Annotated in this window: 201 protein-coding genes, 19 tRNA genes and 5 pseudogenes (2 of these 225 only partly in view); 93 read left to right on the top strand and 132 right to left on the bottom strand. The window is 67.1% G+C overall.

Annotated elements, in window-relative coordinates; all coding sequences use genetic code 11:
• The 3 genes from ACN9M6_RS11350 to ACN9M6_RS11340 form a co-directional block, all read left to right on the top strand.
• Positions 1-1,332 carry the 3' portion of a CIA30 family protein gene (locus ACN9M6_RS11350; protein ID WP_419163016.1) on the top strand. 489 nt of this gene lie to the left of the window's left edge, so 1,332 of the gene's 1,821 nt are visible here — the last part of the coding sequence; its start codon lies off the left edge, out of view; its stop codon occupies positions 1,330-1,332.
• Positions 1,333-1,411: 79 nt separating this feature from the next.
• The gene (locus tag ACN9M6_RS11345; protein ID WP_419163015.1) at positions 1,412-2,578 is read left to right on the top strand and encodes an ATP-binding protein; all 1,167 of its coding nucleotides are present in this window, start codon (positions 1,412-1,414) and stop codon (positions 2,576-2,578) included.
• Positions 2,579-2,780: 202 nt separating this feature from the next.
• Positions 2,781-4,127 (top strand): Fic family protein, encoded by a 1,347-nt coding sequence (locus ACN9M6_RS11340; protein WP_419163014.1) that lies wholly within the window; start codon positions 2,781-2,783, stop codon positions 4,125-4,127.
• Between the two features lie 156 nt (positions 4,128-4,283).
• Here the strand turns inward: ACN9M6_RS11340 and ACN9M6_RS11335 are convergent, their stop codons facing one another.
• Positions 4,284-5,843: an amidohydrolase family protein gene (locus ACN9M6_RS11335; protein WP_419163013.1), complete on the bottom strand. Its 1,560-nt coding sequence runs from the start codon at positions 5,841-5,843 to the stop codon at positions 4,284-4,286.
• A 12-nt stretch (positions 5,844-5,855) separates the two neighbouring features.
• On the opposite strand from ACN9M6_RS11335, the gene ACN9M6_RS11330 reads away from it, so the two are divergent.
• Positions 5,856-7,178, top strand: a complete 1,323-nt coding sequence (locus ACN9M6_RS11330) for an amidohydrolase family protein (RefSeq protein WP_419163012.1) — start codon at positions 5,856-5,858, stop codon at positions 7,176-7,178.
• 104 nt (positions 7,179-7,282) lie between these two features.
• Here ACN9M6_RS11330 and ACN9M6_RS11325 read toward each other — a convergent pair whose 3' ends face one another.
• Positions 7,283-7,465 carry a hypothetical protein gene (locus ACN9M6_RS11325; protein ID WP_419163011.1) on the bottom strand — a complete coding sequence of 61 codons (183 nt, stop codon included), beginning with the start codon at positions 7,463-7,465 and terminating at the stop codon, positions 7,283-7,285.
• 2 nt (positions 7,466-7,467) lie between these two features.
• Positions 7,468-9,222 (bottom strand): uracil-xanthine permease family protein, encoded by a 1,755-nt coding sequence (locus ACN9M6_RS11320; protein ID WP_419163010.1) that lies wholly within the window; start codon positions 9,220-9,222, stop codon positions 7,468-7,470.
• Between the two features lie 186 nt (positions 9,223-9,408).
• Here ACN9M6_RS11320 and ACN9M6_RS11315 point away from each other — a divergent pair, with 186 nt between their 5' ends.
• Both ACN9M6_RS11315 and ACN9M6_RS11310 read left to right on the top strand, forming a co-directional pair.
• Entirely contained in the window at positions 9,409-9,687 is a 279-nt protein-coding gene (locus ACN9M6_RS11315) for a hypothetical protein (protein ID WP_419163009.1), read from the top strand.
• On the top strand, positions 9,684-10,103 hold the full coding sequence (locus ACN9M6_RS11310; RefSeq protein WP_419163008.1) for a PIN domain-containing protein: 420 nt from the start codon (positions 9,684-9,686) through the stop codon (positions 10,101-10,103). Before ACN9M6_RS11315 ends, ACN9M6_RS11310 begins: the two co-directional genes overlap by 4 nt.
• Before the next feature lie 19 nt (positions 10,104-10,122).
• On the opposite strand, the gene ACN9M6_RS11305 is transcribed toward ACN9M6_RS11310, so the two are convergent.
• A tRNA-Gly gene (locus ACN9M6_RS11305) sits at positions 10,123-10,195 on the bottom strand.
• Between the two features lie 112 nt (positions 10,196-10,307).
• Between ACN9M6_RS11305 and ACN9M6_RS11300 the strand changes: the two genes are divergently transcribed.
• On the top strand, positions 10,308-10,664 hold the full coding sequence (locus ACN9M6_RS11300) for a cupin domain-containing protein (protein ID WP_419163007.1): 357 nt from the start codon (positions 10,308-10,310) through the stop codon (positions 10,662-10,664).
• Positions 10,665-10,719: 55 nt separating this feature from the next.
• Here ACN9M6_RS11300 and ACN9M6_RS11295 read toward each other — a convergent pair whose 3' ends face one another.
• The 5 genes from ACN9M6_RS11295 to ACN9M6_RS11275 all read right to left on the bottom strand — a co-directional run bounded on the left by ACN9M6_RS11295 (position 10,720) and on the right by ACN9M6_RS11275 (position 17,808).
• Positions 10,720-11,988, bottom strand: coding sequence for a type II toxin-antitoxin system HipA family toxin (locus ACN9M6_RS11295; protein ID WP_419163006.1), 1,269 nt, complete (start codon positions 11,986-11,988; stop codon positions 10,720-10,722).
• The gene (locus ACN9M6_RS11290; protein ID WP_419163749.1) at positions 11,985-12,242 is read right to left on the bottom strand and encodes a helix-turn-helix transcriptional regulator; all 258 of its coding nucleotides are present in this window, start codon (positions 12,240-12,242) and stop codon (positions 11,985-11,987) included. The genes ACN9M6_RS11295 and ACN9M6_RS11290 overlap by 4 nt, the downstream gene beginning before the upstream one ends.
• Positions 12,243-12,368: 126 nt before the next feature.
• A complete protein-coding gene (locus tag ACN9M6_RS11285; protein WP_419163005.1) occupies positions 12,369-13,415 on the bottom strand; it encodes an alcohol dehydrogenase in 1,047 nt (348 codons plus the stop codon).
• Positions 13,412-14,566, bottom strand: coding sequence for a DegT/DnrJ/EryC1/StrS family aminotransferase (locus ACN9M6_RS11280; RefSeq protein ID WP_419163004.1), 1,155 nt, complete (start codon positions 14,564-14,566; stop codon positions 13,412-13,414). Before ACN9M6_RS11280 ends, ACN9M6_RS11285 begins: the two co-directional genes overlap by 4 nt.
• A gap of 29 nt (positions 14,567-14,595) precedes the next feature.
• Positions 14,596-17,808 carry a WD40/YVTN/BNR-like repeat-containing protein gene (locus ACN9M6_RS11275; RefSeq protein ID WP_419163003.1) on the bottom strand — a complete coding sequence of 1,071 codons (3,213 nt, stop codon included), beginning with the start codon at positions 17,806-17,808 and terminating at the stop codon, positions 14,596-14,598.
• A gap of 115 nt (positions 17,809-17,923) precedes the next feature.
• Between ACN9M6_RS11275 and ACN9M6_RS11270 the strand changes: the two genes are divergently transcribed.
• Positions 17,924-18,751, top strand: coding sequence for an ABC transporter six-transmembrane domain-containing protein (locus tag ACN9M6_RS11270; protein WP_419163002.1), 828 nt, complete (start codon positions 17,924-17,926; stop codon positions 18,749-18,751).
• A gap of 9 nt (positions 18,752-18,760) precedes the next feature.
• Here the strand turns inward: ACN9M6_RS11270 and ACN9M6_RS11265 are convergent, their stop codons facing one another.
• From ACN9M6_RS11265 to ACN9M6_RS11240, 6 genes are all read right to left on the bottom strand, one after another.
• On the bottom strand, positions 18,761-20,179 hold the full coding sequence (locus tag ACN9M6_RS11265; RefSeq protein ID WP_419163001.1) for an amidohydrolase family protein: 1,419 nt from the start codon (positions 20,177-20,179) through the stop codon (positions 18,761-18,763).
• An 11-nt stretch (positions 20,180-20,190) separates the two neighbouring features.
• Positions 20,191-21,393: a DUF819 domain-containing protein gene (locus tag ACN9M6_RS11260; protein WP_419163000.1), complete on the bottom strand. Its 1,203-nt coding sequence runs from the start codon at positions 21,391-21,393 to the stop codon at positions 20,191-20,193.
• A 45-nt stretch (positions 21,394-21,438) separates the two neighbouring features.
• The gene (proC, locus tag ACN9M6_RS11255; RefSeq protein WP_419163748.1) at positions 21,439-22,248 is read right to left on the bottom strand and encodes a pyrroline-5-carboxylate reductase; all 810 of its coding nucleotides are present in this window, start codon (positions 22,246-22,248) and stop codon (positions 21,439-21,441) included.
• Positions 22,249-22,253: 5 nt separating this feature from the next.
• Complete coding sequence (locus ACN9M6_RS11250; protein ID WP_419162999.1) at positions 22,254-23,870, bottom strand: amidohydrolase; 1,617 nt, start codon at positions 23,868-23,870, stop codon at positions 22,254-22,256.
• A gap of 257 nt (positions 23,871-24,127) precedes the next feature.
• Positions 24,128-24,256 (bottom strand): hypothetical protein, encoded by a 129-nt coding sequence (locus ACN9M6_RS11245; protein ID WP_419162998.1) that lies wholly within the window; start codon positions 24,254-24,256, stop codon positions 24,128-24,130.
• Between the two features lie 49 nt (positions 24,257-24,305).
• A complete protein-coding gene (locus ACN9M6_RS11240) occupies positions 24,306-25,250 on the bottom strand; it encodes a LysR substrate-binding domain-containing protein (RefSeq protein WP_419162997.1) in 945 nt (314 codons plus the stop codon).
• A 340-nt stretch (positions 25,251-25,590) separates the two neighbouring features.
• On the opposite strand from ACN9M6_RS11240, the gene ACN9M6_RS11235 reads away from it, so the two are divergent.
• Positions 25,591-26,142: an RNA polymerase sigma factor gene (locus ACN9M6_RS11235; protein ID WP_419162996.1), complete on the top strand. Its 552-nt coding sequence runs from the start codon at positions 25,591-25,593 to the stop codon at positions 26,140-26,142.
• Positions 26,143-26,721: 579 nt separating this feature from the next.
• Positions 26,722-31,845 (top strand): Calx-beta domain-containing protein, encoded by a 5,124-nt coding sequence (locus ACN9M6_RS11230; RefSeq protein WP_419162995.1) that lies wholly within the window; start codon positions 26,722-26,724, stop codon positions 31,843-31,845.
• Between the two features lies 1 nt (position 31,846).
• Here the strand turns inward: ACN9M6_RS11230 and ACN9M6_RS11225 are convergent.
• The 8 genes from ACN9M6_RS11225 to ACN9M6_RS11190 all read right to left on the bottom strand — a co-directional run bounded on the left by ACN9M6_RS11225 (position 31,847) and on the right by ACN9M6_RS11190 (position 37,548).
• Positions 31,847-31,983, bottom strand: a tRNA-Ser gene (locus ACN9M6_RS11225).
• A gap of 56 nt (positions 31,984-32,039) precedes the next feature.
• Entirely contained in the window at positions 32,040-33,305 is a 1,266-nt protein-coding gene (fabF, locus tag ACN9M6_RS11220) for a beta-ketoacyl-ACP synthase II (RefSeq protein ID WP_419162994.1), read from the bottom strand.
• Positions 33,306-33,576: 271 nt separating this feature from the next.
• Positions 33,577-33,660: transfer RNA gene (locus tag ACN9M6_RS11215), tRNA-Ser, on the bottom strand.
• 66 nt (positions 33,661-33,726) lie between these two features.
• The gene (locus ACN9M6_RS11210; RefSeq protein WP_419162993.1) at positions 33,727-34,971 is read right to left on the bottom strand and encodes a 6-bladed beta-propeller; all 1,245 of its coding nucleotides are present in this window, start codon (positions 34,969-34,971) and stop codon (positions 33,727-33,729) included.
• A 634-nt stretch (positions 34,972-35,605) separates the two neighbouring features.
• Positions 35,606-35,678: transfer RNA gene (locus ACN9M6_RS11205), tRNA-Gly, on the bottom strand.
• A 15-nt stretch (positions 35,679-35,693) separates the two neighbouring features.
• Positions 35,694-35,767 (bottom strand) — tRNA-Val (locus ACN9M6_RS11200).
• 68 nt (positions 35,768-35,835) lie between these two features.
• Positions 35,836-36,840 (bottom strand): radical SAM protein, encoded by a 1,005-nt coding sequence (locus tag ACN9M6_RS11195; RefSeq protein ID WP_419162992.1) that lies wholly within the window; start codon positions 36,838-36,840, stop codon positions 35,836-35,838.
• Between the two features lie 30 nt (positions 36,841-36,870).
• Positions 36,871-37,548: a hypothetical protein gene (locus ACN9M6_RS11190; RefSeq protein ID WP_419162991.1), complete on the bottom strand. Its 678-nt coding sequence runs from the start codon at positions 37,546-37,548 to the stop codon at positions 36,871-36,873.
• A 377-nt stretch (positions 37,549-37,925) separates the two neighbouring features.
• Between ACN9M6_RS11190 and ACN9M6_RS11185 the strand changes: the two genes are divergently transcribed.
• Positions 37,926-38,717, top strand: a complete 792-nt coding sequence (locus ACN9M6_RS11185; protein WP_419162990.1) for an RNA methyltransferase — start codon at positions 37,926-37,928, stop codon at positions 38,715-38,717.
• Positions 38,718-38,723: 6 nt separating this feature from the next.
• Here ACN9M6_RS11185 and rho read toward each other — a convergent pair whose 3' ends face one another.
• Complete coding sequence (gene rho, locus ACN9M6_RS11180) at positions 38,724-40,127, bottom strand: transcription termination factor Rho (protein WP_419162989.1); 1,404 nt, start codon at positions 40,125-40,127, stop codon at positions 38,724-38,726.
• A gap of 432 nt (positions 40,128-40,559) precedes the next feature.
• Between rho and ACN9M6_RS11175 the strand changes: the two genes are divergently transcribed.
• Genes ACN9M6_RS11175 through ACN9M6_RS11165 form a run of 3 tightly spaced genes read left to right on the top strand, consistent with a single transcriptional unit; the run spans position 40,560 to position 42,985 of the window.
• Positions 40,560-41,156, top strand: a complete 597-nt coding sequence (locus tag ACN9M6_RS11175) for a sulfocyanin-like copper-binding protein (protein WP_419162988.1) — start codon at positions 40,560-40,562, stop codon at positions 41,154-41,156.
• A gap of 18 nt (positions 41,157-41,174) precedes the next feature.
• Positions 41,175-42,095 carry a proline dehydrogenase family protein gene (locus tag ACN9M6_RS11170; protein ID WP_419162987.1) on the top strand — a complete coding sequence of 307 codons (921 nt, stop codon included), beginning with the start codon at positions 41,175-41,177 and terminating at the stop codon, positions 42,093-42,095.
• Between the two features lie 11 nt (positions 42,096-42,106).
• A complete protein-coding gene (locus ACN9M6_RS11165) occupies positions 42,107-42,985 on the top strand; it encodes an SDR family oxidoreductase (RefSeq protein WP_419162986.1) in 879 nt (292 codons plus the stop codon).
• On the opposite strand, the gene ACN9M6_RS11160 is transcribed toward ACN9M6_RS11165, so the two are convergent.
• Complete coding sequence (locus ACN9M6_RS11160; protein ID WP_419162985.1) at positions 42,909-44,231, bottom strand: MiaB/RimO family radical SAM methylthiotransferase; 1,323 nt, start codon at positions 44,229-44,231, stop codon at positions 42,909-42,911. The two genes, ACN9M6_RS11165 and ACN9M6_RS11160, sit on opposite strands and share 77 nt — an antisense overlap.
• Before the next feature lie 207 nt (positions 44,232-44,438).
• Between ACN9M6_RS11160 and ACN9M6_RS11155 the strand changes: the two genes are divergently transcribed.
• Positions 44,439-44,870 carry a hypothetical protein gene (locus ACN9M6_RS11155; protein WP_419162984.1) on the top strand — a complete coding sequence of 144 codons (432 nt, stop codon included), beginning with the start codon at positions 44,439-44,441 and terminating at the stop codon, positions 44,868-44,870.
• A gap of 16 nt (positions 44,871-44,886) precedes the next feature.
• The gene (locus ACN9M6_RS11150) at positions 44,887-45,921 is read left to right on the top strand and encodes a class I fructose-bisphosphate aldolase (RefSeq protein ID WP_419162983.1); all 1,035 of its coding nucleotides are present in this window, start codon (positions 44,887-44,889) and stop codon (positions 45,919-45,921) included.
• 26 nt (positions 45,922-45,947) lie between these two features.
• On the opposite strand, the gene hutF is transcribed toward ACN9M6_RS11150, so the two are convergent.
• Positions 45,948-47,285 carry a formimidoylglutamate deiminase gene (hutF, locus tag ACN9M6_RS11145; RefSeq protein WP_419162982.1) on the bottom strand — a complete coding sequence of 446 codons (1,338 nt, stop codon included), beginning with the start codon at positions 47,283-47,285 and terminating at the stop codon, positions 45,948-45,950.
• A 74-nt stretch (positions 47,286-47,359) separates the two neighbouring features.
• On the opposite strand from hutF, the pseudogene ACN9M6_RS11140 reads away from it, so the two are divergent.
• The 5 genes and pseudogenes from ACN9M6_RS11140 to ACN9M6_RS11120 form a co-directional block, all read left to right on the top strand.
• A pseudogene (locus tag ACN9M6_RS11140) lies at positions 47,360-47,761 on the top strand (carboxypeptidase-like regulatory domain-containing protein); the annotation flags it as partial.
• A 70-nt stretch (positions 47,762-47,831) separates the two neighbouring features.
• On the top strand, positions 47,832-48,356 hold the full coding sequence (locus ACN9M6_RS11135) for a hypothetical protein (protein ID WP_419163776.1): 525 nt from the start codon (positions 47,832-47,834) through the stop codon (positions 48,354-48,356).
• Positions 48,284-48,850, top strand: coding sequence for a hypothetical protein (locus ACN9M6_RS11130; RefSeq protein ID WP_419163775.1), 567 nt, complete (start codon positions 48,284-48,286; stop codon positions 48,848-48,850). Before ACN9M6_RS11135 ends, ACN9M6_RS11130 begins: the two co-directional genes overlap by 73 nt.
• A gap of 36 nt (positions 48,851-48,886) precedes the next feature.
• Positions 48,887-52,255 carry a TonB-dependent receptor gene (locus tag ACN9M6_RS11125; protein WP_419162981.1) on the top strand — a complete coding sequence of 1,123 codons (3,369 nt, stop codon included), beginning with the start codon at positions 48,887-48,889 and terminating at the stop codon, positions 52,253-52,255.
• A 46-nt stretch (positions 52,256-52,301) separates the two neighbouring features.
• The gene (locus ACN9M6_RS11120; RefSeq protein ID WP_419162980.1) at positions 52,302-54,761 is read left to right on the top strand and encodes a choice-of-anchor B family protein; all 2,460 of its coding nucleotides are present in this window, start codon (positions 52,302-52,304) and stop codon (positions 54,759-54,761) included.
• Here the strand turns inward: ACN9M6_RS11120 and ACN9M6_RS11115 are convergent.
• Both ACN9M6_RS11115 and ACN9M6_RS11110 read right to left on the bottom strand, forming a co-directional pair.
• Positions 54,758-56,080 carry an MFS transporter gene (locus ACN9M6_RS11115; RefSeq protein WP_419162979.1) on the bottom strand — a complete coding sequence of 441 codons (1,323 nt, stop codon included), beginning with the start codon at positions 56,078-56,080 and terminating at the stop codon, positions 54,758-54,760. The genes ACN9M6_RS11120 and ACN9M6_RS11115 overlap by 4 nt on opposite strands.
• Before the next feature lie 20 nt (positions 56,081-56,100).
• Positions 56,101-57,000: a cyanophycinase gene (locus ACN9M6_RS11110; protein WP_419162978.1), complete on the bottom strand. Its 900-nt coding sequence runs from the start codon at positions 56,998-57,000 to the stop codon at positions 56,101-56,103.
• A 151-nt stretch (positions 57,001-57,151) separates the two neighbouring features.
• Between ACN9M6_RS11110 and ACN9M6_RS11105 the strand changes: the two genes are divergently transcribed.
• The 3 genes from ACN9M6_RS11105 to ACN9M6_RS11095 are packed head-to-tail and all read left to right on the top strand — an operon-like array spanning position 57,152 to position 59,471.
• Positions 57,152-57,640, top strand: coding sequence for a hypothetical protein (locus ACN9M6_RS11105; RefSeq protein WP_419162977.1), 489 nt, complete (start codon positions 57,152-57,154; stop codon positions 57,638-57,640).
• 5 nt (positions 57,641-57,645) lie between these two features.
• Positions 57,646-58,941, top strand: coding sequence for an aminotransferase class V-fold PLP-dependent enzyme (locus ACN9M6_RS11100; protein ID WP_419162976.1), 1,296 nt, complete (start codon positions 57,646-57,648; stop codon positions 58,939-58,941).
• 32 nt (positions 58,942-58,973) lie between these two features.
• Positions 58,974-59,471: a hypothetical protein gene (locus ACN9M6_RS11095; RefSeq protein ID WP_419162975.1), complete on the top strand. Its 498-nt coding sequence runs from the start codon at positions 58,974-58,976 to the stop codon at positions 59,469-59,471.
• Positions 59,472-59,510: 39 nt separating this feature from the next.
• Here the strand turns inward: ACN9M6_RS11095 and ACN9M6_RS11090 are convergent, their stop codons facing one another.
• The gene (locus tag ACN9M6_RS11090) at positions 59,511-60,050 is read right to left on the bottom strand and encodes a thermonuclease family protein (protein ID WP_419162974.1); all 540 of its coding nucleotides are present in this window, start codon (positions 60,048-60,050) and stop codon (positions 59,511-59,513) included.
• Positions 60,047-60,838, bottom strand: coding sequence for a DUF6503 family protein (locus ACN9M6_RS11085; RefSeq protein ID WP_419162973.1), 792 nt, complete (start codon positions 60,836-60,838; stop codon positions 60,047-60,049). The genes ACN9M6_RS11090 and ACN9M6_RS11085 overlap by 4 nt, the downstream gene beginning before the upstream one ends.
• A 104-nt stretch (positions 60,839-60,942) precedes the next feature.
• Between ACN9M6_RS11085 and ACN9M6_RS11080 the strand changes: the two genes are divergently transcribed.
• The 6 genes from ACN9M6_RS11080 (at position 60,943) to ACN9M6_RS11055 (ending at position 67,926) form a co-directional block, all read left to right on the top strand.
• Complete coding sequence (locus tag ACN9M6_RS11080; RefSeq protein WP_419162972.1) at positions 60,943-61,512, top strand: FKBP-type peptidyl-prolyl cis-trans isomerase; 570 nt, start codon at positions 60,943-60,945, stop codon at positions 61,510-61,512.
• Positions 61,513-61,529: 17 nt separating this feature from the next.
• On the top strand, positions 61,530-62,288 hold the full coding sequence (locus tag ACN9M6_RS11075) for a fumarylacetoacetate hydrolase family protein (protein WP_419162971.1): 759 nt from the start codon (positions 61,530-61,532) through the stop codon (positions 62,286-62,288).
• A gap of 13 nt (positions 62,289-62,301) precedes the next feature.
• Positions 62,302-66,582 (top strand): M14 family zinc carboxypeptidase, encoded by a 4,281-nt coding sequence (locus ACN9M6_RS11070; RefSeq protein WP_419162970.1) that lies wholly within the window; start codon positions 62,302-62,304, stop codon positions 66,580-66,582.
• An 83-nt stretch (positions 66,583-66,665) separates the two neighbouring features.
• A complete protein-coding gene (locus tag ACN9M6_RS11065) occupies positions 66,666-67,121 on the top strand; it encodes a c-type cytochrome (RefSeq protein ID WP_419162969.1) in 456 nt (151 codons plus the stop codon).
• A 76-nt stretch (positions 67,122-67,197) separates the two neighbouring features.
• Entirely contained in the window at positions 67,198-67,389 is a 192-nt protein-coding gene (locus ACN9M6_RS11060; RefSeq protein ID WP_419162968.1) for a hypothetical protein, read from the top strand.
• A gap of 6 nt (positions 67,390-67,395) precedes the next feature.
• The gene (locus ACN9M6_RS11055) at positions 67,396-67,926 is read left to right on the top strand and encodes a DinB family protein (RefSeq protein WP_419162967.1); all 531 of its coding nucleotides are present in this window, start codon (positions 67,396-67,398) and stop codon (positions 67,924-67,926) included.
• A gap of 45 nt (positions 67,927-67,971) precedes the next feature.
• On the opposite strand, the gene ACN9M6_RS11050 is transcribed toward ACN9M6_RS11055, so the two are convergent.
• The 14 genes from ACN9M6_RS11050 to ACN9M6_RS10985 form a co-directional block, all read right to left on the bottom strand.
• Positions 67,972-68,850 carry a hypothetical protein gene (locus tag ACN9M6_RS11050; protein ID WP_419162966.1) on the bottom strand — a complete coding sequence of 293 codons (879 nt, stop codon included), beginning with the start codon at positions 68,848-68,850 and terminating at the stop codon, positions 67,972-67,974.
• Between the two features lie 49 nt (positions 68,851-68,899).
• Positions 68,900-69,520 carry a hypothetical protein gene (locus tag ACN9M6_RS11045; protein ID WP_419162965.1) on the bottom strand — a complete coding sequence of 207 codons (621 nt, stop codon included), beginning with the start codon at positions 69,518-69,520 and terminating at the stop codon, positions 68,900-68,902.
• A 71-nt stretch (positions 69,521-69,591) separates the two neighbouring features.
• Positions 69,592-71,364 (bottom strand): carbon starvation protein A, encoded by a 1,773-nt coding sequence (locus ACN9M6_RS11040; RefSeq protein ID WP_419162964.1) that lies wholly within the window; start codon positions 71,362-71,364, stop codon positions 69,592-69,594.
• Between the two features lie 27 nt (positions 71,365-71,391).
• A complete protein-coding gene (locus ACN9M6_RS11035; RefSeq protein WP_419162963.1) occupies positions 71,392-72,369 on the bottom strand; it encodes an ArsA family ATPase in 978 nt (325 codons plus the stop codon).
• Entirely contained in the window at positions 72,363-72,647 is a 285-nt protein-coding gene (locus tag ACN9M6_RS11030) for a cory-CC-star protein (protein WP_419162962.1), read from the bottom strand. Before ACN9M6_RS11030 ends, ACN9M6_RS11035 begins: the two co-directional genes overlap by 7 nt.
• A gap of 88 nt (positions 72,648-72,735) precedes the next feature.
• On the bottom strand, positions 72,736-74,037 hold the full coding sequence (locus tag ACN9M6_RS11025) for an ATP-binding protein (RefSeq protein ID WP_419162961.1): 1,302 nt from the start codon (positions 74,035-74,037) through the stop codon (positions 72,736-72,738).
• Positions 74,038-74,177: 140 nt separating this feature from the next.
• Positions 74,178-75,371, bottom strand: a complete 1,194-nt coding sequence (locus ACN9M6_RS11020) for an amidohydrolase family protein (protein WP_419162960.1) — start codon at positions 75,369-75,371, stop codon at positions 74,178-74,180.
• Entirely contained in the window at positions 75,368-77,122 is a 1,755-nt protein-coding gene (locus tag ACN9M6_RS11015; RefSeq protein ID WP_419162959.1) for a gamma-glutamyltransferase, read from the bottom strand. Before ACN9M6_RS11015 ends, ACN9M6_RS11020 begins: the two co-directional genes overlap by 4 nt.
• Positions 77,119-79,221 (bottom strand): prolyl oligopeptidase family serine peptidase, encoded by a 2,103-nt coding sequence (locus ACN9M6_RS11010; protein WP_419162958.1) that lies wholly within the window; start codon positions 79,219-79,221, stop codon positions 77,119-77,121. Before ACN9M6_RS11010 ends, ACN9M6_RS11015 begins: the two co-directional genes overlap by 4 nt.
• Positions 79,222-79,245: 24 nt before the next feature.
• Positions 79,246-81,138, bottom strand: coding sequence for a PQQ-binding-like beta-propeller repeat protein (locus ACN9M6_RS11005; protein WP_419162957.1), 1,893 nt, complete (start codon positions 81,136-81,138; stop codon positions 79,246-79,248).
• Positions 81,139-81,346: 208 nt separating this feature from the next.
• Entirely contained in the window at positions 81,347-82,573 is a 1,227-nt protein-coding gene (locus tag ACN9M6_RS11000) for a cupin domain-containing protein (RefSeq protein ID WP_419162956.1), read from the bottom strand.
• Positions 82,574-83,130: 557 nt separating this feature from the next.
• Entirely contained in the window at positions 83,131-84,141 is a 1,011-nt protein-coding gene (locus ACN9M6_RS10995; protein WP_419162955.1) for a serine hydrolase domain-containing protein, read from the bottom strand.
• Between the two features lie 151 nt (positions 84,142-84,292).
• A complete protein-coding gene (locus tag ACN9M6_RS10990; RefSeq protein WP_419162954.1) occupies positions 84,293-85,099 on the bottom strand; it encodes a sterol desaturase family protein in 807 nt (268 codons plus the stop codon).
• Between the two features lie 37 nt (positions 85,100-85,136).
• Positions 85,137-85,421, bottom strand: coding sequence for a carboxypeptidase regulatory-like domain-containing protein (locus ACN9M6_RS10985; RefSeq protein ID WP_419162953.1), 285 nt, complete (start codon positions 85,419-85,421; stop codon positions 85,137-85,139).
• A 180-nt stretch (positions 85,422-85,601) separates the two neighbouring features.
• Between ACN9M6_RS10985 and ACN9M6_RS10980 the strand changes: the two genes are divergently transcribed.
• Positions 85,602-87,152 (top strand): M28 family peptidase, encoded by a 1,551-nt coding sequence (locus ACN9M6_RS10980; protein ID WP_419162952.1) that lies wholly within the window; start codon positions 85,602-85,604, stop codon positions 87,150-87,152.
• Between the two features lie 16 nt (positions 87,153-87,168).
• Here the strand turns inward: ACN9M6_RS10980 and ACN9M6_RS10975 are convergent, their stop codons facing one another.
• The 5 genes from ACN9M6_RS10975 to ACN9M6_RS10955 all read right to left on the bottom strand — a co-directional run bounded on the left by ACN9M6_RS10975 (position 87,169) and on the right by ACN9M6_RS10955 (position 90,896).
• Positions 87,169-87,840, bottom strand: coding sequence for a DUF5715 family protein (locus ACN9M6_RS10975; RefSeq protein ID WP_419162951.1), 672 nt, complete (start codon positions 87,838-87,840; stop codon positions 87,169-87,171).
• 304 nt (positions 87,841-88,144) lie between these two features.
• Positions 88,145-88,480, bottom strand: a complete 336-nt coding sequence (locus ACN9M6_RS10970; RefSeq protein WP_419162950.1) for an amidohydrolase family protein — start codon at positions 88,478-88,480, stop codon at positions 88,145-88,147.
• Positions 88,481-88,552: 72 nt separating this feature from the next.
• A complete protein-coding gene (locus ACN9M6_RS10965; RefSeq protein WP_419162949.1) occupies positions 88,553-89,500 on the bottom strand; it encodes a biotin-dependent carboxyltransferase family protein in 948 nt (315 codons plus the stop codon).
• Positions 89,497-90,168 (bottom strand): 5-oxoprolinase subunit B family protein, encoded by a 672-nt coding sequence (locus ACN9M6_RS10960; protein WP_419162948.1) that lies wholly within the window; start codon positions 90,166-90,168, stop codon positions 89,497-89,499. The genes ACN9M6_RS10965 and ACN9M6_RS10960 overlap by 4 nt, the downstream gene beginning before the upstream one ends.
• Positions 90,165-90,896, bottom strand: a complete 732-nt coding sequence (locus ACN9M6_RS10955) for a 5-oxoprolinase subunit PxpA (RefSeq protein ID WP_419162947.1) — start codon at positions 90,894-90,896, stop codon at positions 90,165-90,167. The genes ACN9M6_RS10960 and ACN9M6_RS10955 overlap by 4 nt, the downstream gene beginning before the upstream one ends.
• 133 nt (positions 90,897-91,029) lie before the next feature.
• Between ACN9M6_RS10955 and ACN9M6_RS10950 the strand changes: the two genes are divergently transcribed.
• From ACN9M6_RS10950 to ACN9M6_RS10935, 4 genes are all read left to right on the top strand, one after another.
• The gene (locus ACN9M6_RS10950) at positions 91,030-92,238 is read left to right on the top strand and encodes a dipeptidase (protein ID WP_419163747.1); all 1,209 of its coding nucleotides are present in this window, start codon (positions 91,030-91,032) and stop codon (positions 92,236-92,238) included.
• 110 nt (positions 92,239-92,348) lie between these two features.
• Entirely contained in the window at positions 92,349-93,485 is a 1,137-nt protein-coding gene (locus ACN9M6_RS10945) for a fumarylacetoacetate hydrolase family protein (RefSeq protein WP_419162946.1), read from the top strand.
• Positions 93,482-94,669, top strand: coding sequence for a fumarylacetoacetate hydrolase family protein (locus ACN9M6_RS10940; protein ID WP_419162945.1), 1,188 nt, complete (start codon positions 93,482-93,484; stop codon positions 94,667-94,669). Before ACN9M6_RS10945 ends, ACN9M6_RS10940 begins: the two co-directional genes overlap by 4 nt.
• Before the next feature lie 39 nt (positions 94,670-94,708).
• Positions 94,709-96,037 (top strand): amino acid permease, encoded by a 1,329-nt coding sequence (locus tag ACN9M6_RS10935; protein WP_419162944.1) that lies wholly within the window; start codon positions 94,709-94,711, stop codon positions 96,035-96,037.
• Positions 96,038-96,047: 10 nt separating this feature from the next.
• On the opposite strand, the gene ACN9M6_RS10930 is transcribed toward ACN9M6_RS10935, so the two are convergent.
• The gene (locus tag ACN9M6_RS10930) at positions 96,048-96,572 is read right to left on the bottom strand and encodes a thioredoxin family protein (RefSeq protein WP_419162943.1); all 525 of its coding nucleotides are present in this window, start codon (positions 96,570-96,572) and stop codon (positions 96,048-96,050) included.
• A gap of 118 nt (positions 96,573-96,690) precedes the next feature.
• On the opposite strand from ACN9M6_RS10930, the gene ACN9M6_RS10925 reads away from it, so the two are divergent.
• From ACN9M6_RS10925 to ACN9M6_RS10915, 3 genes are all read left to right on the top strand, one after another.
• On the top strand, positions 96,691-97,644 hold the full coding sequence (locus ACN9M6_RS10925) for a dimethylarginine dimethylaminohydrolase family protein (RefSeq protein WP_419162942.1): 954 nt from the start codon (positions 96,691-96,693) through the stop codon (positions 97,642-97,644).
• Positions 97,641-98,168 (top strand): SRPBCC family protein, encoded by a 528-nt coding sequence (locus tag ACN9M6_RS10920; protein WP_419162941.1) that lies wholly within the window; start codon positions 97,641-97,643, stop codon positions 98,166-98,168. The genes ACN9M6_RS10925 and ACN9M6_RS10920 overlap by 4 nt, the downstream gene beginning before the upstream one ends.
• Positions 98,169-98,656: 488 nt before the next feature.
• The gene (locus ACN9M6_RS10915; protein ID WP_419162940.1) at positions 98,657-99,730 is read left to right on the top strand and encodes a hypothetical protein; all 1,074 of its coding nucleotides are present in this window, start codon (positions 98,657-98,659) and stop codon (positions 99,728-99,730) included.
• 84 nt (positions 99,731-99,814) lie between these two features.
• On the opposite strand, the gene ACN9M6_RS10910 is transcribed toward ACN9M6_RS10915, so the two are convergent.
• Positions 99,815-100,441, bottom strand: coding sequence for a MarC family protein (locus ACN9M6_RS10910; protein WP_419162939.1), 627 nt, complete (start codon positions 100,439-100,441; stop codon positions 99,815-99,817).
• A gap of 122 nt (positions 100,442-100,563) precedes the next feature.
• On the opposite strand from ACN9M6_RS10910, the gene ACN9M6_RS10905 reads away from it, so the two are divergent.
• Positions 100,564-102,018: a serine hydrolase domain-containing protein gene (locus ACN9M6_RS10905; RefSeq protein ID WP_419162938.1), complete on the top strand. Its 1,455-nt coding sequence runs from the start codon at positions 100,564-100,566 to the stop codon at positions 102,016-102,018.
• A 12-nt stretch (positions 102,019-102,030) separates the two neighbouring features.
• Here the strand turns inward: ACN9M6_RS10905 and ACN9M6_RS10900 are convergent, their stop codons facing one another.
• Positions 102,031-102,738, bottom strand: coding sequence for an MBL fold metallo-hydrolase (locus ACN9M6_RS10900; RefSeq protein WP_419162937.1), 708 nt, complete (start codon positions 102,736-102,738; stop codon positions 102,031-102,033).
• 41 nt (positions 102,739-102,779) lie between these two features.
• Here ACN9M6_RS10900 and ACN9M6_RS10895 point away from each other — a divergent pair, with 41 nt between their 5' ends.
• The 5 genes from ACN9M6_RS10895 (at position 102,780) to ACN9M6_RS10875 (ending at position 110,229) form a co-directional block, all read left to right on the top strand.
• Positions 102,780-104,141, top strand: coding sequence for an MATE family efflux transporter (locus ACN9M6_RS10895; protein WP_419162936.1), 1,362 nt, complete (start codon positions 102,780-102,782; stop codon positions 104,139-104,141).
• A gap of 164 nt (positions 104,142-104,305) precedes the next feature.
• Complete coding sequence (locus ACN9M6_RS10890) at positions 104,306-105,124, top strand: GLPGLI family protein (protein WP_419162935.1); 819 nt, start codon at positions 104,306-104,308, stop codon at positions 105,122-105,124.
• A complete protein-coding gene (locus tag ACN9M6_RS10885; RefSeq protein WP_419162934.1) occupies positions 105,121-107,976 on the top strand; it encodes an outer membrane beta-barrel family protein in 2,856 nt (951 codons plus the stop codon). The genes ACN9M6_RS10890 and ACN9M6_RS10885 overlap by 4 nt, the downstream gene beginning before the upstream one ends.
• 28 nt (positions 107,977-108,004) lie before the next feature.
• On the top strand, positions 108,005-109,117 hold the full coding sequence (locus tag ACN9M6_RS10880; RefSeq protein WP_419162933.1) for an acyltransferase family protein: 1,113 nt from the start codon (positions 108,005-108,007) through the stop codon (positions 109,115-109,117).
• Between the two features lie 119 nt (positions 109,118-109,236).
• Complete coding sequence (locus ACN9M6_RS10875) at positions 109,237-110,229, top strand: sterol methyltransferase (RefSeq protein WP_419162932.1); 993 nt, start codon at positions 109,237-109,239, stop codon at positions 110,227-110,229.
• On the opposite strand, the gene ACN9M6_RS10870 is transcribed toward ACN9M6_RS10875, so the two are convergent.
• The 6 genes from ACN9M6_RS10870 to ACN9M6_RS10845 all read right to left on the bottom strand — a co-directional run bounded on the left by ACN9M6_RS10870 (position 110,226) and on the right by ACN9M6_RS10845 (position 117,600).
• Positions 110,226-112,625: a molybdopterin cofactor-binding domain-containing protein gene (locus ACN9M6_RS10870; RefSeq protein WP_419162931.1), complete on the bottom strand. Its 2,400-nt coding sequence runs from the start codon at positions 112,623-112,625 to the stop codon at positions 110,226-110,228. The two genes, ACN9M6_RS10875 and ACN9M6_RS10870, sit on opposite strands and share 4 nt — an antisense overlap.
• Complete coding sequence (locus tag ACN9M6_RS10865; RefSeq protein ID WP_419162930.1) at positions 112,622-113,110, bottom strand: (2Fe-2S)-binding protein; 489 nt, start codon at positions 113,108-113,110, stop codon at positions 112,622-112,624. The genes ACN9M6_RS10870 and ACN9M6_RS10865 overlap by 4 nt, the downstream gene beginning before the upstream one ends.
• Positions 113,111-113,125: 15 nt before the next feature.
• Positions 113,126-114,655, bottom strand: coding sequence for a tannase/feruloyl esterase family alpha/beta hydrolase (locus tag ACN9M6_RS10860; protein WP_419162929.1), 1,530 nt, complete (start codon positions 114,653-114,655; stop codon positions 113,126-113,128).
• Between the two features lie 142 nt (positions 114,656-114,797).
• On the bottom strand, positions 114,798-116,201 hold the full coding sequence (locus tag ACN9M6_RS10855) for a M56 family metallopeptidase (RefSeq protein ID WP_419162928.1): 1,404 nt from the start codon (positions 116,199-116,201) through the stop codon (positions 114,798-114,800).
• Entirely contained in the window at positions 116,198-116,572 is a 375-nt protein-coding gene (locus ACN9M6_RS10850) for a BlaI/MecI/CopY family transcriptional regulator (RefSeq protein WP_419162927.1), read from the bottom strand. The genes ACN9M6_RS10855 and ACN9M6_RS10850 overlap by 4 nt, the downstream gene beginning before the upstream one ends.
• A 113-nt stretch (positions 116,573-116,685) precedes the next feature.
• Entirely contained in the window at positions 116,686-117,600 is a 915-nt protein-coding gene (locus ACN9M6_RS10845; RefSeq protein WP_419162926.1) for a 3-hydroxyacyl-CoA dehydrogenase family protein, read from the bottom strand.
• Between the two features lie 127 nt (positions 117,601-117,727).
• Between ACN9M6_RS10845 and ACN9M6_RS10840 the strand changes: the two genes are divergently transcribed.
• The 4 genes from ACN9M6_RS10840 to ACN9M6_RS10825 are packed head-to-tail and all read left to right on the top strand — an operon-like array spanning position 117,728 to position 121,494.
• Positions 117,728-118,699, top strand: a complete 972-nt coding sequence (locus tag ACN9M6_RS10840; protein ID WP_419162925.1) for a 3-keto-5-aminohexanoate cleavage protein — start codon at positions 117,728-117,730, stop codon at positions 118,697-118,699.
• A gap of 16 nt (positions 118,700-118,715) precedes the next feature.
• Positions 118,716-120,179, top strand: coding sequence for an APC family permease (locus ACN9M6_RS10835; RefSeq protein WP_419162924.1), 1,464 nt, complete (start codon positions 118,716-118,718; stop codon positions 120,177-120,179).
• Positions 120,176-120,643, top strand: a complete 468-nt coding sequence (locus tag ACN9M6_RS10830; RefSeq protein ID WP_419162923.1) for a hypothetical protein — start codon at positions 120,176-120,178, stop codon at positions 120,641-120,643. Before ACN9M6_RS10835 ends, ACN9M6_RS10830 begins: the two co-directional genes overlap by 4 nt.
• Entirely contained in the window at positions 120,640-121,494 is an 855-nt protein-coding gene (locus ACN9M6_RS10825) for an aminotransferase class V-fold PLP-dependent enzyme (protein WP_419162922.1), read from the top strand. The genes ACN9M6_RS10830 and ACN9M6_RS10825 overlap by 4 nt, the downstream gene beginning before the upstream one ends.
• A gap of 14 nt (positions 121,495-121,508) precedes the next feature.
• Here the strand turns inward: ACN9M6_RS10825 and alr are convergent, their stop codons facing one another.
• Entirely contained in the window at positions 121,509-122,774 is a 1,266-nt protein-coding gene (gene alr / locus ACN9M6_RS10820) for an alanine racemase (RefSeq protein ID WP_419162921.1), read from the bottom strand.
• 151 nt (positions 122,775-122,925) lie between these two features.
• On the opposite strand from alr, the gene ACN9M6_RS10815 reads away from it, so the two are divergent.
• The 9 genes from ACN9M6_RS10815 to ACN9M6_RS10775 all read left to right on the top strand — a co-directional run bounded on the left by ACN9M6_RS10815 (position 122,926) and on the right by ACN9M6_RS10775 (position 130,386).
• A complete protein-coding gene (locus ACN9M6_RS10815; protein WP_419162920.1) occupies positions 122,926-123,165 on the top strand; it encodes a ribbon-helix-helix domain-containing protein in 240 nt (79 codons plus the stop codon).
• Positions 123,162-123,482: a type II toxin-antitoxin system RelE/ParE family toxin gene (locus tag ACN9M6_RS10810; RefSeq protein WP_419162919.1), complete on the top strand. Its 321-nt coding sequence runs from the start codon at positions 123,162-123,164 to the stop codon at positions 123,480-123,482. Before ACN9M6_RS10815 ends, ACN9M6_RS10810 begins: the two co-directional genes overlap by 4 nt.
• Complete coding sequence (locus ACN9M6_RS10805; protein ID WP_419162918.1) at positions 123,464-124,711, top strand: cation:dicarboxylate symporter family transporter; 1,248 nt, start codon at positions 123,464-123,466, stop codon at positions 124,709-124,711. Before ACN9M6_RS10810 ends, ACN9M6_RS10805 begins: the two co-directional genes overlap by 19 nt.
• Positions 124,704-125,711, top strand: coding sequence for an aminopeptidase (locus tag ACN9M6_RS10800; protein WP_419162917.1), 1,008 nt, complete (start codon positions 124,704-124,706; stop codon positions 125,709-125,711). Before ACN9M6_RS10805 ends, ACN9M6_RS10800 begins: the two co-directional genes overlap by 8 nt.
• A gap of 18 nt (positions 125,712-125,729) precedes the next feature.
• Positions 125,730-126,692 (top strand): aminopeptidase, encoded by a 963-nt coding sequence (locus tag ACN9M6_RS10795; RefSeq protein WP_419162916.1) that lies wholly within the window; start codon positions 125,730-125,732, stop codon positions 126,690-126,692.
• A gap of 117 nt (positions 126,693-126,809) precedes the next feature.
• Entirely contained in the window at positions 126,810-127,973 is a 1,164-nt protein-coding gene (locus tag ACN9M6_RS10790; protein ID WP_419162915.1) for a DNA adenine methylase, read from the top strand.
• A gap of 38 nt (positions 127,974-128,011) precedes the next feature.
• Positions 128,012-128,866: a winged helix-turn-helix domain-containing protein gene (locus ACN9M6_RS10785; protein WP_419162914.1), complete on the top strand. Its 855-nt coding sequence runs from the start codon at positions 128,012-128,014 to the stop codon at positions 128,864-128,866.
• A gap of 444 nt (positions 128,867-129,310) precedes the next feature.
• The gene (locus tag ACN9M6_RS10780; protein WP_419162913.1) at positions 129,311-129,577 is read left to right on the top strand and encodes a hypothetical protein; all 267 of its coding nucleotides are present in this window, start codon (positions 129,311-129,313) and stop codon (positions 129,575-129,577) included.
• Positions 129,568-130,386 (top strand): nucleotidyl transferase AbiEii/AbiGii toxin family protein, encoded by an 819-nt coding sequence (locus ACN9M6_RS10775; protein WP_419162912.1) that lies wholly within the window; start codon positions 129,568-129,570, stop codon positions 130,384-130,386. The genes ACN9M6_RS10780 and ACN9M6_RS10775 overlap by 10 nt, the downstream gene beginning before the upstream one ends.
• 38 nt (positions 130,387-130,424) lie before the next feature.
• On the opposite strand, the gene ACN9M6_RS10770 is transcribed toward ACN9M6_RS10775, so the two are convergent.
• A complete protein-coding gene (locus ACN9M6_RS10770; protein WP_419162911.1) occupies positions 130,425-131,366 on the bottom strand; it encodes an aldo/keto reductase in 942 nt (313 codons plus the stop codon).
• A gap of 170 nt (positions 131,367-131,536) precedes the next feature.
• On the opposite strand from ACN9M6_RS10770, the pseudogene ACN9M6_RS10765 reads away from it, so the two are divergent.
• Positions 131,537-132,756 (top strand): annotated as a pseudogene (locus ACN9M6_RS10765) (ISL3 family transposase).
• Between the two features lie 128 nt (positions 132,757-132,884).
• On the opposite strand, the gene ACN9M6_RS10760 reads toward ACN9M6_RS10765, so the two are convergent.
• Positions 132,885-133,424, bottom strand: coding sequence for a hypothetical protein (locus tag ACN9M6_RS10760; protein ID WP_419162910.1), 540 nt, complete (start codon positions 133,422-133,424; stop codon positions 132,885-132,887).
• Positions 133,414-134,130, bottom strand: coding sequence for a class I SAM-dependent methyltransferase (locus tag ACN9M6_RS10755; protein ID WP_419162909.1), 717 nt, complete (start codon positions 134,128-134,130; stop codon positions 133,414-133,416). The genes ACN9M6_RS10760 and ACN9M6_RS10755 overlap by 11 nt, the downstream gene beginning before the upstream one ends.
• 116 nt (positions 134,131-134,246) lie before the next feature.
• Between ACN9M6_RS10755 and ACN9M6_RS10750 the strand changes: the two genes are divergently transcribed.
• Complete coding sequence (locus tag ACN9M6_RS10750) at positions 134,247-135,395, top strand: ATP-binding protein (RefSeq protein ID WP_419162908.1); 1,149 nt, start codon at positions 134,247-134,249, stop codon at positions 135,393-135,395.
• 7 nt (positions 135,396-135,402) lie between these two features.
• On the opposite strand, the gene ACN9M6_RS10745 is transcribed toward ACN9M6_RS10750, so the two are convergent.
• Both ACN9M6_RS10745 and ACN9M6_RS10740 read right to left on the bottom strand, forming a co-directional pair.
• The gene (locus tag ACN9M6_RS10745) at positions 135,403-136,272 is read right to left on the bottom strand and encodes a methylenetetrahydrofolate reductase (RefSeq protein WP_419162907.1); all 870 of its coding nucleotides are present in this window, start codon (positions 136,270-136,272) and stop codon (positions 135,403-135,405) included.
• 22 nt (positions 136,273-136,294) lie between these two features.
• Positions 136,295-137,410 carry a TauD/TfdA family dioxygenase gene (locus tag ACN9M6_RS10740; RefSeq protein ID WP_419162906.1) on the bottom strand — a complete coding sequence of 372 codons (1,116 nt, stop codon included), beginning with the start codon at positions 137,408-137,410 and terminating at the stop codon, positions 136,295-136,297.
• 184 nt (positions 137,411-137,594) lie between these two features.
• On the opposite strand from ACN9M6_RS10740, the gene ACN9M6_RS10735 reads away from it, so the two are divergent.
• The 3 genes from ACN9M6_RS10735 (at position 137,595) to ACN9M6_RS10725 (ending at position 140,799) form a co-directional block, all read left to right on the top strand.
• Entirely contained in the window at positions 137,595-138,191 is a 597-nt protein-coding gene (locus ACN9M6_RS10735; protein ID WP_419162905.1) for an HD domain-containing protein, read from the top strand.
• A gap of 92 nt (positions 138,192-138,283) precedes the next feature.
• Positions 138,284-139,633, top strand: coding sequence for a serine hydrolase domain-containing protein (locus ACN9M6_RS10730; RefSeq protein ID WP_419162904.1), 1,350 nt, complete (start codon positions 138,284-138,286; stop codon positions 139,631-139,633).
• A 29-nt stretch (positions 139,634-139,662) separates the two neighbouring features.
• The gene (locus tag ACN9M6_RS10725; RefSeq protein WP_419162903.1) at positions 139,663-140,799 is read left to right on the top strand and encodes a DUF1295 domain-containing protein; all 1,137 of its coding nucleotides are present in this window, start codon (positions 139,663-139,665) and stop codon (positions 140,797-140,799) included.
• Positions 140,800-140,867: 68 nt separating this feature from the next.
• Here ACN9M6_RS10725 and ACN9M6_RS10720 read toward each other — a convergent pair whose 3' ends face one another.
• Both ACN9M6_RS10720 and ACN9M6_RS10715 read right to left on the bottom strand, forming a co-directional pair.
• Positions 140,868-141,512 carry a hypothetical protein gene (locus ACN9M6_RS10720; protein WP_419162902.1) on the bottom strand — a complete coding sequence of 215 codons (645 nt, stop codon included), beginning with the start codon at positions 141,510-141,512 and terminating at the stop codon, positions 140,868-140,870.
• A gap of 202 nt (positions 141,513-141,714) precedes the next feature.
• Complete coding sequence (locus ACN9M6_RS10715) at positions 141,715-141,960, bottom strand: hypothetical protein (RefSeq protein WP_419162901.1); 246 nt, start codon at positions 141,958-141,960, stop codon at positions 141,715-141,717.
• A 511-nt stretch (positions 141,961-142,471) separates the two neighbouring features.
• On the opposite strand from ACN9M6_RS10715, the gene ACN9M6_RS10710 reads away from it, so the two are divergent.
• The 3 genes and pseudogenes from ACN9M6_RS10710 (at position 142,472) to ACN9M6_RS10700 (ending at position 143,461) form a co-directional block, all read left to right on the top strand.
• Entirely contained in the window at positions 142,472-142,690 is a 219-nt protein-coding gene (locus tag ACN9M6_RS10710) for a hypothetical protein (RefSeq protein ID WP_419162900.1), read from the top strand.
• Between the two features lie 27 nt (positions 142,691-142,717).
• Positions 142,718-142,954, top strand: a pseudogene (locus tag ACN9M6_RS10705) (hypothetical protein); the annotation flags it as partial.
• Positions 142,955-143,083: 129 nt separating this feature from the next.
• Entirely contained in the window at positions 143,084-143,461 is a 378-nt protein-coding gene (locus ACN9M6_RS10700; RefSeq protein ID WP_419163746.1) for a transposase, read from the top strand.
• Positions 143,462-143,639: 178 nt separating this feature from the next.
• On the opposite strand, the gene ACN9M6_RS10695 is transcribed toward ACN9M6_RS10700, so the two are convergent.
• Positions 143,640-145,307 carry an IS1595 family transposase gene (locus ACN9M6_RS10695; RefSeq protein ID WP_419162899.1) on the bottom strand — a complete coding sequence of 556 codons (1,668 nt, stop codon included), beginning with the start codon at positions 145,305-145,307 and terminating at the stop codon, positions 143,640-143,642.
• A 508-nt stretch (positions 145,308-145,815) separates the two neighbouring features.
• Entirely contained in the window at positions 145,816-146,565 is a 750-nt protein-coding gene (locus tag ACN9M6_RS10690; RefSeq protein WP_419162898.1) for an ATP-binding cassette domain-containing protein, read from the bottom strand.
• Between the two features lie 417 nt (positions 146,566-146,982).
• On the opposite strand from ACN9M6_RS10690, the gene ACN9M6_RS10685 reads away from it, so the two are divergent.
• The 4 genes from ACN9M6_RS10685 (at position 146,983) to ACN9M6_RS10670 (ending at position 149,930) form a co-directional block, all read left to right on the top strand.
• On the top strand, positions 146,983-147,603 hold the full coding sequence (locus ACN9M6_RS10685) for a flavin reductase family protein (RefSeq protein ID WP_419162897.1): 621 nt from the start codon (positions 146,983-146,985) through the stop codon (positions 147,601-147,603).
• A gap of 108 nt (positions 147,604-147,711) precedes the next feature.
• Entirely contained in the window at positions 147,712-148,539 is an 828-nt protein-coding gene (locus ACN9M6_RS10680; protein ID WP_419162896.1) for a type IV toxin-antitoxin system AbiEi family antitoxin domain-containing protein, read from the top strand.
• Complete coding sequence (locus ACN9M6_RS10675; RefSeq protein WP_419162895.1) at positions 148,536-149,408, top strand: nucleotidyl transferase AbiEii/AbiGii toxin family protein; 873 nt, start codon at positions 148,536-148,538, stop codon at positions 149,406-149,408. Before ACN9M6_RS10680 ends, ACN9M6_RS10675 begins: the two co-directional genes overlap by 4 nt.
• 138 nt (positions 149,409-149,546) lie before the next feature.
• Positions 149,547-149,930 (top strand): flavin reductase, encoded by a 384-nt coding sequence (locus ACN9M6_RS10670; RefSeq protein WP_419162894.1) that lies wholly within the window; start codon positions 149,547-149,549, stop codon positions 149,928-149,930.
• 29 nt (positions 149,931-149,959) lie between these two features.
• Here the strand turns inward: ACN9M6_RS10670 and ACN9M6_RS10665 are convergent, their stop codons facing one another.
• The 6 genes and pseudogenes from ACN9M6_RS10665 to ACN9M6_RS10640 form a co-directional block, all read right to left on the bottom strand.
• Positions 149,960-150,463 (bottom strand): type II toxin-antitoxin system HicB family antitoxin, encoded by a 504-nt coding sequence (locus ACN9M6_RS10665; protein WP_419163745.1) that lies wholly within the window; start codon positions 150,461-150,463, stop codon positions 149,960-149,962.
• Positions 150,464-150,586: 123 nt separating this feature from the next.
• Positions 150,587-150,658, bottom strand: a pseudogene (locus ACN9M6_RS10660) (addiction module toxin, HicA family); the annotation flags it as partial.
• A 44-nt stretch (positions 150,659-150,702) separates the two neighbouring features.
• Positions 150,703-151,977 (bottom strand): TRAP transporter large permease, encoded by a 1,275-nt coding sequence (locus ACN9M6_RS10655; protein ID WP_419162893.1) that lies wholly within the window; start codon positions 151,975-151,977, stop codon positions 150,703-150,705.
• Entirely contained in the window at positions 151,977-152,480 is a 504-nt protein-coding gene (locus ACN9M6_RS10650; protein ID WP_419162892.1) for a TRAP transporter small permease, read from the bottom strand. Before ACN9M6_RS10650 ends, ACN9M6_RS10655 begins: the two co-directional genes overlap by 1 nt.
• 115 nt (positions 152,481-152,595) lie before the next feature.
• Entirely contained in the window at positions 152,596-153,648 is a 1,053-nt protein-coding gene (locus ACN9M6_RS10645) for a TRAP transporter substrate-binding protein (RefSeq protein ID WP_419162891.1), read from the bottom strand.
• Positions 153,641-154,405 (bottom strand): SDR family NAD(P)-dependent oxidoreductase, encoded by a 765-nt coding sequence (locus ACN9M6_RS10640; RefSeq protein WP_419162890.1) that lies wholly within the window; start codon positions 154,403-154,405, stop codon positions 153,641-153,643. The genes ACN9M6_RS10645 and ACN9M6_RS10640 overlap by 8 nt, the downstream gene beginning before the upstream one ends.
• 239 nt (positions 154,406-154,644) lie before the next feature.
• Here ACN9M6_RS10640 and ACN9M6_RS10635 point away from each other — a divergent pair, with 239 nt between their 5' ends.
• A complete protein-coding gene (locus tag ACN9M6_RS10635; protein ID WP_419162889.1) occupies positions 154,645-156,234 on the top strand; it encodes a M28 family peptidase in 1,590 nt (529 codons plus the stop codon).
• Between the two features lie 173 nt (positions 156,235-156,407).
• On the opposite strand, the gene ACN9M6_RS10630 is transcribed toward ACN9M6_RS10635, so the two are convergent.
• The 14 genes and pseudogenes from ACN9M6_RS10630 to ACN9M6_RS10565 all read right to left on the bottom strand — a co-directional run bounded on the left by ACN9M6_RS10630 (position 156,408) and on the right by ACN9M6_RS10565 (position 167,722).
• A tRNA-Arg gene (locus tag ACN9M6_RS10630) sits at positions 156,408-156,481 on the bottom strand.
• Between the two features lie 64 nt (positions 156,482-156,545).
• A tRNA-Leu gene (locus tag ACN9M6_RS10625) sits at positions 156,546-156,631 on the bottom strand.
• Between the two features lie 6 nt (positions 156,632-156,637).
• A tRNA-Leu gene (locus ACN9M6_RS10620) sits at positions 156,638-156,723 on the bottom strand.
• Positions 156,724-156,795: 72 nt separating this feature from the next.
• Positions 156,796-156,870, bottom strand: a tRNA-Arg gene (locus ACN9M6_RS10615).
• Positions 156,871-156,974: 104 nt separating this feature from the next.
• The gene (locus tag ACN9M6_RS10610) at positions 156,975-157,715 is read right to left on the bottom strand and encodes a M48 family metallopeptidase (protein ID WP_419162888.1); all 741 of its coding nucleotides are present in this window, start codon (positions 157,713-157,715) and stop codon (positions 156,975-156,977) included.
• Positions 157,705-160,851 carry a type I restriction endonuclease subunit R gene (locus ACN9M6_RS10605; protein WP_419162887.1) on the bottom strand — a complete coding sequence of 1,049 codons (3,147 nt, stop codon included), beginning with the start codon at positions 160,849-160,851 and terminating at the stop codon, positions 157,705-157,707. Before ACN9M6_RS10605 ends, ACN9M6_RS10610 begins: the two co-directional genes overlap by 11 nt.
• A complete protein-coding gene (locus ACN9M6_RS10600) occupies positions 160,848-161,063 on the bottom strand; it encodes a winged helix-turn-helix domain-containing protein (RefSeq protein WP_419162886.1) in 216 nt (71 codons plus the stop codon). The genes ACN9M6_RS10605 and ACN9M6_RS10600 overlap by 4 nt, the downstream gene beginning before the upstream one ends.
• Positions 161,060-162,604, bottom strand: a complete 1,545-nt coding sequence (locus tag ACN9M6_RS10595; RefSeq protein WP_419162885.1) for a DUF4062 domain-containing protein — start codon at positions 162,602-162,604, stop codon at positions 161,060-161,062. Before ACN9M6_RS10595 ends, ACN9M6_RS10600 begins: the two co-directional genes overlap by 4 nt.
• Positions 162,601-163,764, bottom strand: a complete 1,164-nt coding sequence (locus ACN9M6_RS10590; protein ID WP_419162884.1) for a restriction endonuclease subunit S — start codon at positions 163,762-163,764, stop codon at positions 162,601-162,603. Before ACN9M6_RS10590 ends, ACN9M6_RS10595 begins: the two co-directional genes overlap by 4 nt.
• A 203-nt stretch (positions 163,765-163,967) precedes the next feature.
• Positions 163,968-165,749, bottom strand: a pseudogene (locus tag ACN9M6_RS10585) (N-6 DNA methylase); the annotation flags it as partial.
• The gene (locus ACN9M6_RS10580; protein WP_419162883.1) at positions 165,731-165,850 is read right to left on the bottom strand and encodes a type I restriction-modification system subunit M N-terminal domain-containing protein; all 120 of its coding nucleotides are present in this window, start codon (positions 165,848-165,850) and stop codon (positions 165,731-165,733) included. The pseudogene ACN9M6_RS10585 and the gene ACN9M6_RS10580, both read right to left, overlap by 19 nt.
• 104 nt (positions 165,851-165,954) lie before the next feature.
• Entirely contained in the window at positions 165,955-167,148 is a 1,194-nt protein-coding gene (locus ACN9M6_RS10575; protein ID WP_419162882.1) for a DUF4062 domain-containing protein, read from the bottom strand.
• Positions 167,149-167,233: 85 nt separating this feature from the next.
• On the bottom strand, positions 167,234-167,485 hold the full coding sequence (locus tag ACN9M6_RS10570; protein WP_419162881.1) for a type II toxin-antitoxin system RelB/DinJ family antitoxin: 252 nt from the start codon (positions 167,483-167,485) through the stop codon (positions 167,234-167,236).
• Between the two features lie 162 nt (positions 167,486-167,647).
• Positions 167,648-167,722: transfer RNA gene (locus ACN9M6_RS10565), tRNA-Arg, on the bottom strand.
• Between the two features lie 245 nt (positions 167,723-167,967).
• Here ACN9M6_RS10565 and ACN9M6_RS10560 point away from each other — a divergent pair.
• Entirely contained in the window at positions 167,968-168,654 is a 687-nt protein-coding gene (locus ACN9M6_RS10560) for an MBL fold metallo-hydrolase (RefSeq protein ID WP_419162880.1), read from the top strand.
• Between the two features lie 20 nt (positions 168,655-168,674).
• Positions 168,675-169,736 carry an Ldh family oxidoreductase gene (locus ACN9M6_RS10555; RefSeq protein WP_419162879.1) on the top strand — a complete coding sequence of 354 codons (1,062 nt, stop codon included), beginning with the start codon at positions 168,675-168,677 and terminating at the stop codon, positions 169,734-169,736.
• Positions 169,737-169,753: 17 nt separating this feature from the next.
• Here ACN9M6_RS10555 and ACN9M6_RS10550 read toward each other — a convergent pair whose 3' ends face one another.
• Positions 169,754-171,469 (bottom strand): solute carrier family 23 protein, encoded by a 1,716-nt coding sequence (locus ACN9M6_RS10550; RefSeq protein ID WP_419162878.1) that lies wholly within the window; start codon positions 171,467-171,469, stop codon positions 169,754-169,756.
• Positions 171,470-171,758: 289 nt separating this feature from the next.
• On the bottom strand, positions 171,759-173,045 hold the full coding sequence (locus ACN9M6_RS10545) for a serine hydrolase domain-containing protein (RefSeq protein WP_419162877.1): 1,287 nt from the start codon (positions 173,043-173,045) through the stop codon (positions 171,759-171,761).
• A 248-nt stretch (positions 173,046-173,293) separates the two neighbouring features.
• On the opposite strand from ACN9M6_RS10545, the gene ACN9M6_RS10540 reads away from it, so the two are divergent.
• Both ACN9M6_RS10540 and ACN9M6_RS10535 read left to right on the top strand, forming a co-directional pair.
• Positions 173,294-173,539 carry a type II toxin-antitoxin system Phd/YefM family antitoxin gene (locus tag ACN9M6_RS10540; RefSeq protein ID WP_419162876.1) on the top strand — a complete coding sequence of 82 codons (246 nt, stop codon included), beginning with the start codon at positions 173,294-173,296 and terminating at the stop codon, positions 173,537-173,539.
• A complete protein-coding gene (locus tag ACN9M6_RS10535) occupies positions 173,536-173,949 on the top strand; it encodes a type II toxin-antitoxin system VapC family toxin (protein WP_419162875.1) in 414 nt (137 codons plus the stop codon). Before ACN9M6_RS10540 ends, ACN9M6_RS10535 begins: the two co-directional genes overlap by 4 nt.
• Positions 173,950-173,988: 39 nt before the next feature.
• On the opposite strand, the gene ACN9M6_RS10530 is transcribed toward ACN9M6_RS10535, so the two are convergent.
• The 3 genes from ACN9M6_RS10530 to ACN9M6_RS10520 form a co-directional block, all read right to left on the bottom strand.
• Positions 173,989-174,564 carry a VanZ family protein gene (locus tag ACN9M6_RS10530; RefSeq protein ID WP_419163744.1) on the bottom strand — a complete coding sequence of 192 codons (576 nt, stop codon included), beginning with the start codon at positions 174,562-174,564 and terminating at the stop codon, positions 173,989-173,991.
• Between the two features lie 70 nt (positions 174,565-174,634).
• Positions 174,635-175,216: a VanZ family protein gene (locus tag ACN9M6_RS10525; protein ID WP_419162874.1), complete on the bottom strand. Its 582-nt coding sequence runs from the start codon at positions 175,214-175,216 to the stop codon at positions 174,635-174,637.
• A 12-nt stretch (positions 175,217-175,228) separates the two neighbouring features.
• Positions 175,229-175,468, bottom strand: coding sequence for a hypothetical protein (locus tag ACN9M6_RS10520; RefSeq protein ID WP_419162873.1), 240 nt, complete (start codon positions 175,466-175,468; stop codon positions 175,229-175,231).
• A 161-nt stretch (positions 175,469-175,629) separates the two neighbouring features.
• Between ACN9M6_RS10520 and ACN9M6_RS10515 the strand changes: the two genes are divergently transcribed.
• From ACN9M6_RS10515 to ACN9M6_RS10505, 3 genes are read left to right on the top strand one after another with little or no spacing between them, the layout of a single operon-like run.
• Complete coding sequence (locus tag ACN9M6_RS10515) at positions 175,630-175,857, top strand: type II toxin-antitoxin system Phd/YefM family antitoxin (protein ID WP_419162872.1); 228 nt, start codon at positions 175,630-175,632, stop codon at positions 175,855-175,857.
• Positions 175,844-176,206 (top strand): PIN domain-containing protein, encoded by a 363-nt coding sequence (locus ACN9M6_RS10510; RefSeq protein WP_419162871.1) that lies wholly within the window; start codon positions 175,844-175,846, stop codon positions 176,204-176,206. The genes ACN9M6_RS10515 and ACN9M6_RS10510 overlap by 14 nt, the downstream gene beginning before the upstream one ends.
• 26 nt (positions 176,207-176,232) lie before the next feature.
• On the top strand, positions 176,233-177,369 hold the full coding sequence (locus tag ACN9M6_RS10505; protein ID WP_419162870.1) for a hypothetical protein: 1,137 nt from the start codon (positions 176,233-176,235) through the stop codon (positions 177,367-177,369).
• A gap of 22 nt (positions 177,370-177,391) precedes the next feature.
• Here the strand turns inward: ACN9M6_RS10505 and ACN9M6_RS10500 are convergent.
• From ACN9M6_RS10500 to ACN9M6_RS10455, 10 genes are all read right to left on the bottom strand, one after another.
• A tRNA-Lys gene (locus ACN9M6_RS10500) sits at positions 177,392-177,464 on the bottom strand.
• A gap of 9 nt (positions 177,465-177,473) precedes the next feature.
• A tRNA-Ala gene (locus tag ACN9M6_RS10495) sits at positions 177,474-177,546 on the bottom strand.
• A gap of 47 nt (positions 177,547-177,593) precedes the next feature.
• Positions 177,594-177,665: transfer RNA gene (locus tag ACN9M6_RS10490), tRNA-Glu, on the bottom strand.
• 35 nt (positions 177,666-177,700) lie between these two features.
• A tRNA-Arg gene (locus tag ACN9M6_RS10485) sits at positions 177,701-177,775 on the bottom strand.
• Between the two features lie 17 nt (positions 177,776-177,792).
• A tRNA-Thr gene (locus ACN9M6_RS10480) sits at positions 177,793-177,864 on the bottom strand.
• Positions 177,865-177,866: 2 nt separating this feature from the next.
• Positions 177,867-177,939, bottom strand: a tRNA-Trp gene (locus ACN9M6_RS10475).
• A 34-nt stretch (positions 177,940-177,973) separates the two neighbouring features.
• Positions 177,974-178,046: transfer RNA gene (locus tag ACN9M6_RS10470), tRNA-Phe, on the bottom strand.
• Between the two features lie 28 nt (positions 178,047-178,074).
• A tRNA-Asn gene (locus ACN9M6_RS10465) sits at positions 178,075-178,147 on the bottom strand.
• A 75-nt stretch (positions 178,148-178,222) separates the two neighbouring features.
• Positions 178,223-178,296, bottom strand: a tRNA-Met gene (locus ACN9M6_RS10460).
• 196 nt (positions 178,297-178,492) lie between these two features.
• Positions 178,493-178,918 (bottom strand): hypothetical protein, encoded by a 426-nt coding sequence (locus ACN9M6_RS10455; RefSeq protein ID WP_419162869.1) that lies wholly within the window; start codon positions 178,916-178,918, stop codon positions 178,493-178,495.
• Between the two features lie 498 nt (positions 178,919-179,416).
• Here ACN9M6_RS10455 and ACN9M6_RS10450 point away from each other — a divergent pair.
• Positions 179,417-180,576, top strand: a protein-coding gene (locus tag ACN9M6_RS10450) for an IS3 family transposase (RefSeq protein WP_419163743.1) whose coding sequence is annotated in 2 segments (ribosomal slippage) — positions 179,417-179,675 and positions 179,675-180,576 — 1,161 coding nt in all. Because the reading frame shifts where the segments join, the coding sequence is not laid out codon by codon here.
• 200 nt (positions 180,577-180,776) lie between these two features.
• Here the strand turns inward: ACN9M6_RS10450 and ggt are convergent.
• The 3 genes from ggt to ACN9M6_RS10435 form a co-directional block, all read right to left on the bottom strand.
• Positions 180,777-182,555, bottom strand: coding sequence for a gamma-glutamyltransferase (gene ggt / locus ACN9M6_RS10445; protein ID WP_419162868.1), 1,779 nt, complete (start codon positions 182,553-182,555; stop codon positions 180,777-180,779).
• Between the two features lie 123 nt (positions 182,556-182,678).
• Positions 182,679-182,963 carry a hypothetical protein gene (locus ACN9M6_RS10440; protein WP_419162867.1) on the bottom strand — a complete coding sequence of 95 codons (285 nt, stop codon included), beginning with the start codon at positions 182,961-182,963 and terminating at the stop codon, positions 182,679-182,681.
• Between the two features lie 270 nt (positions 182,964-183,233).
• Positions 183,234-184,286, bottom strand: a complete 1,053-nt coding sequence (locus ACN9M6_RS10435) for an AAA family ATPase (RefSeq protein ID WP_419163742.1) — start codon at positions 184,284-184,286, stop codon at positions 183,234-183,236.
• 416 nt (positions 184,287-184,702) lie between these two features.
• Between ACN9M6_RS10435 and ACN9M6_RS10430 the strand changes: the two genes are divergently transcribed.
• From ACN9M6_RS10430 to ACN9M6_RS10380, 11 genes are all read left to right on the top strand, one after another.
• Positions 184,703-185,293 carry a cob(I)yrinic acid a,c-diamide adenosyltransferase gene (locus ACN9M6_RS10430; RefSeq protein WP_419162866.1) on the top strand — a complete coding sequence of 197 codons (591 nt, stop codon included), beginning with the start codon at positions 184,703-184,705 and terminating at the stop codon, positions 185,291-185,293.
• Positions 185,294-185,301: 8 nt separating this feature from the next.
• Positions 185,302-186,144, top strand: a complete 843-nt coding sequence (locus ACN9M6_RS10425) for an alpha/beta hydrolase family protein (RefSeq protein ID WP_419162865.1) — start codon at positions 185,302-185,304, stop codon at positions 186,142-186,144.
• 14 nt (positions 186,145-186,158) lie between these two features.
• Positions 186,159-186,698: a YybH family protein gene (locus ACN9M6_RS10420; protein WP_419162864.1), complete on the top strand. Its 540-nt coding sequence runs from the start codon at positions 186,159-186,161 to the stop codon at positions 186,696-186,698.
• A 7-nt stretch (positions 186,699-186,705) separates the two neighbouring features.
• On the top strand, positions 186,706-187,938 hold the full coding sequence (locus tag ACN9M6_RS10415) for an NAD(P)/FAD-dependent oxidoreductase (protein ID WP_419162863.1): 1,233 nt from the start codon (positions 186,706-186,708) through the stop codon (positions 187,936-187,938).
• A gap of 38 nt (positions 187,939-187,976) precedes the next feature.
• Positions 187,977-188,330 (top strand): metal-sulfur cluster assembly factor, encoded by a 354-nt coding sequence (locus ACN9M6_RS10410; RefSeq protein ID WP_419162862.1) that lies wholly within the window; start codon positions 187,977-187,979, stop codon positions 188,328-188,330.
• A gap of 19 nt (positions 188,331-188,349) precedes the next feature.
• The gene (locus tag ACN9M6_RS10405; RefSeq protein WP_419162861.1) at positions 188,350-188,874 is read left to right on the top strand and encodes an FxsA family protein; all 525 of its coding nucleotides are present in this window, start codon (positions 188,350-188,352) and stop codon (positions 188,872-188,874) included.
• A gap of 117 nt (positions 188,875-188,991) precedes the next feature.
• Entirely contained in the window at positions 188,992-189,552 is a 561-nt protein-coding gene (locus tag ACN9M6_RS10400) for a hypothetical protein (protein ID WP_419162860.1), read from the top strand.
• Positions 189,553-189,607: 55 nt separating this feature from the next.
• Entirely contained in the window at positions 189,608-191,302 is a 1,695-nt protein-coding gene (locus ACN9M6_RS10395; RefSeq protein WP_419162859.1) for a multicopper oxidase family protein, read from the top strand.
• Between the two features lie 42 nt (positions 191,303-191,344).
• Positions 191,345-192,718 carry an LVIVD repeat-containing protein gene (locus ACN9M6_RS10390; protein ID WP_419162858.1) on the top strand — a complete coding sequence of 458 codons (1,374 nt, stop codon included), beginning with the start codon at positions 191,345-191,347 and terminating at the stop codon, positions 192,716-192,718.
• A gap of 28 nt (positions 192,719-192,746) precedes the next feature.
• On the top strand, positions 192,747-194,537 hold the full coding sequence (locus ACN9M6_RS10385; RefSeq protein WP_419162857.1) for a carbohydrate kinase family protein: 1,791 nt from the start codon (positions 192,747-192,749) through the stop codon (positions 194,535-194,537).
• Between the two features lie 12 nt (positions 194,538-194,549).
• A complete protein-coding gene (locus ACN9M6_RS10380) occupies positions 194,550-195,038 on the top strand; it encodes a nuclear transport factor 2 family protein (RefSeq protein WP_419162856.1) in 489 nt (162 codons plus the stop codon).
• A gap of 54 nt (positions 195,039-195,092) precedes the next feature.
• On the opposite strand, the gene ACN9M6_RS10375 is transcribed toward ACN9M6_RS10380, so the two are convergent.
• From ACN9M6_RS10375 to ACN9M6_RS10295, 17 genes are all read right to left on the bottom strand, one after another.
• Entirely contained in the window at positions 195,093-195,395 is a 303-nt protein-coding gene (locus tag ACN9M6_RS10375) for a hypothetical protein (RefSeq protein ID WP_419162855.1), read from the bottom strand.
• Positions 195,396-195,749: 354 nt separating this feature from the next.
• Positions 195,750-196,358, bottom strand: a complete 609-nt coding sequence (locus ACN9M6_RS10370) for a nucleotidyl transferase AbiEii/AbiGii toxin family protein (protein WP_419162854.1) — start codon at positions 196,356-196,358, stop codon at positions 195,750-195,752.
• On the bottom strand, positions 196,355-197,413 hold the full coding sequence (locus tag ACN9M6_RS10365; protein ID WP_419162853.1) for a MarR family transcriptional regulator: 1,059 nt from the start codon (positions 197,411-197,413) through the stop codon (positions 196,355-196,357). Before ACN9M6_RS10365 ends, ACN9M6_RS10370 begins: the two co-directional genes overlap by 4 nt.
• 144 nt (positions 197,414-197,557) lie before the next feature.
• Complete coding sequence (locus ACN9M6_RS10360) at positions 197,558-199,498, bottom strand: heavy metal translocating P-type ATPase (protein ID WP_419162852.1); 1,941 nt, start codon at positions 199,496-199,498, stop codon at positions 197,558-197,560.
• A 57-nt stretch (positions 199,499-199,555) separates the two neighbouring features.
• Positions 199,556-199,981 (bottom strand): DoxX family protein, encoded by a 426-nt coding sequence (locus ACN9M6_RS10355; protein ID WP_419162851.1) that lies wholly within the window; start codon positions 199,979-199,981, stop codon positions 199,556-199,558.
• 19 nt (positions 199,982-200,000) lie between these two features.
• A complete protein-coding gene (locus ACN9M6_RS10350) occupies positions 200,001-201,197 on the bottom strand; it encodes a ZIP family metal transporter (RefSeq protein WP_419162850.1) in 1,197 nt (398 codons plus the stop codon).
• Positions 201,190-202,287, bottom strand: a complete 1,098-nt coding sequence (locus ACN9M6_RS10345) for a multicopper oxidase domain-containing protein (RefSeq protein ID WP_419162849.1) — start codon at positions 202,285-202,287, stop codon at positions 201,190-201,192. The genes ACN9M6_RS10350 and ACN9M6_RS10345 overlap by 8 nt, the downstream gene beginning before the upstream one ends.
• Before the next feature lie 104 nt (positions 202,288-202,391).
• Entirely contained in the window at positions 202,392-203,561 is a 1,170-nt protein-coding gene (locus ACN9M6_RS10340) for a fatty acid desaturase (RefSeq protein ID WP_419162848.1), read from the bottom strand.
• 138 nt (positions 203,562-203,699) lie between these two features.
• Positions 203,700-204,797, bottom strand: a complete 1,098-nt coding sequence (gene queG, locus ACN9M6_RS10335) for a tRNA epoxyqueuosine(34) reductase QueG (protein ID WP_419162847.1) — start codon at positions 204,795-204,797, stop codon at positions 203,700-203,702.
• Positions 204,798-204,812: 15 nt separating this feature from the next.
• A complete protein-coding gene (gene nth / locus ACN9M6_RS10330; protein WP_419162846.1) occupies positions 204,813-205,472 on the bottom strand; it encodes an endonuclease III in 660 nt (219 codons plus the stop codon).
• Between the two features lie 4 nt (positions 205,473-205,476).
• Positions 205,477-206,679: a M50 family metallopeptidase gene (locus ACN9M6_RS10325; protein ID WP_419162845.1), complete on the bottom strand. Its 1,203-nt coding sequence runs from the start codon at positions 206,677-206,679 to the stop codon at positions 205,477-205,479.
• 2 nt (positions 206,680-206,681) lie between these two features.
• Positions 206,682-207,386, bottom strand: a complete 705-nt coding sequence (locus tag ACN9M6_RS10320) for a hypothetical protein (RefSeq protein WP_419162844.1) — start codon at positions 207,384-207,386, stop codon at positions 206,682-206,684.
• Positions 207,383-207,868: a flavin reductase family protein gene (locus ACN9M6_RS10315; RefSeq protein WP_419162843.1), complete on the bottom strand. Its 486-nt coding sequence runs from the start codon at positions 207,866-207,868 to the stop codon at positions 207,383-207,385. The genes ACN9M6_RS10320 and ACN9M6_RS10315 overlap by 4 nt, the downstream gene beginning before the upstream one ends.
• Before the next feature lie 12 nt (positions 207,869-207,880).
• The gene (locus ACN9M6_RS10310; RefSeq protein WP_419162842.1) at positions 207,881-209,368 is read right to left on the bottom strand and encodes a sodium-dependent transporter; all 1,488 of its coding nucleotides are present in this window, start codon (positions 209,366-209,368) and stop codon (positions 207,881-207,883) included.
• Positions 209,365-210,399 (bottom strand): alpha/beta fold hydrolase, encoded by a 1,035-nt coding sequence (locus ACN9M6_RS10305; protein ID WP_419162841.1) that lies wholly within the window; start codon positions 210,397-210,399, stop codon positions 209,365-209,367. Before ACN9M6_RS10305 ends, ACN9M6_RS10310 begins: the two co-directional genes overlap by 4 nt.
• The gene (locus ACN9M6_RS10300; protein ID WP_419162840.1) at positions 210,396-211,886 is read right to left on the bottom strand and encodes a hypothetical protein; all 1,491 of its coding nucleotides are present in this window, start codon (positions 211,884-211,886) and stop codon (positions 210,396-210,398) included. Before ACN9M6_RS10300 ends, ACN9M6_RS10305 begins: the two co-directional genes overlap by 4 nt.
• Before the next feature lie 18 nt (positions 211,887-211,904).
• Positions 211,905-213,287: a glycine--tRNA ligase gene (locus ACN9M6_RS10295; RefSeq protein ID WP_419162839.1), complete on the bottom strand. Its 1,383-nt coding sequence runs from the start codon at positions 213,285-213,287 to the stop codon at positions 211,905-211,907.
• Between the two features lie 188 nt (positions 213,288-213,475).
• Here ACN9M6_RS10295 and ACN9M6_RS10290 point away from each other — a divergent pair, with 188 nt between their 5' ends.
• Positions 213,476-214,684 carry an ATP-binding protein gene (locus ACN9M6_RS10290; protein WP_419162838.1) on the top strand — a complete coding sequence of 403 codons (1,209 nt, stop codon included), beginning with the start codon at positions 213,476-213,478 and terminating at the stop codon, positions 214,682-214,684.
• A gap of 1 nt (position 214,685) precedes the next feature.
• Here the strand turns inward: ACN9M6_RS10290 and ACN9M6_RS10285 are convergent, their stop codons facing one another.
• Positions 214,686-216,332 (bottom strand): N-acyl-D-amino-acid deacylase family protein, encoded by a 1,647-nt coding sequence (locus ACN9M6_RS10285; RefSeq protein WP_419162837.1) that lies wholly within the window; start codon positions 216,330-216,332, stop codon positions 214,686-214,688.
• On the bottom strand, positions 216,329-217,729 hold the full coding sequence (locus ACN9M6_RS10280) for an amidohydrolase family protein (RefSeq protein WP_419162836.1): 1,401 nt from the start codon (positions 217,727-217,729) through the stop codon (positions 216,329-216,331). Before ACN9M6_RS10280 ends, ACN9M6_RS10285 begins: the two co-directional genes overlap by 4 nt.
• 297 nt (positions 217,730-218,026) lie before the next feature.
• On the opposite strand from ACN9M6_RS10280, the gene ACN9M6_RS10275 reads away from it, so the two are divergent.
• Positions 218,027-218,419 (top strand): hypothetical protein, encoded by a 393-nt coding sequence (locus ACN9M6_RS10275; RefSeq protein ID WP_419162835.1) that lies wholly within the window; start codon positions 218,027-218,029, stop codon positions 218,417-218,419.
• Between the two features lie 17 nt (positions 218,420-218,436).
• On the opposite strand, the gene ACN9M6_RS10270 is transcribed toward ACN9M6_RS10275, so the two are convergent.
• The 4 genes from ACN9M6_RS10270 to ACN9M6_RS10255 form a co-directional block, all read right to left on the bottom strand.
• Positions 218,437-218,835 (bottom strand): PIN domain-containing protein, encoded by a 399-nt coding sequence (locus ACN9M6_RS10270; protein ID WP_419162834.1) that lies wholly within the window; start codon positions 218,833-218,835, stop codon positions 218,437-218,439.
• Positions 218,832-219,080, bottom strand: coding sequence for an AbrB/MazE/SpoVT family DNA-binding domain-containing protein (locus ACN9M6_RS10265; protein WP_419162833.1), 249 nt, complete (start codon positions 219,078-219,080; stop codon positions 218,832-218,834). Before ACN9M6_RS10265 ends, ACN9M6_RS10270 begins: the two co-directional genes overlap by 4 nt.
• An 86-nt stretch (positions 219,081-219,166) precedes the next feature.
• Complete coding sequence (locus ACN9M6_RS10260) at positions 219,167-220,036, bottom strand: enoyl-CoA hydratase/isomerase family protein (protein WP_419162832.1); 870 nt, start codon at positions 220,034-220,036, stop codon at positions 219,167-219,169.
• A complete protein-coding gene (locus tag ACN9M6_RS10255; RefSeq protein WP_419162831.1) occupies positions 219,958-222,420 on the bottom strand; it encodes a S9 family peptidase in 2,463 nt (820 codons plus the stop codon). The genes ACN9M6_RS10260 and ACN9M6_RS10255 overlap by 79 nt, the downstream gene beginning before the upstream one ends.
• Before the next feature lie 216 nt (positions 222,421-222,636).
• Between ACN9M6_RS10255 and ACN9M6_RS10250 the strand changes: the two genes are divergently transcribed.
• Positions 222,637-223,308, top strand: coding sequence for a peroxiredoxin family protein (locus ACN9M6_RS10250; protein WP_419162830.1), 672 nt, complete (start codon positions 222,637-222,639; stop codon positions 223,306-223,308).
• A 51-nt stretch (positions 223,309-223,359) separates the two neighbouring features.
• Here ACN9M6_RS10250 and ACN9M6_RS10245 read toward each other — a convergent pair whose 3' ends face one another.
• The 3 genes from ACN9M6_RS10245 to ACN9M6_RS10235 form a co-directional block, all read right to left on the bottom strand.
• A complete protein-coding gene (locus ACN9M6_RS10245; protein ID WP_419162829.1) occupies positions 223,360-224,538 on the bottom strand; it encodes a carboxypeptidase-like regulatory domain-containing protein in 1,179 nt (392 codons plus the stop codon).
• A gap of 84 nt (positions 224,539-224,622) precedes the next feature.
• The gene (locus tag ACN9M6_RS10240) at positions 224,623-225,831 is read right to left on the bottom strand and encodes a 6-bladed beta-propeller (RefSeq protein ID WP_419162828.1); all 1,209 of its coding nucleotides are present in this window, start codon (positions 225,829-225,831) and stop codon (positions 224,623-224,625) included.
• 14 nt (positions 225,832-225,845) lie between these two features.
• Positions 225,846-227,783 carry an Ig-like domain-containing protein gene (locus ACN9M6_RS10235; protein ID WP_419162827.1) on the bottom strand — a complete coding sequence of 646 codons (1,938 nt, stop codon included), beginning with the start codon at positions 227,781-227,783 and terminating at the stop codon, positions 225,846-225,848.
• A gap of 97 nt (positions 227,784-227,880) precedes the next feature.
• On the opposite strand from ACN9M6_RS10235, the gene ACN9M6_RS10230 reads away from it, so the two are divergent.
• Positions 227,881-228,153, top strand: the 5' portion of a protein-coding gene (locus ACN9M6_RS10230) for an aminotransferase class III-fold pyridoxal phosphate-dependent enzyme (protein ID WP_419162826.1). 2,874 nt of this gene lie beyond the right edge of the window; the window shows 273 of its 3,147 coding nt (coding positions 1-273); it begins with the start codon at positions 227,881-227,883; its stop codon lies off the right edge, out of view.

Genomic DNA, 228,153 nt, shown 5'->3' with positions numbered 1-228,153 from the left:
CACGGCACGCAGTTCGGGCTGGCCGTGGAGGCCCTGACGGACCCCGCGAACGCCGCCGCCTGGGTTCGGGCGCGGAAGGCGGAAGGCTCCGACTGGATCAAGATCGTTTCCGAGGACGGAGGCACCTACGGCAGGGAGATCCCGACGCTCGACCGCGAGACGATCGCGGTCCTGATCGCGGCCACCCATGCCGAGGGGCTGCTGGCCGTCGTGCACGTCAGTACGCTGGAGCGGGCACTCGAAGCGGTCGCGATGGGCGCCGATGGTCTGGTCCACGTCTGGCACGACGCCGTCATCTCCGAGGAGGATGCCCGCCGGATTTCGGTGGCGGGGACGTTCGTCGTCCCCACGCTGTCCGTCATCACCGGCATGTTCGGGGATTCCACCGGCCTGCGGGTCCTCGCCGAGGCAGACGAGGCGCTGGTCTCGCCGATGCAGCGGCAGATGCTGAGCGATCGTTCACGGGTGCGCGCGGGGCCGGATGCCGGCGTCGCGCTCGAGAATGTACGGCGCCTGCACACGGCAGGCGTCCGGATCGTCGCGGGCACGGATGTCCCGAATCCGACGACGGCCGCCGGGATCTCGATGCACGGGGAACTTCGGCTGCTCGCGGAGGCCGATCTGGAGAGCGCCGATGTGCTCGCCGCGGCGACCTCGGCCGCCGCCGAGGCTTTCGGAATCCCCGAGCGCGGGCGGATCGCGGAGGATTATATCGCCGATCTCCTGCTGGTGCGGGGCGACCTGGAAGGTGACGTGTCGCGCACGACCGACATCGTCACGATCTGGAAGGACGGCTACCCCGTCTCGCGCGAAGCCGCCGCGACGGGGTCCGCTCCGGAGATCGCGGTGGCACCCGAGGGACCGATCATCGTCGACTTCGAGGACGGAATCGACTCCGGCTTCGGATTCGGCTGGCAGGTGACGACGGACGCGATGAACGGGGGCGCTTCCACGGCGGACCTGGCCGTGGAGGAGGGCGCGCTCGTCGTGAGCGGCGAAACGAAGGTCGGATTCGCGTTCCCATGGGCGGGCGCCATCTGGTTTCTCGGCGCTCAACCGATGCAGGCGGTCGATTTCTCCGGCCGTGTCGTCCTGCGCTTCCGCACCCGCGGGGACGGACGGAGCTACACCGTGATGCTGTTCGGCGCGGGGGCCGCGGCCACCGTGCCGCCCATGGTCCCCTTCGTCGCCGGACCGGAGTGGACCGTCGTCGAGATCCCGCTCGAGAGCTTCGCCACCGCCGACCCGTCGATCATCGCGGGCCTGGCCTTCGTGGCGCAGGCGCCGCTCGGATCGTTCGCCTTCGAACTGGACGACGTCGAGATCCGCTAGACACGCAGGTGTGACCGCATCTCTTAGTTTCGTGAAAATCAGTTGTTGAGATGCGGATTTTCAAGTATTATTGTTCGAAATGTTCATCGAACGACCGATACCGACACGTCGCATTCGCGAAGAATTCTCGGTGCATCCCTGCGTCGCGCTGACCGGTCCGCGCCAATGTGGAAAATCTACCCTCGCCGAGCGGATCGTGGCGGACGCCCCGGCGAGTTCCTACTTCGACCTCGAGGCCGGGGTCGACCGCCGCCGTCTGGCCACTCCCGAGCAGACGCTTGGCCCCCTCGAAGGACTGGTCGTCATCGACGAGATCCAGCGCTTGCCGTCCCTCTTCGAGACGATCCGCGTGCTCGTGGACCGGCCCGCGAACCGTGCGCGGCTCCTGCTCCTCGGCAGCGCCTCGCCCCGGCTGGTCCGAGGCGTCTCCGAATCGCTCGCGGGCCGGGTCGGACTCGTCGACCTGGGCGGATTCCACCTGGGAGAGGTGGACGCGAAGGAGTGGCAAAAACTCTGGACGCGCGGCGGCTTCCCGCGCAGCTACCTGGCACGCGATGACCGTCGCGCGAGCCTGTGGCGACGGAGCTTCATACGCACCTTCCTCGAACGAGATATCCCGCAGCTCGGGATCACGATTCCGGCCGAACGGCTCAGGCGATTCTGGACCATGATCGCCCATTACCATGGACAGACGTGGAACGGAGCGGAGTTCGCCCGCGCCCTGGGAACCAGCGAGGCCACGGCGCGCAGGTATCTCGACATCCTCACCGGAGCCTTCATGGTGCGTGCGCTTCCGCCGTGGCTCGAGAACCTGAGGAAACGGCAGGTGAAGGCGCCGAAAGTGTATGTGCGCGACACCGGACTCCTGCACGAGTTGCTCGGATTGTCCCGCGAGAATGAACTCGCGGGGCACCACAAGGTCGGGGCGTCCTTCGAAGGGTTCGCAGTGGAACAACTGCTCGCCGGCCTCGACACTCGGGACGCGTATTTCTGGGCGACGCACGGAGGTGCCGAACTGGACTTGCTCGTCCTCCGTGGCGGCAAGCGGTACGGTTTCGAGTGCAAGTTCGCGGATGCGCCCGGCACGACGCGTTCCATGCGCGTGGCGCTTCAGGATCTGGACCTCTCGCACCTCTGGATCGTCTATCCCGGAGAGGAGGCGTACCCGCTCGACGACCGGATCTCGACGCTTCCGGTCTCGCACGCGGGCGATCTGGCGGCCACGCTGGCGAAGGGTGGCGGGTGACGGGAAGGGTGGCGCCCGCCTCTCACATTGACAGGCCGCACCCTCCCACGCCGCATCTACCTCCACGCGCGCAATCTTCAGCGACGCATGATTGCATCATCCAAGATATTTTAGATCAATGCTATACACGAACCTCTTGATCGCAGCACAGCGATGAATTATCAATTCGTGGTAAATTGACATTCCGTGAAGGAATCTGACATTGAAGATACCGCTCAAGCCTCCGGACATCTTCTCGTCCCTTGGCGACACGCCTGCGGGGCAGAGGCAGCGGGTCATCCGTGAAGGCAAGATTCTCGCCGCAGGTGCCTACCTTCACTGGGACCAGTTGCGCCATCGCGAACCGCCTGCCGGCCTCGCGCCCGAGGAGTGGTGGGCGGGAACCAAACTGGCCCGCCTGATGGCGAGGGAAGAGACTCCCTTCGTTCAGAAGTGCGGCCGGGCCTTCACGATGGTTCACACCGCGCCGATACGGAAACGGCTACACGAGATCGACCAGACGTTGGGTATGGTCGGCCCTCGATCCGATGTCCACGACCTCGTGGACGCCCACGGGCGCAAGTACCTGCTGGCGAACTCCATCGTCGAGGAGGCGATCTATTCCAGCCAGCTGGAGGGGGCCGCCACCACGCGGGCCGCAGCCCGGGAGATGGTCCGCGCGGGCCGGAGGCCGAGGACGCGCGGCGAGCGGATGATCCTCAACCACTACCGGGCGAACGAGCGGATCGAAGAACTCGCCCGGGAGGATCTCACCGAGACCGCCGTGTTTGAACTGCACCGCATGCTCGTCGACGGGACGTTGGATGACCCGGAGAAGGCCGGCGTCTACCGGCAGGCATCGGACAAAACCGTGGTAACCCTCCTTAACTCGCCGGAGGACGAGATCGCCCACGTCCCGCCGGAGGCGAGCGAGTTGCCGGAGCGCATGAAGCGGCTCCTGGCCTTCGCCAACGGCCGAACACCCGACGAGTGGCTCCATCCGGTCCTTCGCGCCATCACCCTCCACTTCATGATCGGCTACGATCATCCATTCGTGGACGGGAACGGACGCGTGGCGAGGGCGCTCTTCTATTGGGCGATGGCTCGGTACGGCTACTCACTCGCTCGCTTCCTCACGGTCTCCCGGATTCTGAGGGAGGCCCCCGCGCGGTACGCCACGGCCTACCTGCATACGGAGACCGATGAGGGAGACCTTACCTACTTCATCGATCACCAGCTTCGCGTCATCACCCGGAGCATCGATGCCCTGAGGGACTACGTTCGGAAGAAGGTTTCGGAGGTTAGGACCATCGAGGATCGGTTGCGGGACGGCGGGGAATGGAATCACCGGCAACTCCGCCTGCTGGGCCACGCGCTCCGGCATCCCGGCTTTCGGTACACGGTCCGGTCGCATCAGACCAGCCACGGCGTCACCACCAACACGGCCAGGGCCGACCTGCACGGCTTGGCTGCGGCGGGTCTGCTCGCCCTCACAAGGCGAGGGGCCCGTCACGAATTCCTTGCGCCGCATGATCTCGAGCTGATGCTGGATTCCCTCGAACGCCGATGACGCCGGAGGCCTGCCTGGCCTGCCCGGTTGGGCGGGGCGTCTACTCGAGTGCCGGCACCTCCAGACTCGCGGCTCGCGCGGCGGCGGCCAAGGCTCTGTCGAGGGTGGCGAGCGGTAGCTGCATCCGCATCGCCAGCTCGAGATAGGCCGCATGAATCATCGGACGCCGACCTGGCCGGCGACGGCGGCCGTGAGCCTGTCCGGGTCGTAGCCCAGCCCGTCCTTGAACACCAGGCGCACGTTGCGGATGTCCGAGGGCCGGAGTTCGATGTCGCCCTCGATCACGATGAGGTCGGCGAGCTTGCCCGCGGCGACCGTGCCCAGTTCGTCGTCGAGGCCGAGGATCCGCGCCCCGTTCGCGCTCACAATCCGGACGGCGGCGGCAGGTTCGAAACCCGCGTCAACGAGGATCTCGAAGTTGCGTTGATCGCCGTAGCCGGGGAGCGCGCCCCAGGCCGGGTCGACGCCGGCGGCCAGCACGCCCCCCGCTTCCACGAACGCGAGTTCGAACTCGAGCATGTTCTCGAACAGGTCGATCATCCACGGCATCTCCGTCGTCCGGAAGATCGAGCGGCGCTCCATTTCCGCCTCCACGACGTGTTCGGGGAGCGCCCCGAGGTCGCGCGGCGTGAGATCGGGCACGAGCGGCGTGGCCTGCTCGGCGACCGCCAGCGTGGAGGTCATGCCGACGCCCGCGGCAACCATCTCGTCGATCGTCTCCGCCACCCTTGGGTCGTCCATGTCCAGTTCCGCCACGCTCCTCTGGTAGTTCGGGCTGCACCTGTCGGGTTCGCGCGTCGTGTCGTACTCGGAGTTCGCCCACAGACCGTGCTCGAGGTTGTCGATCCCCATTGCGGTGGCTTCGAGGAACCCCACCGAGCACAGGTGCGCCGTCACCTTCATCCCCTGCAGGTGCGCCTCGTCGATGATCGTGCCGAGCGCTTCCCGCGTGATCTGGGTGTAGGCCTTGATCCACTCGGCCCCCTCCGCGGCCCAATAGCGCACATACCGCCGTGCCGCCTCCTCGTCGCGGATCGCGTACATCCCCAGATCGCGGAGCCGCTCATCCGGTCCCGGACTGATGACGTACGGGGCGGTGATCAGAATCCGGGGCCCCGGCGTCTCTCCCCTCTCGATCGCCCCCTTGAGCGAGATGTCCTGATAGGGGGACACGCTGCCGGTCGTGCGAACGGTGGTGACGCCGGCTCCGAGGTACAGGCGCGGACCCGAGTACTGCATCTGCGACGTCCGGGGCGTGGACTGGTAGTAGAACATGTGGTTGTGGAGGCCGACCATGCCGGGCATCACCGAGTGGCCCGCGAGGTCCAGCCTCTCCGCGCCGGGCGGAATATCGATGTCGCCCGCCGCGCCGACGGCTTCGATCCGGTTTCCGCGGATGAGGACCGTCTGTCGGGGTCGCGCGGGGTCGCCGGTGCCGTCGAAGAGGAGGACGTTTTCCAGCGCGACGACGGGGGCCGAGACGCTCAGGTAGGACCGTACTTCGTCGGATAGCGAGTCGCGCTCCTGTGCGGCGGCACCCTCTCCACCGAAGCAGAGGATCGCTACCGCCGCGAGGATCCGCGCTCCATTGCGCGCTCCGTTGCGCCTCCGTTGCCCATCGCGCCCTCCTTGTGTCGAACCGGGATCTTTCTCAGCGTAGACCCGGGCGTCGGGGCCGGAAAGGCCCGCGCCGGCCAGGAAAGCGACCTCGACCACAGGAGTTTCGCCGTGCGTGCTGCCAGGGTTTCGTTCGTTCTCTGCTGGATGTTGGCCGGACTCGCACCCCTCGCGGCCCAGGACCGATGGCTGGCCATCGAGGGGGGTACGGTCTTCGATGGGACGGGAGCCGTACACGAGAACGCGACCGTGCTCGTGCGAGGCGACCGCATCGAAGGGATCGGGCCCGCGGGGCAGGTGGAGATCCCCGCCGGAGCCGAGAGGATCGACGCCACGGGCAAGTTTCTCACGCCGGGATTCATCGACCTCCACTTCCACTATTCTCCCGGGCCCCACGCATCGGTCGACGGGACGGGGACCGACGCGAACCCGGAGCTTCCGCTTCTCTTCCTGGCCAACGGCGTCACCACGCAGCGCGAGATGGGGCAGTGGATCTCGGACAACGAGGACTGGCTGGCCGCGGTCCGGGCGGACGGACTCCCCACGCCTCGCCTCCTGTATTCCGGTCCCATTCTCGACGGGCGGGATACCGCCTATCCCGCGATCTCGCGGGTCCTGCTCGACGACATGGACGCGCGGCTGGCCGCCAACGAACTCATGGACGCCGGGGCTACGTCTCTCAAGGTCTATTTCCGGCTGTCGGTCTCTCAGGTCGCGGCGATCATCGAGGAGGCCGACCGTCGCAACGTGCCCGTTCACGGCCACCTCGAGATCGTCGACCCGCTGGCCGCCATCCGGCTGGGGCTGGACGGGATCGAGCACACGAGGTCGGTGGGCCGGGCGCTCGTCTCGCCCAAGCGGGCGGAGGAGTTCCGCCAGGCCGTCCTGCGGGAGAGCATCCACCGCGGCGAGGGAGGGATGGCGCTGTGGGCGGCTCTGGATCCCGCCGGCCCCCGCGCCGACGCGCTCATCGAACTCATGCTGGAGCGCAACGTGAACCTGGACGGCACGCTGGCCGTCTTCGAGCCCGCGTTCGACGAAGAAGACCGTGACGTGCAGTGGGCCGCGATGCGGAACATGGCGGCGTTCACGGTGCGCTATGCGCAGGCTGGCGGACCCGTCACCATGGGATCGCACGGCCTCGTGGCGAACGCGCCGCCGGGGCTCGCGTACCAGCGCGAAATGGAGACCCACGTGGAGGCCGGCATGACGCCGGCGGAGACGCTGGTCGCCGCCACCCGGACGGGCGCCGAGGCCCTTCGTCTCAGCGACCGGGGGACCCTCACGCACGGCATGCTGGCGGACATCGTGCTGTTGGACGCCGATCCGCTCGAGGACATCTCCAACACCCGGCGAGTCCACGCCGTGATCCTCGGCGGGCAGCTCCTCGATCGCGGCCGGCTCCTCGCCACCGCCGACGGCCTGGTCCCCTGAGCCAGTGTCCGCCGGACCCTCCTCGCTCCTCGTGCAGGATACGGCGGATCGAACGGCAGACCGGGCCCGGATCGCCGACGAGGCTCTTGTCGCCGCCGTTCCGCTCAGCTTTCGGAGTTCCGCGCGTAAAGCGCATCCGGACCCGACGTCGACCCCAGACGCAACGTCGGTGTGAAGGTCCAGTTCAGAGGTGTATCCGCAGTGGCCTCGGGCACCTCACACGCGTTCAGCGAGAGGAGCGCCAGCACAGCGACGCCCGTACCCGGCGCAGCCGGGATCTTGCGCACAGCTAGCCTCCCCGCCCGGGACCTTCGATGTGGAGCGTCACGATGTCGGCGTCGTGGTATTTCTGGTGCCTCACGGACGTGGCCAGGTGGCGGAGAATCCGGAGCGAGAGTTCGTGTTCCTGCGGCTCCGCCGTGCCGTGACTGGCCAGGACCGCGATCTGGTCCTGGATGTTGCCCTCTCCACCCGCGGCGATGAACTCCAGTTCGGCGCCGCTACCCCACTTCCTGGCGAGAAGGCGCAGGCGCCGGTCCCCGCTGTCCTCGTCCTGTTTGGCCTGCTCTAGCATGAGGAGGAGCGTCTCCTCCGCGGCCTGCAGCAGTCGGTCGCTCATCTCCATGGGCCACTTGCGGCGGATCGAGAATTTGTCGAGGAAGTTCCGGATGTTGGGAAGGGCTTCCACGTTCAGCATCGTCTCGACGCGCAACGGCCGTGACCCCGTCAGTTCGAGCAGGGCCGTGAGGAGGATCGCCACCAGCCCTCCGGCCGTCATCCCGTTCTCCAGCAGCGGGGCGAGACGGGGACCGAGGTTCTCGGTGAAGAAAGCCCCCTCCTGGAATCCGACCCCGGCCCAGAACGACACGCCGACGATCGCGGCCTTCCGATAGTCGATGCCGTCCTGCACCACGACCCGCATCCCGATGACGAACAGGATCGCGATGAGGACGAGGCCGTAGGCGGCGAGCACGGGATCGGGGATGGCGAGCACGACCGCGGCGACCTTCGGCAGGAACGCGAGCACGCAGAAGATGACCCCGATGCAGACGCCCACGCGACGGGCCGCGACGCCGGTGATCTCGGCGAGGGAGATGCTGGTCGAGTAGGTCGTGTTGGGGACGGTGCCGAGGAGTCCGGAGAGGAGATTTCCCAGGCCGTCGGCGGCGACCGCCCCCTGCACCGCCCCGAAGTCCGTCGCCCGCTTCTCGCGCCACGAGACGCGCTGAATCGCGACCCCGTCCCCTACGGTCTCGATCGCCCCGACCAGGGTGACGAACACGAACGTCGGGAGCAGCGTCCAGAAGGCGGGGCCGAAGGTGAAGTCGAAGCCCGGCCACCCGCCGCTCGGGAGCCCGATCCAGCTTGCGTCCGCGATGCGGCCGAAGTCGTAGATGCCGAACGCGATTCCCGCGCCGCAGCCGACGGCAATCCCGATGACCGGACCCCAGAGCCGCATCACGCCGCCGGCCCGCAGGACGATGAGAAGCGTGGTGAGGATGGTGATGCCGGCCGTCAGCGGAGCGGCGGAGGGGCTCGCGCCCTTGGGCACCTGGCGCAGAAGGTCGAACAGGAGCGGCATGACCGTCACCGCGATGAGCATGATCACGGTGCCCGCCACGACCGGCGTGATGATGCGCCGGAGGAGCGCGAGCTTCCACGAGAGCCCGAACTGGAAGAGCGAGGAAGCGATGACGAGCGTCGCGAGCAGGCCGGGGCCGCCCTCGACGAGCGCGGTCACGGACGCGGCGATGAAGGCGCCCGACGTCCCCATGAGCAGGACGTAGCCAGCCCCTACGCGCCCGAGGCGCCGGGCCTGGACGGCCGTCGTCACCCCGCTCACGATCAGCACCGCGAAGCTCGCCCACGCGAGGTAGGACTCTGTGCCGCCGGCCGCCCGCACCACGATCGCCACCGTGATGACGATGGCCGCGATCGTGAGCACGACGTACTGAAGGGCGAGTCCGATCGCGACTCCGTAGGGTGGCGTCTCGTCCGGCTGATACCGGATCGCCTGCCGGGTGTCGCCTGCTCCTGCTGCCATCGGTCACTTCCGTCGCTGGAGAAACGCCGGGTCCGAACGCACGCCGTCGAAGCTCAGGCCGGTATCGAGCGCCCGCAAGGCGGCGCCCGCCGCCTGACCCGCGCGGCGACATGATCCATATTGTACTAGTTTATGTTAGACTAGTATTGGACAGAACGTACCGGGTCAGGGAAAGGAGGCGTGCCCATGGATGATTCCGGCCTGGCCCGCACATGGACGGTTGCCGAGGCGAAGGCGCGCCTGTCGGAGATCCTGCGCCTCGCAGAAGAGCAGGGGCCACAGCGAATCGGCATCCGAAGACCCTTCGTCATCGTTTCCGAACGCCTGTGGCGGGAGAAGGCTCCGGCCCGCGAGCCACTGGGCCGTTGGCTGATCGAGAACGTGCCTCGTGGACTGAACCTGGAGCCGCCCCGTGAGAGAGCGTCCCGTCGCGAGATCCCCTTCACTTCGGACGACACCGGGTGAGGGGCGTGCTGCTGGACACCAACGTGGTCTCGGAGTTGACGAGGCCGACTCCCGCCCCACCCGTACTCGCGTTCCTGCGCGTGCAAGACGACCTCTGGATGTCCACTGTCGTGTTGCACGAGCTCGAATTCGGTCTGCTTCTCCTGCCTCCGGGACGACGGCGAGACGCGCTCCGCGACGTGCTGTCCGAATTCATGCAGCGATACGACGATCGCATTCTCTCTGTGGACAGGACGGCGGCCGCCTGGGCCGCCCGGTTTCGAGCGGACGCCCGTCGGCAGGGGCGCCCGCTCGACCTGGGAGATGCCTTGATCGCCGGAACGGCCAAGGCCGGGGATCTGTCGGTGGCGACAAGGAACGTGACGGACTTCCGGGGCCTCGACCTCGTCGTCACGAATCCGTGGGACTTCGGCTGAGCCGCTGCCAACGGGGGAAAGCGGGCGACCGGGGTCGAACCGGCGACCTTCAGCTTGGAAGGCTGACGCTCTGCCAACTGAGCTACGCCCGCGAGGCCGTCGAATCTGGCGACGGGCCCCGCGCCGGGGCAAGTTTGCGGGCCGCGCGCCGAGTCGGGCCACGCCGCGCGACCGCGTCGTACAGGACTCCAGGAGGATGATCCAGTGAGCGTTCGACATGTATCGGAGTTCGGACTCACGCCCGTCGCCGCCGGGGCGGAGACCGAAACGCAGGTCCTCATCGGTCCGGACCAGGGGCCGAACTTCGCGCTGCGGCGCTTCGTCATGCAGCCGGGTGGCGGGATGCCGCGGCACACCAACGCCGTGGAGCACGAGCAGTACGTCCTGCGCGGACGGGCGCGGGTAACGATCGGAGAAGCCGTGCACGACGTGAAATCCGGGGACGTCGTCTACATCCCGGCCGGCACGCCGCACTCGTACGACGCGGTGGGCGACGAGCCGTTCGAGTTCCTGTGCGCGGTGCCGAACCAGCCCGACCGGATCGAGATCGTCGACTGCTGATCCGCAGGCAGATGGGCAGGCCGCAGGCAGGCGTTACGCACACGCAAGGCTGCTGTCATTCTCCCGGGTCTCCTATTGATATCGCACATCGCTCGGCCCTTGTGGCGGTTGTCCGGGCGAACCCGCGGAGCGCCGCCCCATTCAGTCCCGGCATCATCAGCGCATCGGCGACATTCGTCGCGCGCTGCATCACGGCCTCTGCGATCTCGGTGACCCGTCGCCGGATCAGAGGGAGTCCCAGGGTCGCTTCCCTCGAAAAGGCGGCCCAACCGCGCAGGTCCATTTCGGCCAGCCTCGCCCGTCCGCCGATCGACATGGCAAGAGCGGACGCCAGTTCCGGATAGGCGGTCGTCATCACCAGGTCGTAGAGCGGTGCGAGACGCGGTCCGGCCGCGTCATGGAGGATGGAGAAGTTCTTCCCGTGTGCGTCGGCGTTGCCCACGATCAGATTGAAGACCACGGCGTCGAGGAGCTTGAGGATCTCGACCGCGGGTCGGGCCGCGACCTGGCGCAGGAGCGCGAAGGCGTCCCCCAGAGTCGGCCCGCCCTCACCCGCGTACTTGATTTCGGGGGGTACCGCGAGGGCCTGGCAAAAGTCTTCCTGATGGATGCGGCGGACACAGCCGTCCGGGCCGGCCGATCGATCGTACCGCTCGACCAGGAGCAACGTCCTGTCCCCCACCTTTCGAGGCTCCACGGCGGCGACCGGCAGGCCGACGGCGCGCGCGAGGCGCATCGCGAAGGCTTCGTTCTCGGTCGTGTGGGGGAAGTCCGGGATCGCCGGCTTCAGGATGTGGGTCGTGGGCTGACCCGGCGCCGGAAGGGCGATGGCATCTTCGACGATGACGACGGGCAGTTTCGACTGGGCTCCGGCGAGCGAGAGGCGCAGGCCTTCCGCGCCGGCGAGCAGGGGACGCCACGGCAGAGTGTTGAGGACGTCGATCAGTTCCGCCTCGTCGAGCGGTTTGGGCGAATAGTCCGCGTCAGGCTCCGGAGCCGATTCTCCGGCCGGCAGCAGCTGGAGCGCCCCGGCGACGTCGCCGCCGAGGCGATCGAGGAGGGCGAAGTCGTTGCGGGAGGATACCCCCAGCGTTCGCGCCACGCGGTCCCGCTGGCTCTCCTCCGGCAGGAGGCCGGCGAAGAAGGGACGGCATTCGCGGCGGGGAAACGGCTCTGCGCGTCTGGGCAGCGACACGGACAGCGGCGGGGCCTGGTCGTCCCGCAGCCAGTCGTCCGCGTACCCGAACTCCAGGGCGCCGGGACGGGGCTGCATCAGTTGGCCGACGATTCGCCCATCCCACCAGATGTCGAGGACGCGGTTCATGTATCGCGGACGTTTGCCGGGCCGGTCGCGTCGATTTCGAGTGGGGGAACGATGTCGACCGAACAGCCGAGCGCCGCAAGAACCTGAAGGACCTTTCCGATCTGCGCGGTCGGTTTTCCCGCTTCAAGGTCTACGATGAAGCGCAGGCCCACCCCCGCTGCGCCCGCCAGTTCATGCTGGCGTAGCCCCGTGTCCTTGCGCGTTGCCCGGACGATGTCACCGATATCGGCAGGCGTGACGTTTCGTTTTCTCATGATATATTCCCGCTCGGGAATATCGCCTGCTCTCGCGCCCCGTGTCAACATTCTCGTTCCCGCTCGGGAATATATTCGGCTGTTGGGGCCGGAGGACGGCAGTAGTTTACCGCTCGGGAACGCGAATCAGTTCGTGAGGACCACCCTCCCCACCACCCGACCCGCCTCGAGGTCGCGCAGGCTCGACTCCGCCTCTTCCATGGGCCGCGTCGTGTAGGGGATCGGGTCGACCCGACCGGAGCGGACGAGTTCCATCAACTCCCCCATCTCCTTCAGGCTCCCGAGGTCGGACCCCTGGACCGCGAGATCCTTGAGCACGAGCAGGGGGAGGGGCACGGAGAGGGAGCCGCCGAGCAGCCCCACCACCACGAGTCCGCCGCTCTTGGCGACGGTCCGAAAGCCGAGCCCGGCGGACGCCGTGGAGCCGGCGAAGTCGACCACCGCGGCGCAGCCGCCGTTCGTGAGCCGCTTGAGCTGCCGGGCCGCGTCGTCCTGCCGCGCGTCGACGACGTGCGCGGCGCCCGCCCCCCGGGCCGCATCCAGCTTCGCGTCGTCGACCTCGACCACGATCAGGTCGGCGTCGAACAGCGCCCTCGCGAGCTGGATGCCGGCGAAGCCGACCCCGCCCGCGCCCACGATGACGAGCTGATCCTCGAGCCAGCGCTCGGCCTTCCTGAGCGCGCTGTAGGCGGTGAGGCCGGAGCACGCGTAGGTGCAGGCCAGCTCGGCCGGGGCGTCGCCATAGTCGAACAGGTAGCGCGGATGCGGGACGATCACATGGTCGGCGAACCCCCCGTCGAGGTGCGTGCCGAGGGCGCGGGGGCGGTTGCACAGGTGTTCCCGCGCGCTCGAGCAGAAGCCGCACGCGCCGCACCCGATCCAGGGGAAGACGACGCGGCGGTCGCCAATGGAGACGCCGTCCGCCTCCGGTCCGGCGGCGGCAACCGTGCCCACGATTTCATGCCCGAGCGTGAACGGAAGGTCGCGCACCGCCCGGACATCCAGCTTCCGGCCGCCGCCCATCTCGAAGTAGCCTTCCCACAGGTGTACGTCGCTGTGGCAGACGCCGCAGGCGTGGATGCGGACGAGCACTTCGGTGCCCGTCGGTGCCGGGGTCGGCGCCTCGGCCAACTCGAGCGGCGCGCCGTAGGCGCCGAACTGGTAGCTCTTCATCGGTTCTCTCCGCCTGGGGCTGCCGCCAGGATCTTCGCGAACGCGTCCACGACATCCCGCATCTGGGCGGCGCCGGCGAGCATCACTTCCTGCTTGATCCAGATCGTCGCGCGGCACAGCGCCTCGCATACGGGCAGACCCCGCTGCAGCGGAGTCGTGTAGCCGGGGTGTGCCGGGATCCCCTCCGCCCGCAGCGCCTCGATCACCCAGCCTTTGTCCGCCCGGACTCGCGACTCGTCGAGCCGGACCATGAAGACGTGGCACCCGTGCGCCGTGATCCGCTCGTCGGGATCCGGCACCCGCACGCCGTCCAACTCGCCCAGCCCCGCGGCCAGCGTGTCCATGGCCTGCCGGCGGATGGCCTGCTCGGCGGGCAGGCGTTCCAGCCCGCACAGCAGCAGGGCCGCCTGGAACTCGGTCATCCGCAGGTTGAGGCCGTCGGCTGCGTACGCGTGCGGCGGGCCCTCCGGCTCGCGGCCGCAGTCGTGCCACGACCATGCCCGCCGGTACAGCGCTTCGTCGTCGGTAAGGACCATCCCGCCCTCGCCGGCGGTCAGGTTCTTGCTCGACTGGAAGCTGAACGCGCCCGCCTGGCCCAGCGTGCCGACTCCGCGGCCGCGCCAGCCGGCGAGCCACGCCTGCGCGGCATCCTCGACGACCCGGAGGCCATGCCGGGCGGCGATCTCGTTCACGCGGTCCATGTCGGCCGGACGCCCGCCGATATGAACGGGCAGGATCGCCGTCGTGCGTTCGGTGATCGCGGCCTCGATCAGCTCCGGGTCCAGGTTGTGCGTACCCGGTTCCACGTCGACGAAGACCGGGACGGCGCCCATGGCCCGGGCGGCGTGGGCCGTCGCCACGAAGCTGTACGGGCTCGTGATGACCTCGTCGCCGGGCCGCACTCCCGCGGCGATGAGCCCGAGCTGGATTGCCACCGTCCCGTTACAGCACGCGACCGCGTACCGGGCTCCGTGCAGCGCGGCGAAGCGCTCCTCCAGCTCGGGCACTGCCCGGCCGCCCCTGCCCCAGCGCCCCGACTCGAGCACCTCGAGCAGAGCGCGTCGCTCAGCCGCGCCCCAGCGCGGCCACGATGGCCAGGGGGCGGTGCGGACCGGGGGACCGCCTTCGATCGCCAGCCCTCCGGCGGCCACGCGCGCTCTCCTCTTTCGCGCTACGGCCGCTACGAGACGGCGCGCGGGCGGTTCCGTGTGATGACGGCCGGGACGCCCGATTCCCGCGCAAGCTGGTTGAACGCGTCGAGCATGTCGCCAAGCACCCGCGACAGTGCCGCCTCCTCCACCACCCATTCCGCCTGAAGGTCGCGCCACCGCTCGAGCACTCCCATGCGCGGCGGCAGATCGGAGCCATCGACCTCTCCGATGAGCGAGGTCAGCTGCATGTTCAGCAGCCCCTCGTAAGCGACCATGTCCTGCTGCGCCGCCCGCCGCTTCTGGAACAGGCGGTCCTCCAGCGCCGTGATCGAGTCCGCTAGCATCGTTCCCGCAGTCTCGAGCGCTTCCGCGCCGGCGAGTCCGGCCTCCGCCGCCTGCGCTACGACCCCGTCGACCTGGGAACGGACATCCCGAACGTCGTTCACGCCGCCGTGGAGCGCCACGACCACTCCGAAGACCGACTCGAGGAAACGCCCGTTGGCCGCGAAGTCGGTCTGCTCCGCGGGGATTCTCGGATCCCCCCGTACGTCGAACGACCGCGTCTGCGCCGGTCCCTCTCCGACGGTCAGGCGCGCGCTGTATCGCCCGGGCATCACGCGGTACCCCTGCGCGTCCCCGAAGAAGGCATAGGACTCCGTGATCCGGGGCCCGCTCTCCACGCGCAGATCCCAGAACAGGCGGTTGTGCCCCGGCGCGGCGGGGGCACGGTCGTGCCGGATCCCGTCGGCGGTCATCGTCGTGTCCGTCGAGAAGGTGCGAATCACCGCGCCGGCCGCGTCGAGGATCTCGAGTGACAGCAGCTCATCCTCGAGCGCCTCTCCTACGACGTAGTCGATGGCGACCCCGGTCGCCTTGTTCTGTCCCGAGGTGGTCGGCCCGACCGGTCCTCCCAATCCCTGGTTCACGCGGTATGCCGTCGATGGCGTGTACAGGTGGTCGTCCTCCGCCGCCTCGGCTTCGGCCCGCTGTCGCAGCGCAGAGAGGTCGTCGAGCACCCAGAACCCGCGTCCCTGCGTCGCCGCGGCGAGGTCCCCCGCCTGCACGCGCAGATCGGTGATCGCGGTCAGGGGCATGTTCAGATCCAGGCTCCGCCACGAGGCCCCGTCGTCGAAGCTCACGTACATCCCGAGTTCCGTGCCCGCGTAGAGCAGCCCCCGCCGCTCGGGGTCCTCCCGCACCACCCGCGCCCACGCGTCGGCCTGGTTCGCGGTGATTCCCGCGTCGATGCGCTCCCAGTTCTCGCCGTAGTCCGTCGTCCTGTAAATGTAGGGCGTGAAGTCGTCGAACTTGTAGCGGCTGAGCGTGATGTAGGCGCCGCCGGGTTCGTGCGGCGAAGGGTCGAGCGAGTTCACCAGACCCTCCGGCATCCCGGCGGGCGTGACATCGGTCCAGGTCGCCCCGTCGTCCCGCGTGACGTGGACCAGCCCATCGTCGGCCCCGACCCACATCGTCCCGGCCTCCAGCGGGGACTCGGCGATGGTGAAGATCGTGTTGTAGACCTCCCCGCCCGCCGCCTCGTTCGTGAACGGCCCCCCGGCCGCGACGTGCCGCGCGGGCTCGTTGCGGGTGAGGTCGGGGGAGATCTCCTCCCACGTCACCCCCCGGTCGCTCGACCGCAGCAGGTGCTGCGCGCCGTGGTAGATCACGCGCGGGTCGTGTGGTGACACCACGACGGGCCCGTTCCAGTTCCAGCGGTAGCGCATGTCCTCGGCGTCCATGCCGAGTTGGAACTGCGGGTACGCCTGCACGCTGCGCGAGGACCACAGTTCGGTGTCCAGCTCGCCGATCATCCCCTGAATCGAGGTCGCGTAGAGGAAGCGCGGGTTGTCGGGGTCGAACGCGACCCAGGCCGATTCCCCGCCGCCCGCGTCGAACCAGTCCTTCCAGCCCAGCCCGCCGGAGTGCGTCGCCCAGCCCAGCATCGCCACGCTCGTGTTGTCCTGCTGGCCGCCGTACAACCGGTACGGGAACTGGTTGTCCACCGTGAGCCGGTAGATCTGGGCCGTAGGCTGGTTCTCCTGCGTGGACCAGGTCTCTCCCCCATTGAATGTGATCGTTCCTCCCCCGTCGTTGGCGGAGAGCATGACCTCGTTGTCGAACGGATTGATCCACAGGTCGTGGTGGTCCACATGCGGCGTTTGAATCGTCTCCCAGGTGCGCCCGCCGTCGATCGACCTGAGGAAGGGCGAGTTCATCACATAGACAGTCTCACGATCCTGCGGGTCGGCGTAGATCTCGATGTAGTACCAGGCCCGGCCGCGCAGCTCACGCTCCGAACTCATCAGCGCCCACGTCTTGCCGGCATCGTCAGACCGGTACACCCCGTCTACGTCCTCGTCGGCCTCGATCAGGGCCCACAGCCGGTCGGGGTCCGCCGGAGACACATCGATCGCCGTCTTCCCCATCATCTCGGGAAGGCCCTGGTTGATCTCCTCCCACGTATCCCCGCCGTCCGTCGACTTCCAGAAGCCGGAACCGGGGCCGCCGCTCCGGATGTACCAGGGCTCCCGGTCGTGGTCCCACATCGAGGCGTAGAGGATGCGCGGGTTGGTCCGGTCCATGGCGAGATCCGAGGCGCCGGTGTTCTCGTCCACGTGGAGCGCGAGTTCCCAGTTCTCCCCGCCGTCCCTCGACCGGTAGATGCCGCGCTCCGGGGTGGGGGCGAAGGGAGAACCCTGCGCCGCGACGTAAACGAGATCCGGATCGTCAGGGTGAATCCGGATGCGTGAGATGGCTCGCGTCGGGGCGAGCCCCAGATGCGTCCATGTGCGGCCCGCGTCGGTGGAGCGGTAGACCCCATCTCCGTGCGAGGTCGTGACGCCGCGGATCGAGTGCTCGCCCATCCCGGCGTAGACCACGTTCGGGTCGGACTCGGAGACGGCCACGGCGCCCACGGAAGAGGTGGCGACGAAACCGTCCGTGACGTTGCGCCAGCTGATGCCGCCGTCGGCGGTCTTCCACACGCCGCCGCCGGCCGTGCCCATGTAGTAGGTGAGCCGGTCGTCGGGCACACCGGCCGCGGCGACAGCCCGCCCGCCGCGGAAGGGGCCGACGTTCCGCCACCGCATCGACTTGTAGAGCGAGGTCTCGTCGTCACCGTCCGTCGCCTGCCGGGCGAGAGCGACGGTGCGCGCCTCCCCCGCTTGCGGCACAAGGATCAGCGCCAGAAGCAGCAACCACGCGCTTTGCGCAACACCTGTTCTCACTTCGATCGACCACATGGGAGCGGACCTCCGAGTTGGGATGTCGGCACCGGCGCCGACCCGTTTCATATTGGGCGCGAAGAATAAGCCGTGCCGCGGCGCTGCCGACAGAAGCCCCAACCCCCGGGATCCCATGGACGTACTCCTGAAGCGCTTCGCCGGACGTCTCGCCCTCACCTTCTCGTTGGTCGTGCTGGAGGCCGCGGGCTGGATCCTCTTTCCACTCGTCATCGGGAGAGCCATCGACAGCGTTCTCTCGGACTCGGCCCGGGGCCTCTACGAGCTTGCCGGGCTCGGCATCATGACGATCGTAATCGCGATCGTCCGGCGTCTCGTCGACAGCCGCGCATACGCACGGATCTACATCAGGCTCGGCGAGGAGATGGTGGCCCGGGACGAGGAGAGCGACACGTCCACCCGAACGGCTCGGCTCGGGATGCTCCGGGAGATTGTCGAGTTCTTCGAGAACTCTCTTCCCTCGCTGATCAACGCCGTGCTGGGGCTGGCCGGCACGATACTGATTCTGTCGGCGCTCAACTTCCCGGTCTTCGTGGCGTGTCTCGTGGTCGCCTGCGCCACAGTGACCCTCTACTCCCTTACTGGAAAGCTGACGATGCGCTACAACGAGGGGCTCAACGACCAGTACGAGCGGCAGGTCGATGCCGTCCACAGCGGCGATCCCCGGCGACTGCGCGAGCACCTGCGCGCAATGATGCGCTGGAACATCAGACTTTCCGACCTCGAAGCCGCGAACTTCGGGATCAACTGGGTGTTCATGATCTGCCTGCTGGTCTTCGCGGTGGGAGCCGCCGCCGAGCAGACGCTGGAGTACGGCGTAGTGTTCGCCGTTGTCATGTACGTGTTCCAGTTCGTGGAATCGATGATGGGGATCCCCTTCTACTACCAGGAGTGGCTGCGGCTGCGTGAGATCTCGGGCCGGCTGGCGGGGGCCACGGACTAGCAGCCCGTGCTAGTCGCGACGGATCGCCTGGCCAGGGAACACAGTCTCGACGAGTTCGGCGTCCCGGACGACGAACGTCCCTCCGACGATCACGTGTTCGATCCCCGATGAAGGCTGAGTGGGCGCCTCGAAGGTCGCGTTGTCGATCACGGTATCGGGGTCGAACACCGTGATGTCGGCGTCCGCCCCGACCCGTATCCGGCCCTTGTCGGCCATCTGCGGGACGTAGGCCTCGAGCCGCCGGGCCGGCATCAGCGTCATCTTGGAGAGCGCGTCCATCAGGCTGAGCAGGCCCTGCTCGCGGACGTAGCGCCCGAGGACGCGAGCGAACGTACCGGCCCCGCGCGGGTGTCCGCGACCATCCACGAACGGGACCCCGTCGCTCGCGACCATGACCATGGGGTGGGCGAGCGCCAACTCGAACATCTCCTGCGGGATGATGTGGGCGATGATCCGTCCGCCCTCGGCCCGGCGCTGGTTGAACGTCTCTTCCGTGAGCCGCGCTCCGGTCGCGCCCCATTCGATGTCGCCGTAGTCGGAGCCGAAGCGCTCCCGCCAGCCGGGGTCGAAGATCGCGGCGCGGATGTCGGTGGAGGCGGCTGTGTAGGGATAGACTTCGGTCGTGACATCGAGCCCGCGCTCATGCGCCCCCTCGATCATCGAGAGAAGCGACGGCACCTGGTGCAGACCGCTCGATCCGAGGTGAACGATGTGCACGCTCGCGCCGCTCCCGGCCGCGTTCGCGATCATCTCGTGGACGGCCTCGATCGAACTGCCGGGTTCCACGACCCCCGCGTACCGGATGTGGACGAAGTTGGTCACGCCCTCCTCCGCCGCGAGCTTGAACAGCCGGTGGATCTCCTCGCGCCGGGCGCCGGGAGTGTACTGGATGCCGTAGCCGATCCCGAGCGCCCCGCGTCCCAGCTCGTCCCGCAACCGGTTCTCCATCACCGCGACCTGCTCGAGATCGGCCGCCAGTCGGACTGCCTCCTCGCGCCCTCCCAGGGCGAGGCGGCGGGCGGCCCCGTGCGAGGCGGTGGCGCCGTAGTGGATGACGGCCTTCCCTTCCCGGCTCCCGTACCACTCCTCCACGTCCCCCGTGCCACCCTCCAGTTCGAGCGCGGTCGTCACCCCGTCCCGCGCCTGCAGCTGGCTCGAGTAGAGGTCCTGGCCGTGCGCGTGCAGGTCAATGAAGCCGGGTGCCACCACGAGTCCGGCCACATCGACCACGGTCGCGCCGTCGAGCGGGGACTCGGAGATCGCCGCGATCGTCCCGTCGCGGATCCCGACGTGGCGGACCGCCTCGAGCCCGGACTCGGGGTCCATCACGCGGCCGCCGGAGAGGACGAGGTCGTAGCTCTGGGCCGTCGCCTCTGAACCTGTCGCGGCAAACACGGCCACGGCGGTGATCAGCGTTCGGTACCGCATGGCGAATCCCTTCATCCGATCAACCCCGGGAGCACACGTGCAACCAGCAATCCGAGGAACGTGCCGAGGGCGTTTCCCAGCGACCCGATCAATACGGCCGGAAGCACGAGATCACCGCGCCCAAGGCTTCGCGCCAGTGCCAGCGCGGAAGTTCCGCCGCCCACGTTGGCCTGGGAAGCCACGGCGGCGATATCCACATCGAGGCGGAGGAGTCGGGCCGCGCCAAAGGTGATGAGTCCGTGCACGACGACGATCGTGAGGGTGAACGCCAGGAGCGCGAGACCGAGGGGGCCGATGTCGGCCAGCGCCCGCACGTCACAATGTGCCCCGATCACGCACAGGAAGAGGTAGACGGAGAACAGGCCCAGCGTCCGGCTGCCGGCGAGGTCCGTGATGGCCCGAAACTGGGCGAGGATGAGCGCGATCACGGTGAGGATGAGGATGTCCGGGATCGGGACACCCAGTGAGACGGTCCAGGCCTCCAGTCGCTGCGACGCCCACAGCGTCCCGAACCCGATGGCCAGGACCAGGGCCAGATCGACCGGATGCACGCGCTCGGTGTCCTCCGTGATGCCGAGATCCGGAGCCCGGTCGCCGGAGCCCGGTACGGCATCGGCCAGCCCGCCCCAACTCCAGCCGGACTGCGGCCAGTGCGGCCGGAGCAAGCGAGGGATCGCGATCGTCGCGGCCATCCACACCGTCGTCATGATCGAGTCCACGGCGGACGCTCCGCCGAACAGCACGCCTTCGCGCATGACGTCGTACTCGAGCGCGACCGCGTTGAAGTTCACGCTCCCGCCGGTGTAAGTGCCCGTGAACATGCCGCCCAGCGGCCCGAACAGCGGGCCGATCCGCTCCGGTCCGTCCACGATCGCCATGCCGGCGATCACGCCCGCGACGGTCCCCAGCGACCCGATGAGGAAGAGGGTGATGATCGGCAGCCCGGCCCGGAGGATATCGCGCAGGTTGACCTTGAGGAGGAGCCACACGATGGCCAGCGGAGCGACCGTGCCGAAGATCGCGTCGTAGGCGGGGACCGGATCCACGTCGGTCGACGAGGTCGGGAGCAGGCCGAAGTTCGCGATGACCGCGGTGAAGATGATGACCATCAGCGCGGTGCCGCCGTGCCGCAGGAAGCTCCGCCGCACGAGCCATTCCGTGCCCGCGATCACGAGACACAGGACGGCGACGATGTACAGCGTCTGCGCGGTCACGGGGTTCGGGCGGGCGGGGTCTCGCGCCGGGCGCCGCGCGCGCGATCAGTCACCGGCATAGAGCGACTCCGCCTTCACGGCGGAGGTCGTGATCCCCTTGATGAAGGCGGAGGAGAAGCCCCGGTGCTCCATCTCGTTGAGGCCGGCGATCGTGCAACCGCGAGGCGTCGTCACGCTGTCGATCTCGCGCTCGGGGTGCCGTCCCTGGTCCCGCACGAGGGCCGCGGCGCCGAGCGCGGTCTGGGCCGCCATCTGCAGCGCCTCCTCGGGGTGGAAGCCGATCTCGATGCCGCCCTGGCAAGCGGCCCGGACCGCCCGCAGGAAGAAGGCCACGCCGCAGGCGCAGAGCGCCGTCGCGGGGACCATGTGCTCCTCATCCACCACGAGCGTGGCCCCCACGGCCGAGAACAGATCCGCCACTCGGTCGAGCGCCCCCGCGTGGGCCGGCTCCGCCGCGAGACAGGTCATCGATTCGCGCAGGGCGACCGCCGTGTTGGGCATCGCGCGCACGACCGCGACATCCGGCCCGACGTGTCGTCGGATCGCGGCGATCCCGGCCCCCGACACCACGGACACCAGCAGATGCCGCCCGGAGTCCAGGGCCGCGGCGATCTCCATCAGCACATCGTCCAGGTGTTGTGGCTGGACCGCGATGACGACCGTGTCGCACGCGGTCACGGCGGCCGCGTTGTCCGCCGACACCCGGAAGCCCCGCTCCGCGAGGTCGTCCAGCCGGTCGGTGTGTCTGCGAGTGACATGGATGTCCGCGGGCGCACGCGAGCCCGCGGCTACGAGTCCCTCGGCGATGGCGCGCCCGATGTTCCCCGCTCCGAGTATGGCGACGCCGTCCGCCACGGTCGTCAATGCGGATCCGGTTCACCCGAGGGGCGGAGCGTCGGGTACGTGATCCCCAGCTGTTCGAGATACGTGCCGTACTTCGTCTCGTCGAAATAGAACGGCTCCAGCAGCGGCCGGAACTGGGCCATGATGTCCGTGTTCAGGTCGGTCGGGGGAGGATCGTCCGCCGTGATGAACGGCTGATACTGCTGGTCCTTGCTCTGCACGTCCCGGAAGTACGTCCGGGCCTCCTCCACCAGATCGGGCTCCACGAACAGCTGAAGCGCGGTCCGCGCGAGCACCTTGGCGCCCGCCGTCGCCCCCTTGTGCGCGATCGGCGTGGCCATCGCGATCGCGTTCGACCAATGGTGTCCCTGGAGGCCCGGGATATTGGACGGGAAACGGAGCGTGACCGTCGGCACGGTCCAGCCGATGTCGCCGATGTCGTCCGAGCCACCGCTCCGCCGGTCGTTCTCTTCCTCGGGCGGAGCCCCGATCTCATCGAGTTCCGTATTCAGACCCGGCGTCGAGTCGTTCCCGACCTCGGCCTGCACGGCGCGCGCCAGCGCCTGGTCGTCTTCGCTCCACTCCGGGAGACCCACATGCTCGATGTGCTCCCACATCGCCTCGGCTACGACCTTGTTGAAGTGTCGCGGGGCAGCCGCGCCGCGCACCCGGTACGTCATCTCCGTGTCCGTCATCAGTGCCGCGCCCTCGGCGATGTTCTTCGCGATGTCGTAGTTCCGGAGGATGTCGTCGAAGTCCATCTCCCGGATGTAGTACCACACCGACGCGGTCTGCGGGACGACGTTCGGCTGGTCTCCACCATCGGGGATGATGTAGTGGGACCTCTGGTTGGGGTGGAGATGCTCACGCCGGAAGTTCCAGCCCACGTTCATCAGCTCCACCGCGTCGAGCGAACTGCGCGCCCGCCACGGGGAACCGGCGCTGTGCGCGGCCTCGCCCGCGAAGCTGAACTCCACGGACACGAGGCCGGTCCCGTTCGCCTGCCCCCAGCTCACGCCGAGGTTGTTGCCGACGTGCGTGAAAATCACGAGATCGATCTCGTCAAAGTAGCCATCGCGTACGAACCAGGCCTTGCTCGCGAGCTGCTCCTCCGCCACGCCGGGCCAGAGTACGAGCGTGCCTTCGATCCCCTCCTCCTCCATCACCTTCTGGAGGGCGAGCGCCGCCGTGACGTTGACCGCCTGCCCGGAGTTGTGCCCCTCCCCGTGTCCCGGAGCACCCGGCACGAGCGGATCGTGCCACGCCACGCCCGGCTTCTGGTTCGCCTTCGGAATCCCGTCGATGTCGCTGCCGAAGGAGATCACGGGCGAACCCGATCCCCAGCGCGCGAACCAGGCCGTGGGGATGCCCGCCGAGCCGCGCTCGACTTCCCACCCGTGCTCCTCGAGGATGCCCGTCACGTAGGCGGAGGTCTCGAACTCCTGCTGCCCCAGTTCGGAGAAGGAGAAGATCTTGTCCACCATGACCTGCGTGAGCTTCTCCATCGACGCGACCTCCGCCTGGACCCGGTCGAACGCATCCTGGGCCCCGAGCGAGGCGGGGAGCATCGCGGCAAAGCACACGGTAAACGTGGCAATCGCCTGCCTGAGTTCCGGAAGTTTGGCGTAACGCATACCTGACCTCTTCGTGAGTACTGGGAACCGGTCGCGCGGGCCCGCGTAGCGGTCGAGCGCGGCGCGAGGCGAATTGTCGCCCGGGGGCCGCGCAACCCGCAAGGCATTCGCACCAAAGCGGCATGCCTCCCGCCGTAGCCAACAGGCCCAGGAACCCGGCTCCGGGCAGGACGACGCGGCAGCTGGGGGAGGCAATGACGCGTGAAGGTCGGTCTCGGCGCGATGCGCGTAGATCAGGACGTTCGTATCGACGGCGATCACGGGCGATCCAGAACGTCGTAGAGCGCCTCTCGATCGGAGATGTCGACGTTTGGCGGGGCCTCCCCGCGCACCGTCGTGAGTTCGAGCTTGAAGGCCCGATCCCTGCGGCTCTCGTCCATGTCCACCTGCCCCCCGACCCAGGGGCGATAGCGGAGAAGCCGCCAGGTGTAGCTGCTAAGGCGTTGTTCGGACGGGGCCGGCGACGGTGCGGGCTGCGGTTTCGGCTTCCCCCAGGACCCATTTGCGGAACGCCTGGACTTCGGGCCTGCGCCGGGAAGCCGCGGTGGTGATGAGACAGCAGCGTGCGGGCGCCTCGGCCTGCCGGTTGAAGATCGGGACCAGCGTTCTGCTCTCCAACTCGCGGGCGATCAGCATAGGGCGCCCGATGGCGGCTCCGATCCCGCTCACGGCGGCGTGGATCACCATGCTGTAGAGGCGGAAGCCGGAGGCCTGCGACAGGTCAGGCGTGACCTCTCCCTGGCGTGTGAACCAGTACGACCAGTCGGCATCCCATCCGAGATCGTAGAGCAGGGGCCAGTCGTGCAGGTCGGCGGGACGCCTGGGCTGTCCGCGCGCCGTGAGGAGGGCGGGACTGCAAACGGGAAGGAGTTGCTCCTCGTAGAGCGTCTCCTCCAGCAGCGTGTTCTCGCGTTGTGACAGCGGGCGCGCCGCCGCGGTCTCGTCGGTGTAGGCAAGCCAGCAATCGAAGCCGGACCGTTTCGGATCGACGCCGCGATGGTTCGTCTCAAGCTCGATGGCGATGTCGGGGTGAGCGACCCTGAAGGAGGGGAGTCTGGGCATCAGCCACGTCTCCGCCACCGCCTCGACCGAGACGATCCCGACCCGTGGCGGTTGCCGGCCGGTCCGTTGTGAGATGGCATGCACGTCGGCGAGGATGCGCTGCACGTCCTTCAGATAGGCCCGCCCGCGACGGTTAAGGCGCACGCTGCGCGCGCCGCGGTCGAACAGCTCGGCGTCCAGGTGCTTCTCCAGCGTCCGCACGCGGTGCGCGACGGCGGCCGGCGTGACGTCGAGTTCGTCTGCGGCGACGGTAAAGCTCTGATGGCGCGCCGCCGCTTCGAAGAATCGCAGGCTGTCGAGCGGCGGTAGTGGCAGCACGGGATCGCGAACCTCTAAGCAGTACGTCTATCAGAATGTTACGGCAGCATGGCTGCCGACGGCAAGCCCGTACGCGGCGCTGACTCCGGTCAGATGATTGCCGTACATATATTATCCGTACCACATAATATATGTATCGATCCCCGCTCGTTACCGTGACCCTGTCGAGTCATGGAGTCAACCGGCAAGGCAACGCGACCCTGTTCCAGCCATAGCGTAACTATATTAGGGCATTGAGATAAAATATTGTTCGTATTGCCGAGACATCTGTCTCCGGTTAGTTGCTCTTGCAGCCGGAAACCACACCGAAGGGGGAGCATGAAATCGAACATTTGACCTGGTGCCTCGAGTCGATAGCGTGATTACCGCCACTCAGGAGCGGCGATTGGCGCGCGGGGCGGCGCGCGGCGATCGCCGGGCGCTACGCGTCCTGTATGAGGAGTATTCGGAGCAACTGTTCGCCGTCGCATATCGTTTGACGGAGTCATCGGCCGAGGCTCAGGATGTACTGCACGATGTGTTTTGTCGGCTTCCCGCCGCTGTTCAAAGCTTCGATGGCAAAAGACCGCTCGGGCCCTGGCTCCGTGCCGTGACAGTTCGCGCGGCCCTCAAGCACCTCCGGTCGCCGCGCAGACGACGCGAGATCCCGATCGTTTCGATTCCGCACGAACGCAGGACCGGGGAATCACCGGAGCTCTCCGTCCTGGATTCGATCACGGCGGAACGCGCGCTGTCCTCGCTCCCGGAGGAGCTTCGGATCGTGGTCGTTCTCAAGGAGATAGAGGGGTACTCGCACGCTGAGATCGGCGAGCTTCTCCAGATATCACGTTCAACCTCTGAGGGGCGGTTGTACACGGCGCGCAAGCTGTTGCACTCCGAGCTATTGAGGTAGTAGGGAGATGTAGACCGCCGCACTTCTCGGAGGACGCGCGTTTGAAAATGTCACACCTCGGGGGAGGGCGGGGCGGAGGGGTGCGGCGGTCATGAGGCGGTCGCTCCAGGCGGGGAGACGTCGCGGGCGGCGCCGGGGTGGATGGCCTTGGAGAGATCGGCGTGGCGGCGCATGCGGAGGTCAATCGTCACAATGGTGGGGTGTCCAGGATCTGGGGGTCATGTCCGGACCACCCGGTACGAGTCGGTCAGCGAGATGCAGGCGGACCTGGACGCCCACATCGAGAGCTGCAACCGGAACCGCCCGCACCGCGGCCGCGGCATGGAGGCGCTGACGCCCTATCAGGTCTTCACCAAAGGGTACGTCGCCTCATTCTTGCACGCCTCCTGGACCGACCTCGGTGCGGGATCACCACCTTCGGGCCCTTCGGACTACCTCACCGTACCCGCCCGCATTATGCCATAGACATAAAAAAGATCGCATGTTGCTGCGGACACGGCCTTCGCCCTAAGTGTTTCCCGATTAGAAATCTCTCGGTTCGTAGGCAACTGATGACAGCAAAGGCGAAACCGCGCGACGATGAGCGCTTCAACGGGCCATTCATACCAGTGCGCCATGGCGGCCTTCTCCATCGCCTGTGCGCTCCTGTTCGGGTTGGCAACGGCCGCACACGCCCGGACGGAGACGCCGACGGCACCCAGCGGCGGCATCTGCGCCCGTACGGAGGCGGTGCGCGACGCCCTCGTCGCCCGGATCAGAGCCGCCCGCGACTGCACGCAGGTCACCGCCGCCCACTTGGCCAGGCTTAGGGGCCAACTCAGACTTGACGACAAGGGGATCAGCTCGCTGAAGGCCGGAGATTTCGCCGGCCTGCCGAAGCTGACGGAGATTTGGCTGAACAACAACCAGTTGACCAGCCTGCCATCGGATCTGTTCGACGGCCTGTCGGCGCTTGAGATCCTCCAACTGGGTGGGAACCAGCTCGACACCCTGCATTCGGACGTCTTCAACGGTCTGCCGGCGCTGTGGTTCCTCGATCTGAGCAACAACCACCTCACCAGCCTCTCGGCGGGAGCGTTCAACGGTCTGCCGGCGCTGGAGAAACTCGTACTGGGCGCGAATCCGTTGAGCACGCTGCCGGCGGAGGTGTTCGACGGCCTGCCGGCGCTGTGGTTCCTCGATCTGGAGGCGATCCAGTTGAGTTCTCTGCCGGCGGAGGTGTTCAACGGCCTGTCGGCGTTGGAGGAGCTCAATCTGGAGGCGAATCGGCTGAGCACCCTCCCGGCGGGGGTGTTCGGCGGATTGTCGTCTCTGACGGACCTCACGCTGATGGGAAACCAATTGAGCAGCCTGCCCGACGACGTGTTCGGCGGGCTGTCCTCGCTGACGACGCTGCGTCTCGACCAGAACCGGTTGAGCAGCCTGCCGGCGGACGTGTTCAATGGGTTGTCCTCGCTGGAGGAACTCACACTGATGGCAAACCAGTTGAGCAGCCTGCCGGCGGGCGTGTTCGACGGGCTGTCCTCGCTGTACTGGATCAGTCTGCCAAGTAACCAATTGGCCACCCTGCCGGACGGCGTGTTCGAGGGGCTTTCGGCGCTGGGAATCCTTGAAGTGCAAGACAACCCGGTGGATCCGATGGTCCTGACCGTTTCGCTGGAAAGAGTCGGGAACAACGGGTTCAAGGCCACGGTACCCGCGGGTGCGCCGTTCACGATGACGCTTCCGGTGAGCGTCGAGAACGGGAGCATCGACGGCGGGGCGACCACGCTCAGGATTCCCGTCGGCGCGGTGGAGAGCGGTACCGTGACCGTGACTCGCACAGCCGGCACGACGGCCGCCGTCACGGCGGACATCGGCCCGTCCTTGCCGCCGCTGCCGCCGCGCCATCTCGGCTACACGCTCGCCAGGGGCGGGGCCCCCGGTCTGCCCCTGGACGTTCTGCCCGAGCTGCCCCCGGCACTCTCGGTGGCGGACGCGCGGGCGACGGAGGGCGTGGACAGTGCGCTCGTCTTCGTGGTGACGCTGGACCGGTCGGCGTCCGGGGAGGTGACGGTGTCCTACGCAACGTCCGACGGGACGGCGGCGGCGGGCGAGGACTACGAGGCCGCGTCGGGGACCCTGTCGTTCGCGGCGGGCGAGACGGAGAAGACGGTCGAGGTGGCGGTGCTGGACGACGCGCACGACGAAGGTGAAGAGACCCTCGCGTTCGCCCTGAGCGGCGCGGCGGGCGCGGCGATCGCGGACGGGGAGGCGACGGGAACGGTGGCGCCCGCCCCCGGCATCTGCGCCCGCACGGAGGCGGTGCGCGACGCCCTCGTCGCCCGGATCGGGTCCGCCCGCGACTGCGCGCAGGTCACCGGCGCCCACTTGGCCGGGCTTAGGGGCCAACTCAGACTTGACGACAAGGGGATCAGCTCGCTGAAGGCCGGAGATTTCGCCGGCCTGCCGAAGCTGACGGAGATTTGGCTGAACAACAACCAGTTGACCAGCCTGCCATCGGATCTGTTCGACGGCCTGTCGGCGCTTGAGATCCTCCAACTGGGTGGGAACCAGCTCGACACCCTGCATTCGGACGTCTTCAACGGTCTGCCGGCGCTGTGGTTCCTCGATCTGAGCAACAACCACCTCACCAGCCTCTCGGCGGGAGCGTTCAACGGTCTGCCGGCGCTGGAGAAACTCGTACTGGGCGCGAATCCGTTGAGCACGCTGCCGGCGGAGGTGTTCGACGGCCTGCCGGCGCTGTGGTTCCTCGATCTGGAGGCGATCCAGTTGAGTTCTCTGCCGGCGGAGGTGTTCAACGGCCTGTCGGCGTTGGAGGAGCTCAATCTGGAGGCGAATCGGCTGAGCACCCTGCCGGCGGACGTGTTCGACGGATTGTCGTCTCTGACGGAACTCACGCTGATGGCAAACCAATTGAGCAGCCTGCCCGAAGACGTGTTCGACGGGCTGTCGTCGCTGACGACCCTGCGTCTCGACCAGAACCGGTTGAGCAGCCTGCCGGCGGACGTGTTCAATGGGTTGTCCTCTCTGGAGGAACTGTTTCTTCATACGAACCGGTTGACGTCGGCCGGCCTTCCCCCGGACGTGTTTGAGGGGCTTTCTTCGCTCTTCAGGTTGAATCTGCGAACCAACCGGTTGACGACTCTCCCGGACGGTCTGTTCGGCGGGCTGTCGGCCCTGACGACCCTCGAGCTGTACGGAAACTCGGCGGACCCCATGCTTGTGACTGTTTCCCTGGAACGAGTCGGGAACAACGGGTTCAAGGCCACGGCGCCCGCGGGCGCACCGTTCACAATGACGCTTCCGGTGAGCGTGACGAACGGGAGCATCGACGGCGGGGCGACCACGCTCAGGATTCCCGTCGGTGCGGTGCACAGCGGCGCCGTGACCGTGACCCGAACGGCCGGCGCGACGGCCGCCGTTACCGCGAACATCGGCACGTCCTTGCCGGCTCCGCCGACGGGCCATCTCGGCTACACGCTTGCCAGGGCCTCGGGTCTGCCTCTGGAAGTACTGCCTGAGCTGGTCTCGGCGCCGCGGATCGTCGGGGTGCCGCAGGTCGGCAACGTCCTTGAGGCATCGTTCGCGGAACCGCCGAGTGGCGCTTTGGCGTATCGGTGGCTGCGCGGATCGGAAGTGATCGCGGGAGCGACCGCGAGCGCCTATGTACCGACGGCGGCGGACGTGGGCGCGCGGCTCTCGGTGCGGGTTGAGCGTGGAGGTGACTCGATAACGAGCGCGGCAACAGCTCCGGTGTGGCCCGCACCCGCCAATCCGCCGCTCGCAGGCGGCGAGGAGGAGCTACTGTCGGCGACCGTAACACTGGGCTGGCGTCAGTTCCCCCTTTGGGTCGCGGGGTACGGCCGGGTGCGAGGCGAGTCGTTCGGAGAGATGGACATCACCTCCTTCGAGTACGGCGGCGCGACTTACGTAATCGATGCGTTCTTCGTGAATTCGCGCGGGCTGTTTGGGCTGGCGACGGGTTCGACGCTGCCCGACGCGTCGGGGCTGGTGGCGTACTGGAACGGATACCGTATTCCGGAGCTGGAAGCGCATGCGGGGAACGGGGGCACATCGCCACCGATGCTGGTGGGCCGCACGCCACAACCGAGTACTGAATATTCGCGCTACGCGGGCGGGGTGTCGGACGGCGTCCGGGTCGCGGTGTCGCTGCGCCGGGCCGGGCCGCCGGAGGAGTCACCGATGGCGACCGTGGCCGATGCGCGTGCGAGCGAGGGCGACGCGGTCGAGTTCACGGTGTCGCTGTCGGCGGCGAGCAGCCGGCAGGTGACGGTCCGGTACGCGACCTCGAGCGGCACGGCGGCGAGCGGGACGGACTTCACGGCGGCGGCGGGGACGGTGACGTTCGGGGCGGACGAGACGTCGAAGACGGTGAGCGTTGCGACGACGGACGATTCGGCGGATGAGGAGAACGAGACCTTCACGCTGACGTTGTCGAACCCGACGAATGCGACGCTGGGCGACGCGGCCGCGACGGGCACGATCGTCGATAACGACGATGAGTCGCCGCCGTTGACGGCGAGCTTCGAGGACATGCCGGCGTCTCACGACGGGGCAAACGCATTCACATTCGGGTTGACGTTCAGTGAGCATGTCCCGATCAGCTACAGGACGCTGCGCGACCATGGATTCGATGTCACGGGCGGCGCGGTGCGCAAAGCCGCACGCAAGCAGCGGGGAAGCAACCTTCGGTGGATGATCACGGTCCGGCCGGATTCGAGTGCCGCGGTGCAGATCGAGTTGCCGGAAACGACCGACTGCGATGCAAATGGCGCCATCTGCACCCGCGATGGCCGACCGCTGTCGCACTCGCTGTCGGTGACGGTCAATGGTCCGGCAGCGAGTTCGGCGACGGGCGATGCCCGCGTGGAGGCCGATGCCCGCGCCGGGGAAGACCGGGCCGCGCGCCTCTGCTCCGCGCTGGACATTGGAGAAGAGATGACCCGGGCATCATTGGTCTCAGCGTTGTGGGAGGACGGCGACCTGAACAGCGCTCAACTCACCGCCCTCGACAGTCTGGGCAACGGGAACGGAGGGTATGACCTCGGCGACCTGCTCGCCTGGACCGCCCGCTGCCGCGGGGGCGAAGCATCCGGGCCGGCCGCCGGCTCCGGACCGCCCTCCCCGCCCCCCGCACTGCCTTCGGCACGGCCGGAGGCAGGGCCCAGCCGCCGGCGAAAGGGCGCGCGCGGCCCTGCTCGCCGCCGCCGGCCGGCTCCGGACGGGCCCGCCGGCCCGCGCTCCGGGTGGCTGTCGGCGGCGCTTCTGGCTGCGGCGACCTCGGCCTGGGGCTGCGGTATCGGCGACGGCATCGCCGGGCCGCCGGACGACGACGCTCTCGATGGCGGGGCCAACGCGGCGGTCGTGGATCCCGGCCCTCTGTACGTCCGGTTGACGGCCCCGGCCGGTGCCCGAGACATCGGAGCCATGCTCGTCGTCGAGGGTCCGGCCATCGACTCGCTGCAGGCGCCGGGGCTCGAGATGTTCGAGAGGGACGCGTCCTCCTCGACACGGCGCGAGGTCGTCATCGCCGGTGCGCTGCCGGACGGGCCCGTATTGCGGGTCTGGGTGCCCCACCGGGAGGACCACGCCCGGTATCGCGTGAGGCTGCTGCAGGTGGCGGGCGAGGACTTCACGCTCAGGGACCTGACCGTGTACGGGACCGTGATCTCCCGCTGAGCGGAGGGGGTGGGATTGGGTCGCCTGCTCCGCAGGCTCCCCGAGCTCGCTCCCTTCGGTCGCTCGGTTCGAACCCACGCGGGCGTAAAGCCCGCCGGTTTTCAAGACCGGTGCATTCAGCCGCTCTGCCACCCCCCCGGGTGAGGCGCCGAGCTACTCTCGCGCGCCGCGAACCTGCCGGGCCGCCAATGCGCCTACTCGCCGTCCCAGCGGCGGATCGCAAGACAGGCGTTGTGTCCGCCGAAGGCGAAGGAGTTTGACAGCGCCACCGAGACGGACTGCTCCAGGGGGCCGCGGTGCGAGTACTCGAGATCGCACTCCGGATCGGCCTCCTCGAAGTTGATCGTCGGAGGAATCACACCGTGCTTGCAGACGAGCATGGAAATCACCGCCTCGATCGCTCCGGCCGCCCCGAGCGGGTGGCCCGTCATCGACTTCGTCGAGCCCGCCACGACCGATCGCGCGTGGTCGCCCAGCACGTCCTTTATGGCCTTCGTCTCGGCGGCGTCACCGGCGGGAGTCGAAGTACCGTTCGCGTTGACGTAGTCTATGTCGGCCGGGGTGAGCTCCCCGTCTTCGAGCGCCTGCCGCATGGCCAGACAGGCGCCGACTCCGTCCGGAGCGGGAGCCGTCATGTGGTACGCGTCCGCGCTCTGCCCGAAGCCTACGATCTCCCCCAGAACCTCCGCGCCGCGCGCCCTCGCGTGCTCCAGCTCCTCGAGCACTAGAATCGCGGACCCCTCCCCGAGCACGAAACCGTCCCGACGGGCGTCGAAGGGGCGGCAGGCACTCTCCGGATCGTCGTTGCGCGTCGACATCGATCCCATGGACGCGAAACCGGCGACCGCGAGCGGAGTGATAGCGGACTCGGTGCCCCCGGCGATCATCACATCGGTCTCTCCCCTCCTGATCGAGCGGAAGGCGAGTCCGAGCGAGTGGCCGCTGGAAGCGCAGGCCGATACGGTCGCGAAGTTCGGGCCCCGCGCCCCGTACAGGATGGACAGCAGTCCCGTCGTCATATCCGGGATGAACATCGGTATGAGGAGGGGGGAGATGGCGCGGGGTCCCCGCGACAGGAGCTTCCTGTGCTGGGCCTCCAGCAACGGGAGCCCCCCGATCCCCACGCCGACGATGACTCCCGTCCGGTCCGGGCGCAGGTGGGCGAACCCATTACTGAACCCCGCCTGTTCCATGGCCTGGGCCGCCGCGGCAATGGCGAACTGCAGGAACCGGTCCGCGCGGCGCGCTCCCTTCTTGTCCAGATAGTCGAGCGGATCGAAGTCCTTCACTTCACAGGCGAAGCGAACGGCCTGGTCGGACGCGTCGAACAGCGTGATCGGACCCGCGCCGCTCACGCCACGGAGAAGCGCGTCCCAGGTGGCGTCCGTGTCGAGGCCGATGGATGTGATCATTCCGACGCCGGTGATCGCGACACGCCTTTTCGCATCCGTGTGGATCAAGCTGATCGTCTCCAGCCACCCTGGTTTGGCTTCAAGACGGAAGGAGCCCGTCAGGCAATCGTGGGATCGACCTCGTTCCGCACCTCACCGCGTTGGGGGGAGATAATACTGTGAGGCGGAAGGCCTGACACGGCCCGCCGGGGACACGTGGGCTTTCGCCCTACTTCTAACGGAGGGGGTGGGATTGGCTTCACACGCTACGCGTGCTCGCCGAGCTCGTTCCCTTCGGTCGCTCGGTTCGAACCCACGTGGGCTTTCGCCCTACTTCTAACGGAGGGGGTGGGATTCGAACCCACGTGGGCGTAAGCCCGCCGGTTTTCAAGACCGGTGCATTCAGCCGCTCTGCCACCCCTCCGGGTGCGACCCCCGGGAAGACTGCGGGTGCCGCCACGCTTGATCAAGGTAACGGGGTAGCCCGTCCTCAGGTGCCGGATTCGAGAGTGATTCGGTATCGAACCACGCTTTGGATTCCCAGGTCGTCCCCGCTGACGGCCCACACGTAGTCGCCCTCGAAGACGGGCGAGGGGTTGGCGTAGAAGTCTTCGGGCGGATTCACGGCCCCCAGGTAGGCTCCGTTTGCTTCGAACACGTCGAACCGGAGAGGAGATCGCCACTCGACGGGCGTGGAGAATGGGTTGTCCGGGTCATGGTCCTCGTTCTCGACCTCTTGTGCCTCGGTTGAGACTCGCACCCATATCCGACCATCCCGGCCGGTGTAAAGCCCGGTGAAAGGTGGCTTCGTGTCCGGAATCGACGGTCGGTCCCACGTCCACCCCGGGAAGGTCATACCGATACCCCGCTCGGTCCTGGCGCGCTCATGATCCGCCTCGCGGGGGAAGACGCGAACGGGCTCAACGGCGCGCTCGATGCGGAGGACCCCTTCGGGCAACTCAAGGTCGATCCTGTAGTCCGACGAGATTCCGCTGACGAAGTGTCCGCTGGGGTGGACCGCCCAGATCGCACTTGGAGCAAAGGGTACTCCGTAGGTCACCCTGGCGCCGTCTCTTTCTTCGGTGACCGTTTCAGCTTCGAACTCCGCGTAGGGTGGTGCCACGGTGTCGCCGGGCGTTCCGTCAGAATCGAAGACGGCGAGGAGATCTCCGAAAGACACCCCCGGCCGAGAGAGGTCACGGGCCGCCACATACGTCCTGCCCTGATTGTCCGTCCACAGCCGATAGTTCGAATAGAAAGCCGGGATATACGGCCACTGCTCCGACGACTCCTCACCGGGGCCATAGACTTGCAGGCGCGTATTGCCCGGGTCACGAACGACCACTCGGCCATCAGGAAGCACGGCCATCGCCTCGGGCTGCTGCAACTCGCCGGGACCTTGTCCGGGCCCTCCCAAAGTTCGCATGTAGCCGCCCTCGGGGTCATATATGCGCACGTTCTGAGCCTGCTGATCGAAGACGTAGACGTTACGGTCGTCGTCCACCGCCACCGACGCAATACTGCCAAAGAGGTATTCGTCCGGCCCGTCCATCTCGCCGATCGAGAGTTCGGGAACCAGCGTCGCGTCGGCGCCCCACTGACTCCCTGACACAGTTCGGACGACGATGGTGTTTCCGATCGTGTCGGTCACCACTTCCGGGCCGCCCGCAACCTCCCTCCCGGTTCCGCACGCCACCCAGGTAACCGAGAGGGCCGCAAGCCACACCTTACGCATTGCGTCTCCTTTTCGCCCGCAGGGCGCGCTGGTGGTCCGGCGTCCCCGGCAATAGGCGCCGAAACCGTGTCAGCATGCGTCGCGTACGACCGAACACCACGCGGCGAGGAGGCTTTCGGGGGACTGACGCTTCCCGAACTCCCGCTGCGATGAACGTCAAACGTCATATGTAAGGTAAGGAGGCCGTCCATGACGAGCACCAGACTCAGCGTCGTGCGGATTGGAGCCGGGCTGCTGGCGGGGCTGGTCGCTATCACCGTGAAGGTCCCTGCCGTCGCGGCCCAGGAGGAGGCGCTCGTTGGCAGTTGGGAGGTCACGGCCGAGTCGAACATTCCGCCCTCGATCGCCATGATCTGGACCTTCGGAGCGGAGGAAGACGGTACGGTCAGTGGGACGTGGACGGGAGAGGCCGAAGGAGAAAGCCGTACTCAGGATGCGAGCGAAATCTGGGTCGACGGCGACGGCTTCGGCTTCAAGGTCCGTATCGTGGAGGATGGGCAGACCGGGGTGTTCACCTTTGAAGGGACGCTGTCCGGAAACGAAGTGGCCGGCACTTTCGATGTGAGCGTCGAAGGCATGCCGCAGATGATCACGGGCACCTTCTCCGGCGCCCGGGCCGACGGGGCTCTCTCAAAGCGGGCGACCGGTCTCGAACCGGCGACCTTCAGCTTGGGAAGCTGACGCTCTACCAACTGAGCTACGCCCGCGCGTTGTACATGTAGTGGGGCGGGAGGGACTCGAACCCCCGACTTCTGCGATGTGAACGCAGCGCTCTGGCCAGCTGAGCTACCGCCCCGAGGGACAGCGATGTTACCCGGCGGCCCCGCTCCGTGTCAAAAGCCGGAGGCGGAGAGAGCGCGGGCGTCAGTTGCGCCAGGGGGTGAGGATCTTGAGGAAGGCGTCCGAGTTGTCCTGGACGAACTCCTTGAAGCTCTTCTCGGTGTTGGCCCGGGTCGAGATGTAGCACTGCTCGCAGGTGTTCTGCTTCGTGAACTTCTCGAGCATGTCCTCCTGCCGGTCGAAGTATGCCATCACCATCGCGCACGGCGTGAGGCGGCCATCGGGGTTGATGACGAGGAACCGGCGCCCGGCCTGGCATCCGCCGATGCCGCCTTCGGTCAGGAAGCGGTGGAACTTCCACAGCACGCGCGGCGTCGTGTAGACCGGATATCCGGCGTTTCGGAGGTCGATCACCTCCTGGATGCTCTCGGCGAGGCCGTCGAGCCCGTCCCCCTCGATGAGACCGGCGCGGTCCTGAACGCGCAGGTGGGTGTAGACGGAGAAGTTGATCGGCACGCCCCAGTCCTTCGCGACGCGCACCATGTCCCCGATGTCCTTGTAGTTCCACGCGGTGATGCAGACGTTGAGCAGGATGTCGTCCGTGTCGCTGCTCCGGCGGGCGATCTCCGGCACTACCTCCGCCATGCGGTCGAACAGTCCGGGGATGCGGCGGAACTCGTCATGCCGTTCGTCCGGGAAATCGAGCGATGTGGACAGCTGGTGCATCCCGCTGTCCTTGAGGCGGAAGAAGCGTTCGGGCGTGAGGTTCGAGGAGTTGGTGACGACGATCATCCAGGGCAGGCCGCCCTTGTTGGTCATCGCGTCGACGATGTCGTAGACGTCTCCGCGCGCCAGCGGCTCGCCTCCGGACGCGTGCGAGACGACCGGCCGGAGTTCCCGGCAGATCGCGGCGTATTCCTCCGCGCCCAGCCGCTCTTCCTTGATCGGACCGCCCCAGTTGCAGTGCCAGCAGTTCGCCGTGCAGGCGTGCGTGATCTCGAACGAGACCGACAGCGGCTTGTTCTGGATCCGGTTCCGGATCCCCCGCGCCAGCATGCGTGCCGCCATGGCCCCGGAGATGTTAGGCATCCGCCCACCTTGTCTGTTTCGAAGACCGGCTCACATCCCCGCCTGACGCCTTGCCTTCAGGCGCTTGTAGCCTGCGGGGATCGCCTTCACGAGGTACAGTCCGAAGACCACGGCCACGCTGGTGATCAGAATCCAGTTCGGGACCGCGATCGTCGCCCCGAGGAGGGCGAGAAGGTAATAGCGCGGAAAACGCGCGACCACCAGCGCGGTCACCCATTTCCACATGGGATATCGGATCGAGAAAGCCAGGAACTTGAACGGAAAGAACGGGATCGGTGTGAACGCGGTGACGACGATCGTGGCGAACGGCCACCGCATGAAATACGAGATCGCCTTCCGGTAGAACCTCTTCCGCTTGTACGCCTGGATGTTCTGCAGGTTGAGGATGGGAACGAAGACGACGTGATCCATGATCGCGGCCACGATCGTACCGGCGGTGGCCGCCGCTGCGGCAAGCCTGAGGTCCGCGACCTTCCCGAAGTAGATGAGTACCGGCTCGTGGGGAAAGACCGAGATGGCGGTATTGGCCGGGATCGAGTAAAAGGCCAGATACAGGTAGCTGTCGGACTGGAAGTCGCGCAGCATGAGGATCGACGTCACGAGGCCTATGACGAACATCAGCCCGCCGAAGAACCAGACTGCCGGCCCGAGGTGCGTTTGGCCCTCCGCTTCGAACGCCCCGCCTCTGTCGATCTGATCCTGCCCCAATCAACTCTCCGGCGTAGCTTGTGTCTCGGGATGCGGCCGGGCGCCGCCCAAGGTATCGTTGCGGCGGCACCGGCGCTCCGGGTCCGGCAGCGGGCGTCTCACGAGATTCGTGGTGAGGAGGATCCCATAAACGACAAGCGGATGGATTGCCCGGACTGCGGCGGGCCGGTGGGGCTGGCCGACCAGACATGCCAGAAATGCGGTGAGCCGTTGTCGTACGGACCGGACGAAGTCGGTGTGCATTGCGCGGTTTGCCGGACCGAGATCGGCGCATACACCGAAGCGTGCCCAAGCTGCGGTGAGACGGGCTATCCCGCCCTGCGCCCCCGTCGCGGCAGGAAGTGGAAGGGCTCCCGCCCCGAGGGCCTACCGAGGGCGTGAGCGCGGGAGGCACCCAGCTCGACCGGACGGTTATCGTCCTTCACGAGCCGCAGGATGTCGTCAACATCGCGCTCGTGGTCCGCGCCATGAAGAACATGGGGTTCACGCGGCTTCGCCTCGTCAACCCGGCCGAGTTCGACGCCTGGCGAATCACCGGCATCGCGCACGATACGAGGGATGTGGTCGAGCGGATCCGGGTCTTCGAAGACCTCCCGTCCGCGCTGGCGGATGTGGGATATGCGCTGGGCGCAACGGCCCGGCGCCGTTCCACGCGACAGGACTGGTGGAACCCGGAGCAGGCGGCGACCCGGCTCACCGCCCGAGGTGCGCCGCTGGCTGTGGTCTTCGGCCGCGAGGACCGGGGCCTGTCCAACGAGGCGCTGGACCTGTGCCACGGACTGGTGTGCATCCCCACCAACCCGGATCACAGTTCGATGAACCTCGCCCACGCGGCCGTCATCCTCATGTACGAGCTTCGAAAGGCCGCAATAGGTCCGGAGGACTGGACGGACCGCGATCTGTCGCTCAAGAAGCGCCGGCAGACGCCCCCGGCCCTGCACTCCGAACTCGAAGCGTTCTTCGGTAAGTGGCAGCGCGCGATGGAGGAGATCGGTCTGTTCCACGGCATCGACCCGGTTCCCAAGATGCGGAGCTTCCGGAACATGTTTCAGCGGGCGGATCTCGATCGCCGGGAACTGGGTTTGATCCTGGCGGCGGCGTACGAGGTATTGCACTTCGCCGAGAGAGAGAAGAAACGAGCCCGGGACCGAGCCGAGGCCGGTGGCTAGGGGCTGCTAGATTCGCCGTCTCAGCTTCGAGACCAGTTCGTCGTTGGACTCGGTCTGGCGCATCAGGCCGAGGACCTCCTGCATGGCTTCGACGGGGGGGTAGGAACTCAACTCCCGACGCATCGCCTGTGTTACGAGCAGTTCGTCGTCTTCGAGCAGGCGTTCCTCGCGGCGCGTCGCGCTCGAGTTGAGGTCGATGGCGGGGAAGATCCGGCGATCCGACAGGTCGCGGTCGAGCACCAACTCGCTGTTCCCCGTGCCCTTGAACTCCTCGAAGATGACCTGATCCATTCGCGAACCGGTGTCCACCAGCGCCGTCGCGATGATGGTCAGCGAGCCGCCGCCCCGGCTCTCGGGCACGGAGCGGGCGCTGCCGAAGAAGCGCTTCGGCTTCTCGAGCGAGGTCGCGTCGATGCCCCCCGTGAGGGTACGGCCGCTCCCCTCTTCCGTCGTGTTGTACGCCCGTGCGAGCCGCGTAATCGAGTCCAGGATGAGGACCACATCCTGTCCCATCTCCGCTCGCCGCCGCGCGCGCTCGAGCGTGATCTCGGCGACCTGGACGTGGCGTTCGGCGCGATGGTCGAAGCTCGAGGCCGTGACCTCGCCGAGGCCGGTCGCTTCCATCTCCGTCACTTCCTCCGGGCGTTCGTCGACGAGGAGGATGAGGATCTTGCAGTCCGGGTGGTTCTTCGCAATCCCTTCCGCGATGGCCTGCAGTACCATTGTCTTCCCGGCCTTCGAGGGGGCGACGATGAGCGATCGCTGGCCTGTGCCCATGGGACAGATGAGGTCGATGATCCGGTTCGTGTAATCCGGCTGTCCGCGCCGTTCGAGCCCGCACTCGAGACGCAGGCGTCGATCCGGGTGCTGCGCGCCCAGCCGCTCGAACTGCCTTCGGTTCCCGAGTTCTTCCGGCGGTTGACCGTTGACCGAATGCAGATGTCGCAGGGGAGGGCTCTTGCCGGGGCGCGGAGGGCGACCGGCTTGCCCGCAGATTTCGTCCCCGGTCCGCAGGTCGTAGCGGGAGACGATCTTGGGGCTGACGTAGATGTCGTCCTGGCTGGGTGTGTACCCGGCGTGCCTGCGGCGTACGAAGCCGGTCCCGTTTCCGAGCCTCTCCAGGAGTCCGAGATAGCCGTCCTTCGGACCTTCGGGCGCCTCCGCTACAGGCTGCTCACCCCGGGGCTTCGGCGACTGGCTTCCCTGGTTCTGGTTCCGGCGTCCTCTTGAGCGCCTGCGACGGCCCCGGTTCTTTCCGCCACGGCCGCCCGGCCCCTTGCCGCCGCGGGATGGCCCCCCTTGAGGGCGAGATCCACCGGAACTGTTTCGGCCGCCGGAGCCGCCCTTCCCGCCGGAGCCGCCCCGTCCGCCGCGAGGGGTTTGGCCGCCCTGAGATTGGCTGTTCGTCAATTCACCGCTCTGTGTCTGGAGCTTCCCGGGGCCGGATTCGATCCCTTGGGCGACGGAGGATGTGGAAGAAGAATGATCTCGCGACGCGGACCGGAATCAGGCAGCCTCCGGGATCCCTCGCCAGCGCGAAAGCGATGGCGACATTCGAAAACGGGTTCGTTTTGGGATCGTCCCTCCGAGCCTGGGACGAAACGGAACCCCGCCGTTAGTATGGGGGCTCACCCTGCTTTCGCGCCAGCTTCAGGCGCGACCTGCCGGCATGGCGCGCATGTACACACGCTCGGCAGGGGGCCCCGGCGCCCTCGGCCCCGACGTGGCCCACGGTTCCATATCCTGTATATTCCCGGCGCTCCCCGTATGGTCCGATCCTGCCGACGGGAGCCTGATGTTTCTGGATCCAACCAACCAACGAAGACTTTGGAGCGGAATAGAATGATGAAACGATCAACGATTGCAGCGATGGGTGCCATCGCCCTCGCGGGGTGTGGTGGCGGCGACGCAAGCGACCGGCCCTCGCCCGCACCCGCGCCCGCGGCGGCCCCCGCGGCCCAGCCTGCGGAGACCAGTGCCCCGAGCGTCACCTCGGTGGACTGGATCGCCGTCAATGAAGGGGCCGGCACGGTCACGATCGATCTTGTCGCCGGCTCGACGGATGCGAACAACCGCTGGAACTTCAACGGCTACGCGAACGGCGAGGCCACCGTCGTGGTGCCCGCCGGATACACCGTCACGGTGAACTTCGAGAACAGAGACCCCGTCATGTACCATAGCGTCGGAGTGCTCGAGCGTCAGGCGAGTTATCCGGCGGTCTTTGACGAAGCGCCGCCGGTGTTCGACGGCGCCATCACATCGAACGCCACCTCCCTGACGGAGGCCACGGCGCCCGGTGGCGGCACCGAGACGATCAGCTTCACGGCCGCCACTGCCGGCGAGTACGCTCTGGTGTGTCCCATCCCGGCCCACGCGGTGACGGGGATGTGGATCGGCTTCGATGTCTCCGAGTCCGGCGAATCCGGACTGCGGACCTAGCCACGCTTCCGGATGGAGATGATGCGGAGGACGTTCCTGTGGGCCTCCACGAATCCGTGGCTCTCCCGGCGCCTTCCGGAACGGCGTTTCGTTCGCCGGGCCGTCCGGAAGTTCATGCCGGGAGAGACGCTGGAGCACGCGCTCGGCGAGGCCGACCGTCTGGGTGGGGAGGGCGTTCCCACGCTCATCACGATGCTCGGCGAGAACGTCGAGACGGTGGAGGAAACGCGCGGGACCGTCGCCGAATACACGCGGGTCATGGAACTCGCGGAAGAGATGGGGCTGGATGTTGAGGTGTCGATCAAACCCACCCATCTGGGGCTCGACCAGGGCGCGGACGTCGCATGTGACAACGTCTCTGAACTCGCGGCGCAGGCCCGGGGACGCGGCACCCTGTGGATCGACATGGAGGGGTCGGAGTACACCGAGGCGACGCTCTCACTGTTCCGGGCGGTCCGGAGCCGGCACGAGAATGTAGGCCTCTGTCTCCAGTCGTATCTGCGGCGCGCCGCCGAGGATCTCGAATCGCTGATCGAGCTGGGGCCGCGCATCCGGCTCGTGAAAGGGGCCTACTCCGAGCCGCCCGATCTCGCCTTCCCGACCAAGAGCGATGTGGACGCGAACTACCTGGCGCTTGCAAGGCGCCTGATGGATCACCTGGCCGACGGAGGGGACGGCTTCCTCGGGCTCGGTACGCACGACCCGGCAATGATCGGACCTCTGTCGGAATACGCCGCCGCGGCGGGCCTCGACGGCGGTCGGTTCGAGATCGAGATGTTGTACGGGATCGGACGCCGGGATCAGCGGAGGCTCGTCCGGAACGGCACGCCCCTCCGGGTGCTGATCAGCTACGGGGACGCGTGGTTCGCCTGGTATATGCGGCGGTTGGCCGAACGTCCGGCCAACGTGTGGTTCGTCGCCCGCAGCATGTTTCGCTAGGGAGGCGCGGGATGGATGGCGAGATGGATGGCGAGATGGATCGCGCGCAGGAGACGGGCGCGCTGTTCGCGCCGGCGATTCTCGCGGGCCGAGCCGCGTTCATCACGGGCGGTGGCAGCGGGATCGGCTACGGCATCGCCGAGTGCCTGGCCGCGGCCGGAGCGTCGGTCGGCGTGTTCAGCCGCAACGAAGAACGGGTCGCACAGGCGGCGGACCGCCTGGCCTCGAAGTACGGGGTGCGGACGCTCCCGACCGTGGGCGACGTCCGGGAGCCCGCCGCGCTGGAACGCGCCGTGCGCGAGACGCGGGAAGGACTCGGCTCCGTCGACATCCTCATCAACAATGCGGCGGGCAACTTCTACGCGCCGACCGCCGAACTCTCCCCGAACGGCTGGCGCGCGGTGGTGGAGATCGACCTGTTCGGGACCTTCCACGCCTGTCGCGCCGCGTTTCCGGTGATGGCGGAGCAGGGATACGGGCGGATCGTGTCGATCTCGATGACCCTCCATTACCGGGGCTGGCCGCAGATGGCCCACGCCACGGCGGCGAAGGCCGGGGTGGACGCCCTGACCCGCACGCTGGCCATCGAGTGGGCGCGCCACGGCATCAACGTGAACGCGGTCGCGCCGGGCCCCATCCCGACCGAGGGCGTGAGAAAGGCGTTCCGCGCGCCTCCGAGCGAGGACGTCGACATGTTCGGTGCGCGGGCGGGCGCGGGGTTCGCGGATCGGTTCATTCCGGCCGGGCGACTCGGTCATCCCCACGACATAGGACGGATGGTGACCTACCTGTGCTCGCCAGGCGGAGACTGGATTACGGGCGCGATCCTCGTGGTGGACGGGGGGGAGTCTCTCGTGAGCCCGCGCACGGTCCCCGACGCGACGGAATAGCGGCGACCAGGCGTCCCACCCGTCCCTCCAGGACCGCCGAAAAGCGGTCTCCGGGCACCGCGTGGCCGAGGAGTTCGACCCGCAGGTAGTCGCCCGTAAGGCCGGCGACCCTGTCTTTCCGGCCTTCCACGATGATGTCCGCCACCTCGCCCACACGCGCATCCGCATAGGACTCTCCCTTTCGGAGTCCCAGTTCCCGCAGTGTGCGCGACCGGGCCGCCGCCACGTCGCCGGGAACTCGCCCCGGAAGCGTCGCCGCAACGGTGCCGTTCCGCACCGAATAGGGGAAGACGTGTAAATAGGTGTACGGCAACTCCTCCACGAGAGCGCGCGTCTCCTCGAACTCCCCCTCGCCCTCGCCAGGGAAGCCGACGATGATGTCCGCGCCGAGCCCGAAGGCGTCGACACGATCGGCGATGGCGAGCAACCGCGAACGATAGGCTTCCCGCGTGTGCCATCGTCGCATCAACCGGAGGACGCGGTCGGACCCGCTCTGAAGCGGTACGTGCAGGTGCGGGGCCAGACGCCCGTCCGACTCGGCGAGCAAGTCGATCAGCCGATCCTCGATCTCGGTGGCCTCGATTGAAGAGAGACGAAAGCGGGCGGGGACCTCGTCGAGCAATCGTTCACAAAGGCCCGCGAGTGTGACGCCCGGCCCGAGATCTTTCCCGTAGTGCCCGATGTGGATGCCGGTGATGACGAGTTCCGGGTGTACGCGGGCCAGCGTCGCCGCCTCCGCTATCACGTCGTCGGTCGGGCGCGAGACGGAGGCCCCGCGAGCGATTCGGGTCGCACAGAAGGAGCACTTCCGGTCGCAACCGTTCTGGATCTTGAGCCAGGCACGCGTACCTCGCGCGTTGCGCACCAGCGGAGCATTGGCCGCTGCCCGGGGTAGCTCTCCCACAGCCGGAAGCTGTCGGGCCACGGCGGCAGGGTCGTGTCCCGCCACGACTCCGTCCACTTCCTCCAGGGAGAGGTATTCCGCCTCGCGAAACGCAGTTGAGCAGCCGGCGACGACGATGCGGAGACCCGGGTGGCGACGACGCAGGCGGCGAACGAGATGCCGCGCGTTCGCGTCGGCCTGGTTCGTGACCGTGCAGGTATTGATGACTGCTACGTCAGCCGCCGCGGCGTCAGGCGCTGTCGCGGCTCCGCGCAACTCGAGTTCCTGGCGGATTCGCTCGGTGTCGTACTGGTTCGCCTTGCACCCGAAAGTGTGGAACCAGACAGCGGGACTGTCGCTCACAGAGGGTCTCGTACGTTCTTTCGATGGGATCCGTGCCGATGGAAAGATCGTTGCAGCGCGAGCGCGACGCCACGGTGTCGCCATGGGGTGGAGGCGCCTTCGGCCGGTCTTCCCAAACCCGGGTGGACTCCACCCGGAAGCGGTGTATCTTCTCTCATAGCTACTACCCGGCCGGGGGTGGGGTCGAAAACCCCACGGATGGCGGCCATGGAGGATTCCAAGATGTGGTGCGTGAAACAAATGCGGTTCGCGGTGTTCGCGGTTGCAGCGGTCGCGTTGTCTTTGGCGGCGTGCGGTGACAGTGATCCCACGGTGCCGGAGCCGATGTTCGAAAATCCGTCCACGATACGGGTGGTGAATCGGCTGACCGGACCCGTGATCTTCGTCTATGCACGGCCGTGCGGGACGTCGGATTGGGGTGCGGATCTGTTCGGAACGAATGATCCCATCGACGGGACGATCCAGCCCGGAGGTTCGAGGGACTTCACCGTGGAGGCCGGCTGCTATGACCTGCGGGCGCGTCACCTGGAGTCCACAGAACCGGGTCCCCTGTTGGAAAAGGTGACCTTCAATCAGGCGGTTTCTCCGATCACCCCGGTGACCTGGACCCTCGAGGACGACCCCCGAGACCCGACCTGATCGGTCGGAGGAAGCCATGAGCCAACAGCTCGTCCAGGTTGCCGAAGCGATGGGGGCCAAGGGCAAGGGAATCCTTGCCGCCGACGAGAGCTCCGGTACGATCCGGAAGCGCTTCGACGGTATCGGCGTCGAGTCGACCGAGGCCAACCGGCGCGATTATCGGGAGATGCTGTTCCGCACGAGCGCCGCCCTGCGCGACTGCATCTCGGGTGTCATTCTCTTCGACGAAACCCTCCGACAGTCGGCCGCCGACGGGACACCGCTGGTTCAGCTCATTTCCGACACCGGTGCGATCCCGGGGATCAAGATCGACAAGGGCGCGAAGGATCTGGCGGGCGCGCCGGGCGAGAAGGTGACCGAGGGACTGGACGGACTGCGCGAGCGGCTGGCCGAATACTATGAGCTCGGGGCGCGCTTCACGAAGTGGCGTGCCGTGATCGACATCGGCCGGGGCGGCGACCGCTCGATCCCCGGTTCCTACTGCATCGGGGCGAACGCGCACGCCCTCGCCCGCATGGCCGCCCTCAGTCAGGAGCAGGGACTCGTCCCCATCGTCGAGCCGGAAGTGCTGATGGACGGCGATCACGACATCGACCGCTGCTTCGAGGTTACCGAAGCCGCGCTGAAGCAGGTCTACATGGCCCTCTTCCACCAGCGGGTGTTGCTGGAGGGTTCGGTCCTCAAGCCCAACATGGTCCTGTCGGGGAAGCTGTGCGCCGAGCAGGCCGGGGTCGATGAAGTGGCCGAGAAGACCGTGCGATGCCTGAAGCGGGCGGTGCCGGCGGCGGTGCCGAGCATCGTGTTTCTGTCAGGCGGCCAATCGGACCTCGAAGCGACGGCGCACCTCAACGCGATGAACGCGGGCTACGACACTCCGTGGAATCTGAGTTTCTCCTACGGCCGGGCGTTGCAGGCCGCGCCGCTCAAGGCCTGGGGTGGCGAAGTGGACAACAAGCCGGCGGCGCAGGCTGCGTTCGGGCACCGCGCGCGCATGAACGGCCTCGCGACGCACGGCCGGTGGTCGATGGAGCTGGAGCAGGCCGCCGCCTGAAGTCCCGGCGGCCCCCGCACGGGCTGCTAGGACCAGATCTCCCGCATGGCGCTCGCGAACCCCACCTCAATCTCGGCCTCGAGGGCGATGGAGCCGCGTTCGACGCGGCGTTCCCCGCCGACATACACAGCCTGGATGTCGCGGTCGTCGCCCGCCACGAGCCATGCGTCCATGAGAGTCTCCAGCTCATGTCCGAGCGTATTGGGCGCGTCCCGACCCAGCACCACGAGATCGGCCCGGTAGCCCGGTTCAATCCGCCCCACCCGCGAACCGGCAGGGCGGGATCCGGCGACCGCCTCGCCGCCCCCGCGGGCCAGCCAGGACCAGATGACCGCTCCGGCGCCGCCTTGCGTGGCCACGCGGGCGCGCCGCCGATCCCTGAGACGCTGGCCGTATTCGAGCTGGCGCGCCTCCTCGATGGAGGAGAGGCGCACGTTCGCGTCGGTCCCCATGGCCGCGGCGCCCCCTGCGAGGAAGTGCTCGCGCGCGGGGAAGATCCCGTCACCCAGATTGGCTTCGGTGAGGGGGCAGAGGACAATGTTCGCTCCGGCCGAGCGAACCCCGGTTCGCTCGGCGGCCGTCGCATGCGTCGCATGCACGAGGCTCCACCTCGGGCCCAATTCGACCGTGTCGGCGAGGAGATCGATCGGCGTGCAGCCGAGCGCCGCCAGACACGCCTCGACCTCGCGTTCCTGTTCGCTGATGTGGATATGAAGGGGAGATTCCGGGCCGAGCAGCGCGTCGACGCCGACCACGAGTTCGACCAGGTCGGCCGACGGAACCGCGCGGAGCGAGTGCGGGGCCACCCCGGCCGCCTCGGCGCCCAGCGTCTCGACTGCGGACAGGAAGTCGCCGACGGACGCGTGCGCGAACCGGCGTTGCTCGGGCAGGATATCCTCGTTGCCGAAGCCTGATGTGCGGTAGTAGACGGGCAGAAGGCTGATCGGAAGCCCGACATCCGCCGCCGCGGCGAGGACCGCCCGGGTACTCTCGGGGCCGCGATCGCCATCCGGACCGTGGTGGAGGTAGTGGAACTCCGCGACATGCGTGAAGCCCCCGCGCAGCATGCGTGCGTATCCGTGGCGGGCCACGGCGAACAGCTGATCCGGCGTGATGGACCCGGCGAGCCGGTACATCGCCTTCCGCCAGCTCCAGAACGAGTCACGGCCCCGGGCCTCCTCCCCAACGCCGGCCAGCGCGCGCTGGAAGATGTGGGAGTGCGCGTTGGGCATGCCGGGGATCGCCAGGAACCCATCGTACGGCGCGTTCCCCGCACGGACCGCCCGAATCGTCCCATCCGGGGCGATGTCGATCGACCGGTTCCGCTCGAGACCCCGCGGGCCCAGGATCGCGTGAAAGGTCAAGGTAGTACTCACGGCCCCGACAATACGCGGCAGGCCCAGCGAGCGGGTAGCCCATCTTCCGGGCCGTCCACAACATGGGGCGCTCCAACGTTGTTTGTTGGGGTATTACGCCTTCGAACCGGAGCTTCCGAATGAGCGCGGGGATCACGGCAGGTCGCTTCATCGGTTGCGTGTTGGTCGGCCTGGCCGTGGGGCTGGCCGTCTCCCCGCCGGGCCTCTCGGCGCAGGGTGTGACGACGGCAGGCCTCTTCGGGCGCGTGCTCGATGACAACGGAGGGCCGGTCGCGGGGGCGAGGGTCGAGTTCCGCCACGTCGCTACAGGCGCGACATATGCCACCGTCAGCGACGAGGCGGGCCGTTTCGGTCTGAGCAACCTGCGGCCCGGCGGGCCCTATACGCTGGAGGTCACGCGCATCGGCCTCAGCCCCGTCACTCGCGAAGATCTGACGCTCAGCGCCGGGCAGCGACTTCGCCTCGAGGTCCGACTCTCCGAGACGCCTGCCGGAGGGCTTCGTCCTCTCGCTCGAGGGGATCTATACGCGCGCGGTGAACCAGATCTCGTTCGAGGACATCAACATCGGACTTCCCATCCTCGAGAGCCAGCGAACGGCGCCGAACGGATACACGTACGGCTTCGGGTACAGTCGCCGCGAGGTGTTCGGGAACCCCGGCGCCGGCGACGAATACGTCGACCCGCCGCCGGGCTCCCCTCCCGTACGGCGGGAGCCAATCTTCATCCCGCGACGGCGGGACGCGGCGTTCGGACAGGTCATCAAGATCGGCGACCGGGCGCGGAACTTCTCCTACGCGTTGAGCGCCCGGCTCCGCAAGCGGTTCGGCGACCGGCTCTCCGTGGATGTCGGATACGCCTTCAACCGCTCCGCCGACGTGCGCAGCCTCGGGTCGTGGCGAGCGCGACCGCCGTCCTTCCGCGACCGCTTGGAGGCGGCAGGCTCTCGCTGCTGTATGTGGGGCAATCGGGGAGGCCCTACTCCTACGTGTACGCCGACGACATCAACGGCGACACGTACCCGGGATTCGGACGGGCCCTCGACCTCGCGAACGACCTGATCTTCGTGACGGAGAGCGCGTTCGACTTCCCCGGCGGAGGGCGGAGCCCGGTCAGCGGCATCCTGTTCGAGCAACTCGTCGCCCAGGAACCCTGTCTCGAGGAGAGCCGGTTGCGGATCATGCACCGGAACTCATGCCGGACACCCTGGTCAAACGAACTGGACTTCCGGTTCAGCCAGCCCCTCCGCCTGGGCGGGGCGGAAGTGACCCTCACGCTCGACGTGCTCAACGTCCTGAACCTGATCAACCGCGAGTGGGGGCACGTCCAGACGGTGAACCCCGTCGTGCAACTGCTGAGCGTCAAGGACCGCGTCTCAGGCATCTTCAACCCGGGCGGCCTGTTCCCGGAGGACCCCAACCCGCTCCGGGCACGCTACGCGGGCCCGCTCCAGTTCGGAGACACCGGCGGTGTGCGCGCCGCGGTTCCCTACCTGCCGCAGATCGGGGCCTCTCAGTGGCAGGCCCCGTTCGGCATCGGCATCCGCTTCCGCTAGCTTGGGCGCTGTTTCTCCGGTCTTGAAAGAGGGGACATGATGAGAAGGGTGCTTCCGAGCCGCGCCGCGCGCTTCGCGCTGGCCACCGTCGCCCTCGCATTCCCGGCGGCGCCGACGGCCCTCTCGGCGCAGGGGGTCACGACGGCCGGCGTGGCCGGCCGCGTGGTCGATGCCGCCGGCGGGCCGGTCGCCGGCGCCCGCATCGAGTTCCTCCATACCCTCACGGGGGCGAACCATACCGCCCTGAGCGACGCCGACGGCCGTTTCAGCCTCGCCAATCTGCGGCCTGGGGGTCCCTACACGCTCGAAGCCACGCGCATCGGGATGCAGAGGGTGACCCGGGAAGGCCTCACGCTCAGCGCCGGGCAGCGGCTCCGACTGGAGATCGAACTCTCCGAGGAGGCTGTCCCCCTGCCGGAGCTGTCCGTCCGGGTCGAGACGGATCCCGAGTTCGATCCCGCGCGGATGGGGTCGACGATGATCGTCAACCAGGAGACGCTCGAGAACCTGCCCACGATCTCGCGGGACTTCACGGCGTTCGCCCAGCTGTCGCCGCTCGTGACGATAGACGAGATGGGCGTCTCCGTCGCCGGTTCGAACATCCGCTACAACAACATCCAGGTCGACGGCGCCCTCAACCAGGACGTGTTCGGCCTCTCGCCGACCGGCGTCGCCGGCGGCCAGGCGCGGGGCCGCGTGATCCCGCTCTCGGCGATCGAGGAACTGCAGGTTCTGGTCGCCCCCTACGACGTGCGGCAATCCGGGTTCACGGGGGGCGTTCTGAACGCGGTCACCCGGACCGGCGGGAACGAGTTCCGTGGCTCCGCCTTCGGGTTCATCCGCGACGACGCCCTCGTCGGCGACGCGGTGATCGGAGGTTTCGCGCGGGAGCCCGGCGATCTGGACAACCTGTTCGCCGGTTTCGACATCGGCGGTCCCATCGTGCGCGACCGCCTGCACTTCTTCGTGGCCGGCGAGGTCGAACGACGCGCACGGCCGCCCGACGGTTTCACCGTAGGCGTCGACGAGGCGGTCCGCTCGCAGCTCGATCCGGATTCGATCGCCCGGGTCTCGGACATCCTCGCGGGCTACGGTGGGGACGCCGGCGAGGCGGGGTTGTACACGCTCGAGAACGACCTCGCGAACCTGTTCACGCGGTTCGACGCGCGCCTCGACGACGACAACTCGCTCATGCTGCGCTACAACCTCGCGTTCGCGGCGGACGATCCCGCGCCCAACCGGCTACCGGGGGACGCGTATGAGATGTCGTCGAACGGGACCCATATCGAGTCCCGGAATCACGCGGTCGCCGGACAGTGGCTCTCCACCCTCGGTCCCCGGCTGTCGAACGACCTGATGGTGAACGTGCAGTTCCTCCGCGACCGGGAGACGGCGAACGCGGCCTACCCGCGTGTGGAGGTGCAGATGCAGGGAGGCGCCTCCGGCCGCGGATACCGGCGCGAACTGCGGCTGGGCTCGAGCTTCTCGGGGAACGACAACGAACTCGATCAGGACATCGTCCAGATCTCCAACGCGCTCTCCCTGTCGCTGGGGAGCCATCATCTCACGTTCGGGGGTGGGTTCGAGCGCTTCTCGATCCGGCGCGAATACCTTCCGGGGACGGTCGGGAGCTACCTCTTCAATTCGATGGATGACCTCGCGGCCAACACGCCTTCGGAATACGTCGTCCACGTCCCGCTGACGGACGACGCGGCCACGGCGCGCTTCTCCGTGAACCAGTTCTCCGCCTTCGTACAGGAGGAGGCCCGCGTCGGGGAAGCCCTGAGCGTTCGGCTGGGCCTGCGCATGGACGTGCCGGTCATGCCCGACTCGCCCGCCGAGAATCCGGCGGTCCGGAACTCCTTCGGCGTAAGCACGAGTGAGCTCCCGGGCGGCACGCCTCTCCTCTCGCCACGGGCCGGCTTCAACCTCGGGCTCGGCGAGGACCGGAGCACGCAGATCCGCGGTGGGGCCGGACTGTTCACGGGGCGGCCGCCGTTCGCGTGGCTCGCGAACGCCTATCAGAACACGGGACTCACCTCCGCCTTCCTGACCTGCCAGCGGCGGAACATCGGGGTCCCCGACCCCGAGATCGTCCCCGCCTTCGATCCGCGGGCGCCCTCTCCGACGAGCTGCCCGGACGGGAGGGGGCCGGAGTCCGCGACGCCCATCGTGACCGTGTTCGATTCCGACTTCCGGTTCCCGAGGGACTTCAAGGCGTCGCTCGCGATCGACCAGCGTCTCCCGGCGGGATTCGTGCTGTCGCTCGAGGGGATCTACACGAAGGCCGTGAACCAGATCGCGTTCGAGGACCTCAACATCGGTGCGGCCGTCGGCGCCGGTGAACGGACGCCGGAGAACGGTTTCACTTACGGATACGGGTACGGGACCCGGGTGACGTTCGGCGACCCCGGTGCCGGGAGCCAGTTCGTCGATCCGCCGCCGGGCAATCCGCCGGACGCGCGGGAACCGATCTTCTACCCGCGCCGCGTCGACGAGGCGTTCGGCCAGGTCATCCGGATCGGCGACCGGGCGCGGAACTTCGCGTACGCACTGAGCGCGCGCCTCCGCAAGCGGTTCGGCGAGCGGCTCTCCGTGGACCTCGGGTACGCGTTCAACCGGTCGGCGGATGTCCGGAGTCTCGCTTCGCGCGACGCGATCTCGAATTTCGGGTTCACCGCGATCCAGGGCGACCCGAACGACCCAAGCCGCCAGAGTTCGCTCTTCGACCGGCCCCACAAGCTCGTGGGGAGCGCGACGGCGACGCTCCCGGAGAAGCTGGGGGGTGGCCGGATCTCGGTCCTCTACGTGGGACAGTCCGGGAGGCCGTACTCCTACGTGTACGCCGACGACATCAACGGCGACGCCTATCCCGGGCTGGGACGGGCGCTCGATCTGGCCAACGATCTCATCTTCGTGACCGAGGGGGCGTTTGACTTTCCGGGAGGAGGAAGCGCACCGATCAGCGGCCTGCTCTTCGAGGGGCTCGTGGGCCAGGAGCCCTGCCTTCAGGAGAACCGGCTCCGGATCGTGCACCGGAACGCGTGCCGGACGCCGTGGTCGAACCAGGTGGACGTTCGCTTCAGTCAGGACTTCCCCGTGGGCGGCACGGAGGTGGTCCTCACCTTCGACGTCCTCAACGTCCTGAACCTGGTCAACCGGAACTGGGGTCACGTCCAGGCCGTGAATCCGGTCGTGCAGCTTCTCAGCGTGGAGAACCGGATCGAAGACGACCCCGAGCCGAGCAGCGTCCTTCCGGAGTTCGATGACCCGCTGCGGGCCCGCTATGTCGGCGCACTCCAGACGGGCGAGACGGGCGGCATCCGGGCCGCGGTCCCCTATGTTCCACAGATCGGCGCGTCGCAGTGGCAGGCCCAGTTCGGCATCGGGATCCGCTTCCACTAGCCACCAGCCATACCTTTCAACAGCTCGAATCCCGGAGTTCAGGATCATGCACACACGTTCCTTCGCGATTCTCCTTCTCCTGGCCGCGGCGGCGGGTCCGGCGGCGGCGGGTCCGGCGGCGGCGCAGACCCACGCCGGCAGCCTCGACAATGCCGCATCGGCCCCGATCATCGGCTTCGGGGCGGCGGCGGTCGTCTCGGGCGGGGAGATCTTCGTCTCACGGCCGGGTGAGTTCGTGGCGTTCCCGATGCCCGGGTCGGAAGCCGGCAGCGTCCACGTGTTCCGCCGGGGCGGGGGCGGCTGGTCGGAGGTCGCCACCATCGACGCACCGAGCGGCCTTTACGGAGACGGCTTCGGGATGGCGCTGGCGGTTGTGGGCGATGTCCTCGTCGTGGGCGCACCGAAGGAGAACGAGGGCCGGGGAGCCGCATACATCTTCGTCCGCGAAGGCAATGCGTGGGGTCTCTGGGAGCGGCTGGAGGCGCCGGACGCAAGGCCGGGCGACGCGTTCGGCTCCTCGATCGCGCTCGGGGCCGATGCGGAGAGCGGGCTCATCGGCGCGCCGGGACGCGGGGCCAGCGGCGCCATCTTCGCCTACCTGGGCGGCGGCGCCGACCTGACGCCGGTCGAACTCAGCGGCTCCGGCGCGCCCGCCGACGGCCGTTTCGGGGCCTCCGTGAGCATGGAGGGGGATCTCGCGCTGGTCGGCGCCCCGGGCCCCTTCAGTCTCAACAGCTATGGTCCGGCTCCGCAGTTCCAGGCCGGGACGGGCTACGTGTTCCGCCGCGCAAACGACGGGTGGGACGAGGTCGCCCGGCTGACGCCCGCGGGGGGCGGGGCGGCCGGCCTGTCGACGCTACTCGTCAACGGCGAGGCGCTTCTCGGCGCGCCGATCGCCAGCCAGGGACGCGGGGCGGTCTTCCGATTCGGTGCCGACGTCGACGGATCCTGGTCCCACACCGGGACGGTCGCGGCCACCCCCGCGCCGGGTGCCTTCTTCGGCTACTCGCTCGGCCGGGCCGGAGACCAACTTCTCGTCGGCGCCCCCGGCACCGAGGGTCTCATCGGCCAGGCGCACGTCCTGGCCCCCGACGCCGGCGGGACATGGCGCGAGGAAACCGTACTGCGGGCAAGAACCCGGGGCCTCATGGGCTTCATGGGCAACTCGGTGGCGGCAGACGGTGGCCTGGCGGTCATCGGCGCCCCGGGGTCGGAGTTCTTCGAGGGCATCGGCTTCGTGTTCGAACGCGACACCGACGGTGCGTGGAGCGAGGCCACCCCGTTCCACGAGGCCGAGTCCGGTATGGACGCGGTCACCGGAGAGGAGCGGCGCTGCTCCGACGACGGGATGGTGGCCGGCTTCGACTGTGCCGATGTGGATCTCGTCTCCTTCCTCCCCGCCCGCGAGGTGGGAGGCTCGCGCGGGATCATGGTGAGCGACATCTGGGGCTGGGTGGACCCGCAGACGGGCCGCGAGTACGCGATCCTCGGCCGCTTCGACGGGACCTCCTTCATCGACGTGACGGACGCCGGGAATCCGGTCTATCTGGGCAATCTTCAGCTCACCGAAGGGGCGACCCCGAACCTGTGGCGCGACATGAAGGTCTATGCCGACCACACGTTCATCGTGGCGGACAACGCGGGCGAACACGGGATCCAGGTGTTCGACCTCACCCGTCTCCGGGACGTGACCAACCCTCCCGTCGAGTTCGACGAGGATGCGCATTACGCGGAGTTCCACTCGGCGCACAACATCGTGATCAATGAAGAGTCGGGCTTCGCCTACGTGGTGGGCGGGAGCGGCGGCGGCCAGACGTGCGGCGGCGCACTCCACATGGTCGACATCCGGGATCCGCTGAATCCCATCTTCGCTGGCTGTTACGCGGATCCTGACACGGGAAATGCGGGATCGGGCGGTTACACGCACGACGCGCAGTGCGTGACCTACCGGGGCCCCGACGCGGATTACGCGGGCCGGGAGGTGTGCTTCAACGCGAGCGCGACGAAGCTCGGCATCGGCGATGTGACGGACAAGGACAATCCCACGCCGATCTCGAACGCCTCGCACCCCAACGTGGCCTATTCCCACCAGGGGTGGTTGTCGGAGGACCAGCGGTATTTCTACCTGAACGACGAACTGGACGAGATCCAGGGCCTCGCGATGGGGACCCGGACGCTGGTGTGGGACGTGCAGGACCTCGACGAGCCGGTCCTCGTCCGGGAGTTCGTGCAGGACAATCCGGCCACCGACCATAACCTGTATGTCCGCGGCGACTTCATGTACCAGTCGAACTACGTGAGCGGGCTCCGGATCTTCGACATCTCGGATCCCGAGAACCCCGTCCCGGCGGGCTTCTTCGACACGGTGCCGGGGAGTCCGGACCAGCCGGGTTTTGCGGGATCTTTCAGCAACTACCCGTTCTTCCCCTCCGGCAACATCATCGTGTCGAGCATGCGCGAAGGCATGTTCGTGCTCAGGAAGCGGGAGACCGCCCTGGTGCCCTAGCCGGGGTTGGCTGCGGCGCGGGTGACGCGGCGGAAGGCGAGGGTGGCGAGGAGGCCGATGGCGCCGAAGCCCGCGACAGCCGCGAACACGTGCTGGTGCCCGGCGAGCCCCGGTGAACGGTCGAGCAGGACGCCCATCAGCGGTCCCATGAACACGTCGGGCGTGAAGCCGAGCACGGACACGACCCCGACTGCGCTCCCGGTATAGGCGAGCGGCACGGCGCCCTCGGCCAGAAGGGCGAAGTAGACGCCGCGGAGTGCGTAGATGCCCACGCCGGTGGTCACGACCGTGGCGATGAGCACCCACGCCGGGCCGGGCACGAGGACGCCGGAGGCGATCAGCAGGCAGCCGGCGATGAGGATTGCGAAGCCCCATGCGATGACGCGGGAGGCGTCGATCCGGTCGCCGAGGTATCCCGCCGTCACGGCCGCCGCGGCCCGAACCCAGAACGACAGCGTGCCGATACCCGAGGCCGCGACTTCGTCGAACCCGAGCGCGTCTCGCGCCAGCAGCGAGAAATCGTCCGTGGCCTTGTATCCGGTATAGGCGCAGATGACGATGACGGCCTGCAGCCACACGGCCGGCATGCGGCAGACGGCCCTGACGCCGTACAGCGACAGCCTCTGCCGACCGCCCGTCCCGCCCTGAGGCGTGGTTTCGGGAACGATGAGCCAGACGAGTACGCCGATGCCGAGCGTGAGCCCGGTGAAGACCCAGATCACGCCGCGGAAGGCGGTGGCTCGCTGCTCCGGCGTAGCCGTGGGCACCTCGCCCGGCAGGAGGGCGGCGAAGACCGCCAGGGCGAGGGACGCGGCGAGCGCGGCCATCAGCCCGCGACCACCGTCGAGCAGTCCGTAGGCGCGCCCCTGCATCGAGCGCCCGCCCCATTCGCGGGTGGCCCGGATCATGGCCGCCCAGAAGAGGAGTACGCTCGTCATCCCCCAGAATGCCCACAGCACGTTCATCGCCCGAGGCGAGGGGAAGCCGGCCAGCACGATCCCGCCCAGACCGGTCGCGAGCAGCGCGAAGGCCATCAGCCGGCGGGCCGAGTACCGGTCGGCCAGAGGGCCGCCGGCGAAGTAGGCCACGATCGCGACGATCCCGTACAGCGAGAACGCGGTTCCCAGCTCCAGGTTCGTGATCCCGAACACGTCGAGCAACGTCGGCCGGAAGACGCGGGCGAGGACGAAGGGGAGGAAGTAAACGGCTTCTCCGGCCGCCATGAGGGCGAGGATGATGAGCCCTCTCTGCCCCGGGATTCCCCCGGTCACGTCGGTCCTTGTTGGGTCGGCCGGCGCCCCGTCCCCGGACCCGGCCATGGGGTCTTCGGGTCGGCGGTTCAGCGTTCGGGTCGGCGGCTCGGCCAGGGACGCGCCTCGACCCGCCCGAGTGGCTGCAGCTGACGCGTCGCGCGATAGGCCTGGCGCTCCGCCAGGTCGAACTGATCTCCCGGCGCGAGGAAGTAGAAACGGCCGCCGCTGTCGAGCATGCTCTCGTTGTCGTAGATGACCACGTACGACTCCCCGATCACCTCGAAGCGGTCACCTTGCACGACGATGGCCGTGTTCTCGTCGATCCCGATCCCCAGCAGCTCCGGCCTGGCTTCGATGATCTCGAGCAGGTCGAACTGGCGGTTTCGCTGCAGAAGGTGCTGGTCGATCGCGGTGTTCCGCAGAAAGCCGAGACCCTGCTCGTGGCTCCCCATCATGATCGTGTTCGTAAGGGTGTCTCCACGGGCCAGGTACGACCCCTGGATCGTCGCGCCGGCGGAGGAACCTCCGATGACGCCGCCGCGCTCGAGGAGCGCCCACAGCTCTTCCTCGGTCCTCGTTCCCATGTAGGAATCGACCAGGCGCCACTGCCGTCCGCCCGTGAACCAGACACCGCCCGCCTCCCGGATCGCCGACACGAAGGCCTCGCTGTTCGCCTCGTCGCGATCGTTCGTGTGCCGCAGTGTGAGGTGCTCGACCCCGGCGGCCTGGAAGGGCAACAACCCCCCGAACGACTGGCCGTACGAATCCTGTCCGCCGGCCGTGGGGATAACGACGATGTGCGCCGAGGGCCCGCCGGCCAGCTGCACGAAGCGGTCCACGATCTCCGGGCTCCGCATGGCGCCCCCCACCACCACGAGAGACCCGCTGGGCGGGCCGACTTCCTGCGCTTCGATCTCGATGGCCCCAACCGTCGTCAGGGACATGAGTGTGGCGGCCGCGCTCACCGCTCGCCGTGTTGTTCGCATCGTTCGACCCTCTCGCTTCGGTTACGCCGTGCTCTTGAACCTCACGGTAAGCGGATCGGACAGCGCGAGCGACCCCGGAAGCGGGCGCTTGTCGCTCGCTCCGAGCCGCGCCACGTTGCGAGTCGAACCCCCTCCGGAGGCTTGGTAGCCCATGCACGCATCCGTCGTCACGCTCGTCGGCTCCGCCACCTGCCTGGCAGGGCTCGTCGCGGGCATCGCGACCTTTCCCGCTCCGCCGGGCGACACCACGCTCTTGCGGCAAGACGACGCCCTCGCCGGCGCCTGGGCCGCTCGTGAGTACGTTCTTGCGACCGGCGCGCGACATCCCGTCCGGGGACGGATCATCTTCACGGACGGAGAGTGGCAGGTCCTCTTCTTCGTCATGGACGGAGAAGAGCCGAAGCGGGGCTCCGGAGAAGGCGGCCGCTACACGTTCGATGGCGAGACTCTGACGTTCGAGCACCTCCACCACCTCTCGGTCGGGCGCACGATGGAGGGCCTGCCGGCGAGTCCGCTCACCATGACCGCAAGAGCGGGCACCGGACCGCTCGAGCCTACGCGGGTCGACATCGAGGGCGACGCGCTGACCCTCCGTTTTCCCAGTGGAAACGCGATGTCCTTCGTGCGCGTTTCGAACTGACGCCGATGACCGAGTCCACGGGAGCCGGGAACGGGATGCTGGACCGGAGGGAGTGGCTTCAGCTCGGGGTGGCCGGGGCCGCCGCGCTGGGCCTGCCGGCCTGCGCCGCATGGGACGGGGAAGAAGAGGGGCAGACCGAGGCTCCGCCACTCCACCCTCCCGCCGGGGCGACGGACGCCGACTGGGAGACGGTGCGCGCGCACTTTCTCGTGGAGCCCGGCACGGCATACCTGAACAATGCGAGTATCGGCATGCCGCCGAGGCAGGTCGTGGACGCGGTCGCCGCGGGCTATCGCGCCATTGCCGAGCTCCCCGCCCGCGGTCGTTCGGAGCTGACCGCTGAGATCACGGACCGCGTCATCCCCGAACTCGCCGACTTGTTCTCGATCTCCGCGGAGGAACTCGCGCTCACGCGAAACGCGTCGGAGGCCCTCCACCTGCAGACCATCGGGGTGACGCTCGACCCCGGCGACGAGGTTCTGATCACGAGCCAGGAGCACCCGGCGGGGCGACGCCCATGGGAGTTCCGGCAGGTGCGCGAGGGAATTCGAGTGAGCGAGGTCTTCATCCCGAGCCCCCTGCCCGCCGAGGAGGAGATTCTGTCCCGGATCGAGGCTGAGATTGCGCCTCGCACACGAGCGGTCGCTTTCTGCCATGTCACGAGGGGCGGACACCTGTACCCCGTGCAGGCGATCTGCGGGCTGGCGAGGGACCGGGGACTCGTGAGCCTGGTCGACGGCGCCCAGGCCGTGGGGCAGTTTCCCGTCGATCTGTCATCGCTCGGGTGCGATGCGTACGCGGTCAGCCTCCACAAGTGGATGCTTGCGCCGGCCGGAACCGGCTTCCTGTTCGTTCGGCGGGACGCACGCGACCGCATCCGAACGGCGTTCGCGCCGGACGCTACGCCGGAGCGGCCGCAGTTCGGCCCCGTGGGCACCGCGGCCTTCCCGGTGCGGGCCGCGATCGGCTCGGCCGTCGACTTTGTCACGACCCTCGGCCTCGAGGCAGTGGAGGCCCGGTGCCGCTTCCTCTCGGACCATCTGAAGGGACGGCTCGCGGAACTTCCCGACGTCACGCTGCTCAGCGGGACCCTCGGCCAGAGCGCGCCCGGTTCGACCATCTTCGAGAAGGACGGTCTCGACGCGGTCGCGGCGGTGGGGGCGATCGAAACCCTCGCCTCGGCCCATATCGACGAGCACCAGCGGGACGGCCACAACGCGATCCGGGTTTCCACCCACATCTACAACACGACGGCCCAGGTGGACCGCTTCGTCGAAGCCCTGGCCCGGACGACAGGCTGAGGATGCGACCTCATTCATCTCCGGAGGCAAGCATGACTTCGTTCACACGTAACGCAGGGATCGCGGCCATCGGCGCGGTCTTCCTCATGGGTGCCGCGGCCTGCGCAGGTGGCGAATCCGCCGACGCCGGTTCGGTGCCTGTGGAGTCCGCCACCAGCGAGTCGGCCAACGCCGAGTCGCAGGCGGAGGCGATCTACGAGGTTCGCAATTATCACTTCGATCCGGCCCGGTTCGACGAATATGCGGAGGTCGCGCGGGGCGAGTATCTCCGCTATCTACGCGAGCACCTCGATATCGTCGGTTTCTGGGTCGACGCCGGGATCCCGGCCGAACTCCGGGGCGCGGAGCAGGACGACCTCGGCTCGGCGAACATCACGTGGGTCATCCGCTGGGCCTCCAAGGCCGAGCGCGACGAGAAGCTGCCCCAGGTGCTGGGCACGCCCGAGTGGCGCGAGATCTTCGCCGAAGTTCCGGGCGGCGGCGCGAGCTACCTGAGAGTCGAATCGCGCTTCATGGAATCGCTCTACTGAGGCGACGGACGCCACGGACGCCACGGACGCGCCGATCCCTCAACAGCGGTCTCGTCTGAAGTCGGCGGGGCGGCAGGTGAAGCCCCACGCCGCCCACAGCCCCCGCCGGGCTTCCGCCGCAGAAGCTTCCGCCGCCAGCATGCGGTCCTCGTAGCGGCGATTGGGCGGGATCACGTACGCCACCGCGTACCCGCTCGCCACCATGTGCTCGTTGAGCAGGACACCGCCCGGAAGGTGGAGGTAGGCGAGATCCCGGTCGAACACATCCACGCGTTCGAGGTCGTACTCGACTCTCAGGGACGTGTTGATGGGCGCGACCCGCAGCAGCTCCGCGCGGGCTTGCTCACCCCAGGGTTCCTGGGCCAGCTCGGGGGCATCGATCGACAGGAGACGGATCTCCCGGCCGTCCGCGCAGCGGATTGAATCGCCATCGATCGCGCGGGAGAGGACGCACTCCGCGCTTGCCACGGGAGGCGGAGGGGGAGGCGCGGGCGCCGCCGACTCGGAGCACTGTACGGCCGCGAAACTGGTGAGAACGAGGGCGGCGGCCGGGAGGCGCCGGCCCGTCCTGGTGGTCACGAACCGACGCGGATCATCCCCGCTTCGTCCGTCCCCAGATGCCGGCCATCGGCGTTCACATACCAGGCCCTCATCCGCGGCAATCTGAGTCCGTCTCCTTCGCTCAAGCCCTCGAATACGATGTACTCGCCGTCGTTCGCGCTCTCGTCGTGGAAGAACCGGCAACCGGCGAGTTGCGCCGTTTCGGGCTCGAAATAGAAGTACCACGTATCGCCGCCAACTTCGGCATCATAGGTGATCCGGACGGCGAGGACTTCGCGGTCCATGAACGTGGTTTCGATGATGTCCGGGGCCACATGTGCGCCGGGGTCGGCGATCTTCATCGGAAGACCGGCGAGAAAACCGTAGTAGCTGCGCCAAAACATCCCGTCCTCGCGGTGCAGGCGCATGCGCTCGCGGTCCGCCTCCGCAAGATCCGCCTCCGCGATCCCGTCCACGCTCGCGGACCAACCATCTACGGTGGTCGCGTATTCGATCGTCGAGCCGCGATACCGACCGGAGAGCGCGAAATCGCGCTCGTCCGCGCCGAACTCGAGATCGACGGCGACCCGCTCCGCCCCCTCGCCGTCGGTGCCCACCCAGGACATCGAGACCTCTCGGCTCCCCCAGACGCCTTCCGGGTCGTGGAAGGCGACGGATCGCGCGACGAGATCGAGGGCGGGAGTGGCCTCGGCCGGCTCCGCGGCGGCGGCACCTGCCTCGGAAGAGGGTCGGGCGTCGCCACAGGCGGCGGCAAGGAGGAGGGTCGAGAGCGGGAAGACGAGCTGGAATGCCGGACGTGTTTTCATGTCACGATACTAGCAGGCCGTGTCGAATCGCCGCTACATTCGGGCGATCCGACAACTCTCCGCACTCTGTCCCGCGGCGAATCTCCCGAACTCGGAGGACTCTCATGCAGCGTGATCGAGTATCGACCTGGCTCCCCGCCCTGCTGCTGCCCCTGGCGGTGGCGTGCGGAGGTGACGCCGCGGACGACTTGGAGACCGAAATGCGAGAGGTGGAGGCGGCCGCCGCCATGGAAGCGTCGGACCTGCCCGAGGACGTGATCACGGATCTGCGGGAATTCACCTTCGCGGGCGAACTCGGGGTCGACCTCGACGCGATGGAAGAAGCGGAAAGCGGACTCTTCGTGCAGGTGTTGCAGCAGGGGAGCGGACCGCCGGCCGGCTACGGCGACGAGATGGGCGTTCACTACACGGTCTGGCTTCCGAACGGGACCAAGGTCGACTCGAGTCACGATTACGAGCCAGCGGAACCACTCGACATGGTTCTCGGGTCGACCCAGTTGATCGACGGCTGGGTCGAGGGGGTGACGGGGATGAGACTGGGGGAACGGCGGCTGCTGGTGCTTCCCTACCACCTCGCATATGGGGCTGAAGGCTCTCCACCTCGGATTCCCGGGTATAGCCCGCTCGTGTTCGAGGTAGAACTCGCCGAGCATGTCCCGACCGGGGAAGGCTGAGTGGCGCGGGGCGGCCGATGACCGCGTACGTCCGGTACGAATCCGAGGGGCGCGCCTGCTGGGGCGTCGTCGACGATGAGGTCGTGGCGGAACTCGCGGCCCCTCCCTTCGCGGGCGAGGCTCGCACGGGGCGGAGGCTGCCCCTCGAACGCGTCCGGCTGCTCGCGCCGACAACACCATCCAAGGTCATCGCAGTCGGGCTGAACTACCGGAGCCACCTCGGGGAGCGAAACGCGCCCACAGAGCCGGGTCTCTTTGCCAAGCTTCCGTCATCCATTGTCGGACCCGAAACGCCCATCCGGATCCCGCTCGATGCGCGAACCGTGCATGCGGAAGGAGAACTCGTCCTTGTGATCGGGCGCACCGCGCACCACGTGCGCCGAGAAGACGTTCATCACCACATCTTCGGCGTTACGGCGGGCAACGACGTGAGCGAGCGGGACTGGCAGCGAGATGACCTTCAATGGCTGCGGGCCAAGGGGAGCGACTCGTTCGGCCCCCTCGGGCCGCGGATCGTCACCGGCGCGGGTTGGGACGACCTGCGCCTGCGGACACGTCTCAACGGTCAGGTTGTACAGGACGCACGCACAAGCGACCTCATCTTCTCCGTCCCCGAGATCGTGGCCTACGCCAGCCGCTACTTCACGCTTCTCCCCGGCGACGTGATCTACACGGGGACTCCGGGGACGACGGCGTCGCTGTCCCCCGGAGATCGGGTGGAGGTCGAGGTGGAGGGCGTCGGGGTGCTGGCGAACCCGGTGGAGGCTGGCCGGTAACCGGACAGGAAACATGAAGACTCTCGCACGACGACGGGTGCTTCCCGCCAACCTGGCTCTCGCGGTCGCGTTCACGATCTCTCCGCCCGCGCCGGCCCCGGCCTGGGGCTCTCTCTCTGCTCAGCAAGCTCCCGATCTCGCGTCGCTGTTCGAACTCGGGACGCTGGTCCTCGACACGAACGGCGACAGCGTTCCGGATCTCGTGAACGCCGCGCTGATTCTGGGGGACGATCCGTCGACGGCCGTCCTGGCGGCAGCGGGCGAGATCGCGGCGCGGCTGGGGTTCGAGACGATGGCCATGGATCTGCCGCTTGCACGCGGGCCCGGGAGCGCGGAGGTCGCGATCGTCATCGGGCGAGATGGCCTTGAAGCCGCCGGGCTGGGGTCCCCGGGGATCGACCCGGCCTCGCTGGACTCCGGAGAGGGCGCCGTGGCGGTGCGTCAGGAGGGTGGGCGCACCTGGGTGCTCGTCGTCGGTGGGAACGACGAGGGGCTGACGGCGGCGGCCCGCCTGTTCGCGGGCGTACTCCCGCATACGCGGACGCTCTCGACGGCAAGGCTCGATCGCGTCCGGGATGATCTGGCCTCGGCGCTCGAGGACGGAGGCGTGTCGAGCGCGGCGGTACGCCTGACTCAGGCACGCGTCAGGGCCGACCAGGCGGGCGTGGGGCGTGTCATCGCGGAGATCGCGGTGGCTGACCCGGACATCGAGGCGGCGACGGAGGCACTGCGCACGTTGGCCGCCGGGGACGACGTGGGCGAGGAGCCGGAGGACGAGCGGGAAGGGGAACAGGAGGCGGAGAGCGACGGCGATGCTCCGCAGACCCGACTGGCCTACCCGGGCCTGGAGTCGGTGGAGGCGCGGCTGGCGAACGGCCCCACCATCCGGATCGACGGGCGGGCCCCGCCGGATCGACCCGGGCCGATCGCAGGCCGGCCGGGGGGCGGTGGCAAGGACGGAATGGACCTCTCGAACCTGTACACTTCCGACGGCCTGCTCGGCGGAGGCCTGATCCCCGACCGGGTCGACGCGATGCTCGCGCCCGGAGAGAACGGTGTCGGCGGCCTGCCCGACCTTGCGGGCCGGCTCGGACTCGAGTCGACCGGGCTCGTCGTGCCCTTGACGGAGCCCGCCGCGTCGATCGAAGGGGCCGGCTCGCGGCCGACGCTCGTGCTCGCCGGCGTCGACAATGCGCTCACACAGCAGCTCGCCGACAGCGCGCGGATCGACTTCGGGGCGCTGGCGGACGGCGAAGGGCTCATTCAGGTAGTCCCGAAGGCGTTCGGGTCGAAGCCGGCGCTCGTGGTGACGGGCGCGGACGCCGCCGGGGCCGAGCGGGCGCTCGATCAGCTGGCCCTGACTCTGCCGCACCTGGCGGAGCGCGGAAGCGACCGCCCCACCATCGACGATGTCGAAGGGGGGCTGTGGGACGCGTTGTCCGGACACACGCCCGCGGGCCAGGCGGCGGTCGGCCTCTACAAGCTCGGCCGCATCGCCGACGAGCTTGCCGATCGGCAGATCGCCCGCGCGCACGTGCTGCTGTCGGTCGAGAAGGCCGACCCGGGCCTGGAGGCGTACCTGGCCGAGCGGGCGGCCGACGCACTGGGCATCTCCGACATCGGCGTCACCATCGACGAACGCGATGTTCAGCGGGCGGCGACGGTGTTCGCCGACACCCTCACGCTGCCGTCGGAAGTCGACCGGTTCCGGGAGCTGTTCAGGACACAGGTTCTGCCGGCGGCGGGGTCCTCGGGCCCCATCCGGGTCGAGGCGCGCCTGAGCGAACCCCCCGACATTCGACGCCGCCTGGAAGAGGAAGCGCGGGACGCTCTGATCGAGGCCGGCGCCTCCCCTTCGGCCGTCGAGGTCCGCGTCCTGTCCGCATTCAAGCAGGGGTACTCCTGGCTCGAGGAGGTCGTCCTTCCGCAGCTCGAGGACCGTGCGATCGGAGAGATCGTCATCCGTTTCCGCCGCAACGATCCGCCGCCCGAGTGGCCTCAGCAGGCCATCCATACGCCCGTCCGGTGGCTGCACGAGATCTTCCCCATCGACGAGGTCCTGGCGCGAGACCTCGACCTCGACCTGGAGCAGATCCGCTTCGAGGAGACACGCGAAGGACCGATCTACGAGGTCGCTGTCTCCGATCCCTCCGGCGGGGAGATCCTGAGCGATGAATTTGAGCCCCGCTGGGTGACGCGACCGTACTTCGATCGCTTTCGGGACTACGAGCACGTCCGCGTGACGACGGGCTGGATTCGCGCCACCGACGGTGACCGCGCGCTCGTCGACGAGCGGATCGTGACGGACCCCGAAGCCTTCTGGGACCACTACCAGAGTACGGTTCTCCCGGCTGTCTACGACTACGTGATGGACCGGCACGACGGGATCCCCGACGGCGGGAACGCGGATGCGCCCTATTTCGGCGAGCTGACGGTCGAACTGGAGATGAGCGAGCCCAACTATCGGCTCGAGATCGACAACGAGATCCACGCTCCGATGGACGCCCTGCACGAGGAGATCTATTTCGGCACGATCGAGTTCTTCGATGTCCTGGGGCGGAACTCGCGCGGCCAGGGCCTCACCTTCCCCGGGCGCATTCTCCCGGTCATGCGACCCCGCGCGGACGGCAGTGCGGCGGAGCTCCGGTTGCGCTTCACCGGGTTCGCCACTTCTCGGCCCGCCGTGGTCGTCGCGTTCGAAGACGCGGCAGGCGCAGTGGACACGACGCGGCTCGACATCCCGAAGACCGGCCTCGAGCGGCCGTCGGCGAGGCTGGCCATCGTGCGCGCCGGCGAGCCCGGGATCGCGCATCTCGGCCTGAGGGTGCGTGTCGATACCGACGCCGACATGCGCGACAGTCTGCTCAACTATGCGCCGGCGGGGCAGGTGGACCGGAGCATGGTGTCCGCCGAGCAGGTCGAGGCCACGATCCGCGAACTCGAAGCGCTGCGCGAGGCCGGTCTGTACACCTCCTCCCTGGCCTGGCCGGGACTCGGGTCACTGGAAGTGTGGGCCGAGTGGACGCACGAGCAGGACCCGGAAGCCCGGCGCACGGCGCATCTGGCGGCGAACGGAACGCCGGCGGAGCTGCCGGATTGGCGATCCCTGCTTCCGGAGGGCTGGAGTTACGGCGACGAGCGTCTCGTGCAGTGGGAGACGCCCATCCCGCCCCCCGAGGGCCACGAGATCCTGGCCAAAATGGCGGCAGGGTTCGACGAAGCCACCATGTACAAGGCCGGCGAGTCCTACCTGGGCAAGGACATCTGGGCGCTGGACCTCATGCCCCCGATCACGGCTTCGCACTGGTCGCGCGTCAAGGCGACGACGTTCAAGCCCACGATCATCTATTCGGCGCGCCAGCACGCAAATGAGGTCTCCTCGACCAGCCATGTGCTCCGGCACGCCGAACTTCTTCTCACCGACCCCGGGCAGCGTGCCAGGCTCAGGGACGTGAACGTCGTCATTCATCCCTTCACCAATCCCGACGGAGCCCAGCTCGCGTACGACCTCTACCGAATCACGCCGGACTTCATATTGCACGCCGGCTACCTCGGTTCATTGGGAATAGACGCGACCACGGGCTCGAGGGACGACCATCCCATCTATCCGGAGGCCCCCGTTCGAAACCGCCTCTGGGGTCGCTGGCTGCCCGACATCTTCCTGAATCCGCACGGGTACCCCTCTCACCAGGTCGTACAGTTGTTCAGTGAATATACGGGGCTCGTGCGGCGCGGTCGGGTGACCGAACGCAACTGGGGGTTCAACAAGGGCTGGTTCATGCCGGGGTTCGGGTATGTCGACAGTCCCGAATTTCCCCGGCACCGGGACGCGGCGTTCGAGATTCGCGACTATATCACGCGCGGAATCAATTTCAATCAGGATGTCTTCGAGATGAACCAGCGCAACTATGCGCGCTACCGGAGATATGGGGCCGAGTACGATCCCGACGTGTTCCGGATTCCGATGACCGACAGTGTGCTCATTCAGATGCCGCTGAAGGGATCCACCGGTGAGAGCCGTTTCGGGTTCGACTCCGGAATCACGATCTGGAGCGGAACGACCGAAGCCCCGGATGAGACCGCCTACGGACCGTGGATGGAACTGGTCGCGAAAGCGGGGCTCTCCTGGGATCAGGCGCTCCTCGACTACCTCTACGAGGGTGAGCACGAGGTGAAGCGCTCGGGCTCCTCGTTCTTCGGGGGCGTATCTCTGCAAATGAACCGCCCGCGCCCGCCCGAGGACGCGGAGACCGCGGAAGACGAGTCCGTGACGACGGAGGGCGGGGCCCGGTGAGCGCGCGTACTTGCCCCGGGCTTGGTCTCGAAATCAGGTTTGGGGCCGTCCGTCGGGCGATCGAAACCAGAGAGGAAGTCTGAATGCGGATACTGGCAGTGGGACCGTGGCGAAACCTCCGCGGGTCGGTCATGGCGGCCGCGATCGCAACGATCTTCGGCGGGGCGGCTCTCGTCGCCCAGGATGATGGAGGCGAGGAGGCCGAAGCCGAGGCCGCGGTCAACACGACCCAGGGCGTGTTCACCGAGGAACAGGCGACGCGCGGCGAAGATGTGTTCTGGAACATCTGCGCGGAGTGCCACTTCGAGGAAGACTTCGGGGGGCCGTTCATTCAATCCTGGACCGGCGCGTCGGTGAAGGATCTTGTCGACGAGATCATCGCCACGATGCCCGAGGACAATCCGGGAGGGCTGCCGACGGAGCAGTACCTCGACGTCGTCACCTACATGTTCAAACTCAACGGCATGCCTACGGGCGACGACGAACTCCTGGCAGACGACATGGACGCGGTGGAGATCGAGGTCGAGATCGATCCCTGATCCCGGGAAGCCGCCCCCGCCCCTGACGACGGAGCCGGACCCGAGTTCGGAGGCCCCGGCGGGCAATGGTCTCCGGATGTCGCCGGAAGCCATGCTCGACCTGGCCCGCCAGGCCGCGGAAGTGCTCGTGCAGCGGAACGGGAACCTGGGACGGGAAGGTGCCTGGGACGGGGAATTCCACGACGAACTCGCTGACCGGCTCATGGAGGACCCTCCGGAACAAGGCAGGTCGCCCCACTCCAGGGCGGCCGGTCCAGCCGGTCTCTGAGGCGGCTTGAACAACCTCTCGGACGTCTACGCGGCGGGGGACTCGCTGGCAGGGGTCCAGGCCGGGATCGACAGTTGCCTCGCGAGGGCGCTGGACCGCAGGCGCCTCTCCCTGTCCGCGCCCGACGTATCGGCGTGGAGCGTTCAGGAACACCTCGAGCACCTGCTTTTCTCCGACCGGAGGGTTCTGGGCTGGGTGTCTGACGTGTTGGCTCTCCCGAACCCCGAAACGCGGGCACAGTCCCCTCGGGAACTCGGGGTGGCGCTGCTGGCTCGCGGCTCGATTCCGCGCGGCCGGGGACCGGCGCCGGATTTCACGCTGCCCACTGGCCTGGAGCAGGGCCGGCTTGTGGAAGGTCTCGAGCGGCTCCGCGACCTGGCCGAGGGGCTGGTTTCCCGGGCGGTGGAGATTGATGCCTGCCTCCATACCCACCCGCACCATGTGCTCGGCCACTTCACTCCAGCGGAGTGGCTACGCTTCCTCCACCTCCACCACCGGCATCACGAAGCGATCATGAGCGATGTCCTCGCCGCCTGAAGGCACGCCGCCCTTGGTGCGCGAGCCATCATTCAACCTTAGCCCTTACAAGAACAGCCGCATACGCTGGTCGAGGACGGTGCGCGTGAGAATGCCCGTGGCGTTCAGAACCTCCGGGTTGAACGATTCCCGGGAGCTGCGGGCTCGCCACTCTTCGGCGACCCACACGAGATCCTCGGCCGAAATCAACGCCACGTCAGTATCACTCCCGCACTCGGACTTCAGTCGAAGGGCGTTTGCCAAGGCTTCATCCGCCACGGCCGGGACGATAATCAGGAAGCAGGAGACGCGTTTTTCGGCGTCGCGGATGTATCGCTTGAATTGTCTCAGGTGGCTTGGGGGGAAAGCGTAGACAGTTTCCTTGCTCTTGTTGTCCCAGAGAAGCAGTTCGTTCGTCTTGCCGAACGCAATGCAACCGTCCGCGTGATCGGTTCCCTCCATGTGCTGGAGTTCGAGTCCGAGTTTCTCGCCGAACAGAAAGCGGGTGCCCTCTTCAAAGGCGCCCTCAATCTCCCGATCTTTCGTGATGATCCGATTCGTCAACAGGTTCGCTCGATCGCGGGCTGCCAACTCCACGAGATACTGATAGTAGCGCTCTCCGGGTGGTGTCTCCTCCGCCACGTCCCTTATCACCAGGTTGGCGAAGTGACGAATAATCCGCTTGATTTTCGTCGGCTTGCTACCGCTGACCTTCAAGCCAGGTACTGATGTGCAGAGATGATACAGGTCCTCCTTCGAGAGACGTGCCAACGCGGTACTCGGCTTGACACCAGCCAGGACGACTCTCTCGATGCGTGCTTCCTTCTTGCCGGACTCAGGCATGCCCTCCGCTCGGAGGATCGTCGCCAGCTGGGCAGCCGTAAGGTTAGAGAGCAGTTTGCCCCACGCGTGCGAGCTTAGCTCGATACCGAGGACGCGTCGCACCGATGGAGCCACCTCCTCGGGTATCACATACAAGCCACCGTTCGCGCGGTTACAATAGAAGACGATGCCGCAGCGCTGCAGATTGAGCAGGGCAATAGAAGACGATGCCGCAGCGCTGCAGATTGAGCAGGGCTTCCCGGCACTCCGCTGCGGTATGCAGAAGGTTCCCCTTGCGGGGAAAATGCTCCAGCTGGGCCTGGATGATCCGCATGGTCAGCGGAGACAGACCCAAGCTCTCGCGCAGCACTCTCAGGAGTTCCAGCTCCTGATTGGTGACGATGGCGTCTTTCAGGGCGACTCTCATCACTGCACGCAACACTTCGACGGAGCGCGCATCTTCGTATCGGAGGGCCTGAGGAGAGGCCGCAGCGTCAAGCACTTGTTGCTGGAGCTGGGTAACGTTCTCGACAACATCCAGTTCTGACGCGGTGCAGTCCGGGGAACCTATGAGAGCTTCAAGCACGCACGTCTGACGGATCTGATCTTGAAGGCGGCCGTCGAAGGCGAGAACCGCTTCGATTCTTTGCGGATCGGTCAACTCACCGCTGTTCCGCAGAATGATCTCCCTCGCCCGCTCCTCATCCGATTTCGGGAAGTCCTTTGTAAAGCTGTCGACCACACGTTGCAGCATGGCCTTCGTCATCAGTTCTATCGCGTCGGCAACCCTCATCGCATCCGCTCCACCCAGTCTGTTATTGCCAAGACATCACTTCGGAAAGCCAGCTCGTCTAGCTTGACGCGTTACGTCTGAGCGCCTCCCGCCCGCACGCGCCGGATCGCGACGGCGCCCTCCAGCAGGAGCCAGATCTCGAGGATGAAGATCGCGGCCCCGATCAGCAGCAGCATCCACTGGTTCGTCCCGAAGAAGCGGTCGAGGTTGATGACCATGGCCCACGTCGTCATGAGGAGCAGGAACGCCATCGGGATCATCGTGATCCAGAACGGGCGCCCCTTCCGCATCAGGTAGAGCGAGACGATCAGGAGTGTGAGGCCCGCGAGCAGCTGGTTCGTGGTCCCGAACAGCGGCCAGATCATCATACCCCCGGCGCCGCGGTCGACCGAGAGCGCCAGGACCGCACAGCTGACGACGGCGATTCCCGTCGCCACCCAGCGGTTCTGGATCGCCTTCACGTTGTATTCGACGCCGAGCTCGCTGATGATGTAGCGCTGAAGTCGTATCGCCGTATCGAGCGTGGTTGCCGCGAAGCTGATCACCACGACCGAGGCGAAGATGACGGCGACGCTTTCCGGGATCCCGATGCCGCCCGCGAGCACGCCCACGCCGTTGACGAAGGCCGTCGTGGCGCCCGCCGTGGCTGCCTCGAAGCTCCCGTAGTGCTGCTGCCAGAGGGCGAGCCCTTCCGTCGCCCCGACGTCCCGGCTCAGGAAGATCGCGAACCCCGCGGTACACGCGATGATCGACGTGACCGCAAGCGTTCCCTCCCCGACCGCGCCGCCGTAGCCCACGTAGCGGGCGTCCGTCTCATTGGCCAGCTGTTTTGAGGATGTACCCGACCCGACGAGCCCGTGGAACCCGCTGATCGCGCCGCAGGCGATAGTGATGAAAAGCAGCGGCAGCCAGCTCGGCGTATCCGCGGGCAGGTTCGTGTTGACCGTGGGCGCGACGACCTCCGGGTTCACCACGATCACGCCGAGGCTGATGATCCCGAGCGCGACGAACAACTGGTGGCCGTTCACGTAGTCGCGGGGCTGGAGGAGCAGCCACACCGGCAGCACCGAAGCGACGAAGGTGTAGGCGAAGAGGATGGCGATCCATCCCACGCGGCGCCCATCGGAAGCCGCGGCCTCTCCCGCGACGGCCGCGTCTCCTCCCGCGGCCGCGAGCTGCGCCTCGGTCGGGCTGAACCCGATCACATCGGGCAGCGTGAACGGCATGTCCTGCCCGAACCAGATGAGCACATACAGCGTGGCGAGCGCCCCCAGCGACGGGATGAGGATCCCCGTCCCCGTCCGGTAGATGAGGAAGCCGACGATGAGCGCGACGACGAGCGACCCCCACACCGGAACCACGGCACCCGGGTTCGCCATGAACAGGTTCGCGATGATGACGGCGAACACGGCGTTCACCATCAGGAGCAGGAAGAAGATGATGAGGAGGAAGAGGACGCGGGCCCGCTTGCCGAGGATGGACTCGGTCAGCGTTCCGATCGACCGCCCCTTGTGGCGGGTCGAGATCCACAGGGCGGCGAAGTCGTGCACCGCTCCCGCGAAGACGGTCCCGAGGACCACCCACAGGAAGGCCGGCAGCCAGCCCCAGATGACGGCGATCGCCGGTCCCACGATCGGCGCCGCTCCGGCCACCGAAGTGAAGTGGTGCCCGAACAGCACATGTTTGTTCGTGGGCACGTAGTCGACCCCGTCCTGGAACTCGTGCGCCGGTGTCACGAAGTCTGGGTCGAGCTTGAACACTTTGCCCGCGATGAAGCGCGAGTAGATGAGGATTCCGGTCAGAAAGGCCGAAAGACCAATCACCAGCAGGACGATCGCGCTCATCGGGTTACCTCCGCCTGGAAGTCCGCACTACGGTTCGGATACGGGAATCCGTCTCAGGGCGTCCACCCCCACCGGATCGGAGTCCTGGAGGTCGACGCGGAGGACAGGCCAATCTCCGAGTTTTTCGGAGATCCTCGCAAGATGGCCTGCCTGACGCTCCCGTCTGGCGGCGAGAAACGGATCCTCCGGCGCGCCGCCGCCTCGGGTCGGCAAGAGCTGGTTCACGACGATGGCCCCCACCGGGACCCCGTGCTTCGAGAGCGCCTCGACCGCCTTCTCGGTCTCCCAGATCGGGAGGCGTTCGGGGATGACCACGAACACGAACGCCGTCCGCCCCGGGTCGGTGAGGATGCGCCGCGCCGCGCGGAAGCGATCACGCCGCTCCTCCAGCGCCCGCAGCAGGGGGTCTTGCTCGAGATCGGCCGCCTCGGTTCCGGCCACGTTCTTCCACATCTGCGCCAGCGCCCCAACCTTCCGCCGCCGCTTGATGAGCCCGCCGATCCAGGTCGTCATCAACTCGGGCAGGGACAGGAGCCGCAGCGTCTGCCCCGTCGGCGCGGTGTCGAAGACGATCCGGTCGTAGTCCTCGCCTTCATCCTCGAGGATGCGCGTGAAGCGGTCGAAGAGGGCCGATTCCACCGCCCCGGGAGAGACGCGCGCGATGTCGATCTGGCGGTAGACCTCGCCCAGCAGGCGCGGGGGCGCCGCCGACTCCACGCGCGACTTGACGGCATCGATGTAGCGGTCCGCCTCGCGCTCGGGATCGACCTCCATGGCCCAGCAACCCTCGGCCACCAGGCGCGGCCGGTCGCCCAACTCCGCCTGGAGCACGTCCGCAGTGGAGTGCGCCGGATCGGTTGATACGAGCAGCGTCCGGTATCCGCGTACGGCCAGATCGAGCGCGGCCGCAGCGGCCATCGTGGTCTTCCCCACCCCGCCCTTGCCGCCGAAGAAGAGGATCGGCCGGTCGGGAAACGGAAGCCGCGAATCCGCGTCGTTCAGCAACAGCGGAAGCCGCCCTCGGGCGGGTGTTCCATCCCGACCCGGACGTGCCACTCGTGAAACTCCTCGATGAGCGACGGATAGAGTTCGAGCATGTAGAACTGGATCGGGTTCGGCACGCCGAGCAGGTCCGAGAACCCCATCAGCATGAACGCGTCATGCTGGCGCAGGTACTCGCGGTGGATCGTCGCGCGATACGGGGCGATGTACAGTCCCTCGTAGATGTCGCGAGCCTCCCGAAGCCAGCGCCGCCAGCGCGGTGCCGGTGTTGTCACAACCATGCCAGGGTCCTCTGATCCAGGTGATTCCGAAATCGCTCGCACGGCCTTGCACGTCAAGACACGGTCGGGCACGGCACTATCGCTCACTTCAGGGTCCAAGCGCACCGATCGGAATCACGGCGACACCGTCCTTGCGAGTGTACCCGTACCCGGTACCGACGATGACGCCGAGGGCAGCCGGTTCCCCGCAGCGTTCCGTGTCGACCCTGTCCGCGAACTTGAGCAGGCTGCGCGCGGCGTCGTCGATCCGGCCCGTCCCCAGCTTGATCTCGAACGCGGCCCACCGATCCGGCCCGGCGTCCACGATCGCATCGACTTCGAGACCGGTGTTGTCGCGGTAATGGAGCACGTCGGCGTCCATGGCCTGAGCGTACACGCGGAGATCCCGTACGACCATGGACTCGAACAGAAAACCGAACCACTCGAAGTCACGAAGGAGGTGCTGAGGGCCGGCCCGCAACGCGGCGACCGCGAGAGATGGGTCGACGAAATGCCGCTTCGGCGCACGTCGCATTCGCGACCGCGAACGCAGCCGGGGCGACCACGGCGGCTGGTCTTCCACGACCATCAGACGTTCGAGGGCAGTAAGGTAGTCACGGGCAGTGCCTTTCTTCATCGCCTGGTCCGGTCCGGCAACATCTCGCTTGATGGTCGAGATCGTGGCGCACGTGGCGACGTTTCGAGCCAGCGATTGAAGGAAACGGCGGACCCGATCCGGATTGCGCCGGACGCCATCCACACGCCGCACGTCGCTACGGCAGATGTTCTCCAGATAGTCCCGGCAGGCACTCATCGCCTTGTGCTCGGTGGAGCCGTGGTGCTCCGGCCACCCGCCGACGCACACCAGTCCCGCAAGCCGGGCGGCCGACAATGCCACTTCCGGACTTCGGATGGCGGAGCGGTTGAGCATATCCCGGAGTGAAACCATGCCCGTCGAATAACCCAACTCGAACAGTGACATGGGGCGAAGGCGAAGGCGGCTTATCCGCCCGGTCCCGGGGTGTCGGGTTACATCGTCCGGGGGGATCGCCGATCCGGTGAGAATAAAGTGTCCCTTGCCAACGCGTTCGTCGACGACGCGGCGAACGTGGTTCCAGATCACGGGCTCCACCTGCCATTCGTCGATCAGCCGAGGGGTCTTCCCTTCCAGAACCAGCCGGGGGTCGACCGCGATCATGTCCTGAGCCCGTTTGTTCGTATCGAGGAACACCGTGCTGGCGGCCACTTGCTGCGCCAGCTCGGTCTTCCCGCAGGCCCTTGGACCCTCGATCAAGACGGCCCCGGACCAGGAGAGGCGCTCCTTCAGTTCCCGATCGGCAATGCGGGGAAGGTAGGTGTTGATCGTGGACCTCCAGCGGTTCGGTGCGTCGCGCGACGGGGGCGGGATCAAGTCACGATGACCGAACGATATCTTGCGGGGAACCCTTTTGCAACTTTTTTAGGGTGCCCTTTTGCAACATGACGAGAGGCCCCTTTTGCAGCGTAATCAGGGGCCCGTATTTCAATCTTCGGAGGGATCGGATCCGGGGCTCAGCCTCCGGTACGGTCGGTCAACTGGCGCTGCTCCCAGGCGCGGACGCGGGGGATGGCCGCGTCGAAGATGCGCTCGTAGTTGAGCCGCTCGACCTGGGCCCGTACTGCGGGGTCGAGACGCTCCCACAGCGGCGCGTAAACCGTGTAATTGGCCACGTAGGCGTCCCAGCCGGCGGGGGCCACGGCGTCGGTGCCGAACAGGAAGCGCGTCGAGTGACGTTCGATGAGCGTGGCCCACGCTTCGAGGGTCGCGTCATCGCCGACCACATACTTCGCGACTTCGTCCCACGAGATGTCGAGGGCCACATGGTCATGGCGTGGGTCGGAGAGCATGCGGTCCAGCCAGGCGACGTGCCCTTCGGACGGCGCAATGAAGCGGCCCAGGCCGGTGTGGGCCCAGATGATCGTCGTCTCCGCATGACGCGCGAAGATGTCCAGCAGTTCCGCAGCGTGATGCGGCGGCTCGCTGGGGCGAACATGGTCGATGTCGTTGTGGAAGATGACGACCAGGCCGATTTCCCCGGCGGTGGCCAGGATCCGGTCGAGAGCCGGGTTGCGCAGGCTTGCCGCGTGGCCCGAGACCTTGGACGACACGAACTCCTTGTGGATGCTGAACTCGCCGATGCCCGCGAAGACGCCGGGGAAGGTGAGCAGGACGCGCTCGATGTGGTCGGAGGCGTACATGTCCGCCGGGTTGAAGCCCGTGATCATGGGGTCGACGCGGCTGCGATCCTCCTCGGGCAGCGACAGATACTCTCGCGCGATCACGGCGTCCACGAACGAGTAGTAGTACAGGTCGGCGTTCGAACCCAGGTAGTAATCGGGCGCCTCGTCACCCGACAGGAAGTAGTCCCATTTCTGCTGCAGCGGGATCCCGAACATGGCCACCCGCCCGACGCGGCCGGCTGTCATGTCCAGGAACTCCCGCGCCGTCCCGCCTCGCTGGATGTAGTTCAGCAGGTGGAAGTGGGAATCGTTGAAGAGCACCGTTGGGGACCCCGATACCGCGGCGGCCTCAAGCGCGGACGCTGTCGTTTCGGAAGAAGATGTCGCCGCGCCGGCGACGGATGCGGCCGTGGATGGATTCTCGATCGCCGGCATCCCGACCGGACGCGGCCCCGCCGCGCAGGCGGTGAGCAAGACGACCGTCGTGAGCCCTCCCGCCGGCCGAACCCTCTGGCGCGCCCTCACCAGGCCACCGCGGCGCTGTTGTTGCGGTTGTGTGACGCGGCCCGCAGCTCCCCCGTCTCCGGATCCCGCTGGATCGCGACCCACAGTCCCTCACCGCCGAAGCGCGCCTCCTCGGGGTAGATCTCCTCGTACGCATAGCCCGTCCCGTCGAGGACCTCGCGCGGAAACTGCCCTCCGGGCACGCGGAACGTGAGCTGGCCGGTGGCCGGGTCGGCGTTCGGCATGAAGAAGTCGGGGGTGTCGATCGCCTCGTCCACCGTCATTCCGAAGTGCATCACGTTCAACAGCCCCTGGAAGGTCCGCTGGTGAAGTCCGGACCCCATCGAGGCGAAGCCGAGCACGGGCTCGCCGTCCCGGAACAGGATCCCGGTCTGGGTGGGCGCCGGCAGCCGCGAACCCGGCGCGAGGCGGGCGATCCGGGTCTGCTGGAACGACGCCGGATCGCCGATCGTGATCCCGTCCACGACGATCGCGGTCTTTCCCCACAGCACGGCGTTGATGCTGTGGGTGATCGCGGCGATGTTGCCGTCCGAGTCGATGGCCACGACGTCGTCGGAGTGGCCGGGCCGGGGCTCGGCCCAGTTGCCGAAGGGCAGACCGGTCTCGATGACGTTCCAGAGCCGCTCCGCGTGTTCCGGCGTGACCCGCGTCGCCGGAGTGAACTCGCCGCCCACCAGCGATGCGGCCAGTTCAGGCGGCACGAAGTCGAGCAGCGAGGCGCGGGTCACGTCGAGCGCCTTCCGTAGGGCGCCCGGCGCTTCCGTCCAGTGGCCCTCCTCGAGCAGCCCGGCCGTCGCCGCGAGCCGCTGCGCCTCGATCATCACGACCCCGCCACCGTTCGGCGGAGGGTTCGTGTGGATCTGCCAGCCGTCACCGAGGTCCGCCGTGAGCGGCTCGTCCCAGATGACGTCGTAGGCCGCGAGGTCTTCGACCGTCATCAGGCCGCCGTCCGCCTGGACCGCGGCCGCCGCCTTCTCCGCCCAGGGGCCGCCGTACATGTAGTCGGTGCCCTGCCCGGCCACGGCGCGCAGCGTCGCCGCCAGCGCGGGCTGCCGAAGCACATCCCCCTCGGTGTACGCCGAACCGTCTTCCTTCAGGAACGTCGCCTTCGTCTCGGGGAGACGGGCGAGGTCCGCGGCCCGGCCGCTCCAGTAACCCTCCACTTTCTTCGAGATCGGAAAGCCCTGTTCGGCGACATGGATCGCGGGGGCGAAGACCTCTTCCCAGGGGAGGCGCCCAAAACGTTCGTGTGCGGCCCCGACGCCCTTCATGAACCCGCCGACCAGCGCCGTGCGGCCGCTCACCGCGGTGCCGTAGATCCCCTGCGGAGACGACAGATTCACGCCTCCCGGGATGCTCGCCGGATCGTCTTCCCCGAGGACCGTGTTCCACTCGGCGTTCATGGTGTAGACCTGATCGGTCTCCGCGTCGTAGTACACGAGCGACATGATGCCGAAGTAGCTGATCGGCGCCCCCGCGGTGAGGGCGACCTGCGTGAGCGCGGTCGTCATCGCCGCGTCGACCGCGTTCCCTCCCTGCTTGAGCGCCTCCAGCCCGGCCCGCGCCGCGAGCCCGTTGTAGGCGACGGTGACCGCGCCGTTCTCGCCCGTGGCCACGCCGGCTTCCGTCCGGTCCACGAGTTGCGCCTCCATGAAGCGCTCATAGTCGGCGGCCCAGCGCTCCGGCGAGAGATCCACCTCCGCCTGGCACCCGACCAGGAGGAGGGAGACCAGAAGAACCGCGCGACTCATTCTTCGGATGTCGCGGAGGGACGCAGCCACTGCTCCCACCATTCGAGCTGCACCCACATCCGGTGCACCATGCGCCATGGGGTCCATCCCCCGTGATAGGAGTCGGGATAGCGGACGAACTTCGCGGGCACCTGCTGCTTCCGGAGCGCCACGTACATCTGCTCGGCCTCCTCGACCGGGACCCGGTGGTCCGATTCGCCGTGTACGAAAAGGGTCGGCGTCGTCACGCCCTTCGCGTAGATGATGGGTGACGAGCGCAGCAGGTGTTCGAGCCCGCGCTCCTCCCACGGCGGCCCGAAGAACTCGCTCTCCTTCGTGCGGGGGATGTCCGCCACGCCGTAGTCGCTGACCCAGTTCGAGATCGAGGCCCCGGCGATGGCGGCGGCAAAGCGGTTCGTCTGCGTGATGACCCAGTTCGTGAGATATCCCCCGTAGGAATAGCCGGTCACGCCCATGCGCGCGGTGTCGATGTCGTAGTGCTCGATCGCATGGTCGACGCCCGCCATCACGTCGTCGTAGTCGTTGAAGCCCCAGCCGCCCCACGTCCCCCAGCGGAAGTCCTCGCCGTATCCGGTCGAAGCCCGGGGGTTGGTGAACAACACCATGTAGCCCTGGGCCGCCAGTAGCTGCTGGTCGAACGAGAAGGTGTTTCCGTACGCGCCGTGCGGTCCGCCGTGCATCTGGAGAACCATCGGCAACTCGCCCTGCCCGGCGCCGTAGCCGCGCGCCGGGAGCATCCAGCCCTCGACCTCCGTCCCGTCGGGATTCCGGAAAAGGAGACGATCCGGGCTCGACAGTTCGATCCCCGCGAGCAACTCGCTGTTGACCTCGGTAAGGCGGACCTCCTCTCCTCCCACCTCGGTGGTCCAGATGTCCCCTGGCTCGGTCGGCGAGGTGAGACGGAAGGCGACGCGCGAGAAGTCCTCCGAAAACGAGAAGCCGCCCAGCCGGCGGTCGCCAGCGGTCAGCTGTTCGACCGCGCCCCCGGCTTCGGCGACGCGGAACAGATGAGTGTTCCCCCGGATGCCCGCGGAGAAGTAGACGTGTCGGCCGTCCGAGCTCACGTCGGGTCCGCTCGGAATCAGATCCCAGTCGGTGGTGAGGTTGCGGAGTCGTGTCCCGCTCTCCGCGTCGAACACGAAGAGGTCGGACGGCGCCCCGCGGTCGCGTCCCTCACCGATGACGATGTCGAGGCCCTCGTTGCCGCGGACCACGAGCCGCGCGCCGCCGACGGACCAGGCGGGGGACGAGTAGTTGTACCCGTCGTCCGTGAGTCTCCGCGCGTCGGCGTTCACGGTCACAACCCACAGATCCGACCGCTCGTACGTGTGTTCGTCGCGCTGGTGGGCGTCGGCCGTGAAGGCGAGCCGCCCGCCGTCCGGGCTCCAGGCCAGGCCGGAGGCGTCGACTCCCAGATCCGTGAGTCGCCGCGGTTCCCCGCCCTCGGCCGGGAGCAGGTAGACCTCCCGGGGCGGCGTCGCACTCGGATCGCGCGGGTCGGCCAAGTAGCCTCTCCGGTCGAACCGGTAGTTCATCCAGTCGTATGTGCGTCCGTCGAACCGCTCGACCGTACGCCGCTCGAAGTCGGAGCCGTAGGTCGGCTCGGGCGGAGGCGGGGGCGGCGTCGGGCGGGTGAACGCGATCCAGCGGCCGTCCGGACTGAAGACGGGCGAGCCCCCCAGCCCCTCGAGCTGGAACGCCTCCCCGGCCGGCCGGTCCATGCGGAGGAACCACGTGCTCCCGGCGCCCGAACCGCCCGGGTCCGGGCGATTCGACGAGAAGACGAGAAAACGGCCGTCCGGGGTCCAGCGGGGCGAGGAGGCGCTGAAGCTCGGGCTCGTCACCCGCGCGGCTTCGCCTGACCCGTCGGCGTCTACGAGCCAGATCTCGCTGTGGCGACGGTTCTCTTCCTCGAGGACCGACGTCACGACGTAGGCCACGCGAGATCCATCGGGGGAGAGGGCGGGACTCCCCGCGTCCTTCAGCCGGTAGTAGTCGGCGAGTTCGAGCGGTCGCCCTTCCTGCGCGACGAGACCGGGCGGCGCGAGGAGCGCGGCGAGGGGAATCCAGGCGAGCAGTTGAGCGTTGCGAACGCGCATGGCGGCCTCCGATATCGGGCTGGACTAGCGTCGTAGTCGATAGGCGAGAAGCAGATTGCCGGGCATCTGGCTGAACAGGTCGTATCCCGAGTTGACGAGGACGTAGCCGCGCGCGACGACGGGTCCTGGTCCGTCGATCGCGCCGCCCCGGCCCGGCACGCCGTTGACGGTCTCGAACTCGCGGGCCGTGTCGACATCCCAGAGCACCGACCCATCCTCCGTGGAAAAGGCGCGCAGGTGGCCGTCCAGGCTCCCGGCCAGCACCGCCCCTTCGATCGCGGTGGGCGCGGCCGAGAAGAACGGCATGCAACCGGCCCGGCCAGCACAGACCGACGGATCGGGCGGAGCGTGCCACAGCACCTCCCCGGCGGCGAGTTCAAGTGCGTAGACGCCGGGCGTGGGTGGATCCTCCGCGTTCATCTGCGTGGAGGCGCCCGACCGCGGGTCCGAGATGATGGCGAACGGGTTGTCGACATTCGGCACGTAGGCTCGGCGTCCGTCGGAGGTGAGGCCCCAGTGGATGCCGCCGAGAGAGCTTCCCCTCCCGACCCGGCGCGCCCACACCAGTTCGCCGTCTGAATCGGGATCCAGCGCCCACACCATGCCGGATTTCTGGCCGGCGATCAGGAGCTGGGACCCATCCTCGGCGGTGACGATGATCGGCGCCATGCCGAAGTCGTGATCCGGCCCCGTCGGCGCGGGACAGTTCTGGAAGCGGGGCGACAGGCAGGACATGTTCCACGCGTCGTCCTCCCGCCCCTGGAAGGTCCACGCGGCCTCGCCCGTCTCCATGTCGAGCGCCGTGATGGCGTCACTCCCACCCGTTGTCGGACGCGTGTAGTTCTCGCCGGTCCCGATGTAGAGGAGGCCGCGCGTGGCGTCGACGGTGGGACTGGCCCATACCGGTGCGCCGGAGGGCGCGAACAGTCGCGTCCCGGCCTCGTTCTCTCCCACGTGTCGCGGTTCCTCGGCCACGGTCCGGAACTCCCAGAGCGGTTCAGCCGTCTCGGCGGAGAAGGCCGCGACGCCTCCGCTCGATGTGCAGCACTCGTGGGTCGGATCGCCAGCGGTGATGATCTCCATCGACGAGAGCGGGACGAAGACGCGGCCACTGTGGACGGCCACGCTCCCCGTGACGACGTGGTCCGCATGGGTTCCTGCGGTCGCGCGCCAGTGGAGTGCACCGGTGGTCGCATCGATCGCATACACGTTCGTCGCGAAGTCCCCGAAGAAGGCGGTCTGCGTCCCGTCGGGGCCGTCGCCGATCGCGATCGCCCCGCGCACCGCCGCGTCGGCCGCGAAGACCCAGTGCACGCAGCCGGTCTCGAGATCGATCGAGTACACCTCGCCGTACGCGGAGCCGACGATGACCCGGTCGTCGACGACCGCCGGCTTCGAGCGCACTTGGCTCGCGTCGGGGAAGCCGAAGGCCCAGGCGAGTTCGAGATTCGGCAGGTCGGCGGCGGTGAGCCCCGCGCGGGCCGCGTCCACGAAACCCGTCTCGCCCTCACCTCCGCCCCATCCGGACCAGTGCACCTCGCCTGCTAGCTGCGGCGGGCTCGCGCAGAAGGCCGACGAAGGCAGCCGGGTCTCGACCAGCGGCTCGCCCGTGAGCCATTCCGCCACGGTTCGGCGCTCCTCCGGCGTCAACTGCTCGCCGTGCCTACGCATCCGGCCGCCCTCAAGCGAACTGAGCACGGCACGCGGCGTCATCGCCCCGAGCGTCGTGAGGCCGGGGGCGCGCACCGTGCGCTGCCCGGCATGGCACTCCGCGCACGAGGAGACGAACACCTGCATGCCGGGGCTGTCGTCCATGGGGGGCGGGTCGAGCAGCCCACGTCCGGGGTATTGGGCGACTGCCGGAGCTGCACCCGCAGTGAGGGCGATTCCGGCGAACATGGCGGCAGCGATGCGCATCGATCGGTTTCTCCTGACGAGACCATGACAGACTCCCCCAAACATAGGCCCCTGCGTCTCGCCGCGGGACCGTGCTCCGGCCGATTCAACACGTTGGCGACGTTCGCGCGCGAAGCGTGTGCCGGTGGCGCTCTGCTCGGGTAAGGCGTCACCGGCACGATGCCCGGTGCCGGTAGGCCTGGTAACCGAGGCGCGTTGTCCGTGGAGGTTATTCCGCCTCGGTGGACATTAGGATGCCTTCGCGCATCATCGTCGCCAGAACGACCTTCCGGCCCTCCCAGTCGAGGGTGTCTTCGATGGCACCCGCCGTACAGGCCTCCCCGGTCAGCACCGCCCGGACGGTGGCGGTCGCGACCTGCGGGAAATCCAGTTCTCTCCCGGCAGCGGTGACGACCACCCGACCGTCTCGCACCTGGGTGCGGGTCCCGAGGTGGGGACGAAGCTGGATCCGGGTGTCCGGGGACAACGCCGCGACGGCGCCTATGGCCTGGGACAGGTAGTTTGAACAGGATGGCCGGAAGGCGCGTCCGATATCATCCAGCTTCGCGACCAAGGTGGACTTGATGTCCAGGCTGTCGGGCAGGTCGCGCAGTCGGCACCGCAGTTCATTGCGCACCTCCCGTTTGGTTTCGGCCCCGGTCCCGAAACCAAACGGGAGGTTCTCGCGCCACGCGCGCGATCGCAACGCGAGTTCACCGACACACTCCAGCAGGAACTCGGCCCATGTGTACGCGATCAAACCGAGCGTGATATGAAGCGAGGTCTCCGGTCCGGATTCGGCGGCGTGCATAACCCCTCGAGGGATATAGACGACATCGCCGGCCGACACAGTGAACTCTCCCGCCACGACGCCTGGTTCGTGCTCCTCTGAGCAGGACCGCTGACCTGCGAGCGGGAAGTCCTCAGCTCCGTCGTAGATCTGCCAGCGCTTGGACCCCTCAACCTGCAGCACGAACACGTCATGCGTATCCCAGTGTGGCTGAAAGCCCTGCGAATCAGGCGGCGTTAGGTAGATGTTGGTCTGGGTGCGGGCGCCGGCCTGGGCGGCGAACGAGGCACACAGCCTCCGGAGCGGTTCGTGCCGATGGTGGAGCGACTCGAAGATCACCGTGCCGCCTTCCGCGAACAGCCGCGCGACCTTCATCGCATCGATCAGCCCCCCATGCTCGTACGCCGAACGATTGACTGCGGAGTCGCATCGAACCACGCGAATATGTGGCGGTCCCAGTCCGTAGGTGCCGAGAACCGTGTCCAGGACCTCCGAAGACACGAGTCCATGGAATCGATCCTCACGTATGTCCTTGCAGTGCAGAACCTGCTTGCCAAGTACGGAATGGAGGAACGATACGTGCGCGGGATCAAAGCCGAGAATCCAGGACAGCGGATTGGTGGCGTCCAGACCTTGAATCGCCGGATCGGTCTGTGCATGACTCACTATGGTCGCCACTGTTATCGGCTTCCCCTTACACTCCCAGGATTCCGTCGTCATGGTCGGTCCGAGGATCATACGCTAGATAGTCACGATCCAACCTCGGCCTCCCGTCCACGTCCACCCCATCCCCGAATACGACGTCACCCCCTAACACGAAGTCGCTAACCGGAGTGTATAGCCTACCGTGATCGCTCTGGAGGTGATCTTCGTCCCCCACCGGATCGCCAACCAGCTTCGCGCATCCCCCCAGCGCCGCGCCGATCGTGCCCAGCAGCGTGCTCCGGCCGAAGGCCGTGACGAAAGTTCGCCGGGGTACGTCCCGAACTCGCACATCCTGCCCTGCCACCGTACCCTGCCGTGGTGAAGAAGTCATATCCCCGTCGTATCTCTCGTCCTGATCCACTGGATCTCTGCTCTTCGGTAGGAGTTGGTACGCTATTGACGGCGGTGCGTTCCCGAAAAAGGCCTGAAGACCGGTAACGATAAAACCTTCGGGCAGGAGAGCGAGCGAACCAAGGTAAAGAAGGGAACGCCGTAGATCGTTGCGGAGGGAGTCCGCATCACGAGCGGATCGGGCGCGCGGCCTCGATTACGCGGCGTACGACGAGATCGGCCACTGCGTCAGCCTGTCTCCCGTCGAAATCGCCGGTCCCGCGCCAATGGGTCTGGGCCACGACAACGAGTTGCCGATCCGGCACAACCCACACGAACTGGCCGCCGTAGCCCCACATGGTGAACGCGGACACATCGTCGCCGCCGCCCTGGCGGTCGCTCCAGGTCTGGTAGCCGTACCCCGCGTCCCGGAGCACGTAGCCTATGTCGCCCAGCGCGACGAGCCGACCGATCTGTGCCTCCACCCAGGCCCGGGATACGATCTGCCGGGAGCCGGACCGGCCGCCCTGCAGGAGGAGCTGTCCGATCTTCGCGGCGTCGCGCGCACGAAGCGCCAGTGCCGCCCCGCCCACGATCACGCTGTCCTGCATGAGCGGCCAGCGCTTGTTCGTGATGCCGAGAGGTTCCAGGAGTTCCCGCTCCGCGAACTCCAGCGCGCTACCGTCGACCACGTTCTCGACGATCGCCGTCAGGAGGTGCGATCCACCGGTGTTGTAGATGAACCGCCGACCCGGCGGGGCGATGACCGGGAGGTCCAGCACGTACGCCACGGGCCGGCCGGAGCGGACCCATGGACCGAAGTGCTCATCGTCAGACCATTGCATGCCGCTCGTCATCGTGAGGAGGTCCCGGACGCGGATGGCGTCATGTTCGGCCCGCAGCGACGGATGCGGCAGCCGATCCCTCATCAAGTCGTCCGGATCCAGGAATCCCCGGTCCGACGCGAGGCCGACGAGCAGCGCCGTGACGGTCTTCGTGACGGACCTCATGTCGAAGGCCGAGTCCGGGTGCATGCCACCGAAATACGCCTCCTCGACGAGCCGTCCGTTACGCACCGCGACGAGGGCCCGGAGGTTCGGCACGGCCTCGTCGGCGTCGGCGAAAGCGGCCTCGAGCAGGTTCCCATCGAACCCCTCCGCCGCGGGCGTCGAGGTCGCCCAGACCTGCGACAGATCCACGGGCCGCAGGACCGGGTCGGGTCCGATGCCACGATCCCCGGGTTCGACCGGGGCGACCGCATTGTCGCACGCCCCGAGCGCCGCTGCGCAGAGGAGGGCGGGCAGGCGGGGAGAGCGCGCCCTCCAGCCTCGCCCTCGTGAAGCCCGCCGCCTACCCGCGGCGCCGACGCCGGAACGGCATGACGAGGATGCCGCGCAGCGTGCCCCACTCCGAGCGGTCCAGATTCTCGAGGCCGAGCCGGATGTCGCGCGGTTCCCCCCGCAGCCGGAAGCTCCCGAACACCCGGTCCCAGAAGGAGAAGATGCTCGAGTAGTTGGAGTCCGTCTCCGGCTGGTAGTCGGAGTGGTGGACCCAGTGCATCCAGGGCGTGACGATGAGCCAGCGCAGCCGCCGGTCCACCGCGCCGGGGAGGCGCACGTTGCTGTGGTGGAAGAGGATGATGGGAAGGAGGATGGTCTCGTAGATCAACACCTCTCCCACCGTCAGGCCCAGGAGCGGCAGCACCGCGAGACGGGCGAGCGAGGAGAGCACGATCTCCCCCGTATGGAAGCGGAGTCCCGAGGTGGCGTCCAGTTCTGCGTCCGAGTGGTGGACGGCGTGGAAGCGCCACAGGAACGGGATGCGGTGGTTGAGGCGATGCCACCCATATTGCCACGCATCGAAGATCACGACCGCGAGCGCGATCCGCGCCCAACCCGGCAGGTCGAGCAGGTGAAGCAGCCCGAAACCGCGTTCCCTCGCCCCTTCCGTCACGAACAGCGTCGCTGCGGCGAAGATGACGGCCGTAACCGCCGCGTTCCCCATTCCGAGGGCGAGGTTTCGCGCCCCGTGCCGTGCCCGCGCGCTCCGGCCCTCGAACATCGGGAGGACGCCCTCGATCAGCCACAGGGTCGCAAGGGCGAGCGCGGCGCCGGCGGTCTTCAGCGTATTGGGATCGTCGAACACGGGAGCGAACATAGCGCGGCGGGCCGGATTCGGGCATGACCGGCGACCCTTATCGTTCGGGGCCGATGGCCGTCTCGTATCCGAGAGTCGAGACGCGTATCGAGTAGCGGCCCGGGACCAGCTCGATGGAGTAATACCCGAAGCGGTTGGTCGCGATGGAGAATTCGCGCTCGACGATCTCGAGCCGCGCGCTTCGCAGCACCTCCTCGTTCGCGGCCGAACGCACGTATCCCGACAGACGCACGGACTCCGGCTCCTGGGCGCGTACCCTTTCGGGCCAGGCAATCGCGACGGCCAGCTGAACCAGGGCCAGGATGGCCGTCGTCGGTCGCAAGCCGAGACGGACGTCGAGACTGATGCCGAGACTGATGTCGTGTCTCTCGAGTTGAAGTGGACAACCGCCGGAGGGCGACGCTGTGGCCGCCAGTCGCCGGGGGACGCAGTTTCCGGGGCCGAAGCTGGCGCCCACAGCAGCCTATCCCCTCGGGAAATAACATACAAAGGAATCGGCACGATGAACCGGATACTCCTCTGCACCCTCCTGGCGCTCGGCGCCGCAGGCACGCGGGACGCGGCCGCTCAGACCTTCCCCACCGACGACCCCGTAATCCGCCATATGTGGGAGGAGGGGATGGGAGACGGCTCGCAGGTCTTCGACCTCGCGCAGGCGCTGATGGACTCCATCGGGCCGCGGCTGATGGGATCTCCGAGCTTCGACGCGGCCGGCGACTGGTTGCTGTCGCGCTACGAGGCCTGGGGGATCGAGGCGGAGAAGCAGGAGTACGGGACCTGGATCGGCTGGAATCGGGGCTACAGCCACATCGACCTCATCTCGCCGCGCGTGCGCTCGCTCGAAGGGATGATGCTCGCCTGGAGTCCAGGCACGGAGGGTCCGGTCGAGGCGGATGTCGTGCTGATGCCGGGATTCTCGTCGCGCGAGGCGTTCGATGCGTGGCTGCCATCGGTGGCCGGCAAGGCGGTCGCGATTTCGTTCCCCGAGCCGACGTGCCGGGAGGACCAGTCCTGGGAGGACCACGCCACGGCCGAAACGGTGGAGCGCATGCGGGCGAGCCGGGACGAGGCCCGGAGCGCGTGGTTCAGCGGCATGCGTAACCTTGGCGGCGATTTCGCCCAGCGGATCGCCGACGCCGGCGCCGTCGCGCTGCTCACGGGGCGATGGTCGCAGGGCTGGGGGGTCGACAAGATCTTCAGCTCGCCGAGTCGTACGGTGCCCGGCCTGCACCTGAGTTGCGAGGACTATGGGCTCCTGGCCCGAATCGCCGAACGGGGCCAGTCGCCGCGCGTGCGCATCGATGCCCGGGCGGAGTTCCTCGGCGACGTGCCCGCGTTCAACGTGGTGGGGCGAATCCCCGGTGTGGAACTGCCGGACGAGTATGTGCTGCTGAGCGCGCACCTCGACTCCTGGGACGGCGCGTCGGGCGCCACCGACAACGGCACCGGCACGATCATGATGCTGGAGGCGATGCGCCTCCTGAAGACGGCCTACCCGAACCCGCGGCGGACCATCCTCGTCGGGCACTGGGGCGGCGAGGAGCAGGGTCTCATCGGCTCGACCGCGTTCGCGGCGGACAACCCGGAGGCCGTGGACGGCCTGCAGGCCGCGTTCAACCAGGACAACGGCACGTGGAGGATCGACTACATCCGGATGCAGGGCTTCACCGGCGCGGGGGCGCACTTCGGCCGCTGGTTCTCTAAGATCCCCGTCGAGATCACCGGGCACATCGAACTCGACATCCCGGGCGTGCCCGAGACGGGCGGAAGCGACCACATGTCGTTCATCTGCAAGCCGGCTCCCGGGTTCCGGCTGCAGTCGAACTACCCCGACTACCGGCAGTACACGTGGCACACGAACCGGGACACGTTCGACAAAGTCGTGTTCGACGACCTGCGGAATAACGCGACGCTCGCGGCGATGCTCGCCTACCAGGCCTCCGAGGATCCGGATCGCGTGCCGCGCGACACACGCGTCTTGCCGCCAGGCCCCCGCGGCGGACCGGGCCAGTGGCCGCAATGCCGTCCCCCTCGGCGCAGCGCCGGAGGTTAACCGGTCAGCGGGAGGGTCAACCGGGGAGTGTGAGCACCTGGCCGGGATAGATCCGGTTGCCGTTCAGGTTGTTGGCGGACCGGAGGCGCGTCACGGTCGTCTCGTGCCTGCGGGCGATCTCCCACAACGAGTCGCCCGGCCTCACCTCATAGCGCCCCGCGCTGGCGAGCGAGATCCGGTCCACGTACGCGGCGTATTGCCGCGGGAAGAGGGCCACGTGGTAGTGTGGCGGCCGGCGCTCCATCGAGACCTCCAGCACCCCTGACCCCTCGAGCTGGAGCAGAACGCGCTCCAGCCACGCGCGACACTTCCCGGCGGGCCGGCGGAGATCGAGCGCCATTCCCGTCGGGTGGACGGAGCGGGGAGAGGCGTTTCTCGGCTGCTGGTTCCTGGGTCGGGTCAGACTCGTCACCACGAGTTGCTCGCCGCAGGCCCGCGTGTACTGCGGCCCGAGACGGGAGATGAACAGCTTCACTTCCGGCCGCGCGTAGGGGAAGGAGAGGTTGTGCAGCAGGTAGTCGGGCGACTGGGGTACGCGCACGAGATAGCCCGCGTTCACGAACCTTTCGACCTGCGCCGGCGTAGCGATGTACGTGAAGTCATGCTGGCGGGCGGCGCGGTTCTGCCTGTCCAGCGAACTCGTGGATCCGCGCAGACTCTGCCCCGAGATGTCTCCGGGGACAGCCATGGGAAGAAGTACGGCCGCCGCCACCAGAGAAAGATGTGAATATCGAAGAGATCGCGCGCCAAGGCGCGAATACGCCGACCGGATTGTCACGACCGCCTCCCCCGCTGCTCCACCCCGCCCGAACGACATATGCAGTAGCAATATACGGAAGCAGGATGCCGACGTTCAACCCCGAGCCGAAAAAACCGCTTCAGGACGCAAGCCGGGAGTTCCGGTCCACGACGATGTCTCCGCCCTTCATGACAAACGTCACGCGTTGATGAGCTCCGCGGCTACGCTGGTGCCGGCCCGAATGGCGTCCATCTCAGCCTTCGTTGATCGCGTTCCTGAGCGCGACGTCGGAGAAATGGCGAGCCCCTGCGTCGCGTCCCGATGTGAAACCGCTCTCGGGCACCTCGCGGGCGTGCTGCGCGCCGATCAGCGCGAAGTCCGCCTGGGTCCAGAGGACCAGTGCGCTCTCCCACCCCGGGGTCCCGGTCAGCGGATAAGTCAGATGCGAGTGCGCGTCGATGAAACCCGGGAGCAGGGTCTGGTCGGACAGATCGATCACCCGGGCGTCCGAGATCGGCGGGGCGCCCGTCCCGTCGATCAGCAACATGACCGTGGCCGCAACGCTCGGGGACGGTCTGTTCGTACGCATGTTCACCTCGCGGGACTGAGATCCGGGATTCGACACCCGGAGGCTGAGAACGGGGACGCCTCCAGGCAAGGTTCAGCGGACGCCGAAGAAGGACTCGCGGCGAGCCATGGCGCGCCGAAGCGCCTCCGGCTCCGCCGAAACGAAGCGGACGGTTGTCCCGGGCCGGGCCTGCGCGAGAGCATCGAGCGCGATGGGATCCACGGCGCCGAGCTTCGCGTAGCCGCCGATCGTGGGCCGGTCCCGCATGAAGACGAGTGGGCGGCCGTCGCCGGTGACCTGGACGGTGCCGTCAACGAGGGGTACGGAATCCAGCACGCGCGGGCCCGAAGCCAGTTCCGGGCCGGCCAGCCGGGTCGCGGTGCGATCGCTCGCCGGGTCCACCGTCCATTCCGCGGCGAACGTGCAGTCGCGATCGGCTCGCGAGAATTCCGGCCACTCGTAGCCGACGATCAGCGGAAGCGCGAGCGCGGCGGCGGGCGGCGGTACGAGATCGGCGGGCACGCGGCGGATCGGGCAGGCCCGGTCGGGGTCGCTCCAGCGCAGCGTTTCGCCTGCCCGGAGCGGTCGGCCGAGCAGCCCGGGCAGTCCGTCGCGGGCCACGGCGGACGCCGAGCCGAACGCCCGGTCGACGTCCAGACCGCCGGGGAACGCGAGGTAGGCGCGCATGCCCGTCGCGCTGTACCCGAGCCGCAGCACCTGGCCCCGGCGGGCCCGGATGGTCCGCCAGGCGCCCGTCTCGACGCCGTCGAGCGAAGCGGCGCAGTCGGCTCCCGTGAGCGCCACGGCCGTCTCGACGGCGAAGCGGAGCGCGAGACCGCCCAGCGTGATCTCCAGCGCGGCCGCCGCGGGGTCGTTGCCGAGGAGCCGGTTGGCCCACAGGTACGCCCGCTGGTCCATCGCGCCCCCCGGCGCGAGACCGGCCCGCCGGCCGCTCCGTCTCCCCAGGTCCTGGACCGTGCAGTAGGGCCCGGGCCGATCCACGACCGCGTGCGGCTTCGCACCCCCGCCCGCGGCGGTCACCGGCACTCCGCCTCGTAGTCCTTCCGCCCGATGCGGCGGAACTCGGCCGAACCGCCCGCGGTGAAACGGGCGATCCGCTCGGCGGCATCCTCGAAGAACGGCGACGGTACGCGGCCGACCAGGCACCATCCGCCCGGCCCGTCCGCCGGATACACGCCGGTTCGCCGGTCGGCGATCCCCACTGACCCCCGCGGCACGGACGCCCGCGGCGATGCCAGGCGGGGCGCGGCGATTCGCGCATCGAGATCGCCCAGGTAGGCGAACCCCGGGGCGAAGCCCGTCGCGAGCACCATGTACGTCGTGCCGCTGTGGACGCGCGCCACGTCGTCGGGCGTCAGACCCGCGATCGCCGCCACATCCTCCAGATCCGGAGCCAACTCCCCGTCGTAGCACACCGGCAGCGTGACCAGCGCAGCGGACGGCGCCTCCGGCTCGCCCTCCAGCGCGGCGCGAGCGCCCGTCTCCAGCCTGGCTCCGACCTCGGACGGGTCCCAGAGGCTCGGCGTTCCCTCGACCAGGAGACGGTTGAAGGCCGGAATCGTGGCCCGGAGGCCGGGCAGAGTCTCGCGCGCGAACCGCTCGAGGCGCAGCACGCGGGCGATGCCGTCCCGGTCGGGCGCGACCGGCAGCGTGACCAGGGCGCTGGCGGGCCCCGGAAAGGCGATCACGCCGCGCGCGGAATCAGCTCGCGAATGCGGCGCAGCGCTTCCTGCGCCACGGGGTTGTCGCCGTGTACGCACAGGGTCTCCGCCGCCACGGCGAGCCGGCCCTCCGGTGTTGCCACGAAGCCTTCCAGGAGACGCCCCACGTGCGTCGCCACCGCATCGGGGTCCGTCAGGACCGCCCCCTCGATCGACCGCGACCGCAGGCGTCCGTCCGGCGCATAGCCCCGGTCCGCGAACGCCTCGAACACCAACTCCAGCCCCGTATGCGCGAGCAGCGCCGTGTGCCGTTCGCGATCGGGCGTGGCCTGCAACACGAAGGCGAGCGAGTCATCCACGGCCGCCACTCCCTCGGCCAGCCGCTCGAGGAGCCCGTCGTCCGACATCATGGCCAGGTACAGAGCCCCGTGCGGCTTCACATGATGGAGCGTGATCCCGAGCGCGGTCGCGACGGCCTGGAGCGCGCCGATCTGCGCCTGGACCTCGAGCACGAGCGAGTCGACCGGCCAATCCAGCCTCAGACGCCCGAAATTTCGCCGGTCCGGATAGCCTGGATGAGCCCCCGTCTTCACGTCGTACTCGGCCGCCAGCGAGAGCGTTCGGGCCATCGTATCCGGGTCTCCGGCGTGTGCCCCGCACGCGATATTGGCCCAGTCGATCAGCGGCATCACCGCGGCGTCGGCGCCCTTCTCCCAGGGCCCGTAGCTCTCCCCCATGTCGCAGTTGAGAAGCATGCCGGAACATATCTTGCGCGACCCCGCTTCCGCACCCGCGACGACCGGAAGCCGCATGGCTGGCGGCGGACTGAGTGGGGCGCGAAGATTCGGGGGTAGCCAAGACACCCTTACACCTGGAGGCGTGACGAATATGCAGGTTCCCGCCCGCTCGATCCTGCGAGTGCTCCTACCCGCGCTGGCGTCGGGATTCGCAGCGCTGGCGTTCGCGCCGCCTGGTCTCCGGGCGCAGGACACCCACCTCGAGATCGCGAAGCGCGTCCTCTCGAGCGTCCCCCTCTTCGACGGACACAACGACCTCCCCTGGGCGATCCGGAACGCGGACGCGCCGATGGACGTGCGGGCCTACGACATCGCGCGCCCCACGCAGGGACACACCGACCTCGCGCGTCTCCGGGCCGGGGGCGTCGGGGCCCAGTTCTGGTCCGTGTATGTGCCCGCCTCCGTCATGGAGGAGGGAGGCGGCGCGCGCATGCAGCTCGAGCAGATCGACATCGCGCACCAGATCATCTCCGATCACCGCGAGGACCTGGGGCTCGCGCTCACCGCCGCGGACGTGATGGACCAGTTCCACCGGGGGAAGATCGCTTCGATGCTCGGGATGGAGGGCGGGCATGCGATCGAGAACTCGCTCGGCGCGCTGCGGGCTTTCTACCAGCTCGGCGTCCGGTACATGACGCTCACGCACAGCGCCAACGTCGACTGGGCGGACTCCTGCTGCGAGGCCCCGGAACTGGGGGGACTCTCCGCGTTCGGCGAGGAGGTCGTGCGCGAGATGAACTGGCTGGGGATGCTCGTGGACATCTCCCATGTCTCGCCCGGAACCATGCACGACGTGCTCGATGTGGCGGAGGCGCCGGTCATTTTCTCGCACTCCTCCGCCAAGGCGGTGACGGATCATCCGCGGAACGTCCCCGACGACGTGCTGCGGCGCCTGCCGGAGAACGGCGGCGCGGTGATGGTCACGTTCGTGGAGTCTTTCGTGAACCAGGACGTGGCCTCCCATGACGGCCCTGATGGAGAGGCGCCGCGCGCCACACTGGATGACGTCGTGGAGCACATCGAGCACATCCGCGCGGTGGCCGGCATCGACCATGTCGCGATCGGCGGAGACTTCGACGGCATCGACCGGGGGCCGGTGGGACTCGAGGACGTCTCGACCTACCCCGCCCTGTTCGCTGAACTTTCCCGCCGCGGGTGGACCGAATCCGAACTTCGGGCGCTCGCGGCCGACAATCTGCTTCGCGTGATGCGGGTCACCGAGGCGACGGCACGGCGGCTTCAGGCCGAACGCGGTCCTTCAACGGCCACAATTGAGGAGATGGACGGGCTGGTCCCCTGATCCCTCAGTACCCTAACCGAGAGGAAAGTCCCATGAGATCGCCACTGAGCTCAACACCGAAACCTGCACTGCTCGTACGAACGCGGATCGGATGCGCGCTCGTAGCTGTCTTGATCGCGGGCCTCTCCTCCGCTGCGTCCCTCACGGCTCAGGGCGAGCCGGATGTCCCGATCACGGAACCCTTCAAGGTGGGGACGTTCGAGGTCCGGGGCCTCCGGACCGTCGGACTCGTGCTGCGCGACCACTTCATCGTGGACATCGCGGCGGCGAACGCGGAACTCGAGCGAGATCCCGCCTATCCACGGGTTCCGGCGCCCGTCGACATGCTCGACCTCATCGGCCGCTACGAGTACGGGGTTCGGCTCCGCCTGTATGAGATCGTCAACGGCCTCGTGGCCAACGGGCGCCTGACCGGACCCGGCAGGGCGGAATTCGTCCACGACGTAGAGGAAGTGCGGATCCTCCCGCCCATCATGTATCCGGGCAAGATCCTGAACGCGGCGACCAACTTCTACAGCCGCGTCGCCGAGACGGGCACCGGGGCGGAGAGACGCGAAGCTCGCCGGCAGCGCCGGGAGAACCGGGGCGTGCCCTACCTGTACCTCAAGCCGTCGCGCGGCGTGGTGATCGGGGCCAGCGACCGGATCGTCGTTCCCTTCGGCCGCGACCGGACCGACTGGGAGGTGGAACTCGGCACGGTCATCGGGCGGGCGACGAAGTACGTCTCCGCGGAGGACGCCCCGGACCACATATTCGGATACACCGTGACCATCGATGTGTCCGACCGGGGCGGGCGACCGCCGGGCGGCAACCCCACGGTTTCGGACTGGCTGGTCGAGAAGGGGCACGACACCTTCGCGCCGATGGGCCCGTGGATCATCCCGAAGGAGTTCTACGGCGACCCGATGGAGATGCTCCGGCAGACGCTGGACATCGGCGAAGAACGCATGCAGGAGGCCACGGCGGGCGACATGATCCACTCGCTTTGGGAGCTGGTCGAGTACGCCTCATCGATCGTGACCCTCTTCCCGGGCGACGTGATCAACAACGGCACCTCGGGCGGCGTCGGCGAGGGCACCGCGGTCCGCGGGGAGACGCGATTCCTGCAACCGGGCGAGGTCGTGACCGCTACCATTGACGGGATCGGTACACTCCAGCTCCCGGTAGTGGCGGGGACGGCGCCGTTCGGCCCAATGGGCGTCCGACTGCCTCCCGCGAGCACCTACAGGAGGGACCCCGGCAGATGAGACAGACCACTTCGGCCGCTTCGGCCAGGACTCGAGCGGCCCTCGTCCTTGTGGCGGCCGCGGCCCTCGTTTCCTCCGCTCCTCTCTCGGCCCAGCGGGGGCCGGAGATCCAGATCGCGGAGCCGTTCAAGGTGGGGACGTTCGAGATCGCCGGCGTTCCGCGTGTCGCCCTCGTGCTGCACGACGCCCTCGTCGTCGACATCGAGCAGGCGAACCAGGCCCTCGAGCGAGATCCCGCCTATCCACGGGTTCCGGCGCCCTCCGACATGCTCGACCTCATCGGCCGCTACGAGTACGGGGTTCGGCTCCGCCTGTATGAGATCGTGAACGACCTCGTGGGCCGCGGCCGGCTGACGGGGAGCGGAAGGGCCGATTTCGTCCACGATCTCGAGGACGTGCGGACCCTTCCGCCCATCATGTACCCGGGCAAGATCCTGAACGCGGCGGTCAACTTCTACAGCCACGTCAACGAGGCGGGCGGCGAGGAGGAGAGACGCGAAGCCCGCCGCCAGCGGCGTGAGAACCGCGGCGTCCCCTACCTCTTCCTCAAGCCGTCGCGCGGCGCGGTGATCGGTGGCGGCGACCAGATCGTGATCCCCTTCGGCCGGGACCGCACGGACTGGGAGGTGGAACTCGGCGTCGTGATCGGGCGCAGCGCCAAGTATGTCTCCGCCGAGAACGCCCAGGATCATGTGTTCGGGTATACGGTGACGATCGATGTCTCCGACCGCGGCGGACGGCCGCCCGGAGGCAATCCCATGACCTCCGACTGGTTCGTCGGGAAGGGTCACGACACGTTCGCGCCGATGGGTCCGTGGATCATCCCGAAGGAGTTCTACGGCGACCCGATGGAGAGGCTGCGCCAGACGCTGGACGTCGGTGAGGAGCGCATGCAGGAGGCGACCGCGGGGGACATGATCCACACGCTGTGGGAACTGATCGAGTACGGTTCCTCGATCGCGACCCTGTACCCGGGGGATGTGGTCAACAACGGCACCTCGGGCGGCGTCGGCATGGGCACCGCGGTCCGCGGTGAGACGCGGTTCCTGCAGCCCGGCGAGGTGGTCTCGGCCTCGATCGAAGGGATCGGCACGCTGCGGCTCTCGGTCGTGGCGGAGATGGAGCCGCCCGGCGGGACCGGGGCCCGGCTCCCGCCTGTGCGCAGCTATCGGGGGAACCGCTAGCAGCCCTTTGCATGACCTGGCGCCGGCGCCGAGCGCGGGATGACGCGGAGACCCGCGCTCGGGCTGTGGATGTCTACGGCCCTCGTCGTCGGGAGCATGGTGGGCTCGGGCGTGTTCCTGCTGCCCGCCTCTCTCGCCTCCTACGGCGGCATCAGCATCCTCGGCTGGCTGGTGAGCGCGGGCGGCGCCATGTGTCTGGCGCTCGTGATGGCGCGGCTGGGTGCGTTGATCCCGAGGGTCGGAGGTCCCTACGCCTTCGCGCGGGAGGGGTTCGGCGACTTCATCGGATTCTGGGTCGCGTGGGCCTACTGGATCTCTCTGCTCACGGCCAATGCGGCGCTCGCCGTGGCGACCGTGAGCTACTCGACCGTCTTCTGGCCCGGGCTGGGCGACTCGCCTGTCGCGGGAGCGGTCGCGGCGCTCGTCGTTCTCTGGGGTCTGGTGCTCGTCAACGTCCAGGGGGTCCGGACCGCGGGGCAGGTGCAACTCGTCACGACCGTGCTGAAGCTGCTGCCGCTCGCCGCGATCGGGACGATCGGCTTCCTGTATTTCCGGGCCGGCCATTTTCGACCCTTCAACGCGTCGGGAGGCAGTCCCCTCGCCGCCGTCACGGCCACGGTCACCCTCACGCTATGGGCCTTCATGGGACTCGAGGCCGCCACCGTCCCCGCCGCCGATGTCCGGGACCCGGCCCGCACCATCCCGCGAGCCACCATCCTCGGCACCGTGATCGCCGCGGCGATCTTCATCGTGAGCACCTTCGCGGTGATGGGGATCATCGCTCCGGCGGAACTCGCGGTGTCCACGGCGCCCTTCGCCGATGCGGCCGGATCGATCTGGGGCGACGCGGGCCGCTGGGTGATCGGCGCGGGCGCCACGATCGCCTGTTTCGGGGCGCTCAACGGCTGGATCCTGATCTCCGGACAGCTTCCGAGAGCCGCGGCGCTCGACGGCCTCCTCCCCGCGGCCTTCGGGAGGCTCAGCCCACGCGACACACCGACGTTCGGGCTCATCTTCGCGGGGGCCGTCGCCACCGTCCTCATCGCAATGAACTACACGCGCGGCCTCGTGCAGGCCTTCACCTTCCTCATCCTGCTCTCTACGCTGTCGACGCTGCTGGCCTACGTGTTCGCCAGCGCGACCGGGCTGCTCTTCGCCCTCCGCGAACGCTTCGCCTCGACCGGTACGACGACGGTTGCGGCGCCGCTCGGGCGCATGGCCGTGAGCGTCCTGGCGTTCGGATTCTCACTGTGGGCGATCGCGGGGGCGGGGCAGGAGACGGTGTTCTGGGGGTTCCTGCTCCTCGTCGCCGGGGTCCCCGTGTTCGTCCTCATGCGGGTGCGAACGTCCGAGTCCGAACCGGGCTAGCAGCCGCGTCTCAGGCGGCGGCCCCCTCCAGGAGCGAGAGGAACTCGTCGAGGGTCGTGCGGCCTTCGTCCCGTGCGTAGTAGCGGCGGACTTCGCGGTAGCGATCCTTCACGTCCAGCTTCATGCCCTCGGTCATGAACCATTCCTGAATCGGAGCGGGCCGGGGGCCCCACCACCCGCGTTCCTCGAACTCCGCGTCATAGACGATGAGGACAGGGATCGAGCGGCTCTTCCCGTTCGTGAGATGGGCGTCCATGAGATCCGGATTCTCATCACGGAGAAGCACCCGCAGTTCGATGTTCTCGACCAGTCCGGCCAGTCGATCGAACACCGGCAATGTGTTGATCGCGTCGCCGCACCAGTCCTCGGTAAGGGCGAGGACATGCCACATCCCCGAGATGGCGCGGGCGCGGGTCAACGTCGGCTCGTCCACGACGGCGCGGCGGGCGAGGCTGAGCCATCGCTCCCGGTTTTTCTCGACCGTCTCCAGGTACCTGGAGAACGTGACGGCGGTGCGAAATCGCTTTTCGTCCAAGGGGCTGAGAGTCCTTCTCGGCGGTTCCGGATCGGGGCCTCGAGGCCAGCGAAGCTACCGGCGGCAGGGTAACTTGGGCCAGAAGCCCGGCAGCCGATCCGCTCACAGGGGAGCGCGCATGACGCTGGAAACGGGACGCCACCCGCAGCGCGTTGAGGCCGCTGGCGCCGCGAGTTTCGGCGTCGCGAGCATGGTGGCTCCACTTCGGCGGGTGGCGATGCGCCGCCCGGGCAGGGCGACGCTGGAAGCCGACCCGGCGCTCTGGCACTACGCGAGGCCGCTCGAGCCCGACCGGATGGCGCGTCAGTACGACGCGTTCGCGGGATACGTCGCGGAGGCCGGGGCGGCGATCGAGTGGCTCGATGGGGCGACGGACGACGGACTCGCCGACTCGATGTTCACGTTCGATGCGTCCTTCATGACCCCCGGCGGCGCGATCCTGCTCCGCCCCGGGAAGCCGCTTCGGCGTCCGGAAGTCAAGCTCCACGCAGCGCTCTACACGAGGCTCGGCGCACCGGTCATCGGCACGATCACGGCGCCGGGAACGGCGGAAGGCGGCGACCTGATGTGGATCGACGAGCACACGCTCGCCGTGGGGCGCGGCTTCCGCACCAACCAGGCGGGCATCGACCAGCTTCGCGCGATCCTGTCGCCGCTCGGGATCGAACTCCACGCGTTCGACCTGCCGATGTGGAACGGAAGCACCGCCTGCCTCCACCTCCTGTCGCTGGTGAGCCCGCTGGACCGAGACCTGGCGCTGGTCTATCCGCGTCTCTTCCCCGTCGCGCTTCATGGATTGATGCGCGAACGCGGCATCCGGTGCCTGGAGTCGGACGACGAGGAGTTCGCGGCGTCCGGCGGATTGAACCTGAACGTGCTCGCGGCAGCCCCGCGTCGCTGCATCGCCATCGATGGATTCCCGCGGACGGCGAGGCTCATGCGGGACGCGGGTTGCGAAATCACCCTCTTTCACGCGGACGCATTGTGTCTTCCGTGTGAAGGGGGTCCGACCTGTCTGACGTTGCCCATCCTCCGCGGAGAGCGCTACGACGGAAGAGGAGCGACCCCATGAAGCGCATTGTCATCGGCATGCTGGTCGTCATCGTGGCCGCGTTCGGCATCGTCTACGGCGTCGGACTCTCCCTGCCACAGGACCACGTCGCGGCCGTACACGCCGAGTTCGCCGCGTCTCCCGAGCAGATCTTCGCGACCATCACCGATTACCGCGCGCACCCGGAGTGGCGTCCCTCCGTCGAACGCGTCGAGGAACTACCGGCTCGGGACGGGAAGCAGGCCTGGGTCGAACTCGGAGCCACGGGCCCGCTCCCCATGGAGCTGACCGAGAGCGCGCCCCCCGTCCGGCTCGTGACGACGATCCTTTCGGAGGGACTGCCCTTCGGCGGACGCTGGATCTACGAGATCGAACCCACCGCGGCCGGTGCCACCGTGACGATCACCGAGGAGGGGGAGGTTTACAGCCCCATCTTCCGCTTCGTGAGCCGCTACATCATGGGCCACCACACCTCGGCTTCGCTCTTCCTCAGCGACCTCGGCGCGCACTTCGGCGAGAACATCACCGTCGACATCGTTCGCTAGTCGACGCCACCCGGACTCCGGAACACGCGGACCTCAAGCCCGGTAAGACACTCACTCGCCGCGGAAGAAGTGGGGCGGGTCGTACACGACCTCGTTGCTCCGCTCCGCTCGAACTGGAGGGTGTCCGTTCGGATGGGGCGGGCGGATGAGGGCGTGACGCCGGTACTGTTCCTGAGGACGACCGATGCTCGATTCCCTCTGTATCGACTGGACATCGGACCGGCCGTGGTCAACAACGAACCCGCGAATTACTGGTTCGGCGTCTTTGACATGGCCCAGCGATCCTGGCTGGTGCTGACGTCCGGGCAGACTCCCCCTTTCGAGCGGCCTCGCCGCACGCTCATCCCGGGCACCACGGGAACAATGGGACCCGGGAACCCACGGACCCCAGGGGTGGTAAGCGTTGTCACTCGCGCTCGACTGCGTGAGTGATGGGCAGCCGGGGATGCTTCCCCGGCCCTCCCGCAACCCCTATTCGGGAGTCAAAGATGAAAGCAACACGCATTTTCGCGCCCTCGCCGGGGCGTCGACATAGTCTTGCGGGGCTCTTGCTGATCCCCGTCACCACCTTGGCGCTCCTCGGGGCGGCTGCCTGCAAGGATTCGATCACCATTCCCGGTCCTGCGGCCGGGCCCAACCGGGCCCCCGAGGCCCGCGATGAGATCCAGCCCCAGCTTGTCAGCGTGGGAACCGAAGTCGAAGTGGATGTGTCCCCGTTCTTCGTGGATCCGGACGGCGACCCGCTGATCTTTAGCGTGGGGTCGTCGGACGTCAGCGTCGTTACAGCGCAGGCGACTGGCAGCAGGGTGGCCATTGCGGGCGTCATGGATGGCATGGCGACGGTGACCGTGACGGGAACCGATGCCGACGGATTGCAGGCGACCCAGATCATCCAGGTGACGGTCGGGGCAGCCTCGGCGGTCTCCCGGGAGGAGTTCGGATCGAAGAGCAGCCTTTCGAAGTGGGCCGTCTCGCAGGCGGACGCGACCGCGGACGGGGGGCTGCGGGTGACCAATCGCTCCAGGGGCCAAGTAGGCCGGGTAGGACGCGACCTCGTCGCGCCGCTCGATTCAGATTGGAGAGTGGCGGTGCGCATGGGGCGGGAGGATGAGGGTGTGACGCCGGTGCTGTTCCTGCGGACGACCGATGCCCGATTCTCCTTGTATCGACTCGACATCGGACCGGTCGAGCTGGACGAGAAAGCCGTGAACTACTGGTTCGGGGTTTTCGACATGGCCGAGCGATCCTGGACGGTTCTGAGGTCCGGTATGTCCGAGGCCATCGACGACGAGCCGGGTGAACTCACCGAGATCGCGCTCGTGTTCAACCGCGGACAATACCGTGCCGAGGCGGGGGGGGCGCTCCTCTTCGGGGGCGTTGTCGCCGATTGGCTGCCCACAGCCATTGCATCCGTCTGGCTGGCCGGACGGTCGGCGGAAGGTGCTGTCGGCGTAGCCTGCCTGTTCGACTGGGTCGAGATCGACGGTCAGCCAGCGGACCCGAACTCCGTGGCCGACCCCGTCGTCCCGGTGGACGAGGCGTTCTCCAACAACATCAACTAACCACAGCTAGGGGGTGGATGAAGCTCGTTCCGCTCCGGCGGAACGAGCCCGTCCTCCTCCGACTCTCCCCGGGTCCGAGCGGCGTCATTGCGGCGCCCGCATGAAGAACTCCTGGATGCCGCCGAGGGCCATCTGGCAGCCGATCGCGAGCAGAATCAGGCCCGAGAAGCGCTCGAAGATCCGGACCGCCCGCCGGCTGAGCGCGTTCGACAGAAAGCTGGCGGCGAGGAGCACCGCGAGCACGCCCACGGCTGCCACGAACACCGCGATCAGCGTGGCCACGGGAACCACGATCAGCACGCCGGGTTCCTCGAGGGCCAACGTGATCACCGCGGTGATCGCCGCCGGCCCCGCGATCAGTGGCATGACCAGAGGAACCCAGAGGTGGTCTTCCGTCTCGCCGGGGGCGCGACGCACACCGGTGATCCCGAACCCTGCACCGCGGAGCATCTCGAGCGCCGCGAGGATGATGACGAGGCCGCCGGCCGCCCGGAACGCGGCGAAGCTCACGTCGAAGAGGCCCAGGATGCGCGCGCCTGCGACCGCCGAGACACTGAGCACGATGAGAACCCCGAACGCGACCTTGACCGCCGCGCGGCGCAGTTCGGCGCGAGAGAAACCGTCCGTTGCCGCGAAGAAGAAGGGCAGCTCGGCGAGCGGGTTCGTGAGCGCGATGAGCGCAATGCAGCCGTAGAGTATCTGGTCGATCACGGGGACACGATATTCGCGGTGCCCCGATCGCGCGAGCTTCCGACGTACCCTTGGCCAGACCGGTGGAGGCGGCGCATGTTGGGACGGTTCCAACGCATCTCGTCCAGCCTTCGGGGGAAGTCATGAAACGCCTCACCGCCGCGGCCATCGCGCTCGTCCTGCTCCCGCCCGCCACCGTCCAGGCCCAGCAGGGCCACTCCTACGACTACTTCGCGCCCCAGCGGGAGATGATCCAGCGGGGCGTCCAGGCCATCCTCCAGTGCAACGGTCTCTTCACCGGAGACCGGACGCCGGAGCAGGTCTTCGATCAGGAACTGGCCTACCTGCAGAATCCGGTCGGTACGGCGGAGGGCGGCGACTACGTCGTCGACTGGGAGAGGAAGGCGGTCGCGATCGGGGCTCCCGGCGCGGTCCCGGTGATGCGGGCCGCGTTCCGCGAGGGGATCGGGTGCGTGATCATGTCGCCGGACCAGACCTTCGATGACATCGACGATCTGCCGATCCAGACGGCCCCGCCGCTGGCGGGCGACGCTTCCACGATGGCGTGGCCGGACGGTGACGTCGTCGAGGACCGGGGACTCCCGCCGGGCGTCGACCCGGTCGCCCTGGAGGCCGCCTCCGACTGGGCCTTCGAGCGCGAATCGGCCGAGCAGGTGACGCTCAGCCTCATGGTCGTGCAGGACGGCCGCATCCTCCATGAGCGCTACGCCCCCGGCGTGAACAGGTTCACGAAGACGAGGACGTGGTCGACGGCCAAGAGCATCGCGTCGACGCTCATCGGCATGCTCGTGGACGAGGGCAGGCTCGCACTCGACGAGCCGCTCCCGTTCAACTGGCTTCCCGAGGGCGCGGGCTCGCCCGAGACGGATCCGCGCCGCCACATCACTCTCCGCAACGTGCTCAACATGTCCAGCGGGCTCTATCCCGTGGACAGCTGGGGCATGGAGTACTCGACCGGCTCCGGCTTCTCCTACTGGGCGGGCGCGAGTTCGGTCCACGGGGCGCGCAACCGCTCGCTGATGCGCGAGCCGGGAAGCTTCTGGGACTACGAGAACTACGACACGCTGCTCGGTGTGTACGCCATGAAGCAGGTGATCGGCGACCCGCAGGCCTACCTCGAGTTCCCGCGGGACCGCCTTCTGGACAGGATCGGCATGCGCAACACGTTCCTCAGCACCGATCGCTTCGGCGACTTCATCCTCAGCAGCCAGGTCTACACGACGGCCCGGGATCTGGCCCGGTTCGGGATGCTGTACCAGCAGAAGGGGATGTGGAAGGACGAGCGGCTGCTGTCCGAGGAGTGGATCGAGTTCGTGCGGACCCCGGCCCCCGCGACATCGGAGACCGGCAACTTCTACGGCGGCCAGTGGTGGCTCGTCCCCGACAGCCGCACGGACGTGCCCGCGGACGCCTACTCGACGGCGGGCAACCGCGGCCAGTACGTGGTCGTGGTCCCCTCGCACGATCTGGTCATCGTCCGCCGCGGCCTCGACTACGGCCGACAGGGGTTCAGTCAGTGGGACCTGACGCGCGAGGTGCTGAAGGCTTTCGATCCCGTGGCCACCAACAACCGCTAGCCGTCGGGACCGCTAGGCCCCGCGGCCGCCGTTGAGGTGAAGGAGGAAGGGGTTGGTGCCGCGCTCCAGCCCCACGGTGGTTTCGGGGCCGTGCCCCGGGTAGAGCACGGTCTCGCTCGGGAGCGTCAAGACCTGTGAACGGATCGATTCCATGAGTACGCCGTAGTTCGCGCTCGGAAGATCCGTCCGTCCGATCGAGCCGCGGAAGATCACGTCCCCCACGATCGCCACGGGTTCCGAGGTGGACACGAACATGACGTGGCCGGGCGCGTGGCCGGGGGCGAAGACCACCTCGAACTCGGACTCTCCGAAGGCGACGTTCACGCCCGGGACGAGATCGGCGTCGGGAGGCGGCGGCTGTTCGCACGGCACCCCGAAGAACGTGGCCCACTCCGACACGTTGTCGTAGATGGGCCGGTCCAGCGGATGGAGATGGATCGGCGCACTCGTCTCTGCCTTGGCCAGCGCAACGCCGTCGACATGATCGACATGCGCGTGGGTCACCAGTAGCGCCGCGATGTCCAGCTTCCGGTCGCGTGCCGCGGCCAGGGCGGCAGGGGTCGCGGCCCCGGGGTCGACCAGGAGCCCGGTGCGGCCATCGTCACAGGCCACGAGAATGGTGTTCTGGACGAATGGGCCGCCGGCGAACGTGAGAATCTCGATCTCGTCCCCCTTTTCTTGAGAGGGGCGGAGTCTACCCGCGGCGCCTCGGACGGGCAACGGATTTGCCAAGCCGGACGTCGGGAGCAAAGGATTGCGCGATGAATCTCGTCCCCCGTCGCTCGGACCTGGCTCGGATGTTGCGCCTGGCCCTTCCCATCGTGACCGTCCAGGTCGGCATCATGATGCTGGGCGTGGTGGACACGCTGATGGTCGGCCACCTGTCCGCGACGGATCTCGCCGCGGTCGGCCTGGGGAACATCTACTTCTTCCAGATCGCCATCTTCGGGATCGGCATGCTGATGGTGCTCGACCCCATCGTGGCGCAGGGCGTGGGTGCGGGAGACCATGAAGCCGCGGCGCGGGGGATCCAGCGAGCGCTCATCATCACGCTTTTCCTCACGGTGATCGCGTCGCTCCTTCTCCTTCCCGGGGCCTGGGTCTTCCGGCTTCTGCGGCAACCTCCGGATGTCGTCCCGGTGGCCGGCGGCTACGCGATCGGATCGATCCTCGGGATGTTCCCGTTCTTCGCCTTCGTAGTGCTGCGCCAGAGCTTGCAGGCCATGGGGAAAGTGGCGCCGATCGTCTGGACGATCGCGGGCGCGAACGTACTGAACGCCTTCCTCAACTGGGTGCTGATATACGGGAACCTCGGCGTTCCGCAGCTCGGAGCCGTGGGGTCGGCGTGGGGGTCGAGTCTGGCCCGCTGGTGCATGGCGGTGGCGCTGCTGGCGCTTTCCTGGCCCTCCATGCGTCCCTATCTGAACCGATTCAGACGAGAGGCTCTCGATCGGCGGGCTCTCCTGCGCATGGCGCGGCTGGGGACCCCGATCGGCTTCCAGCAGCAACTCGAGTTCGGGGCCTTCGGAGCCATCGGTTTTCTGATGGGCCTGCTGGGGACTTCGGCCATGGCCGGCCATCAGGTCGCACTGAACCTCGCGGCGCTGACGTTCATGGTGCCGCTCGGGATCGGCGCGGCGTGCGCCGTGCAGGTCGGTCAGGCCGTCGGACGGAACAACATGGCGGGAGCCCGACGCGCCGCCGGCACCGGCATCGTCCTCAGCGGTTGCTTCATGTTCGTGACGGCGGGTGCTTTTCTGGCCGTCCCGGGGTTCTGGGCGGGTCTCTACTCGCACGATGCGACCGTACTCGCCATCGCGGCCGCCCTCATCCCGATCGCCGGGGTCTTTCAGGTCGCCGACGGGCTCCAGACTGTCGCCGCCGGCATCCTGCGGGGTGCCGGGGACACGCTCTCGCCGTTCCTGTTCAACCTTCTCGGCTTCTGGCTCATCGGCCTGCCGGTGAGCATCCTGCTCGCCTTCCGTGCCGGTCTCGGCCCGCGCGGGCTGTGGTGGGGTCTGGCCGCGGGACTTGCCGCGGTGGCCGTCCTGCTCTTCATCCGCGTCCGGCTCGTCCTGGGCCGGGATGTCCGGCGAGTGCTGATCGACACCCCCCAAGCCTAGCGCCCGCCGCTCCCATCTCGACGCTCTGGTCCTGACCACGAGGCCCGGGCGGTTCAAGGTACAACGCGGCCGCAGCCCCGTGTGTCCCATCTAACAGAACACGCCGGGAGCACAGTCGCGCGGATGACCGCAACCTCGGCGCACGGATCGACAGCCGAGATTCCATGAAGACGCGACGACGAATCAATCTCTTTCTCCCGGCGGCCCTCCCGCTCGCCTTTCTCTTCGTTCCCGGGACGATCCGCGCCCAGGAGGGTCGGATCCACTTCCTCCGCTCCGTGCAGTACGACTTCCATGTGCCGGAGCGGTGGGCGGAGTTGCGCGACCGGATGCCGGCGCAGAGCACGACCTCGATGGTCCTGCTCTTCGACGGGTCGCGATCCGTCATGGCGCCGATCCCCGAGGAGGACGAAGAGCAGCCTGCAAGGGGCGGTTCCGACCAGCCGAATCGACGCGCGCTGGGGATGGCGCTTCGGCTCATGAGGCAGTCGGCCTCACGGAGCGATCAGGAGAATATGCTCCAGGCCTACGTGGACTTCGAGAGCGGAACGATCTCCGAAACGCGCGAGTTCATGGGCCGCACCTTCCTGATTTCCGGCGAGCGGCCCGCGTACCGGTGGAAACTCGGGACGGAACAGAACGAGTTCCTCGGCTACATGGTGCAGAAGGCCACGACCGTCCACGAAGGGGCCGAGATCGAAGCCTGGTTCACACCGCAGATCCCGGTTCCGGCCGGGCCGGGCAACTTCGGCGGACTCCCGGGGCTGATTCTCGTGCTGTCACAGGACCGCGGACACATGGTGTTTTCCGCGACCGAAATCGACCTGACGGGATTGGGAGACGACGAGATCGTGCCGCCCCGGGACGGTGAAATGGTGACGCGCGACGAGTACGAGGCGATCGTGGCGGAGAAGCTGGAGGAAGTGAGAAGCGTACGCGGGGCCGGACGACGGAGGCCCCCTTTTGAGAGGTCGTTCCGATGAGGCGGTCCTCGGTCCTCGCTCCGCTCGCGGTGCTGGCCCTGATCGGAGCGGCCCGGCCGGACGCCGCGCTCGCGCAGTCCGATTTCGCCGTGAGCGGCGTGGTGGCCGACACCGCGGGTGCGGGTCTGAACGGAGCCATGGTCGTGGCGCTGGCCAAGCCTGACTCCGTGCTGACCCGCTTCACCACCACGAACGGCGAGGGCGTCTTCGTCCTGGGCAACCTGCGCCCCGGCGAATATGTCCTGCAGGTCACGCTCATCGGCCACGGTACGATTCGTCAGGATCTCACGGTCACCGGCGAGAATGTGAACGTCGGCACCATCCAGTTGGAGGTGATGGCCGTCGAGATGGACCCCCTCGTCATCACCCTCGATCACGTCCCGTTCCTCAACCGTCGGGACACCCTCGGCTACAACGCCGGAGCCTTCCGGACACGGCCCAACGCGACGGTGGAAGACTTGCTGCGCCAGCTGCCCGGCGTCGAAGTCGAGACGGACGGATCGATCAAGGCGCAGGGAGAGGATGTCGAGAATGTCCTCGTGGACGGGAGGGAGTTCTTCGGAAGCGACCCCAAGATCGCGACCCGGAACCTTCCCGCGGAGGCCGTGGACCGCGTGCAGATTTACGACAAAGAATCGGACATGGCCGAGTTCACCGGCATCGCGGACGGCGAAGAGGAACGAACCATCAACCTCGAGCTCAAGGAAGAGGCGCGGACAGGCTACTTCGGGCGCATGGCCGGCGGACTCGGAGCCGATATGCAGGGCACGCCGGTGTCCCCCGGATTCGGCGAATCCGTCGCCGCACGTCTTCCGGGCGATCCCGGCGCGGCGCCCGGAACCGGCTTGCCGTACGCCGGCGCGCTCACGCTCAATCGTTTCTCCCCCACCACACAACTCGCCCTCATCGGAAACGCCAACAACGTGAACCAGGCCGGGTTCGGCTGGGGAGATGTGATTTCCTTTACGGGCGGCATGGACATTCTTCGCGGGGGCGGGGGCGACTTCGTGGGCGGACGTGATGACGGCCTCACCGAAACGGTGGCTCTGGGACTGAACGCCAGCCGCGATTTCGGCGAGGACAACTGGGTCCGGACGAGCTACTTCCTCAGTACGGTGGACAACTTCCAGAACGAGACGCGCAGGCAGGAACAGCTTCTCGGCACCGACGTGTCCTCTCTCGTGGATCGTGCCACCCGCACGGAGACGGACAACGCCTCGCACCGCGTCAACCTCAATTCCCAGTTCACCTTCTCGGAAGGACACGATCTCCGCGTGCGCGGGAACCTCAACGCGCGCAACTCCCTCATGGACCGGGTCGATTTCCAGGACACCCGCTCCGGGACGGGACAGTTTCAGACCACCGCGTCCACCGACTATGAGGTGGACAACAGCAATCTGGGCGGCAACGCCCGGCTGACCTGGCGAAAGCGTCTCAACGACAACGGGCAGAGTCTGGTCGCCGAGGCCCGGGTCAACCTCAGCGATTCGGATCGGTTCACGGATCTGGCGTCGATTGTCGAGGGCACGCAGCGCAATTCCCGCGCGCAGTCGGGTGACCTCTTCCAGGAACAGACGAACACCGGACAGACGCTCACGCATTCCGTGCGGCTCTCGATGACGCAGCCGCTGGCCGAACGGGCGGTGCTCGAGATCTACGGGGAGCGGAGCGCGACGGCCGAGGACGAGGACCAGTCGGTGTTCGATATCGGACCGACGGGGCGGACGCCGAACGACCTGCTCAGTTCGGGCTTTGAGAGAAGCTACAGCTATTTGCGCGGAGGCTTCCGGTTCAACCGCACGAGCGAGGCCGGGCGGCTGGTGCTCGGCTTGCGGGTCCAGAATTCGGACCTGCACGGAACGATCCTCGACCGCGACGAGACGATCGCCAACGGGTACACGCACATCCTGCCCAACGCGGACTATCGCTTGCAGGTGAGTGACACGCGCACCGTCAACTTCCGGTACTCTACGTCCACGCGCGAACCGCGCATGACCGATCTCCAGCCTTTCGTGGACAACCGGGACCCGCTCCGGATCAGGATGGGGAATCCGGACCTTCGGCCGGAGTACACGCACCGTCTGCGCGGCGAGTATCGCTTCTTCGACACGTTCAGCTTCGTCAACCTGTTCACCTTCGCGAACGTCAGCTACACGACGAACGACATCTCGCAGTCTCGAACGGTGACGGAGCGTGGCGTCCAGACGATCTCGCCCGTGAACCTCGGGCAGTCGTTGTCGGCCTCCGGCGGTGCGAGCTTCGGCACTCCACTGCGCTGGATGGGCGCACAGCTGGACCTGAACTACCGCCTCTCCTACTCCAGTTCGACCGAGTTCGTGAACCAGGTCGAGAACCGGAATCAGACGCTGGGGCATACGGTCGGGATCGAACTCGAGAACCGCGCCAAGGAAGATTTCGACGCGCGCGCGGGCGCCAAGCTCTCCTTCAGCAACGTCACCTACTCGTTGAACGAGGAGTTGAACGAGGACTACCTCAACAGCACCCTCTACGCGAGCGCCGACGTCTATCTGGGATCGTGGACCCTCGGGACCGAGTTCAACTATCGCCTCTACGATCAGGACCTGTTCGGGCCGGGACGGAATGTCGCGCTGTGGGAGGCGTCGATCCGGCGCATGATCCTGAACGACCGGGCCGAGATCCGGCTCGTGGCCTTCGACATGCTCGGTCAGAACCAGGGCGTGACCTACACGAACTCGCCCGGCTTCATCCAGGAGCGGCGCGTGGAGTCGCTGACCCAGTACGTGATGCTTAACTTCACCTGGTATCTGGGGAGCCGTTCCACATCCGGCGGCGGGGTCGGGGGTCGTTCCGGAGGCCGATTCCGAAGGTAAAGCCGGCAGAGTCCAGCCCGGGGAGCCAATGACGGAACCGACGGCGGGCCGGGTCGTATCGCTCGACGCGTTCCGGGGGTTGACGATCGCGGCGATGATCCTCGTCAACAATCCCGGAAGCTGGTCCCATGTCTACGCGCCGCTCGCGCATGCGGCGTGGCACGGGTGGACGCCCACGGATCTCATCTTCCCCTACTTCCTCTTCATCGTCGGCGTCGCGATGCCCTTCTCTTTCGCGCGCCGACTCGCGGAAGGCGCCGGCAGGGGCCTCCTCTTCCGGCACGTGGTCCGCCGCTCGCTCATCCTCATCGGGCTCGGGCTCGCGATGCGGGCAATCCCCGACTTCGACTTCGCCGACATGCGCCTCTACGGCGTGCTGCAGCGGATCGGCCTCGTGTACTGCGCGGCGGCGGCGATCTATCTCTGGGGCTCCTCGCGCGTTCGGTGGGCGGTGGTGGCAGGGCTGCTCCTGGGGTACTGGGGGATCATGACGCTCGTCCCGGCCCCGGGGTCCGCTGCCGGCGATCTGACTCCCGATGGGAACCTCGCGGCCTGGCTGGACCGTCTCGTCATGGGCGACCGCCTCTGGCAGGGCACGTGGGATCCGGAGGGACTCCTCTCGACGCTGCCCGCCATCGCGACGTGTCTGCTGGGCACCTTCTGCGGTGAGTGGCTGCGGTCGGGCCGCTCCGGAGGCGAGATCTCGCGCCGAATCTGGCTCGCCGGCGCTGTACTCGTCGTCCTGGGGCTGCTGTGGGATCTGGCGTTCCCGATCAACAAGAACCTGTGGACGAGTTCCTATGTCCTCTTCACCGCCGGAACGGCGTTGCTTCTGTTCGGCGCCATGTACTGGGCGATCGATGTGAAGCGGCTGCGGGGCGCCTGGGTGACGCCTCTCGTCGTGTACGGAATGAACTCGATCGCGGTCTTCGTCGCCTCGGGGATGTTCGCGAAGACTCTGGCCCGCATCCGGGTGGGAGGAGGGGACGGCGTGCCGCTCAGCGGGTGGCTGTACGAGGAGGCCTTCCGCTCGTGGGCCGGGGACTACGGCGGATCGCTCGCCTTCGCGCTGGCCCAGGTCGGCTTCTGGCTGGTCCTGATGTGGATCCTCCACCGGCGCGGCATCCACATCAGGATCTGACCCGCCGGGTGGCTACAAGCCCCTGGATCATGGCCCAGCTGGCCGCGCTGTGCCACGGATACATCTCCCGGAGTTGGAGCTTTGCGGGCGGTCAAGAAATCCGCGAAAGGGGCTACTGCGTGACGGCAACAATCTCAGGTTTTCTCAGGGGCGCGATTGACGACGGCGACGTTGAGGCACGGGAACGACGAAAGAGCGAATACCAGAACTTCGTCAAGCTCTATTTCGATCTGGTGACTGATTTCTACGAGTACGGTTGGAACAGGTCCTTTCACTTCGCGTCGCGGGCCGGGAACGAGAGCCTTGCGGCTTCGCTCGCGCGCCACGAGCACTACCTCGCCCACATGCTCAGCCTTCGCCCGGGAAAGGTGGCACTGGATCTGGGCTGCGGGATCGGGGGCCCACTGCGCCAGATGGTTCGGTTTTCCGGGGCCCGAATTGTGGGCGTCAGCATCAGCGGATACCAGATTGAACGAGCCCGCAAGCAAACGGAAGAAGCGGGGCTGAGTCACATGGCGGAGTATGTCGAGTGCGACTTCATGAAGATGGACTTCCCGGACGCTTCGTTCGACGCCGTCTTCTCCATCGAGACCACCTGCTGTGCGCCGGACAAGGTCGGCATCTTCGGCGAAGCCTTCCGCCTCCTCAAGCCCGGGGGCTGCTTCGGAGCCTACGAGTACTGCCTCACGGATCGCTTCGACTCACAGGACCCGCAACACCTGCGCCTCAAGGCCGATCTCGAATTGGGTGGGGGCCTGCCCGATATCGCGTATCCGCGCGAGGTCGACGACGCGCTGCGGGCGGTGGGGTTCGAATTGCTGGAAGCGAGGGATCTGGCCGCGGAAGAGCCTTCTGGCATCCCCTGGTACGAGCCGCTGGCCGGTTCGGGCATGTCTCTGGCCAACTTTCGCAGTTCCCGGTTTGGGCGCGTAGTGACTCACGGCTCGGTCTGGACGCTGGAGAGGCTCCGAATCGTTCCGCAGGGCACCCTGCGAGTGTCGAAGCTCCTGAACATGGCCGCGGCGGCGTTCGCCAAGTCCGGCCAGCTGGGGATCTTCACGCCCATGTACTTCGTGCTTGCCAGAAAGCCCGAACGCCCGGGCGGAACCTAAACCTCCGCGGCCGCGAGTTCCGCGAGCACACGCTCGGGGCGCAGGGGAATGCGCCTCATGCGAACTCCCGTCGCATCATGGATCGCGTTCGCGACGGCCGCGGGGACCGTGCGGTGCGAGGGTTCGCCCGCTCCGTAGTGAGGCAGGTCCGGCCGGTCGGGATTCGGGTCTCCGTTCACGATCACGACATCGATCCGCTCGGGGGCATCGGCATGCGTCAGCGTCGGGTGCGTGCGCCAGTCGACGCTCGTCACCTTCTCGCCGTCGAACTGCACTTCCTCGTAGAGCGTGCGACTGATCCCGTGCAGCAGGTTGCCCTGGACCGTGCTCTCGAGACCGTCGGGGTTGATCACGAGGCCGCAGTCGTGCGCGCAGACCATCCGCCTGACCCAGACGCGCCCGGTTTCGCGGTCGACCTCGACTTCCGCGATCGTGGCGACCGTCGTTCTGGCGCGGTAGGCGTACGAGATGCCGCGGCCCGTGAGGATGCGCTCGGCACCTGGGGACGCGGGTGAGGGTCGCGGGTCCCAGCCGTACGCCTCGGCGGCCGCTTCGACTACGGCGATCGAGCGCGCTCGGCGGAAGGCCTCGTCATCCTCGGTCGAGCCGCGGAGGAGACGCAGACGGAACGCCACGGGGTCCGCCTGTGCGGCCGCGGCCAGCTCGTCGATGAACGACTCTCCGGCGAAGGTCGTCTGCGGGCCGTTCGGATCGCGCAGGTTGCCGGTGCGGAGCGGCGTCTCGAACGCGAGCGGGAAGCGGACCGGCCGGGTCTCCTCGCGCCGGTTCGGGATGTGGTACATCTCGTCGGGGCCGCCGCCGCCCCCGGGCGACGGCCGCTCGGGCCGGATCCCCATGAGCTGGGCAATGAGCACGGTGTCGGCCTGGTTGTATCCGAGGTGCGCGTAGTTGGCGATCCGGGCACGGTAGTCGAGCGCGACCAGATTGCCTTCGGCGTCGAGACCGCCGCGGAGATCCACGGCGAAGGCCGGGCCCTTGGTGTCCCAGGCCGTCTCCTCGTGGCGCATCCACTGGACCCGGACGGGGCGTCCCAGTTCTCTGGCCAGATACGCCGCCTCGAAGCCCGCGTCGTCCGCCGCCGTGCGGCCGTACAGCTGCGGTCCGTCCATCCAGATCACCCGTACCTGCTCCGGCGGCATCCCCAGGAATTCGGCGATCCCGGTGCGGTGGCTGTAGGGCTTCATGTCGTTCGTGTAGACCGTCATCTGCCCGTCGGAGGGATCGGCCACGCCATGAGCGGGCCCGATCGCCGTGTGCCCCTGGAAGGGGATGTCGTACGCAGCTTCGACGACCGTCGACGCGCCCGCCAGCGCCGCGTCGGGGTCTCCCTGCACCCGCGCGCGCGGCGCTTGCCCGGCGCCGTTCGCGTCGGCGGCGGTCGCGTTCCGCATGTGATCGAAGAGGTCGTCGGACGAGGGGAAGGGCGCCGTCTGCGGCTTCTCCCACTGCGCCTCGAGGCGCTCCGCCGCCTGGATCGCCTGTTCTTCGCGCTCGCAGACGACCGCGGCGTAGTTCCCTTCACTGACGACTCGAATGAAGCCGGGGATGTCGCGTACCGATGCCTCGTCGATGCCGACCAGCCTCGCGCCGGCGAAGGGGGGCCGCACGTTCCGGGCGTGGACCATCCCCGGAAGCCTGACGTCGACCGCCCACTCGAGCGATCCGTCGACCTTGGCGGGGATGTCGTACCGCGGAATCGGCTGGCCGACGATCTTCAGTTCCTGGACCGTCTTGATGGCTGCCGCCCCGGTCGTCTCGTTGACGTTTCTCCCCGTCAGAGCGACGTCGAAGCGGCTGCCCCCGATGAGGTCTCCATAGGTGACCGTGCGCGAGGGATCCACGGCCACGGAGATGACGCCTTCGCTCACGGCGAGGTCTTCCACCGGCAGCTCGAAGCGCTCGGAGGCCAGCTCCAGAAGGACGCGCCTCGCCTCCGCCGCGACCCGGCGCGCGGCCACGGCGTCGCGTTCGATCGCGTCGGAGCCGCCCGAACCGCCCTGGTCGACGGTCATGTCGGTGCGGCCCATGACGAGCGTGGCCCGGTCGTAGGCGATGTCGAGCTCGTCGCACATCATCTGCCGCATGGCGGTGCCCGTTCCCTGCCCGCCATCGGTCTTGCCGACGTAGAAGGTGGCCGTACCGTCCTCGTGCACGACGAGCCACGAATCGAGCTGGAGAAAGTCGGGATCGGGATACGGGTTGGCCTCCGACGGTTCGGTGCCGGAGCCCCACCGGCCGATGCCGACCATGCCGGCCCCGCTGAAGCCGAGAACGAACAGGCCCGAGGTCCTGAGGAAGTCCCGGCGGGAGGTAGTCCCCTCCCACGGCGCCAGGGCGTGGTCGATCGCCGACGGAAGCTCCCGGCCGCGGCTCACCGGTCCACCTCCCCCGCGGCCCCATTGGCCATAGCGTCCGCGGCGCGTCTCACGGCGGACTGGATCCGGTAGTACGTCATGCAGCGGCAGAGGGCGCCGTTCATCCCCTGCCTGATCTCTTCGTCGCTGGGCTTCGGATTCCGATCGAGCAGCGCCTTGGCCGTGAGCATCTGTCCGTTCTGACAGTAGCCGCACTGCGGCACCTGCTCGTCGATCCAGGCCTGCTGGACCGGATCCAGCTCGCCGTCGGAGGACAGCCCCTCGAGCGTCGTGATCTCGCCGTCGGCGCGGGAGACGGGCCGCATGCAAGAGCGGATCGCGCGGCCGTCCATCAGCACCGTACACGTCCCGCACTGGCCGAGTCCGCAGCCGAACCGCGGCCCTCGGAGTCCGAGATCGTTGCGGAGGATGTACAGCAGCGGCGTCGAGGGATCGACGTCGAGCGCGTGCGCCTCGCCGTTTACCCTCAATGTGATCTCGCTCATCGATTCACCCCCTTCTTACGGCGCGACGCACTCGAAGCTGTCTTCGCGTTTCGGGTCCCCGGAACCGTCGTAGACGGCCTGCGCCGGCCACGCGCAGACAGGTCGCTGCATCTCGACCTGGCCCTGGTTCACCTTGGTCGCGACGAGCCGTTCGGGCGCCTCGTCTTCCTCGACCCACTCCTGAATGGCGCCGATCCATTCGACGAAGTCGGGGCCCGGGCCCCCGGCGCAGTGCAGCACGCCCGGCAGCATGAACATCCGCACGTAGTCGTCCGCGTCTTCGTCACCGGCGGCTACGCCTTCGTAGTAGCGAAGCGTACCGCTGGCGGGGATCGCGGGATCGGACCACCCGTTCCAGAGAATCAGCTTGCCGCCCGCCGTCTTGAATCCGCTCAGGTCGGTATCGGTCGCGTTGAGGATCTTCCCCGCGCCCCGCGTCTGTTCCTCCCAGGCATAATAGTCGTCGAAATCGTACGTGGAGTAGTCGAACTCCGGAGCGTCGTAGATGATGTACTTGTGCATCTGCGTGCCGAACGCGTAGTGGAGGTTGGGGATATCGGGGCCGATCCCGTCCCCGCCGCCCGTGATCCACTGCTTCCACCCGCCTGCGTCCGTCTCGCCTCCGAACGGAAACCCCGGATAGATGTGCCGGTCGCCCGCGTACGCGCCTCCGTAGATCACCTCCGCGGCCCGCCGCTGCTCGGCGGTGAGCCCCGGTATCGACAAGATGTCGATGTCGCAGCCGAGCGGGTCCGTCATGAACCCGTCCTCGATCCCGTCGTTCCCGTCACACGCCCCGAGAATCGCCGCCTCCAGCGTCTGCGCGGCCTCGTCCGTGAGCACGGGCGCCGAGAGGTCGGTCGGATCGGGATAGAGCGCCTGCTGGGTCTGGAGGAAGAAGGCTCCCAGGCCGGTCCAGTCGTATGCGGGCGCACCGGACACGATGCCGTCGAAATCGTCCGGATAGCGCTGCGACGACATCATCCCCTGGCCTCCGCCGCGCGAGCAGCCGAGAAAGTAGGAGTAGCCGATGTCGCGTCCGTAGTAGAGCCGGATGATCGTCTTGGCCGCCTCCGCCGTCACATGAACCGCCCGGTGGCCGAAGTTCACCTCGCGGTCGGGCCGGTTCAGGGCCCAGCTCGCGTCGATCCCCGATCCCTCGTGGCCCGTGTCGGTCCCGACCGTGGCGAACCCTCGACTCAACACGGACCTGGGCCCCGCGAACTGGAGGGCCTGGTTCTGGACGCTGCCCACGTATCCGCCGCCGCCCCCCATCAGGAAGCGACCGTTCCAGTCCTCGGCCAGGGGGAGCAGGAGCTCGAAGTGGATCTCGTCATCGATCGTGCCGAGCACCCTGCAGTGCGCCGGGTCGTTCGCGGCGGCCGCGACCTCCGACACCTCGTCCAGAACCAAGCCGCTCCAGGACATGGCGGTCAGCTGGTCACAGGTGAGGGCGGGAACGAGGTCGGCGGCGGGGGCGGGGGTGAAGGCGGCCAGAGTCAGTACGGCAGCGAACGAAGCCGTGAGGCGACGCGACGGAGTCATGTGTTTTCCCCGGGTCGGAATGTCCCGCGACGAGCACCTCCGGGCCCGATCCGCGGATCATGGCTCGGAGGCGCGACCGAACAGAGTTACGGTGCCGTCGGGGAGGCCGGGCCGCAACGGTCTCCGGCCCCGGGGCGGGGGATCAGCGCGGGGGATCTTTCGAGTCCAGACGGGCCCGGAGAGTTCGACCCGCCTCGTCTCGCGTCATCTCGCCTGCCTGGACCTTCGTGGCGAGGCGGCGGACCTCCATCGCCAACTCATTGGCTACTTCGGCTATCTCTCGCCTGCTTGACACCGACTCCGCCCCGGATCCCAGCGCGATCCACAGATCCTCGGGGACGGGGATCTTCTCTCCCGTCCTTGCGTCCGTCGCCCGCAGGCGCGCTCTCTCGGACTCCAGAGTTGTGCGGAGGCGGTCGAGCGTCCTGCGGATGCGCACCTCAACTTCCGGGTCGACCACCTGCAAGACTCCATCCTCGTCGAAGTACAACCCCTCACCTGCCGAGTCGATCACCTGGTAGCGTCCATCTCCGTCCACGTACCCGACCTCTGCTTCCAAGCCGACACGTGCTTCCGGGCCGACGACCACTCCTGCTTCGGAGCGAGAGAGACGCTCGGGCTCGTCCAGGCTCTGCGGGATCGGGGTATCGCAGGCCAGGGCGAACAGCCCCAGCCCGACCGCGCCGGCAAGAATGGAAGTTCGGATTCGGGGCTTCCTCGTCGCAGTTCTGATCATCATGAGTCTCCTTTCGATTACGGAGTGGCCGCCGCGGATCAGGGCCGGCACCGGATCCGGCGTCCGCCGGGACCCGGCGGCGACCGTCAAGAGAAGGCGCGCGTAGCTGCGGGCCGGTGTGCCGCGGGCCAGGACGCGCCGGTCGCAGTCCCCCTCCACGGCGAGGCGGAGCCTTGTGAGCGACCACCAGATCGCGGGGTTCCAGGGCGACAGCGAGGCGAGCAGGAACCCCGCCGCCAGGAGTGCGGGATCGCGCGCCCGCACGTGCTCCCGTTCGTGGCGCACCACCATCTCGAGCTCCCTCTCGCCGAGACCGAAGGTCCACGACGGAAGGACGATCCGGGACCGAGTCAGCCCCACGACCGCCGGCCCGAACTTCTCCGACCGAAGAACTTGCTCTCCGCAGACGTCCTGAGGCTCCCACGTCGCCCGCAACCGCCGCAGACGGAGGCAGATCAGGGCGAAGAGGATGAGGACGAGGATGGAACCCAGGATCCAGAGCGCTCCCAGGGAGTTCTCCAGCCCGACCCCGGCGAGAAAGCTCCCGCTGTGCTCGGGAAGCGGGGGGGCCGGCGTTCCGAGTTCATACAGGGCGCGAACGGGAAGAACGAAGGATCCCGGACCGCCCTCGGGCGCTGCGGCGGGAAGGAGTCGCGGAAAAAGCGGTGCAAGCCCGCCGACCCCGATCGCGCCGATCCAGACCCACCGGGTCGGCCGTCCCAGGGCCCGGAGACCCCGATCGAGGAACCACGCGGCCCCGCCGACGAGGGCGGCGACAATCAGCCCGTAGATCATCGTGGCCAGAGTCACGGCTCACTCTCCTCCAGTTCATCGAGGATCCGCCGCATGCGCTCCAGCTCTTCCGGCGAGACCTCCCTGTCCGAGATGAGTTGGGCGAGAACGAGTTCCGCCGACCCGCCGAAGATCTTGTCCCGGATCCGGGCCAGAGCCGTCTCTCCGGCCGTCTCGGAGGCGACGAGCGGGAAGTAGCGATAGGCGCGACCCTCGGCCTCGTGCCGGACGGCGCCCTTCTTCTCCAGGATCTGCAGGATCTTGAGGACCGTCGTGTAGCCGACCCCATCCTCGAGCGCGTCCAGGACCTCGCTCACGGAGCCGGACCCCGTGCGCCACAGAACGCTCATGATGTCCAGCTCGCGGTCGCTGAATGTCGGATCCCTCAAGGCTTCGCCCCCTCTTGGATACGTCCCGTCCCGGTAGATACGAACATCTTCGTACGAAAGAATACGTGGTGTGGCCCGCGCTGTCAACGAAAGTGTTCGTAAGAGGAGAAACTTCAGGAGCCGATTCGGTTGTCCGGGGTGGTGAGCCAGCCTTCCCGCTCGAAGGCGGGGGACGGATAGGAGTAGAAGCCCTTCCCCGATTTCACGCCGCATTCTCCGCGTGCGATCATCCGCTCGAGGAATTCCGGGGGCTGGTCGGATGGGTCGCCCGACGCTTCGTGGTACACGTTCTCGATGTCGCGGATGACGTCGAGTCCGACCACATCCATCAGGCCGCACGGTCCGATCGGCGTCCCCCAGTCGAGCATCCACGCGCGGTCGATCTCCTCCGCGCTCAGGTACCCGCCGGCTATGAGTTGTAACGCTTCCTTCTTGATCGCTCGCCAGATGCGGTTCGTCGGATAACCCTGGATCTCGCGGCGGGCCACGATCGGTACGAGGCCGAGTTGGCGGAGTAACCGCTTCGCGGCCCCGGTCGTTTCCGGAGCGGTTCCGGGGTGCCCCATCACTTCGACCTTGAGGTGCTCCGGGGTGCCGAAGTTCATGTTCGTGAACCGCGCCGGGCACCCGGTGGATTCCGCCAGCCACGAACCCGGCAGGGATGATGTGTTCGAGGCGATGAAGGCGGTGGACGCCGCCGCCGCGCCGATCCGGGCCAGGACGACGCGCTTGAGTTCGAGATCTTCGGGCACCGTTTCGATGACCCAGTCCGCATCGCGCACGCACGACTCGAGGTCGTCGCATGTCTCCACCAGCGAGCATGCCTGGGCGAGCGAGAGGCCGGAGCGTTCCTCATCGGCTTCGAGCAGGAGATGTACGGCCGGCAGCGCCTCCGCGAGCGCCGCGCCGGAGACATCATGGAGTCGCGCGCATACCCCCTGCGCCGCGCACCCGTAGGCGATCCGGCGCCCCATGGTGCCCGCGCCGACGATGGCTACGGTCCGTACTGCACCCTCCGCTTCGGACATGACATCCCCCGGGCTCTTGTGAATCCGTGTCCTGCGACCAAGGCTCCCGGGACGATCATGAGCCTCCGACGAGGCGACAGCCAGCGGTTCAGCCCAGACCCCGACGCACCGGATGCAGAGGAATCGAGTGAGTGAGACAGCGAGCGAAACGTGGAATTACGGGGACCCCTACGCCTACATGGAGCGGGTCTCCGGCGGGATGCCCCCCGTCATCATCTGTCTGGCTTCGAACGGCGGCATCCAGGGCAAGGAATACAACGACGCGCTGCCCGAGACCGCGGAGGAACTGGCCGAATCCGTGGGCGAGGCGTACGACGCGGGCGCCTCGATGGTGCATATCCACGCGCGGAACCCCGAGACGCTGTGGAAGGGCGCGACCACGCCCGAGGTGTGGCTGGATGCGAACCGGCGGCTGCGCGAACGCTGCCCCGAGATCATCATCAACAACACGACCGGCGGCGACCTGTGGATGAACCATGAACAGCGCCTGTCCTGTCTCGACGCCAACCCCGAAGTCGCGTCGCTGAACCTCGCCCCGGACATGGGGAAGTTCAAACTCAAGCCGCGCAGCGACGAATACACACACCCGAGGCCCGCGATCGACTACGACGACTGCATGCCCTTCTCCTACAAACAGATCGCGCACTTCGCGGCGGAGATGAAGGCGCGCGGGATCAAGCCGGAACTCGAGACGTACCACCCCGGCTGCGGGTGGGTGATCCGGGATCTGATGGCGCAGGGTCTGATCGAACCGCCCTACTGGGTGCAGACCGTGATGGGCTACCAGACCTCGAGCTGGCCCACGGTGGACAACGTCGTGAACATGGTGCGCGAGTTTCCCGAGGGATCGGTGTGGCTCTGCTCCGGGATCGGGCCGCACCAGCTGCCGATGACCACGCTTGCGACCCTCATGGGCGGACACGTTCGTGTGGGACTCGAAGACAACATCTACTACCGCCGCGGAGAGAAGGTCCGGAGCAATGGCCAGCTCGTCGAGCGGGCGGTGCGGATCGCGCACGAACTGAACCGGGAGGTCGCCACGCCTGCCCAGGCGCGCGAGATGCTCGGCCTCTCGCTCACCCCGTCGCAGTACAGCTGAGTTCATGACCGATCCCATGAACTCCGACTCCGGCCGGGAGCGGGAGGTACTCGGGAGGGGGATCCGGCTTCGATCCCTCTTTTCGCTCGCCTTCGGCACGATCATCGGCGTGGGCTGGATCACCGTCATGGGCGCGTGGCTGAGCGGAGCCGGCCTGATGGGGGCCATCATCGCGTTCACGGTCGGCGGCGTCGGCATGCTCGCCATCGGTCTCTGCTACGCGGAGATGGCCGCCGCGTACCCGGTCACGGGGGGCGAGGTCGCGTATGTGTTCGAGGCGTGGGGGGCGCGCTGGAGCTTCGCTTGCGCGTGGTTCCTCGGCTTCATCTACATCTTCACCACCTCCTTCGAGGCGATCTCCGTCGAGTGGGTGGTGTCCGCTCTCGTCCCGGGGTTCGGCGGTCCGGTCGTGTACACGCTGCTGGGGCAGGAGGTGCGGCTGTGGAGCCTCACGCTCGGGCTCGCGGTGATGGCCGTCATCGCGATCATCAACTACCGGGGCGGGAAGACGGCCGCCTGGTTCCAGGATCTGATGACGGCCGGGCTCATCCTCCTCACCCTGATTTTCGTTGTCGCGGGGGTGGCGGGAGGCAGCATCGCCAATCTCGAGCCCATGTTCACGGGGACGACACCGGGCGCCGCCCTGGCCGGCGTGGCCATCGTGCTCGCGACCGCCGGGTTCTGGTACGCGGGGTTCGACACGATCCCCCAGGCCATGGAGGAAGTGCAGGAGGGCGCCCGGTTGCGGCTCCTCCCCCGCGTGATCGGCGCCTCGATCGTGTTCGCGCTCGTCTTCTACTGCCTCGTGATCCTGGCGACGGCGATGAGCCTCCCGCGCCCGCAGCTGCTCGCATCGGAACTTCCCGCCGCCGCGGCGATCGAGGCGGCCTTCGCGTCGCCGCTCCTCGGACGCGTCGTCCTGTTCGCGGGGCTGTGCGGACTGATTACGACGTGGAATGCGCTCTTCTTCGCGGCCACGCGCATCGTGTTCGCCATGGCGCGGGCCCACATGATCCCGCACCGCCTCGCCGCGGTGCATGATCGGTACGGCTCGCCGTCCGCCGCCGTCATCTTCGTCGCCGTCATGGGGGCCGTGGGCGCCCTGTTCGGGCGGAACGCGATCCTGGTGATCGTCGGCGCCGCCTCGATCTCGGCCGGAGTGGTCTTTCTCGTCGTCGTGCTCGGCGTCCTCCGGCTGCGGAAGACTCGGCCCGATCAGCCGCGCCCCTACACCGTGCCCGGAGGCCGGGGGTTCCTGTACCTCAGCGCCCTCCTCGCGCTGCTGCTGGCAGGAGTCGCCGCGTGGGAACCCTTCCGCGCCGCCGGGGGCCGCATCCCCGCCGAGTGGATGGTGCTCGGCGTCTGGGCCGCGCTGGGCTTCGCCTTCTACCGGGCGGCGGCCCCCCTGCGGAGGACCGTGAGCGAGAAGAGGCTGCGCTGGCTAATCCTCAGCGAGAGAGACCCGGGGAGCGAGCCATGAACACGAGTCGACGTCACTTCCTCCGCCGGTCGGCGGGCGCGCTGGCCCTGGCGCCGATCATGCCAGTGGGACGGCTCGCCCTGCAGGGTGGGCGGGACGGCGCGCTCCGCGACGCTGCCGGCCGCTCGCCAGTCGGTCAGGGGAATCCCCAGGAGGCGTGGGTGGCCCGCGCGCGGGCCGAGATCCCCGCCTCGACGGAGAGCCTGTACTTCCAGACGGGCGGGATCGGCCCCTCCCCCGAGGCGGTCATCGACCACGTTCACGAACGCCTCGCCTTCCAGAATGAGGGGCCGGCGGATCCCCGCATTGCGACGGAGATGGCCCGCATCGAGCCCGATCTTAGGGCGCAGCTGGGGCACGTATTCGGCGCGGAGACCGAGGAGGTCGCGCTCACGCACAGCACGTCCGAGGGGATCGCGATCGTCGCCTGGAGCCTGAACTGGGAGCCGGGCGACGGATCGTGATCTCCAACATGGAGCATCCCGCGAACGTCGTCCCGTGGTACGTCCTCAGGGACCGGTTCGGGATCGTGATCCGCGAGATCGACCTGAGCTCGGGGACCGGGCTCATCGATCAGGTCCGCGGCCAGCTCTCGGACCGCACGCAGATGGTGAGCATCAGTCACGTGTCGCGGAACAACGGACGCGCGCTGCGGACCGGCGAGTCCGCCGAACTGGGAGACCTCCTGCGTACCCGAGGTGTGCGCTACCACCTCGACGGCGCGCAGGGCCCCGGCTGCGTCGCCACCGACTTCCGCGCCCTCGGCTGCGACTGCTACTCGACCTGCGGCCACAAGTGGCTGCTCGGCCCCAAGGGCACAGGCGCGCTCTTCGTCCGCCGGGAACGGCTCGACGACGTGCAGCTGAGCTGGGCCGGCTCCCACAGCCACGCGACGATGGACTACGCGGGCGCCTACACGCTGCTACCCAGCGCCGCGCGGTACGAGTTCGGGACCCGCGCGCTGGCGGACTTCGCCGGCTTCGCCCGCGCCGTGGCGTGGATGGAGAACATCGGCCTGGAGAAGGTCGAAGAGCGGATCCAGTCGCTGGTCGACCACGCGATCGAGACGGTGGACGCCACGGACGGGCTCGGCGTGTCGTCCCCCCGCTCGCGCCCGGACCGGTCAGGCGTGTTCGTCGTTCAACTCCCCGAGGGATGCGACGCCACGCAACTCTACAACGACCTGCGCGAAGACGAGGGGATCCTCGCCTCCCCGGTCCGGGAGGAGCGCGACTTCCGTCTCTCGATCCACTTCTTTAACACCCGCGACGAGATTGACGCCGCGATCGCGGCCATCGCGGAGCGCTGCAACTGATCGGATCATCTGTCCTACACCACCCGTCTCGGGAGCCGCGGATTCATGGACTGGATGATGCCGAGAAACCCGAGCCCCGTCCGCTCGGCGACGGTGTGGGGAAGCACGGCGGGATGATCGGGGCCGATGAGGGTGGCGACATCGCCGACCTCGACCGTCTTCTCTTCCCCGATGTCGAGAATGGTATGCGCGGAGTTGACCCCTCCGGCGACCGGGTACAGACGGCCGTTGATCAGCACCTCGCAGGTTCCATTCGCTTCGGAGGGATAGCCGTCGGTGCGGCCGATCGGCAGCAGCGCCACCCAGGTGGCCCGGTCCGGCATGAAGGTGCGGTTGAAGCCGGCGCTGTCGCCCGGTTCGAGGTGTTCGACCCGCACCACCCGGGTGTTCAGGCGGAACACGGGCTTGAGGTCGGCCATGTCCCTGGCGCCTTCGCCGCCGGGGTGGTTTCCGAACAGCGCGTTCCCGGGCCGCACCATGTCGTAGTGCGCCTCAGGCAGGTGGAACAGTTCGAATGTGGGTGAAGCGTGGAGGGTGCCAAGCGGAAGGTTCCTCCCACGAGCCCAACCGAGGATCTCCTCGAAGCGGGCGTGCTGCTCCCGGTCGAAGTCCAGGTCGTGCGTGAACATGGTGTAGGTGCCGTTCACGTCGACGTATTCGCTTTGCACGAGCTCCTCGATCCAGCGGCGCGCGCGTGCGTACGGCATTCCCTCCCGGTTCATCCCCGTGTCGATGAAGAGCTGGACCGGTACGGGACGACCCAGTCGCCTGGACACGCTCCGCAGCCGCCCGGGCGCATCGTCCAGCCAGACGGACGGGAGCACATCGTGCCTCGCCAGCTCCTCGATCTCGTCCTCGGATCCCTCGGCCATGACCACGATGGGCTTGGTTACCCCTTCCTCGCGCATGGCAAGCGCTTCCTCGACGCGCACGGTGGCGATGCCGCCCACCTGGGGCATCTCGGCGAGGAGCGGCCCGACCGTACGGTCGCCCAGGCCGTACGCGTTGTTCTTCACGACCGCGAGGATGGGGCGGCCGCTCGCCAGCCGCGCGGCCTCGCGGACGTTGTGGGTCCAGGCGGCGCGGTCGAGTTCGATCCACGGGTCGAAGCGCCGGGGAGCGTAGGTGCGGTCGGTGGTTGCACCGACAGGTAGCCGGCCGGTGCCTGCACTGCGCGTCCTCGTGGCGGTTGCGCAGCCGGAGGTTGCGGCGAGGCCCAGGGCGGCACCGGTCAAGTGGAGGAAGCGGCGGCGCGGGAGAGGGGATGACGGCCGATCCATGGGCCCTCCGGGCTCAGCGTGGTGATGCAGGTTGACCTCAGCGTTGCCATCTTTTTCCTAAAGGACACTACGCTTTGGCCATGAGCACCATCAACATCTCGCCCTCCGCAAAGGATTGTCAATTCTTGCCAACGCCGGTACGCTCAGAAACATGAACACCATGAACATCTCGCTCCCCGCCCCGATGAAGTCGTTTGTCGACGAGCAGGTCGTCGGCCGTGGCTACGGCAGTTGCAGCGCGTACATCCGTGAACTGATCCGCCACGACCGGGACCGGCAGCACCTTCGAAGTCTATTGCTGGACGGTGGTGAGTCCGATCCCGCCGTCACCGCCGATACGACGTACTTCGAGACGTTACGCGCCCGGGTTCGCCGACACTCGACGGAGTGACGCCGGGGTCCGTGGTCCTGAGGGAGGCGGCCAGCCGGGACGTGGAGGAGACGGTCGATCACTATCTGGAGGAAGCCGGATCGCAAGTCGCACTTGGCTTCATTGACGCACTCCAGGGGGCTTTCCGGCACCTCGCCGACAACCCGCGATCGGGTTCGCCCCGGTACGGCCACGAGGTGAACCTGCCCGGACTGCGCTCGTGGCCGCTCAAGGGATACCCCCACCTCGTCTTCTACATGGCAGGGCATGGCCGGATCGATGTCTGGCGCGTCCTGCACAGCCGACGCGACATTCCGGATTGGTTGCAGGGGTCCTGAGCGAACCGCCCCGCCATCGTGGACCGACCTGGCTGCGGCTGACGCGCAGGGTCCCCACGTATGTGTGGACGTTTCTGGCTCTGGTGGCGGGTCTGGCCGCGGGCGGCTTCTTCCCCAGCGCGCTCGCGCCCGTAGCCGACGCCACGTCGACGCTCATCGCCTGGGTCGTCGCGGTCGTGCCGCTGCTGATCCTCGCGGCGCTCAGCCCGGCCATCGCCACGCTGGTGCGCCGCGGGCTCGCCGGACGCTTCGCCGGCGCGGTCGTCCTCTGGTACGTGTTCACGTCGACCGTCGCCGGGCTCATCGCGCTCGTCGCCTCCGCCGCCATCTTTCGCATCCCCCTCACCACCGGGGGCCGGGGCGTGTGGACCGAAGCCGCCGTGATGCTGCGGAGCCTCGGGGAGGGCGGGGCCTCGTGGCCGCTGCTGGCGATCCTCGCCGGCGTCCTGCTCGGATTCTTCGGTGCTCGCAACGATCCCACGTACCGTGTGCTCAAGAGAGTCGCCGACGCCATCGAAGGGATGGGCCACCGGCTGGCGTACGTCATGCTACCGCTCATCCTCGCCTTCGGTGTCACCCTGGGCGTGCGCTTCGGCGCGAGACTGGGCCTCTCGCACTACCTCACCATGACCGCCTATACGGCCGGACTCGTTCTGGTGTGGTGGGCGTTCTACACGTTCGTGCTCGTACGCAGGGTCGGACGCCGGCCGGTGGGGCCCGTCCTGAGCGGCTACTACGTGCCGACTGCGGTTTTCGCCGCGGGCACCTGCTCGTCGCTGGCGACGCTTCCCGTCAATCTCGCGAACGCGAAGAAGGTCGGCGTGCGCGACGAGGTGGCCGACTTCGTCCTCCCGTTCGGCGCGGTCGTGAACCTCGACGCGAGCGCTCTGGCCTACCTCGCGTACGGGCCCTTCGTCGTGAGCTACGTCTTCGGCCTTGAACTCAGCTGGATGATGATGCTGGCCGCCTGGCCGGCCGTCGTCCTGTTCACGATCGCGGCACCGGGGCTGCCGGCCGGGATGGGGACCGCGCTGTGGAGCGCGACGCTGTTCGCGAGCATCCTCGGGCTCGAGGGACAGGCGCAGGGCGAGTTCATCGCGAGCTGGATCGCCCTCTCCGGCGGCCTCCCCGACATGCTGCGCACGGCGACCAACACGACCGGAGACGGCTACACCGCGATCATCTTCGACGGCCGTTTCGACCAGTTCTTCGCGAGGGACCGTGGCTGACGGGAGCGTGGGCGACGTGCACGCGGGCGGGGCGGGCGTGGACCTGTCGCCGGGCGCGCGGCGGCTCGTGCGCGTCAACGGGCGGGTGCAGCCGGGCGAGGTCGTCGTCATCGTGACCGACCCGACGATGCGGCGCTACGCGGAGGCCGTCGCCGCGGCCGCCCGCAAGGCCGGAGGCGCCGTCACCGTCTGCATCATCCCGATGCGCGAACAGGACGGGCAGGAACCGCCCCCGCCGGTCGCGCGCGCCATGTCCGAGGCGGCCGTCATCTTCTCCCCCGTGCGCATCTCGATCACCCACACGCGGGCGATGCGGGCGGCCCTCGAGGCCGGGGCGCGCGCGTGCATGATGACGGCCTACACGGACGCGATCATGACCAGCTCCGCCCTGCTCGAGACCGACTTCGCGGCGCAGGCGGATGTCTGCCGCCGCCTCGGCGCGGCGTTCACCGAGGGCGAATCCGCGCGGCTCACCTCCCCGCGCGGCACGGATCTCCGCTTCGGGATCGAGGGCCGCGTCGCCAACGTCCTCACGAACATCCCGGAGCCCGGAGAACTGGCTCCGGTCCCCGACATCGAGGTCAACGTGGTGCCGGTGACCGGTTCGGCCGAGGGAAGTCTGATCTTCGACGCCTCGGTGCCCTACCTGGGCATCGGCATCCTGGACGAGCCCATAGTCTGCGCGGTGCGCGACGGCGCCGTCGTCGAGATGACCGGAGGCGCGCAGGCCGATGTCCTGCGGGAGCACCTGGAGTCCTTCGGGGACCCGCACTGCTTCAACGTCGCGGAACTGGGAGTCGGCCTGAACCCGAACGCACGCCTCACCGGAGAGATGCTCGAGGACGAGGGGGTCATGGGCACGATCCATATTGGAATCGGCACCAGCCACACTCTCGGAGGGGAGATCGTGGCGCCGACGCACTACGACCTGCTCATGTGGGAGCCGACCATCGCCGTCGACGGCCGCATCGTGCAGCGGGACAGGCAGGTGCTGGTATGAGATTGGTATGAAACGCCCATGAGAGACGGCGCGGAGATCCTCGTGCGGACATGCGCCAGCGTCCAGCCGCTCGAGGACGTCGTCATCGTGACGGACCCCGAACGGATGGCCATCGCCCGGGCCCTAGCGGATACCGTTCGCGACAGCGGGGCCGTCGCGAGCGTCGTGCTGCCGCCTGAACGGTCGATCGACAACGAGGAGCCAGGACCGGCCGTGGCCGCCGCCCTCTCGGCCGCCGACGTAGCCTTCCTGCCGGTGACGCTCGCGCTGGCGCACACCCGCGCCGTGCGCGAGGCCATCGGCGCGGGGGCCCGAGTTCTCTCGATGACCGCGTTCACGGAGCGGATGATGCGCGAAGGCGGGCTGTTCACGGACTTCCGCGCGCGCAAACCGCTATGTGACGCCCTCGCGGCGCGGCTCACCGCCGGCGAGCGGCTGCGGGTGACGAATCCCGCCGGTACCAACCTCACCATGAGTCTCCAAGGCGTAACCGGGAACAGCCACGCCTGCCTGCTGGACGGCCCCGGCTTCTCGGCCGTCCCCAACATCGAAGCCAACTGCGCCCCCGCGCAGGGCACCGTCGAAGGCGTGTTCGTCTGCGACGGGAGCATTCCCTACTACGGAGTGGGCCCCATACGCGAACCCGTGACCTTCCGGATTGCTGAGGGCTTCGTTACCGACATCGAGGGCGGCGACCAAGCCACATTCCTCGCCGACCTGCTGGCCCGGCAGGACGACCCGTGGGTCTACAACCTGGCCCAGTTCGCGTTTGGCCTGAACCCGGCCTGCACAGAGTTCACGGGGGAGATGCTCAACGACGAAGGCGTGAACGGCACCGTCCACATCGGGATCGGCACCTCTGCCAACCTCGGTGGCACCGTCTCCGCCAAGACGCACTTCGATGCTGTCAACCGCGCACCGACGGTGTGGATCGACGAGGAAGTGGTACTCACAGCGGGGAAGTTTCTGCCCGAGGCGTGATCCTTGGGGCACCGATGAACGCTAGTATCGTTCACCCAGGTGTGGGCTGCTTTGCCACGAGACCTCGACCGTGCGAAGGTGTCACCCCTCTTGAGCAACTCCAAGGCACCGGATTGCATGCGATACATCGGCAACAAAACCAAGCTGCTTCGCTTCATTGCCTCGTACCTCGACGATCTTGACCTTCACGGCGGACGGGCGCTCGATGCGTTCGCCGGCACCACTGCCGTGGCCCGCCTACTGAAGGCCCGCGGGTTCGCCGTCGACACCTGCGATATCATGAGTCTCAGCTACGTGTTCCAGCGGGCCTACGTGGTCGCAGATGAGTACCCAAGATTCCGCGGGCTCGCGGAGGACTCCGATCTGCGGGCGGCCAAGCTCACCCCTGAGTTCCGATCGCACGTTGAGTCTCGTTTTGGAGGACAAGGCGACCTCTTCGGGGGCATCGCGAACCTCCAGCCCTTGGAGGAGACCCTCGTTTATCTTGATTCTTACCTCGAACCGCGATCCTCGTTCATCGACGTAAACTTCGCAGCTTCAGAGTCGCCGGCCGAGGGTCAGCGCATGTACTTCTCGCGACGGAACGCGCAGCAAATCGACGCGATTCGACACAAACTCCAAGATTGGCGCGCCGCGGACCTCGTCACGGACGACGAATTCTTCATACTCCTCGCAGCCCTATTGGAAGCGGCCGATTCTGTTGCCAACACCGCTGGCGTTTACGCCGCATTTGTGAAGGCCTGGCAGAGCAACGCGGTTAAGCCCCTTCGCCTGAGCGTGCCCGATCTGGTAGTCGGGACGGGGTTGTCGTGCGTCGCACACCGAGGTGACGTCGTGGACCTCGTGGGCGACCTTGGGCACTTGGACCTACTCTACCTCGATCCACCCTACAACACGAGACAATACAGTGCGTATTACCATGTCCCCGAGTTGATCGCCGAGGGTTGGTTCGGTGCTAAGCTGCCGACCCTTAGGGGCAAGACGGGATTGATCAAGGACTCGCACAAGAAGTCGCAGTGGTCAACACGTGCCGGCTGCGGACCAGCTCTGGAGCAGCTGCTGGAGGCGGTTGACGCGACCCACGTGCTTCTGAGCTACAACAACGAGGGTATCATCCCAGAGCGGGAGATCGACAGATGTTTCAGGCACTATGGTGTCGCGTCGACGTATCGTCGGGTGGGAAAAGAGTACAAGAGATATCGGGCCGATCGGGACAGCGAGGCTCGCCAGTACTCGGGTGACCACGTGACAGAGTACCTCTACTACGTGAGGTTGCGATAGTACACCGCCGCCACGCCCTCCTTGGATAGGTGATCTTCATGGCAGAACAGGCAATTACTCAGGAGCAGCTCTTCCTTCCGCTGCTGCACTTCATGGCCGATCACGGCGGTGAGATAGACCGCCAGAAGGATGACCTGCTCAACGCTCTTGCTGATCGGCTTGGGCTTACAGATGAAGAACGGGACCGGGTGACCGAAGGAGGGCGAAACCAATGGCAGTCGACCGTTGAATATTCTCGCTTGAAACTCCTTGCAGTATACGACGCGATTGACGAGGACAGTCCTCGCGGCACCTGGCGCCTTACGGACCGTGGCTGGACGATAGTCAAGTCTCCTCCCGCCGAGATGGAAGAGTACTTTCGGGAGTGGTGGGAGCAACGAGAAACCGAGAGGCCGGCGGGCACTCTTCCACCGCCTTCTCGACCGTCCGGGCTCCCGTCGGCCCGACTCGAAAACATGACCCAGGGGCTCACCCGCGAAGTCACGGAGGAGCTGCGTGTCAAGCGCAATGGTGAGCTAGCTCGAGCACTTCGTGAGGAGTACAAGTACCGCTGCCAACTTTGCGACCTCAGCCTTCCCAGCTGCCCCCGGATTCCAATAGCGGACGAGCGGTACTACGTAGAGGTTCATCATCTTGAAGGGTTAGCCGAGATCGCGACCCGACACGAGCACGGGCAGCTCTCTGACTCGGAGTATGTGAACCTCACATCCTGGCATAACGTCATAGTTGTATGCCCCTACCACCACATGTTGGTTCACCACCATCACCCGCCTATCGAGTTCGTGCGCGGCGAACTCGTGTTCCGCACCGCAGATAGAGCAACTGCGTTTCCGATAGTAGAGCGCTTAGAAGCTCATCTTGCACCGCTCGTTGGTGGCGGGGAGGAGGGATGAGAGTCGGAAGATCTTCCGTTACGCGAAAGCGAGCCACCCCGGGCCCGCGTTTGTCGATGGGCTTCCGAACTACTTGAACGCGGTTCACTGCCCCGGGCGTCGTGCAAAGCTGGACAGCGGCATCAGCAGGATCGCCTCGCTGATTCCCGCATCGCCCAGCGCCGACCGGAGGAGATCCTGCTCCAATCAAGTCTTGACGTCCTGGACCAGCTCCCATGCGTCGCTTCGTGGTTTCGTCCGGGAGGCGGCCGAAAGCGGTCCCGATGTTCTCTGCCATATGGTCCGGGTTCGTCGTCTCGGTGAGGGCGCACGTCACGGCGGGGTGCGCGAGGATGTACATGGGTGAGAACTGCGCCCAGTTCGGGCAGTCGAACTCAGAGGTCCATTCTGGGAGCGCCTCGTCAACCGCTTGATCCTATAACATAAGCTGCTTATGATATGTGGATGGACGAGAGTACGCGAAAATACCTTGCCGAAATCGGACGACGGGGAGGACAGAAGAGCCGGCGGCGCCTCGACCCGGAGACGGCGCGGGCGATGGTGCGCGTTCGCGAGGCAAGACGAGCCTTCCGCGAGTTCTACGCCACCTGTTTCTGGTCGTACCGCCCGGATCTCGAGATCGGCTTGAACGATGTGGATTGGGTGGCCGAGACGCTCAGGAGTAACGGGAACCTGGCGGCTTGGCAGGCCGCGAGTCGGCTGTGCCCCTAACGGGCTTTCAGCGCGAGGTGCTCTCCGTCCTCGCAGCGGCGCGCACGACTGACGGTTACCTGGCTGGCGGGGCTGCGTTACACGCTCACGAACGATCGGTTCGAATCAGCCGTGACCTCGACTTTTTCCACGATGCACTCGAAGAGGTGGGCGCTGCGTTCGATGAAGACCGTGCGGCGCTGATCGAGGCCGGCTACTCCCTGCGGGTGCTCATGAGCCAGCCCGGGTACGTCCGCGCGTTGGTCGGGCGCGAGGGGCGGCAGACGCAGATCGACTGGGCCCACGACTCGGCGTGGCGCTTCCTGCCCACGGTCCGGACTCCCGAAGGCTTTCTGGTGCTTCACGACGTGGACCTGGCCCTCAACAAGACCCTTGCGCTGGCGGGCCGGGACGAGCCCCGCGACTTCGTCGATATCCTCCATGCGCACGAGCGGATCCTTGTCCTTGGCGCCCTGGTCTGGGCGGCCGTCGCGAAGGATCCGGGGTTTACTCCCTTCTCGCTCCTCGCGCAGCTGAAGCGGCGCGGACGCCATCGGCACGAAGACATCGAGCGGCTGGACCTCACGGAACCCTTCGATCTTGCCGGAGCGAAGTCGATCTGGCTGACCGCGTTGTCCGAAGCGGAGGACTTCGTGCGCTCACGACCCGCCGACGAGGCGGGATGTCTGTACTACTCTCCCGACCAGGACCGCTTCGTCGCGCCCTTGCCGGATACGCCACTGGATGAACAGGGCCTGGTCAAGCACTTAGCGCGCGCCGGTGGCGTGCTGCCTCGTCCGGCCGGGTTGGAGATCGAGCGGCCGGACTAGGACGTTCCCGCGGGAACGTTCCCGGCACGGATCCCCTCTCAGAAGTCCTGGACCAGTTCGCGCATGCGGCGCTTCGTCGGCTCGTCGGGGAGGCGGCCGAAGGCGGTCCCGATGTTCTCGGCCATGTGCTCGGGGTTCGTCGTCTCGGTGAGGGCGCACGTCACGGCGGGGTGGGCGAGGATGTACTTGAGTGAGAACTGCGCCCAGCTCGTGCAGTCGAACTCGGACGCCCATGCGGGCAGATCGCGCCCGCTCACGCGGCCGAAGTAGGTGCCGTTCATGAAGGGGCGGTTGATGAGGACGCCGAGGCCGAGGTCCTGGGCGAGCGGCAGGAGGCGGTCCTCCGCGTTCGGCTCCATCACCGAGTAGTTCATCTGCACGAAGTCGAGGGGTTCCGCCCTCATGAACGCCTCGAACGCCTCGTGCTGGCCAATGCTGGAGGTGGTGACGCCGATGTAGCGCGCCTCTCCCGAGTCCTTCCACCGGCGCACGTTGGGCCAGTGCAAGTCCAGATCGCGCATGCTCTCGACCTGGAGCAGGTCCAGGGTGCGGTTGCCCACGACCAGCTGCTGGTTCTGCCGCATCTGTTCGATGCCCGACGCTTCTCCGTCCGTGTTGATCTTCGTCGCGACGAAGAGGCGGCCGCTGAACTCCGGTGCCGCGAGGACCTGGCCGAACTCCTCGTCGATCTCCGGTGTGCGGGGCGAGGTGTCGACGACCCGTCCCCCGTACTCGAGGAGCATGCGGATCACGCCCGCCACAGGCTCGGTCCCCTCGGTCGGGATCTCGAGCACGGGCTTCGAGGAGCCGAAGCCGACGATGGGGAGCGTCTCTTCGGTCCCCGGTATCGGCCGGGTGGGGAGCATCTCCTGGAGCGACAGCGTGCGCCCGAGCACCGGGGCCCGGGTGGCCAGCAGCGCTCCGGCACCCGCCAGACCAATCAGGAAGTCGCGGCGCGTGGTATCGCTCGGGATCGTCATAGGCCCTCCTTCGAGGCTCCTCGCTGTTCGGGGTGGATGAGGGGCGGTAGAGTGGCGGTGCCGGCGGCGTCGGCCGGCGGTGCCCTTGCCGGTCCGCGATGTGCCCGGTGGTCTCCGGGGGTCGGCCGGGGCGGTTGGGGGGACTCGGAGCGGCTGGGCGGGACGGCGGCATGGCGGAGCGTGGACTGTTCGAGCGGGCGCTGGGACTCGAGTGGCCGTGGCGGGTGAAGCGGACGGAGTTCGACGCGGCGGAGCGCCGCCTGGACCTGCATCTGGACTTCGAGCCGGGCGGGACGTTCGACTGCCCCTCGTGCGGGCGGGAGGGCTGCAAGGCGCACGACTCGAGCCCGAAGCGATGGCGGCACCTGGACTTCTTTCAGCACCGGGCCTACCTGCACGCGCGGGTGCCGCGGGTCAGGTGTCCGGCGTGCGGGGTGAGGCAGGCGAAGGTGCCGTGGGCGGAGCCGGGCTCGGGCTTCACGCTGTGGTTCGAGGCGCTGGTGGTGGCCCTGGCGCGGGAGATGCCGGTGCGGGCGGTGGCCCGGCTGGTGGGCGAGCACGACACGCGGCTGTGGCGGTTGCTGAAGCGCCGCGTGGGGGAGGCCCGGGCGGAGGCGGACTTCTCCCAGGTGCGCGCGGTGGCGGTGGACGAGACGGCGTGCCGGCGGGGCCACGACTACATCACGCTGTTCGCGGATCTGGACCGTTCGCGGCTTCTGTACGCGACGCCGGGACGCGACGCTTCGGTCGTGCGCCGCTTCCGGGAGGACCTCGAGGCACACGGGGGGCGCGCCTCGAGCGTCCGAGACCTGTGCATGGACATGTCGGCCGCGTACATGAAGGGGGCGCGGGAGGCGTTCCCGGAGGCCGGCGTCACCTTCGACCGCTTCCACGTGCAGCGGGTCATGAACCGGGCGGTGGATGAGGTGAGGCGCGCCGAGCGCAAGGAGCGCCCCGAGCTGAACCGCACCCGCTACCTGTGGCTCAAGAGGCGCGGCGGGCTCACCGCCTCCCAGCGCGAGTGGATCGGCGAACTGCTCGATCCGTCGCGGCGGAGCCTGAAGACGGCCCTCGCCTACCGGTTCAAGCTCGCCTTCGAGGCGTTCTGGGATCTCCCGCCCCGGCTGGCCGAGGTCTACCTCGAGAGATGGTGTTTTTGGGTCGGCAAAAGCGGTCTCCAGCCCGTCATCGACACGGCGAAGACGATCAAGAAGCACTGGGACGGCATCCTCCTCTGGTTCGCTCGAGGATCACCAACGGCATGATCGAGGGCATCAACTCCTTGGTCCAGGCCGCCAAGGCCAGAGCCCGAGGCTACCGGACCACCGAGAACTTCATCACCATCGCCTATCTCGTGTGCGGCAAACTCCACTTCAACCTACCCACCTGAAACAGCGAGGAGCCTCCTCGATCGGTCCAGCGGCAGATTCGGCATCAATCTAACGGCAGGAATGGCAACGCTACAGCGGCAGGAATGGCGCTGGGGCTCAGCATGCAGGTCTTGGAGGGACGGGCAAGCTACTCCCTCATGTAGGGGATGTCGGCGTCGCGCGATGGCCAGTGCCGCCGGACATACCAGACGAGCACGGGGAGCGTCACGGCCAGCATGGCCACACCCGGGAGCGCCATCGCCTCGATCTCCTCGAGCTTGGCGGCGGGAGCCAACGCTTCTTCCCACGCGAGAGCGTCTCCAACCACCTTGCCAACCAGGTTGTTGGCGGCGTGGAAGGCGATTGGGACAATCAGCGTACGAGACTGCGCGGGAAGCCAGTTGTATCCCGCCGGGACACGTCCGATGAGCCGGCCCAGATCCACATCGGCCTTGCGGCAAGCCCACACGATCCACGCCCACGGGAGGCCATAGAGGGCGAGACCGGAGATGAGAGCCCTGATCGGGGAGTCCAGGGGAGCCATCGCCGACGGCGAGCCTGCGAAGGCAAGGACCAGGCCGAGGCCCATGCCGCCGACGATCACCCACGGAATCAGCGTTCGGCTACGCAGCCTCCGAAAGGGGTTGTCGGGCGCATCTCCCGCATCGTGAGAGCGTTCAGGACCCATTTCGCCGTCCTCTCCATGCGGATTGACCGTCAAGGCGCTCGCATATCGCTTCCCACTGGACCCAGTGACCTGTCTCGGGTGGCGTGCGCACGGTCACGTCCTCGTGGGGCTGCGCTACGAAAGCAAAGTCATCGCGTGCCAGGGCGTGCAGTTCGTCGCGCGCAAAAAAGTGGACGGGAAGACCCTGCTTGGGACCGGCTTCATAACGGATCGTGAACCCGCCAAAATCATTCTGCTCAATGACCGTATGCGGTCGACGTACCTGAGTCGATGCGGCGTTGGCCCGGAGGAAGAAGAGGCCACCGGGAGACAGGAGGGACCCGACTCCCGCGAAGTACCTGGCGACGTCGGCGGCAACGCCGTGCTGAAACACCTGAATCGCGATGACGTAGCTGAAGCGGCGTCGGCTGACGAACGTCCGGAAGTCGGCGCAGATCAGGCGCGTAGACAGCGCAGGCTCCCGAGCAGCCAACTGGCGAAGCGCTTCGGCAGACAGATCCAGTCCGTAGAGATGAAGTCCCGATCGCACGAGCGGAAGATAGTTCCGACCGTTTCCGCACCCGATGTAGAGCCCCCTGCGCTCGGCCAGCGAACTGGCACGTATCGTGGCGAGGATCTTGTCTACGAAAGGCAGGGGAGGCTCTCCGGCGTATCTCCCGTTGCGGTACTCCGCGTCCCAGCGTGCCGAGACCAGAGATGGGCTCATCTCCTCCAAGGGGGCCTTGATCTCCTTCTGTATCGGAGCTTCAACAACCTGACAAATCTTACATCGCGTATTAGATTTGCATGGTTATGATGCGAATGATCCCACGCGAGAGCAAGTTGCGGGTAGAGCGCCTGCTGGCGCGGGCCCCGGCTGTTGTGCTAACCGGACCGCGGCAGGTGGGCAAGACGACCCTGGCCCTCGATATCGCGCGCGAGCGGGGCGCCGCCTACCTCGATCTGGAGCGCCCCTCGGATCGGGCCAAGCTGGCCGATGTCGACGCGTACTGCCGCCGGAACGCCGAGCGGATGGTCGTCTTCGACGAGATTCAGCGGGTACCGGGTCTCTTCGAGCCGCTCCGCGGCGTCATAGACCGGCGCCGCCGGGACGGTCGCCGCACGGGTCACTTTCTCTTCCTCGGTTCGGCCTCCATTGAGCTGCTCCAGCAGTCCGGCGAGACCCTTGCCGGACGTGTGGCGTACTGCGAAATGACCTCGCTGAGTGTGGGGGAGGTTGGCGCGGAGCGTCTCGATGATCTGTGGTCTCGCGGCGGATTCCCGGAGAGCCTGGAGGCGGGAGACGACGCGGACAGCTTCGAGTGGCGGCTCGATTTCATTCAGACCTATCTCGAACGCGATATTCCGGCCCTGGGCCCGCGGATCCCGACTGAGACGCTGCGGCGCTTCTGGACGATGCTCGCCCACAACCAGGGACAGACGTTCAATGCAGCCGGCCTGGCCAAGTCTCTGAGTCTCAGCGGCGTGACCGTCGCCCGCTACCTGGACCTGATGGTCGACCTGTTGCTGGTGAGGCGGCTGGTCTCATGGCGGGGGAATCTGGGCCGACGACTCGTGAAGGCGCCCAAGACGTACCTGCGGGACAGCGGAGTCTGTCACGCTCTTCTCGGAATCGAATCGCTGGATTCTCTCCTGGGACACCCCGTGGCCGGGAGCAGCTGGGAAGGGTTGGTGATCGAGAACATCGCGAGCGCCCTCCCGGCGCACGCCTTGCTCGGCTACTACCGGACCGTGGGCGGGGCGGAGGTCGATCTCGTCATCGAGCTTGGTGCGGGCGAGATCTGGGCGGTGGAAATCAAGCGAAGTACCGCACCCAGGGTTTCGCGTGGTTTCCACAGCGCCTGTGAGGACCTGCGGCCGGCCCGCAAGCTCGTCGTCTACCCGGGTCGCGAGAGTTTCTCGCTCGGTCGGGACATCGAAGCTGTCCCGCTGAGCGAAGTCCGCACGGCATCAATACGACGGCACGAATGACATATGTTCAGCGACGCCCGGTGCACGAACGGGACAGCCATCCGGCCGCGTTCGCCAGGCCGCCGAAGGTGAACAGGTGAATGTCGACGGCAGGCGCCTTCTCACGGTCGGCCAGGTGCGAGGCCAGCGCCAGCGCAATGGGGGTCGGCGACCATCTGCCCGCCAACCGTGCGACGCCGGGCCTGCGCCTCAACGCCCGCGCGGACGCCCCGACGCCGCAGCGGACCGCGTATCCGATCAGCGTGCGTAGCGCGACGGGCCCCGGAACCCCGATGCGAACCGGCAGCGTGCAGCCGGCCTCTCTCGTCCGCGCCAGCCAGGCGAGAGCGGGGGCGGGCGAGAACACGAACTGCGTCACCAACCAAAGCTCCGAACCCGTCGCCCGGGCGTATTCCGTTTTGCGCCGAAGTGCTTCATCCAGATCGGCCGGGCCGACGAAGGGATGCCCCTCCGGATACGCCGTGACGCCAAGCCGCCGCAGACCGCGCTCGGCGAGCAGCCCGGAATCCAGCAGGGCCGGCGTATCGGGATACGGGCCGGCGGGCGCGGTGCGGTCTCCGGCCACCAACATCAGGGAATCCACCCCTGTCTCCATCAGCGCGTCCAGCCAGTCACCGAGCTCGTCCGGGCTCCGCACCGAGCGCGCCGAGAGGTGCGGCACCGGCTTCATGCCCGCCGCCAGCACCCGTACACAGGCGGCGATCGTGTCCGGCCACCGGCCCTTCGGCGGGAACGGCACATAGACGGCGGCACCGCGGGGCAGGTGGCCGGCGAGGACTTCCGGCGGCGGCACCCTTCGCGCCAGAACCTCCACGGATGCTGCGAGGGCCAGGTCGCGGAGCGCGGCCCGGGTCCGGGTCTCTGAAGGAGGCGGCATGCGGCCGGCTGCGGCCGGGCCCTCAGATCCGGCCGGTGCGGCGCAGCATCCTGGGGTGGTTGCGCACATTGTCGTGCTCGAAGTAGGCGTCCTGCAGGTGGCGATGCCCCTTCGAGCGCAGCGCGGTGCGGCCGTGCAGCACCCGGTGCCCGGCGCACAGCAGAATCTGCCCGCCCTCCAACCGGAAGTTCACCTGGGCGCCCGGGTCATTGACGCGCCTGGACAGCTCGTGGTAGGCGGCGTAGAACTCGCCCAGCCGAGGCTCCGACAGGGGAATCGCCTGCATCTGCGCGGTATTGAAGCGCACCATCCCGACCTCACCGTCGCTGTCCAGCGCGACCATGGGGTTGACCGCGTAGCACTCGTATTCCTCGCTGAAGATGCGGGACGGCACCGGCACCGCGCACAGCACGTCGAACTTGTCGGGGTGATGGCTGCGTAGCTCGTTGAGCAGGCCGAAGCCGTCCACGACGGTAGATTCCCCGCCTTCGCACTCGTTCACCAGCATGTGCAGGGCCTGCACGCTCGGCGGCCAGCTGTAGCTGGTAAAGTCGTTATGCGGTGCGACGGCCAGACCCGTGTGCGCGATGTTGTATCCCTTCGGATCGAGCACGACGTTGTGGATGCGCTCGAACAGCACCTCGCGGACCGGGCCCAGACGGGTCGCGAGCTGCTCCAGCGAATCCGGTTCGGTGGGGGCGTCGACCAGTACGCAGACCCCCGTCCGCAGAAACTCCTCGATCATCTCCGCCGCCGCGCGGTCGCTCGCCTGGAACCGCCCGTAGTCGAACCTCCGCGGCTGGAACCGGCCGTCCCAGTACTGCAGGTCTAGACGAGGTGGGCTCAGGAGGCCGTGGATCTCGCTCGACCGGTAGCGAGTATGGTGCCCGTCCGGCCAGGCGATGGAGATCGCCTCGTCCTCGGACCCGGCGTCTTCGATGCTGACCGTCTGCGGTCTCAGGTCCGTGGGGACCTTGAAGATGTGGAACCGCTTCTCCGTGGTCTGCTCGACGCAGCACTCGCTGCAACCGCAATTGTCGCGCAGCCAGAGATAGGGAAGATCGGTCCGTTCGCCGCCGCTCCAGACCGCGGACAGGGCGTCGGCACTCCGGGCGACGCTGCTGATCGAGTGATGCATGGTCGATCCCCTCAATCCGTTGTGACCGGCCTGAAGCATGCGCTACCGAGCATCAAGCGCGCTTTTCCTGTGCGTGTCAAGCACCGAGCCGGGCGGGGCGCGTTCAGGCGTCCCGCCGTTGACAATGCCCTCCGTTTCTACCGAGCCTGCGTGGCGAAGAGCCTTCATCGGGGGAGTGACAAGCATGCACCCTATGGCAACGCCGAGCGGTCCCGTGGTGAGCTTCACCAGCATGGCGGACGGCACCCGCGAGGACTACGAGCTGCTCGCGCACCTGGAGGAGGAGTTCGCCGCCGGCACCGCCGACCGGGTGTTGGCACATCTCCGTGAGCTGTCCGGTTCGCTCTCCGGCTACCAGGTCGACCGGCTGGAGCATTCCCTGCAGAGCGCGACCCGCGCCCATCGCGACGGCGCGGAAGAGGAGATGGTCGTAGCGGCGCTCCTGCACGACATCGACGACCTGCTGGCCCCGCACAGCCACGGCGAGCTGGCCGCGCTCCTGCTCCGGCCCTTCGTGACCGAGCGCACGCACTGGATCGTCCGGCACCACGGCCTGTTCCAGCGCGTCTACTACGCCCACCACGTGGGCGGCGACCCCAACGCGCGCGACAAGTACCGCGACCACCCCTGGTATCAGGACGCCGTGGACTTCTGCCACCGCTGGGATCAGTGCTCGTTCGATCCCGACTACGATTCGCTGCCGCTGGAGTTCTTCGAGCCGATGGTGCGCCGGTTGTTCGCGCGCGAACCGTTCAGCCTCGCGCCGAGGAGGCGGTCCTGACCACGCACCCGCGGAGCGTCGGCCTTCATTTCATCGGCGCCGCGGTCCTGGGCGGCGCGCTCACAGGGTGCGCCCCCGAGGGCGACGGCGGGATGGCCGCCCGGGTCGACGCGGTCTTCGCCGACTACGCCAGCGCCGACGGGCCCGGCTGCTCCGTGGGCGTGATCCGGAACGGCCGCCTGGTCCACGCCGCCGGCTACGGATCCGCCAACCTCGAGTACGGCGTCCCGAACGGGCCCGCGACCATCTACCGCATCGCGTCGGTCTCCAAGCAGTTCACGGCCGGCGCGATCGCCCTGCTGGCCCTCCGCGGAGAGGTGGATCTGGACGCTACCGTCCAGCGCTACATCCCCGAATTCCCCGACTACCCCGACCCTCCCGCCGTCCGGCACCTGGTCCACCACACCTCCGGCGTGCGCGACTACCTCGGACTCTTCTCCCTGGCGGGGAACCGGAGCGAGGACTTCATCACCAATCGGGACATCCTCGACGCGATCACCCGGCAGCGCGAACTCAACTTTCCTCCGGGCTCCGAGTACCTGTACAGCAACTCCGGCTACGTCCTGCTCGGCGAGATCGTGGCCAGGGTTACGGGGCAGAGCCTGCGGGAGTTCGCCAAGGCCGAGTTCTTCGACCCCCTGGGCATGCCGCACACGCACTTCCACGACGACCACAACGAGGTCGTCCCCAACCGGGCGACCGGCTATTCGCCGACCGAAAGCGGTTTCCGGATCAACATGACGACGCTCGACGTGGTCGGAGACGGCGGCATCTACACCTCGGTGGAGGAGTGGGCCGCGTGGGACCGCAACCTGACCAAGGGCACCGTCGGCGGACCCGATTGGGTGGCGCTCATGCACGAGCGCGGCGTGCTCACCTCCGGCGATACGATTCCATACGCCTTCGGTCTCTCCCACGGCGAGCACCAGGGGCTGGCCACGGTCGGGCACGGCGGATCGTGGGTCGGCTACCGAACGGGAATGTCTCGCTATCCCGGCACCGGCCACTCCTTCGTGGCCCTGTGCAACCGGTCGCGGATCGATCCCATGTCCCTCATCGCAAGCACGGCCGAAATCTATCTGGAAGACGCGATGGACCCGCCCGAAGACGTCGCGGCGGGCGAGGCGGAGGAGGCGGCGGACGAGGACGCTCCCGAGGCTCCGCCCGACCACGACATCCCGCATCGCACGCGTTACGCCGGATCCTTCCACAGCCCCGAGTTGGACGCCACGTATCGGATCGTGGAGGAAGGCGCGGCGGGGCTCACGCTTCACGTCGGTCGGCGGGACCCGGTCACGCTCGCGGCCGAAGCGGACGGGCAGCTCACCATCGAGGGCGGAACGATCTTCCGCTTCTCCGAACTCGTCGGGGGCCGGTACGGGGCGATGATGGTCGACGCAGGGCGGGTCAAGAACCTGAGGTTCGCGCGGACGGAGGGTTAGCGGACCCCCGGAGAGGACGTTTCTGATGATTGAATGGCTTTGGCATCGGCCACCTGTTCGAGCTGTCCGGGACCGAAGCGATCGCGGGTTTCTTCACCCCGCTGGTGATCTGCACCGTGTTTTGCCTGGCGCAACTCGTGCTCCCGGGAAGGCGGGTTCCCGGTTACGTCATCAACCCGGAGACCGGCGAACCCCGCAACTATCGGCTGAACGGTCTTCTGGTGTTCGCGCTCGCGCTGATCGTGTGGGCGCTCGAACTCACCGGGATGCCGCGGGACTGGTTCTACCGATCCTCGATCTATCAGATGGCCGGCGGAACGGTCCTGTGCCTCATCCTCGCCATCCTGGTGGCGTTCGGGCGGTCGCGAGGCAAGATAGAGCGTCCCTTCGTCGCCCTGTGGGAAGGGCGCGCGCTGGAGCTGTCGTTCTTCAACGAGCGCTTCGACGTGAAGATGTACCTGTACGTCGTGGGCGGGACGATGCTGTCGCTGAACGCCCTCTCCGGAGCCGCGTACCACCAAGGGCTATTCGGCGCGGACTCGAACCCCGGCGTCTTCCTGTATGCCGGGTTCCTCACGTTCTACGTCTTCGACTACTTCATCTTCGAGCGCGTCCAGCTCTACACCTACGACGTGATCCACGAACGGCTCGGCTTCAAGATGATCTGGGGCGGCATCATGGTGTACGGGTGGCTCTACATCCTGCCGCTGTGGGGCATGGCCGTGTACCCGGACCCCGGCTTCTCGACGCCGTGGAGGCACGTCTGGCTCATCGGATCGGCCGCGCTGTTCCTCGTCGGGTGGGGCATCGCGCGCGGCGCCAACATGCAGAAGTACACCTTCAAGCGCTGGCCCGACCGCAAGTTCCTCGGCCTCATCGAACCCGAGTACATCGAGGCCGGTGACCGCAAGATCCTGTGCAGCGGCCTGTGGGGCGTCGCCCGTCACTTCAACTACCTGGGCGAGGGATTCCTTGCCCTTTCAATCGCCCTCGTATTCGGTCACTTCGCCAATCCCTGGGCCTGGACCTACCTCGTGTTCATCGTGGGACTGTTCATCTCCCGTCAACGCCTCGACGACCAGTTCTGCGCCGAGAAATACGGCCCCGAGAAGTGGGAGGAGTATCAAGCACGGGCCAAATATCGGATCATTCCCGGCATCTATTGAACCTTGCCTTTTTTTGCGGACGCGCTGGTGCTTTCGTTGGGAGACTACAAAGGAGAGTGTACGCTCCACTAAACAGTATCTGCAAACATCGCCATTCCATCCGACAACTCTACAGATCGGACCTCGGGCTCGGACCTGCCAAATTCCACAGCAGGCATAAGCGACATAAGATCGGCGAAGAATTGGTTAGCCTGCTCATTTATGTAGAAATACTCCGGCATCCCACTTGCTCGATCTCGAACTACCTCAATGAGTCCTGATTCCCGATCAATCTGTGATGTCACAACTTTTCTGAACGGGATTCGCGCCGACTTGTGACCAGAAAAAAGAATGTGTTTGTTGGTCACAGCAAGTATTCCGGGGCCATGCTCTACGATCTCATGATAATCAACTCCATGCCCCGCAAATCCACCTGTGCGTACCGATACGCCCTTCATTACTCGAACACTAGTACCACTCGTACGACCCACTGTCTTTCGGCGTAGTTTCTTCTCAGCGTAGACCGCTTCGCTGGCCGCATATAGGCGCTCGGACTTTAGAAGACGGAATGGGATATCTACACCCCAATTCACATCAGGAACTACGCCGTCCTCTGCCATTTGAAGCACTTGCTCAAAAACTCGGGCCAAATATGCGCGTTGTTGCTCGGCAAGATCAGCCTGACGTTGGGCTTCTTGTCGCTTCTGTTCTCTACGCTCCTTGAGCCACCCCACAGTCTTTCCTCCTTGGTTACTGTCGGTTACGTAGCGGAGGAAACAGCATCCGCGCCAATGCCTGCGGTGTTGCGCCCTCGAAGCCCGGCGCTTGCGACGGCTGATCCCACTTCGCCGACCACTCGTTATGGTCCGTTGACGACTGGCCGTCTACCTCTCGTGTCTCCTGCATCTCTTCCGCTGTCATCTCTGTTTCCCCCAACTAACGGTCTTGCTGCGTAGGTGAACGTACGACCCGACGATTGCCTTCTTGATCCACAACGATGATGGGACCTTGACGAACATCGTCACCATAAGCCACACCGGAAACATCCATATCCGGCCCGGTTTCAGTCGGAAGGGTGTAGGTGTCGGCTTCCGTTACATCAACCTCGTAGCCCAAATCCTGAAACGCCCGCACCGTGACGAGGCTCAGTTCGTCATCACCCGACGTAGCGTAAGGCGTCATCCCGGATCCTGCGATCGTGGACGCGGGCTTCGTCCGGGAGGGCGGCCGTGGCCGGGCCGTGGAGGCCTTGACGATAGTGAGATCATAGTGTCGGACTATGGAAAAGCACCACCCGGGGCCCTCGCCATGGTGGACTGGCGAAGGTTCACCGCGTCACGGAGGACACCCGAATGGTGCGTGGAAACGACTATACCGGATGGCGCCCGCACGTGCAAGGATCGCCGGCCGCGCTGAGGGTCCGCGGGGGCGGCGGGCGGATCACCGACGCCCACCTGTCGTGGTCCGGAGCTGTGGGACGCGCTGGGGCTGGGCCGGTGGATCGACGACCGGGCCCGGAACGTCCCCGGCCGCTACCGGCCGTCGCTGTGGTCGAGTTGTGGGTGGTGCCTCCTGTACGGCGGCGGGGTGATGGACGACCTGCCGCTTCTGGAACGGCGGGGCGTCGAATCTTCGCTGGGCGCGATGCCGCACCCGGCCACGTGGGCGCTGGCTGCGGTGCTCGGCCGCGGTGATGTCCCCCCTGCTCGACGATCTGCTGTGGCGGATGGTGCGGCGGCGCTGGGAGCTGGCCGGCGGGGCGCCCCGGTCGGCGACGATCGTGATGGACTCGACCGTCGTGGTGCGCTACGGGCTGAAGCAGGCCGGGGCGGAGCGGGGCTACAACCCGAAGAAGCCGGGCCGTCCCTCGCACCACCCCCTGCTGGCCTACGTCCTGGAGACGGGCGACTGACGGGGTGCCTGGCGGCCGGGCAACGCGCACACGGCCCGGGGGGCGGAGGCGTGGCTGGCCGGGCTGGTGGCCCGCCTGAGGGGGGCGGGGGTGCGGCGGATCACCGTGCGGCTGGACAAGGGGTTCTTCTCCAGGTCCATCGCGCGGCACATGGAGGAGCTCGGCGTGTCCTATCTGCTCAAGGTGCCGCGGCACGCCTGGCTCGGCGGCTTCCGGGGCGCCTGGGAACCGCCGCCCGGGACGAGGCCGGGGACCGGGAGCTGAGGACCGCCTCCGGCGAGCTGTGGGGGACCAGGCTTCTCTCGGTCGAGAGGCGGAGACGGACCGGACCGGAGGAGGGGGAACTCGATCTCGCGACGTGGGAGACCACGGTGAGCGCCGACGTTCACCAACATCGAGGGCACCGGCCCCGTGGAGGCGTGGCGCGCCTACAACGCGGGCGCGGTCGTCGAGCAGCGGATCGGGGAGCTGGGCCAGCTCTCGGCCGGCCGCACCGCGGTGGACGACCTCGGCGGCAACGCCCTGCTGTGGCGCCTCGCCGCGCTCGCCTACCAGCTTCTTCACATCCTGCGCGCGAACTTCCTCGGCGGCCGCTGGCGCGCCGTGCAGCCGCGCGGCATCCGGCTGCGCCTGCTGCGCGCGCCCGCGAGGATCACCTCCCACGCCCGCCGAACCTCGCTCGGGTTCGCCCGCGGCGAACCGGCCCTCGGCCTCCTGCGACCAGCCCTCCGGGCCATCGGGACCGGTCTCCCGCCGCCCGCGCCCGCCTGAAAACGTACGCCACGTCGCCACAACCGCCGGTCATAATCGTCCCGGCCCCGGCCTTCCGGAGGCGCCGCGCCGCGGCGCCCACTCCCCGTCTTGTCTCCGCGAGCCGCCCGGGACCCCTCCCGAGCCCCGCCCATATCCGGCCCTCAGTCGGAGGGTGTAGGTCCGGCTTCCGTTAACATCAACGCTCGTAGCCCAAATCCTGAAACGCCCGCACCGTATCAGGGTCATCACCCGACGTAGCGTAAGGCGTCATAAGCTCCGACACCATCGTGGATTCTCGCCAATGCGCAGTGAAACGTAGGCCCACGTTGTCCAGCGGGACTTTGTTGCCGCTGTAGGTTCCCCCACCCACGGAGTCGAACGCCGCGATTGCGTTCTTTCCCAAGAAGTAAGTATCGTGATAAAGCGCCGACCCCGGAGGACGTGCATCGCCCACCAGATTCAGCACGGCCAGCCCCACGGTTCCGAAGCCAAGCGCGTGCCCCATCTCATGAAGAACAAGGTCATAAAGTTCATCGCTTGTCATGTCTGGAACATCTGCCTCGTCCAGCCAGATAAAGCTGTAGGCAGGTAAATAGTCCACCGTTATGGGTCCAAACGGCGGCAAGAGACCTCGTGTCCGAACGACACAAGACATGGCCTGTCCCCAAACACCGCCCGGACCATCAATCTCGCTCTTACGAATTCCAATGGATATATCATCGATGACGGTACCCATTGCACCAAAGTTTATTGTTGTGCCGGGGACGCTCGGGCAGTACAAGGTTCCTGCTGGCACTTCCCAAGGATCGGATGGTTCGAGAACGTCCTGCCACTTGCTGACGGCACGAGTGATAATGGCTTTTTCGGTCGCAGCCAAGCTGTCCGCTGGCCAATGCCACCACTTAATCTCAAATCCGTTCGGACCCCCGATGCTATTTGACACAGCACTCATGGTCAATGGTGCAGTCTGTTCAGGCAACTCAGTCTTGGGGCCAGTGCTAGTACCAGCATCACATGCAACCATCAGCATCAAGACAAGCGGTACACTCAACCGCTTCCGGTAGATTCTACGAAGCGAATTGGTCATGCGTCTCCCTTTCAATGAAACAACCATGCGGTTCCCACATGGAAACGATGTCACTGGCAGCGTAGCACTCCAGTCTGCCAACATCAACCGGCTTCCTCTGCCGTCAGATCGCGCCAAAGCAGCCCGCTTGCCGACCAGACCCGCCACCACGTCATGCATCTGCTCGATGGTGTCCATGTCGCGGATGTTGTGACGGCCCGCGTACTCGTTCACGTAGCGGTGCAAATGCTTTGGCGACATGACGTGGTACACGCCCTTGTAGCCTCGCTTCAACATCCCCCAAAAGCTCTCCATGCCGTTCGTGTGTGCCATGCCGCGTACGTACTCCTTCGCGCCATGCTTCACCGCCTCGTGGTTCTCAAGGCTCTGGTAAGCGCGAGACTCGTCGGTATAGGCCATCGCGCCACGCCTGCGGTGCGACTCCACGAACGGGACCAGCGTAGCGGCGTCCGTCCGATCAACCACCTTCGCCTTGACGCGCTTCGTCGCCCTGTCCTTCACACCCACCACAGCCGTCTTGCCTACGGGACCGCGACCGGCGTTCAGCTTCTTGCTGGCATGCTTGTTCTTCTCCAGCCCGCCGATATGGGTCTCATCTACTTCAATCGGGCCGTCAAACTCTTCGGGCGTATAGCCCCACGCCTCGCGAATACGGTGCATCATGAACCAAGCGGTCGGCTGGCTCACGCCCAAGTCGCGCCGGATCTTAAGGCTGCTCACACCCTTCAGGTTCGTCAGCGAAAGGTAGATCGCGTACACCCACTGCTTGTACGTCACCTTCGACCCCTCAAGCGCCGTGCCCATCTTGGCTGAGAAGTACCTGCGGCAATCACGGCATCGATAAGGCATTGACGGGTGCTTGACCTCGTAGGTGTCCAGCCCCCCGCAGCGCGTGCAGCTATTGGGAAGGGTGAGGCCGCCGCGATGACGCAGAACTCTTCGGGCGGAGTCACGAGCGCAAACGCCACCCCGGTGGCAATCGCACCGGGGAGTAGCCCCAGCGCCGCGGCCAGAAACCGGGCCGTGACCAGGTCGGAAACGGTCACGGGCAGCGACAGCAGGAACTCAAGTGTGTGATCGAGCTTGTCTCGCATGACGGCGAAGGGCATGACTGCGGCCGCACCCATCGTCACGCCCATGATGACGACCAGAACATTCTCCCCGGAGCCCCGACCCAAAGCGAAGAAGAGAGCAAGTCCTGCCGCCCCTGCCAGGTACAAGCGACCCAGCAAGGGTTTGGCGCGCTGGATCTCTACGCGAGCCAGGGTTCCAACATGTCGCGGGCTCATTTGGCAACCATCAACGCGTAAAGGACACCCGTCAGAGACTTTCCATCGGTGCGCATGTCCGGCACCGGGCGGTCGGCTATCAGGCTTCCGTTCCTGAGCACCAGGACACGCTCGGCCAGCCATTCCACGTCCTCAAGGATGTGGGTCGAGAACAGGACGATCCTTCCCTGATCGTTGTCCAGATTCTCGACGACCGCATTGATGAGATGCTTGCGCATCACGGGGTCCAGACCGGATGTCGGCTCGTCGAGGAGCAGTACCCGAGGCCGAAACGCCTCAGCCGATACGAATGCGACCTTGGCCCGGTTACCGCTTGAAAGGGTCCCCAGGCAACCTTCCTCGCAAATCTCAAGTCGGTCCATCAACTCGGCCTCGTAGTCACGGTCCCACCTGTCGAAGAACTCTGCCAGCAGGTCGAAGTGCTGTCGAACCGTCATCCAGTCGAATCCGAGGAGTCGTTCCGGCATGACACCCACGTGGTTTCGCAGGCCCGGAAAAAGAGCGCGCGAATCGGTACCGCCGAACAGTACCTTGCCACCGTACTCTGGAAGAGAACCCGAGAGCGCCCGCAAGATCGTTGTCTTCCCCGCTCCATTCGGGCCGACCAGGGCCACCCGCTCGCCCGCCATCATGCGGATGTTCAGCGGCTCAAGTTCGAACAGCGGATACTTCACCGAGAAAGAGCACAACTCGATCTCGAAATCTGCGGAGGTATTCGTCCCCGCAAAGCTGGCAGGTTCAATCACTGGTCCAAGATGCGAAGATTAACCGACCTTGCAGTTTACGCGGCGACCGTGACAAGCCCTAGTACCCGAGCAGATTCGGAAGGAACAACACCACGCCCGGCAGGATGGCGATGGCGACCGTGAGCGCAAGCATGAGCGCCAGGTAGGCCAGAGCGGGCGGGCGACTTCCGCTGGCTCGACCCCTCCCACGGAGCAGGCCACCAGGAGGCTCACAGGGATTGCGGTGAGTCTCCGCCCGAGGTGGCGAGCGGCGCACGGACTCCACACGTTTGCAAGTTGGAGGTAGTCACCCGCGAGGAGGCAGTGAAGGGGATGACATCAACGCGCGGCTGGTCGCGGAGACGGTTCCTGGAGAGTGGATCGGCGGCCGCGGCGGTCGCCGCCGTTTGGGGATGCACGCCGGAGGAGGGGACACGAGTGGACGAGGATAGGACGTCGGCGCCGCTCACCGGGGCTCGCCGTTCGCTTGCGGCGGCGGGCCCGATGCTCCCGCCCGTCCCGGCGATCCTGCTCACCGTGAACGGCCGACCCGGCGACCCCGACGAGATTTCGGTGCTGTGGACGTTCGTCGTGAGCGGCGACCCGCCCCAGATCGGGGTGAGCGCGGGGCTCGAGCATCAGGCGAGGGAACTCCTGGAGATTCACGACGAGTTCGTGCTGAACGTCCCGCTCGCATCGATGGTCGAGGCGTTCGACACCGTCGACATGAACTCCGGACGCGTGGCCGACAAGTTCGAACTCTCCGGTCTGACGCGGGGCGCGGCGACCGTCGTCGATGCGCCCACGGTGGAGGAGTCCCCCATCCACTGCGAGTGTCGGATCTTCGACTCGCTCGAGATGCCGCCCGAGCGGAAGCTCTTCTTCGCGGAGGTCGTGGCCACGACCGTCCTAGAGGGCGCGGTCGACGACGCCGGTCGCCTGATCGTGCCCGATGTGGACTTCTTCGGGATGACCGCCGGGAGCGGCGAGCACTACACGATGGGTCGCCGAGTCGGAAACATCGGGATGACGGTCGGCCGAAGCGACATCAAGTACTGACGGCCCGACGCCAGCGTCTGGGGCACCCCGCATGCAGGAGTGGTGTTTGGCGGAACCTATCCCCGTGTACTATATGTCGATACGTGATTAACGGACGTAGGAGCGGTAATGACGTATCATAATATAATAAGCCTCAGCCATGCCGAAGCGTCATTCCTTACCAGCTTGGCAGCAAGTGGGAAGCAGATCTTCGCAACGAAGGATGCGTACGAAGTACTCGGCGAAGGCAGGGCGACCAGGGATGCGTTGGCGCGACTCGTCGACAAGGGCTGGCTGGAGCGCATTGAGAAGGGGAAGTACCTCATCGTCCCACTCGAAGCCGGCCCGGACCGCACCTGGACCGAGGACGCCTACGTCATTGCGGGGCACCTGGTGAGTCATGCCGTGGTGGGCTACTGGTCCGCCCTCAACTACTGGAAACTCACCGAGCAGGTCCCCCGCGTTACCTACGTGCAGACGACCGCACGCAAGGAACGCCGCACACCACAGGTTCTCGGGATGCGGTTTCGGATCGTCCGGGTGAAGCCTCGGAAGTTCTTCGGTTGCCACGTATACCGCGCCGGGGAATTCCAGGTCGAGGTCACGGATCGGGAGAAGACGATCGTGGATTGCCTCGACAGGCCCGAGCTGAGCGGAGGAGTGGGCCAGGTCGGCGAGGCGTTGCTTGCAGGAGACGGCGACTTCGACTGGGACCGAATGACGGATTATCTGCACCGCTTTGGCTCCGGCGCCGTTGTGAAGCGGCTCGGGTTTCTGGTCGAGAGCGTTGAGCTGACCCATCCTCCGGAGCGGGCGGTGCTGCATGGATGGCTGGATCTCCTCACTGCCGGAATCAGCAAACTCGATCCGTCCACTCCAAGGAAGCCCCACCGGATCGCCACCCGCTGGCGAATTGAAGTCAATCTCCCGGAGGAAGGGCTCCGGAGGCGGACATGATTCGGGACGGGGAGATCCGCCGGCGCGCGCGGGTGGCGGGTGTCGAACCTCGGACCATGGAGCTGGATTACGCGCTAGGGTGGGCCCTCCGAGGCATCGCAGAACACCCGTTCCCGGCCGGGCGGTTGGTCTTCCAGGGTGGGACCTGCCTGCGGAAGTGCTACTTCCCGGACTACCGGTTCTCGGAAGACCTCGACTTCACCGCAACCGAGTGGTTTGGCTGGGAGGAGTTCGAGAAGGCGGTCGGCGAGGCATTCGCAGCAGTTCAGAGGGCCAGCGGTATCAACTTTGCGGCCCGGAACTCGAGGTTGCGAGTCATTGATGATCAGTACGGGCGAGAGAGTCTGCAGTTCACTCTTTACTGGCGCGGACCGCATGCTTCCGGTGGATCCCCACGCGGCCTTCGCCTCGACATCACGCGGAACGAAGTACTGGCGTTCAGCCCCGTGTTGCGCCCGCTATTCCATCCCTTCTCCGACGCCGACGATCTGGGGGAGATCCAGTTGACGTGTTATGCCCTGGAGGAGGTCATGTCCGAGAAGGTCCGAGCCGTCCTCGGTCAACGCATCTACGCCGTGTCGAGAGATCTGTACGACATCTTCTCGCTCCTGGAGCACGTAGATGAACGGAACGTACGAGCCAGCCTGCCCCGGAAACTGGATGCCAGAGAAGTAGATTGGGAGGGTGCGCACCTGGATCGTATGACGGAGCGCGAGGACGAGTTCCGGACCGACTGGGAGCGGAATCTGGCTGCCCTGCTCCCTCCGGGTGCTGAGCAGGAGTTCGACGAAGTATGGGTCAGGGTAGCGGAATATGTGAGACGGATCGCCGCAGGGCTGCGTGATAGGCGCGTTTCGGAATCGCCGTGAAGCCTGTGCTGCGCCGCCCTACACCCCTGCGGCGCCCCCCCCACCCCGTCGATACCCCAACACCCCAGGCAGGAACACCACCATCCCCGGTACCATGGCGATCTTGACGATCTTGCTCCACAGATCCACGACGAGTTCGTGCTGAACGTCCCGCTCGCATCGATGGTCGAGGCGTTCGACACCGTCGACATGAACTCCGGACGCGTAGCCGACAAGTTCGAGCTCTCAGGTCTGACACGAGGCGCGGCGACCGTAGTCGATGCGCCCACCGTGGAGGAGTCCCCCATCCATTGCGAGTGTCGCATCATCGACTCACTTGAGGTGCCGCCCGAACGGAAGCTCTTCATCGCGGAGGTCGTGGCGACGACCGCCAGCGAGGGCGCAGTCGACGACGCCGGTCGCCTGATCGTGCCCGGTGTGGACTTCTTCGGGATGACCGCCGGGAGCGGCGAGCACTACACGATGGGTCGCCGGGTCGGCAACATCGGGATGACCGTCGGGCGGAGCGACATCAAATACTGACCTGGTTCATCGCATTGATAGCGCCCGCCTTACTCGCCGTCTCCCCGCCGACGCGGGGTCTGCTGTGCCGAGCCAGCCCCGTAGGCATGACTTGAGTCGGGTCTGTCGGTGAGGGGACCTGACAAGTCTCCGTCCGATTGACGTTGGAGATAGCTGAGCGCCGCGCAAGCCAGCAGGCCGGACCGTGACTGGCCTTCCCTCGCCGCGGCCCGGTCCACGATGGCCAGTACCCGCTCAGGCAGTGTGATGTTGATTCGTTTCGTCTTGCTCGAGAGTTTCGAAATATCCACGTCGGCAATCGCCCACACACCACCTCGGTAGTCGTCGTTCCCCTGGTGTGCTTCCAGCGAGGTCCTGGCCGGGACCGGTTCGCCGTCCATCAGCAGCCCCTCGATATGGCACGCGATCGCCTCCCGGGCCGACTCGATCACTTCGTCGAGGGTGTCACCGGCTGAGAAACAGCCAGGAAGATCGGGCACGGTGACTCCATACCCGCTGTCTGCGTCCTTGTGAACCACGATCGGAAAGCGCATCAGCGATCCTCCCATTCCCAACCGGCCTGCCGATAGATGCTGCGAAGCGTCCCGATCGGAATGTCTTTGCTGGGGGTGCTTCACCGTCACTCGACCGGGCTTGTCGGGAGGGACGAACTGGTGGTGGCTTCCGCGAGTGTTCCGAAGCGTCCAGCCATCTGCCACCAGTTTGCGAATGATCTCCCTGCTCGACATGGTGTGTATTATACACACTATATGTTACTTTGACCACTCCGCCCTCAATACCCCAGAAGTTCCGGCAGGAACAGCACCACGCCCGGCAGGAACGCGATGACCACCGTGAGCCCCAACATGAGCCCCAGGTAGGGCCAGAGCGGACGGGCGACCTCCGCCGGCTCGACTCCTCCCACGGAGCAGGCCACCAGAAGGCTTACGCCCACGGGCGGCAGGAACACGGAGATCCCCTGGGTCGCCACGATGACGGCGCCGTAGTGCACCGGGTCGATTCCGAGTTGCATCGCCAGGGGCAGCAGGATCGGCGTCAGCAGGACGACCGCGGGCACGCCCTCGAGGATGGCGCCGAGCAGCAGGAAGATGAGAATCGTGAGGAGCATGAAGCCGGTTTGGCCGCCTCCCATCCCGACCACCGATGACGCCAGCGTCTGGGGCACCTGCATGACCGCGAGGACCCAACCCAGCAGGCGGGCGGCGCCCACCACGAACAGCACCATCCCCGACACCATGGCGGTCTGGACGACCCTCTTCCACAAGTCTCGAGCGCTGAGGGACCGGTACACGGGCCCGGCCAGGAGCAGCGCGTAGGCGACGGCGACCGCGGCGGCCTCGGTGGGCGTGAAGAGTCCGAAGCGGATGCCGCCCAGGATGACCACGATCATGAACAGGGGGAGCACGGCGTCGATCGCGGCGCGGCGGAGTTCCGCGAACGAAGCACGCTCCCCGCGCGGCCACCCTTCCCTCCGTGCCTGCCACCCGATCTGCGTCATCAGGCCCACGGCGATGAGGAGCGCGGGTGCGATCGAGGCGACGAACAGGGCGCCGATGGAGACGTTGCCGATGACGCCGTAGACGACCATGACGATGGCTGGCGGAATGAGAATCCCCATCCCGCACGCGGCCGAGACGATCGCGGTGGCGCGCGCCCGGCTGTATCCGTTCGCCGTCAACTGAGGCACCATGATGCCCCCGACGGCGGCCGCGTCCGCGGACGTGGAGCCCGACACTCCCGAGAAGAAGATCTCGGCCATGATGACCACCTGCCCGAGCCCTCCCGGGAGGTGTCCCACGAGCGACCGTGCGAGCGTCACCAGGCGCCGGCTGATCCCCCCCACGTCCATGACGAAGCCGGCCAGAATGAAGAGGGGTACGGCAAGCATGGGGAAGGAATCCATCCCCGCGACGATCTGCTGCGGGATGATGACGAGCGGGAGGTCCGCCACCACGATGGCGATAACGGCCGCGAGCGCGAGCGCGAACCCGATGGGCACGGCAACCAGCACCAGGACGCCGAAGATGCCGAGGAGGAGGCCGCCCATCAGCCGGTCTCCTCGGCCGAGTGGTCGCCTTCGGCCGAGTCATCGCCCGCCCGCCCCGCCAGCATGTGGATCACCATCAGCGCACCGGACACCGGCACCGCGGCATAGACGAGAGCGACGGGCAGGTTCAGGGCCGCGGAGCGCTCTCCCATCGTGAGGTCCATGAGGGCGATGCCCGTGGCGATGAGGAGGAGCGAGAACATCAGCACGACCGCTCCGGCGAACGCCTCCACAATCCTTTTCGCGCGCGGGGCCAACCGCCCGGTGACCTGATCGAACCCGAAGTGAGCCCGACGTGCCACCGCCAGCGAGGTCCCGAGCAGCGACATCCAGATGAAGCAGAAGCGCGAGGCCTCCTCGCTCCAGGGATTGGGGTAGGCGAACAGGTAGCGCATGAGGACCTGCAGGAGGACCACGACGGCAACCGCGATCACGAGGCCGCCCACGGCGTACGTCTCGAGCGCGATCAGAACTCGGTTGAGCGCCCGCAGTCGCTTCGTCATCCGGTCACTCTTGGACCCGCCGGGTCTCTGACGATTTGCATTACTACTTCAGATTATCATGATAGATTGAAGTACAGGTTCAAACGATCACTCATTCCACGTTTCGGGGATCGTTCTACCGGCCACCCGGAGCCGCACGCGCCGTCTCCGCCACCAGCTTCGAGATCAACGCCTCGCCATCTGGCAGCCGAGCAGCCAGGTCGTCCCAGACGCGCGGTCTGACGGCCGGGGCGAACGGCGCCAGGTTCGGTCGGGAGATCTCCACGCCGGCCGCGCGCATTTCCTCCACCGCGTCCGCTTCCATCCGGCGCGCGACTTCGCTCTGGTAGGCGAGCGCGTCCGCCGCGGAGCGGTCCACGGTCTCCCTGATGTCCGGGGGAAGCGCCGTATAGAACGGCTCGTTCACCAGGAGGGTGATCGGGTTGTAGGTGATGGACGTGAAGCTGTAGAACTTCGCCACCTCGTGGAGCCGGCTGCTCACGAACCCGATGGCGTTCGCCTCCCCGCCGTCGATTACGCCCTGCTGGAGCGCGGAGTAGACCTCGCCGTAGTTCATCGGGGTCGCCTGGACGCCCAGCGCGGAATAGGCCGCCAGGTACGTCGCGTTCTGGAGGACCCGAAGCTTGAGGCCGACGAGATCCTCGGGCGCCTCGACCGGCCGGCGCTTGTTGTAGACGTGGCGGAACCCGTAGTCGAGGAAACCCAGCGAGCGGACGCCCGTGCGCTCGAGGAGGAGATCGCGCCACCAGTCTCCCATGGGACCGTTCATCACCGAGAGCCCATGGTCCCGGGTCTCGAACAGGAACGGGAGATCGAACATCTGCCCTTCGGGCACCCAGCCCGAAAGCACGGGAGTGCCCGTGATGGCCATGTGCACCGCGCCGACCTGAATCTGCTCGAAGGCCACGCGCTCGCCCCCGAGTTGTCCCGACGGATAGATGATGACCCGGAACCGCCCATCGGTGCGCTCGAGCATGAGGTCCCGGAAGCGCTCCGCCATGAGGTGGAACTCCGAGTTGGTCGAGAGCACATGGGAGAAGCGAACCTCCCAGGTGGGCAGGTTGGTGGGCGGGTCGGAATCGCCGGGGCCGGGGCCACGGCACGCCACCACCGGGAGTATCGCTACCACCGCCAGGCCGAAGCGGAGCCTGAGGAGCGCTCTAGGCACCCCAGATCGTCTGGCCGGCGTCGATGAACAGGGTGGCGCCCGTCACGAGGCGCGCCTCGTCGTTCGACGCGAGGAAGACGACGGCCCCCACCACGTCGTCAGGGGCGCCGATCTCCCCGAGGGGGATGCGGGCGAGGCGGCGCTCACGGAAGTCGTCCTGTGCGATGTCGGCCCGGTTCATGTCGGTCTCGATCAGACCCGGTGCGACGGCGTTCACCCGGATCTTGTGGGGCGCGAGCTCGAGCGCCATCTGCTTCGTGAGCATCTCGACCCCTGCCTTCGACACGCAGTAGTGGGTGAGGGTCGGGGCAGCCACCGCCTGCCCGGCGGACGACACGTTGACGATCGCGGCCGGCGTCCCGGCTTCGACCATGCGGCGTCCTGCCGCCTGACCGACCAGGAAATAGCCCTTCAGGTTCACGTTCAGAATGGCGTCCCACTCCTCCTCGCTGATCTCGAGGAGGGGCGTACGCTTCAGGATCCCGGCGTTGTTCACCAGGATGTCGAGGCCACCCAGGAAGTCGTGCGCCTCGGCCACGAAGCGCTCGACATCCGATCGGGAGTCCGTGGAGCCCCGCACGGCGACCGCGCGGCGCCCCATGGCCTCAATCTGACGGACGACGCTTTCGGCATCCTCGCGGCTCCGACGGTAGTTGACCGCCACGTCCGCACCCTCACGGGCCAGGCCCAGGGCGATGCCCCGCCCGATGCTCCGCGAGGCGCCGGTGACCAGAGCACGCTTGCCTTCTAGACGCATGGCCCGCGAATGCACGGTTTGCCGCCTCTCTTCCCCGGCTCCAGGGTGATGCGATCCAAGTGGTTCATGCCCCAGAGTATCCGTTGGCCAGATGGGAGGGTCAAATCCCGCCCGCTGGCACGGCTCTCTGTGACCGCCATCGAGCCCAAGCTCATTCCGCAGCCTGCTGGCCACCTCTACCTTCGTGGCGGTGGTGCGGTATCGGGTGTGACAGGTCCTATCCTCTCCCGGAGCGATCCATGAAGCCCTCGGTTCGAGTCGGACTCGCCTGCTCGTTGGCATTCGTCGCGACCCAGGCGGCAGTTGCCCAGTCCTTTCCCTCCGACGACCCCGTCATCCGGGCGATCTGGGAGGAGGGCGTCGAGCGCTCACAGGTCTACGAACTCGGCCAGGTGATGATGGACTCGATCGGGCCGCGCCTTACCGGCTCGTCCGCCATGGCCGGCGCCAACGACTGGGCGGTGGCCAGGTACGCGGAGTGGGGCATCGAGGCGTACAAGGAGAGATACGGCACATGGCGGGGATGGGAGCGGGGGATCAGCCACATCGATCTCGTCTCGCCGCGCGTGCGATCGCTGGAGGGCATGGCGGCCGCATGGAGCCCGGCCACGGACGGGCCCGTCGAAGCGGACGTCGTGGTTCTGGCGGACGCGGGCGGCCCCGAAGCGTTCGAGGCGTGGCTACCGGAGGTGCGCGGCAAGTTCGTCCTCATCTCGCGACCCGAGTCGAGTTGCCGCCCGGAGGACAACCTGGAGTGGTTCGCCCGGCCCGAAACGCTGGCCCGCATGACCGAGGAGCGCGAGCGCGCGGCCCGAGAGTGGCGCGAACGCGAGGAGAACACGGGTCTCGATCGGCGCCTGCTGCCGGAGGCGCTGGACGCTGCCGGGGCCGCCGGGATCATCCGCTCGCAGTGGTCGGAAGGGTGGGGCGTGAACAAGATCTTCGGCACCGGGGCGGAGCGAGCGCCGGTCGTCGACCTGAGTTGCGAGGCATACGGGCTCGTGTACCGGCTGGCCGAGAACGGTCAGGGGCCGGTGCTGCGCGTCGACGCCCGGGCTCGTTTCCTCGGCGAGGTGCCGGTCTTCAACGCAATCGCCGAGATCCCCGGCACCGCCGAACCCGAGGAGTACGTGATCCTCGGAGGTCACTACGACTCCTGGGACGGCTCCGACGGCGCGCTGGACAACGGCACCGGCGCGGTCGCCATCATGGAAGCGATGCGCATCCTGAAGCGGGCGGTCCCGAACCCCCGCCGCACCATCATCGGCGCCCTCTGGAACGGCGAGGAGCAGGGTCTGAACGGGTCACGCGCCTTCGTCGAGGACCACCCCGAGATCCTCGCGCGCACACACACGGTGTTCAACGTGGATCACGGGAACGGGCCGGTCACCTTCATCCCCATGCAGGGGTTCGCCGGAGCCGCCGGGCGCTTCGGCGACTGGCTCGGGAAGATCCCGAGCGAACTCGCGGATCTCGTCACCCTCGAGATCCCGGGGATGCCCGAATCCGGCGGGACGGACCACGCGTCCTTCCTGTGCGCGGGAGTGCCGGCATTCAGCTTCCACGTCGGAGCCGGCCGGGGCGACGACTCCCCCATGGACATCAACCGCTGGGACACGAGCATCTACACCTGGCACACCAACCGCGACAGCTTCGACAAGATCATCTTCGAGGACCTGCGCGACGACGCCGTGATGACCGCGCTGCTCGTCTACCTGGCCTCCGAGGACCCGAACCGGATGCCGCGGGACCAGCGCGCGATGCCGCCCGGCTCGCAATGGCCGGACTGCCGCCCCCCGGCGCGGAGTTCCGGGGAGAGCAACCGCTAGGGAGCCGCCCACCAGGCCAGCGGAGGGCGAAGCCCGAGCGCACCGAGACGTCTGCCCGACACCTGTGCTCACACAGGACGTGCCCGGGAGAATTTGGCCAGCGAAGGGGGCGAAGCCCACGAGCGCACCGAGAATTCTGCCGGGCGCAATTTGACTTCCGAAGGAAGGAAACATGCGCCCGGGAGAATTCGAATCCCCAACCTCCTGATCCGTAGTCAGGTGCTCTATCCAGTTGAGCTACGGGCGCTGGGACCGGTCGACTGCGACCGGCGATGTCGTGCGCGCGAGGCCGGAAGCCCCGCGGTGCCGCATGCCCAGGAGAGGATTCGAACCTCCACGTCCGTAAAAGGACACTAGCCCCTCAAGCTAGCGCGTCTGCCAGTTCCGCCACCTGGGCCGGTGATGCTCGGGGGGGGAGTCGAACCCCCACGGGAGTTAAATCCCACAGGATCCTGAATCCTGCGCGTCTGCCAGTTCCGCCACCCGAGCCTGCGCCCCTGAACCCTCAGGTCCGGGAGTTTCCCCCACAGACCCGGTGCTGCCCGGCTCCGTCGGGACGAGTGCGCCCGACAGGATTCGAACCTGTGACCTCTTGCTCCGGAGGCAAGCGCTCTATCCAGGCTGAGCTACGGGCGCAGACACGAAACGCGTCGCCGGAAAAAGAGGCGACGCGCCGTGGACGCAATCTAATGGGGTGGGGACCCGGAGTCTACAAGGCCGACGACGGCTCCCCCAAGGTTTTAGGCCTCGGCGCATGTCTGCCACGTCTCGTTCGCCAGGGGCTCCCGGGCCAGTGCGTCGAGCCGGTGGCGCCAATTCGGCAGCACGCGGTCGAGGATGCTTCGGAAGCGCTCGTTGTGGCCGCGCTCGATCAGGTGGACCATTTCGTGTACGACGACGTATTCCAGACACGACACAGGCTTCTTGGCCAGCTCCGAGTTAAGCCAGATGCGGCCGGCCTCACGGTTGCAGGTGCCCCAGCGCGTCTTCATGCGACGGATGCGCCAGTCCGCCACGGTGACGCCGACACGGGGTTCCCACTTGGCGACGATGTCGGGGATTCGCTCCCGCAATCGGCCCCGATACCAGTGGTACAGCATGGCCTCGCGCGCGTCGCGGCCCGTGTCGGGTCGGATCCGCATCTCGATCCAGCCGGCATTGCGCAGACGTGTGGCAGTTGGGCCGTCCGACACGACCACGTCCAAGCGGTAGCGACGACCCTCGAAATAGTGGCTCTCGCCGCTGACAAACTCGCGTTGCGACTGGCGGTCCTGCCGCTGAAATTCGTCGCGGCGGCGGCGAATCCAAGCCAGCCGGGAGATCACGGCCAGCCGCACCCCGTCGTCGTCGAGCCGCAGCGGCGCCGCGACCCGCACTCTTCCCTCCGGAGGGTAGACGCCCACGTGCAGGTTCTTGATGTCCTTGCGGACCACCTCGACCGGGATGCCGCGGATCTCCATCCGGGCGTGGTCAGTACTCATGCTGCGCCTTCACGATTTTGAAGATCGCCTGCGCGTGTTCCTCGCCGTTTGGGCCGAGGGCATCGCGGATCGCTCTCAAGATCCTCCTCTCCTTGATGGGGTGGTCGCGCCAGCCGGCCATCAGGGTCTGGCGAACCGCCTCATCGATGGCCAGCGCTGCGGCTTCGCCGGGATCAGGCCAGGGTTCCGCGCCGGGCTCGGCCACGCGTTCCGAAAGCAACTCGTCCGGCAGGTTGTCGTAGATGGCCCGGAGCGCCGGCTTGTTCATGCTGGGGGGATACGAGCCGCCGCCTTCCCCGCGCTTCACCTTCTCCGCGAGTTCGATGACCTTCCTCAGGTAGGCTTCGTACTCGATCGCTTCTTCCCTGCGTTGGTTGACCAGCGCCTCGAGCACGGCGGACATCTTCTCGTAGTACTTCGGATTCACGGCCATCTCGTCTACGATCAGGCGGCGCACGTTGTTCTCGATCGTCTCGGCGACGGCGCGCCGGCTGCGCCGGATCCCTTCCGGGAGCGAGTCGATCGCGTCGCTGCCGTTCCTGATGAGCAGGTCAACGAGCGTCATGTCGTCGAACGCGGTAACGACCTCGCTGTCCTCGGCTCTGATGTAGTTGTCGAGGAGGTGCCTCATGGCGGGCTCGAACAGCTTGAGATCGACGTAGTCCCCGCTGGCCAGCTTGACCTCCTGGCGGACCTTCTCGTAGTGGCTCACCTCCTCCCGGATGGCCTGCCGTTCGGCCTCGGTGTAACCGGCCTCGATCATCTCGTTGGCCAGGTTCGCGTAGGCACGCAGGCAGGCCGCCACCATTCTGTACAGCGTGAGCCGCTTCCGTTCGTTGGCGGCAAGCTCCCCGGCGGGGTCGCCTGTTCCGTCGTGACAGAAGTAGCGCAGGTACGCCTCCGTGTCCCGGGGCGGCTCAACGGGTTCGCACAGCGCCTTCACTGCTTCGCGGGTCTCCTCCAGCCGCTCCCGCCCCTGTTCGAGACGATCCTTCAGCAGGCCTTCCACGTCCTCGCGGTCATAGCCCTCGAACGCTTCGCCCGTGTAGTCCCTGATCGCGCCTTCGAGCGACCGGAACAGGTCCTTGTAGTCGATGACGTAGCCGTACTCCTTGTCCTCTCCGTGCAGCCGGTTGACCCTGCAGATCGCCTGGAAGAGACCGTGGTTCTGCATTCTCTTGTCGATGTAGAGATACGTCGCCGGCGGGGCGTCGAAGCCGGTGAGCAGCTTGTCGACGACGATCAGGAGCTTCATCTTCCCCGGCTCGTTCACGAAGCGCCCCTTGACGTCCTTCTCGAACTGCTCGGCCTTGTGCATGGCCTTGTCCGCGGGCTGACCGAAGTAGTCCGCCAGCATCTTCCGGTAGACATCGTACTTGAGCAGCTTCTCGGTGAGGCCTTCGCCCGTCTCTTCGCCCTTGATGTCCCCAGCCGCCGGGCTGTATGAGGTGACGATGGCGCACTTGCCCTTCAGCTCGGATTCGCTGAACACCTCGAAGAAGCGGCAGGCCGCGTAGACGCTGTCCGACACGAGCATGGCGTTGCCGCGGTCATTCTGCAGGCGGTCCCTGGTCTCCATGTCCATCAGGATGTCGGCCGCGATCTTCCGAATCCGGTCCAGCGAACTCGTGACCTTGCGCATCGTGCCCCACTTCTGCCTGAGTTGCGCGCGGGCCAGGTCACTGAGGCCCTTCGTCTTCGCGTCGAACCACCGGTCGATCTTCTCTTCCGACGTGATGTTCTGGTCGATGTCGCGTGCCTCGTAGCGCAGGTCCAGAACCACGTTGTCGTCGACCGCCTCGTCGTACTTGTAGGTGTGGATGTACGGGCCGAAGGTCTCGATGCTGCGCTTCTTGTCGGACTTGAGGAGCGGTGTCCCGGTGAAGCCGATCAGCGTGGCGCCGGGAAGGATCGCCTTCATGGCGGCGTGCAGCTTGCCGGACTGGGTCCGGTGACATTCGTCCACGAAGACGAAGAGCTCGCCCGGGGCCCGGAAACCGCCTGACACTTGGGCGCGGAGATCGTTGACGTAGCGGTCGATGTTCCCTTCCTCGGAGCTCCCGAACTTCTGGACGAGGGAACAGATCAGCGAGTGGGCGGGATCACGAAGTGCTTCCACGAGGTCGGCTCCGCTCTTCGTCCGGTAGATGTCCTCGTCCACACCCATGAAGACCTTCTCGATCTGCTCGTCAAGCTCGGTGCGATCGGTGACGATGAGGATACGGCCGTCGACGTCCTTGAGTTCGCGGATCCACTTCGCCAGCCACACCATCGTGAGGCTCTTCCCGCTGCCCTGGGTGTGCCAGATGATCCCGCCTTCGCGGCGGCGGACGTAATCCCGGGCCGTCTTCACGCCGAAGTACTGGTTGTGGCGGCAGATCTTCTTGACGCCGGCGTCGAACACCACGAAGTCGTGGATGACTTCGAGCAGACGGTCGGGTGCGCAGAGGTGGCCGAGATCGGCAAGGAGGGGAGAGGTGGCGTCGTCGTGGTTGAGAGCGTCGGCTTCCTTCCAGCGGAGCCAATACTTCTCGCGGGTCTCGATCACGCCGTAGCGCAGCCCTTCGGTGTCGTTGCCCGCCATCACGAGCTGCACCGTGGAAAAAAACGGCTGGATGAATTCCTTCTTCTGATTGTCCAGATTCTGGCGGATTCCCTCCGCCACCGAGACGGTCGAGCGCTTGAGTTCGAGTACGCCGATCGCGATCCCGTTGACGTAGAGCACGATGTCGGGCCGCTTCGTGTTGTGGCCGAGCACCGTCACTTCTTCGGCGATGGCGAAGTCGTTGGCGGCCGGATTCTCCCAATCGATCAGGTTGACGGTGAGCGTGGACTCGCCGAGCGCGGGCCGCACCTTCGCACCGTAGCGGAGAAGGCTGTAGACATCGCGGTTGGCGTCGTAGAGCGCCCTTCCCCCGCCCAGAGCCGCAGCCTTGTCGAGCCTGTCCAGCACTTTGGTCGTGATGGCCGGGTCGTGGCCCTGGCGCGTGAGAAACTCCGTGAGGATTTCGGGTTCGATGTTCCGGTTGTTCGGGCGTTCGTGCCACTTGCCCAGGTATCGGTAACCGAGAGTGTCGCGGAAATGGTCGATGACGCGGCGCTGGGTCTGGATCTCGAGTTCGCCGACGGCGGTCATCGGGGGCCTTCGGGGTCGGGGCCGGCAGGTTTCTGGTTGTTTTCTGGTTGCTTTCTGGCTGAACCAGAAATTCCGGGTTCAAGGACCTGCCAGTGGCCTGCTCGCGACGATCCGACCCGAACGATCGCCCCGGATGCCTTCAGGCGGCGCATGTGGTACTTGATTCCATCCAGCGTGAGGCCGACGCGCTCCGCAAGCTGCTTCCGAGTCATCCGGGGTTCAGCGGCCAAGAGAGCCAGGATTCGTTCCGGGACGGTTTTGGGGTAGTGATTGGGGTAGTCTGCCCCGGTTTTGGGGTAGTGATTGGGGTAGTCGAAGCAGCTTTCTGGGTAGTCTGCTCCGTTTTCCGGCTGGTCTCCGCCTTCCGCCAGATCCGGGTCACGAAACCCGCGCCGGCCTCGAACTCCGGCTCCGGCAGGCCCGCCTCGGCGCAACGCCGGATCATGTCCACCGTCCCGGTGCCCATCCTCTCGATGTAACGCAGCAGGTACATCGACTCGGCAATCAGCGGATTGGCAGGCAGCGACTGGTGCGCCACACGGAGCTTCTCCACGGTGAGCGAAGGAGGCAACCGGCCGGAATTCATGACTTCCAGCCGGTCCGCGAAGAGCATGACCTGAACGCTGCTGTTATCGGTGTAGTCCCGGTGCGCCACCGCGTTCACGATGGCCTCGGTCACGACCTCCGTCGGGATCTCGTAGGCCACGGGCGCCTGGACCGTCTCCGCTCTCGTGCCCACGGCCAGAGCGATCTTGCTCATCACGAAGTCCACCGCCTGGTCGACCAGCTCGAAGACCGTGCCCTTGTACACCTGGTAGGAAGGAATCGGCTTGGCGACCTCGGTCCCGTGGAAGTGCGCGCACTTGACTTCCGAAGAGATGAGGAAGCGTTGCGGGGCCTTGCCGAACAGCAACACGGCGGCGTTCGTGAGCCGTCCCCGGTTCAACAGGTTCAGGTGCCTGAGCAGGTCCGCCGGGGGCGTCTCCTCCGGCAGCGGGAACTTCCGCGACCTCCGCGCTATGCGAATGAAGCGGTACATGCCCTCGACATTCAGGTCGTCAAGGGTGGCGCCCGAGCAGCGGGCGGCGTCGAACGGCCCGAAGCGCAACAGCTTCGTGAGCCGTCCCCGGTTCAACAGGTTCAGGTGCCTGAGCAGGTCCGGCGGGGGCGTCTCCTCCGGCAGCGGGAACTTCCGCGACCTCCGCGCTATGCGAATGAAGCGGTACATGCCCTCGACATTCAGGTCGTCAAGGGTGGCGCCCGAGCAGCGGGCGGCGTCGAACGGCCCGAAGCGCAACAGCTGCTTCGCTTCCAGATACTGGACGAGTGCGGCGTAGCCCGCCACCAACTCCGCCGGGGTAACGAAGCGCCTCCTTACCAGTCCGCCCTGTGCTCCGTTGATGAGCGCACGCATCTTCGGGTGGCGCTCGCCTCCCTCGGCGCCCTTCACGAAGATCAGCCGGTGCTTCTCCAGCTCGGTGGCCCGGTCGAACTCGCGCTCCGTGGGCGAGATTCCATCCGCGTCCTCGAACCCGTAGTCGGTACCGAACAGGCCGACGTAGATCTCGCACCGCTCGACTTCGTCCAGATAGACCTCGTCGGGCCGTCGGTCGGAAGCCGGCGCGTCCTCGAAGAGAAAGACCTCGAAGAAGCGTCGCATCAGCGGATCGCCGCGCACGTAGTCGCGCAGATGCTCCCGCTCCCGTGAGAACTCGCGCTGGACGCTGCTGACGAAGATGCGGATCGGCGTCATCCGCCCGGATCGTCCTCTGGAACCGCTTCCGGGATGGGAAGGCGGATGGAACCGGTGAGGAGCTGCTGCATCATGCCCTGTTTGAGGGCGCGGGCCTTGTCGAGGCGCCGCTCCAACGCTTCGATCTCGGCGTCCATGTCGGAGAGGACGGCGGCGATGGCCCGCTGCTCCCGGACGGGCGGGAGGGGAAGCTCGATCTCAGCCAGATGATCGGCGCGAATATGGACGACGGCATCTCCCTGAGCCATGCGCGCCTTCTGGCGGGCTGCGACCGGGGCGTTCAGTAGGTGCGCGAGGTAAACCGGATCCTGTCCGGGCGCCCTCAGGACGATGATGTCTCCACCAGCATAGGCGGGCTCCTCGCCGATGTACGCAACGCAAATGCCGATTTCCTCTGCCGTCTCCCCCGAACCAGCAAACAGCAGTTCACCCTTCTCGATTCGCAACGCTGTTGCCGCTACGTCCTTCGGGATCCGGGATACCGGGTTGACCACATAGTTCTGATATCGTGTGTAGAGTTCTCCGTACCGCACACAACGGGCTCCGGTTTCCCGCAATTCGGTTCGTCTGATCCCCTTGCCTTTGCGGAATGCTCCCAACTCTCCCAGCCGCCTCCCCGCCCACTCGCCGCCAAACCCCGGCAGCCGGGTCCTTCCAGTCAGGAGTTGCTGCATCGTGGCTTGCTTGGTGGCCTGCTTCTTGGCAATCAGCGCCTCCAGTGAGCGGATCAGTTCGTTAGAGTCCGATAATGCAGCGGCGATGGCGCGCTGCTCGCGTCGTGGCGGCAGCGGAATTCGCATGCCGGCGATCGTCTCCATCCGAACTGAATCGACGGAGGACTTCGCCGTCATAGACATGATGCGATGGCGGAATCGTTCACTGAACTGGAAGAAGAAGTAGCGCCCATCGAGGCGGTCCGAGAAATTGGAAATCCGATAGACCCGTTGATGCACGTCAAACCGGCCATGGATGTAGTGGAACACCTTGCCGGTCCCGACTCCGTCACCCGCCGTCAGTACGGCTTCACCATTGTACGAATAGGTGTTGATGCGCTCGACTTCCTGAGATCGAACAAAAAACGGGTACTTTCCGCCCTCTCGCTTGTCTTGTGTATTCTTCGAGCCAGTCTTGATCGACGCATGTCGATCAATCCTGTCCACGTTCCAATCCTCCGGAATCACTCCCGCCGCGGTGCGTTTGTACCCCCCCAAGGGTACGTCCGGCGCGTACAACGCACGATCCGGGCCAAGAGCCGCGCCGCGCATACATCTCTCACCCATGGTTTCCCCCGCCGCATCCGCCGATAACGTCTGCGGAATCGGAGCGAAAGCCTCGTCTCGGCGGTCCGATTCAACCGGGCAAGTCATACCCACAGCCCCATCCGCTGGAGGTGGGCCTCCACCTTCGAACCCTGGTCCGCGACGTGACGAGCAAGTTCCGGCAGGGCCTCGGCATACCGCGCTTCAAGCACCGTGACCCGGTCCACGAGCCCGGTCGTCAGGCTGTCAACCTGCTGGGTGATCGCGTCCTCGATGCTGGCCATCCACTTACTGCACACTACCATGTCGGCGACCTCTGACTGGCCAAGGGTCGCGTATCGCGTCAGAACCTCCGCATCCAGCAAGGCCTGCGCTTCCTTCGCGACCTTCTTCGCCTTGGCCAGCGCCTTCATCAAATCAAGACAGACCTCCAGAGAGTCGCGCTCGTGGGGGTCCCCGGCCCCACCACAAATCTCCTTGAGCCGAGCCGTCACGGCTGCTTGCGTCACCTTTCCGGCTTCCGTCGTTGCGCCGTCTAGGAGCCCATCCTCGCCCGTGTTCTCTTCGATAAACTCCTCCACCTCGCGTCCGATCCTCTGCTGCTCGGCCCGGAGGAACTCCACTTCGCGCTTCTCCTCCGCGAAGTATCGCACGGCCACAAGATTGGGTGGAAGCAGGTCCATCTTGTACTTCGTTCGCTTGATCGTCAGGTCAGGAGACTCGCCCGCCTGCCCCTTAGCGCGCACCAGCACTCGCGGCTGCGCCGCCTCCAACCAACCATCGGTCACCACCAGGTACACGTCGTCCTGCATGACCTCGTCCCAGTAGTCCATCAGGCACTCGTAGACGTCGTAGCGGTCAACCAGCGGAACACGGGCGAAACGGCACAGCAGGTCCTCGGACAGATCCCGAATCAGCGGTTTGGGCGAATCTCCCGCACTGAGCTGGCGGAGACGAGGCGCATGCTCTTGCCGCCAGCTATCAAACACCCGGCGGACTCCGTCCCGATACGCACGGAACTCCTCGTGTTTGAGGACAACCGTCCTCACCTCGCCCGCTTCAACCCGCGCCTCGCTGTATCCCGGCCGGGCATCCGGCGCGAATAACACCCGCCGCAGGCCCGGGAACACCTTCCAATAGCGGTCGAGAGCGTCAATGTCGCAGTTCGGGATGCCCCCGTGGAGGTGCGCGGCCAGATCGTGCAGATCCTCGGGCACGCTGGAGTGGATGTAGCGGGGGATGTTGAGGTTGTAGTCGTTGGTCTCGCTGGCGATCTCGGCCAGCGGCACCAAGCGCGCGTATCCGGGCGTCTCCCTCTGCCGGTTGAAGATGTCCACGATCCGGTGGATGTCGCGCTCCCGCAGCCGGTTCTTGGCGCCGTCCTTCCGGAAGCCCCTGCTGGCATCGACCATGAAGACGCCGCGGCGGCCGACCGCGTTCTCCTTGTCGATCACCACGATGCACGCCGGAATTCCGGTCCCGTAGAAGAGGTTGGCGGGAAGCCCGATGACTCCCTTGACCAGGCCGCGCTTGACGAGGTTGCGGCGGATGTCGGCCTCGCGGTTGCCCCGGAAGAGAACCCCGTGGGGCATGATGATCGCGCCCTTGCCGGTGCTCTTGAGCGAAGCGACGAGGTGGAGGAGGTAGGCGTAGTCCCCGTTCTTGGCGGGCGGAATGCCGTACTCGAAGCGGCGGAACTCGTCGTTGGCCGGATCGAGGCCGTTCGACCAGGCCTTGGTGGAGAACGGGGGATTGGCGACGGCGAAGTCGAAGCGCGTCAGGCGTCCCGGTCCGTCCGTGAACCGAGGGACGGCGAGCGTGTTGTCGCGTTTGATCTCGGCGGCCACGCGACCGTGAAGGATCATGTTCATGCGCGCCATCGTCCAGTGAGGACGTAGTCCTTGTACTGGGAGGCGTCCATGCCGCCGCGCAGCTGGTCGCAACTCTGCCACAGCGAGGAGTAGAGGTGCGATTTCCTAAGGGCCATGAGGTTGAATCACTCCAGTCAGATAGATCGGGTAGGGGATGGGCCGGGCAACAGAAGTGGAACCCACTGCCGCCGGCCCCTGCGGTCCCAGAGGTCCGGATTTCTCACCATACGTTGCTGGCCCATTCGCGGAATCGAAGTTCGACCGACTTGATGATTCGGGCGACTTCAGGTTCGGGCTCGTTGAGGACCGCCCTCGAGACGCGGCGCGGGTTGAACACGATCAGGGGATTCTCGGGACACTCGGGCGGTATCGTGAGACCTCCCGACCCGTGGTCCGCGACGCGTTCGAAACTACGTGTGCCTACATCGTAGAACCCGACGCCATACAGCAGCGGATCGTGCCGCCGTAGACGGTCGTGATCATTCCACCACGCCGCGGCGAAGGACCAGGATCGTTCGAGGCGATCGCGAACCACAACGGGATCAAGTCGGTGCATGCGGACCAAAATACGGTTTGGGTCTCGCGAACTCGGGCCCGTGACGTTCTGCGCGACGGTCAACGTGCCGTCACTGTGGATCGTCCCGAGCGTCGCGTGTTCGTCCGGCATCGATCCCTGCACTTCTCCCTGTAGGATCCGCAGCCGAGCGAGGGTGGCCTCTGTCTTCTTGCCTAGTTCGTAGTTGAGCAGAGGTGGGTCGCAGTTGTGAGCCAATCGTTGGAGTCGCTGCTGTAACGCTCCATCGTCCAGGTCGACGGGATCCACGACCTCTTCGTCACGTGGCGTGGCCCAACACGTCTTCATCCATACGCTGGACTGGGTGTTTTCCGGCTTTCGATCCAAAGCCGCCCGAATCCTCGCTTCCGCCCCGATCTGTGGTCCGGGGGCTTTTCCGAAGTCCGCCGCCACAACCGCCTCCGATACTAGTCGTCTCAAGTCGTTCGCATCCTGAAATGACTTCCTAAAATGCCCGCCGATGTAATCTTCGACCCTCCGCACGAACTCCTCTTGCGGCGGTTCACGCACCGCACCGTCCTGAACGAATACGAGGATCGGCAGGTGCCTCCGACGCGCTTCTTCGTATTCCTCTTCGGTCGCCGAACGGCCCGACGGGGCACGCCAACCGTACCGTGCACCGAGCAGCACCACGAGGGCGTCCGAGCTCTGAACCCCGTCGAGACAGGCGTTACGAGGGGAAATCGCTTGAGCCGCGAAATCCTCGGCCAGAACCGGATCGCAGCCAACCTGTTGAATGCCGAGCCGAGCGGCCTCACGGTAGTCGCCGTAATCCTCCATCACCGAACTCACGAATACCCGCAGGCGGATGTCGTGCCGTCCGCTGTTCCGAACATCCATTTCGTCTTCCACCCTGTGTCATCGTCCGCCATGCGGCCCAGGTTGGGCTCCGGATCGTCTCCGTTCGGGAGCTGGACTGGCCTCCTTACAGGTCGCGGAACAACTCCTCGGCGCTGCCGAAACGCTGGCCCTTGCCGTCGTCCAATTCCTTCATGGCCTCGATGGTGGACGGATTCGGCACCTGGACGGCGAAGGGCAGTCGCTTCTCGTCCGCTACGCGCAGCAGCAACAGCCGGATGGCGTCGGACACAGTCAGGCCCATGGCCGTGAGTGCCTCGGTAGCACGTGCTTTCGTGTCGCTGTCGATCCGGGCGCGCACAACGGTGTCGGTGCTCATGTGGGCCCTCCTCCTCGTCGTGGATTCGAACCTCCACGTCCGTAAAAGGACACTAGCCCCTCAAGCTAGCGCGTCTGCCAGTTCCGCCACCCGAGCCTGCGCCCCTGCCTCAGGTCCGGGAGTCGCCCCACGGACCGGTCCTGCCAACTCCGTCGGGACGAGTGCGCCCGACAGGATTCGAACCTGTGACCTCTTGCTCCGGAGGCAAGCGCTCTATCCAGGCTGAGCTACGGGCGCAGACCCGAAACGCGCCGCCGGAAGAGGCGACGCGCCGCGCAGATAATCTGACGGGATGGCAGCCCGGCGTCCACAAAGGAGTCTGGACCAGGTCAGTCCGAAGAGACGGATCCGGGAGCCTCGGTCCAGCGGTGCTGGGGAGGGGGCTGCAAGCGCCGGTTCCAGAGAAGGTTGGCCGTGAGCCAGGAGTTCACCTAGAGTAACGCCGCCACCGAACATGGGATTCGAAAACAGTGAGGCGCACGATGACCATTGACTACGACATCATCGTCCAAGGCAACAACCTGGGCCTGCGCGAAGGCTTCCTCGGGCTGGCCAATGTGACGCTGATTTCCGCGCCGAGCGGCCCGATTCTATTCGACACGGGTCACTACTGCAATCGACTCCAGTTGCTGGCCGGCTTGAAGCGCCACGGGCTGACACCTGCCGACATCGGGACCGTATTCCTGTCACACCTGCACTTCGACCACTCCAACAACATCGACCTGTTTCCGGACGCTCGCGTCCATGTCAGCCGGCGCGAATGGGATTATGCGCGCAAACCCCACGAGCAGGACATTTTATTGCCTTGGCTGATCCACGAGCAGCTCGAGAAGCACGATGTCACGTTCGTGGAAGGCGAAGGAGAATTGACGCGCGGCGTGCGCTATTTTCCGGCACCCGGCCACACCCCGGGCTCGTACGCGATCGAACTGGACAGCGACGCCAAGGGTCGGGTAGTCATCGCCGGCGATGCGATCAAGTACATGAAGGAAGTCATCCTGCGCCGAAGCGATCTGGTATTCGACACCGCCGAGAACAGCGCGCGCACGATCAACCGGATCCTCGACAGCGCTGACCGCATCGTCCCCGGGCACCATCCGGAACTGATCAAATGCGATGGCGGATTCGTATCGGACGATGGCGCGGAATTCACTCTGGTGGTTCGATGACACCGACCGATGGCGTCATCTTGTCGGAGGCGACCGTTCGCGCCCTGATCGACGACATTTTCGGTGCACTCGGCTTTGCCGCGGGCGAGCGAGCATTGCTGGCCGACGCCCTGATAGACGGCAGCCGCGCAGGCCATCCCGCCCATGGCGTGAGCCGCATTCCGGTCTACGTGGACGACTTCCGCGACGGTATGATCGAGCCCGCGGTCGTGCCTCTGGTCACGCACGAGATGGCGGCGGCCGTGGCCGTCGACGCGCGCGGTTGCCTCGGCCAGGTTTCGACCGTTTTCGCCATCGAGGCAGCCACGGCCAAGGCCCGCCAGGCGGGCATCGGCTGTGCCACGGTGCACAACGGCAACGACATGGCATGCCTCGGGTATTACGTTGTCGGCCCGGCGCGCGAAGGGCGGATCACGCTTCTCATGAGCAACGGCGCCGGTGGTGCCGCCAGCGCGCCGCCCTTCGGTTCCGCCGCCCCTTTTCTCAGCACTAACCCGATTACCTGCGGCATCCCGCGCGCACCCGGCAAACCACCGCTGGTGATCGACCTTTCGACCAGCGTCGTGTCGCAGGGCAAGGTGAGAGCGGCCGCGAATCGGGGTGAAGCCGTGCCGGAAGGCTGGCTGGTTGACCGCGATGGTCGCCCGGTTACCGATCCGGCCGCGTTCTTCTCGACACCCCGCGAAGCCGCGCTCCTCCCTCTGGGCGGCGTATCGAGCGGATACAAGGGGTTTCTTCTGAGCTTGATGGTCGAGACGTTTGCCGGGGCCCTGGCCGGCGTCGCCATGAGTTCGGGTGCCGAGCCCCGGCGAGCGCGGCGCGGTCTCTTCGTCCTGGTGGTCGATCCGGATGGCCTTCGGGGAGGCCCGGGTCTCGCCAACGAGATGGAGGCTCTCGTCACCTCCCTCGAGGCGCTGCCCGCGGTCGGCGATAGTGGCGGAGTGCGCATGCCTGGCGCGCCGCGTGGCGACCCGCCGGCCGGAGGGATTCCGGTAGACGGGCTCACCTGGGCCCGCATCGCCACGGTCCTCGAGGAGCTCTCGCTTACCGGCGACTATCCGAAGATGGACACGGTCGCCTGAGCTGCGGGGGCGGAGGACTACGACCTCCGGAGCGCCTTCTCGATCTTGATCCTTACCGTCACTACGTCGGTGTCGTGGTATTGCCGGTGGCTCACCGACGAAGAAAGGTGTCGCAGCAGTCGGAGCGACACCGCATTCTCCATGGCCATCTCGGCCTCCGCTTCCTCCAGAACGGCGATCCGGTCTGCGATGTTGGTTCCGCCGACCGCGGCAACGAACTCCAGGTCGATGGCATCCCGGCGGACGTCGGCGGCTACGCGGAGGCGCCGCGCTTCATCGCGAGTTTCGTCCTGCCGGACCAGGGTCAGAAGAGTCTCTTCGGCAGCCAGGCACAGACGGTCGTTGGTTCCCGGGCCCCAGCCCTGGCGCGCGCACAGGCGTCCGAGAAATCCTCGAATCTCGGACAGCGCCGTCATGTCGAGGTCCGTCTCCATGTCCCGGGAGCGGCGGACCCCCATGGCCATCGTCAGGAAGATCGCGGTGAGGCCTCCGGTCGTAATGCCGTTTCCCAGCAGTCCGTTCCACCTCCCCAGAGCGTCGGCAAGGATCCAGCCGTTCTGAAACCCCATGCCGATCCAGAAGGACACCCCCGCCACGGTCGCCTTGCGGTAGTCGAGGCCGCTTTGCGTGACGATGATCCTCACTCCCGCCGAAAAGAGTATTCCCATGAACACGATCGTGTAGGCCGCGATCACCGGGTTGGGAATCGCCTGAAGGAGGGCTGAGATCTTTGGCAGGAACGCCGCGACAAGAAAGATGATGCCGCCGCACACACCGACGCGGCGGGCAGTTACCCCGGTGATCTCGGCGATGCCGACGCTTAGCACGTGCACCTTGTTGGGCACGGTGCCGGCCAGGCCGGACAGGAGAGTGCTCAACCCGGTGGCGGAGACCGCACCCTGCACCGCGCGATAATCCGTCGCCCGCGGCTGACGCCACGAAACCCTCTGGATGACGATGGCGTCGCCGCATGTCGCCATCCCGTCGACCAGGGCGACGAAAACGAACGCCGGGAGCAGTGACCAGAAGGTAACGCCAAAGCCGAAGTCCCAACCCGGCCACCCGAGCTCCGGCAGACCGAACCAGGAAGCCCCGATGATCCCTTCTACCTCGTACAGGCCGAAGCCCGCGGAAACGATGCAGCCCACGAAGATCGCGATGACGGGTGTCCAGATCCGCCAGGGGCGCGGGGCCCTCAGCACGAGAACCAGGAGAGTCACGAAGGTTGTGGCGGCGACCACGGGAGCGGCTGCCCCGTCCGTGCCAGCGGGAACGTCCGTCAGCAGGTCGAAGATGATCGGCATCACCGTGACGGTAACCAACATGACCGTGGTGCCGACCACGGTCGGCGTAAGTACCCGCCGGAACAGCGCCAGCCGTGCTCCGAGCGCGAACTGCAAGAGCGACGAGATGAGAACGAGGACCGCGAACATGCCCGGCCCGCCCACGGCGATGGCGGTTACCGAGATCGCGATGAAGGACTGGGAGGCGGCCATGGTGAGGACGTACCCGGACCCGACCCGTCCAACGGGAACGGACTGCAGCGTCGTCACCAATCCGCAGATAACCAGGGCCGCGAAGGTGGCCCACGAGAGATAGGCGTCGCTGCCGCCCGCTGTCCGGATGACGATGGCGGAGATGACCACCACATTGATGACCGCCAGGAGCGTCGACTGCATTCCCACTCCCAGGGCCAGGGCGAAGGGAGGGGATTCGTCGACTTGATAGCGCATGCACACTCCGGCTGGGAACCGTTCCGTCACGAGCGCCGGCACCGAGGTGGCTTCCCGAGTCTGCGGCTAGCGGACGAACCGCGAAACTGCCCGTTTGCCGTCGGAGGGCGCAAGAAGGAGGGCTACCTGCTCATGGACAGCGAACGGGGGCCGGCGGCGAAGATCTGCTCTGTCGCCCATGGACGACCACACCGGCTCGTCAGGCCTTACGCGCTTCCCGCGTGGAACCGCCGACCTGGTGTTCCATCGGACACGCGGCGCGCGCCGTTGGGGGAGGCTCTTAGGGGTCCTAGCGGTTGGGCGACGCCGCGGCCGCGTCATCGATCGAGCCGATGACAAGATTGAGCAACCCGTCGATCGCGCCGCCCGGGATCCAGCGGGCTACCACGACGAGATCGTTCACCGGGTCGCAGTAGATCATGTTCGTCCCGTTTCCGAGGTGGGCCCACGCCTCCTCGGGGGCGCTCGGATAGCGCTTGTTCCCCTCGGCGTCCGCGACGTTGAGCATGAAGTTCATGAACCCGTAGGCGCCGTTCGCCGGGCCCGGCGTCGTTGCGAGGTCGAACCACTCCTCGGAGAGGAGCTGCCGGTCCCCCCACTTCCCGCGCTGCAGCGTGAAGAGGCCGAAGCGCGCCTGGTCGCGGGCGCTGATGAACATGCCGCCGCCCCAGTGGCCACCGCCGCTCACGGATTGGACGCGGCGGCCGTCGATCGTGACCCACGAGTTTTCGTAGCCGTTCCAGCGCCACGTCGGGGAGGCGCCGATCGGCCCCATCACGCGCTCGTGCAGGACCTCGGGCAGCGCGCGCCTGAGGACGCTCGCCGCGGCGAGCGCGAGGAGGTTCACCCGCGTGTCGTTGTACTCGTAGACCGTGCCCGAGGGATGGCGGTCGCGCGTCATCCAGGTGGAGGGGTCGCCGCTCGGACGATCCGCCCAGTCCGGCTTGCCCCACAACGTGCCCTCCCAGTCGGACGTCTGCCGCAGAAGGTCGTCCCACGTGATCGTGCGGTTGTGCTCGGACTCGAACATCGTCGTCGGATCCGGTTTCCCGAAACCGATGCGGTCCACGCCGGGCTCCCCGTCGCCCGCGGGCACGTCGATCGGGGCCATGTACTCGCGCACGGTGTCATCGAGCGAGCCGATGAGCCCTTCGTCCCAGGCGAGCCCCACGCTCGTCGAGAGGAAGGACTTGGTCACGCTGTACGTCATGTCGACGCGCCGCGTGTCCCCCCACTCCGCCACGATGTAGCCGTGGCGCACGATCATCCCGGCCGGCCCGCCCCGCACGCTGAAGGGCCCGATCCCCTCCCCGAGCGGTTCACGCCCGAAGCTCCGGCTGTGCTGGAACTCCCGGTCGCGGGCCTGGGTCGTCTCATGCGCGAGCGCGTACTCGACCGCCGCCTGGACGCCCTCGGCGCTCATTCCCGCCTGCTCCGGACTGCGCGTCTCCCACCCGTTCGCTCGCGCCGGCACGTACTGCGCGGCGAGCACTGCCGGAAGGGCGATGGCCGCGCAAACCGCGAGAACTCCCGCCCGCAGCGCACGACGCTCGCTCCTGACGATCACGCTATTCATGAAGACCTCCTGATCCTGTCCCTAGGGAGAGCGACCGCAAACCACGACGCCAAGGCGACGCTCGGGTCGACCTCGTGAGGCATCGTAACGACTGAGACCGCGCGGGTACACGGCCCGGAGGCTCTCGGCGTTGTTGACGGCCCGTTGTCGTCGTCCCGCAGTCTCACTAGAGACGATTTCCCTCACGGGAAGAAGTATGTACATTATATTTGTACAAACAGAACATGGACACAGCGGAGTTGTACAGGGTGAGCAGGACCATTGGTGTTGCGGCCTTCCGGAAGGCGTGCGCACGACTCATCGCGCGGGTGAGCGAGGAACGCGAGCCGATCACGATCACGAAGCACGGCCGGCCGGTCGCGCTGCTGACTCCGGTGCCCGCTCCCGACGACGGCGGTGGCCGGATTATCGGTGCGTTGAGGGGCTCCGTATCGGGTTACGATGACCCGTTCGCGCCCGCCATCGACCCCGCTGAGTGGGATGCGGCGCAATGATCGTCCTCGACACCCACGTCCTGGTGTGGGCCGTCAACGGAGATCCACGGCTGGGCCCCGCCGCGGGAGCCGCCATCGAACCGGAAGGTCGCGACCACAGGGTCGGCGTGTCCGCCATCACGCCCTGGGAGATCGCACTATTGACGCATAGGGGGCGATTGCGCCTGGAGCGCGAGGTCGGCGAATGGATCGACGCCGCGCTCCAGCTCCCGGGTATCTCGCTGCTGCCCATCAAACCCGCGATCGCCGTCGCAAGCGTTCGCTTGCCCGACTCTCTCCCCGCGGACCCCGCCGACCGGCTGATCGTCGCCACCGCGCGATACCATGGGGTCCCGTTGTTGACCGCCGACCGGAAGATCCTAGCCTACGGCGCGGAGGGGCACCTCGACACGCTCGACGCGCGCAACTGACGAGCCCCCCCTTTCTCCCGTGAGCGTACGGCTGCCCCGCTACCGAGTGCGGCGCCACCTTCCGATCCACCGCCGTACCCAGCGTAGCGACACGCTCGAACCAACCGCCACTATACTCGCCAGCAGATCGAACCCGATGTCGAACCAGTCGAACGTCCGGCTGGGCAGGAAGAACTGGATGCACTCATCGACCACGCCGACCAGCGTCGCCCCCGCGACGGCCAGCAGGGCCGGGATCGGGACGCGCCTCCCCTGGCCCCGCCGTTCCAGGAGGGCTTCATGGACGATGAGCGCCAGTACCGTGTACTCGATGAAGTGTGAACGCTCGGCCGCGCTGATCGTGCGCGCAAAACCGAGGAGGGCGATGGCCGTGACACCCACCGCAAACCCGATTTCGACGCCGCGCGAGCCTTCCCTCAACCCCTGAATCAGGATCATCACGCCGATCAGAAGCATCCCGCCCCAGAAGAGGTCGGAGGCGGACTCGAGCAGGCCGCTTTCCCGCAGCGCGTCGGCCACGGTCCGAGCCAGACCGAGCGTCGAGTAGATCGCCACGACCACGACCAGCGCCCAGATCCAGAGGCGCCGCTCCCGGGGGGAGGAGAAAAGGGGCATGGACACCTCCAGTATCGTCAGTCGGGGCGTACGAAGTCGTAACGAACGAGGTACAGGATATCCAGAGCGGCTACCGCTCGCGGAGCAACCTGCCGATCCACCTCCGTGTCCAGCGGAGGACCACGCACGAAGCGACCGCCCCCAGGGCCGCCATGAAGTCGAACACGATGTCGAGGAGGTCGAACGTGCGGCTGGGCAGAAAGTACTGGATGCACTCGTCGAACACGCCGACGAGGGTCGTTCCCAGGACGGCGAGCACGGCGGGAACGGGCACGCGAAGGCCCTGGGCGGTTCGTTCCGTCAGGGCCTCGTGAACGATGAGGGCGAGCACGGCGTACTCGATGAGGTGCGAGCGCTCCTCCGGGGCTCCCATCCGGGCGAAGCCGAGGAGGCAGATGGCCACCACGCCGATGGCGAAGCCGATCTCGACGCCGCCCGAACGTTTCTTCAGCCCCTGCACCACGATCATCACCCCGATCAGGAGCATGCCGCCGGCGATGAGGTTGGAAGAGAATACGAGCAGGCCGCTTGCCCGCAGCGCGTCGGCCAGCGTCCGCGCCAGGCCGAGCGTCGAGTAGATCACCACGACCGCCGCCAGCGCCCAAGTCCAAAGGCGCCGTTCGCGATCCGACGAGAAGAAGGGCTTGGTCACGATTTGCGACGATCAATCCGGACGTATGAAGTGATAGCGCGCTATGTACACCCGGCCGTTTCCACTTACCACGCGTCCAGAGTCCCCCGGGCTCCTCTCTTCGTCGGGGCCTTCTCCGATGACGGCGGCGCGCTCCAGCGTCCAAAGCTGAGCTTGGGCGGCCGCCGCGCATGACTCGGCCGCGACGATGATGGCTCCCAGCGCCAACGCGAAGTGGAAGTTGCGGGACATTGGTTGACGGGTCGTTGCCATGTCCTCCCCATACTGAATTCGTGCCGGGGCTGTAGCCCCCTTCGGGACTCACGGGCGCTTTCCCTGAGCCAACGTGTAACGTCGCTTCTTCAAGACATCGCGAGCCATATGGACATGACAAGCGACCAGTCATATTATACGTCCATATCAAAGGAGGGACCATGAGCAAGACCATAGGGGCGGCCAAATTCAAGGAGCGGTGTCTCGCACTACTGGACGAACTCGGGCCTGAAGGGCTGGTGATCACGAAGAGGGGCAAACCGGTCGCGCGCGTGCTGCCCTACGATCAGGAGTTCGCGAGCCTGATCGGCAGCTTGCGGGACAAGGTCAAGGTGCGCGGAGATCTGCTGAGCACGGGACTCAGATGGGACGCCGATGCTCAACCTTGATACGCACATCCTGATTCACGCCATTCGTGGCGAACTCAAGGCGGGGGAGGAGTCGTTGCTGGCCCGACACCGGTGGTCGGTTTCCTCCATCGTGTTCTGGGAGATCGCGAAGCTGGTCGAACTGGGGCGTATCGAGATGGACTTCGACGACCGGGAGATCACGGGCACGCTGAGCCGACTCCATGCGTGGCCGATCGACCTCGCCGTGGCTCGCACTTCGACGCGCCTTGACTTCACGGGTGATCCGGCCGACGAGATCATCGCCGCGACCAGCGTGGTGTATCAGATTCCTCTGGTCACCCGGGATCGCGTGATCCGCGGGTCGGATGTCGTACCCTTGGCTCTGTAGCCATCGAGCTTTCGAGGAGATCGTCGATGAAGATTCGCACCGAATCGCGAGCGGCCGCCGCCAGCGTGGCCGGGGCGACCTTGGTGCTGGCCGTGGCCGCCGTCGCGCTGGTACCCGGCTTCGGGTCGCCCACGGCAGCACGGGCGCAAGACCAGGGGACGGTCCCCCGCACTCCCGACGGACGCCCCGACCTGCAGGGGAACTGGACGAACGGGACGATCACCCCCATCGAGCGCCCCTCCGGGTTCGAGGCCGTGCTCACCCCCGAGCAGGTCGCCGACATCGAGGGCGGCAGGCAGGAGTGCATCGAGGCCCACTCGCAGGCCAGCGATCCCGACCGCGACGCGCCGGCGGCGGGCGGCGTCAGCCTCGGATGCGACTTCGTGCTCGATGCCGCGGCGGGCGGTACCGGCGGCTACAACGTCTTCTATCTCGACCGCGGGGATCAGGTCGCCGTCGTGAACGGCGAGCCTCGCAGTTCCCTCATCACACGGCCCGAGGACGGCCGCATCCCCGGACGCACCGCCGAAGCTCAGCAGCGCCTGGGCGGGCTGCTCGCGATCCGTGGCCAGCATGGCGAGTTCGACAACCCCGAGAACCGGCCCCTCTCCGAGCGCTGCATCGTCTCCTTCGGGTCCAACGCCGGCCCGCCGATGCTCCCCAACTATTTCTACAACAACAACTACACGATCGTGCAGACGCCGGATCACGTCGTGATCATGACCGAGATGGTGCACGACACCCGCATCATCCCGATCGGCGACGCTCCCGGCTCGGAGGAGGGCGCCGCAACCGGTAGGCCGACCCCGTTCCCGACCGAGATCCGACCCTGGTTCGGGGACTCGCGGGGCTGGTGGGAAGGCGAGACCCTCGTCGTCGAGACGACCAGGCTCAATCCCGACCAGCTCACCGGTTACCGCGAATTCTTCGGCGCGACCCCCAACATCAAGATCATGGAACGCTTCACGCGCGTGGACGCGAACACGATCAACTACGAGTTCCTGGTCGAGGACCCGGACACGTGGGAGAGCCCGTGGGGCGGCGAAGTCCCCTTCATGAAGATGGACGATCTCCTGTACGAGTACGCCTGCCACGAGGCGAACTACGCGCTGGAGAACGTGCTGCTGGGCGCGCGGGCGCAGGAGCGCGGCGGGAACCGCTGAGGGAGCTGCCGAGGGGGGGGAATGCGCCGTCAGGGAGTCGAACCCCGAACCTACTGATTAAGAGTCAGTTGCTCTGCCAATTGAGCTAACGGCGCGCACAAGAATGGAGCCGAGGGGATTCGAACCCCTGACCTCTGCAATGCCATTGCAGCGCTCTCCCAGCTGAGCTACGGCCCCGCGCTTCCGCGAACGGGCTGTCGGCGTTCCCGTCCGGGTCTGTCTCATGCCCCCAAGGGGAATCGAACCCCTATCTCCACCTTGAAAGAGTGATGTCCTGGCCGTTGGACGATGGGGGCTCGTCCCAATGTCGTTCGTCGTCTCCCGACTACCACGCGCCCGCCAGGACTCGAACCTGGGACCCCCGGCTTAGAAGGCCGGTGCTCTGATCCAACTGAGCTACGGGCGCCCATCCCTCGTACTTCAAGCTCGCGGCGGGATTTGAACCCGCGACCTCATCCTTACCAAGGATGCGCTCTACCCCTGAGCTACGCGAGCGACAGGGGCGGAGGGACTCGAACCCCCAACCGCCGGTTTTGGAGACCGGTGCTCTACCAATTGAGCTACGCCCCTCTACCGCTTCCCGCGAACCGCGGCTCGTGGAAAATGGCTGGGGGCGGAGTCGAACCGCCGACACCGGCGTTTTCAGCGCCGTGCTCTACCGCCTGAGCTACCCAGCCCTTGGCAGCGCGTGGCCACGCGCTGCTACTCCGGGGGTGGGATTCGAACCCACGACCTAGTGGTTAACAGCCACCCGCTCTGGCCACTGAGCTACCCCGGATTATACCCCTTTTCCGCGCCATGGGTCGGAGAGCAAAACGCCTCGCCCCGCAACTGTGCGAGGCGAGGCGAATGATAGCGGGGGCAGGATTCGAACCTGCGACCTTCGGGTTATGAGCCCGACGAGCTACCAGACTGCTCCACCCCGCAACGCGACCCGCAGGATACAGGAGGGGGGGGGAAGTGTCAACCTCGAAAACGCCGGTGGTCGGGGGGGTTCGTGTGCTTGGCGCATGGTGGAAGAATTACGCCGCAGGGCGGCCGCAAATCGTCGATAGGCGCTTGCAGACCAAGTTGCGCTTTCAGGGGGTGCTTTGGCGACTTGGCCATACAGCCATTCCTGTGACTATTCGCCTGCCGGTTCGTCGACCGATTCTTCCGGCGGGGACTTGGGCAGAGAAGGAGGTTGACCCGGATCTTCCGTTTCGAGCATTTCTTCGACTGCCTCGATGTAGGGTGCATACTCGGGGTTCTTCTTCTTCCAGACCTGTCTCCCATCTACGATGAAGCTGCGGTATCCGTTGGGGAGCGTAATGACACCGATGATCTGACCGTCGCTGAAGTGGAATACTTCCTCCCCGGGACGGTTTCCAGAAAAACTGAAGACCACGGTCCCGTCCGGGAATGTCGGCAATTCCTTGGAGGCACGGCGATACCGGCGGCGGTCACGGAGCCACTGGTTTACATCGAAGCGGATGGTAACTCTCATGCCGAGAGCGCGAGCGATAGCGAGCAAGAGGAATAGGGTAATGAGCCATGTGCTCATCTCCATGGCAGATTAGGGCACCAGCGTCTTGCTGTGGTTCGCATACTCTCGGACCGCAAGGTTTACCAATGCATCCCAAGTAGGCAAGTTGGAATTGCGGGAAATAAAGCCGTCTCTCACGGGGGCGGGGAGGGAAATAAACGCCTCAGCGCTCGTGACGCCGCCCGGGCTTCTACCGATCATGTCGTCCAAGCTGGAAAACGTCGTATGGTTTGTTAGAAAACGGGGTGTAAGAAGCTGGCGGAGGGCAACGGCGTGCTGCCCACGCACGCTCTTTTCCACGCCTGTGAGAATGATCCTCCTAGCTTGTAACACGGCCCAACTCCCTTTCCTCGGATCGGCTACGGCAAACATGCCGCCACGGCTCAACCTAGCACGGAACGATACGCCGAAGCCAGGAAAAGAGTTCCTATAGGGCAATCCCGGAGCCTTACCTCACGGTAAGCATCCGATAGCGGACCCGTCGACTTGCCCCGTCTTCACGGACACCTTTCCATTGCCAGCGTGGCGGCAAGAGCGGGGCGGTACCCGCCGGAGTACCGGGAGCGGCTCGTCGAGCTTGCGCGGGCCGGTCGTAGCCCGGGGTCGCTGGCTCGGGAGTTCGAGCCCTCGGAGCAGACGATCCGCAACTGGGTCAGGCGGGCGGAGCTGGACGAGGGGGAGCGGAGCGACGGTCTGACGACCGAGACGCGGCAGGAGGTGTCGCGCCTGAAGCGGGAGAACAAGCGGCTCCGGATGGAGCGTGACATCCTAAAAAAAGCCGCGGCCTGGTTCGCGCGGGAGAGCGGCTCGATCCCCGGCGGGGGTACGCGTTCATGAAGGCGCACCGGGCCGAGTTTCCTCTGGCGGCCATGTGCCGGGTGCTGGGTCTCTCCTCCAGCGGCTACTATGACTGGCTCAAGCGTCCTCCCTCGGCCCGCGCGCGGCGGGACGCACAACTCGAGGCGCGGATCGGGTCGATCTGGACCGGCAGCGGCGAGACGTACGGCCGTCCGCGGATCCACGCGGCGCTCAGGGCCGAGGGCGAGCGGGTGGGCCAGAAGCGCGTGGGGCGGCTGATGAGGGGCTTGGGGATCGAGGGCGCGACCAGGCGGCGTTTCAAGACGGCGACGACGAAGAGAGACGTTACGGCCCGGCCCGCACCGGACCTGGTGAACCGGGACTTCTCGGCCTCGGGGCCCGACCAACTCTGGGTGGCCGACATCACCTACGTGCCCACCTGGGCGGGCTGGCTGTATCTGGCCGTCGTGCTCGACGTCTGGAGCCGCCGCGTCGTCGGCTGGGCCATGGCGACGCACATGCGGACCGAGCTCGTCGAGGCCGCGCTGGCGATGGCTCTCGCACGTCGTCGTCCCGAGGGTCGTGTCGTGCATCATTCCGACAGGGGCTCGCAGTACACTTCTCTCGCCTTCGGGGAGCGCTGCCGCGAGTCGGGCATCGCGCAGTCCATGGGCTCGGTGGGCGACGCGTACGACAACGCCATGTGCGAGTCGTTCTTCGCGACGCTGGAGTGCGAGCTGATCTGGCGGCGCTCGTTCCGTACGGCGTCCGAGGCCCGGCGAGAGGTGTTCGGCTTCATCGAGGGCTTCTACAACACGCGCAGGCTTCACTCGGCCCTCGGCTACGAGTCGCCGGCCAGCTACGAGAGGAACCATGCAGCCTGAGGCGCACCGCAGGCGCGCACCCCGAGCCGCTCTCTCTCGTCTGAGAGGGACTGACGGGAGCAGCACCGGAGGTGATCAACCACAGAAATCAACCGTCCGTGAAAGCGGGACAGCTCCAACTTGCCATGCCAGCAACGGCCGATTCCCTTTGTAGATTGCGTCGTGGTCACGGAAGTTGTGACGGTCAGCGAACTCGGCTACTAGACCGTGGCCGATCCTCCCCCCCATCCGCGCGGGTCCGGACCTCCCGACAGTCGGCCGGTATCTGGGTCGATTCCGACCGCGTGCAGTTGCGCGACGAATGCATCGTTCGCGACGTCCAGACCGCGCCCTTCGAGTTCCTCCTTGAGGTGATGATACAGCTGTGGCTCCATCTCGAGCAGGCGATCCTCCCAGTGCCAGCGCGGGACGGACACGGCCTCGAGGGCCGACATGTCGAAGTCGATCGTATTGCTGATCGTGTGCTGGACGGCGCCCAGGATGCGCGTGCCGCCCGCCGCGCCGGTCACCAGGATCGGCTGTCCGTCCCTGAGGACGACCGCCGGAGAGATCCCCGTGATACGTGCCTTTCCGGGTGCAATGCTGTTCGGCCGTCCGGCGACCGGGTTGAACTGGAACATGCAGTTGTTCCAGGTGAACCCCAGGCCTTCGGTGACGACTCCCGAAGCGGATCCGAGCGTGTGTGTGAGAGCCACGCAGTTCCCTTCCCGGTCCGCCGTCGAAAGGTGCGTGGTGTCGGGCCCCTCCGGGGGCTCTTCCACGATGTCGGGGGGGAGTTCGCGGCGGTCGATGAACCCTCTCAGCTCGGCGGCACGGTCCTTCGACACCAGGATGTCCGTCGGGTCGTCGATGAACCTGGGGTCCCCGTGGTATCGACGTCGGTCGATGAAAGAGAGAATCTGCGCACGACCCAGGAGTTCGACGTGGTCGGCCTTGCCGTGTTCGAGAGATGGAAGATCGTAGCCCTCCAGCAGGTTCAGGATCTCGATCACCTGGGCCCCGCTGCCCGGCAGGGCGTTCGACAACACCTCGTGCCCGCGGTACGTGCCTCGCACCGGGTCGTAGACGTCGGCCGTGTAGGCTTCGAGGTCGGCCAGCGTGATGAGGCCCCCGTTCCGCTTGAAATCCGCGGCGATCCGCTCGGCGATCTCGCCCCGGTAGACGACGTCGGCGCCGCCCTCGGCGATGAGTTCGAGCGTGCGGGCGTAGTCCCGCTGCACGAGCAGTTCTCCGGCTCGCCACGGAACGCCGTTGTTGAGGAAGATGCGCGCGGAGGCTTCGGTCGTCTGGACCTTGGTGAAGAACGGAACCACCCCCGAGGACGACTCCGTCCGGGTCGTGAAGCCGCCCGCCAGGGAGCGGGGGATCTCGAAGCCGTCGTATGCGAGCCGAATCGCCGGCTCGACGAGTTCGGCCCACGGCCGGGTCCCGAACCGGCTCCAGGCCTCCCACAGGCCGGCGACCGTGCCGGGGGTGACGACGGACCGGTAACCGATCTGGTTGATGTCGCCGCGCACCTTCCAGCGATCCGCGTGTCCGTAGATCCGCCCCTCGAGCGCGCTCCGGTAGATGTCGGGCGTAGCCTTGCTGCCCGCCCGCCCGTGGAAGTCGATGGAGACGGCGCGTCGGGTGCGCGCGTCGTACACCACCATGCAGCCGAATCCGCCGACGCCCGCCGAGAACGGGGTCGTGATGAATTGCGCGAAGGCCGTGGCGACCGCCGCGTCGATCGCGTTGCCGCCGCCCCGCAGGGCGCCGACCCCGGCCTCCACGGCGATCGGTCCGCGCGCGACGACGATGCCGCCTTCGGCCCCTGGCGTCCCCGTGCTCGAGGCGAGTGCGGCGGCCTCCTGGCCACCCGGACCGCACGCGCCGACCGCCCCCGTGGCGACGGCGCCCACCCCGGCCGCCGCCGTCCCGATGAAGGCCCTTCGCGACCGAGCGTCTGCAGGTCGGAGGTCAGTCCCGTCAGTCTTCACGTCACGACTCCCTTTCTGGAGTCCGGAACGGGGAGGAGCAGTTCACGCCTCATGGAGAACGTAGCCCCGGTCGAGGGCCTGTGGGATATGGCGGTGCCTACGGACTGTATGGCCGCCCGCTTCTCAAAGCCCCAGCGTTCCTATCAGCTTGCGCAGTTCTTCATCGTGACGGGCTGCCCGTCTCAGATCGGTCAACCCAAAACGTCGTTTCAACTGCTGAGAGGTCAGCGATCCCTTGTGGTATCCGGGCCACAGTCTGCGCAACTGTCCCTCGGCCTCGTTTGCCGCAATCGTGCGTGTTTCGTGACCCTCGTGCAGTCGAACCAGCAGGCCTTCCAGTTTCGGTATCATCAGCACAACTTCGAGTCCCCACTTGGATGCCGTCGCCCGAGCATCCCGGCCCGCCATCCGATCTGTCTCAATGCGATCCGAGTCAAGCAGAACTAATCGCTTTCTGATTGAACGCCGGTCAGTGTGCCTACTCAGGCGGCGCCCGGCTTCGTCAACGACCGCCGCGGAATCACCCCCGCTGCCCGGCTTGACGTCCAAGTGGAGGTGAAGACCATGATCATCGCAAACGCGCCCGAGAAAGTTGACGAAAGCCCGGTCGCTCTTCCCTTCAACCCCGATGAAAACAACCTGCCGTCGCTGAATCCCACCCCGCCGACCCATCGCCCCTCAACCGAATCTCGGGAGCCCACCGAGGACGCCGGCCCGGTACTTGGAATACAGACGGACGTCACGCCGCAGGCCCTGCACATCCTGAGCACCGTAAACCCGGGTGGCCCCGCTATCGTCCTTCTCGACGATGAAGACTTCTTCCTTCTCAAGATCGTCGAGCAAGCCGACGTGATGTGAGGACACCAGCAACTGGGCGTTGCGAGGATTGCTTTCGCGGGATCGGAACCAGCTGAGAATCTCCCCCAACATGTCGACATGCAGGTCACCATCGATTTCGTCGAGGACCGCCAATCCGGTCACATCCAGCGCGGACTTGATCAGTGGCAGGAGGTGAAACAGACGTCGAGTTCCCTTGGATTCGAAATGGAGGACAACCGGTGCGTCCAGCCCGCTGTGGCTAAACCGGATGTGCTTGACGCCGAATTCGTCGGCGATCTCCATGTCCTCGATCCCCAAATCGCTCCGTTGGATCTGGGCTTCGGCCCATCGTCTAGCGTCCTGGCCGGCCTCCAGCCAACCGATGACGGTTGACGTATCCGGAGTGAACGTCTCATTGCCTGAGATGTTGCTCGCGCTAACCAGCGAATCTCGCATGAAGGCTGCGAAACGGGCCGCTACGGGCACGTTGAGGAGTCCGAGCGTAGCCATTGCGGACCGGTTGGGCTCGACCCCCTTCAGCCGATCGTCACGAGCCCTCAGGCCCAGATCGCGAGACACGTAGATATGTGCTCCGGGGGCTCCCCGCTCGAGTAGCCGGCGGCGCCGTCCCCTGGGAAAGTGGACCAGTGCTTCATGACTTACGAAGAGTTCCGCCGTCCCGTTTTCCGTCGCCTGCCGTGCGATCACGAGTTCGTACCGAAACCTTTGCGGAGTCTCGCCCGGCGCCAGGAAGTTCCCCTCGCCCTCGAGGGCGAACCGTGTCGGCTCCCATCTGGCTTGATTCGACAGAAAAGGCAGCAAGTGGACGGGATTCGTGGGAGACGATACAACCCGTCCCAGATCCACCAACGCCCTAAGCAGGGTCGTTTTTCCCGACCCATTGGGCCCCATCAAAACAGCGACGGACGGTAGACGGACACCCGGCTTGGCCTCACTCTGCCTGAAGCAAGCCAAGTCCGGCGCCGTGCCCGGGATCCGCAGATCGAGGGTCACCTCATCACGTATCGATCCGTAGTTGGATACTGAGAATGTGTGAATCACAGAGCTATGATAACGTTTTTTCGTTGAATGGCAAGATAATGTGATGTGGATCTCCTTCGCTTTACGCAGAACCGATTCGGGGATGGACCACTTGGAGACGGTACCAGATGGACGCGGGCCCGGGCCCCGGCGGACACGAGCACGGGACAAGTGTCACCCGTGAGACCGCCGGTGGCGGGGGTTCGCCACGGGCTGTTAAGGTTCGCGCGTCAAGCGTGGCGCACGGTGCGTGGCCTACAGCCCAACTCGACTACGGCCAATCTCGATTGAAGATATACACGAAAGGCGGGGACGGAGGGGAGACCACGCTCCTCGGCGGCGCTCGGGTCCCGAAGGACGACGCGCGGGTCGCGGCGTATGGTACGGTCGACGAACTGAACGCCGTGATCGGGGCGGCGCTCGCCTTCGACGCGGACGGCGGAGCGCTCGACGATTCGGCGGCCGCCCTCGGCGTCGTGCAGGAGGATCTGTTCACGATCGGGGCCCGGCTCGCCGCCTCCAATCCGGCCCGGTCGATTCGCGTGGGATCGATTCCGGTCCTCCCCTCGGACCGCATCGACGCGCTGGAGGCGTGGATCGATAGGCTGACCGACGAGCTTCCCGCGCTCGAGGCCTTCGTTCTGCCCGGCGGCTCGCCGGTCGCCGCGCAGCTGCATGTCGCGCGCACCGTCTGTCGGCGCGCGGAGCGGGGTGTCGTCGCTCTCCTCGAGGACCAACCCGACCTCGGAGAGGCCATTCTCCCCTATCTGAACCGGCTGTCCGACCTGTTGTTCACGCTGGCCAGGTACGCGAACCGGCGAGCGGGGCGCGAGGACATGCTGTGGCTGCCCCAGCGGCAGCGGGACGATTCCTCATGACGCGGGTCATGACGCGGACTGTACGCCGGACATCGTTTCGGCTCACGCCGCCGGGGGCGGATCTGCGCGGCGACTACTGGACGAGCGATGCCCCGGTCGAGGACGCGGCGCTCGTGGTGTGCCACGGCTTCAAGGGGTTCAAGGACTGGGGGTTCTTTCCCTGGCTGTGCGAGCAACTCGCGGGGCGCACCGGTGTCGCCGTCATCTCCTTCAACTTCGATGGCTCCGGCGTGCGCGAGGTGGACTTCGACGACCTGGACGCGTTCAGCCACAACACCTTCTCCCGCGAACTGTGGGACCTCGAGGCCATCCTCGACGGGCTCGCGGCGGGCCGGCTCGGGGACCTCGAGGTTGCGCCCGCGTCGCGGTTCGGCCTGCTGGGTCATAGCCGCGGAGGCGCGACCTGTCTCCTCAAGGCGGGCCTCAGATCGCAGGTCCGCGCCCTCGTCACGTGGGCCTCGATCTCGTCGGTTGTACGCTACGAAGGCTTCGTGGAGCGGTGGGAGGCCGGCGAGACGGTCATCATCCCCAATGCGCGCACGAAGCAGGACATGCCGCTGGAGCGGAACGTGCTCGACGACGTACGCGCGAACCGGGACCGGCTCGACGTGCTGGCCAGTGCCGCGAGCCTCACGATTCCGGTGACGGTGGTGCACGGGACGGCGGACGAGTCCGTGCCCTTCAACGAGGCGCGGCTGATCGCGGACGCGGTGGGAGACCTCGGGCGGCTGGTCGGGGTAGAAGGGGCGACGCACACGTTTCAGGCCGGGCACCCGTTCGCTGGACCGACCCCCGAACTCGAGGCGGCCGTCGAAGCGTCGGTCGATCTTTTCGCGCGCGTCTTCGGCTGAAAGGGTTCACACACATGATCCGCAATCAACCGCAACGGACGCGACCTTCGGTCGGGAGGCGGGCGCCCGGGGCGGCCGTGCTCATCGTGCTCATGGGGTGCATGGGGCTGGCGTTCGGCGGCTGCACCCTGGAGCGGGTGGACGGAAACGGGGGGTCGGCGGCGAGCGAGCCCGACTTCGCGACCCAGGTCGAGTCGCTGCTGAACGTACAGGCGGCTGCCTGGAACGGCGGGGACCTCGAAGGGTTCATGAGCGGCTATTCCCCGTCCCCGACCACCACCTACTTCGGATCCGGCGGACTCATTGAGGGCTATGACGCGATCCGCGAGCGATATGCGCCCGACTTCGAGGCGGGGGCGACGAGGGACAGCCTGCGCTTCGAGGCGCTGCAGGCGCGTGAAGTGGACACGCGGGTCGGAGTGGCCACGGCGCGGTACGTGCTCGAACGCGACGGGACGGTCACCTCGACCGGGCCGTTCACGCTCGTCCTGCTGAACGTGGAGGGCGTCTGGATGATCGTGCACGACCAGTCGGCCGAGGACGCGGGGAGCTGACCGTTCGATGAGGGCGTTCGACTATGTCATCGTGGGTGGGGGACTGGCGGCGGTCTCGGCGGTGGACGGGATTCGCGAGTTCGACGCGGACGGCTCGATCGCGATGTTCACCGATGAGCCTGACCCTCCCTATCACCGGCCCCCGCTCTCGAAGGAGTTCTTCCAGGCGGAGGGCGCGCCGCGAGACCTCCTGCACGTGAAGCCCGCCCGATGGTTCGACGCCCAGGACAGGCTCTCGCTCTTCACCGACAGCCCCGTGACGCGTCTGGACGCGCGCGCCATGACCGTCTACACGGCCGATGACCGCCGGGTAAGGGGGGGCCGGATTCTCATCGCCACGGGCGGACGGCCGCGGCGGCTCGCCGTGCCGGGAAGCCACCTGGCCGGCGTGGCGACCCTGCGCACCGCCGCCGACTCGGAGTATCTGCGGGAGGCGGCCCGCTGCGCGACGCGCGTGGTGCTCGTCGGCGCCGGGTTCATCGGCATGGAACTCGCGTCGACGCTGTCGAAGATCGACGTGGACGCGGTCGTGGTGGAGGTCGCGCCGCGGGTGTGGGGCCGCGTGTTCCCCGAAGCGGTGTCGAGCTTCCTCCGGCGCTACTTCGAGGAGCGCGGCGTCCGCTTCATGCTGGGCTCCGCCGTGACGGCGCTGGAGGGCGAGGGACGGGTGTCCCGGGTCCTGCTCGACAGCGGCGAGGAGGTCGCCGCCGACCTCGCGATCATGGGGGTCGGGATGACGCCGAACGACGAACTGGGGGCCGAGGCCGGCCTCGCGGTTCACGACGGCATCGTGGTGGACGGGTTCGGAGAGACGACGGCCGCGCACATCTACGCGGCGGGCGACGTGGCGCGCTTCCCGGACCCGGTGGCGGGAGGGCTCGCGCGGGTCGAGCACTGGGATCACGCCCGGGCCCACGGGCGGCACGCGGGCCGCAACATGGCCGGAGCCGGCGAGCCGTTCGACCACCTCTCCTACTTCTTCACGCACGTGTTCGACCTGAGCATCAACGTGTTCGGGGAGACGGCGGACGTGGACCGCACCATCGTCTCGGGCGAGATGGGATCGGGCCGGTCGATCGTCTATTGCGTCACCGGGAACCAGCTGACCGGGACTATCCTCATCAACGCGACCGGCGCCATGGATGACTGCAGGGCGCTGGTGCGCGCGCGCCCGACCGTAGAGGATCTGTTGAGGGAGTTCGAGAAACCCGGCGCCCGTCCGGGGGAACTGGTCGGGTGAAGGGGCTGACTGTCAGATAGAAGCGAGAGGTGATGGATATGATGGAACCGACGGAACCTGTGAATTCGAGCGAGCAGGACGGGGCGGCAGCGGAAGGCGGCGTCGAGGAACAGGTGAGGACCGCGCTGCGCACGGTGACCGATCCGGAACTCGGCATCAACATCGTGGATTTGGGGCTGGTGTACGATGTCGAGGTGGAGGATGGCGCGGCGCAGGTCACGATGACGTTGACGAGCCCCGGCTGCCCGGCCGGAGGCCAGATCCTCGGCGGGGCCAAGGACGCGGCGGAGTCGGTGGACGGCGTGGAGGAAGCGGTGGTGAGCCTCGTGTGGAAGCCGTTCTGGACCCCCGAGAGGATCGACCCGCAGGTGCGGGCGATGCTCGGATTCTAGTGGTACCCGGATTCTGACGATGCTTCTCCGGCTGTTCCTGCTGTTCACGATCGTACCCGTCGTGGAACTCGCCCTCCTCATCCGCCTCGGCGGTTACCTGGGGCTGGGGCCGACGCTGCTGCTCGTCCTCGGGACGGGCGCCGCGGGCGCGTGGCTCGCGAGGCGTGAGGGGCTGCGGAGCTGGATGGCCGTGAGGGACGAACTTCAGGGGGGCCAGCTTCCGGGCGAATCGCTCATCCACGCGCTCCTGATCCTCGTGGCGGGAGTCGTCCTCATCACCCCGGGCGTGCTCACGGACCTCGCGGGGATCCTGCTCCTCGTCCCGCCGGTGCGACGCGGTCTGATCGCGCGCGTCCGCGATCGGCTCAGCGCCCAGATCGAGAGCGGCGCGATCCGCGTGGTGGGCGGGCCGGGCGTCCGGTTCACCGGCATGCGCGGCGACTTCGGAACCCGCCCCGGCGCAGGGCGACCGGACCGTCCGAGCCGGGAGCGGAGGTCGGGACGCGAGATCGTCGTTGAGGAGCGCGAGCCGGACGCCGACTGATCCGGCGGCGGGCGGGCGCTGGAACCGGGGCCGGGAGCGCTTGCGACCGGGGCCGGGAGCGCTTGCGACCGGGGCCGGGAGCGCTTGCGACCGGGGCCGGGACGGAGCTTTCGAAGTATGAGACACGTGCTGAACGTCAGTTCCATCCGGGCGACCGCCGTCATCGGCGCGGCCGCCGTGCTTGGGGCCGCTGTGGTCGCGGGCGAGACGAGGGCCGCGGGAGCGTTGGCGCCGCCGCTACCCGACGCCTGCGTCTTCACTCCCGAGGTGGTTCCGCTGTCGGGCACGCAGAGCGCCCCGGGCGGACGCGGGTCGATGACGCTCACTCAGCCCGGCTCGCCGTTCGAGGTCACGGTGGACCCGGGCGGCTTCCAGACCTTCGACCTCGAGATCCAGGTCGATCAGCTGCGGCGGCGGCGCGGAGCGGTCTACGTCGTGTGGGCCGCGAAGCCCGAACTCGACGAATACGTGCAGCTCGGGACGTTGTCCGAGGACAACCGGCTCGTCGGGCAGGTCGCCTGGAACCAGTTCCTCGTGTTCGTCAGCGAAGAGGTGACGGCCGACATCGAGCGCTGGCAGGGACCGATCGTGCTCACCGGGCTCTCACCCTCCGGCCGGCTCCACACCATGGCCGGGCACGGTCCGTTCGAGGCCATGAACTGCCAGCTCTACTACTGAGGCGCTGGTCCGGACGGTGATCCCGCGAGGGCCGAAAAGCCGACGGGGCGCGCGGATGGCGCGTCACCTTGCCGCCATAGCGGCCCTCCCCGCTGTGGTGGGGCTGACGGGCGCACCGGCATCGGGGCAGCAGCACGCGGGCCACGTGATGGCGACGGACAGCATGGGGGTCGTGTGGCGCATGCCGCCGCAGCCGATCCCGATGCCGATGATGCTGCCGGGCCTGATGGGCGCCACGCCCGGAGTGACCCCGTTCCTGCCCGACCCCGGCCACGACCCCGCGATGCTCCCCGAGGCGGTGTTCCGCGAGGTCGTGGAGATGGCGGACGGCGACACGCTCCGTCTCGAGGCCGGGTTCGTCCGGCGCACGATCGGGATGCGCACGTTCACGATGTACGGGTTCAACGGACAGTACCCCGGGCCCCTCATCCGCGTCCCGCAGGGCGCGGAGATCGTCGTCCTCTTCACCAATCACATCGACCTCCCGACCGCCGTCCACTGGCACGGCGTCAGGCTCGACAACCAGTTCGACGGGGTGCCGGGCGTGACGCAGGACCCGGTGGAGCCGGGCGAGTCGTTCATGTACCGGGTCCATTTCCGCGACGCGGGCCTCTACTGGTACCACCCGCACCACCGCGAAGACATCCAGCAGGACCTGGGCCTGTACGGAAACATGCTGGTCGACGCGGCGGCGCCGGACTACTACGGCCCGGCGAACGGCGAGGACTTCCTGATGCTCGACGATCTCCTCGTCGACGAGGGGGGGCTCTTCCCCTACGGGCGCGAGGCCGCCGTGCAGACCCTCATGGGCCGGTTCGGGAACCAGATGCTCGTAAATGGCGAACCGCTCTGGGAGGCCACCGTTCGGCGGGGCGAGGTCCGGCGTCTCTATCTCACCAACGTCGCGAACACGCGGACCTTCAACCTCGTCCTCGAGGGCGCGGACCTGAAGCTCGTCGGGGCGGACGTGAGCAAGTTCGAGCGCGAGAGCTTTGTCTCCAACGTCGTGCTGGCCCCGGCGCAGAGGTACATCGTCGACGCCCGATTCGGGGAACCGGGAACGTACGCTCTCCTGAATCCGGTCCAGGCCATCGACCACTTCAACGGCCGCTTCTACCCGCTCACGGACACGCTGGGGCTGGTCACGGTTCTGGAAGAGCCGGTGCCGGAGGACCACGGGGCGGCCTTCTCCACCCTGCGCGAGCACGCCGACGTGATCGAGGACATCGACCGGTATCGCGCCGAGTTCGGCCGGCCCGTCGACCACGAACTCGAGCTCACGGCCCGCGTGGGCGATCTGCCCAGCGACATCGTGGCGGTGATGGCGCTCGACACCCTCTACTTCCCGCCCGTGGAGTGGACGGACGCGATGCCGATGATGAACTACCTCTCGACCTCGCGGAACCTGACCTGGGTCCTGCGCGACACGCGCACGGGGCTCGAGAACCGGGACATCGACTGGCGCTTCACGGTAGGGGACGTTCGGAAGATCCGGATCCACAACCAGCGCCGCTCGTTTCACCCCATGCAGCACCCGATCCACATCCACGGGCAGCGCTTCCTGATCCTCTCGAGGGACGGGGTGCCGACCGACAACCTCGCGTGGAAGGACACGGCGGTGATCCCCGTCGGGTCGACGTTCGATATACTGCTGGAGGCCTCCAACTCTGGCCGCTGGATGGCGCATTGCCATATTGCGGAACATCTGGAGGCCGGCATGTCCATGGTGTTCACGGTGGATCCCGGCTAGCTGTCGCATGCAGCCGGGCGTGGTCTGAAAACGGAGGAAAGAATGAAGGCTGGAAATCGGACTCTGACGGTCGCCGTCGTCGCCGCCTTCGGGGTGGCGCTCGCCGCACCGGTCGCGCTCGGCGCCCAGGTGATCGACGTCGTGGAACGTGGCAGCGGGAACATGGAGGTGCTCGGGCACGTCCCGCTCGGACCGCGGCTCAGCATCGCGGACATGGACATCGAGCAGGAGATGCACCGGCCCTACGCCTACGTGGCCCGCATGCAGTACGGCCCGGTCGGCCCCAAGGGGCTGGACATCGTCTCGATGGCCGACCCCGAGAAGCCCGAGGTGCTCTACGAGTGGCGGATCGAGGACCAGGATCTCCACCAGCGCACCGGGGGGATGGACGTCAAGCACTTCAAGTGGGGAGACCGATACTACGTCGTGCAGTCGCTCCAGTTCGGCCAGGGCGGTCCGGACTCCGACATGGGCGCGGTCGTCCTCGACGTCACGGGACTGCCGGACGCCTCGACCGTGCGTGAGGTCGCCCGCATCAAGGAGCCCGATCTCCCGGGCGGGTTCCACAACATCTTCGTCTACAAGCACTCCAACATGAACGTCTATCTCGTCGCCACGGTCTCCGGACCGTACGCGGCAGTGTACGACCTCGGTGCGCTCGTCGAGGGGCGGGGCGAGGAGATGGTGGCGCAGATCCCGATCCCGGATCAGGGGATGCCGGAGAACCGGCGGCGCGGATATCACGACTTCTACCTGGGCTACCACCCGGACACGGGGACCGACCGCTTCTACGGCGGCGGCTTCGGCGGCTACTACATCTACGACGTGTCGGATCTCCAGAACCCCGAGCTTCTGACGCAGATCGTCCAGGTCTCGGGGATCCGAAGCGGACACACGTTCACCCCCACGCCGGATGGCAACTTCGCGATCGCCGAGACGGAGTATCAGTACGCCCCGCTCAGGATCTTCGACCTCAGGCCCGGGCTGAACGGCGAGGTGCCGGCCATCCGGAGCCCGATCGCGGCCTGGACGGCGAACTGGAAGAACCTCGTCCACAATCACGAGGTGCGGTGGCCGCTGGTGTTCGTGTCCGGCTACCTGGACGGGCTCGTCGTGTTCAACATGATGGATCCGACGAACCCGATGACGGTGGCGCATTACGACACTTACCTCGGGCCGCCGAACCACGACCGGACGCCGGTCTTCAACGGCACGTTCGGGGTCGACATCCGGAACGAGGACGGGCTCATCGTGGTGAGCGACATGACGACCGGATTCTGGACCTTCAGGATGGAGGGCTTCCAGGGCTGGAACGGCGAAGACTGGGGCATGCCGAACATCTCGAGCGCTCAGGACTGGGACAATGGCCCGGCCGGCGCGTCCGCGCGCATCACGACGGATCAGCAGGGGGGCTGACCCCGCCGCTGTTCCCCGCCGCCTGCGAATGACCTCCCGGCCACGGCTCCTCGTGGTCGGGAGCCCCTCTCTGGACCTGCTTCACTTCGGGGGCCGGTCCGTCCGTTCGGCGGGCGGGGCGGGGCTCTACACCGCGTTGGCCGCGCAGCGGGCCGGCGCCGAGGTCACGGTCGTCGCGCCGCGGCCCGATCCCATGCCGCCCGAACTCGAGCCGGCGGACCGCCTGCTCGACTGGCGGGGTCCGCGCATCCTTCCCGACGCCCTGCCCCATTTCGAGATCGAGTACCTGCCCGGCGGCGAGACCGTCTATCACCAGGCCGTGCGCGGTTCGGAAGGCGACATCCGGTTCGATGACGTGCCCGACGCGGGACCGGGAGCCTTCGCTTATGTGGTCCCGCTTCTCGACCCCGAGCTTCAGTTGTGGTTCGCCCGGCGGCTGTCCGCTGCGGGGGTACGCGTCGGGTGCGGGACGTACGCCCCGGGGGTTCGTCAGCACGGTGACATCGTCGCGCGGGTGGTCGAGGCGTCCGACTACTTCTTCTGCAACGAGGAGGAAGCCGGCCTGCTGTGGGGGTCGATCGACGAGGTGGGTGTCGCACCGGGACGTGTAGTGTTCGTCACGCGCGGCGCGCGGGGTGCCCGCGTCGTTCTGGGCGACCGCTCGATCGACATCGCGGCGCCCACGGTGGACGAGCTGGATCCGACGGGCGCCGGCGACACCTTCTGCGGGACGGCGCTGGCCCGTATCGCCGCCGGGGACCACCCCGCCATCGCGGCCCGCGGCGCGGCGGCCTGTGCGGCACAGACCGTGACGGCGGTCGGCCCGGCGGCCCTGCTCTCGGACGAACCGCCGCCGCTCGCCCCGCGCGCTGAGCGTGTGCGTCTCGATCCGGACCGCATCCGGCGCGTCGCGGAGATCATCGCCTCGGCCCCGGAGGCGATGGCGTCCGACTTCACCGGTCCGCCCTTCCCCGAGCCGGGCAACCCTGTGGCGCTCGATTTCTTCTTCGCCGGCACCCTCCAGCAGTTCGGCTTCTGGTCTGAGCGGGGCGGGCGCTACGAGGCGCCGATGATCGCGTCGCTCGGGGGCCGTGCGCTCAAGGGCAGCGACTACCTGTGGACCGCCTTCCGGCGCTGGGCGACCGAGGCACCGGACGAACTTGCCCCCGCCGGCCAGGCCGCCCTCGCCGACACCGACTTCAACTACCGCCTCCGGGACGAGGACGGGGTCAACCCGCTACCCGCGGGGCCCCTCCACCCGGCGTGCGCGCGAGCGTACGGGCGCGACATGCTCGCCCTCGGACTGACGCCCGCCTCGCTTCTGGCCGAAGCCGACGCCACGGAGCGGCCCCTGGTCCGCTTTCTGCGCCGGCTGGATCAGCTCGGCGGCTACAAGGAGGATCCGTGGCGCAAGAAGTCCGCCCTCCTCGCCGCGATCCTGAGCCAGCGGCCGGAGCGCTTCCTGCGGTTCGGGGAGGGCGATGATTTACCGCCGATCGTGGACTACCACTGCCAGCGCAGTTGCCTACGGCTCGGCCTGGTCTCCGTTACGGATCAGGTGCTGGCCCGGAAGCTCGCGGCGAGGGAGGTTGTGAGCCGTGCCGAAGAGGAAGCCGTGCGCGCCGCCTGTCATGAGGCGGTCGCCGAGGTCCACCGGCTCAGCGGGCGTCCGATGGGGGCGGTGGACTGGTTCTTCTTCCAGAACCGGACGCGGTGTCCGGAGATGAGCGAGCCCGACTGTCCGGCCTGTCCCGCGGATCCGGGCTGCGCCCATCGAACGGAGCTGTTCCAGCCTGTGTTCCGTACGACAGCCTATTGAATGGAGAATCCCATGAGAAAGTTCGGAGCGACGTTGCTTCTCGCCGCGGTGGCGACGACCACGCCTGCCTATGTCGTGGCACAGGATGACGCCGAGGCCGGAGCGGTCGCGGCGGTGCAGGCCCTGTTCGACGCGATGGCCGCCCGGGACGGCGAGGCCATCCGCGACCTGCTCACCGACGGCGCCGTCTTCACGGCCACGGCGGAGAGCGCGGACGGCGTCGAGGTCCGGGAGAGCACGGGCGCCGAATTCGCCGCCTCCATCGGCCAGCCGGGTCCCGCCCTGCTGGAGCGGATGTGGGAGCCGCACGTGATGGTTCAGGGTCCGCTGGCCGTCGTATGGACGCCCTACGACTTCCATGTGGACAGCCAGTTCAGCCACTGCGGGATCGACGCGGTCAGCCTCGTGCACACGGATGAGGGCTGGAAGATCTCGAGCATCGCCTACACCCGCGAGCGGGACGGCTGCGCCCCGAGCCCCCTCGGCCCGCCCGGCGGCTGAGAGCGCGGCCCGGCGGCCCTCATGCCGCGCGAACAGCGCTCAGGAAATCTCGGCTCACACTCCGCCCGGCGAAAACTCGAGGCCGACGGTGATGGCCAGCGAGGTGACGCCTGTCCAGCCATCCAGTTCCTGTGGCGCATCGCCTGGCCATCCCGGAGGGTAGTTCCCATCGCTTTTTCTCGTGAACATGCGGTGGAGTGTGACATCCGCCACGAGGGCCGTGGGAGCCCCCAACGCGAGGCCGCCACGGGCTCCCAGCCCGAGTACAGGGCCATCGTACCCGATGTCGGGCTGCAGGAGTTCGACGGATCCCATCCTCTCGGAACGTCCATATCCCGCATGTACCAGGACTTCCATCCACGGCTCCCCGAAGCCTCTCCATTCGCGCACTCGGTGGCCGGCTCCCACGAGGAACTGTGTCACCAGCAATGCCCCCAGGGAGAAACCGCGAACTCCGACCTCAACCCTCGATGATGGGGACGTCCGGCACCCCACCCGAGCCGCGAGTTCGGGTCCGTTGTCAACCGAGACCACGCGCACCGGACTAACCAGGCCCTGCAACCCGATGGCCACACCCCCACCTAGTGAGATGTCGCACCGCTGGCCGATGAGTGGCCCAGGGCACAGAGCGATCGCACCGGCCACGGCGCCGGCAATGAAGGCGGTCGATCGTGAGGAGGATCCGCCCCAAGTTGCAGCGTTTGACATCCTTCAGCCCTTCCGAACAGCGTGCAGGAACTCTCTGACGAAAGCTGCGACGTCAGCGCGCAGGGCCTCGTCCGGGATCCCGGCAACGAAGCTTGCGGCGCGAACTGACCCGAGGCCCTCGTGATCCAGGAAATCCCGCTCCAGGATGCCCAGGGCTTCTATCGCTTTCTCGTTTGACCCGACTAGGCCGAATCGACTCGCCACATCCCGGGAGCCGCTCCCGTAGTTCCGAAGTACGTAGAAGAGGTCGTATGCATCCTTCGGATACCCTCTTCCCGCGAAAGCCAGTGCCTTGAGCGCCACGAACGCGGCCGGACCGCACACCCAAACGTCTCGCTGAGCCACTTCATCGTCGAGTGTTCTTCCGTTGAGCCGTACGGACACTCGATCCGCGAAGGCCATTTCGACGCCGGGGGTGACGAACGCCGCAAAGTCGCTCTCGAAGCCGCGCGGAGATCTCTTGATATCGTTCGTCAGCCAGCAGTTCGAGGCGCAGACCAAGGTCGAGATCCATCGTTCCGGGGTGGACTTCGGCGCCCGGAGGCAACTCTCGATCAGGCGGGTGGCGTTGTCATTGTAGTCCGCGGCGGTTGGATGCAGCTCTTCCCTCATCTCATCGACCACGGTAACGCGGAGCGCCGTAGCTCTTGAGCGGCTTCGGCGGCTCGCTCAGGCTGGGCCTTGAGGTCGAGGAAGGTCTGAACAGCTGAGACGCACCGCGTTCCGTCCAGGACGTTCGATCCATGGAAGACGCCATCATCGTTCGGTACTACGATCCAGACGTTGGCTCCCGCACTCTGTTCCCGTACACCCGCAGTCTCCAGCGACGCAACGGGCAATGAGTCCTTCACGTACGCCGTGACAAGGCGAAAGCTGGCATACGAAGAATAGAGCCACGCGGCGACTAGTCCGGTGAACGCATGGACCACGCGTAAGTTGGTCAGTGTTTCGCCAACCCTTGTAAGCGTCTCTTCGCCAGATCTTGACGCCATCGCGCCCCGCCAAATTCGGTGGTCCTCGAAGCGATAGACCTCAGCCCAGACATCCAACAGCAGGTCGGGGTCTTTCGCCCGGATTCTGTTTGTCTTTCGGTCGCTAGACCCGCGCTCGCGAGTAACCAGCCCTGCCTCGGCCAAGCTCCTCACGTGACGGCTGATATAGCCCTTGTCGACCCCTGTTGCGCGCCACAGTTCCTGCTGAGAGAAGTGCTCGTTCGGATGCAGGAGGAGGTGACGTACAATCCTCGAGCCGCGCGGTGCGAAGAGCGTTCTTGGCTTCCCCCTCCGCGGGAACCGGTTCGGTCGACCGAGCAGCCTGACGTTGAGGCCTGTGGCGCGGATGGATGCGTTCCCGGAGAGATCAAGCCAACTCAGACCCGCGTTCTCCGCTATCCGGCGGCCGACATCGCCCATGTAAGGAACAACGAGCAGTGGGATGGTGAGGTCATCGGCAACAGTGCGGTATCGTGCGAGCGTACGAACGCCGGCACCGACGGCTTCTGCGGTGCCCGCGTGCTTGAACTCGACGACGAAACTGTATTCGCCCAAGCGAACTCGCAGGTCCGGGCGCGGGTTTCCAGGCGGCTGCGCCTGGACACAGTCAATCGGCAGACCCATGGCACCGGAGAGGAGTTCAGGGATCAGGGAGGAAATCTCTTTGAATTTCATGGTTGCACAAAATAGCATGGTTGTTCACGTGGTCAACTAGGATAATATACGCAACCATCGCACTCGCTGATGATTGACGATCGGGACCGCTCTCCGGGCTGCACTCCGGGAGAGGTCGGTTCAAGACGCCGGCAGGGCGGTCGCCTAACGCGGCTTCAGGCGGGCCAGCCTCATGGCGTTCAGCGTCACGGCGAGGCTGGCCCCCATGTCGCCCACGAGCACGGCGACGATCAGGCTCACGGAACCGGTCACGGCCCCGATCGCAAGGACCGTCTTCAGTCCGAGGGCGAACGCGATGTTGAACCGGACGAGCCGTCGGGCCATTTGTGACACGCGACGGGCGTAGGGGAGCATGCCGAGGTCGTCGCCCATGAGCGCGATGTCGGCCGTCTCTATGGTCGCCGGGGATCCGGCGCCGCCCATCGCGATCCCCACGTCCGCCGCCGCGAGGGCCGGCGCGTCATTCACGCCGTCGCCGACCATGGCCGCGCCCCTGTGCGCGCGGACGATTTCGCGAACCGCCTCCACCTTCCCTTCGGGTCTGAGTTCCGCCCGCACCTCGTCCATGCCGACGGCCTCGCCGATGGCCCGGGCGGCGTGGGGCTGGTCGCCGGTGAGCAGGACCTGGTGGTGTACACCCTCGTTCCGGAGCCGGGCCAGGACCCTCGGGGCCTCCGGGCGGAGGGCGTCCGCGAGACCGATCAGGCCGAGCGGAACACCGTCCCGGGAGACGACGACGACCGTCCTGCCGGCCCGCTGGAGGGCGTCGAAGTGGTCCCCGAACCTTCGGGCGTCGTCGGCAGGTGCGAGCAGTTCGATCGTTCCGACCGCGACCCGGGCGCCGTCCACGGTGGCCGTGACTCCGAGGCCCGGATGCGCCCGGAATTCCTCGACCGTCCACTCATTCTCGTGGAAGCCGCCCGTCTCCGAGGCGTGGCGGACGATCGCCTCCGCGATGGGGTGCTCGGAGCGTCGTTCCATGGCTGCCGCGAGCCGCAGCAGCCGATCCCCCGACATATCCCCCAGCGGAACGACATCGGTGACTTCCAGTTCGCCGAGCGTCAGCGTTCCGGTCTTGTCGAACGCGATGGCGCACGTCGCTCCCAGCGACTCGACGTACTCGCCTCCCTTGATGAGGACGCCGTGCCTCGCGGCGGAGGTGATCGCGCTGACGATCGTGACCGGCGTGGCGATCACGAGCGCGCAGGGACAGGCGATGACGAGCAGCGTCAGTCCACGCTCGAACCACATGAGCCCGGTCCCGAGACCGAGGAGGGGCGGGACGGCCATCACGAGCACCGCGGCGGCCGTGACGGCCGGCGTGTAGTACCGCGCGAACTTCTGCACGAACTGCTCGGTGGGAGAGCGCTTCGACTGGGCCTCGCGGACGAGCCGCGCGATCCGATGGAGCGTGGTGTCGCCGGCATCGGTCGTGGCCTCGATCTCGAGGAACCCGTCCGTGTTCAGCGTGCTCGCGAAGACGGGATCTCCGACGCTCTTGGCGACGGGGACCGACTCCCCCGTCACGTTGGCCTGGTTGACCCCGGACTGGCCTTCGACCACGACGCCGTCGATCGGCACCTTCTCGCCCGGGCGGACGCGCACCCGCTCACCCGCCCGCAGATCCGATGCGGGAACGGTCCTCTCCGACCCATCCTCGGCCACCAGCGTCGCGACCTCGGGGGTGAGCCGCAGCAGCGCATCGATGGAGTGCCGGGCACGCACGACCGCGCTCGACTCGAGGAGTTCGGCCAGGGAGAACAGAAAGGCGATCGCCGCCGCCTCCAGCGGCTCCCCGATCAGGACCGCACCGGCGATGGCCGCGGTCATCAGGAAGTTCATGTCGAGCCGGAGCGTCCGCGCCGCCCGCACGCCCTTGGGGAAGAAGTTCCACCCGCCCACGAGCGCGCCCGCGAGGAAAGTCCAGCCGGCGGCGTCCGTCCGGATGCGCCACCAACCGGCCTGATCCGGACCATGCCCGATGACGAACACGAGCACGAGACCGGCCGTCCACAATGCTCCCGATGCGTAGGTCCGGATGGCCTCGGACGTCGTCCACGGCGAAGGCCGCGCGTTCCCGTTCATGACGCTAATGTTGCTGCCTTCCGCGGCGGCCCAACGTTCCCGCGGGAACGTCTCGGGTCAGAATACTTGAATGTCCTTCTGGAAACGGCTCGCGAGGGTCGCGATGCCGGAACCGGTGAGCAGCAGGGTCAGGAGGCCGGCGATGAGGAGCAGGTTGAACTCGATCCCCCCCTGCCCCCGTCCGATGACGTAGAACCCGTTCGGCAGATGCACGAGGAATATGCCCGCCAGCATATGCGCGATCAGGAGCAGGGCGACGGGGGTGACGAACAGGCCGACGATCAGGAGCGCCCCGCCCACGGTCTCGAGCAGGGAGAGGCCCCACGCGGCCACAAGGGGGAGCGGAACTCCAAGCGACCCCAGGAAGGCCGAAGTCCCTTCGATCCCGCCGGCGAGCTTGGGCCAGCCGTGCAGCAGGAAGATCAGTCCGAGAATGACTCGGAGGATGGCGAGGCCGAGGCCGGGATTTCTGCCACCGAGCATGCTGCCTCCTCTGTGGAGTCTACGCCGTCACCATGAGGGCGGTTCCGTACATCACCAGTAACCCGAGGAGGAGGCCCGTGGCATTGAGGGGGGTGAACAGGCCGCGGGGCCAGCTTCTCTGGACCAGCTTCGTTACTTCGACGATGACCTGAAGAATGGCCCCGGTCCCGAGCGCCAGGAAGAGCGTCGCCAGCGTCGGCGAGTAGGAGAAGCCGCCGGCCCAGGCGCCGAGCACGGTGGGAAGCCCCGCGATCGCGCCCATGAACGCGAAGTGCCGGAGCGCGGGCCGCTGCTCGGCCACGGGCGCGACGATCGCGAGGCCTTCGGTCGTGTTGTGGAGCGCGAACCCGATCACGAGGAAGCTCCCGAGCGCGATCTCTCCCAGCGAGAAGGCCGCCCCGATGGCGAGGCCCTCACCGAGGTTGTGCAGTCCGATGCTGGTCGCGATCAGATAGGCGACCGTCAGCCCGCTGCTCGCGCCGCTCTTGCTCCGCCCAAGGTTCCCCAGCGCCCTCAGGCCCACGATGGCGCCGATCACGCCGACCGCGATGAGGCCCGCAGCCTGGAACCCCGCAGGTACAAGCGCCGACGCCTCCAGCGTGTCCTCGAACGCGTCGACCACGAGGAAGGCGAGGAGCCCGACGGTCAGGCTCAGGTAGAAGTGGATCCACTTGCGGTCGATGCGGCGCAGAAACGGATACCACAGCAGGCCGAGCAGGACGGGGATTACGCCCGCGTAGATGCCCAGCAGTCCGAACGTCGTCAGGTATCTGGCGTTCGGTCGCGGGGAAAGCGTCGCCACCGCCACCTCGTGCTCGAACGTGAGACCGGTGGAGGTGACCAGCCTCACGACGTGTGCTTCGCCCTGGACCCAGGGGTAGTCCAGTTCAAGCGTGGCCCCACCCAGGCGGGGGAGGGTCGGGTCCCTGTCGATCCTGAACTGCCAGTAGGCGTCATCCACCACCACCTGCGCGATGGTGACCGCTTCGGGCCCTCCGTTCACGACGCGCACTCGCATGATGCCGTGTTCGGGGAAGCTCACGCGTTCGATCGTGAGATCCTCGACAGGCGGGAAGGCGGCACGGAAGGGGGCGGTGGGGTCGGCGCCGAAGAAGAAGGCTACCAGCCCAGCGAGAAGCGCCAGCGGCAGGAGTCCCAGCACCCAGCGCGACGGGCCGTGGCGACCCGGAGCGCCGGAGGGTCGGTCGTCAGACATGGCCGCGCACGGGAGCACCTTCGTCGGAGGCGAGGCGTTCGACGGCTTCGAAGAAGCCCATCCACCCCAGCTCCGCGAATTCGCTCTGGTGCGCGTGGAACATGTGCATGCCAGGGTTCTCGAGCCGGAACTCGAGGACGTGCCTCTCTCCCTGGCACAGCATGATGGTGTCCGTGAGATCGTAGCGGTCCAGCTGCGTCCCGGTGCGGAAGACCTTGAACATGCCCGCGTGCAGGTGGAAGGAGTTGATGAGGTCGAACTCGGTCGCGTTCACAAGGTATACGCGACACAGATCGCCCACGCCGACGCGGACCGGGTGATGCTGGTAGTAGAAGGCGGAGGTGTTCACCGCATACACCTCGTTGTCTCCGTCCAGGTTGCTGTCGAAGGCGTTCATCACCATCACCATCTCCCGCGCCGGCTCACGGCCTTCGGGCGGATCGACGATGAACGTTCCGTACAGACCCTTATGGATGTGCCGCTTGAGCGGCATCGTGTGGCAGTGGTACAGGTGGAGCCCGAACGGCTTCGCCTCGAACTCGTAGGTGAACCGCTGCCCCGGCGCGACGATGGGCTCGAAGCCGTCCATCTCGGGCGGATGTGTGCCGTGGAAGTGGATGGTGTGGGGATGCGTGCCCGCGTTCGTGAACTCGACCTGGAGGATGTCCCCCTCGGTGCAGCGCAGGGTCGGGCCCGGTACCTGTCCGTTGTAGGTCCAGGCCGGAAAGAAGACGCCGGGGGCGATCTCGATCTCCCGATCGAGGCCCACGATGCTCCACCGCCGCACGGTGCGCCCGTCCGCGCGGGTCGTCACCTCGCCGTAGTCGAAATCCGTCAGGAACTCGGTGGCATCGAAGGTGCCGTCGCGACGGGGCACGCCGACGATGCCCATGGCCTCCTGGTGCGCCGCATGGCTGCCCGCCGGGGCCGTATCATCTCCCGGCCCGCGCGGCGCCACGCCGCTGGCCGCCAGGGCATGTCGCGCGCCGCCCCGGGAGGCCAGATCCAGCACTGTCGCCCCCGACACGCCCGCAACGCCCGCGGCACCGAGCTTGAGCCAATCGCGCCGACTCAACTTCTCCGGCTTCACGTCATCCTCCACATCCTTCAGACGAACGATTTTTAGTCTAGGCTAAAAATTACTCCGCAAGATGCACCGGTACTGCACCGTTCGTCAACTCCGGCATGTGGAGGTCAGTCTGTGGCGGGTTGTCGCTCGAGGGTGATGGCTTCCACGGCGCGGAGGATCCGGGCGCGGGCGGCCTCGCGAGCGCGGTCGAGTTCTGTGCGGGCTTCGGCCTTGGCCGCGTCGAGGCGACCCAGCTTCCCGGTTTTGATGCGATCGAGCCGGGCCCGGCTCTTCTCGGCGGCACGATCGAGGCGCACGAGACACTCCTCCTTGATCCGATCGAGGCGCGCGCGTCGCACCCGGCCGCGCTCGGCGCGCCCACCGGTCCGCAGCGTCTCGAGCCGCGACCGGCCCTCTTCGCGGGCACGCTCGATGCGCCGCACCCCGGCCTCCCTCGTCCGCTGAATTCGGGCCACGGCCCGCTCGAGCCGCCGGCTCACCTTGTCCGCGGAGTCTCGGTAGAACTGCGTCGCGAACTCGCGCGGCGTGGCCGTACGGGCGTAGAGCACGTCGGCCAGCTTGAGGAGTTGCAGGATCCGGATGTAGGACCAGCCGATGTCGACCTCCCACCAATGCGCCTTGAACTTCGCCGAACGCGGATCCGCGTGGTGGTTGTTGTGCAGCTCCTCGCCGAGGATCCAGATCCCCCACGGATACAGGTTGTGGCTGTCGTCGCGGGTGCCGAAGGTCCGGTATCCGAGCGCATGCCCGAGACCGTTGATGATGTTCCCCATGAGAGGGACCCAGAACACCATGCCGGTCCACACGATCAGCCCGGGGATGAGGCCGAACAGGAAGATGTCGAGGAGGAGCATGAGCCACAGCCCCCAGCCCCGCCGCCTGGTGTAGACGTTGCGCTCCACCCAGTCGTCCGGCGTCCCCTTGCCGTACTTTTCGAGCAACGCCTGATCCTTCGCGGCCTTCCGGTAGAAGGCGAGGCCGCCGAATGCGATGTTCGCGAGACCCTCGACGGTGGGCGAATGGGGGTCGCCCTCGCGGTCGGCGTACGCGTGGTGCTTTCGATGCACCGCGACCCATTCCTTCGTTACGATCCCGGCCGTGAGCCATAGCCAGAAGCGCATCATGTGCTCGACCAGGGGACGGAAGGCGACCCCGCCATGGGTGGCGGAGCGGTGGAGGTAGAGGGTGTTGCAGGTGTTGGTGACGTGACCCACGACGATGATCCAAATGACGGGGATCCACCAAGGGTCCCCCAGGATCGCGTAACCTGGCATGCTTTTTTCTCCGGATTTCTGGGTCCCACCTGGCGTCCCGGTCCGCAGAACGCATACACCAGGTCGCCACCTTCATCTGCGACAGCCAAAACTAACACTCGATCGCGTTCTCCGCGGGGGGGGGTCGCGAGCTTGCCGCTATGCGCCTCCGGTGGATTCCAGGCGCGCGAGCGCCCAGCGCGCGTGCTCCCTCACGAGCGCCGACCCGTCGGTCTCCAGGCGCTGAAGTACGGGGCGCGCGAGGGGGCCTCCTGCGTTGCCGAGGCCGACGGCCAGGTTACGGAGCAACCCGTCGCGGCCGGGGCGCCGGAACGCCGTACCTCGGTAGCGGGCCCGGAACTCGTCGGCATCGAGGGCCGCCACTTCCTCGGCCCAAACGGCCATGTCCGCCGGGGGCATCGGCTGCCCGGGGCGCGGCTCGAACGGCCCCGGAGCCGGTGAGGGCGCGTCCGAATTCCAGGGACACACCTCCTGACAGATGTCACAGCCGAAGACGCGGGTCCCGATCGCGGGACGCAGCGCCTCGGGGATGGGGCCCCTGAGTTCGATCGTGAGGTAGGAGATGCAGAGGCGCGCGTCGAGGAGACGGCCATCGAGGATGGCGTCCGTCGGGCACGCGTCGATACAGCGCCGGCAGGTGCCGCAGCGGTCGTGGACAAAGGGCGGGTCGGGCTCGATCTCGAGATCCGTCAGGAGTTCTCCCAGCATGAAGTAGGATCCGAAGTCGGGGTGGAGCAGCATCGTGTTCCTGCCGATCCAGCCCAGGCCCGCGCGCTGGGCGTGGTCGCGTTCGAGGACGGGACCGTAGTCCACGTACCGCTTCGTCCGGGCGCGGGGTGAGAGGCGGACGATCGCTGCGGAGAGTTCATCGAGCTGTTTCTCGAACACGTCATGGTAGTCGCGCCCCACCGCGTAGCGGGCGACGACGGGCAGCTGGCGGTCGCGTACGGAGGCTCGGGCGGGGGAGGCCACCGGACGAGCGGGGCCCGACCCGTAGAACAGGCTGACCATGATGAGGGTGCGGCAGCCGGGCAGGGCCTCCCGCGGATCGAGGCGCCGGCGCACGGCGTCTTCCCGGGCGAGGTAGGCCATCTCACCGTGGTATCCCCGTGCGAGCCAGGCCTCGTACTCCTCCGCGTGCAGCGGCGCCGCGGCGGGGGCGAAACCGACCTGATCGAAGCCGGCAGCCTGTGCCGCCGCGCGGATCTCGCGCTTCAGTCCGCTCGCGTCAGCCATCGGGGCCGGCGGGGGTCACCCGAAGTTCCCCGCGCTGACGCAGAGGTCGGCGACCGGACACTCGGCGCAGCGCGGCTTCCGGGCGTGGCAGACCGTCCGTCCGTGCAGGATCGACCGCCAGGCGAACGGGTGCCATTCCTCGCGCGGCAGCACCCGCATCAGGTCGGTCTCGACCTTGGGGGGATCAACCTCGTTCGTGAGGCCGAAGCGGTGCGTGACGCGCTTCACATGCGTGTCGACGACCACGCCATCGTGAATCCCGAACGCGTTGGAGAGCACGACGTTCGCCGTCTTGCGCGCCACGCCGGGGAGCGTGAGCAGATCCTCCATCTTCGACGGCACTTCGCCGCCGTAGGCCTCGACCAGACGCTGCCCCAGGCCCTTGAGGTGACGCGCCTTGTTGTTGAAGAAGCCGGTCGGGCGCACCGCCTCCTTGAGCTCGTCGAGGGGCCCGTCGGCGAAGGCACGGGCGTCCGGGTAGCGCGGGAAGAGGGTACGCGTGACCTGGTTCACGCGTTCGTCGGTGCACTGGGCCGAGAGGACCGTGGCGACGATCAGCTGGAGCGGCGTCTCCCAGTCCAGCGAGATCGCGAGGTCCGGATAGAGGGCGGCGAGCCGCGGCGAAAGCGCCGCTCCCAGCTCGGCGCGAGCCTTCCAGGAACGCGGCCGGCGCACGGGGTCAGGCGCTCTTCGCAGGCGGCGACGGTACGTACGTCCCCACCTGGTCTCCCGGCGCGGCGGCACCGCCCGGCGACACGAGGCCCAGACGCTGCATCCGCCGCACCCGGACCGCAACCTCGCGAGGATCCAGCACACCGACGACGTAGCCATTGTGGGTGACGAGCAGACTGGAGACACCGGCCTGTGCCCGGGACAGGGCCTCAACCAGCGCCTCGTCGGGACTCGCAGCCGGAAACTCGTCGGCTGGCCGGGTGACCGCGGAAACGGGGGTCCCGGGGCGAAGGCTCACCGAAATCTCCGACACCGCCCGCATGTCGACGATGCCGATCAATCCGCCGTCTCGTTCCACCGGATAGGCCTCCTGGTTCCCTCTCAGGAAGTATTCGGAGATGGCGCGATCGACGGGCAGGCTCGCTTCGATGGTGCGGGGGCGGGGATCCATGACCGCCCCGACCGGGATCTGCCGCAGTAGATGGCGCAGCTCGAAGTGGTGCAGGCTCGATGTCGCGGCGTTGACCACGAACCAGCCGATTAAGGCCGCCCACAGGCCCGAGATCATCTGGCCCCGGCTCAGGTTGAACACCCCGAGGACGATCAGGGCGGCGCCGAACAGCCGGCCGCCGCGGGTCGCCCATCGCGTGGCCCGCACGAGATCGCCGGTCGCGGCCCACACGATGGAGCGGAAGATGCGGCCGCCGTCGAGCGGGAATCCCGGAATCATGTTGAAGATGGCGAGGATGAAGTTCAGCAGCGCGAGGAAGCCGAGCACCGTGACCACGGGCGGCGGGGCCGCTACGGCCTCGGCCGCGATCCGAGCGCCGAGGAAGAGGCCGGCCAGCGCCAGGCTTGCGAGCGGGCCCGCCGCCGTGAGGAGAAACTCGTCCAGCGGACGCCGCGCCTCGTCGCGGGCCTGGGCGATGCCGCCGAAGATGAACAGCGTGATGCTCTCGACCGTGACGCCCCGCATCCGACCCACCAGCGCGTGGCCCAGTTCGTGCAGCAATACCGAGAGGAAGAAGAGGATCGCGGCCGCCGTGCCCATCGCGAGGTACGTAGAGGCGGGGTAGAACGGCAGCACGCGCGGAAACTCGCGCGTACTGAACGTCCAGATCACGAGCGCCGCGACCAGGAACCACGAATAGTCGATCCGGATGGGGAACCCGAACCAGCGCCCGATGCGGAAGCTGCCGAACAGCGGCATGGCTAGCAGCCCATGGCGGGCAAGGGGCGCGCCCGGCCGGAGAGCTCCACGGGCGGGCGGCCGGTTCCCAGCCCGAAACGCCACCAGGGATGGCGGCGGCGAACGACCACGCACAGGCGCCCACCCGCCAGGTTCGTCACCTCGACGAACGCGCAGGGCGAAAGCACCGGCACCTCCACGGCGTAGCGCCTTCCACGCCACTCGAAGACAGCTTCCAGCGCGCGTTCCGAAACGGTCGATTCCACGAACAGCTCCGATTCAAGCTTCACGACGCCGTCCGGGCCGGCCGGCACGGTCCGGTAGAAATCCGGATCGAACGGCTCTCCCGCCAGCCGGCGCAGGTTCTGCTCCTGCGCCCAGTCCACCTCATCGAGACCTGACTCTCCCGCCGCCGACTCGCGGTGATGCAGCAGCTCGTGCAGAATCGTTTCCCACAGTTCGCCCGCCCAGTCGAAATCGGGGTCCTCCTCCGCGAGGGCCCGGAAGGACCCGTGGTACAGTACGAGTTCCGAGAGGACGTCTCCATCGCCGCCGACGCCGCTCGGCCACGTTTCCGTCAGGCACTCGCCCATCGTGTACACCCAGTCGAAGTCCGGGTGTGCGGCGACCTCCGTCTCGATCGTCAGGCCGTCGACCCCTTCTCGCGCCTGCTCGGGAATCTCGTTCCACAACCGTCGTGCTTCGGCCTCGAACCGCTCGAAGTTCAAGGTGCGATCGAACGATATCCGCCCCGAAAATAGAGCAGAGGGGGCCGCTCCTCGTCCTTCTCATAGCCGACCTCCAAGACCCGTCCGATGTAGATGGTGTGGTCGCCGGCATCCACAGCCCGCTCGACCTTACACTCGCAGTGCGCCATCGCGTCCGCGAGGATCGGCGCGCCGGTCTCACCCGTCTCCGTCCTCAGGCCATCGAACTTGGCACGCCGACTCGATGCGAAGCGCCGTGCGAGGTCTTCCGACCGCGCCGGGAGCAGGTTGAGCGCGAACGCACGAGAGTGGCCTATCGCCCTGTGGGTCGCCGCCTCGCGATGCACGCACGCCATGACGAGCGGAGGCTCGATGGATACGGAGCACACCGCCGTCGCGGTCATGCCCCTCGGCTGCCCGCGCCAGTCCGAGGTCGTCACGATGACGACCCCGCCCGCCAGGTTCGCCAGCGCACCCCGGTAATCCCGGGCCGAGACGGACATGGGTCCGCGCGGTCAGGCGTCGTCGGGCGTCGCCGGCAAACCCGCGGCCTTCGTGGCCAGCCAGCGATTGAGGCCCAGGAAGGCTGCGATCGCGATGGCCCACTGGACGAGGACCGTCCCGACGTTGAACTCGGAGATCGGCGTGAAGGACCCGGCCAGGTCGTTCAGGTCGATGGCCTGCCACAGCCACCAGCCCGTGATCACGACCGCCTGCACGGCGACGAGTCGAATGACGACGTTCCACCACCTCCCGACCACGAGATCGCTTCCCTCGCTGTTGACCAGCTTCGTGCGGAAGCGGTCGACGCCGTGCCGCATGACCATGATCGAGAAGAAGAGGCCGCTCAGCATCAGCCCGACGCCCCATACCCAGTCCTGGTTGCGGAAGACCTCGATCCAGATCGCCGACGGGAGCCCGAGCACGAAGCCGAGGCCGCCGATCGTCAGCACCGCCTTTCGCCGGTCGATCCCGGCATCGGTGAGAACGCGGGTGGCCAGTTCGATCATCGCGATGAGGCTGCTCCAGGCCGCGAACACGAGCGCGAGGAAGAAGAGAACCATGAACACGGAGCCGCCCGGCATGAGCCCGAACAGCTGCGGGACCCAGATGAAGGTCAGTCCCTCGTTCCCGGCCCCCACGATCTGGTCGGCCGCGCCAGGCAGGATCGCGAACACCGTGCACAGCACCATGATCCCGGCCAGCAGCGACACCGAGTTGTTGCCGAATCCGAGCATGAACGCGTTGAGCGTCGTGTCTTCCCGCTTCCTCATGTAGATCGCGTAGGCCGTGATCAACCCCCAGCCCGCGCCGGTGTCCCACGCGTTCTGCGTGAGGGCCTCGAGCCAGATCGAGGCCTCGCCCAGCCTCCCCCAGTCCGGAGTGAACAGGAACGCCAGACCCGCGCTCGCCCCCGGCAGCGTGACCGCCCGAATCGCCAGCGCCACGACGAGCAGGAGGAGGCTCGGGATCAGGACACGGGCGGCCCGCTCGATCCCGCGTACGCCGCGCAGCACGACAAACACCGCAAGCCCGATCGCGAGGGCGTGTGTGAGGACGGGCCACGGCGATCCGATGAAGCCGTCCCAGAACTCCTGGGGCCCCACGCAACCCGCCGCGCCGGGCTCGCAGGCGGCGGTGGGGACGGTCCCCGTCACCGCGCCGAACAGATAGCGCAGGGTCCAGCCCATCACGACCGTGTAGTAGAACATGATCGCGGTCGCGACGAAGGCGACCCAAGCGCCCATCCAGCTGTATTTCTTTCCCGCAAGCCTCGCGAAGGCTCCGATCGGCCCCGAGCGGGCTTCCTTCCCGGCAGCGAACTCTACGAGGATCAGCGGCACGGACCAGAGGAGGAGGAAGACGACCCAGGCGACGAGGAAGGAGCCGCCCCCGTTGGACGCGGCGATGCGCGGAAAGCGCCAGATGTTGCCGGTTCCGACCGCCATCCCGAGCATGGCCAGCATCATCCCGGCCCGGGAGCTGAAGACGGGTTTCGTCATGCGTCGCCTCCGTCCGACTCGTGTGGGTGGTCGGGGTTCGGTGTCCCGTGTGTCCCTCGCGCCCCCTGCGCCTCGGCGAGCTTCTGCAGCCAGCTCTCCAGAGCCTCGTTGAACGCGGCCGGCCGGGAGATATGCGAGCAATGCCCAGTGCCGGCGACGGGGACGTACTCGGCGTCGGGCAGCAACTCCGCGATCTCCATCGCCCACTCCACGGGACAATACACGTCGTGTGGACCCTTCACCACGAGCGCGGGCGCCGTGATCCCGCCCAGATCGGTCAGGATGTCGAACTTCCGCAGGCGGCCGACTCGACGATCGGAGACGCTGGGGGGTACGGTCCGCGGCCCGGTGAAGAGCGCGTATTCGATGAGGGCGTCGCGGCCCGGCGAGTCGTCGAAGATCCACACGCCGAGGCGGCTCCAGCTGCGCGCCAGCTCGCGGGCCAGATTCGTCGGGAGGTACCGCGTCGTGGCCATGGCGAGCGGGGTCAGCACGGCCCGGTTGAGTCCGACGTGATCGTAGGAGACACGCGCGACGGGATTGCAGAGAACGAGCCCCCGAAGCCGTTCCGGAAACCTGCTCGCAAAGCGCAGCGAGATTGCGCTTCCGAGGCTCGTTCCGATGAGGACGAAGCGATCCAGATTGCGCGCGTCGACCAGTTCGGCCACGTCATCGACCAGACGGTCGAATCCCTGGTTCGAGGCGAACTCGCGGCGGAGATCGGCGCAGACCACGCGATGGCTGCGGGCGAAGCGAGGCAGCTGATAGCGGAACGTCTCCTTCGGCCCGTCGGCGCCCGGAACCCAGACGAGCACGTCGCCCGACCCGACGTCTACGTACTCGACGGTCTCGCCATCAGAGTATTCGATCGTCCCGGCGGGCAGCGCTGCGCCGGAGGCGTCTCGTATGGCAGGCCGTACGAGAGCCGCGTTCCGGCGCGTCATGGCCGACCACCAGGCGACACCGGCGAGACCCGTCAGCGCGCCGATGGCGAACTTGCCGGGGAGACCGGGCCCGCGCAGCCCGCTCAACGCCAGCGCTCGACGCGCGCCAGCAGCGGATCGACCGTGAGGCCGTCCGCGCCAAGCTGGGTCGCAAGCTGCACCGCGTCATCGCGCTGCCCGGCCGACAGTACCTCGAGCACGAACTGGCCCGCCGCGGGGTTGCGGAACCATTCCCCCCCGAAGCGCTTCTGCAGACGGTCGAGCATGATCGCGCTCAGCATCCAGCCGCGCAGCCGCCGTGCGGACCGGAAGCCTCTGAGGTGGTCCGTCAGGTAAGTGACCGGCTGGTGCGCAAACCCAGTGGCATCGCTCAGTATTTCAGCGTAGCGGTCCGCCAGTTCACCGGGCCGATCGGAACTGGCCAGCTCCAGTTCCCACAGGAGCCGCGCCGCTTCCCGCCGCAGTCGGTACAACCGCAGGAAACCCGCCAGCGATCCGTATTCCTCCAGAGCGTCGCCGCTCAGGCCGGTCGCCGACTCGATCCAGCCCAGATCCAGCGTCAACTCCTCGAACAGCAGAGCGAAGCATTCTCCGACCGAATCGTCGCCCAGCGCCCGCTCTTCCCAGGCGAACGCGGGAGATGAGAAGGCATGGTGAAGGGTGTGTCCCAGTTCGTGGAGCAGTGCCCGGGCGTCGATCCAGCCTCCCAGTGGACATACGACGAGGACGATATCCCCCGGGACTTCGATGGCGGCGGTAAACGACCGTTCGTCCTTGAGGGGACGGCGGTCGAAGTCCGTGGTCACGGATCCATCGCGTGCCAGCGGAAGCCCCGTGGCCTCCAGAGTCCGCCGCACCTGAGGGTAGAGCGGCTGAACCTCGAACGGTCGCCCCAGCCAGCGCATCCCCATGAGCCAGAGCGCATCGGAGGGCGACGCGGGTCCCGCCCCGGTGTCGATCCGGCGGCCCGTCTCCTCCGCGAACGCCTTGCGGTAGAGCGACTCCGTACCCTGGAGGATCGCGCTGGCGGCGCGCCCCGTGTGCCGGAAGTCGAGGCCGGCCAGGCGTTCCCGCGCCTCGATGTAGTCACCCAGTCCGAGCCGGGCCACGGCCTCTCGCTCCCGGTGCGCGACGTCGAGGCGGAGCGCCGCCGCCTCTTCAATGCGGCGGTGCCGCGCCCTCTCCCAGGCGAGCCGCTCCCCCCGGTCATCCGCCCGTACGATCCAGTCGGGCACACGTCTGAGAGGGATCTCGCGCTCGGCCAGCGTCACGGTGGCCCCGGTCTCCCACGACCGAAGCTCGTCCTCGAGCGGGGCCAATGCGGCCTCGATCTGTTGTCCCGCCACCCAGCTGAACAACGCCTTCAGGCGTCCGCGCTCGTCCCCGTACGCCTCGGACAGTTCACGCTGGATGGCCGGCAGCACGCCGGGATTGAGCAGCAGTCGATGCTCGCGGTACAGCTCCGCCAACGAGGAGCGCTCTTCGCGTCCGCTGCGGAGCCGGTAGTGGGCGCGCACCACGTCGCTCCGCAGACGCTGCGCCCGATCGCGGATCTCCTCGACGCGGAACGGCATGGGCCGCCTAGCAGCCCATCAGGAGCCGGCGCCGTTGATGGCGGCCCCCAGCCAGGCCGCGACCCCCGACAGCGGCACGCGCGTCTGCTCGAGCGAGTCCCGGTCACGCACCGTACACGTCTCGTCCTCGAGCGTCTGCCCATCGATCGTCAGACAGAACGGCGTCCCGGCTTCGTCCTGCCGCCGGTACCGCCGGCCGATCGACCCCGCAATGTCGCAGAAGACGTTGAACTGGCCACGCAGGTCGCCGGCCAACTTGTCGGCGACCTCCGGCATTCCGTCCTTCTTCACCAGCGGGAAGACGGCCGCCTGGAACGGCGCCAGCGCCGGCTTGAGCCGCAGCACGACCCGCTTCCGGCCTCCGACTTCCTCCTCATCGTAGGCATCCGCCAGCACCACGAGCAGGGTGCGGCTGAGTCCGGCCGACGTCTCGATCACATACGGGATGTACTTCCGGTTCGCCGGCTGGTCGAAGTATTCCAGCTTCTTTCCGGAGTGCTCCTGATGGCGGCCGAGGTCGTAGTCCGTCCGGTTGTGGATGCCCTCGAACTCCTGCCATCCGAACGGGAAGCGGTACTGGATGTCGGACGCGTCCTTGCAGTAGTGCGCCAGCTCGTCGGGCCCGTGCCTGTGGAAGCGGAGCCGGTCCCGGCGGATCCCCAGCGACTCGACCCACGCCATGCGGCGCGTCTTCCAGCTCTCGAACCACTCGTCCTCCGTGCCCGGCGCCACGAAGAACTGCATCTCCATCTGCTCGAACTCACGGGTCCGGAAGATGAAGTTCCCGGGCGTGATCTCGTTACGGAACGCCTTCCCCACCTGCGCGATCCCGAACGGGATCTTCTGGCGGACGGACTCCTGCACGTTCCTGAAGTTGACGAAGATTCCCTGGGCGGTCTCGGGACGGAGGTAGACGGTCGCGGCCTCGTCCTCCACGACCCCCATGAAGGTCTTGAACATGAGGTTGAACTGGCGCGGGTCCGTCCACTGGCCCGTGGTCCCGCACACCGAACACTGCTGCGCCTCGGGATCTCCCGCCTCCAGCCGCGGAAGGTCGTCGGCCCGGAAGCGGCGGTGGCAGTTCCGGCACTCGACGAGCGGGTCCGTGAACGCCCCCACATGCCCGCTCGCGACCCATACCTCGGGGTTCATGAGGATGCCGGCGTCGAGGCCCACGATGTTCGGGTAGCGGTGCACCACCTCCCGCCACCAGAGCTGCTGGATCCGGTTCTTGAGTTCGATGCCGAGCGGCCCGTAGTCGTAGACCGACCCCACGCCTCCGTAGATCTCGGAGGACTGGAAGATGAACCCGCGCCGCTTGGCGAGAGACACGAGCTTGTCCATCAAACCGGGCGGATGGCCTGAATCGGCGCCGTGTTCCGTATGCGTGTCGTCGGTCATGGATATCGATGGCAGCCGCTCACGTCGGACGCGGCGGCGGAATCGGCTGGAATCGCCGGTGCCTGGGGAATCGCGAAGGTGGCCCCGGCCACGAGCGGCAACGATAGCCGTGGCCGGCGGCTCGTGGCAAAACCCCACAAGGCCGCGAATCTTCCATTTACGCGAGACATTGAGTAGTTTTACTCATTATGTTGAGTAATCTGACGTACGCCCGTCCCTACGCCCAGGAACTTCTCGACCGCCTGCGGGAGCCTCGCCGGTTTCTTCAGATCATCACCGGAGCGCGGCAGGTGGGCAAGACAACGCTGATCACGCAAGTCGCCGCCCGGTTGGCACTACCCCACCGGTTCGTCACCGCGGATGAACCGACGTTGCGCGGCCCCGGGTGGATCGCGCAGCAGTGGGAGGCGGCCAGGCTCGAGGCCGACGACGCGGATTCGGATGGCGCGCTCCTCATCATCGACGAGGTCCAAAAGGCAGCACACTGGGCTGAAGCCGTCAAGCGTCTGTGGGATGAAGACACCCGGGCCGGACGCAGGCTCAAGGTGGTCTTGTCGGGTTCGGCGCCCCTCCTCATCGAACGTGGCCTCACGGAGAGTCTCGCCGGGCGCTTCGAACGGCTCCATCTGCCACATTGGAGCTTCCCGGAAATGCGAGCCGCGTTCGGCTGGTCGCTGGAGCAGTTTGTCTTCTACGGCGCGTATCCCGGCGCGGCGCCGCTGACTCGGCAGCCGGACCGGTGGTCCCGCTACATCCGTGACTCCCTCATCGAAACCACGATCGCCCGCGACGTGCTGTTGCTGACCCGTGTGGACAAGCCGGCCCTGCTGCGGAGGCTGTTCGCCCTCGGCTGTTCGTATTCGGGGCAGATCCTGTCCTACACCAAGATGCTCGGACAGCTGCACGACGCCGGAAACACGACGACGCTGGCCCACTATCTCGAGCTGCTCGCCGGTGCGGGCATGCTGACGGGTCTGCAGAAGTACTCCGCCGCCGAGGTACGGCGGCGAAGCTCCAGCCCGAAGCTGCAGGTCTTCAACACGGCGCTATTGACCGCCGGGTCCCGTCTCACGTTCTCTCAGGCACGCGCGGACCGCGAGTGGTGGGGTCGGCTGGTCGAGTCTGCCGTGGGCGCGCATCTGGTGAACGCGGCCGACATGGATCTGTGCGAAGTCTTCTATTGGCGTGACCGTGGCCGGGAGGTGGATTTCGTATTGCGCGCCGGACCGGTCGTGACCGCCATCGAGGTAAAGAGTGGTCGGACGCGCGGGACACCGCCGGGCCTCACCGCCTTCGCCGATCGCTTTCATCCGACCCGCAGTCTGCTCGTCGGCGGTGACGGGATCCCGCTGGACGAGTTCCTCTCAAGACCGGTCGAGTATTGGGTGCGACCTTAAGCTAGCGGTTCTCGGTGAGCTGTCGCGCTGGTCCCTTGAGCACCTGCCCCGGCTTCGCGCCCGTGACGGAGCCGTCGAGGATCACCGGAACACCGTTCACGATCACGTGGTGGATGCCGACCGAATAGCGGTGCGGGTCCACGTAGTCGGCCTGGTCCATGATGCGGTCGGGGTCGAAGATCGTGATGTCTGCCCACATGCCGTCCGCGATCCGGCCCCGCTCGGACTGCCCGATTTCGTCGGCCGACATCGAAGTCATCTTCCGGATCGCCTCCTCCAGCGTGAGCACGCCCATCTCGCGCACGTAGCGGCCGAGGATGCGTGGGAACGTCCCATAGCTGCGGGGATGCGGGAACCCGAGACCGTAGCCGACCGGATCTCCGTCCGTCTCGAACATCGCCTGTGGGTGCTGCATGATGCGGACGACGTCCGCCTCGTCCATGAAGTGGTAGATGGCGCTGAACCCGCCCGCCAACTGGAGTTCGATCGCGAGTTGGACGCCGGTCGCGTCGTTGTTCGGCAGCCCCCGGTCCCCAGCGAGATCCGACATCCGCTTCCCGTTGTATTCGGGGAAGGCGCGGAGGGTGCGGAACTGGATTCGCGACAGATCGCCGCCCGTCCAGTCTCGGTGCATCCACTCCTCGGTCTCACGCTCGACACGGGCCCGCATTTCGGGATCGGTCACGCGCACCCGGAACGAGTCGGTGCCGCCGGCGAGCACCCATTGCGGGAAGAGCACGCTGGAGCCGGTACTTCCCGCCATGTACGGGTAGAGGTCGACCTTCACGTCGATCCCTTCGGCCCGCGCGGAGTCCACCAGCGCGAGCGACTCGACGGTCTGCCCCCAGTTGTCGACCCCCATCGCCTTGAAGTGATTGATGTGGACGGGAAGCCCGCCCTCGGCGCCCACCCGGATCGCCTCTCGTACGGCCGGCAGGAGCCCCCGCGCCTCGTCCCGCATGTGCGTGTAGTAGATGCCGCCGTATTCCGCCGCGACCTTGGCCAGTTCGATGACTTCCTCCGTCTCGGCATAGTTCGCGGGGACGTAGAGGAGCCCGGTCGAGAACCCCAGCGCGCCGTCCTCCATCGTCTCGCGCACGAGGTCCCGCATCTCGTCGAGTTCCTCGGGCGTCGGGGCCCGGTCCTCCATCCCGATTACCTGCTTGCGGGTCCAGCTGTGCCCCGCGAAGAAGCCGATGTTGGGCGCGACCTCGAGGTCGTCGATGTAGTCGCGCAGCGGCCACGGCTGGTCGCCGCTGTGGAGCGAGGGGAGGATGGTGGTGATCCCCTGGCGGATGAAGTTCTCGGCCAGCGGCCGCCGGTGAACCTGGTTCTGGACGTGGTTGTGGTGATCCACGAACCCGGGAGAGACGATGAGACCGGCCGCGTCGATCTCCTCCCCGCCCTGGCCTGACAATCCGCCGTCCCGCGCGATCTCGACCACGCGGCCGTCGCGGATCCCGAGGTCGGCGGTGAAGCGGTCGGCCCCCGTCCCGTCGACCACGGTGCCTCCGACGATGACGAGGTCGAAGCTGTTCCCGCCGGCAGCGGTCGGCGAAGCCTCGTCCGTCGACTCCGGCACCACGCCGCAGGCGGCGAACGCGGCGAGCACGAGCCCGGCCGCGAGCGTCAGCGCACGGTGGGTCATCGCCCGCTCGTGCTGGGCCGCCCGGAGCTCATCTCCCACACCGGAACGCCGTTCCGCTTGTAGATGATCCCGTCCTTGATCACGTCGGTCACGTAGCCGAGCACGTTGATGTCGAACAGCGGGTTGCCGTCGACGACGATGATGTCGGCGAGCTTGCCGGGCTCGATCGTGCCGGTCTCGCCGAGCCCCAGGACCTGGGCCGAGACCTTGGTCGCCGCGGAAATCGCCTCGATCTCCGTCATTCCCATGTCGACGAGGGCCGACACCTCGCGCCACGCCGACTCCGCGTGGAAGTTGAGCGGCGATCCCGTGTCCGTGCCCATGGCCATGAGGGCGTCGGCGTCGATGAACTGGCGCGCAGCCCGCTCGCTGTTGCGGATCTGACGCGGCGTGCTGCGGAAATAGGGCTTCCGCCAGAAGTCGTCCTTCGTGTAGCTGCTCAGCACCTGCTCCCGGATTGGAGGCGGGAAGCTGTTGATGATGTCCGGGTCCCAGAGACGCTCCGGGAACTCGAGCGTGGCGGGGTAGACCCAGATCCGGTGCGAGATCGTCTGCACGACCGGGATCCCCTCCATGGCAATGTAGTCGACGAGTTCCTGCGAGTACGCCGGGACGCTGCCTCCGGAGCCGGCGTGCTGGAGTACGTCGCAGCCGCCCCGGATCGCCGCCCACACCACTTCCTCTTCATAGACATGGCAGTGGATGGGGACGCCGGCGGGACCGGCCACGGACTTGATCGCCCGCATGTCCTCTTCCGTCGTGCCGATCCACGTCTTGATCACGTCGACGCCCGCATCGATGAGCATCTGCGTGCGTTCCCTGGCTTCCTCCGGCGTGCGGTGCCGGACGCGGAGTTCGTCCGGGAGGAAATCCCACGCGTAGCGCGTGACCCAGGGGCCGCTCACGAGGAGTCGGGGACCCGGCACTTCGTTGCGGTTGACCTTGTCGCGGAACGCGAGGCTCGACATCGGCGCCGAGAGATCGACCCCCGCCGTGACTCCGGCCGCGAGCAACTGCTTTGCCGACGTCTCGTACACCAGATCGTCGTTCCCCTCGAACCATGGGAACCAGTCGGCGTAGTCTCCGTGGCCGAGGATCATGATGTGCACGTGCGCGTCGACCATCCCCGGCATCATCGTCTTGCCCCGGGTGTCGATGACCTCGGCATCGGGCGGGATCTCGATCTCGGCCGCCGGTCCCACGGCGACGATCCGGTTCCCCTCGATCACGACGGCCGCGTGATGGATGGGGTTCGCCTCGTAGCCGTCGAGCAACTGGCCGCCGACGAGCGCGATCGTCCGGTCCTGGGCCGTGGCGGCTGGGGCCGCGATGAGCGCGGCGAAGGCCGCGAGCGCGAGAAGCCCGGTCATCCGGGCGGAGCGGCGGGCGGAAACCATCGTGTCCTCCTCTGCCTGCACAAGCTGCGTCGATGAGTCCGTCAAACGTGTGGCGCGGCCAGGCGGGGCGGCAATGGCGGCCGGGCCGTTCCCGGAAACGTCCCGGGTGTGATGAATCTCCGTTGACCAGCGCCGCCATTCTGTGCTCAGGCAGCGCGGGCGGCGCGTGTTCGCGCGGAAGAACGCCCGGGCCCTACGTTGCGTCGACGATCACGGAGATACGATGAAACGTCTCGATTGCGCTGCGCTGCATCCAGGGCGAGGAAGCACCTCGCCCGATGCGGAGGAGGCACGCCCATGAGTGGGGATATGATCGCCATCATCGCGGCGGCCATCGCTCTGGCCGCGGTACTGGTTCCCGGCCAGCGCGGCATGCGGAAGGACATCAAGGACCTGCTGACGAAGACCAGCGGGATGGAGGGGCGGCTGGACGGCGTGGACGAAGGCCTCGGCGCCGTGGACAAACGCCTCGGCGCCGTCGACAAACGCCTCGGCGCCGTCGAGGAACGTCTCGGTACCGTAGAGCGGGAGGTCGCCGCGGTGCGGACGGAGGTGGCGCGAGTGGAGACGCGGCTCACGAGGTGCATCGGCAAGCTGGAGGCCGAACTCAAGGAGCGTCTGGCTCGGCTCGAAGGCTACTTCGAAGCCATGGCCGGGGAACGCGTGATCCGGAAACGAACCGCCAAGTAAGCGGAGCGGTTACGGGGTCACGTCGCCAATGTGAACAGGCCGCTGCGCGCCGCCCGACGATCAAGGGTGTAGGTCCGGGCGCAACCACATGCACGATGGGCACGCCCGATCAGGTAGTCGGCGAAGTCGGCTGTGCCCGACTCGTAGTCCCGCAAGGCGAGTTGAACCACCTCCGTGCTCTCCACGATCAGTTCGGCCGCGCCCAGAAGCTTCCGGATGACCTGTATGACGGCGGCCTTCTCGTAGCGATAGCCGCGCCTCAGCACCCATACCAGTTCGACGAGCACGGGCACGACGACGTAGCCGGGCGACTCCGGCGTACAACGGTCCTGGATCAGCCGTGTGGCCACGGCGGCGAGTTCAGGGTCATCCCCGGTGATGAAGCGCACCAGGAGGTTGGTGTCCAGCCCGATCAACGCCGGAGCGTTCGGCGAATGGCCGCCTGGGCGATCACTTCGTCCATCTCATCCTGGCTGAGCGGAACGGCGGGTCTCGGGAGCATGCCCGCCAGCTCCATTACCGACCCGGTGATGGGTGTCACCCGCAGGGTCCCGTCGTCCTCCAGCGCGAAAGCGATCCTGTCACCCGCCTTGAGATCGAGCCGGTCCCGGATGGGCTTCGGCAGCGTGACCTGACCCTTGCTCGTGATCGTCGCTTCCATGGCTGCTCCCCCCCAACAAAACGTCCTTACTGCAAGTAAGGTACGGAGGTCTGTACTCCGTGTCTACGCGTGGGTCCTTCGTACGGCTACTCCCCCCGGTAGGCGGGGTCGCGCTTCTCGGCGAAGGCCTCGAGGCCTTCGCGCCAGTCTTCCGAGGCCATGCAGGTGAAGAGCGCTTCCGACTCGAGCCGCAGCGCTTCCTCATGGTCGACCGATTCGGCTCGGTCGAGCAGCCGCTTGGCGAGGCGCATCGAGATCGGCGCGTTGCGGGCCAGCCGCCCGGCCAGTTCGCGTGCGGCGGGGAGCACGTCTTCGGCGGGGAGCATCTCGTTGGCGAGCCCCCAGGACAGGGCCTCGGCCGGCGTGAAGTAGCGCCCCAGCAGGATCAGCTCCGTCGCGCGCGCGTGCCCGACGCGCCGCCTGAGCGTGTATGCCGTGCCGCCGCCGATGAACGTCCCCAGCGCGACCTCGGGCATGCGCAGCTTCGCCTCCTCCGCCACGATCACGAAGTCGCAGGACAGCGCGAGTTCACACCCCGCGCCGATCGCGTGTCCGTTCACCGCCGCAACCACCGGCTGCGGCAACGTCTGGAGGGCGCGATGCACGCGCTGGCTCGTGTCGATGTAGGCGTGGCGCTGCGCCTGCGACGCCTCGTGGTCGCGGTGAGCCTTGAGGTCGGCCCCGGAGCAGAACCCTCGTCCCGAGCCTGTGAGGATGACGGCGCGGGTCTCGAAATCCGCCCCGATGTGCGCGAGTTCGGCCTCCAGCGCCTCGTACATGGGGAGGCTGACGGCGTTGAGGCGGTGGGGACGGTTGAGGCGGAGGATCCGGACGGGACCCTCCGCCTCGACCAGCAGCGGAACTTCGACGGGGACGCTCAGCGTTCGGCGTCGTCCGTCGTGGTGACGGGCTTCGCGGGCTTCACGTGCATGTCGAGCCAGCGGTCCGTCTCCCACAGCACATGCAGCACCGACTCGCGGGCCGCGTAGCCGTGGCTCTCGGCCGGCAGGAAGACGAGCCGCGCCGTCGCGCCCAACCCCTTGAGCGCCGCGTAGAAGCGGCGGGACTGGATCGGGAAGGTGCCCGAGTTGTTGTCGTCCTCTCCGTGGATGATGAGGATGGGCTCGTTCACCTTGTCCGCGTGCATGAACGGCGACATGTACAGGTACAGGTCCGGATCCTCCCAGAAGAGCCGCTGCTCGCGCTGGAAGCCGAACGGCGTGAGCGTCCGGTTGTAGGCGCCGCTTCGCGCCACGCCCGCCCGGAAGATGTCCGAGTGGGCGAGCAGGTTGCCGGTCATGAACGCACCGTAGGAGTGTCCGCCCACGCCGACTCGATCCGGATCCACCACGCCTCTCCGGACGCCCTCGTCGACAGCGGCCTGGGCGTTCGCCACCAGCTGCTCGCGGAAGCTGTCGTTGGGCTCGGCGTCTCCCTCGCCGATCACCGGCATCGACGCGTTGTCGAGCACGGCGTAGCCGCGCGTGACGTACGGCACGGCGCCTCCATAGGGGATCCGCGTGAACTGGTACGGCGAGTCGCGGCGCTGGCCAGCCGCCGCGGCGCTCTTGAACTCGGTCGGATAGGCCCACACGAAGGTCGGGAGCGGGCCGTCGCGCTCCTGGTCGTAGTCCGCCGGGAGGTAGAGTGTGGCGGATAGCGGCACGCCGTCCTCGCGCTCGTACTGGATCGCTTCCTTCCGGACGCCGGCGAACTGCGGATACGGGTGCGGGAAATCGGTGACTGCGCTGAGCGTGCCCCGCTCGAGATCGCGGAGGAAGTAGTTCGGCGGCTCGTCCACCGACTCGCGGCGCGTCATCAGCCGCCCGTCCTCGAGCAGCGTCACCACGCCCTCGTAGTACGGAGCCTCCGAGCGGAACAACTCCTCCTCCTCTCCCGTGTCGAGGTTCCGCTTCCTCAGGAACGGCCGGTTGCCTTCGGGGGAGGCACCCTGCCCCGCCAGGTAGACCGAGCGCCCTCCGTCCGCGGTCTTCAGCACGCCCCGGCCGCGCTCGTTGGTCGTGAACATCGGGAAGCCGGGGTCATTGTACCGATCCTCCGTCTGGAGATCGAAGATCAGTTCCATGTCGCCGGGAGCGTCCGGGTCGACCCGGTACGTGCGCTGCTGGCGGGTCGAGAACCAGTTCTCGCTCACGAGCGCGTAGCCTTCCTCCGCCCACATCACGCCGCCGTAGCGTAGTGGAAGCTCGGCGAGTTCCATCGGCTCAGCGGAGAACGGTGCCGCGTGCATGAACACCTTGTCACGGATGTCGGCCTCGGCGAGGGCGTCGCCGCCGTCCTGCGCTTCGACCCAGTAGAGGGTCGCGTCTGCGTCGGCGCGCCACGAGACGGAACGGACGCCGGTCGGAACCGACCCGAACGAGGTCGGGACCCCGTCCTGAAGTGGGAGTTGCGCGACCTGGTGAACCGCGTTCCCGTCCGTGTCCCACACCTCGATCGTGCTCGGGAAGCGCGAGGCCGGGACCTGGTACGAGAACGGCCGCTGCGTCGTCTGCGCGAGGAGGAAGCTGCCATCCGGAGAGGGAGTCGCCCCGCTGAAGATGGCCGGCTTGCCCAGCATGGTCGTGGATCCGTCGAGTGCGACCCGCGCCAGTTGCGCCGTGGCGTAGTACTCGTAGAGCGCCTCGTCGTGCTGGTTCTGGAGCAGGTCCTGATAGGTGCGGGCCGGGGCCGCTTCTCCGGAACTCTCCTCGATCATCGGCGCGGTCGGGACCATCGGTTCGGCGGGCGCCGGGCCGCGCCCGGGGGGCACCGCCATGAGGTAGAGCGCGTCACCGTCCGGCAACCAGTTGAACGGAGCGCCGAAGCCTATGTTCACCGCGTCCAGATCGGAGAGACGCCGGGCCGCTGCCGAGGCGACATCCAGCACCCAAAGCTGCACGGCCGAGTCGGTGTCGTGCGTGAACGCCACCATGCTCCCGTCCGGCGACCAGCGCGTGTTCCGGATGCGCGGGTCCGCGGGGAGTCCCGTGACCGGGCGCTCGTCGCCGTCCAGCGTCCGGAGGGCCAGACCGTTCGACGGCCGGGACCGACTGGGGCCGTTGGTGCGCGGGTTGATCCGCAGGCCGGCGATCTTCAGTTCGGGCGCCGAGACCTCGGCGATCGAAGGGAGGCTGGGCCGCATCGTGAGCAGCATTATGGATTCATCCGGGCTGAGGCTGATGCCCGGAGTCACCGGTGCATCGACCAGCGCGGTGAGCTCGGCGGCCGGCGTCTGGTAACCGTCGGCACCCTCCTGCGCGGCGACATCCGTCGTGGCCGCGAGAAACACCAGGGCGAGAGGGAGGGCGAGTCGAGAGACGAGGGGCTTGAAACGCATGGTACAGGCTCCGGCTAGTGACCTCGATCGGGACGACCGTGGCATAGTCCTAACCGCCCGTAGCAGGCGCAAGACGACGCGGATGCCGCGGAATCCCGCGTGGCTCGGGACTGCTGCCGTGGGCTGCTGTCGCCCGGGACACCGGATCGATAGCGTTGCGGGACCTGCGGACGGGAACTCCGGTCGCAGGTGGAACACTCGAAAGGGAGCGACGGAATGTTGGACGCACGTTACCTCCGGCTTCTCGTAGGGGGCGGAGTTCTTGCCATAGGGCTGGGCGGCTGCGCGTCGGGGGAGGAAGCCGGCATGGAGGACGAGGCGCCGGCCGAGGCCGCCGAAGCCACCCAGGTCGCGCTCGGGCCTGCGGACGGACATGACATGCCGCCGGCGGATCTCGGACGCGTGAAGACCGGCGATGCCGCTCCCGACTTCACGGCTCTGGCGAGCACAGGCGAGCCGATCACCCTTTCGGACTACCGCGGAGAGAAGAACGTCGTCCTCTTCTTCTACCGGGGCCACTGGTGACCCTACTGCGCAAAGCAGCTCGGAGAGCTGCGTGAATTCCTGACCCCCGAGCAGCGCGAGCGGACGGAGCTTCTGGCGATTGCGCCCGACACACCCGACGAACTCGTGATGATGGCCGACCGCGTCCTGGAGGACTACGACTACGCGCTCGACTTCCCCCTGCTGGCCGACGAGGGTTCCGCCGTCATCTACCGCTACGGACTCCTCAACGAGGACGACGGGCGTGGACGCCAGATCCCGCACCCGACGACCTACGTCATCGACATGGACGGGACGGTGCGGTGGAGCTTCACCGAGGTGGATTACCGGATCCGCCCCGAACACGCCGACATCCTCGCCGCGCTCGAGGCCTTGGAGCCGTAGACAAGGTCAGTCGCAACCTTCGCGCCGCAGACGTCCTGCTACTGTCTCGTTTCAGGGCCGGACAATTGCCAGGACCTCTCCGCTGCTCGTAAGCGGGTCGGCCCGAGGCCAGACCGTGGCGTATTTGCCCACTCGGTACAGAGCCTTAAAGGCCAGCACAGGCCGGGCAATTCTCCACTCGCGCATCAGCCATCGATCAGGCGCGACGTGTTCGGGGAGGCGTTCGAAGTAAAGCACGCCGCCAAAGCGGGACTCGTCTATTTCGATCGGGTGGAATGTGTAGCGGTACCGAGAGCCTCGGGATTGCCGGGACAACTCCCACACCCGGAACACCGGCTCCAGATGCCGTCGCAGGAATGGACGCAGAGACGTGTACCGGAACTCCAACTGTTGTGGTCGGCCGGAGGGGGTCTCGATCCACAGAACGCCCTTGACGTCGACGACCTGGCGGCCGGGTTTCGGCTCGAACCCCAGTCCGATCCTTGACCCATCCGCGTCCTCGACCGTGACTAGGCAATGCGTCGCCAGGAAACCCGGCGACGCCAGCGCATCCCCGTCCGGCGCGTAGAACGTCGTCAGCGAGTCATTGAGCACCTCGGCGTACCCGTGCGTTTCGAGATACTCGGGCACAGCGTTGTTCAAGGAGTTTCGCGCATCGACCGTCACCGTGTCGTACGTGTAGCGATGCGCGCCGCGTCTCCACTCGACGGTGGGCCGTATCATCCGCATCCGCAGGTCGCCGAGATCCGCCGTGAACGACGACGAGGCCAGCATCGGGAGGACCGATTCGTAGAGTTCGAAGGCCCTCCGCCTCTCCTCGGGAGTCGTCAGGCAGGCGTTCTGTTCCGAGACGGACAGCTCCGGCAGTGGTATCGGCCGCACGGGCACGTTGAGACGCAGGTTGCGTGACCCCGAAGCGGCTGCGACGTGCAGCGTGTCCGAGGCCCAGGACCCATACCCGATCCGCGTCACTTGGACGCGGTATACACCCGGTGGCGGCACCGGCAAGCTGAACGCCCCCCGTTCGTCCGAGAGAGTTTCCCACTGAGTGCTGCCCTCACTGCCCATCAGGGCGATGACCGCCCCCTCGACAGGCGTCCCGCTGCCCTCGGTCAGAAGGAGTCCCGATATGCGCGCGCCAGCCTCTTGGGCCGCGAGGGGAAGCGCCATTAGCGAGACGCCGAGGCTCGCAATCCACGCCATGTGGATGTGCCGATGGGTTATTTTCATGCAGGATAGACGTTCAAAGCTCCGCCGAAGTCACGAGTCGCCATGGCCCGGACAGCTGCCCCCGCACGAGAGCCCGCCAATCCATCATCGGCCCGATGGCTGGATCTGGTACACGTGAAGGCTCGGCACACCGAAACCGTCTCGCACCTCACCCCACACCAGCTCACCGTGGACCGCAAGCAGTCGGATGCCACCGGCAACTGTCACGTGCGACACGTTCCCCCCATCCGACACTACGATCCAGTTGCTAACGCGGTCGGCTGTCTCCGAGACCTGGAACCACATGGCGCCCTCGGAATCGACCAGCACGGCCTCGTCCTCGATACCGCGTCCCAAGTTCCGAACGGGCGGGTAGTAGTCGGGTTCGTCGAGGGCGTCCAAGACGGCGTCGATCCCGGCCGTGAGGCTGGGGAACAGGCCGAAGTGGACCATTTGTTTCACCGCTCCGAGATCCGCCGCCCATGCGCGCACCTCCCTGCCCGCAAGAGTGCGGGGCGCATACGGGACGCTGATCGAATCCGTGCGACCCGCGAGCACGCTGTGGCGCTCCACTGTGAAGAAGGCGGGGGTGCCGCTCGGGCGGGGCCGCCGAACGACCGAGAAGTGCCTGCCAAGGGGATCGATGGCCAGCATGTCGCCGTGCGAAAACGGGTTCCGTAGCTGAAGGCCGCGACCGGCGGCGGGCAGCGGGACCACCGACAGCCGATCCTGTACGTTCAGCACGGCGAGCGGAGCCCCCGAAGGATCGCGCTGGCGTCCCATGACATGGTGGGCGCGCACGTCGGCGAGCACGTCTTCGTGACCCCACTTCACCGTAACGACACTGTGATCCGCCAGGACTGCGAACCGTCGGGGCAACTCACCGCCAGCCGACGCGCCGGTCCATGTGTCGGGACCGAGATCCGCCAAGCTCTCTCCGGTCGCAGCATCGTACAGGCTTATGCGGCGCTGCCTCGCGTCAACGACCCACAGCGTGTCCTGCCCGAGTAACCCGAGGCGCCACGGAGAGAGCAACTCCCCGGGACCTTCTCCCCGCCGGCCGATCTGTCGCCGGAACGTACCATCCGGCTGGAACGACAGTACGCGGTCCGTCTGTGCGTCGAGGAGAAACGCCGAGCCGTCCGGGCTCGGAACCAACTGCTCCACGAAGGTGAGAGGTACGCTGTCCGGGACGGTCAGACTCGACACCAGAGCAAGCGTGTTGGGCCTGTCCTGAGCTGCAAGCCCCCCGGCCGCAAGGAGGGCCGGTACCAGCAGCCCCGAGCCAGGCAGCTTCACGCTGGCTCGAGGCATGTCACTTCCTCGGGTCAGGGGACGAGTTCCTCCTGGACGAGGTGGGCGATCCACAGCCCGGAGTGGAGGTCGGAGGTGTAGATCCGGCCCTTGAACAGCTGGGCGCCCCAGGTCATCGACCAGTTGGGCACGGCGGCCTCCGGCGATGAGGTCTTGATGGCGCCGATCTCGCGTCCCTGGCGGTAGAGGTCGCCGCGCAGTTCGCCCGAGATGTCGAGCACCCGCAGCCCCGCCTGATAGTAGCCGACGTACAGCCGGTCGCGATCGTCGCTCCACAGGTTGTGGGCGCCCGCCTCCGGGACCGTGTAGTGCGCGACCTTCACGGGGTCGTCCATATCGGTCATGTCCAGGACCTCGACGTAGCCCCGTGCCTCGATGGGACCGAACGCGTTCGGATCCCAGTCCGAGGGATAGATCTCCGCCGCGACGAACAGGTACTTGCCGTGCCGCCAGGCGACGTGCGTGTTCCCCTGCCCCGAGACCCACCGCGACACGAGCTTCGGATCGCGGGCGGTGCCGCCGTGCGTACCGGCCCCCGCATCGAGAATGTAGATCCCCTGGTTCCAGAATGAGGCGTAGGCGTACCCGTCCTGGACGATGACGTCGTGGAGGCTTCTGACCGGTTCGTCATGCACCCAGCGGTTGATCTCCCTCGGGTTGGCGGGATCGGCGATGTCGAGGATGACGAGCTCGCTCGTCCCGTTGTGGCAGGCGTAGACGAGGTCCTCATCCCCCAGGATCCACACGTTGTGCACGCCTCCGGTCACCGTGTCGGTGTACTCGGAGAGGATCGTGGGGTGGGCGGGAGTCGAGAGATCGAGAAAGACGATCCCGTTTCGCCGGCTCGAGGCGCCTTCGCGCGTGACGATCCCCAAGCGGTTGTTGGGATGGATCTTGACGTCGTTGATCCGGCGGGCGTCGAGCTGGACCGAGTCCGTGAGCACCGGCTGCGTGGGATCCGTCACATCCCACACCTTCATCCAGTCGTGGTAGAAGGTGCCGATATAGGCGTAGTCGCGCCCGTCCACACCCTCGAAGACCCACGTATCGCCGGCCCGGTGGGTAGTCGTGATCCCGCTCCCCACGATTTCGAGCCGCGCGGTGTGGCGGCGAGGCTCGACCCGCACCGCCACTGTCCGGGTGATCGCCGGACCCACGATCGCGGTCACGCTGTACGTGCCCGGTTGCTCGGCGACGAAGAGGCCGCGGCCGTCGACGGGGTGGACCGCCGCCCCGCCCGGGGTCACGCTCCACAGCGGCTGGAAGCCGATGTCCCCGCCCTGGCCGTCGCGGCCGATGACCTGAAGCGCGGCGACATCTCCCGTCGAAAGCGAGCTGAGGTCTCCGGAAGCGACCAGCTCGTAATCCTCAGCCGGGTTCGGTTCGACGGTCACCTCGACCTGCGCCTCGGCGTCTCCGGCGGAGATCGTCAGCGTGGTGCGTCCCGGCTGGTGGCCCAGCACCCGTCCAATGGCGTCGACCGTGGCGGTGGCCGGTTCGGAGGTGGCATGGCGGAACTCGGCGTTCTCGACGCGGTCGCCGAGTTCGGTATAGGCGGCGACTTGGAGGGGAGCCGTCGCCCCGACGTAGACGGGGCCGGCGACGCCGGCTTCGATCCGGGCGGCCCGAAGCTGCGGTACGCGGACGGTGACCCAGCTCGGCTGGCCACGGAACATCGCCGCGACGCGCGACTCACCCGGCCGCACGGCCGTCACGAGGCCGTCGTCCGACACCGTCACGCCGTCCCCGGGGGCGAACCACTGGACTTCGGCGCGCAGGTCCTCCCCCTCGGCGCCGTGGATTTCCGCAGTTAGCTGAATGGACCCTCCGACTTCGAGTTCGAGTTCCGTCGGGGAGACCACCACCTGGACGCGCTCCTGCGCGTAGGCGGCCGGCGTTCCGGCGGTGGCCAGGGCGAGCGCGGAAGCCAGGAGAGGTGAACGAAGAAACATCGTATCTGCTCCATCTGCGAGTGGACCGGGCTCGAAAGCTCGGTTCGGCCGGCGCGAGCGGCAACAACCCGGCCCTTCCGAACCCGGTTGACCGGGGATGAGCGGGGTGGGAGCTTCGGCCACCATGGAGACGCTCGACAGCGCGTACGCGGCAGGGAGGCCGTCCGTCTCGGAGGCGGCCGCAGCTCGGCTCATGCTCGAACACTGGGGTGTGAGCGGGCGAGCCCGGGAATGCCCCAGCGAGCGCGACCGGGTGTTCGAGATCACGGACGCGGCCGGTGTCGCCGGCTTTCTGAAGGTCTCGAACGCGCTCGAAGAACGGGCGGTACTCGATGCCGAGGCCGCCATGTTGGCAGCCCTGTCGAAATCC

This window comes from Candidatus Palauibacter sp., from assembly GCF_965197445.1.
In the GTDB taxonomy this organism is placed as follows: domain Bacteria; phylum Gemmatimonadota; class Gemmatimonadetes; order Palauibacterales; family Palauibacteraceae; genus Palauibacter.
The sequence above is the reverse complement of the archived record's forward strand: the minus strand, read 5'-3'. Positions and strand labels throughout refer to the sequence as shown.

Bases quoted from the DNA above. Each gene is read 5' to 3' on its own strand.
- ACN9M6_RS10545 (WP_419162877.1), bottom strand. From the start codon at position 173,045: ATGAATAGCGTGATCGTCAGGAGCGAGCGTCGTGCGCTGCGGGCGGGA.
- ACN9M6_RS10245 (WP_419162829.1), bottom strand. From the start codon at position 224,538: ATGAAAATAACCCATCGGCACATCCACATGGCGTGGATTGCGAGCCTC.
- ACN9M6_RS11065 (WP_419162969.1), top strand. From the start codon at position 66,666: ATGCGGATACTGGCAGTGGGACCGTGGCGAAACCTCCGCGGGTCGGTC.
- ACN9M6_RS10925 (WP_419162942.1), top strand. From the start codon at position 96,691: ATGACGCTGGAAACGGGACGCCACCCGCAGCGCGTTGAGGCCGCTGGC.
- ACN9M6_RS10580 (WP_419162883.1), bottom strand. From the start codon at position 165,850: ATGGCCCTTAGGAAATCGCACCTCTACTCCTCGCTGTGGCAGAGTTGC.
- ACN9M6_RS10265 (WP_419162833.1), bottom strand. From the start codon at position 219,080: ATGGAAGCGACGATCACGAGCAAGGGTCAGGTCACGCTGCCGAAGCCC.
- ACN9M6_RS10295 (WP_419162839.1), bottom strand. From the start codon at position 213,287: ATGACCGACGACACGCATACGGAACACGGCGCCGATTCAGGCCATCCG.
- ACN9M6_RS11030 (WP_419162962.1), bottom strand. From the start codon at position 72,647: ATGGTTGTGACAACACCGGCACCGCGCTGGCGGCGCTGGCTTCGGGAG.
- ACN9M6_RS10355 (WP_419162851.1), bottom strand. From the start codon at position 199,981: ATGCTCGGTGGCAGAAATCCCGGCCTCGGCCTCGCCATCCTCCGAGTC.
- ACN9M6_RS10385 (WP_419162857.1), top strand. From the start codon at position 192,747: ATGACCTCCCGGCCACGGCTCCTCGTGGTCGGGAGCCCCTCTCTGGAC.
- ACN9M6_RS11085 (WP_419162973.1), bottom strand. From the start codon at position 60,838: ATGAAAACACGTCCGGCATTCCAGCTCGTCTTCCCGCTCTCGACCCTC.
- ACN9M6_RS10290 (WP_419162838.1), top strand. From the start codon at position 213,476: ATGTTGAGTAATCTGACGTACGCCCGTCCCTACGCCCAGGAACTTCTC.
- ACN9M6_RS10370 (WP_419162854.1), bottom strand. From the start codon at position 196,358: ATGAGGGAAGAGCTGCATCCAACCGCCGCGGACTACAATGACAACGCC.
- alr (WP_419162921.1), bottom strand. From the start codon at position 122,774: ATGGATCGGCCGTCATCCCCTCTCCCGCGCCGCCGCTTCCTCCACTTG.
- ACN9M6_RS11175 (WP_419162988.1), top strand. From the start codon at position 40,560: ATGATGAAACGATCAACGATTGCAGCGATGGGTGCCATCGCCCTCGCG.
- queG (WP_419162847.1), bottom strand. From the start codon at position 204,797: ATGGCTGACGCGAGCGGACTGAAGCGCGAGATCCGCGCGGCGGCACAG.
- ACN9M6_RS10730 (WP_419162904.1), top strand. From the start codon at position 138,284: ATGGCCGCCCGGGTCGACGCGGTCTTCGCCGACTACGCCAGCGCCGAC.
- ACN9M6_RS11125 (WP_419162981.1), top strand. From the start codon at position 48,887: ATGATGAGAAGGGTGCTTCCGAGCCGCGCCGCGCGCTTCGCGCTGGCC.
- ACN9M6_RS10520 (WP_419162873.1), bottom strand. From the start codon at position 175,468: ATGGCAACGACCCGTCAACCAATGTCCCGCAACTTCCACTTCGCGTTG.
- ACN9M6_RS11210 (WP_419162993.1), bottom strand. From the start codon at position 34,971: ATGCGTAAGGTGTGGCTTGCGGCCCTCTCGGTTACCTGGGTGGCGTGC.
- ACN9M6_RS10735 (WP_419162905.1), top strand. From the start codon at position 137,595: ATGCACCCTATGGCAACGCCGAGCGGTCCCGTGGTGAGCTTCACCAGC.
- ACN9M6_RS10845 (WP_419162926.1), bottom strand. From the start codon at position 117,600: ATGTCCGAAGCGGAGGGTGCAGTACGGACCGTAGCCATCGTCGGCGCG.
- ACN9M6_RS10235 (WP_419162827.1), bottom strand. From the start codon at position 227,783: ATGTTTCTTCGTTCACCTCTCCTGGCTTCCGCGCTCGCCCTGGCCACC.
- ACN9M6_RS10975 (WP_419162951.1), bottom strand. From the start codon at position 87,840: ATGGCTGTCCCCGGAGACATCTCGGGGCAGAGTCTGCGCGGATCCACG.
- ACN9M6_RS11005 (WP_419162957.1), bottom strand. From the start codon at position 81,138: ATGCGCATCGCTGCCGCCATGTTCGCCGGAATCGCCCTCACTGCGGGT.
- ACN9M6_RS10365 (WP_419162853.1), bottom strand. From the start codon at position 197,413: ATGAAATTCAAAGAGATTTCCTCCCTGATCCCTGAACTCCTCTCCGGT.
- ACN9M6_RS10440 (WP_419162867.1), bottom strand. From the start codon at position 182,963: ATGGCGGGCCGGGATGCTCGGGCGACGGCATCCAAGTGGGGACTCGAA.
- ACN9M6_RS10790 (WP_419162915.1), top strand. From the start codon at position 126,810: ATGCGATACATCGGCAACAAAACCAAGCTGCTTCGCTTCATTGCCTCG.
- ACN9M6_RS10560 (WP_419162880.1), top strand. From the start codon at position 167,968: ATGACCATTGACTACGACATCATCGTCCAAGGCAACAACCTGGGCCTG.
- ACN9M6_RS10280 (WP_419162836.1), bottom strand. From the start codon at position 217,729: ATGGTTTCCGCCCGCCGCTCCGCCCGGATGACCGGGCTTCTCGCGCTC.
- ACN9M6_RS10395 (WP_419162859.1), top strand. From the start codon at position 189,608: ATGGCGCGTCACCTTGCCGCCATAGCGGCCCTCCCCGCTGTGGTGGGG.
- ACN9M6_RS11080 (WP_419162972.1), top strand. From the start codon at position 60,943: ATGCAGCGTGATCGAGTATCGACCTGGCTCCCCGCCCTGCTGCTGCCC.
- ACN9M6_RS10915 (WP_419162940.1), top strand. From the start codon at position 98,657: ATGAAAGCAACACGCATTTTCGCGCCCTCGCCGGGGCGTCGACATAGT.
- ACN9M6_RS10640 (WP_419162890.1), bottom strand. From the start codon at position 154,405: ATGCGTCTAGAAGGCAAGCGTGCTCTGGTCACCGGCGCCTCGCGGAGC.
- ACN9M6_RS10890 (WP_419162935.1), top strand. From the start codon at position 104,306: ATGAAGACGCGACGACGAATCAATCTCTTTCTCCCGGCGGCCCTCCCG.
- ACN9M6_RS10885 (WP_419162934.1), top strand. From the start codon at position 105,121: ATGAGGCGGTCCTCGGTCCTCGCTCCGCTCGCGGTGCTGGCCCTGATC.
- ACN9M6_RS11290 (WP_419163749.1), bottom strand. From the start codon at position 12,242: ATGAGAAAACGAAACGTCACGCCTGCCGATATCGGTGACATCGTCCGG.
- ACN9M6_RS10990 (WP_419162954.1), bottom strand. From the start codon at position 85,099: ATGTTCGCTCCCGTGTTCGACGATCCCAATACGCTGAAGACCGCCGGC.
- ACN9M6_RS11165 (WP_419162986.1), top strand. From the start codon at position 42,107: ATGGATGGCGAGATGGATGGCGAGATGGATCGCGCGCAGGAGACGGGC.
- ACN9M6_RS11265 (WP_419163001.1), bottom strand. From the start codon at position 20,179: ATGCGGTACCGAACGCTGATCACCGCCGTGGCCGTGTTTGCCGCGACA.
- ACN9M6_RS10785 (WP_419162914.1), top strand. From the start codon at position 128,012: ATGGCAGAACAGGCAATTACTCAGGAGCAGCTCTTCCTTCCGCTGCTG.
- ACN9M6_RS11070 (WP_419162970.1), top strand. From the start codon at position 62,302: ATGAAGACTCTCGCACGACGACGGGTGCTTCCCGCCAACCTGGCTCTC.
- ACN9M6_RS10400 (WP_419162860.1), top strand. From the start codon at position 188,992: ATGAGACACGTGCTGAACGTCAGTTCCATCCGGGCGACCGCCGTCATC.
- ACN9M6_RS11095 (WP_419162975.1), top strand. From the start codon at position 58,974: ATGACTTCGTTCACACGTAACGCAGGGATCGCGGCCATCGGCGCGGTC.
- ACN9M6_RS10665 (WP_419163745.1), bottom strand. From the start codon at position 150,463: ATGCGCTTTCCGATCGTGGTTCACAAGGACGCAGACAGCGGGTATGGA.
- ACN9M6_RS10970 (WP_419162950.1), bottom strand. From the start codon at position 88,480: ATGCGTACGAACAGACCGTCCCCGAGCGTTGCGGCCACGGTCATGTTG.
- ACN9M6_RS10755 (WP_419162909.1), bottom strand. From the start codon at position 134,130: ATGAGCCCATCTCTGGTCTCGGCACGCTGGGACGCGGAGTACCGCAAC.
- ACN9M6_RS10315 (WP_419162843.1), bottom strand. From the start codon at position 207,868: ATGTCCGTCTCGGCCCGGGATTACCGGGGTGCGCTGGCGAACCTGGCG.
- ACN9M6_RS10255 (WP_419162831.1), bottom strand. From the start codon at position 222,420: ATGCGTTTCAAGCCCCTCGTCTCTCGACTCGCCCTCCCTCTCGCCCTG.
- ACN9M6_RS10680 (WP_419162896.1), top strand. From the start codon at position 147,712: ATGACGTATCATAATATAATAAGCCTCAGCCATGCCGAAGCGTCATTC.
- ACN9M6_RS10570 (WP_419162881.1), bottom strand. From the start codon at position 167,485: ATGAGCACCGACACCGTTGTGCGCGCCCGGATCGACAGCGACACGAAA.
- ACN9M6_RS11120 (WP_419162980.1), top strand. From the start codon at position 52,302: ATGCACACACGTTCCTTCGCGATTCTCCTTCTCCTGGCCGCGGCGGCG.
- ACN9M6_RS11195 (WP_419162992.1), bottom strand. From the start codon at position 36,840: ATGCCTAACATCTCCGGGGCCATGGCGGCACGCATGCTGGCGCGGGGG.
- ACN9M6_RS10795 (WP_419162916.1), top strand. From the start codon at position 125,730: ATGAGAGACGGCGCGGAGATCCTCGTGCGGACATGCGCCAGCGTCCAG.
- ACN9M6_RS10575 (WP_419162882.1), bottom strand. From the start codon at position 167,148: ATGGATGTTCGGAACAGCGGACGGCACGACATCCGCCTGCGGGTATTC.
- ACN9M6_RS10405 (WP_419162861.1), top strand. From the start codon at position 188,350: ATGCTTCTCCGGCTGTTCCTGCTGTTCACGATCGTACCCGTCGTGGAA.
- ACN9M6_RS10835 (WP_419162924.1), top strand. From the start codon at position 118,716: ATGAACTCCGACTCCGGCCGGGAGCGGGAGGTACTCGGGAGGGGGATC.
- ACN9M6_RS10745 (WP_419162907.1), bottom strand. From the start codon at position 136,272: ATGCCGCCTCCTTCAGAGACCCGGACCCGGGCCGCGCTCCGCGACCTG.
- ACN9M6_RS10655 (WP_419162893.1), bottom strand. From the start codon at position 151,977: ATGGGCGGCCTCCTCCTCGGCATCTTCGGCGTCCTGGTGCTGGTTGCC.
- ACN9M6_RS10340 (WP_419162848.1), bottom strand. From the start codon at position 203,561: ATGCCAGGTTACGCGATCCTGGGGGACCCTTGGTGGATCCCCGTCATT.
- ACN9M6_RS10955 (WP_419162947.1), bottom strand. From the start codon at position 90,896: ATGCTTCTCAACTGCGACATGGGGGAGAGCTACGGGCCCTGGGAGAAG.
- ACN9M6_RS10715 (WP_419162901.1), bottom strand. From the start codon at position 141,960: ATGACGCCTTACGCTACGTCGGGTGATGACGAACTGAGCCTCGTCACG.
- ACN9M6_RS10935 (WP_419162944.1), top strand. From the start codon at position 94,709: ATGACGCGGAGACCCGCGCTCGGGCTGTGGATGTCTACGGCCCTCGTC.
- ACN9M6_RS11015 (WP_419162959.1), bottom strand. From the start codon at position 77,122: ATGAGTCGCGCGGTTCTTCTGGTCTCCCTCCTCCTGGTCGGGTGCCAG.
- ACN9M6_RS10980 (WP_419162952.1), top strand. From the start codon at position 85,602: ATGAACCGGATACTCCTCTGCACCCTCCTGGCGCTCGGCGCCGCAGGC.
- ACN9M6_RS10360 (WP_419162852.1), bottom strand. From the start codon at position 199,498: ATGAACGGGAACGCGCGGCCTTCGCCGTGGACGACGTCCGAGGCCATC.
- ACN9M6_RS10375 (WP_419162855.1), bottom strand. From the start codon at position 195,395: ATGGAAGTCCTGGTACATGCGGGATATGGACGTTCCGAGAGGATGGGA.
- ACN9M6_RS10860 (WP_419162929.1), bottom strand. From the start codon at position 114,655: ATGACTCCGTCGCGTCGCCTCACGGCTTCGTTCGCTGCCGTACTGACT.
- ACN9M6_RS10650 (WP_419162892.1), bottom strand. From the start codon at position 152,480: ATGACGAAGCGACTGCGGGCGCTCAACCGAGTTCTGATCGCGCTCGAG.
- ACN9M6_RS10635 (WP_419162889.1), top strand. From the start codon at position 154,645: ATGAAGCCCTCGGTTCGAGTCGGACTCGCCTGCTCGTTGGCATTCGTC.
- ACN9M6_RS11060 (WP_419162968.1), top strand. From the start codon at position 67,198: ATGTCGCCGGAAGCCATGCTCGACCTGGCCCGCCAGGCCGCGGAAGTG.
- ACN9M6_RS11295 (WP_419163006.1), bottom strand. From the start codon at position 11,988: ATGAACCGCGTCCTCGACATCTGGTGGGATGGGCGAATCGTCGGCCAA.
- ACN9M6_RS11320 (WP_419163010.1), bottom strand. From the start codon at position 9,222: ATGGCAGCAGGAGCAGGCGACACCCGGCAGGCGATCCGGTATCAGCCG.
- ACN9M6_RS10905 (WP_419162938.1), top strand. From the start codon at position 100,564: ATGAAACGCCTCACCGCCGCGGCCATCGCGCTCGTCCTGCTCCCGCCC.
- ACN9M6_RS10325 (WP_419162845.1), bottom strand. From the start codon at position 206,679: ATGCCGCTGTTCGGCAGCTTCCGCATCGGGCGCTGGTTCGGGTTCCCC.
- ACN9M6_RS10550 (WP_419162878.1), bottom strand. From the start codon at position 171,469: ATGCGCTATCAAGTCGACGAATCCCCTCCCTTCGCCCTGGCCCTGGGA.
- ACN9M6_RS10435 (WP_419163742.1), bottom strand. From the start codon at position 184,286: ATGGGGCCCAATGGGTCGGGAAAAACGACCCTGCTTAGGGCGTTGGTG.
- ACN9M6_RS10600 (WP_419162886.1), bottom strand. From the start codon at position 161,063: ATGACTCGGAAGCAGCTTGCGGAGCGCGTCGGCCTCACGCTGGATGGA.
- ACN9M6_RS10950 (WP_419163747.1), top strand. From the start codon at position 91,030: ATGCAGGTTCCCGCCCGCTCGATCCTGCGAGTGCTCCTACCCGCGCTG.
- ACN9M6_RS10455 (WP_419162869.1), bottom strand. From the start codon at position 178,918: ATGGAGATGAGCACATGGCTCATTACCCTATTCCTCTTGCTCGCTATC.
- ACN9M6_RS11150 (WP_419162983.1), top strand. From the start codon at position 44,887: ATGAGCCAACAGCTCGTCCAGGTTGCCGAAGCGATGGGGGCCAAGGGC.
- ACN9M6_RS10710 (WP_419162900.1), top strand. From the start codon at position 142,472: ATGTCCCCCCTGCTCGACGATCTGCTGTGGCGGATGGTGCGGCGGCGC.
- ACN9M6_RS10240 (WP_419162828.1), bottom strand. From the start codon at position 225,831: ATGCCTCGAGCCAGCGTGAAGCTGCCTGGCTCGGGGCTGCTGGTACCG.
- ACN9M6_RS10380 (WP_419162856.1), top strand. From the start codon at position 194,550: ATGAGAAAGTTCGGAGCGACGTTGCTTCTCGCCGCGGTGGCGACGACC.
- ACN9M6_RS11075 (WP_419162971.1), top strand. From the start codon at position 61,530: ATGACCGCGTACGTCCGGTACGAATCCGAGGGGCGCGCCTGCTGGGGC.
- ACN9M6_RS10895 (WP_419162936.1), top strand. From the start codon at position 102,780: ATGAATCTCGTCCCCCGTCGCTCGGACCTGGCTCGGATGTTGCGCCTG.
- ACN9M6_RS10350 (WP_419162850.1), bottom strand. From the start codon at position 201,197: ATGTCTGACGACCGACCCTCCGGCGCTCCGGGTCGCCACGGCCCGTCG.
- ACN9M6_RS11170 (WP_419162987.1), top strand. From the start codon at position 41,175: ATGATGCGGAGGACGTTCCTGTGGGCCTCCACGAATCCGTGGCTCTCC.
- ACN9M6_RS10530 (WP_419163744.1), bottom strand. From the start codon at position 174,564: ATGCCCCTTTTCTCCTCCCCCCGGGAGCGGCGCCTCTGGATCTGGGCG.
- ACN9M6_RS10275 (WP_419162835.1), top strand. From the start codon at position 218,027: ATGAGTGGGGATATGATCGCCATCATCGCGGCGGCCATCGCTCTGGCC.
- ACN9M6_RS10920 (WP_419162941.1), top strand. From the start codon at position 97,641: ATGAAGCGCATTGTCATCGGCATGCTGGTCGTCATCGTGGCCGCGTTC.
- ACN9M6_RS10285 (WP_419162837.1), bottom strand. From the start codon at position 216,332: ATGACCCACCGTGCGCTGACGCTCGCGGCCGGGCTCGTGCTCGCCGCG.
- ACN9M6_RS10865 (WP_419162930.1), bottom strand. From the start codon at position 113,110: ATGAGCGAGATCACATTGAGGGTAAACGGCGAGGCGCACGCGCTCGAC.
- ACN9M6_RS10310 (WP_419162842.1), bottom strand. From the start codon at position 209,368: ATGACGAAACCCGTCTTCAGCTCCCGGGCCGGGATGATGCTGGCCATG.
- ACN9M6_RS10300 (WP_419162840.1), bottom strand. From the start codon at position 211,886: ATGCCGTTCCGCGTCGAGGAGATCCGCGATCGGGCGCAGCGTCTGCGG.
- ACN9M6_RS10410 (WP_419162862.1), top strand. From the start codon at position 187,977: ATGATGGAACCGACGGAACCTGTGAATTCGAGCGAGCAGGACGGGGCG.
- ACN9M6_RS11155 (WP_419162984.1), top strand. From the start codon at position 44,439: ATGGAGGATTCCAAGATGTGGTGCGTGAAACAAATGCGGTTCGCGGTG.
- ACN9M6_RS11100 (WP_419162976.1), top strand. From the start codon at position 57,646: ATGACCGAGTCCACGGGAGCCGGGAACGGGATGCTGGACCGGAGGGAG.
- ACN9M6_RS10760 (WP_419162910.1), bottom strand. From the start codon at position 133,424: ATGGGTCCTGAACGCTCTCACGATGCGGGAGATGCGCCCGACAACCCC.
- ACN9M6_RS10515 (WP_419162872.1), top strand. From the start codon at position 175,630: ATGAGCAAGACCATAGGGGCGGCCAAATTCAAGGAGCGGTGTCTCGCA.
- ACN9M6_RS11110 (WP_419162978.1), bottom strand. From the start codon at position 57,000: ATGCGAACAACACGGCGAGCGGTGAGCGCGGCCGCCACACTCATGTCC.
- ACN9M6_RS10390 (WP_419162858.1), top strand. From the start codon at position 191,345: ATGAAGGCTGGAAATCGGACTCTGACGGTCGCCGTCGTCGCCGCCTTC.
- ACN9M6_RS10740 (WP_419162906.1), bottom strand. From the start codon at position 137,410: ATGCATCACTCGATCAGCAGCGTCGCCCGGAGTGCCGACGCCCTGTCC.
- ACN9M6_RS10415 (WP_419162863.1), top strand. From the start codon at position 186,706: ATGAGGGCGTTCGACTATGTCATCGTGGGTGGGGGACTGGCGGCGGTC.
- ACN9M6_RS10425 (WP_419162865.1), top strand. From the start codon at position 185,302: ATGACGCGGACTGTACGCCGGACATCGTTTCGGCTCACGCCGCCGGGG.
- ACN9M6_RS11105 (WP_419162977.1), top strand. From the start codon at position 57,152: ATGCACGCATCCGTCGTCACGCTCGTCGGCTCCGCCACCTGCCTGGCA.
- ACN9M6_RS10610 (WP_419162888.1), bottom strand. From the start codon at position 157,715: ATGAGTACTGACCACGCCCGGATGGAGATCCGCGGCATCCCGGTCGAG.
- ACN9M6_RS10605 (WP_419162887.1), bottom strand. From the start codon at position 160,851: ATGACCGCCGTCGGCGAACTCGAGATCCAGACCCAGCGCCGCGTCATC.
- ACN9M6_RS10505 (WP_419162870.1), top strand. From the start codon at position 176,233: ATGAAGATTCGCACCGAATCGCGAGCGGCCGCCGCCAGCGTGGCCGGG.
- ACN9M6_RS10420 (WP_419162864.1), top strand. From the start codon at position 186,159: ATGATCCGCAATCAACCGCAACGGACGCGACCTTCGGTCGGGAGGCGG.
- ACN9M6_RS11040 (WP_419162964.1), bottom strand. From the start codon at position 71,364: ATGAGCGCGATCGTCCTGCTGGTGATTGGTCTTTCGGCCTTTCTGACC.
- ACN9M6_RS11275 (WP_419163003.1), bottom strand. From the start codon at position 17,808: ATGTGGTCGATCGAAGTGAGAACAGGTGTTGCGCAAAGCGCGTGGTTG.
- ACN9M6_RS10675 (WP_419162895.1), top strand. From the start codon at position 148,536: ATGATTCGGGACGGGGAGATCCGCCGGCGCGCGCGGGTGGCGGGTGTC.
- ACN9M6_RS10780 (WP_419162913.1), top strand. From the start codon at position 129,311: ATGGACGAGAGTACGCGAAAATACCTTGCCGAAATCGGACGACGGGGA.
- ACN9M6_RS10830 (WP_419162923.1), top strand. From the start codon at position 120,176: ATGAACACGAGTCGACGTCACTTCCTCCGCCGGTCGGCGGGCGCGCTG.
- ACN9M6_RS11010 (WP_419162958.1), bottom strand. From the start codon at position 79,221: ATGCGCGTTCGCAACGCTCAACTGCTCGCCTGGATTCCCCTCGCCGCG.
- ACN9M6_RS10510 (WP_419162871.1), top strand. From the start codon at position 175,844: ATGCTCAACCTTGATACGCACATCCTGATTCACGCCATTCGTGGCGAA.
- ACN9M6_RS10535 (WP_419162875.1), top strand. From the start codon at position 173,536: ATGATCGTCCTCGACACCCACGTCCTGGTGTGGGCCGTCAACGGAGAT.
- ACN9M6_RS10940 (WP_419162945.1), top strand. From the start codon at position 93,482: ATGAGACAGACCACTTCGGCCGCTTCGGCCAGGACTCGAGCGGCCCTC.
- ACN9M6_RS10815 (WP_419162920.1), top strand. From the start codon at position 122,926: ATGAACACCATGAACATCTCGCTCCCCGCCCCGATGAAGTCGTTTGTC.
- ACN9M6_RS11115 (WP_419162979.1), bottom strand. From the start codon at position 56,080: ATGGCCGGGTCCGGGGACGGGGCGCCGGCCGACCCAACAAGGACCGAC.
- ACN9M6_RS11345 (WP_419163015.1), top strand. From the start codon at position 1,412: ATGTTCATCGAACGACCGATACCGACACGTCGCATTCGCGAAGAATTC.
- ACN9M6_RS11315 (WP_419163009.1), top strand. From the start codon at position 9,409: ATGGATGATTCCGGCCTGGCCCGCACATGGACGGTTGCCGAGGCGAAG.
- ACN9M6_RS11270 (WP_419163002.1), top strand. From the start codon at position 17,924: ATGGACGTACTCCTGAAGCGCTTCGCCGGACGTCTCGCCCTCACCTTC.
- ACN9M6_RS11045 (WP_419162965.1), bottom strand. From the start codon at position 69,520: ATGAGGGTTGCCGACGCGATAGAACTGATGACGAAGGCCATGCTGCAA.
- ACN9M6_RS10770 (WP_419162911.1), bottom strand. From the start codon at position 131,366: ATGACGATCCCGAGCGATACCACGCGCCGCGACTTCCTGATTGGTCTG.
- ACN9M6_RS11230 (WP_419162995.1), top strand. From the start codon at position 26,722: ATGAGCGCTTCAACGGGCCATTCATACCAGTGCGCCATGGCGGCCTTC.
- ACN9M6_RS10880 (WP_419162933.1), top strand. From the start codon at position 108,005: ATGACGGAACCGACGGCGGGCCGGGTCGTATCGCTCGACGCGTTCCGG.
- ACN9M6_RS11250 (WP_419162999.1), bottom strand. From the start codon at position 23,870: ATGCGTTACGCCAAACTTCCGGAACTCAGGCAGGCGATTGCCACGTTT.
- ACN9M6_RS11285 (WP_419163005.1), bottom strand. From the start codon at position 13,415: ATGAAGAGCTACCAGTTCGGCGCCTACGGCGCGCCGCTCGAGTTGGCC.
- ACN9M6_RS10595 (WP_419162885.1), bottom strand. From the start codon at position 162,604: ATGACGCCGATCCGCATCTTCGTCAGCAGCGTCCAGCGCGAGTTCTCA.